This window comes from Bradyrhizobium sp. SZCCHNR3119, assembly GCF_032487775.1.
Classification (GTDB): Bacteria; Pseudomonadota; Alphaproteobacteria; order Rhizobiales; family Xanthobacteraceae; genus Bradyrhizobium.
Genome location: NZ_JAUEUV010000001.1, coordinates 1 through 227,501 on the forward strand (window position 1 = coordinate 1; position 227,501 = coordinate 227,501).

The following is a 227,501-nucleotide window of genomic DNA, read 5'->3' on the forward strand; positions in this document are numbered from 1 at the left end:
TGGCAGCTGTCGCAGCGCGCCGTCGACACCGACGCGTGGTTCATCGTGTAGGTGGCGAAGCTCGCCGCGGTGTTCGTGTGGCAGTTCGAGCACTGCACGCCCGTCACCGGGATGTGCGGCGGCGTGGTCATACCCATCGCGGTCTTGCCGTTGTGGCAGGTCGCGCAGTTGGTGTCGGTCGCCCTGTGCTGGAATGTGGCACCGGCAAAGCTGGACGTGTTCGTATGACAGGATTCGCAGGGAAGCGCTGTCGGCACGTGTCCGCTCGACTTGCCGCGGGCAACCGTACCGTTGTGACAATTGGCGCAACCGGCGACGATGCCGGTGTGATCCATCCTCATCGCAACGCGGAAGCTGGCGGCGGTCCGGTGGCACGTGTCGCAGGGGGCCGTGGTCGTGATGTGATTTTTTGGCTTACCACGGGCCATCAGACCGTTGTGACAGGCGGCGCACGGCGCCTTCGCCTGTGTGTGATCGATGACTCGTATGTCCTTCCAGGTCGAGGTCTGGTGGCAGCTTTCGCAGCGCGTGGTGGTCTTGGGATGATTCACCGACATGCCCGCGGTCTGCGCGCCGTTGTGACAGCTCGCGCACTGCGTCGGCGTGCCTTTGAACCGCCCACCGACATGGCACGATGAGCATTCCACCGCGCGGTGACTGCCGGTCAGCGGAAATCCAGTGGAGAAATGGTCGAACGATCCCTGCCCCACGGCCGGGTCGAGTGCTGCGAACGCGAACAGGATCGCAGCGATCGCGCACCACAGTGCGGTGCGCGATTGACGCGCGAGCGGCCTAACAATGCGGTACGTGCACTCCACCCCAGTCTCCAAACTTCCCGACCACAAGATTCGGAGCTGCGCGATGCGGTCGTCTGACCGTCAGGCAAAGCGGATCCATCAGGCAAAACCGCCCGGCGGTCGCCTCTCGGAATTCCATCAAAGCTGTCACGCATGTCCGATTTGGCGAGATGGTTTCAGATCCCCATCCACTCGCCCTTCAGATAGCCACGCACTCCTTCGCTTCATCTCTGCGGCAACGCACGCGACCCCATGCGCGGTCGTCAGCCGTAGTAGTCGTTACGGTGCGAATACACCGAACCGCAGCTTGAGAAAGAGGCTTCAAGCTGGCCCAAAAATTGACCAAGCTGAATTCAAACTGAACGGCCACGCGAACTTCCGCGCACTGCTCGCGAGACGCCTGCTCGCGCATGGCGAGGCGTCCGGAACGGGCCTGATTTTGCTCATGAAAAGCCAGGACAAGCGTGCGCCTGAGCGCACGCTTTCACGATCGCCTCACAAGGCGATCGCCTTACAGAGTGATCGCGTTACAGACGAACCGGACTGATCCGCAGCGGCGTTCGATCCGACTCAGTTTCTGATCTGAACGTTGCGCCACCCGGTCGCGACATGACAGCGCTCGCAGCTCTGTCCAAAGGTACCATTGTGCACGTCTGAGCCGCGGTGACAGCTGTAGCAGTCCATCGGCAGCTTCAGATTCGGTGGAGCTTTCGCCTTGTGGCAGGACTCGCATGTGATCTTCTGATGCTGCCCTACGAGCGGAAAGCGCGTCTGTTGCGCATGATCGAATCGCCACAAGGACCAGCCGTTCGGGTTGTGGCAGCTCGCGCATCGCCCTCCGAGCCGCCCCTGGTGGAAATCCTTGTGACAGCTTTCGCAAGCGGTGGGCGTGTTCTTGTAAGTCTGGGAGCGGTGGCACTCCTCGCACGGGACCGATTTGTGCAGGCCGATCAAGGGAAACCGGGTGAGCTCGTGGTCGAACGAAAGATTCTTCCGCCAGCCCGTGTCGTTGTGGCACCTCTCACAGCGCTCCCCCAGCTTCCCCTGGTGCGGGTCCTGCTTCCGATGACATGAGACGCAGGAGGTGGCGAGCTTGTCGCGGTAGAGATCGCCCGTATGGCAGCTCTCGCACTTCACCTTGGCATGTGCGTTGCGCAGCGGAAACTTGGTCTTGTCGTGATTGAAGTGGGTGGTTTTCCACTTGTCCTGGTCGTGACAGGTCTCGCATTTCTCGCCAAAGCGGCCGGCATGGACATCCTGGAGCCGATGACAGGATACGCAAGACGTCGGCAGATCCTTGTATTGCTGGCTCGAATGACAGGTGGCGCAAGCGACCGACTTGTGGGCACCGACAAGCGGGAACTTCGTTTTTGCGTGATCGAAGGTCTTGGTGTCACGCCATTTCACGACGACATGGCAATTCTCGCAGCGCTCGCCAAGCCGCCCGTGATGAGGGTCGATCGTCTTGTGGCAGTCAAAGCAGGTCGATGGCGTGTCGCGAAACTTGACTTTCGCGACATGACACCCGGCGCACGGAACGTTCTTGTGTGCATCGACCAGCCGGTAATTGGTAAAATCGTGGTTGAAGGTTTCCTTGTCGAGCTGAACGATGTCGGTGTCGCGCCCCTTGTGGTCGGTGTGACACTGCCGGCACTCCTGGCTGAGCGCCCCCTGCTCGCGTCCATGCAGCCGCACGTGGTCCTTGCGATCGGCGGCGATTTCCTTATGGCAATCAAGGCAGAGGCCGGTCTGCGCCTTGCGCGTGAACGCTTCGTGACACTTGCCGCACTCGGTTTCGAACTTGGCGTGCTTGCCGGCCAGCGGTCCCGGCATAACCAACTTTTCCAGAACCGTCTGGGCTCGGGCCCCGACGGCCGCAAGACCGATTGCGACGATCGCAAGTGCTGCAAGGCGCCATCTCATCACGCAACTCCGTCAATAATGATGGACCGCCCACACATGCACGATGCCGGCAAGCAACATCAGGAAAAACAACGGCAGATGAAAGATGTGCCAGAGCGAAAACAGCCGCTCGAAGAACGTCAGCTCCGCCGCTTTTCGAACCGCTGCAGCATAACGCCGCACCACATTTTCAATCCGCTTCTGGCGCCTTCGCCGCTCCGACCATGACCAGCGCGCTCCTTTGGCTTCGGCGCGAACGAGCCGTCGTGCTTCCGTCACCACGTCGTGCCGAAATCGCCTGGTGCGCGCGGTAATGATCGCGCCTGTGCGCAGGCTGCCGAGCGCAGTTCGCGGCACCTTGTTCTCGAGACCCTTGCTGAAGGCGCTCAGCTGCTGCGATACAAAGGCCGCAGCCTTCATATCCTGGCCAAGGTCCGCTCTCATCGCCTCGGCTTCCGCCAACAGTTCCTTCACATGCGCCTTCCTGCCGTGAAGCCCCAAATGGATCTTGCCGTAGATGTATCTGCCGATGACGCCGCTGATGGCGACGATCAGCATCGCGAAAAATGCCACGTTGCTGTTGAGCGCCCCGAGTTTGAAATTTGCATGAAATAGAATCAGGACGGGCCCGAAGATGCCGAGCAGCATGTGGGTTCGGAACCAAAATGGGATCGACCCGATCAGGCGCATCGACTTGAACCGCTTGCGCAGCGAGTAGACCAGCAGCGATAACATCGCCAAGCTGCCGTAGATGCCGAGCCAGTACCCGGTACCGGAATCGGGCGTCACATATTCCTCATCCCTCTGCAACCATCCAACGCCCACCGCACAACAGACGATCACGGTCAGCAGAATCGGCACTATTTGTCGAAGCGGGTTGCCGCCCGTACGCGCCCTCGTCGCCCCGCTCATCCTGCGAAGCCCCGCGCCAGGTCGAATGCACTGCTCACGACATGCGACAATTCGTCGCCTGCTAATCGAGGTTCTACCGGGCCGACGAAGCCAGCCGATTGTGCACTGATGATTGCTCTATTAGGTGACGCCGTTGTCATTGATCTGAGCCTTATTTCCGCCAGCCGCTACTGATTAACGATCGCGGCTGGTCATGCGCGCACGTGTAGTGATCATTCTGGAATTTCTGTGTCGGGAGCTGTTGAGAAGAATTTGCATCTAGCGCCTGTGCCGAGAAGCAACGTTCGGCATCCGTGCGCGGCAATGACTTCCTCTGCTCCTGTCAGTCCGGATATCTGCTGACGCGCGATGACCCGCAGAACAACAATGTGAGTGCGAGAGAGGACATGGCGCTGGATCTGCTCGTCGTCTACGCCGCTCCGATGGTCGGCGTCTGGGCCGCTTACGTCGCAGCGCGCAAACATCGCGAATTCAAGAGCGTGGCAAAGCTCTCAGCCGCCAAGGAGGCTGGACTGCTCGAACCGGCATCGCTTCATCCGATCATCGATCCGGCATTGTGCATCGGTTGCGGTTCGTGCGTCAGAGCCTGTCCCGAAGGCGATATTCTCGGCCTGATCGGCGGCAAGGCCTCGCTGGTGGAGCCTTCGCATTGTATCGGGCATGGTGCCTGCAAGGCGGTATGTCCGGTGAACGCCATCACCCTTGTCTTTGGCACGGAAACGCGCGGCATCGACATCCCCAATGTCAATGAGCAGTTCCAGACCAACGTGCCGGGCATCTTCATTGCCGGAGAGCTTGGCGGGATGGGGCTGGTCCGCAATGCCATTGAGCAAGGACGTCAAGCGATCGATTCCGTTCGCAAGATGAAGGATCTCGGCAAGTCCGACATGCTCGACGTGGTGATCGTCGGGTGCGGTCCGGCCGGACTATCGGCGAGTCTCGCGGCAATGCATCACAAGCTCCGCTTCGTCACGCTGGAACAGGACTCGCTCGGAGGTACGGTCGCTCATTTCCCGCGCGGCAAGCTCGTGATGACCGCCCCCTTCACACTGCCGCTGGCCGGCAAGTTCAACTTCCGAGAGCTGAGCAAGGAGCAACTGATCAGCTTCTTCATGAGCATTGTGAACAAAACGAAGCTCAAGGTGAATATCGGCGAACGGGTCGATGCCGTCATCCAGCTCAACAACGGCTTTGAGGTGAAGACCGACCGCAACAGCTACAAGACGCGCGCGATTCTCCTGGCGATCGGTCGGCGAGGAACGCCCCGCAAGCTCGACGTTCCGGGCGAAGAGCAGTCCAAGGTGGTCTATCGCCTGATCGATCCGGAACAATATAAGGGGCAGCACGTGCTGGTCGTCGGCGGTGGCGATGCGGCGCTCGAGGCGGCCTGTTCGGTGGCCGACGAACCCGGCACCACGGTCACTTTGTCGCACCGCAGTGAATCGTTCAATCGCGCCAAGCCGAAGAATCGCGAACGGGTCGAAGCTACAGAACGCGCCGGACGTCTCAATGTCGTCCTGAACTCATCGGTGAAGCGGATCGGCGAGCACGATGTCGAAATCGACGCCAAAGGCAAGCTGAGCACGATACCCAACGACGCGATCATCGTCTGTGTCGGCGGCATCCTGCCGACCGCATTTCTCAAAAGCATGGGAATCGAAGTCGAGACCAAGTATGGCACAGCCTAGGCCCGCTCATGTCGCTACCATCCTGATCTGTCTTTTCGGCTACGAAGCCATCCCGCCCCTCGCGCGAGCGGCCAGTCCATCGGAGCTGCGCGACGGCGCGACCGTCACGACGGACGCGTCCTCTGCCGCGAGCCGGGCTGCCGATACGGCGATCCGGGCCGGACGTCCCGCCGAAGCGCTGAAGCTGCTCGAGCCGGCCGCTCTAAGCGGGGATCGCGACGCGCAATATCGCCTTGCCTCGCTCTATCGGTCCGGGCTCGGGACCAGACCTGATGACGGCCTGGCGTTCAAATGGATGAAGCTCAGCGCCGAGAAGGGACACACCAAGGCGCAATATAACCTTGCGTCGATGTATCTCGCCGGACGAGGAACGTCGACCGATGTCGAGAAGGCCCGCGAGTGGCTGCGCCGGTCCGCGGCGGCCGGCTACGAACCTGCCGGGCGGCTGCTGACCGAGGTCGCAAGCCGCAACCCTGCGGCTGCCCAGAAGCGTCCCGATGCCACCGTTCGCACTGTCGAACGCGTGGCAGCCAATCCGAAACTCGACGCCCAAGCCGCGTCGAGAAATGGTCAGCCCGATATCATCGATGCAGCCCTGCGCGGCCAGATCGCGCCAATGCGTCAGCTGATCGCAGCGAAGGCCGACGTCAACGCAACGAACGACGAAGGCGACACGCCGTTGGCGATTGCCGCAGCCGCCGGCCAGGTCAAACTCGCCGAACTCCTGCTCTCGTCAGGCGCCAACCCCAACGTCCGTAACCGGCACGGCGATACGCCGCTGATGCTGGCGGCAGACAAGGGCTACGCCGATATGGTCAAATTGCTATTGACTAAATCAGCCGACGCATCCGCGACCAGGGCAGACGGCTCGACCGCGCTCGCAATAGCCGTCAGCCGCTGCAAGGCCGAGACGATCGCTCCGCTTCTTGAACATGCGGGTGGCCTGCCGGTCCTCGAAGACGGCCGGACGCCGCTGATGGTCGCCGTTGCGTCTTGCGCCAACGAGGCGATCGCGCCACAGCTCGTCCAGCGGTCTGCGGTTGATACGACCGACAAGCAGGGCCGGACCGCGCTCTGGTACGCGGCGGATCATGGCAACGTCCGAGCGCTCGACCAGCTGATCCGCGCCGGCGCTGAGGTTGGCCGAGCCGATGCCGACGGAATGACGCCACTGCTGAAAGCTCTGGAGAACGGCGGAGCTGCGGCCGCCCTTGTTCTACTCGAGGGCGGCGCCGATCCGAAGGCTCCGACCAAGAGCGGCAACACCCCCCTGATCCTGGCGGCGCGTGCCGGACTGACCGATGTCGTCCGGACACTCTTGCAGCGCAAGGTCGATATCAACACTCGCAACGCACAAGGGATGAGTGCGCTGATGATGGCGGCCCATGAAGGTCACGTCGAGATCGCGCAAAACCTGCTTGCCGCCGGCGCCGACAAGTCCTTGAAAAACAAACGGCGAGAACGAGCGAGCGACATCGCCACGATCGGCGGCCACGGCGAAATCGCCAAGCTGCTCGAATAGCGGCCACGCTCACTTCATCTCGGACACACGACGAGATCGCTTCCTGCAACTGCGACGCAACGACGCAGCTGCAGCTGCCACTTATTCTGTCGTCCGCACGCAAGCGAGCATTCGTCAGTGAAATACGGTGTGAGCGTCGCGCCGTTCTCCTCGCTGAGAATGAGTTGCAAATAGCGACCAACCGCAATCTGACGAACATCATGTTTCCGTACGATTGATGCCCCATTCGGCGCATTGAGTGCGCCGCATCACGGACACTTGATAGTCCGTCGCAGGAATAGACGCGTCCAACGGGGGACAAGATGACAGCTGAAGCCGGATCCTTTGCTCTCATTCTGGCGCTCCTCATCTCGCTCGTGCAGTCGGTCGTGCCATTCGTCGCACTGAGGCGCCAGGAGCCGACGATTGCCGCCTTCATCCGCCAAGCAGCCCTCGGCCAGTTTCTGTTCATCGCTATCGCGTTTGCGTGCCTCACCTCGCTGTTTGTGCATTCGGACTTCTCAGTCCAGGTCGTGGCCGCCAACTCGCATACGCTCAAGCCGCTTCTCTACAAGGTCTCCGGCGTCTGGGGGAATCACGAGGGCTCCATGCTGTTGTGGGTCCTCATTCTCTCGTTGTTTGGCGCTGCGGTCGCGTTGTTCGGCACGAATCTTCCCGATGGACTGCAAAGCAAGGTGCTGGGCGTTCACGGGATGATCGGCCTCGGATTCCTGAGCTTCGTTGTCTGGACTTCGAACCCGTTCACCCGGCTCGTCGATCCTCCGCTCGAAGGCAATGGATTAAATCCAATCCTTCAAGATCCCGGCCTCGCGATCCATCCGCCGTTTCTTTATCTCGGCTACGTCGGCTTCTCGATGGCGTTCTCGTTCTCGGTCGCAGCGCTGATCGAGGGCAAGGTCGATGCGAGCTGGGCGCGGTGGGTCCGCCCCTGGGTGCTCGCTGCATGGTGTTTCCTGACGATCGGGATCACGCTCGGCAGCGCCTGGGCCTACTACACGCTGGGCTGGGGCGGCTGGTGGTTCTGGGACCCGGTGGAGAACGCCTCCTTCATGCCGTGGCTCGCCGGCACTGCGCTGCTCCATTCCGCCTTGGTGGTCGAGCGTCGGAATGCGCTTCTGAGCTGGACGATCCTGCTCGGGATCCTGACATTTTCGCTCAGCCTGATCGGCACGTTCCTGGTCCGCTCCGGTGTGCTCACCAGTGTTCATGCCTTCGCGCAGGATCCCGCCCGCGGTGCATTCATCCTTGCCATGATCCTGGTTGCAACGGGCGGCGCATTGACCCTGTTTGCGATCCGGGCGCCCACGCTGAAGCATGGCGCGCTATTTGGCGCGGTAAGCCGCGAGAGCGGACTCGTGCTCAACAATGTGGTGCTCACCACCGCTGCAGCGACGGTCTTTCTCGGCACCTTCTATCCGCTCGTGGTCGACATGATCGGAAAAGACAAGATTTCCGTTGGACCGCCCTATTACAACATGACCTTCGTTCCCATCATGGTGCCGCTTCTGCTGGCCATGACGGTTGGTCCTGTCCTGCGATGGAAGCGTGACGCCCTCGTTGATGCGCTTCGGCGGCTCAAGACCGCTGCGGGCCTGGCTGCGCTGGTCTTCCTCGGGGTTCTCGTCGCGACGTTCGGGCGCCACTTCCTGGTTGCGTTCTTCCTGGGCGTGTCCGCGTGGCTCATCGTCGGCTCGTTGATGGTGCTGGCTCACCGCATACGCCTCGGCACGTCGACGCCGCTGGCAAGGACACTCAACCTTGCGGCGACGACGCCGCTCGCCGTCTATGGCCTGGTGCTTGCCCATGCCGGCATGGGTGTGACGGTTGCGGGCATCACCGGAATGACGGCATGGGCCGGTGAGAAGATCGAGATGCTAAGGCCCGGCCAAAGCCTGCAGCTTGCCGGCTATGATGTCCGGCTACGTTCGGTCGGAAAGGTACCGGGCCCCAACTACGAGGCCGAACGCGGGATCTTCGAGATCACGCGCAATGGCAAGCCGTTCACGCAGCTGTTCAGCGAGCGTCGCTTCTATCCGGTTCGCCAACAGCTCACGACCGCCGCCGGCATCCGCACCAATCTGCTTTGGAACGTCTATGTGACCCTCGGCGATCCCGACGACAAAGGCTCCTGGGCAGTCCGTTTCTACTATCACCCCTTGATGCCGCTGGTCTGGATCGGAGCGCTGATGATGGCGTGTGGCGGCTTTGTTTCACTCGCCGACCGCCGGTTTCGCGTCGGCGCGCCGCGACGTGCCGCACAGGCCATACCAGCTGCTATCCCCGCCGAGTAGGACAACCGATGCTGCGCCTTTCCTATCTCGCTCCCCTGCTCGCCTTCCTGGGGCTCGCCGCCGGACTTGCCTTCAGCCTGTCCAACGATCCCCGCAGGATGCCGTCGACGCTGATCGACAAGCCGACACCCGCCTTCAGCATGGCTTCGCTGGACGGCAAGGACGGCGGGTTTTCCAGCACGGATCTGAAGGGCGGCGTCATGTTGCTCAACGTGTTCGCGTCCTGGTGCCCTGGATGCCGCGTCGAGCACCCCATGCTGCTGAAGCTGGCCGAGACTTCGGGAATTCCGATCTATGGACTGAACTGGAAAGATATGCGCAGCGACGGCGCGCGCTGGCTCGCGCGACACGGGAGCCCCTATGCCCGCGTCGGCACGGACGAGTCTGGCCGGATCGGCATCGATTTCGGCGTCACCGGGGTTCCCGAGACTTTCGTGATCGACCGCACCGGCCGGATCCGCTTTCGCTATCCCGGTCCTTTGACCGAGGAGGTCTGGCACGACGAATTCGAGCCGTTGCTCAAAGCATTGCGGAGCGAGTCATGACCCAGCCAAGGCTCAGCCGACTGGCATTGTTCGTCGCCCTGCTCGTGTCGACCGTCGTGGTGCCGCCGTCCCGTGCGGTGTTGCCTGACGAGATGCTCAAAGACGAAAAGCTGGAAGGCCGCGCACGCGTCCTTAGCCAGGAGCTGCGTTGCGTCGTGTGCCAGAACCAGAGCATCGACGATTCGAATGCGCCCTTGGCGCACGACCTTCGCGTGCTACTGCGAGACCGCCTGCAGGCCGGGGACAACGATCGGCAGGCCGTGGACTTCATTGTCGCCCGCTATGGCAATTTCGTCCTGCTCAAGCCACCTCTGCAGTGGAACACGATCTTGCTTTGGCTCGGACCGTTCTTGGCCCTGCTCGTGGCTGTCATCGGCTTTGGCCGCTATGTCCGCCGTGCTGCGGCCAATGCGCGCGATGGAGTGCAGGTTCCTCCACTCAATGCTGACGAACTCAAAACGATCGACGCAATCCTCGACCGACGGAGCTCCGTATGATTCTGTGGCTGATGTTGACGGCAATGATTGCTGCCGCTGCCGTCCTGATATCGACCCCATTCATCCGCCGATTTGAGCGGGCGCAGTTGGCCTCCGCTCAGGAGCTCGCCGTGTACCGCGACCAGCTCAAGGAAATCGAGGGTGAAGCGGCACGCGGTCTGATCGACAAGACCGAGGCCGAGGGTGCGACGCTCGAGATCAAACGGCGTATCCTCACGACCGATCGTGCTGACGAGGCAGCGGCAACTCCACTCAGTAACTCCGAACGGAAGTTTGCGCTCACGGTCGTCACCGGCATCGTGGTCTTCGGCTCCATTCTGCTCTATGCGGTGATCGGAAGTCCGGACGTCCCCTCCGCATCGCCGGGACAAGCGAGCAACGTACCGGCTCCAGGAGCGACGGCTGACGCCCGCCCCATCGCGACCACCCAAGGCGTGGCGTCGTCGCAGCCTTCGGCCGCCCAGGATTCGCAAGGCCGCACGTCACAGCAAGCCGGATTGCCTCCGGTGGAGGAGATGATCCAGCGTGTGCAGACGCGGCTCGATCGCAATCCGAAGGATGTCGAGGGGTGGCGGCTGCTCGGCTGGTCTCTCTTCAATATCGAACGCTTTGCGGATGCGGCTCAGGCCTACTCTCGCGCAATCGAGCTGCGCCCCGACTCCGCCGAGTACCACAGTGCGCGTGGAGAAGCGCTCGTGCGAGCGGCCGACGGCACCGTCAAGGCCGAGGCCAAGAAGGAGCTGGACGAAGCGCTGAGGCTTGATCCCAAGGACGCACGCGCGCGCTTCTTCAACGGCCTCGCCAAAGAACAGGACGGCAACAAGGAAGGGGCGATCGCCGATTGGAAGGCGATCATATTGGATGCCGATCCGAACGAGCCGTGGCTGCCGGACCTCAAGCGGCGGCTGGCCGAACTCGGAGGGGAGCAAGCTCCAGCCTCAAGCGGCCCGAACCTCTCCTCCGAACGCATGCAGGAGTTGCTCCGTTCCGACAAGGCCAAGTCCTCGACCGAGACCGCGGCTCCAAGAGGGCCGAGCCAGGACGACGTCCGCGCCGCGCAAGGCATGTCGCCGCAGGATCGCAGTGCGATGATCCGGGGCATGGTCGACAATCTTGCCAGCCGGCTCGAACAATCACCGCGCGATGCGGAAGGCTGGATCAAGCTGATCCGCTCGCGGGTCGTGCTGGGTGAGACTGAACTTGCCCGCCAGTCGCTGCAGCGGGCGCTATCCGTCTTTGCCGACGATAGCGAGGAACGAACCCGTATTGCGGACGCTGCGAAGCAGCTCGGCGTCGACCCGTAGCGAGTACGAAGGGCGTAATCACGCAGCGTGACGAGGCAGATCCATAGTGGGCGATCGGGGTGGCTACCATTCGTATCTTGCTGATAGAGGACGAGGCTGTTTACGCCGACCGGATCAGGGAAAGCCTGAGTGAAGCCGGATTCGAAGCAGATCTCGCGACAGACGGTAACGAGGGGTGGATGCTCGGCAACACTCAGAGCTATGATGCCGCCGTCCTGGATATTGGCTTGCCCCGCATCTCCGGTCTCGATGTGCTGCAGCGCTGGCGGCACGCGGGGCGGACGCTGCCTGTCCTGATCCTCTCCGCCCGCAGCGGCTGGATGGAGCGCGTCAACGGCCTCAATGCCGGCGCGGATGACTATCTGGAAAAGCCGTTCAAGGCCCAGGAGCTTGTCGCCCGGATCAACTCGCTGCTCCGTCGCGCGTCCAGCAAGCCCGATGCGGTGCTCCGTCAGCGCCAGATCGAGGTGAATGCTGCTGCCGGCCTCGTCAGCAAGGGCGGCGAGACAGTCAGCCTGAGTCCGCTCGAACTACGTATTCTTGAATTCCTGATGCGCCGCCCCGACCGCATCGTGTCCCAGCCCGAGCTGTTGGAGCATATTTATTCGGGGAACAATTCTCGCGACTCGAATACACTCGAAGTCTATATCGCCCGGCTCAGGAAGAAACTCGGGCGCGACTGCATTCGCACGATCAGAGGCATGGGATATCGCATCGGATAGACCAATGTTCGGCCGCAACTTCCGTGCTCGCATGATCGCTGGTGCGGCGATCTGGATTTCGCTCGTCTTGTTCGTCAGTGGGCTCGGCCTCTCGGCAGTCTTCCGCCGCGTCGTCGAAGCACAGTTCGATCACGACCTTCTGGATCATGCCCGCGAACTCATCGGCCTCGTGGGCATCGATTCCGAGCTGAAGCCCTTTATCGCACGCGACCTCAGCGACCCCAGATTCTCGCCTCCCCAGTCCGGCCTCTATTGGCAGGTCCTCCTGCCGAATGGCGCCACGATCCGTTCGCCGTCATTGCAGGATACGCTGTCTCTTCCGTCCGGTCCTGAAGAGGACCGCCCGCGATCGGTGGCTCCTCCGATCAGCGTCGCGGGACCGACCGGGCCGATGCGCATGGTTCGGAACATCACCCGCCCGCCCCATCTGGACCAAGCGATCGACATTCGTGTCGGTGCTGACGAGCGGCTGATCAGCGACGAGATGAAGCAATTGAACCTCACTCTCGCCACCGCGCTGGGCCTCATGGCGTTCGCAATGGTTGGTACCGCTTACGCCCAGGTTGCTTATGGCCTGCGGCCGCTCGCGCGCATACGCAGCGACCTCGCCGCGGTCAGGACCGGTAAGATCAGCCGGCTGCCCGAGGACCTGCCGGACGAAATCATGCCGCTGGTCACCGAGCTGAACGGAATGATCACTGCAAATCTCAGCATGGTCGAACGCGCCCGTGTCCTGGCGGGGAATTTTGCTCATGCGTTGAAGACGCCACTGGCCATTCTCAACGAAGAGGCGAAGGATCTCAAGGCATCCGGCAACGAGCAGATGGCAAAGATCCTGTTGGAGCAATGCTCGCGGATGGCCCTGCTGATCGACTACCAGACGGCGCGCGCACGCGCGTCAGCATCGACCAATGCCGGCGCCAGCGCGGTTCTGTCCGATATCCTGCAGACGCTGATCTGCACCTATTCGCGATTTGGTTCAGGACGCGACAAGCGGTTTCAGGTCGAAGGGCGTGCCGACATCGTGGTGGGCTGCGATCCGAATGACCTGATCGAGCTGATCGGGAACTTGCTCGACAACGCCGCGAAATGGGCGCGGCAGCACGTCGTCGTTTCAGTCTCCGACCTCGGGAGCACTGTTCTGATCTCGGTGGAGGACGATGGCCCCGGCATTCCCAAGGAGCATCGAACGCGCATCTTCGACGTCGGCGTGAGGCTGGACGAACAGAAGCCCGGCACGGGGCTCGGGCTTGCAATCGCCCGAGATCTGGCCGCTCTCTATGACGGCCAATTGTGGATCGACGAGTCGCGTCATGGCGGTGCTGCCATGAAGCTGGTTCTCAAGAAGAAAGCGCTCTGAGCTAAGCTCGTTGGGCTGAAAATACGGGCGTCGCGCCGCCCGCCCGCGCGCAACTCGTGCCATTCTCACTCGAAATGCACCGGCTCTGCTGCGGGATAGGCCATGGCGACGAACTCGCAGAAGGCCTGCGCGGCAGGAGACAAGTCGGCATCACTCTTCCAGGCGAGGCCGACATCCATCGTATGAATATCATCATCAAGCGTTTTGAGATCGATCCGATGGCCTTCCAGCGACCATGGGCGATACACCATGTCCGAGAGGATGGTGATGCCCATGCCGGCCGCGACCATGCTGCGCACGGCCTCCATCGACATGGTCCGGAAGATGACGTTGGGAACGTGCGGCGTAGGCCGCCAGTAACGCATGGCCGAGCGTTCGGCCTCGTCGACCGTCAGCATCAAATATGGCTCCGCGGCAAGGTCAGCAAGACGAACCCGCTCCTTCTGGAGCAGCGGATGACCGGCAGGCGCCCACATCCGCCGCGGCGAGCGGAGCAGAAGACGTGAGCGGATCGCCCCCCGGTCATGCAGGTTCGAAACCAGCATGACCGCAACATCGACGCGACCGTTGACGAGGCCGAACTCGATCGCGTCGCGTTCATTTTCGTGAAGGCGGACGGTGATGCTTGGAAATGCGCGCCAGAAGCGCGACAGAAGCGAGGGCATGAAATATCCGGCGACGGTGTAACTAACGGCGACATCGACGGTACCATCGACCTGCCGCCCCCAGCGATGAGGGCTTCGCACCGCGTCCGCAACACAGGCTTCGATCGCCCGGGCGCGTTGCAGGAACAGCTGCCCGTCGAATGTCAGGGTCACGCCGTTCGAGTGCCGGTCGAACAGCTTCTTTCCGAGGTCGGCCTCCAGCAGCTTGATCGACGCAGTAATGGCCGACTGCGTGACATTGAGCGTAGCAGCAGCCGCCGACACCTTGCCGGTTTCGGCCGTCGCGATGAAGTGGCGGACCTGACGGAAGGTCAGAGCCATCAAAAAATCCGATATCAGCGAACAATTTTTCGAGTTTTACAATTGCTTGGTGCGACGCCGAAAATCAAGCCGTTCGCTCGCGGTTCCTGAGAGGCGTCAAGATGGCTTCAGTTCAATTGGACCTGATTGCTCAAAATATCAGCGTCCAATTCGAGGGACTGAAAGCTTTGTCGAACGTCTCGTTGGCGATACCGCGCGGCAGCATCACCGGACTGATCGGCCCGAACGGCGCTGGAAAGACGACGTTGATCAACGTTTTGACGGGCTTCCAGCAGGCAGGTCACGGCACGATCGCGCTCGAAGGCGAAACGATCAAAGGTATTTCAGCTCACAAGCTTCGCCATAAGGGTGTGGCGCGTACCTTTCAGTCAGGCCGACTATTTCGTGAGCTGCCGGTCGTCGATAATCTGGAGGTCACCGGCGTCGGTCTCGGCCTCAGCCGCCGCGAGGCGCTCGCGGAAGCCGAGCACGTCATGGATTGGCTGGGCATTGCGCATCTCGCCAACACCCTCGCGGGAGCACTGCCCTACACCGACGAGCGGCGCGTCGCGATTGGCCGTGCCATCATGTGCAAGCCTCGCTATCTGCTGCTGGATGAGCCGGCGGCAGGCATGTCGGAGCACGAGAGCCATGAGCTGGCGTCGATCATTCGGCGCATTGCCTCAGAATTCGGCATAGGAGTGCTACTGATCGAGCACAATATCGGCTTGGTGCTCGAACTGTGCGAACGCATCTTCGTTCTGGACTCCGGCGAGATCATTGAGGTCGGCCCCCCCGCCCAGATTCGTTCGAGCGACGCGGTCCGGCACGCCTATATGGGCACTCAGCACGATGAGGTGATCCCCGCCCTTGCCGTCGATGGGGCAACCGTCTGATGACGCTGCTCACGGTCGACAATCTCACGGTGCGCTATGGCCGCCTGACCGCGCTGCGCGGCGTCAGCCTTGCCATCGAGGAAGGCGAGATCCTGTTCGTGACCGGGCCCAACGGCGCCGGCAAGTCGACACTGCTGAACGCGATCGCCGGCGTCGTGCCGCCCGCCTCGGGCAGCATCACGTTCGACGGCGCGACCATCACAGCTGCGCCGCCGGAGCAGATCGCGCGGCGCGGCTTCTCCATGGTGCCGGAGGGACGCAATGTCTTCGGCGCGTTGACGATTGAGGAAAATCTGAAAGTCGGCGCCGGCATGCGGTCCGACAAGCACAAGATCGCCGCCGACCTGGAGGCCGTCTACAGCGAATTCCCAATTCTGGCGGACCGCCGCCATGCCGTTGCCGGCATGCTGTCCGGCGGCCAGCAGCAGATGCTCGTCATCGGCCGCGCGCTGATGACGTCGCCCCGCCTGATCGCCATCGACGAGCCGTCGCTTGGCCTCGCGCCCAAGATCATCGATCAGGTCTACGAAATCCTGGCGCGGCTACGCGCGCAACGGAGGCTCACGCTGCTGATCGTCGAGCAGAGCTCGACCCGCGCCATGATGACCGGCGGACGAATGATCCTGATGCGCGGCGGCCGCATCGTCCTCGAAGGGCCGGCCAGCGAGATGGTCAAGGATGAGCGCCTGAAGCAGGCCTATTTCGGGTTCGGAGACCACTGAGCATGACGGAGCTGCTGCAGATCGTGTTCGATGCGCTGAGCCTCGGCAGCCTCTACGCGCTCGGTGCGCTGGGGATCGCGCTCATCTTCGGCGTGATGCGGCTGGTCAACTTCGCTCATGGCGATTTCATCGCCTCTTGCGTGTTCGCAATGCTGTGGCCATCGACCAGTGCAGCCGCAATCGTGTTTGCCGGTAACCTGCCCTTTTATCTGCTGGTGCCGCTGCTCCTCATCATCGGCGCCGGCTTGTCGGTATTGTCGGAAGTGATCGTATTCCGTCGCTTCCGCAACGCCAATCCGGCCACCATGATGATCGCGTCCTTCGCGCTCGGCTTCGCCATCCGCAACTTCCTGCTGATGCTGTATTCCAGCCGCCCGAAGTCGATCACGCTGTGGCCGACGCTCGGCCTGCCGGTCGAGGTGCTGGGTGCCCGCATTCCGATGCTTCAGGTGGTCACGATCGTCGTCACGCTGACCGTTCTCGCCGCCTTGACGCTGTTCCTGAAGCGAACGCGCTATGGCCTCGAAATGCGCGCCGCAGCCGAGAACTTCACCATGGCCCGGATGCTCGGTGTCCGCGCCAACGCGGTCATCCTGTTCGCCTTCGCCATCAGCGGCATGCTTGCGGCTGCGATCGGGCTGATCCTGGCGACCAATTCCGGGACGGCCGATATCAATATGGGCGCCAATGTCATGCTGATCGCCTTCATCGCCACCGTCATCGGCGGTCTGGGCAGCGTGCCGGGCGCGGTCGCTGCCGGCTTCCTGATCGGCGCGGCCAGCGTCGTGTTCCAGGCTACGCTGCCGCACGACGCCCGCGTCTTCCGCGACGCCTTCGTCTATGGCGCGGTCATCGTGGTTCTGCTGGTGCGCCCGCAAGGGCTGTTCGCACCGAAATCCGCCAAGCAGAGGGTCTGAACCATGTCGCAGCGGCCTTCAGTCCTATGGCGGACCATCGCGACGCCGGTCATCCTCGCCGTGCTGCTGCTCGTGATTGCGGCTCTCAGCTATCAGTTCGGCAGCCGCGCCTTCAACCGCACCATCGTCGAGATGTTCATCAACATCATGGTGGTCGTCGGCCTCTATGTCTTCATCGGCAATTCCGGCCTCTTGTCGTTCGGCCATATCAGCTTCATGTGCCTCGGCGCCTATATGACGGCGTGGCTGACCATCCCGCCGGTGATGAAATCGATCACGCTCAAGGGCCTGCCGACATGGCTGCTGCACGCCAAGCTATCGATGTGGCTGGCGACCCCGATCTCCGGCCTGTTCGTGGCGCTGTTCGCCCTGGTCGTCGGGCGCGTCATCATGCGGCTATCGGGAATCGCCGCATCGATTGCCACCTTCGGCCTGCTCGGCGTCGTCAACAACGTCTATTCGAACTGGGACTCGGTCACCGGCGGGCAAGGCTCGATCGTCGGCATCCCGCCGACCATGAACGTCTGGAACGGCTGGCTCGGCGCCACCGTCGCCATCGCGATCGCGTATCTGTTTGCGATCTCCCGCTCGGGCCTGGCCCTGCGCGCCACCCGCGATGAAGCCGTCGCCGCCAATGCTTCCGGCATCGACATCGTCCGGGAACGGCTGATCGCCTTCGTCGTCAGCGCCTTCATCATCGGCCTTGCGGGGGCGCTCTACGCGCACTTCCTCAGCATCGTCAATCCCGGCGCGTTCTATCTGCGCACCACCTTCATCACCCTGTCGATGCTTGTCGTCGGCGGCATGTACAGCCTCAGCGGCGCCGTGATCGGCGTCGTCGCGATGTCCACATTGATCGAGTTGTTCCGCAACCTCGAAAAGGGCGTCAACCTGGGCGGGCTGACGGTTGCCCTCCCCAATGGCGTTCAGGAGGTCGCGATCGGCGTCATCACCATCGTCATCCTGATGTATCTGCCGACCGGCCTGACCCGCAATCGCGAATTGTCCTGGAGTGGATGGCGGCGGCGGCAAGTGGTGCCGCGCCCGGTCCAGCCCGCGCTTGAAGAGTCTAACTGATACTTTGGTCGAGACAACGGAGGAGAGTTACTGATGCGTTTGACGAAGTTGGCGGGGGGGCTCGCCGTGCTGGTGGCGTTGTGGTGTGCACCGTCCCAGGCAGCAGACGAGATTGTCGTCGGTTTTGCCACCGCGGCATCCGGCTTCATGCAGGCCTACGATAAGCCGGCCCAGGATGCAGCGATGATCCGCATCGAGGAGATCAACAAGGCCGGCGGGCTGCTCGGCAAGAAGATCAAGGCGGTCTTCGCCGACACCAAGACCGACCAGGCCGAAGGCGCCAAAGCGGGCCTGGCCGTGCTCGACCAGGGTGCGGACCTCGTCATCGTCTCCTGCGACTATGATTTCGGTGCGCCAGCCGCCTTGCAGGCGCAGGCCGCCAACAAGGTCTCGTTCTTCCTGTGCGCCGAATCGATCAAGGCCGGAATCCCCGGCGTCGGCCCCTACTCCTTCTCGGCGTCCGTGCTGGCGGCCGTGCAGGGCGCAACCATGGCCGAATGGGCGTACAAGAAGAAGAACGCCCGCAGCTTCTACCGGCTGCTCGACAGCTGGACCGTCTACAACAAGGGCATCTGCGACGGCTTCGACTGGATGATGCCGCATCTCAAGGACGCCACGCTCGCCGGCAGCGATACCTTCAAGAATGACGACGCCTCGATCGCCTCGCAGATCACCCGCATCAAGAGCCTGCCCAAGGAACCGGACGCCATCATGCTGTGCACGATGATGCCGGGCGCAGTTTCCGCGGTGAAACAGATCCGGGCCGCCGGCATCAAGTCGATGATCCTCAACGGATCGAGCATGGATGGCAGCTATTGGCTGAATGCCGTCCCGGACCTCTCGAACTTCTATGTGCCGGTGCAGGGCTCGATCTACGGCGACGATCCCAATCCGAAGGTCGGCGAGTTCAACAAGAAATACAAGGAAGTGACGGGCGGCGATCCGTCGAGCCAGTATGTCTATCCGGGCTACGTCCTGATCGACGTCTGGGCCAAGGCGGTCGAGCGGGCCAAGACGACCGACGCCGAAGCCGTGGTCGCCGAGCTCGAGAAGATGAACAACGAGCCGACCCTGTTCGGACCGCGCACCTTCAGCAAGGAGCTGCACCACCAGAACCAGGGCCGGTACCTGATCGTCGATACCGAGCAGGGCAAGCCGAAGGTGATCGACGAGTGGACGATCTCGGAAAAGATTCCGGTCGACTATCTCGTGTCGAAATAGACCCTTGAAAGGCGCCGCAGCTCATAAATAGTCTGCGGCGCCCCTCACTCTGATGATCTAAAGAGCGCAGACGCCGGGAGAACGACGGGAAATGGTCACCATCAATTGCGACATGGGCGAGGCTTTCAGTATTTACAAACTCGGCGATGACGACAGCCTCATGCCCCTGATCGACGTTGCCAACGTCGCCTGCGGGTTCCACGGCTCCGACTTCAACCACATGCGCAGGACCGTGCGTCTGGCCAAGAAATACGGCGTCAAGGTCGGGGCGCATCCCTCGCTGCCCGATCTGCAGGGGTTTGGACGGCGCGAGATGAAGCTCGGCCGCGAGGAGATGACCAATTGCATCCTCTATCAGGTCGGCGCGCTCAAGGCCTTCCTGGATGCGGAGGGCATGGCCCTCAATCACATCAAGCCGCACGGTTCGCTCTATGGCATGGCTTCGCGGATGGAAGAGATCGCAGATGCGGTCTGCGATGTGGCCGACGTCTACAAGGTGCCGCTGTTCGGGATGAAAGGCACGCTGCACGAGACGGTCTACCCGCGTCGCGGCCACAGCTTTGTCGCCGAATATTACGCCGATCTCGATTACAATCAGGACGGCTCGCTGATCGTGACCCGCGAGCACGACGCCAAGGACCCGACCGAGGCGGCCTCGCGCTGCCTGCGCGCCATCACCGACGGCCAGACGAAAACGGTGGCCGGAAACGACGTCGCCGTGGGATCCGACTCCATTTGCGTCCATTCTGACACGCCGAACGCGGTCGCGATCACCAAGGCCGTGCGCGAGGCCCTCCGCTCCTATTTGCCGGCGCGCTAATCCGATCGACCCGCGACAATCACGAGGACACCATGGCTATCCAGCAGATCTTTTCTCCCCTGCCCGGCATTTTCTACCGCAAGCCCGCGCCCGACCAGCCGGCCTACAAGAGCGACGGCGACGCCATCACCGACAACGACACGATCGGCCTGATCGAGGTCATGAAGTCGTTCAACGAGGTCAAGGCCGGCATCACGGGCAAGCTCGTGCGATTCCTCGCCGAGAATGAAGACGCCGTGATGGCCGGTCAGCCGATCGCCGAGGTCGAGGTTTGAGGGCGCCCGATCGATCCATGACCATCCAAAAACTTCTGATCGCCAATCGCGGCGAGATCGCCGTGCGCATCATCCGCGCTGCGCGCGAGCTCGGCATCGCCACCGTGCAGGTCTACAGCAAGGCGGACAAGGAGTCGCTTGCGGTCCGGCTCGCCGACGAGAGCGTCGAGATCGGGCCGGCGCAGGCGTCGAAATCCTATCTCAGGCGTGATGCGATCCTGGCCGCAGCCAACGAGACCTCCGCCGACGCGATCCATCCCGGCTACGGCTTCCTTGCCGAGAACGCCGAATTCGCGGCGGCAGTGGAGGAAGCCGGGCTGATCTTCGTCGGACCGACGGCGCAATCGATCCGCCTGATGGGCGACAAGGTCGCCGCACGCGCGGCAGCTGCCGCAGCTGATGTGCCCACAGTGCCCGGCAGCCGCGGCCGGCTGGAGTCGGCGGAAGAGGCGTTCGCCCTGGTGGAGACGACGGGCTTCCCGGTGGTGATCAAGGCGGCCGCCGGTGGTGGCGGTCGCGGCATTCGCATCGCGCGCTCGGCCGAGGAATTTCATCATCTGATGCCGCAGGCACAAGCGGAGGCGCTCGCCGCCTTCGGCGACGGCGGCCTTTACGTCGAGAAGCTGATCGAAGGCGCGCGGCACATCGAGGTGCAGGTGCTCGGCGACGGGCACGACGTCATCCATTGCTACGAGCGCGAATGTTCGCTGCAGCGGCGCCGGCAGAAGGTCTGGGAGGAAGCGCCCTCGCCATCGCTGCCGTCCGCGGTTCGGGAGCAGCTGTGCGCCTCGGCCGTGGCGCTCGCCAAGGCGGTGCATTACCGCGGCGCCGGCACGCTGGAATATCTCTATGACAGCAGCAGCGGCGCGTTCTATTTCCTGGAGATGAACACCCGTATTCAGGTCGAGCATCCCGTCACCGAGATGGTCACCGGCATCGACCTCGTGCGCGAGATGATCCGGATCGCGGGCGGCGAGCGCCTGCGCATCAGCCAGGATCAGGTGCGCCTGCACGGTCATTCGATCGAAGTCCGGATCAATGCCGAAGACCCCGCAAAGGGCTTCATGCCCAACCCGGGCACCGTGACTGCCCTCGACGTCCCCGGCGGCAACGGCGTCCGTTTCGATAGCATGCTCTATCCCGGCTATACGGTGCCGCCGTTCTACGACAGCCTGCTCGGCAAGCTGATCGTGCATGATGAGGACAGGGCCGCTGCGATCCGGCGACTCGCGCGTGCGCTGACCGAGTTGAACATCGAAGGCCTGGTGACGACCAAGTCTCTCCATCAGGCGCTCGCACAGGATTCCGAGGTGCAGGCGGCGCGGTTTCATACCGCCTGGCTAGAGCCATGGCTGGAAGCCAATGCCGCGCGGCTCGTCGCACCTGCCGCGCCAGCTCGTGCCGTCATCTCAGAACCCGCCCCGTCCGCAACAGGAGGCCAGTGATCCCGATGCAAACCAGATTTTCCTTCGGCGGCGATGAGCACATCTTCGCCGAGGTCGACGAAGCGATGTCGCTTGAGGCATTCTTCAAGAGCCTCTTCATCACCAACGCCGTGCGCGACGCCAAGATCAAGGGCGTGACCGAGATCTGCCCGGCCAACGCGTCCTATCAGGTGAAGTTCGATCCCGACGTGATCAAGCCGGACGATCTGCTCGCCGAGCTGAAACGGATGGATGCGGCGGCCGACAAGTCCGAGCCCGTGATCGCGACACGGATCATCGAGATTCCCGTGCTCTACAACGATCCCTGGACGCACGAGACCCTGATGCGCTTCCGCGAACGCCATCAGGACCCGGCCAGTACCGATCTCGAATATTCCGCACGCATCAACAATCTCGACGGCGTCGATGCCTTCATCGAGGCGCATTCCAGCGCGCCCTGGTTTGTCTCGATGGTCGGCTTCGTTGCCGGCCTGCCGTTCCTGTACCAGATGGTCGAACGCCAGCGGCAGATCCAGGCCCCGAAATATCTGCGCCCGCGCACCGACACCCCGAAGCTGACGATCGGGCACGGCGGCTGTTTCAGCTGCATCTATTCGGTGCGCGGCGCCGGCGGCTACCAGATGTACGGCGTCACGCCGATGCCGATCTACGATCCCAACCAGACCATCAGCTACCTGAAGGACTTCATGTGCCTGTTCAAGCCCGGTGACATCGTGAAGTGGAAGCCGATCGATCGCGCCGCCTATGATGCGGCGGTCGCCGATGTCGACGCCGGCCGCTTCGCTCCCGTGATCCGCGACGTCTCGTTCTCGCTCGCCGAATTCAACCGCGACATCGACGGCTACAATCGCAAGCTGGAGGGCGTTCTCCATGGCCATTAAGGTGTTGAAGCCGGGTCTGGCGACCACTGTCCAGGATCTCGGACGTCCGGGCTATTATCACATCGGCATCCCGCTTTCCGGCGGCATGGACCGGCACGCGCTGGTGGCGGCAAATTTGCTGGTCGGCAATCCCGAGGGCGCCGCGGTGCTCGAGGCCGTCTTCATGGGGCCGGAGCTGGAATTCACTGATGACGCCATGGTCGCAGTGACCGGCGCCGAGCTGCCGCCGAAGCTCGACGGCCAGCCGCAGCAGACCTGGTCATCCTTCAAGGTGAAGGCCGGCCAGAAGCTGTCGTTTGATTTCCTCAAGAAAGGTGCGCGCGCCTATATCGCGGTGGCCGGCGGCATCGATGTGCCGGTGGTGCTCGGCTCGCGCTCGACCTATGCGCTCGGCGCGCTCGGCGGCTTCAAGGGTCGCAAGCTGGAGGCCGGCGACGAGCTGCCGGTCGGTGTGGCGGCGACAGCCGTTGCGGAAGGACGCACCGTCCCCGACTCCCTGCGCGGCCTGCCCCCGGGCATGCCGACCGAGCTGCGCGTGATGCCCGGCCTCTACTGGCACCGCATCACCGAGGCCGCCGGCATCGGCTTCTTCGATGATACTTGGAAGGTCGCGCCGGAGGCCGATCGGATCGGCTACCGTTTCAGGGGCGGCAAGCCGCTCGAATTCGTGCCGCGCGAGCCGCCCTTCGGGGCCGGCTCGGATCCCTCCAACATCACCGATGCCTGTTATCCCTATGGTTCGATCCAGGTGCCCGGCGGCACCGAACCGATCGTGCTGCATCGAGACGCGGTGTCGGGTGGCGGCTACTTCATGGTCGGCACCGTGATCTCCGCCGACATGGATCTGATCGGCCAGTTGCAGCCGAACACGCCGGTGAAGTTCGTCAAGGTGGACATGGAGACGGCGCTGTCGGCCCGCAAAGACAAAGCCGAACTGCTGGCTGGGCTCCGCTCCTCGCTCGCGGCCTAATCGCCGGAACTGGAGTCCCCCTTCTGCCTCCGCACGGGACAGCCGGCTCAAGAGGCTGACGACAAGACCCCGGCTCGATCGTCGCATGTCGAGCGATCGGGCACGGCAATTGCTGCGTAGAATTGCGTCTCATCCTCGGAGTGCGTGATATGCAGGCCAGTTACGCGACCGCCGACATCCCCCGCCACAGCCGCCGGCAGTTCTGGCAGGACGTCGTATCCAGGATCTATTTTCCGCTGGATCTGTCCTTCCCGGGACGTCGCGACTTTCGGGGAAGCCTGGCGGCGTGGTCGCTGGGCCCGGTGTCGGTCTCCCGCAATGTCTCGGATGGCCTGCTCTACAAGCGCCATGCGCACCATCTCCTCGCCGAACGCGAAGAGAGCTACCTGATCACGGTACCCGACCATGGCGAGATCCGCTTCGCGCAGGACGGCAAGGACGTCCGCTGCGGACCCGGAGCGTTCCTGATCGAGCGGAGCCACTCGCCATATGAGTTCAGTCATCGCGATCCCGCCGCGCTCTGGGTGCTGAAGATTCCGGGCACGGCGCTGCGCGCGCGCATCGGCTGCCCGGAACGTCTTGCCACCCGGCAGATCGATGCCGCACGCGGCGCCGGCGCCCTCTTCGTCGATACGCTCCGCCTGACCGGCGCACGGATCGAGGAGATCGATGAACCGGCGCGCGCGCTGACCGGCAGACATCTGATCGACCTCCTGGTGATGGCGGTCGAATCCGATCGGAGCGAGCTCGTCGGCCAGTCCTCCTCGGTGCGCAACGCGCACCTGCATCGCTGCGAACATTTCATCCGGACCCATCTCGACGACATGCGGCTCGTCCCCCAGGTGGTGGCCGATCGATGCGGTATCTCGCTGCGATATTTGCACCAGATCTTCGAGGCCGAGGGCATCACCGTGTGCAGCTACATCCGCAACCAGAGGCTCGCGATGTGTGACGCGATGCTGCGCGATCCGGCGTGCCGAAAGAGCCTGGCTGAAATTGCCTATCATTGGGGGTATGGCGACCAGGCGCAGTTCAGCCGCCATTATCGCGGTCGTTTCGGTCGCACGCCGAGCGAAGCGCGCGCTGCATACCGCGCCTGCGATTCCTGAAAATCGCTATCGCCACCGTCTGGATCGCGATAAAGCTTACTCTTCCGTCCTCAGAAAGCCACCTTGTCCATGCGAACGAATTCCCTGCAGAGCAAAGATATCGCCCACCAGATCCATCCCGCGACCAATATGAGGCGGCATGAGCGCGTCGGTCCGATCGTGATCAGCCGCGGCTCCGGTATCTATGTCTATGACGACGAGGGGCGCGAATATATCGAAGGCCTTGCGGGCCTGTGGAGCGTGGGGCTCGGTTTCGGCGAGAAGCGGCTGGTCGAGGCGGCGACGCGGCAGATGGCCAAGCTGCCCTATTACCACATCTTCACCCACAAGTCCCACGAGCCCTCGACACTCCTGGCCGAGAAGCTCGTCTCCCTGGCCCCTCCCGGACTGAAGCATGTGTTCTTCACCAATTCCGGCGGGGAAGCCAACGACAGCGCGATCAAGTTCGTCTGGTACTACAACAACGCGCTCGGTCGCACCGAGAAGAAGAAGTTCATCGCCCGCCAGGGCGCCTATCACGGTATCACGATCGGCGCCGGCAGCCTGACCGGGCTGCAGGCCAACCAGCGCGGCTTCGACCTGCCCCTGCCCTTCGCCAAGCACGTGACGTGCCCGCATTACTACCGCTTCGGGCTGCCCGGCGAGAGCGAGGAAGCCTTCACCGAACGGCTCGCGACCGAGCTCGAAGAGCTGATCCTCAGCGAGGGACCGGACACGGTGGCCGCCTTCATCGGCGAGCCGCTGATGGGCGCCGGTGGCGTGATCGTGCCGCCCGTGAACTACTGGCAGCGCGTCCAGGAGGTCTGCCGCAAATACGACGTGCTTGTCATCGCCGACGAGGTGATCAACGGGTTCGGTCGTCTCGGCACCACGTTCGGCTGCGACACTTTCGGCATCAAGCCGGACATCCTGGTCTGCTCCAAGCAGCTGACATCGTCCTACCAGCCGCTTGCCGCCGTGCTCATCAGCGACACCATGTATCAGGCGATGGCCGACCAGTCCGACCGGCTCGGCACCTTCGGGCATGGCTATACCACGAGCGCGCATCCGGTCGCGACCGCGGTTGCGCTGGAGAACCTCGCGATCATCGAGGAGCGCGGGTTGGTCGCGCACGCTGCCGAGGTCGGCGCTTACTTGCGCGAAAAGCTGGCGCGCTTTGCCGATCATCCGCTGGTTGGCGAAGTCCGCGGCCGCGGCCTGATCGCGGCGGTCGAATTGGTCGCCGACAAGGCGACCAAGGCCAAGTTCGAGCCGGTCGGCAAGGTCGGCATGAAGTTCTTCGACCGCGCCCATGATCACGGCCTGATCATCCGCAACGTCGGCGACAGCATCGCGATGTGCCCGCCGATGATCATCACCACGGCGCAGGTCGACGAAATGTTGAAGCGTTTCGCCGCCACGCTCGACGATGTCACGGCGTGGGTCAATGCGGGGATGCCGGAGGGCTGAGCGGGCACGCCTCCACTGTTCAAGGCCACACAATCGCCGCGACCGATTTCTCAAAGTTGGCATGGCCGGGCATAGTCCCGGCCATCCACATCTTTTTCCTGCGCAACGACTTTACGTTCCGGAAAACCAAACACAATTTGATACTGCGCCATCGAAATCAAACGGCAACTTGCTCAGCGGCGAGACGCGCTTCGGGGCGCCGTTTACGGCTATTGTCTGAGTCGCAGCTATACCCTTATCCAATATCTGCTCAAAATAGCATCTCTGGTACGTCGGGCGTGTCGGGTCGGAGACCTCGAAGTTCCATCCAGTGACCACAGTGCCTGCTCCAAACGTGGCACCGTTGAAGATCGTATACCGCGTAAACGGGAGTTCGTTGCTTCCACTCGTCGTATCCAATTGAAGCTGCTCTCTAGATGGTTGCGGAACGTTTATCTTGAGATCACCGACCACTCGGACCGTCGACGACGGATCAAGCTTGACTATCGATCCTTCCATGAGCTTGACACGTTGATCCTTGGCAAGCGTGAGTTCTGCGTCAGGCGACAACGTCATTGTGCCGGAAACAATCGTGCGTATCTGTGCACGCCTGAACGCGTCAGAAATTGCATTTGCAGCGATGTCGGCAGCGGGTACCGGAGATATGGTGGTGCTATATCCCCAAAAGGCGATCACCAACCCGGTGCCCGTCATCACAAAGGCGATCAACCATCCGACGCATTGAAGCGCAAATGACTTGGCCCGTACGATCCGTGCGCTGATAGCAAGCCTTGAGTTCAGTATGGCCGCGAATGTACCGAGATCATCGTGGTGATTCTGATCGGTCATAGGGCATCCTTGCGGAACCAAACGCATTTGGCGAACGCGGCAGCCAAGGCAAACTTGGCCGGCACATTTTTTTCGTTTTCGCTTTGCTCGTCTTTGCCTAGCTCAATTCGCAAGGATACATCCGGGTTGTCACCGCTTTCCGTGTAATAGCAATACTGCGTCGACGGAAATTTCTGCGCACTGGTTAGAAATACCCAACCGGTCTGTACCGAGCCTTTGTCAAATGGAACGCTCTTGAAGACCGTGAAGTTCGTGATCGTCGGGGTAGTCGTTCTGGCTCGGGGCGTCACCGTCAGAGGAACCGATACTGTCGGCGCTTGAACCCTCATCTCCCCATCAGCGAATATTTTCGCCGCCGGATCAAGTCGGATGCGAGAGCTTTCATCTAAAATGACAGTTTGATCTCTAGCCAGCCTAATTTCGCTCGGTTGGACCTCGATGGTACCTATGGCGCTCCCTCTCACCTGAATATCCGCAAGCGCCTTGCTTATAGCCGCGGCCATGACCGACAAATTCTCTTCACTCCGCGTGACGCTTGAATAGCCATACAGCCCCAATCCGATCGTCGTCTCGAGACCGAGAGCAATGAATCCAACTCCGATGGCACGCCAAAATCCACTTCGTCCCAGGATATAAAACTCCTCTGCGCCGATGCGACTTTTTATCGCCGCGGACAACTCTTCGTTCAGGCTGGTTCGAGGGAGCTTCATGCCAGTTGGGAGTTCTTCATAGCCGATTTGACTGCTTCTCGGGCCTCAGAGCGAATTGCTGCGACGAGTGGTCCGAAAAGATAGGCCGCAGCCTCATCCGAGATCATCCCCTCTGACGTGGATGTTGGCTTGATCCGCCGAACGGCTGTCATGGCGATGAGGGTCGACGAAAAGGCCGCAGCAATTGAGGGGATTACGATAAGGTACAGCTCAAGTGTCTTGACGTCCGCTTCGGTTATATCAGCAGGCGCCTTGCGGAACAGCATTGCGGCGTAAGCATGCAGTTGCGATTGTTGGACTGATCCGCGACTGTCTTTCTCCGCCTCTTCGATCTCCTTATCTATCGGCCCAGTGTCCAAAGTGGGCGACGCGCGTTGAGTTTCGGCGGCTTTTAGAGCCGCTTCGAGGTCCACGAGTTTCACCTTTAAAGAAGCTATCTCGGCTTGTAGAGGTTTAAGCACAGGATTCTCCGGGCAAACCGAGCGCGTTTCAGGCGGCCCCCCGGGTGTAGAAGCTGGGCGAGTTACGACGACACAGGGCGGTCTAGGCTGAGCGTTCAGCTGCAAATTCAAATTTTGCCTGTCGCGCTCGGCTGCGTCCCTCTCATTTCGTCGCTCCCGAACCAGTTCGTCAGCCGCCTTAACTCGAAGAAGTATTTCTTGCTTCCTCTGCTGTAGCCCAACAAGAATAGTGCTCTTCTTGCTCGTATCTTCGAGACGAGGATTGAAGGTCGAATTACCGATAAGGATTAGAGAGACAGATGTGACTGCAACCGCACAGAGCACGCCAACCAATGCAGCGAGCTTGATGTTCCAGGAGGTCTGGGTTCGTACAGCGACGGCAAGCGGCACTCGCGCCAACTCCACCATGGCCATCGCAATGGGGAACAGCATCGCTTGAATCATTTTGAAGAGGGACGTGTCTGGAAGTTGCGCAACCGTGGCAGCATTGTTCGTGAGAATGAGTCCGATGATGACAAACTCGACAGCGAACGCCAGCACGATCTGCTTCGTATTGATGGAGTACCCGCGGGCTTGGTCGCGCTCTAGGCGCGCGCGCTGCCGCGGCGTAAGCGGATCAGATTCAATCTGATCGCGGGTGGCACGGGTCTCCGCTGCAATACTCATTCCGGAATAGTTCATCTCCCGGAGCCCCCGACCTATACGCCCCTTATGGTTGCATACTGCTTTGAAACGCAACCTTTTGCCAGCAAAATATCCGCGGCTCCCGGCCTTGCTCAACGAGCGGCAGCATCGTACCGAGACGATTGAATTGGCCTATCAGGAAGTCCCTCAGCGCAAGCTGTTGCCGGCTCGGCACCATGTTTGGCTTCGCCCACGCGGTCGACGTCGGCGCCTTAGTGCGGGAAAAGCTGGCGCGCTTCGCGACGCTGAAAAAAGCGATACGCAAGGTTTTGGGACGCAGTCGGATGAGCGATCTCCGCCTGCCATCCTTCGAGGTCGCCGCCCCCCCGGCACCACTCAATTTATTCGCGGCAACCTTGACCCCTCCTGTGAGGGAGCGCGACAAAGCCGCGTCCCGAAACAAGGATACCGCACGATCCTTCCTAAAATCGTCACTATGCTAACCGGCAAGGCCAGCTAGGATCACGCCTGCTTGTCGGGCAAATCACTTGAGCGATTTCGCATGGTTTCGCAGCGCGTTCCCCCGGGAAGACGCTGACAATCGCCCGCGCGTAAAAACTCGTTTCACCAGACTTTTCAAGCTCAAACGGCAAAGCTCTCCCAGCCGGCGAATTTTTATATTTCGTTTTTCCAGAAATCGTGTATGACTATGTCCATCCCGCCTCGATGAGAAGGGGCGTACGCGCGGTCGTCACGATGCGCGAGGCGGGTTGCGGTGGCCGTGTCGGGTTGCAGCGTGATTTGCTCGCGCCGACGAACAACATCGATGCGGACGTGAAGTCGTGCGGTCCTGGCCTCCCGGTGCTGAGGCCTGCGCAATGCGCTGACAGCGCATTGTCGCAACGCGATGAAGCTTTGCTTCACGTGGACGGGGGCAATCGAGCCGGTCCCCGGGGAGACCACGTATAAGCGTAAAACCATCGCGCAGGGAATGCCGGATTGTTTCGGCTGACCTGTGGTGACTGCCGCCTGCTTTCTTTGTTGCAGGCGGGCCATGGGTGCGGCCAGCATCCGGCATTCCCTGCGCCCTTTCGATCTTTCGAAGGGCCTCTCCAAACGCACAACTCGGGCATCAACGCCGCGGGAACGTGATCTCATGTCCGATGCTGTCCGCGATGTGAGCCTGAATCTGCGGAGAGCCGTGACTCGTCATTTCGGCAATCGATTGCGCTCTGACGCAAAACATCCTGCACTCAGCGTCAAGCGCGGCCGCCACCGCATGTCCATAATCTTCACGATCCCGCGTTCGAAGGAACCTCGCATCGTGCAGACTCTCCGCGTGGCCGTCGATGTCGGCGGCACCTTTACCGACATCTGTATCATGGACGAGGCGACCGGCCTCATCCGGGTCGAGAAGACGGCGTCGACGCAAGATCCCATCGACGGGATCATGGGCGGCGTCTCCAAGGCCGGCATCGACCTTGCCGAGGTCGCGCTGTTCTCGCACGGCACGACCGTTGCGACCAACGCCCTGATCACCCGCCGCCTGCCCCGCACCGCCGTGGTCAGCACCAAGGGCTTTCGCGACGTCATCGAGATCCGTCGCGCCAACAAGGAAGATCTCTGGGACACCTACAAGGACGTGGTCAGGCCCTACGTGCCGCGCCGCGACCGGTTGACCGTTCCCGAGCGTGTGGACGCCGCCGGCCGCGTGATCGAGCCGCTCGATATCGAAGCCGCGCGCGAGGTCGCCCGCATCCTCAAGCGCCGCGGCGTCGCCGCGGTCGCGGTCTGCTTCATGAACGCCTATCTCAACGGCGAGAACGAGCGCGCCATGCGCGACATCCTGCTGGAAGCAATGCCCGAGATCCCGGTCTCGATCTCCTCGCAGGTGCTGCCCGAGATCTTCGAGCACGAGCGTTTCTCAACCACAGTCGCCAACGCCGTGGTGAGCCCGGTGGTCGTCGATTACACCAGCCGGCTCGGCGAGCGCCTGGCGAACGAGGGCTATACCCGCGACCTGCTGCTGCTGCATACCGGCGGCGGCGTGATGACGCCGGCGAGCGTCAAGGATTTTGCCGCACGCCTCGCAGGCTCGGGAATTGCCGCCGGCGCCATCGCCAGCCGCACCATCGCCAGCCTGTGCGGCTATCCGAACTCGATCGGGCTCGACATGGGCGGCACCTCGACCGACGTGTCGCTGGCCTATGAAGGCCAGTCGCGCATCACCAAGGATTGGTACGTCGAATTCGGCTATCCGATCCGCTTCGCTTCCATCGAGGTGCTGACCATCGGCGCCGGCGGCGGCTCTCTCGCCTGGACCGATCCCGCGGGCTCGCTGCGCAATGGGCCGCAATCGGCCGGCGCCTATCCGGGTCCGGCCTGCTACGGCAACGGCAATGCGCAGCCGACCAATACGGACGCCAATGTCACGCTCGGTCGCCTCGGCACCAGCCTTGCCGGCGGCAAGGTGACTCTCGACCCTGCCCTCGCCCGCCAATCCGTCGAAGACGGCGTCGCCAGGCCGTTCGGACTCGGCCTGCACGAGGCCGCAGACGCCATCCTCAAGGTCGCCAACGCCAACATGTCGGATGCCGTCCGGCTGATCTCGATCAGCCGCGGCTATGATCCGCGCGATTTTGCCCTGGTCGCCTTCGGCGGCGCCGGCGCGCTGCATGGGGTCGATGTCGCCCGCGAGCTCGCGATTCCCGTCGTGATCGTGCCGCCCAATCCGGGCGTGACCTCCGCGCTCGGCTGTCTCCTGGTCGACATGCAGCACGACTTCTCGCAGAGTTGCATGGTCGACGCAGCGGAAGCCGATCCCGCCGATATCGAAGCGCAGTTTGCCGCGATCGAAAAAGAAGCCCTGGATCGGCTGGCCCATGAGGGCGTCGCTCCCGAGAACATCGTCCTGCAGCGTTCCATCGACATGATGTATCGCGGCCAGTGGCGCTCGCTCGCGGTGAACGCGCCACGTCCGATCGGCGCGATCGCCGATCTCGTCGCCAGCTTCCACGCCGAGCACCAGCGCGAATACAATTTCCGCCGCGACAGCGCGCCGGTGAGCTTCTTCCGCCTCAACCTGAAGGCGGTCGGCATCGTGCCCAAAGCGGAGTTCGCCGTCCATGAGCCGACCGGCGTAACGCCGGAGCCGGTGGCTCGGCGTCCTGTCTGGTTCGACGGCGAGGCCCATGACACTCCGGTGTTCCAGCGCGGAAGCCTGCCATGCGGCTTCACCTTCCGCGGCCCTGCCATCGTCGAGCAGATCGACGCGACCACCGTGATGCCGCCCGGCGCCAAGGCGGAGGTGGACAAATATCTGAACATCATCATCAGCGTGAAGGAGTGAGGCGATGACGCAAGATCTCGCGCTCGATCCCGTGACCTTCGAGGTTCTGAAGAACTCCTTCATCACCAGCGTCGACCAAATGGGCGAGCAGGTCTTGAGGACCTGCTATTCCTTCGTCATCTATAACCACGACTTCTCCAGCGCGCTGCACGATGCCAAGGGCGAATGCGCCGCACAGGGCAACCAGGATATCGCGGTTCACGTCGGCACCCTGCACTTCACCTGCCAGGAGGTGATCCGTCACTTCGAGGGCGACATGCACGAAGGCGACGTCTTCGCCATCAACGATCCCTATGCCGGAGGCACGCACTTCTCCGATGTGCGCCTGATCCGGCCGATCTTCGCCGACGGCAGGATCATCGCCTTCAGCCAGTCCAACGGGCACTGGTCGGATGTCGGCGGCAGCGTGCCCGGCTCGTTCGACGTCGCCGCACGCGAGATGTTCCGCGAAGGCCTGCGCATCACGCCGGTGCGCCTGTTCGACCGCGGTCGCTTCTGCAAGGATGTCGCCCACCTGATCGCGTCGAACACGCGCGATCCGGCCTCGATCATCGGCGACATCCAGTCGCAGGCGCAGGCGACCCAGGTCTGCGAGCGCGAGATCCTGCGCCTGGTCAACAAATACGGCCGCGACACTGTGGAGACTGGGCTCGCTGCGGTGCAGGACTATGTCGAGCGCTCGGCGCGGCAGCGCATCGCCGCCCTGCCCGACGGCGAATGGGAGACGGTCGACTTCATCGACCGCGATCCGGCCGGCGGCGAAGGCATGATCCCGATCCGGATCAAGATGACGATCAAGGGCGACAAGGCGATCTACGATTTCACCGGCAGCCATCCAACGATCGGCTCGATCTACAATTCGGCCTTCGGCGCCACCTTCTCCGCCGTCGCGGCCGGCATGAAAACGTTCTTCCCCGACCTGCCGCTCAATTCCGGCTTCTACCGCTGCTTCGAGATCATCGCGCCGGAAGGCTCGATCGTCGACGCCAAATGGCCGATCGCGGTCACCGGCTTCCTGATGCCGTTCGAGAAGATCATGAACTCGATCTACGAGATGTGGTCGAAGCTGATGCCGGAGCGCGCGCTCGCCTGCGCCTTCAATCTCGAATATCTGCTCACCGGCGGGCTCGACGCGCGCAGTCCGGACAAGCCGATCTTCATGTTCTACGACTGGCTGCCGGGCGGCTGGGGCGGCCGCAACGGCAAGGACGGCAGCAACGTCACCACCGCCTGCTTCGGCACCGGATTGATGTCGCAGCCGGTCGAAGGCCAGGAGCGCGCCAACCCGATCCTGACCACGGCATGCGAGATCCTCACCGACTCCCCTGGACCCGGCAAATGGCGTGGCGGCGCCGGCGTGGTGAAGACCTCGCGCATGCTCGAGGCCGAAAAGACCGTCATCTCCTACATCTGCGACCGCGAGCGCGCGGTGGTATGGGGCATCGAGGGCGGCCTGCCCTCCATGCCGCATGGCCTGACCCTGCAGCGTGCCGGCGCTGATGCCGAGGAACGGTTGGGCTCGATCTTCTCCGACGTGCCGCTCGGCGAAGGCGACGTGTTCTCTCGCCCCACGGCGGGCGGCGGCGGCTTCGGCGACCCGCTCGCACGCGACCCGAACCTCGTGCTCGAAGACATCAAGGACGATTATGTCTCGGTCGATCGCGCCGCCAAGGATTACGGCGTGGTGGTCCAGACCGTGGACGCGGAGCTTTGCGACTACGTGGTCGATCTATCCGCGACAGAAGCGCTGCGTGCCAAGATCAAGGCCGAGCGCATCGACAATGCGAGGCTCGATCCGGAGATCGTCGCCGAGCGTTATCGAAATGGCGAGATCGACGCATTCGACGCGGTCCGCCAGCACGCCGTCATCCTCGACTGGGGCAGCGGGGCCCTGCTTCCGGAATCGACCCGCCAGTTCCGCGAGATGTTCGAGCGACGATCGGTCGCGATGTGGAACGACAATTAGCGCAGCTCGCGGCTTCCGAGCCGATGAATAGCCGAGCGAACTGCTTCGAGCCTTGTGAGGAAAGCTTGGGAAACAAAGGCTTGCATCGCGTTGACAGCCGCTTTTAGACTGCTTCAGTCTGCCGATCCCAATGAGGTTGTCGCGGCTGAATACCCATGGCTGAAAACCGATCCGTCAACCTCGCGCTATTTGCAACGCAGCAAAAGCGGCTTTTTGCGGACTTCTTCAAACTTTACCAGACGGTTGCACAACCCTGCCGCCTGTTCGCAATCGCGGCCGACGCGAATGCGATTGCACGCGTCGAGAAGCTCGCAAGACACGTCAAGAAGATCGGTCTCGTCGAAGGCAAGAGCTTCAACGAGATGGCGCTGCTGCAGGTGCCGATCTCGTTTCGCGACGTCGGGGCGCGGATCGAGAAGTGGATGTCGCCAACCCGCAATCAAGGCCCTGCGCTGCTCGTCGTCGACATGAGCTGGGGCCTGGAGACCAACTCGGCGACGGCGAATTTCGAGGGCTGGCCGGCGCTGGCCGAGGCACTCGCGCGGCAGTCCGAACTCTCGATCGCCTCGCTCTACAATCGCCGTGTGCTGATCGACGAGCAATTGCTGGTGGCGCTGCGCGGCCACCCGCAAATCCTGACCAGCGGCGGGCTGGTGGACAATCCGCATTGGCTTCCCTCGCGGCTGCAGACGCGCGGCGCGTTGCGCGAGCAGGTCGACTTCTGGCTCGGCGCGATCGCGCCGGAATTGCGGATCGACACCTCGGCCGCGGCGCTGCATGCGGCCGAGGGCGCCGATCCCATGTGGTTGTTGCGCCGGTCGGCGGAAGAAACCGGGACCATTCATCTCGACAGCCGCGACCGCTGGAAGATTAGATGCTTCGGGCGCTTGCGGATCTATCGCAACGACGGCAGCCAGGTGAACTGGGATCCGCCCGGCGGCGCCACCCGCAAGACCAAGACGCTATTCGCGTATCTGCTGCAGAAGGGCGGCCACGGCGCCGGCACCGACGAACTGGCCGATCTGCTCTGGCCCGATGCCGAGGACATCGAGGCCGCGCGCAACCGTCTCTATCACACCGTCCGCTACCTGCGGCTGGCGCTCGGCCAGCCCAGCGGACGCGAGGACGGCCGCAACTACATCCGCCGCGAGGGCTCGCGCTATGTGCTGGTGCCGCCGGAGCGCAGCTGGCTCGACATCTCGACCTTCGAACAATTGTGCCGCCAGTCGCAGGGCCATATCAAGGCCGGCGCCAGCGACGAGGCGCTGATCTGCCTGCAGGCGGCAGATCGTCTCTACACCGGAGACCTGTTCGAGGATATTCCGGTCGAGTATGCCGACGACGGCGAACGCGACTGGTGCTGGAGCAAACGCTACTGGCTGCGCGACATGTTCTTCAAGGTCCAGCGCGACGCCGCGCGGATTTATCTCGAACGCAACGACTATTCTGCCGCGCTTGCGCATTGCCAAAAAGCGCTCGCGATCGATCCGCTGTGCGAAATGGCGCATGCCGAGGCCATGCAGGTGTTCAAGGCGCAGGGGCGACGCGAGGCGATCGACCGCCAGTTCAAGCTCTATCTCGACTCGCTCAAGCATTTCGACGACCGGCCGAAGAGCGCCTCGCTTCAGGAGCTGCACCGCAAGCTCACGGCTTGAGCGGCCCATTCGCTGCGTCGAAAGGCCGCTCGCTGTCCCGAGTTCGCAAGCTGGAAAAGACGCCGTGCGCCCGCACATTGACGATTTATCCAAATTTGCCATAGAGTTACCGACTAAAGAAAACCCAAAGGCCGCCGCTTAGAGTGTGCCCATAACAACGTCGCCATCGCGGGCGGCGAATGGGAGGATGATATGCCCGGTTCGGCTGCTCAGCTGGCGCGATGCCCCTTTGGCGACGCCGCAAAGGATTTCGATCCCTTCGAAATGCGCGATCCGTTCCCGTTCTACGAATGGGCGCGGGCCGAGGCGCCGGTATTCTTCTCCGACGAGCTGAACTATTTCGTGGTCGCGCGCCACGCCGACATCAAGGCCGTGTTCGACGACTGGCGGACTTTCTCCTCGGAGAACGCGCAGGCGCCGCTGCGTCCGATGTGCGAGGAAGGCAAGCGCATCATGCGTGAGGGCGGCTTCACGGCCTATTCCGGCCTGTCGGCCCGTGTGCCGCCCGATCACACCCGCATTCGCAAGCTGGTTCAGGGCTGCTTCGGGCCGCGCCGGTTCAGGGCGATCGAGCCGGAGATCAAGGCCATCGTCAACCAAGCCATCGATGCCTTCGCAGATCGCGGCCATGCCGACTTCTTCCGCGAATTCGCCTACGACGTGCCGGCACTGGTCCTATTCAAGCTGGTCGGCATTCCCAACATGGACGTGCCGCGCGTGAAGTCCTGGGCCGTCAGCCGCGCGCTGCTGACCTGGGGCGACCTGAGCGACGAGGAGCAGGTCGGCCACGCGCGCAACATGGTCGAGTATTGGAATTACTGCCGCGAGTTGGTGCGCCTGCGCCATGACGACCCGAGCGACGATTTGCCGGGCGATCTGGTTCGGCTTCAGAACGAAGGTGCCGAGATCAGCGACGAGGAGATCGCCGGCGTCCTCTACAGCGCGCTGTTCGCCGGACACGAGACCACGACGACGCTGATGGCCAATGGCATGCGGGAGTTGCTGCAGCGGCGCGAAAACTGGGAAGCCATCATCGCGGAACCGCAGCTCATTCCGAACGCGGTCGAGGAATCCCTGCGCTTCAGCCCATCGATCGTAGCCTGGCGCCGGCGCGCCCTGAAGGACACCCAGATCGGTGGCGTCCCGGTGCCGAAGGACTCCAACATCCTCTTGCTGATCGGCTCTGCCAATCGTGACGAGGCTGTGTTCAGCGATCCCACCCGCTTCAATGTCCGGCGCTCCGATGCGAGAAGCCATCTGGCGTTCGGCTACGGCATTCACACCTGTGTCGGCCAGCAGCTGGCACGCATCGAATTTGCGATCGCCCTGGGTGAACTGACCCGCAGGCTCCCCGGCCTCCGCCTCGCAGCGGACCAGAAGATCGATTTCGTTCACAACATCTCGTTTCGCGTGCCGACGGCCCTGCGTATCGAATGGGACGTCTGACCGCGCGCGGTCGAAAGCAACAACAAGTCCGGAGTCGATCCGGATCACAAGGTGGGGAACAAACGCATGTGCGCCAACGCAGCCGCATCCTTCATCGTGCCGTTCGAAGCCGCACGCGAGGACGACTTCCCGCGCATCGGCGGCAAATGCGCAAGCCTGGCACGTATGATCGCGCAAGGCGTCCGCGTACCGCCGGGATTTGCGGTTGCGACCGCAGCCTACGCCCTGCATCTTCGAGGCAACGGCCTCGAGGCAACGATCCGCGAGCGCCTGTCGCGGATCGTGCTCGACGATGTCGATGACGAAGAGACACTGTCGCACGAGATCCGCGACGCAATCCTGGCGCAGCCGATGCCGGGCGTGGTCGAGCAGTCGATCCGCGAGGCCTATCGTCGCCTGTCGCCCGATGGCCAGCTGCCGGTCGCGGTACGCTCGTCCGCAACGGCGGAAGACCTGCCCGACGCCAGCTTTGCCGGCCAGCAGGACACCTATCTCTGGGTGGTCGGCGAGGACGCCGTGGTCGAGAAGGTCAAGGCGTGCTGGGCCAGCCTCTTCAATGCCCGCGCCATTTCCTACCGCGCCGAGAACGGGCTCGGCCAGATCGACGTGTTGATGTCGGTCGGCGTCCAGAAGATGGTCAATGCCAGCGCCGCGGGCGTTGCGATGACGCTCGATCCGATCAATGGCGACCGCACCAAGATCGTGATCGATTCCGCCTTCGGACTCGGTGAGCCGGTGGTCTCAGGAGAAATCACACCCGACAATTTCGTGGTCGAGAAGGTGCTTCTGCAGGTGACCAAGCAGCGGATCGCTGAGAAGGATTTCGAGCTCGTGGCTGATCGCGCAGAGCGCCGAACCGTCGAGCGCGTGATTGCGCCGGAGCGCCGCACCCTGCCCTCCCTGAGCAATGCGCAGGTCCTCGCCGTGGCCAAGCTCGCCAAGTCACTGGAGCGCAGCATGGGCTGCCCACAGGATGTGGAATGGGCGATCGATGCAGATCTCCCCGATGACGAGAACCTCGTCGCGCTGCAGAGCCGGCCGGAAACCGTCTGGAGCCAGAAGAAGAAGCAGTCGACCGCCATCTACGAAACCGGAATCGCGGGCGTGCTGGGGACGCTGCTGGCCCCGGTTCAAGCCAAGCGGTGATCGTCACCAAGCAAGCAAACAACAAACAGAGAAAACACCAAGCAGGGGAAACATCCATGACAGCGCATGCGAAATTTCCAAGTCCCTATGATCTGAAGACGCCTGTGGGCGCCGAGGGCTGGGAGACGCTCTACCCCTATTACCTTCAGTTCCAGAACAGCCTGCGCGACAAGGAGGACGGCAAGTTCTGGTTCTGCGACTCGCAGCACTGGCCGAGCCCGTTCAAGCCGTTCGACGCCGTCACGGTCGAATTCGCAGTCAAGTGCCTCGGTCAATACAACACGCGGCATTACCTGATCCCGCCGGCGAATGGCGTCGAATACCGCATCCACAATGGCTACTGCTACATGAGCCCGGTTGCCGTTGCGCCCGAGCTGATCGGCGGCCGCGTGCCGCATTTCATGGAGCGCGCCGGCTACTACTTCCAGAACTGGGACCGTCTGCTCGCAAACTGGGACAAGAAGGTCCGCGCCAACATCGCCGAGCTCGAAGCGCTGAACTTCGAGCCGCTGCCCGAGGCCGTGCCGCTCGATTGGATTACGGGCGGCGTCGGCCTCGACAACACTTATGCGCTGACGGAGACCTATGATCGAGCCATCCAGCTGCTCTACAAGACCTGGCAGTATCATTTCGAGTTCCTGAACCTTGGCTACGCCGCCTATCTCGACTTCTTCAGCTTCATGAAGGGCCAGTTCCCCACGATTCCGGACCAGGCCATCGCCAAGATGGTGCAGGGTGTCGAGGTAGACCTGTTTCGTCCCGACGACGAGTTGAAGAAGCTCGCCAAGCTCGCGGTGAAGCTCGGTGTGGCCGACGCGATGAAGAGCGGATCCGTGGACGAAGCGCTCGCCGCCGTCAGCGATGCGCCGAACGGCGCCGAATGGCTGAAGGCCTGGAAGGAGGCGCAGGATCCCTGGTTCAACTTTACCTCCGGCAATGGCTTCTATTCGACCGACAAGTACTGGATCGAGCATCTCGACATCCCGCTCGGCTACATCAGGGACTACATCGTCCGCGTGCAGCGGGGTGAGGAAATCGAGCGGCCGACCGAAGCCATCGCCAAGGAGCGCGACCGGATCACGTCCGAATATGCCGACATGCTCGATACGGACGCCCGTGCCGCCTTCGAGGGTAAGCTCGGTCTCGCCCGCACCGTGTTTCCCTATGTCGAGAACCACAACTTCTATATCGAGCATTGGTCGATGAGCGTGTTCTGGCGCAAGATGCGCGAGCTCGGCGCCATCTTCCGCGATGCCGGCTTCTGGAAGGACGCCGACGACCTGTTCTATCTGAACCGTCAGGAAGTCCGCGACGCGCTGTTCGACTACGGCAATGGCTGGGCGGTCGGCGCACCGGCGATCGGTCCGACCTACTGGCCGCCCGAGATCGAGCGGCGCAAGACGATTCTTGCCGCGCTGGCGACGACGCCGCCGCAGCCCGCGCTCAACAATCCGCCCGATGTCATCACCGAGCCGTTCACGATCATGCTCTGGGGCATCACCACAGAGAGCATCGGCCGCTGGCTCGATGGCGCCGCGAACACCACCAAGCTCTCCGGCATGGCCGCCTCCCCCGGCATCGTCGAAGGTCGCGCCCGCGTGGTGCGGTCGGCTGATGAGCTCGGCCAGATCGAGCAGGGCGAGATCCTGGTCGCGCCGGTCACCGCGCCGAGCTGGGCGCCGATCTTCGGCAAGATCAACGCGATCGTGACCGATATCGGCGGCATGATGTCCCACGCCGCCATCGTGTGCCGCGAATACGGCCTGCCTGCCGTCACCGGCACGGGTCGCGCGAGTTCCTCGATCAAGAACGGACAGATGCTGCGCGTCAACGGCTCGACCGGCGAAGTGACCGTTCTGTCCTGACCCCCGAACCAGGGAAGGTCGGCAAAGCCGGCCTTCCCTGCAAGATTGGAAATTGCAATGCTCGACAGGCCCGAGATCGGCAGCCGGTACGATGAAGTTTGGCGCATCAGCGAGCCATACATGCGCGCCCGCAAGAACGACGTTCACATCCCGCTGTCCTATGCCTATGCCCGCAGGCTGCTTGAGCATTACCCCGACGCGGACGAGGACATCGTTTCACTCGCGATCATCCTGCACGACATCGGCTGGTACTCGATCGACATGAACGACATCATCGAGAAGGGCTTCGGCCCCAACATGATGCAGTCCGACGTGCGCTTCCTGCACGAGAGCGAAGGTGTCCGCATGTCGCGCGAGGTGCTGGAGCAGGCCGACTGGCCGGAGCCGGTCATCGTTGCGGTCGCCGAGATCATCGACGGCCACGACACCCGTCCCTACCCGCGCTCCCTCAACGATAGGATCGTACGCGACGCCGACAAGCTGTGGCGCTTCACGACCACCGGTGTCGCTGTCGCCTGCGACTGGTTCAAGATGACGCCGCACCAATATGCGACGCGTCTGACGACGCAGCTTGCCTTGCTGGAGACCGAGGCCGGACGGCTGATGGCCGAGGAGGCACTGGACAAGACCCGGGCAGCGCTGATGCTCGATCTGATTTGAACCAGAGGCCGCGGACATGGACATTTTCATCGACGGCCGTTGGGTTGCGGCGCGCAGCGGCGCGACCTTCGCCGTCTTCGATCCTGCGACGGGCGAGACGATCGATAGCGTTCCGGATGCCGGCCGCGCGGATGTCGATGCCGCGATCCGATCGGCCGAGACGGCTTTCCAGACCTGGAAGGCGACGCCGGTCGCCGAGCGTGCGCGGCTGCAGAAGAGCGCCGCCGGGCTGATGCGCGAGGCGGCCGACGAGCTCGGCCGTCTGCTGACCAGGGAGCTCGGCCGTCCCCTGGCCGGCGCGATCACCGAAATCCGGCGCTCGGCCGAGTTGCTCGACGTCTATGCCGAGGAAGGCCAGCGCCTGCATGCCGAGATACCGCTGACGGGCATGGCCGGCGAGAAGATCATCATCACCCGCGAGCCGGTCGGCGTCGTCGTCGCCATCACCCCGTTCAACTATCCGGTCACGCTGCTCTGTTTCAAGCTCGGAGCCGCGCTGATGGCCGGCTGCACGGTCGTCGCAAAGCCAGCCGAGGAGACGCCGCTGTCGACCTTGCGGCTCGCTGAACTCTTCCGAACGGCGGGCTTTCCGGCCGGCTGCTTCAACGTCGTCACCGGCCGCGGCCCCGACATCGGCATGCAGATGATCGAGCATCCGACGCCGCGCAAGATCGCCTTCACCGGCGGGACCAGGGCCGGCAAGGCCATCGCCGCAGCAGCAGCGGGAACGATGAAGCGCGTCACGCTCGAGCTCGGCGGCCAATGCCCGGCCGTCGTCTGCGCCGACGCCGATATCGGCGCCGCCGCTGCGGCGATCGCGCGTCACGCCTTCGCCAATTCCGGCCAGTTCTGCTATCGCGTCAACCGCGTCTATGTCGAGCGCGCGGCCTACGCTGCGTTTCTCGATGCGCTCGTCGACAAGGTCTCGCAGCTCGACGTTGGCAACGGCCTGACTTCGAATTGCGCGCTCGGCCCGCTGATCAACGAAAAGATCTATCTCAACAGCGAGCGACAGATCGCCGATGCCCGCGCCCACGGCGCGACTGTGCTGACCGGCGGAGCCCGCTTGACGGGCGGGATCTACGACAAGGGCTGGTTCCTGCCGCCGACCGTCATCGCCGATGCCGGCCCCTCTTCTCTCGTGATGACCGAGGAGACCTTCGGGCCGGTGCTCGGCGTTGCCCCATTCGACGATCGCAGCGAGGTGGTGAGGCTCGCCAATGCGACGGTCTATGGACTGGCCGCCTTCGTCTTCTCGCGCAACCTCGCGACGGGGCTGACCCTAGCCGAGCGCCTCGAAGCCGGCTCGGTCTGGGTCAACGACATCCAGCGATCGAACCAGCGCGCGCCGTTCGGCGGCATGAAGCAGAGCGGGATCGGCCGCGAGAAGGGCCGCTACGGCGTCGAGGACTATCTCGAATACAAGACGATCTACCTCACCTACGACGCGGAGCTGCGATGACGCACTTTCTGCGCGAACAGGATCTGCCGATCTGGCTTGCCGCGCGGCCATGGCTGGATGTGCGGTCCAACGACGAGCACACCCTGATCTCTTATCGTCTTGGCCAGGCGCTACTGCGGATTCATCCCGAAGCGGACGCCTCCGTGGTCCTGCCCGCGATCCTCATGCACGACGTCGGCTGGAAGAAATTCCCGCCAGAGCAGCTCGCCGCAGCGGTCGGCCCCAATCCCAAATATCCAGAGTTGCAGCGCGCCCATGAGATCGAGGGCGTCAAGATCGCGGCCAAGGCTTTCTCGCAACTGGCGTTTCCCTGGCTGCAGGCCGATGCGATCCTTGCGATCATCGATGGGCATGACACGCGAAAATCTGCGATCTCACGCGAGGATGCGCTGATGAAGGACGCCGACAAGCTGTGGCGCTTCACCGCTCACGGCATCGCGACGATCGGCGGCTGGTTCGATACCCCGCCGAAGGAGACGCTCGCGATGCTCGAGAGCTTCGTGCTGCCGTCGATGCTGACCGACGCTGGCGCCGGCATGGCTCAGGCGCTGATCGCGGAGGGCGTCGCGTCCGCGTTCATGGCGGATCTCCTGCACATCGAGGTTCCTGCATGAGTACGATCCAACTGGTTGGGAAACGCGTGATCGTCACCGGCGCCGCCGGCGGGCTGGGCCGCGGATTCGCACTCGCCTTCGCCGCGGCAGGTGCCGAGGTCGTCGCCGCTGACATCCGCCTCAGCGGCGTCGAGGAAACCGCGCGGCTGATCCGCGACCGCGGCGGCAAGGCACATGCCGCAGAGGTCGACGTCGCGAACGAGACGTCCACTGCAGCATTGGCGCAAACAGCGTTGGCGCGCATGGGAGGCGTCGACGTACTGGTCAACAATGCTGCCATCTATGCCGGACTCGAACGACGCGGCTTCGAGGCGATACCCGAGGCCGAATGGGACCGGGTGATGCGCGTCAATGTCAAGGGTGTGTGGATGATGAGCAAGGCCGTGGCGCCGCTGATGCGCCGCGCCGGCGGCGGCGCGATCGTCAACGTGTCGTCGGCGACGGTCATGAGCGGCTCGCCGATGTGGCTTCACTACGTGTCGTCGAAAGGCGCCGTCATCGCCATGACGCGCGCGCTGGCGCGTGAGCTGGGCGATGACAAGATCACGGTCAATGTCATCGCCCCCGGCTTCACCCTCACAGAAGCCAGCCTCGGCTTGATGGAGAATGCTGCGGAATATGGCGTCTCCAGGGGAGCGCTGAAGCGCGCAGCCGATGTCGACGACATGGTCGGCGGCGCCCTGTTCTTCGCTTCGCCTGCCGCGACCTTCGTTACCGGCCAGACTTTGATCATCGATGGCGGCCGGCAGTTCATCTAGGAATTCGAAGATCCATGCCCAAGATCACGTTCATCGAGCCCGACGGCACCGTGCGCCTCGTTGACGCCGAGCCCGGCGAGAGCGCCATGCAGGCGGCGAAGCGCAACGGCGTCGACGGCATCATCGGCGAATGCGGTGGATCGTGCATCTGCGCCACCTGCCATTGTCACGTCGACGAGACCTGGATCGCGCGCGTCGGCGCAGCGGGCGACATCGAGGCCGACTTGCTCGAATTCGAGGCCACGGACGTCCGCCCGGAGAGCCGCCTCGCCTGCCAGATCCCGATCACCGAGTCCCTCGACGGGCTGCTGCTGCGGGTCGTCGGCCGCAGCCGCTGATCGCGACAAGCCCACGCTGTTCTCGCGCACTTTCTTCTCACCTGACGGCTCTGAGCTGACGTCCTGCACCGCAGACAGCCGATCCGTCGCCTTGCGATGCCTGCTCATCCGAACTCACTCGTCTGACGAGGATAGCCGCCCTTCTCAGGTCAATCGATTCTCGTCTCGCTTCAGCGAAGCCGACGCGCTGAGGGCCTGCTCGCATCATTCCCCCGCACTGCATCATTCATCTCCGCGCGTCCGCGTTCGCGCTTTCCATCAGGCCTGCATACCAACTCAATCACGTGCGTAAACCAGGCTAAAGAAAAACCAAAGAACGAGACATACACTGTCCGACAAATTTCGATCGGCGATCTTCATATCTGCTGTTGAAGATTGGACGCATCGATCACGAACCGCGCAAAGCAACCTGTTCAAGACGGGCGGCGCGGTCCGGAACGACACAAGAGCGAAACGCGATCATAGCTCGGGAGGAGCGCGCATGCCGAAGCTGCAGCGGCGGGATTACTACGATATCGCCCGCGACATGAACTGGACCCTCTCCTATGTCAGCGAGGAAGAGGCCTTTCCCGAGGCGCTCTCGAAGAGCTTCGGCATCCACGGCGAGCAATGGTGGGGCTGGGACGAGCCCTACAAGCTGACCTATCGCGAATACGTCCACAACCAGGCCGGCAAGGACGACGGCATCTACTCCATCCGTTCGACCATCGCGCGCTCCAACCTGTACGACAATCTCGACGCCGGCTGGAAGTCGGCCATCAAGGCGCATTACGGCGCCATTCCGGTCCCGGAATATTTTGCCTCGATCGGTGAGGCGCGCATGGCCCGCTTCGGCCGGGCGGCCGCGTGGCGCAACATGGCCGCGTTCGGCACGCTCGACGAATGCCGCCACGGCCAGGCGCAAATCTACTTCCCCTACTGCCTGCTGGCGAAGGACCCGCAATTCGACTGGGCTCACAAGGCGATGCACACCAACGAATGGGGTGTGATCGCAGCGCGCAGCCTGTTCGACGACATGTTCACCGCGAACGATGCGGTGTCGACGGCCATCCAGCTCACCTTCACCTTCGAGACCGGCTTCACCAATCTGCAATTCCTCGGCATGGCCTCGGACGCGCTGCATGTCGGCGACATCGAGTTCGGCGCTCTGATCTCCTCGATCCAGACCGACGAGGCCCGGCATTCGCAGCAGGGCGAGCCGACGCTGAAGATCATGATCAACAACGGCAAGAAGGCGGAGGCGCAGAAGCTGGTCGACCAGATGTTCTGGCGCTCGTGGAAGCTGTTCGCGCTACTGACCGGCATTTCCATGGACTACTATACGCCGCTGGAAAGCCGGACAATGTCGTTCAAGGAGTTCATGCAGGACTGGATCTGTCGGCAGTTCATGGACCAGTTCAAGGACCTCGGCATGAACGTGCCGTGGTACTGGGAAAAGCATTTCCTACCCGAGCTCGACTGGGTCCATCACGCCTATCACATGGGCGTGTGGTTCTGGCGGCCGACGGTGTGGTGGAATCCGGACGCGGGCGTGTCCGCCGCCGAGCGAGACTGGCTCGAGCAGAAATATCCCGGCTGGAACGATCGGTTCGGCAAGCTGTGGGACGTGATCGGCCACAACGTGCGCACCGGTCAGATTGAGAAGACCTATCCCGCAACGCTGCCGATCGTCTGCAATTGCTGCCACATTCCGATCTGCAGCCCGAGCATTGGCCAGGCGCCGCGGATCACCACGCATAACGGACGCAAGCTGAACTTCTGCTGCGAGGTCTGCGAGTGGGTCTGGAAGAGCCTGCCCGAGCGCTACGATACCCATCTCTCGGTCGTCGATCGCTTCCTGGCGGGCCAGATCCAGCCTCCGACGCTCGAGGGCGCACTGCAGTACATGGGCATTACGCCCGACGTGGCCGGCAACGACGCGCAAAATTATGCCTGGAACGGCGTGTCACGCCTGGCCGCCGAGTAACGCGTCGACCGGCGCGAGAGACAGGCGACAGGACAGACACAACAGGGATTGAGAAGCGCCGCTCACGAGCGGCCCGCCCAATCGATACAACAACAGACATGGGAGGTAAGCGTGGCTTTGTTCCCGCTTCAAGCCAATTTTCGCGGCGATTTCGTCGTCATGCTGATCCCCGTCGACGACGGCGATAACATGAGCATCGTGGCCGACAAGGTCGCACAGCACGCGGTCGGACTGCGCGTGGCCGAGAAGAGCGCGTCAAAATGCGTCTACTACAACGGCAAGGAACTGCCGTCCGGGATGACGGTCGCCCAGTCCGGAATCCAGCCGATGGATTGGATCGAGGTGGCCTATGTCTGACGATGCCGACGTCTCGTGGATAAAGGTCGCAACCTTGGATGACCTGTGGGAAGGCGATTTCCTCGGCGTCGAGGTCGACGGGGAGGAAGTGATCGTCGTGCACCTGCCCGGCGGCGAGTTGCGCTGCTTCCAGGGCATGTGCCCGCACCAGGAAATCCTGCTGGCGGACGGCACGGTCGACTTCGAAGCCGGCACCATCACCTGTTCGGCTCATGAGTGGGAGTTCAGCATGGATGACGGTCGCGGCCTCAACCCGCGAGACTGCCGGCTCTTCCGCTACGCGGTGAAGAAGGACGGCGAAACCATTCTGGTCGGCGTGCCGAATGACGGCCGGCCGCGCCGCCTGCGCCACAAGGCCGAACAGGACGCATAGGACAAGACCATGACCACAACAGCAGCAGCACCGAAGCTCGTCGGTCCCGTCATCAGGGGCGTCGACGAAGACATCATCGACGCAGTGATCGCGGCAAGCGAGCAGGACAATCCGGACGTCGAGATCGTGGTCGAGGACCGCGGCGGTTACGTCCGCATCCAGGCCGACAGGAACTTCCGTCTGACGCAGAAAAGCATGCAGGCGGCACTGGGCCGGCCGTTCCGGCTCGCCGAGATCGAGCCGAGCCTAGTGTCGTTCGGCGGACGGCTGGATTCGATGGACGACGAGTGGGTCTGGACCATCCATACATAAAAATCCTGGGAGGAAACGCCATGACCGCGATGACCGCGAAGCCGGCTGCGCGCAAGCAGAAGAAGACCTGGAGCCTGTGGACCGAGCGGCGGCTGCCGTCGGAATACGAAGCCGTCACATACAAGTTCCACAGTCATTTCCGGCGCGCGCCCGCCCCGTTCGAACTGTCCGAGAACTGGCCGATCAACCAGTTCTATCTCAAAAATCGCGAGGGCTCGAAACTTTCGCTGGACGACTGGGAGGGTTATCGCGATCCCCTCACCTATACCTATCGCCGCTACGTCACCGATCAGAAGGACCGCGAGGTCTATTGCGACAATCTGATCGACGAGTTCGAGCGGCAGGACAGCTACCGCAAGCTTCCGACGCCCTGGCTCGACTTCCTCGGCCAGGCCTATCTGCCGGTCCGGTTTCCCGGGCACGCGATGCAGATGAGCGCAGCCTATGTCGCGCAGATGGCGCCGTCGGCCTTCGTCACCAACACTTTCTACTTCCAGATGGGCAACGAAATGCGCCGCGTGCAGCGCCAGGCCTATCTGGCCAAGGCGCTTGCGCTCGACACCGGACGCCCGGAGCTTGCCGACAGCAACAGGACCCGCGCGATCTGGACGCAGGCACCACAATGGCAGGGCCTGCGCGAGCTGATCGAGAAGCATCTGGTCGCCTACGACTGGGGCGAGGCCTTCGTCTCCCGCAATCTCGTGCTGCGGCCGATCTTCGATCACGTGTTCAATCGCGAGATCGCCGATCTGGCGCGAGCGAACGATGACGATCTGCTGGCGCTCATGCACGACGATTTCCGCAACTATGACGAATCCTATGCCATCGAGACCACGAAGGCTCTGGTGAGATACGCCGCCAGCAAGGTTCCTACCCATGCGGTGCTGTTGCGAGAATGGGCCGCGAAATGGATGCCGCTCGGCGAACGCGCCGCGCGTGGCCTGAGCGAGGCGCTCGCGGCCGCGCCAGGCGCCGACAGTGCGCAAGCGATCCTGGAGCGGACCATGACGGCGCAGGCAAGGCTGATCGCGGATTGCGGACTGTAGTTTGGCGAGCACGGTCGGCATCGAGCAGCCGACCGTCAAGGCCGAAAGGACGGCGTTGATGACGCGGCAACTCCGCATCGAGCCCGATGGTGTCGCGATCGACGCGGCCGAACACGAAACCATCCTTCAGGCCGCGCGGCGAAGCGGAGTCGCGCTGCCTTACGAATGCGGCTGGGGCAGTTGCGGCTCCTGCAAGGTGACCCTCGTCGACGGGCAAGTGGAATTGATTTTTCCCGGCGCCCCAGCCGTGAATCCGCGCGACGCGCGGCGCAACCGCATCCTGGCATGTCAATCTCGCGCAGCCTCGGATGTCACCATCGCGCGCGGTCCCGGCGACTGGTCCGCGCCGACGCCTCGATGCGTCGAGCAACAGGCGATCCTGCGAGAGGTCGAACATCTTGCGCCGGAGATTCGCCAGTTCACCTTCGAGACCGCCGCGCCGATCGACTTCCGGCCTGGCCAATATGCGATCCTGCATCTCGGCGAAGGCCTACGACGCTGCTACTCGATGTGCAACCTGCCGGGCAGCGCCATCCTGCAGTTCATTGCCAAGCGCTATGACGGCGGCCACGGCAGCAATACGCTTGCCGCCTTGCAGCCGGGCGCTCGCATCACCGTCGAGGTCCCGTTCGGCACCTGCACGCTACGGCGCGAGCCGGGCCGCAAGGTGTTCGTGGCCGGAGGCACAGGCCTTGCGCCGATCCTGTCGATGATACGCGAGGCGGCGCAAACGCAACTCGATTTCGGATCGCCCGTGGACGTCATCTACGGTGCGCGTGCGCCGGCCGATCTCGCTGCGGCCGACATGCTGGAAGCGGCGATCGCGCACGTGGCCCACAGTCGCTACCTGCCGGTCGTCGAACAGGCGCCGGCGAGCTGGCCACATGCAGCCGGCTTCGTCACCGATGCGATCAAGGCAACGGTCACCGATCCCGCCGCGGCGGAGTTCTATGTCGCCGGGCCACCGGTCATGGTCAACGCGGTCAAGGCGCTGCTGCGCAGCGCCGACGTACCGATCACGCAGGTCCACTATGACAGCTTCGCCTAGCATGTGGCTGCACGGCGCGCCGGTCTGGGTCATGGCACCGGGACTGCGCCGTCTCGCCGCGCGGCAGGGCGACGCCCCGCGGCTCGCGCTGACATGGCCTTGCCATCAGCTCGATGACGCCTCGCCCGCCGGATATGCTGGGCAGCTTGCCTCATGCGCATGCGCGCTGGCCGGCGTCGAAGAGGTGCCGCCGCCGCTCAACACTGCAGGCCGCGCCTTCGCGCTCGACGACACCAATGCCATGGGCCAGCCGGAGGCGTTCGTATTCGCGCCGGTCTGGCTGCTGGTTCGTCCGGACGGATCGCTGCACCTCACCCTGCGGCCGGTATGGGCGCAGAAGGTCGCGGCCAAGGGCTGGGGCACGGTGCATCCGTTCGCGCGCTACATGGCCGGCGCCGTCCCGCCGCAGAGCCTCATCGTCTACGCGCCGCGGGATCCCCGCGAACTCGCGATCGCGATACGCATCATCGCGGCGGCGCATTGCTACGCGCGCGGCCGCATCGGCGAGGTCGCCTTGCCCGACAGCCGCTGGTGAGCCGTGACCGAGAGGACGATCATGAACGACGAAGCCGACGCCAGCCGTTTTCACGTCAGGCTCGAGCGTAGCGATGGAACACTCACCTTCAAGGCTGCAGCCGACGAATATCTGCTCTACAGCATGATCGATGCCGGCATCGAGAGCCCCTTCATCTGCGAGCAGGGCTGGTGCCTCGCCTGCGCGGCGCGACTGCTCCAGGGCGAGGTCGACCGCTCCGCCGCGCTCACCGTCTATCCCGAGGACGCCGAAGCCGGCTTCGTGCTGCTGTGCTCGACCAAGCCATGCTCAGATCTCGTCCTGATGCTGGACGAGCATCAAACCCGCCGGGACATGATGCAGCATCGGATCGAGCACAATCAGCTCGCGCGGGCCTACCCACCCGGCACACGCTCCCGCTTCCGCCGCGGCCGCGCCGCCGCGCAAACGAACCGTCATGACTAGCGCCCGGCACTGATCATTCGCGCAGTATCTCTCGAGCGCAACGGTGACTCCGCCTGTGCATCGGCACTCGCTGACAGCCCGAGCGCCGGAATCATTCGCGGAGGTTCTTACCGCAAGCGCGCCCCGGAGCTCAACGCCCGAGCGATTTCAACGAACTGCCGCTCATGTAGATCGAGCCTGGCGACCGGCCAATCCAACGTGTTCGGCAAGGCTTTCGTCGACGAGCGCCAGCGCGGCGCGCGCCTCCTCGAAGCACTCGGCTTCACTCAATCTGGCAAAAGCACGCTTGCGATGCGGCAGATAGATGTTCTTGGCCACCGACAGATGCGGCAGCAGCGCGAGCTCCTGGAACACGACGGCGATCGCCTTGGCATCCGGATCGAGCCGGCCGTCGATGCTGATCGATCCGCCGTCGTGGCGATGCGAGTCGGAGATGATCCGGATCAGGGTCGACTTGCCGGCTCCGTTGCCGCCCAGCAGCGCGTGGATCTCGCGACGGCGAATCCACAGATTGGCGCCGCGAAGCACCTGGGTGGCGCCAAAGCTCTTTTCGATGTCCCGGGCTTCGAGGACGGATGCTGTCGCGTTCGTCTCTTGCGTCATCATCTCACGCGCGACTGGCATTTCGGTGCTCATGATGCGGGCTGTTTCATTGCATCGTCTCAGAGGAAGCCGATGGACAGCCGGGGCACGAAGGCGACCAGCAGCAGCCCGAGCACCAGCGCACCGAGATAGGGCCAAATGCGCGTCAGTCCGGCATTGGGATCGATCTGCCCGATCGAGCACGCCGCGTAGTAGCCGAGGCCGAAGGGCGGCGCGAACAGGCCGATGCCCATCGCCAAAATGATCACCATCGCGTAGTGCACCTCGTGTACGCCGAGCAGCTTCGCCGCCGGGAACAGCAGCGGGCCGAACAGCACCATGGCGGGGAGACCTTCGAGGATGCTGCCGAGCAGGATGAACACGACGATCGAGATCAGGAGGAAGCCATATTTGCCGCCGGGCACCGCGACCATCATCGCCGCGAGCGCATGCGAGAAGTTCGATTGCGTTAGCGCCCAAGCCATCGCAGTGGCGGCCCCGATGATGAACAGGATCGCCCCCGACAGCGCCGCGGTGTGGACCAGCGCCGGATAGAGATTGCGCCAATCGAAGCGGCGGTAGACGAACAGCCCGACCAGGACCGTGTAGGCGATGCCTATGGTCGAGACCTCGGTCGCAGTCGCGACACCCTCGGTCACCGCCGTGCGGATCAGCACGGGCAGTAGCAGGGCCGGCATCGCAGTGATCAGCGCAGAGCGGATGGTGGTCCACGATGGGCGCGGCCGGATGATGCCTTCTGGTTCGACCATGCGGCGCTTGGCGACGATGGCCAGCGCCGCCGCGAGCACGAGGCCCGGCACGATGCCGCCGGTGAACAGCGCCGAGATCGAAACGCCGGCGACCGAGCCGATGATGATCAGCACGATCGAGGGCGGAATGGTCTCCGCCATCGCGCCGGAGGCGGCGAGCAGCGAGACCAGCTCACCGTCATGAATGCCGCGCCGCTTCATGTCCGGAAACAGCACCGGCGCGACCGCGGCCATGTCGGCGGTCTTGGCACCGGAGATACCGGAGACAAGGAGAATCGCGCCAAGCAGCACATAGGACAGGCCACCTCGCACGTGCCCAACCAGCGAGACCAGGAAGCCGACCATCGCGGTTGCCATTCCCGTCATCACGATCAGATGGCCAAGCAGGATGAATAGCGGAATCGCGAGCAGCACGAGCGAGGAGACGCCTTCGTCGATCCGGCTGGTGACGACCTCGAGCGGCGCGGTGGTCACCGTCAGCAGATAGGCCACCGTGGCAAGACCGAAGCAGAACGCGATCGGAACACCCGAAAGGACCGCCGCGCCCAGCAGGATCGCGAAAAATACCACGAGGTTCCAATTGCCGAGCGCCTTCAGCGCCGGCGCTGCGATCCACAATGCGGCTCCGATCGTCGCCAGGAGTGCGAGCGTGATCGCGATGTCACGCGAGGCGTGGCGTGCCATCCGCAGCAGCGCGGTTGCCAGCATCAGCGCGATTCCAACCGGCACCGCGCCGGCCCGCACGCTGTCGGGCAGGCCGAGCGCAGGCGTTTCCGCAAACGCCTGCCCGCTCGCATAGTCGATCGCGGGATGCAGCAGGATGGCGAGGAACAATGCCGGCGCCATCAGCGCTGCGCTTTCCAGAACCGCGCGCGTGCGCGGCGCGACGCGATCGACCAGCGCAGTCATCCGCATGTGCTCGCCGCGGCCGAGGGCGAGCACCGCGCCCAGCATGGCGAGCCAGAGAAAGGTGATCGACGCGAGTTCGTCAGCCCAGGTCAGCGGCCGGTTGAAGGCGAAGCGCGCCGTCACGCTGGTGAAGAGAATTCCAACCTCCGCGACCAAGGCGACGATCGCGGGAATCTCGATCAGCTTCGTCAGCGCCCGCTCGAGGCCGTCGACGATGCTGTACTTCGTGGATGCTGCCAGAGACGCGTCGACGGTGTTCATCCTAGCTCTCCGACATTCGACTGCAGGATCGTCCAGGCCTCCTCGCCGAACCTGCCGCGCCAATCCTTGTAGAAGCTGCTCTTGGCGAGCACGGCGCGGAACGTGCTCTTGTCGACATCGATGAAGGTGAAGCCCTTCGCTGCGAGATCCGCGCGCAGACTCTGGCTCAGCGCGGCAATGTCGGCGCGCTCGTCATCGGCCGACTTGCTGAACTCGTGCAGGACGAGCGTCTGCAGGTCGGACGGCAGCTTGCCGAAGGCGGCCCGATTGCCGAGAATCCAGTAGGCATCCCAGACATGGCTGGTGAGCGAGCAGTACTTCTGGACTTCATAGAGCTTGGCCGTGGCGATGATCGGCAACGGGTTCTCCTGCCCCTCGACGACCTTGGTCTGCAACGCGGTATAGACTTCGTTGAAGTTGATTGGGGTCGGACCCGCGCCAAGCGCCTGGAACAGGCTGGTCAGGATGGGGGCGGCCGGAACGCGGATCTTGAAGCTCTTGAGATCGTCCGGCGTCTTGATCTCGCGGGTCGACGAGGTGACCTGACGGAATCCGTTGTCCCACGGCTTGGAGAGCGCGATGGCGCCGGTCTTCTCGATATCCTTGCGGATGTGGTCACCCAGGCTGCCGTCCATCGCCTTCCAGACCTGGTCGTAAGATGTGAAGGCAAATCCGGTATTGACGATGCCGGCGAGCGGCACGCGTGTCGCGAGTACGGAGCTCGAGATGTTGATCGCATCGACGGCGCCGACTCGGACCTGCGAGATGAGGTCGGTGTCCGAGCCCAGCTGGTTGGCCGGATAAAGATTGATCTCGAGCCGTCCGCCGCTGGCTTCCTTGATGCGGTCGGCGGCCTGCTGCGCGCGCTTGTTGACCGGATGCGACGGATCCTGGCCGGTCGCGAGCTTCATCGTGAACTCGGCCGCCTTTGCATAGCGCGAGACGGCGATGGCGAAAGGCAGGGCTGCCGTCCCCGCCAGGAATTGTCGACGCGTCTTCCCCTTGCGCATTACCATTCCTCCAATATGAGCTTGTTGTTATGCCCGGCGCTCAAGCGCACCGGAGTATCGACGATGATCGTGAGAGGCGGCTGGCTATTTGAGCCAGCCCTTCACCTGCCTGGCGACCTCCGACAGAGAGATGCCGTAGCGGTCGTGCAGCGTCGGCAGCGCGCCCGCGTCGAGGAATTCGTCGGGCAAGCCGATCTGCCGGAAGCGCGCATGCACGCTGGAGCGCATCAGCAGTCCCGCGACGGCCTCGCCGAGACCGCCGATCACCGTATGGTTCTCGGCGACGACGACCAGGCGGCCGGACCGGCCGGCCTCGCGCACGATGGTCTCGGCGTCGAGCGGCTTGATGGTCGGCACATGCAGAACGGCGACGTCGACACGATCGTCAGCGAGCGCCTTGGCCACCTCGAGAGCACGCATCGTCATCAGGCCGGACGAGATCATCAGCACGTCCCTGCCGTCGCGCAACAGCTTGGCCTTGCCGAGCTCGAACTTGTAATCATACTCGTCGAGCACCAGCGGCACCTGTCCGCGCAGCAGCCGCATGTAGACCGGCCCCTGATGCGCCGCCATCGCCGGCACCACCTGCTCGATCTCCAGCGCATCGCAAGGATCGATCACGGTCATGTTCGGCATCGCGCGCATCAGCGCGAGATCCTCCGCCGCCTGATGGCTTGGACCATAGCCGGAGGTCAGGCCGGGCAGCGCGCAGGCGATCTTCACGTTGCGGTCTTCCTCCGCGATGGTCTGATGGATGAAATCGTAGGCGCGGCGCGAGGCGAACACGGCGTAGGTCGTCGCGAACGGCATGAATCCCTCGGCGGCTAGACCCGAAGCGGCGCCGAACAAGAGCTGCTCGGCCATCCCCATCTGGTAATAGCGGTCGGGAAATTCCTTGGCGAAGATGTGCAGGTCGGTGTACTTGCCGAGATCGGCGGTCATACCGACGATCTCGGGACGGCTGCGTGCCAGCTCGACCAGCGCATGACCAAATGGCGCGGCTTTGGTGCGCTGGCCTTCGGAGGCGATCGAGGCGATCATCGCCGATGTCGTCAAGCGCGGCTTGCTCAGATCTGGCGCTGCTCGCGGCGTCTTCATCACGGCCTCCCGGCTTCGAGCGCGGCAAGCGCGAGTTGCCACTCGTGCTGCTCGACGCGAATGAAATGGTTCTTTTCTCGCTGTTCGAGGAACGGCACGCCCTTGCCCATTAAGGTGTCGGCCACGATCATCCGCGGCTTCGGCGCCTCATGGGTCTTGGCGGCATCGAAGGCCGCCACGACGGCGTCGAGATCGTTGCCGTCGACGCGTTGCACGAACCAGCCGAACGCCTCGAGCCTCGCCACCAGCGGCTCGAATCCCATTACCTGCGTCGAGGGACCATCCGCCTGCTGATTGTTGACGTCGACGACGCCGATGAGATTATCGAGCTTGTAGTGGCTGGCGGACGAGATCGCCTCCCACACCGAGCCTTCGTCGAGCTCGCCGTCGGAGAACAGCGTGTAGACGCGCGAGCTCGATTTCTTGCGCTTGAGCCCGAGGCCCATGCCAACGGCGATGCTGAGGCCGAGACCGAGCGAGCCGCCGGACATTTCCATGCCCGGCGTGTAGGATGCCATGCCCGACATCGGTAGCCGACTGTCGTCGCTCCCATAGGTTTCGAGCTCAGCCTCCGGGACGATCCCGGCCTCGATCAGCGCGGCGTACAGCGCGATGGCATAGTGACCATTTGACAGCAGAAAGCGATCCCGCTCATCCCAATCCGGATCATCGGGCCGGTAGCGCATCGCATGGAAATAGGCCACCGCCAGGACGTCCGAGATGTCGAGCGCCTGGGCGATATAACCCTGCCCCTGCACCTCGCCCATGCGGAGCGCATTGCGGCGGATGTTGTAGGCGCGCTGCGCCAATGTCGGTGCGTTGACGAGCCGAGTCGTTGCGGTGTCCATCGTCTAAGACCTTGTTAATGGATCAGCATGCCGCCGTTGACGTCGATCACGGCACCGGTGACGTAGGCGGACAGATCCGACGCAAGGAACGTGTAGATGCCAGCGACATCGTCGGCGGTGCCAAGACGGTTGAGAGGAATGCCTTCAAGGATCTTGACCTTCATTTCGTCGGTCAGCTTGCCGGCGGTGATGTCGGTGCCGATCAGGCCCGGCGTCACGCAGTTGACGCGGATGCCATCGATGCCGAACTCGCGCGCCATCGCCTTTGCAAGGCCGAGCACGCCGGCTTTGGCTGCCGAATAATGCGGGCCGCCGAAGATGCCACCCCCGCGCTGCGCCGAGACGGACGACATGCAGGCGATCGAGCCCGATTTACGGGCGCGCATGTGCGGGATCACGGCCTGCGACAGGAACAGCACGCCCTTGAGGTTGACGTCCTGGATGCGATCCCAGTCTTCCGGCGTGATGTCGAGCAGCTTGACCGGCTGGGTGATGCCGGCATTGTTGATCAGGACGTCGATGGCGCCGAACTTTGCGGCCACTTGCGCGACGGCGTCGTTGCATGAGGCCTTATCGGCGACGTTGCAGGCAAGCCCGATATGCTGATCGCCGAGCGTGGCAGCCGCATCGGCGGCCGCGGCAGCATCGATATCGAGGATGGCGACGCGGGCCCCTTCGGCCGCAAACCGCCGCGCGGTCGCAAGCCCGATGCCTCGCCGCGAGGCTGCACCCGAAATGATCGCCGTCTTGCCGCTCAGCAGCATCCTTGTCCTCCCGATGTCTCGTTTTCGTGGGCGCAACCATGACCGGCGGAAGTGACGGCGACAAACGCGCAGTTGTCATGGATCGATGAATCTGGTTCACTTATCGGATGCTATCGAACATCCCGATCTCGTCGATCAAGGCGTTTGAGGCCGCTGCGCGCACCGGCTCCTTTCGCGATGCAGCAAATGAGCTTCACCTGACGCCATCAGCCGTCAGCCATGCGATCCGCAAGCTGGAAGCCACCCTGCGCACCGTGCTGTTCGAACGGAAGGCGCGCGCGGTTCACCTCACCCCGGCCGGCGAAAACCTGATGCGCCACGCCGGCGCCGCCTTCGACCAACTGCGCAGAGGATTGGAAGAAGTCGCCGCACGCGGCCCCCAGCTCGTGCGCGTTCATTCTGCACCGAGCTTTGCCGCGCAATGGCTGACGCCGCGCCTGGCACAATTCCTCGCCGCGCATCCCAAGTTGGAGGTGCGACTCTCGGCCAACACAGACTACGCACGCTTCAAGAACGATGATTTCGACATCGATATCGTCTACGGCGAGCCACATGCCGAAGGCGTCGAGATCGTGCCCTTGGCGGAGGAGACGATCACGCCGCTGTGCTCACCTGCGCTCGCAGCAACGATCAAGCGACCGGCGGATCTGCTGGAACGAACGCTGATCCGCTCCGACGTCAAGCAGATCCAATGGCATCAATGGTTCGCTGCCAACGGTCTTGAATCTCCCGCCCTTCACGGCATGCGCTTCGACCGCAGCTTCCTGGCGCTTGCGACCGCGGCCGAAGGCCTCGGTGTCGCGCTTGAATCGACCCTGCTGGCCGAGCGTGAGCTCGCGTCAGGTCGGCTCGTCGCGCCGCTGGCCGGCCGCGCCACGGACATCCGTTATGTGGGCCATCGCCTGGTATTTCCTCGCAACGATCACCAGCGCATGGCCGTGCGCGCCTTTGCCCACTGGATCACATCCGAGCTGGGTTGGGAGCATTGAGCATGCTTGCGCCAAAATGGCGAAGGTCCCGTGGGCATCACGGCCCAGCCGGAGCCCAACCGCAGAGATCCAAGGCGCAAAGATTGTCGGTGACGCCATGCCGACAAGTCGCGTCGTCCCGCACCTTACTGCGAACCACCCTGGTCATTCTGGATCGCAAAACGGATCAAGTCCGCGAGTGTCCTGACCTGCAGCTTCGTTCGCATCGACGAGCAGGCGTTGGTCACCGTGCTATAGCTGATGCCCAATTTGACGCCGATCTGGTCATAGTTATTTCCTTTTGCGAGCAGCGAGAGGATCTGCAGCTCGCGATCTGAGAGATTCTTGGCCGCCAGTTCGTTGCTCTTGGAGTGCAAGAGAGCCACCTGCACCGCCATGTCGTGGCTGAGATGCGTGGAGCCAGCAGCCACGCGCTCGAACGCGCTGACGAATTCCGAAGACGGCGAGTCCTTGAGCACATAGCCGGCCGCCCCGCTGTCGAGCGTTCGCTTCACGATCGCAGGATCATTGTGCATGCTCAGGACGAGGATCCGCGTCTTTCGCTCGCAGTGAATGATGCGTTGGATCAGCGACAGCCCGCCCAAATCATCCCCGGCGAGCGTGAGATCAACGATGACGACATCGGGCCGATGTTTCAGGAACGCCCCATAGCCGGTCCTGACGTCGGTCGCCTCGTGAATCGGCGCAACGCCGATATCCTGCAAAAGATTCCGGCAGCCTTTCAGCATCATGGGGTGATCGTCAACGAGAAGCGCGCTTGTCATGACACAACGCTCCCTTCAAATGCTTCAACCGGCACGTCACCTCCATCCGCGGCAAGGATCACCGTCAAAATGGTTCCGGACGACGAACTCTCCAGATTGAACGCACCGCTCAGCGCCTCGACACGTTCGCGCATTCCGGCCAGCCCGACCCCAGGCTTGAACGGTCTCCGCAGGCCAATTCCATCATCCGATAGTTGCACGAACACAAACTGTCTTTTCAAGGCGTCCTTCTGATCTATCGTCAAAACGATCTTCTGCGCCTGAGCATGCCGGACCGCGTTGAACATGCCTTCCTGAACGCATCGATAAATGGTCAGATCGATGACAGCCCCATAGCTCTCCTGCAACTCGCCAATTGTCTGTTCGAATTCCGGAGCATTATCCGTACTATCGAATTCAACAATCAGCTTGATTAGACAATCCTTCAAGGGAATCTGCCCCAAGGCCATCGGACGAAGCCGGTCAAGCAGCCGCCGGTTGATGCTCTGAATTTGCGAAACGATATCGATGACGTCCAACGCCCTATCGTGCAATCGCGTGAGCTCGGGTCGATCCTTGGACATACGAGCGATCGCGGTCGCGCCAGCTTCGAGCGTGAACAGGCATGGGCCGACCTCGTCGTGGAGCTCCAGAGCGGTTCGCCGCCGCTCTTCGTCCTGCGCCGTCAGAAGCTTTACATTCAGACTGCGGTTGGATTGATACGCGACAGCCAGCGCTTCGGCCGTCTTGTTGAAATGATCCGCAATGATGGAAAGCTCCGACATCGACGGGCTCGGCAGGCGCACGGCGTAATTTCTGTCCTCGAGGTGTTTCAAGCCGGACACGAGGCGCGTGAGGGGCTCCAATATTCGGCCGAAGAGAATAAACAGGACGAACAGAACAGCTGCATTCAAGCAGAACGCGGTCAGAACAAGAGCTCGAACATAATTCCAGGCTTCATTGATCTCGTCGCTTGGCTCGGACGTAATCACCACAGTTCCAATCTTCTGGCCTGACGCAACGATCTGAAACCGATTTCGCTCGATCGGTGGCGCGATCAGGCGAGTAAACCATTCGGGAGCGTCGTGGATATCCGTGTCATCCGTGGCCTTATCGGACGACGATGCCAGTGCCGCGACAGACCTTCCTTCTGCATCGATCACCGATATCTTGATGTGACGAACGGGTTGAAAATGCAGATCGATGCTCCGTAGCAGAATGGCCGGCGGCATATCCCGTAGCAACCGGATGGTATCTCCAACCAGGGCATCGGCAAGCTGCATCGAGGATGCGATTTCACGTCTCGTGTTGGTTCGCGCATTCATGATCACGACTGTGGTCGTCAGTGCGGCGGCGATGCAGTCGATGAGCAGCACGATCGCGATCAGGCGTATCCGCAACGAACGGAAGGAGAGGGACCGCAAGAGAGTCCTGCTCGCGTGTCGCCAGGACGGGTGATAACTCGTCATTTCATTTCACTTCGCCGGTACCAGTGGTTCTCTCGTCACTTCGGATCCGTGCATGCGGCGTCCTTGCAAGAGGCCGCATGCCTATAGGAGGCGCCGACATGTTCGAGCGCCTGAGTCCGGCCCTCACCATTGCGCCTGAGGATCAGATAGTGCTGGCACATGTCGCCATAGAGCTTACGGTCGGGCGACACGTCGGCCGCATCGACCATGCCGGCCATGATATCGACGTATCGCTCGGGCTGCCCTGCTTCCGCCAACGCATCCGCCGTTTGCACCGTCCGGTTCGCGATCATGCGTTCGTCTTCATAGAAGCGGGACACGGCCTGCCGGATCGCCCTCCGCAGCCGATCGACCTCCGGATCGGTCGCCAGCACCTCATGGCCGACCTCCCGGCCCCGCAACCAGACCGCAGGTTCGATTTTGTCGGTGACCGCAAGCCATGTCGAAACGTCTTCCGGCTTCTTGACCACAACGGTCCGTTCGTCTCGCGACTCCGGCTCCTCATTGCAGGCGGCAAGGAAAGCCGTACACAGGAACAGAAGCACGGAAAAGGATCGGCTGCTGCGCGCCACCGAGAGCATTTGCGCCCCTATTTCCGCACGGCGCACGGCACGAGGCTTCCCGATCGGTCGGCAACCTTGATGCGAGGAATCCCGCGGCGGCCGGCGGGCCCCGACCACCCGAGACCTGCTCCGCCTCCCGTGGCGATCTTCGGGGTCGGCCGTTCGAAAACCATGTCACTCTGCCTCGGCCTTCGCCTTGATCCCTTCCAGTCCGGCCCGGAATAATCTGCGCAGGGCCGACTTCGCCGCTTCGTCATTCAAATCATCCGGCGGCTCGTTGTCAGTGTCACCGCGGTAGACGTGCGCGGTCCATTCGACATTGCTGCCACCATGTGCGTCCGATGTCACGACAAGCGTCGCGGAATAAGAACTCGCCGGCAAGGCTCGTACGTTCGGATTAAGCATCCGATAGGAATAGGTCATTTTTGCCGGATCGTACTCGTCGACTTCCTCCTCGAGTTGCTCGCCATTGCCAAAGGTCATGACCCGTTTCTTGGTCGAACCCTCGCTCGATTTCACCACAGCATCCCATTTCGAGATGCCTGCATAGTCGCCCGCAATCGCCCAGACCCTGTCCGGCGCCGCCTTGATCGCGATCGTCTCGTCGACCTTCTGCGGCGTCGGGCCGTGCGCAAGGGCTCCCGCCGTCCAGGCGAGAAGACAGGTGGCGGCGTAGACAGGATAAAGGCGCATCGGAAGACCCTCACAGGTTGGCGGACTTCAGACCGGCGAGGCGCCGGCCCAACGGCGAGAAAACGGCAAGCAAAGCGAGGAGCGCGAGAGCCCCGGGCACCCAGCGCAGATCGGTCAGGCCAGGGCTCGCATGAGATGTTGCGATCGGGAGATAGCCTTGTGCGAGGTGGGACGAACCGTCCATATGCGCGTAGCCAAGGCCCGCCTCCTGAGCGAGTTGCTTCAGATAGGGCTCGCGAACGGAGGACAGGTGTTCCGTCCCGATTGCGGCGGCGGCCCCGAACGGCGCATTCCGCGGATTATAGCCCGGCCGGCTCTCGGCATCGGGCGGAGGCGATCCGAAGCGATTCTCATGCGGCACATCATCAATACCCCAAAATCCGACCTCGTTACCGCGATCGTCGAATTTCGGGATCGGAGACAGAGAGTAACCGCCGGCCCCGACAATCAGCCCCCTCACCTCGCCGCGCTTGCCCTCGAAAGCGGGAGCGCCTGAGGCCGGCAATGGCGGCGCCTCCTGGCCGTCGGTGATGAAGATGAGATCCGCGCCGAGGCTCTTGGCCATCTCGATCGATCTATAAAGACCGGCAGCCACGTGACTGTCGCCTTCCCAGGCTTCGCGCCAGTCGATCGCTTCGATCGCGCCGGAGACCGCACCATAGTCCTGGCAGACATCGACCGGCTCGAACAGCAGGAACGGTACGCGCTCGCTGAACAAGCCCAACGCCAGCCGGCTCGGGCATGGCAATTTGCCGATCATGTCCTTCAGGGCCGCCTTGGCAACGAGCAACCGGCTGGTCGGCTTGCCAGCGACCTGATAGTCGCGTGTATTCATGCTGCCGGTGATATCGACGATCGCCAGGACGTCGACCCCGATCACGGTCATGGGCATAGGCGGCAACGCAATCGCGACACACGCCAGCGCCAACGCTGCGAGCAGCAGCAGGGCCATCGGATCGCGCAGATTCTGCCGCCAGTTCCACATCACCATGTCACCATGCAAGATCATCAGGGAAGCCCCTGTGGCTTGCCGGGGATGTCGGTCCAGATCTTCTTCCGGTCCGCCTTGACGTCGTCGCCGGACGTGCGTTCGAACGTCGGAAAATCTCGGATCAGCCGTGAGGCCACGTCGAAATTGAATTTCGCATCCCAATCATCGGGCGATAGCGTGAGCGCCCGCCGATATTCTTCGCGCGATAGCACGACAAAGGGGCCTGCACTGTCGAGCTTGCTTGCCGTGATCAGATCGAACGCCTGCCGCAGGCGGCTGTTGGCAAGATCGTAATGCGCGATCGCGGCAAGCCGCCCGGCGTCCTGCTTGTCGAGTGCTTGGACATAAGGTCGCACCTCGTCGATGCGGTCGTGATCGAGCAGGAAGGACACCCGTGCCAGCAGCAATTCTGCCGGTGCGTCCACGGCGACCGGAACATCATGGTTCGTCTTCAACCGACGGATCGCCTCATTGGCCTTGACGATGAGAGCTATCTCGACAAGCAGCGCAAGAAACGCCAAGACAAACAGCGCCAATAGCGCGACCAGCAGGCGCGACCGCCAGCGTGGCCACAGCAGCGTCCAGGATATCCTGCCCGGCCGAGACCTGGTCCGATGGAGACCGAGCGCATGGCTGGAAGCTCCGGTCATATCGGCACTCCGATCGCCGTTTCAGAGGCCGCGCGGCGTGTGACCAGACGCACCTCAACCAGCTTGCCTGCGACCAGCACAAGAATGGCGCCGCAGGCTGCAGCGTAAGCCAATCCCGTCAAATCCCTGCGTGGAACGCGCTCGGCATAGGTGATCGGATAGCGTTCGAGCTGGTCGATCCGATTGATGGCATCGGCGACCTGATCCGGATTCTCAGCCTGGAATGCCCGATAGGGGACGCCGAGCGTCTGGAAGAAAAGATTGAGAAAGCGCTCCGGCATGGCGCGTGGCGTGTCTTCGTCCGGACCGGGCTTGTCGAACATGCCACGACTTCCGGCCGTTCGCAGGAACAGGAAAAGCAGGTCCGCCTTGAATTTCCGGAACTCCGCGCGCAACTGGTCCTGCAGACGGGCTTCGATTACAGCGCTTCCATCGGAGACCAGCAGGATCGCGTGGTGCTCGTCCGGCCGATCGGCGGCAAACATCGAGAGCGCCATGCCGAGGCCGCGCGCCATGTTGGTGAAATCTAAGCCTGGACGATCGCTGGCATCGATCGCCGCCCTGACGGCGTCATGATGATCGGTCAGCGGCAGCACCAGCATCGGAGAGGTCGAGAAGGCAGCGACTCCGAACAGATCGTGCGGTCGCCTGCCGACGAATTCGCGCAGCAGGCGCTTGGTTGCCGAAGCCTTCGATTCCTCATTGCCTTCGGGCGTACGGCCGGCAAACGTATCGTTCATGCTTCCGCTGCGGTCGAGCAGGATGACGACCTGCGCCCCCTCGCCGGCCCGGCTGATCGTCTGGCCAAGGCGATATGGACCGGCGAGTGCGATGACCACCAGCGCAATCGCCGCCATTGCGGAACAGCGCAAGACCCAGCCGATCAGCATCGAAACCGCGTCGGCCGGAATCACGGCCACGGAGCCGACCTGCGCTGCGCGATGCCCGGAGAAGACCAGGGGCAACAGCGCGAACGCCAGCGCCAACAGCACCCATGGCCGATCCACCGCCAGGTTCATGCCCCGGTCCTTTCCGCAACAGCCAGCTTCCGCGCCAGCATCTCGATCCGATCGAACGAAAACTCCCGCCGCGCGCGCTCGGGATCGTTGGCGAAGAATGCCAGCCGCGATGCGCCGAAAAAGCCGCCTAAGCCCTCTCGCAAAGCCCGATAGGCCGCATGACGCTGCAGAAATATTTCGAGATCATCGGCCAGCACCGATCGATTGTCGGCCTGATCGATACCGCGATGAAGGGCTTCCAACGCCTCGAGATAGGCCGCGACTTCGTTCTTCCGGCTGCGCAAGCCCCGCAGTCGATTTGAGGCCAGCGAGAACGCACGCGCCGGACGCCGCACGAACGGCCACCAGGCGCGGTCATGAGCCACCAGGACCAGACAGAACAGCACAGCAACGGCTGCCGCGGTCAGGGACCAGACATGCGGACTGAGATCGATCACGGATGCGCCGCGGTCCGGCCGCAGATAGTCCTTTGGATCGCTCTTGGCCGGCGGCGCCACTTCCCGCAGCGGCGAAACACCAATGGTCCAGGCCGGAACATCGAACGATGCGGTCTCATCCGCCCGGTGAAACAGCAGCGAGAAGGCCGGAATCTCCTGCAGCCGCACATCGAGCGCATCATAGAAATTCTGGTAGATGATCGTCAGGACGTAGCGACGATCGGCGCCGTCACTTCGCTGCTTGATATCGACGGAACGAATGTCGAGCCAATAAGCGACGGCGCCAGGACGCGGCAACGACGCCATATCGATATCGGTACGGCCATCGACAACCAGCGTGATATCCGCTCGGATCAAATCGCCGACAAAATAGCCGATGTCGCGCGGCGTACGGATCGTCACCTGCTTCACTGCGGGCGCGTCGGCCGCCGCCAAGGTCGATGCCGGGGCGATCGCGCAGACCACCAGCATCGACGCAATGGCAAGGATACCCCGCATGAGGCTGCACATGACGGCTCTAAGCCTCCATGAGCTGCCGGGAGATCCGGTCGACATCCAACGCGTCTGAGATCACGATGGGCGCGCGCCCGAACCGCAGCAAGGTTCGCTTGATTCCGGCCTGTCGTTCGGCCGCCTGTTCGCGCCAGCGCCGTTTCAAGGCCGGGCGCATGAAAACGATCTTGCACTGCCCGGTCTCGAGATCGGTGAGCTCCATCAGCCCCCAATCCGGCAATGCTTCATTTTCCGAGGAATCGTTGATCACAACGGGGATAAGATCGTGCCGGCTGAGCGCCTCGCATGCCGAATTCAGCATATCGAGCGGTAATAGGAAATCGGAGATCACAAAGACGATTTTCCGCTTGCCGGCAACGCATCGTGCGGCTTCGATCAGGCCATCGGCATTCCGCCCGCTCCACTCTGCCTGCCGCAGGCGTGCCTCGACCTCCAGAGTGGCACCGAGACGGCGGTTTGGAAGGATGACACAGTCTTCCCTGATCCCGGAATCGAAGCCGATCAGCGCAAAGCGGTCGCCGCTGCGAACGACCGAGCGCGCCAGCGCACCGCAGAGCTCGGCAACCAGGTCCTGCTTGCGTGCCCGCCCTTCATAGGATAGCGACCGCGTGAGATCGACCAATGCATAAACGTCGATCGCACTGCGCTGTTGAAAGCGGCGGACCAGCGTGTTCTCGAACGGGTCGCGAAGCGTGCCACGGACATCGATCCGCCTCGCATCGGGATGCGCCATGAACGGCACCTGATCACGAAAAGTGCCGAAAGCACCGATACCCAAGCTCGAATGCGCGCCCGCCCGGAGGCCCGAGATGCGGCCACGCGGCCGGTAATGGATGTCGCGGGCTTCGGTCATGGCGCTGGCACGCTGGCAACCACGGCTGTGCAGAGATCGTGGACGATCTCTTCGCGCCGCAGCTCATAGATCGGATCGAGGAAGATCCGGTGCGCCATGGTCTCGACGAAGACGTCGCGGATGTCTTCCGGGACCAGCATGTCACGGCCCTCCAGCCACGCACGTACGCGCGCGGCGCGGACAGCGAATGCCAGCCCTCTTGGACTTCCGCCGCCCTGAACGAGACGCCCGGTATCGACACCGGGGATCGAGATCCCGGCCGCCCCAGGGTGCACGATGGCGTCCCACAGGCGCACCACATAGGCCTGCACCGCCTCGCTGGTATGAATGCTGCGCTGGATCAATGGCGCACAAACGGTCAGGGATTTGAAATCGAGGGCCGGTGCAGCGATCGCTTGCAACAGTTCTTCGGTGTCATGAAAGCGTGGATCAAATACCAATTGTCGGCGCACATCCGCTTCGATCGGCGTCTCGATGGCGATCTCCATCAGAAAGCGGTCTCGCGCAGCGGCAGGCAGCTCGAAGGTCTCCTCCTTTTCGACGCGGTTGCGATCGGCATAGACCTGCATATAGGGGAACTCGAACGTGCGGTTGAAGGCCGAAACGCTTCGTTCCGCCATCAGCCGCAGCAGCAGCGAGTGCATCTGCGGCCGCGCCCGGTTGATCTCGTTGAAGAAGAAGACCGATAATTCCTTCGATCGTTCGAGAACCGCTGAAGGCTCGACCCTCGGCCGGCCGTCATCCCCGAGATAAGTATGATAGAGCAGATCGCTCGGCATCATGTCCACGGTTCCCTCGATGCGCTCATAGCTGCCACCGAGAGACCGCGCCACCGCGCGCAGGATCGTGGTTTTTCCCACGCCGACATCGCCAGCGAGCAGCACGTGCCCGCGCGCGAATACCGCGATCGTGATCAGGCGGACCGCACGCGCTTGTCCAACAATGACCTGCTCGACCGACGCCTCAAATGCCGACGCGGCGGATCGCCAGCGCTCCAACAGGGAGGCGGTTGAAACGGCATCGTTCATCGAGACTCCGCGGGATGACCGTCACGGATTGCCGCCCGGACGGCAGGACATGAAGCCGAACGGATCCTTGACGATCGGCTTCAACGTCATACGGTCCGGCCGAGATGTCTCACTCTGCCGATTTGTCAGCGCGAGACTGTTGCGCTGGATCGGTACGCCCGATCCCGACTACTTCTCGGATATCTTATCGATCTCGTAGACGAACTTTCCGGTCTTGCGGAAATTCTCGACACGTTTGGCGTTACGCGCTTCCATCTCCCGCTCAGAGGCGTCCTGCTTGGCGACCTCCTTCGGATCGAGCTTGGGATCATATTTCGAGCCGGCGATCTTGTCCGGGAAACCAGGCTTCGGTTCCCAGCAATTTCCAGGCGCCTTGCACTTGGTGCCGTCATAGGCCGACGCCGGCGCGGCTAAGGCCACCGCCGCAACCACGACGATTCCCAAGGTGATAGAGTTCAGGGCATTTGTCACTTGGTCTTCTCCTCTCGCTGAAGCAGTTCTTTCCTTGACGGCTCTCGACAGTCGGCCGGAATGTCATGGTGCCTTGCATAGGCCCGGCGGATCATCCGGAAAGGTTTCTCCCCGCGTGAACGGCTTGAACTTCTTCTTCTGATCCGCCGTCAGCCACGTCGCCGCCTTGACATCATCCTTGTAGATATGCCGCACCCAAGCCATGACCTCGAGCATCTGATCGAGGGTCAAATCGTCGTAATGCGGCCCCATCTGAGCTCTTGCACCGCCAAAGATCGTCTCAAACAATCCCTGATCGGTCGTGTTCTTCGGGTAAGTCCAGTAGTCGTCATTAAGACCCGGACCGATTTTTCCTTCGCCGATTTCTCCGTGACAGCCCGAGCAGGAGGTGAGATAAAATGACTCGCCCACTTTCAAGCAACTGACGTCCTCGGCGTAAGGATTGACCCCGGTCTGAAGGAACTTGCGCACGCCCTCCGTATTGCGCCCCTCTTTCTGCGCTTCCGACAGATCGAGCGGCTCTCCGGTGTCGGTGTTGCGAAGGTCGAGCGAGGTGGGCGGTATGGGCTCGGCCGGTGTCGCGAACAGGCTCTGCGCAGTCATACCAAAGACAAGATAACCAATGATGAGCGATAATTTTCTCATTCCTGATCCCAACACGATTTCGGCAAGTTCTATCTAGTTTGATTTCGCAACTTGCATGGTCGGTATACCCTCGTCCCGGAGGATGTCCGCGATCTCTGGAGCCGCTTTTGCAAGGGCGGTATCGAGTGCGACGAGAAGCGCGTCATCTCCGAGCCGCACGCCCATCGACTGGTCATATTGCTGCGGCACCCGCTCGCCATCGCGGTCCGCATCGTCCTTGACAGGCGTCATCCTCAGCGCCGCGTTCGTCTTGACGTAACGCGCGACGTCAGGGGCGAACACAGCCGCCAGATCTGCGTTACCGCTTTCGACCTCGGATATGATCTTCTGCGGCGGGATTTGAGTGTACTGGTTGCGGGGCGAACGGAAGCCGACCAGCGAATAGAGATATGCCATGTTGTCGGTGTATCTTCCGACCTCCTTCAACATGACCTCGCTGGGCGATCCGAACTCGACGACGATATGTCCGAGCGACTTGATCTGCGGGTCTCCCCACGATTCCAGATTGATGTTCTTGTCCTTGCGAGTCACGAATACATAGCCCGCCCGGTAATATGGCTTGGTGGTCAGCACCCGCTGATCGCCGCTGTCAAGGCCGACCACGACATCGCATTTCTGCTTGTTCAGCCAGTCACGGACGAGATAGATCGCCGGCTTGTCGGAGAACACGAACACGGACTCACGGCCCATCGCCTTTGCGACTGTCGCGGCGATCTTGTTCTCGAAGCCGGTCCGATCCTTGGACGAGAACGGCAATTCGCTTCCGGCAGCGCAAATGCGCAGCTTCGACTCGTCGCTCGTGCCTGCCTGCGTCGCACGGCCCGACGCATCCGGATCGGACGCCGCAGCCGCAATCGGCAAAGGATCAAGCAGACAGGCGATCACGCCGGCAGAGGCGAACATAGAAACCATTAATGGTCGCGACATCACAATTCCAAACCTTGGATGAAGCCAATTGACGTTGAGGGATTACTCGGCCAGCGAGCGCGCGAACCACCACACCCCGCTCTTTCCAGCCATGCGGCCGGAAAGAGCACTGTTGTCGACGGCTCTGCGTAACATCCGACGAGGTTAGTTCGACGCCTTGTATTCGCCGAGGTTCACGTCGTCATAGGGGCCTTTCCCGTTCAGCGAGAAGACCATTACGCCACCGCCCATTTGGGTGTAATTGGCGAGCTGCTTGAAGGCGCCGACCGCACCAAGACCAGCCGTCGGATCCTGCAGGTCGAATACGAGACCGACGCCCGGCCAGCCGCCGACACCGTAGTAGATGGCGACATATTGGGTGCCGTCATGCATGTAGGTGATCGGATAGCCGATGGCCCCGGAAGGCATCTTGAACTTCCACAGCAATTCGCCGGTATCGCTGTTGCGGGCCTTGATGAAGCCATCCAACGTCCCGTAGAAGACCAGGTTTCCGGCAGTCGCCAGCGTGCCGCCCCAGACGGCGAAGCGTTCCATCTTCTCCCATTTGAATTTGCCGGTGATCGCGTTGTAGGCCTTGATCTGGCCGAGACCTTCATAATTCTGGCGATCGCCCTTGGGACCAGGATACATGTTGAGCGTCGCGCCGACGAAGAACTGTCCGGCACGGTAGGGCAGCATGAAGGGCTCCCAATCCATGCAGATGTGATTGATCCCCATGAAAAAGAGCTCTTTGGTGGGATCGTAGGAGTCGTGCCCCTGGTTGTGATAGCCCATCGCGGACGGACAGATGTCCTTCGCGAGATGGTCCATCCTTGTGCCGTATTCCGGATCTCGTACCGGCTGGCCGCTCGCCAGATCGACGGTCTTGAACACGTTCACCGTATCGTCGATCTTGTTGGCGGACACCAATTCGCCATTGGTGCGATCGAGTGTGTAGACGATGCCGTTGCGGTCCGGATGCGTCAGCAGGCTTCGAGTCTTGCCGTCCTTGTCCTTCTGCTCGGAGAGCATCATGACGTTGACGCCTGCATAATCCCACTCGTCGTGCGGCGTCTTCTGATAGCCGAACTTGGCTTCGCCGGTGTCGACATCGCGACCAAAAATGGTCATCGTCCACTTGTTGTCGCCAGGACGCATGGTCTCGTTCCAGGGTGCCGGATTGCCGGTGCCGAAATAGACGAGATTGGTCTTCGGATCGAAGGCGTACCAACCCCAGTTGGTGCCGCCGCCAACCTTCCAGGCATCCCCTTCCCACGTCGAGAGGCCGAGACCTTTCTGCCCGTATTGGGGATTCTTGATATTGAAGTCTGATGCAAGCAGCAAATCCTTGTCCGGACCGGTCGCGTAGGCGCGCCACTTCTGTGCACCATCGTGCACGTCATAGGCCGTCAGATAGCCGCGAACGCCGAGCTCGGCGCCGGAGGAGCCCACCAGCACGGTGTCCTTGACCACGTAGGGCGCGATCGTCAACGTCGAGCCGACCTTGATGTCCGAGTTCTCCATCTTCCAGAGCAACTCGCCCGTCTTGGCGTTCAGCGCTTCGATATGCCCATCGAGCAGTGTCTTCAGAATCAGCGGTGGTGTCTTCGCGTCTCCCGGCCAATAGGCAAGACCTCGGTTGACGATGTCACAGCACGCGACCGCTCGCGCCGCCGGGTTCTGCTTCGGCTTGTCCTGCCACAAGATCCGTGTTGGATCCTTGAGGTCTAATGCGAAGGTGTTGTTCGGGAACGATGTGTGGATGTACATCGTGCCATTGACGACAAGCGGCGCGCCTTCGTGGCCGTTGAGCAGTCCTGTCGAGAACGTCCAAGCCGGCCTCAGATTCTTGACGTTATCCGTATTGATCTGGTTAGCCTTGCTATAATTGTCCGATTTATAGTCCTTGCCGGGCATTGCCCAGTTCTCGTCGCTCTGCGAGAGCTGGTCGAGCTTGTCGTTCGCGCTTGCAAGGCCTGCCCCTCCCAGCGAACCCATCGCAAGAAGCGCTGCAAATGATGCGGTTTGTAAAAGCCTGTGCATTTAGGCCCATCTCCTGCTGTTTCCTGCCCTGCCTGTATTCGGCAGGTGCCGCGCCCATGATTTTAAGAAGTGCCATTTGGTCGCACTTCCTGCGATCCTCGCTATGTTGAGGATTGCATCAAACAATCCTAAGTCGTCTTCTTCTTCTGCGCAGCAAGAGGATGTCTCAAACTTCCTATGGCAATCTTGCTATTAATGCGGGAAAAATTCCCAGGGCATCATTTGCCGGGAATGGCTTCGCGCTCCCCCGGGGAGGCGTCGGCCTCTACTACGGCAAAGAACCCGGATATGGATGGAAGGAATCGCGTGGATGCCGCTCAAGATCGCTTCCGCCATTGGCGCCGGCTTTATGATCCTGCTTGGCCTGACACATCCGCACGGGATCAAGCCAATGCCGGCAGCTCTCTATCTGGAAGAGCATCGCCGCGCGATGTCGAGCAGCGATTACCAGCGTTACCCCGGCGCTGGCGTGCTGTTCTGCCGCGACGAAGCCCGACTATTCCAGAAAGCTGCCGCTGCCTGGCTGATTGGAAGCCGCTCGCTGGTGATGATGAACGCGCATAACTTTCGCGACCGTCATGGACGACAGACGCGTCCTATCAATGACTGCTATTTTCAGGTCGGCGGCAAGAATTACGATTTTGGCGGCGATCTGCAGCTCGGCATCCCTGCAGACGCAGATGCCTTGCACATCACCGACGACTGGGCGCTTGCGCGCCTCGAGCATGCGGTTGCCGCGGACGTCGCCCCTCAACCGGTCCCGAAGGCTTCGACATTGACGACCGGCTATGGCGTCCTCCAGGTGACGATGGTCTCGCCCGCGGGGCACGGAAACTACAATGGACCCACCAGCATAGAGCCATGCCGGATCCACCTGATCGATCCGCCGACTGAAGGCGGCATCCGCAGGGCCCGGCATGACTGCAACGACGGTTATGGCGGCTCGGGCTCCGGCCTATTCGATGACAGCGATCACCTCATCGCGATGCAGAGCGCTTCGCTTGACATGAACCGGCGTCTCGCCTTCGATATCGAGCGGCATTACGGCTCAGCCCTGGTGATCGAGGGCGAGCTTCGCAGCGCGATCGTGAAGATCCTTGAGAAGGCACCATAAGCTCAAACGTATAAGCTGCATTTCCCTTTGTGTTCGCCATTCTGATGCCTGATGCCAGCTGACCGTGATAGGCGCTTACATGCTGGCTCCATCGCGCTGATGGTCAAGCACGATATCAAATTCGGGACATGGCCGAGACATATGTGACGCCTCGGCCATGACGCGACGGCAGGCTCGCGCCCTTACTTGCTGTCCTGACTCACCGTCGTTTTCGGCCTGATCGCGTCGGCCGTGCCCTGGATGAAGGCCTGGATCTTGACGACGTCCTCGTCCTGCAGCTTGCCGGTGAAGTCCGGCATGCCGCGTTCGCGGAACGGCCCCTTGAACACGACGTCTTTCAGGCTGGCGATCTCCTCGGCCGGCACGTAGCCGAGATTGCGGACATTGCCGCCCTTGTCGACGCCAGGGACACCATGACAGGTGGCACAAGCGGCGACATAGATCGCGGCCCCCTCGGCCACATCTTTCGGATCGTATTTGACGCCCTGCAGCAAGCCTTCGACCTGATACTTCACGAACTCCGGCAGCTTGGCTTTGCCGTTGAGCGCGAACGTATAGACCGTGCCGGGGCTTCTGCGCTCGGTCGCACGCTGCACGATTCCATAAACGCCACCCCAGCCGACAGCGACTGAGACATATTGCTGACCGTCGAGCATGTAGGTCGACGCCGCTGCCACCACGCCGGTGCCCGTCGGGGTCTCCCATAGGCTCTTCCCGGTCCTTGCATCATAGGCGACGAAACGCCCGTCCGCGGTCCCCTGGAATACCAGGTTTCCGGCTGTTGTCAGCGTGCCACCGTTCCAGGGCGACGCGTAGTCGATGTGCCACGCTTCCTGCTGCTTCACCGGGTCCCAGGCAACGAGTCGACCGAAGGCAGGCGCCTTCGGCGGCGTGCCGTTCAGTACGAAGGCGACATTCCAGCCGGTCGCGCCGCCAAACTTGCCCGGTGTCGCTGCATTCTGTTCGAACTTCTGCTCCGGCGTCAGGTTCACGGGCACGTTCTGAGCCGGCAGATAGACCAAGCCGGTCTGCGGATTGAACGACATCGGGTGCCAATTATGCGCACCATAGGGGCCTGGCACGCTATCATAGGGCGCAGCGCCGCGCGCGGCCGGCACTTCGATCGGCCGCCCGTTGACGTCATAGCCGGTGGCCCAGTTCACATCGACGAAGTTCTTTGCCGAGATGAACTTGCCATTGGTCCGATCCACGACGAAGAAGAAACCGTTTTTCGGCGCATGCAGAATGACCTTGCGCGGCGCCCCGTCGATCGTGATGTCGGCGAGGATCATCGGCTGCGTCGAGGTATAGTCCCAATTGTCGCCGGGCGTCTCCTGATAGTGCCAGACGTATTTCCCGGTATCGGCGTTCAGCGCGACCAGCGAACTGAGATAAAGATTGTCGCCGCCGGACGGACTACGGATCGCTCGATTCCACGGCGCGCCGTTGCCGGTGCCGACATAGACCATGTTCAGATCAGGATCGAATGTGATGGTGTCCCACGGCGTGCCGCCGCCGCCATTGAGCCAGTATTTGCCGGCGGGATCCCAGGTCTTGGCGGCAGCCGCCATCGAGTCATCCTCGAACGGCTTCGACGGATCGCCGGGTACGGTGAACCAGCGCCATATCTGGTTGCCAGTCTCGGTGTCATACGCGGTGATATAGCCGCGCGCGCCGTATTCAGCTCCGCCCTGCCCGATCAGGACCTTGCCGTTGAATGCCCGGGGCGCACCGGTGATGGTGTAGGAATGCGCGTGGTCGATCAGCGTATCCTTTTCCCAGACCTTCTGACCGGTTGCGGCATCGAGCGCAATCAGCCTGCCGTCATAGGCACCGACGAACACCTTGCCCTTGTAGACGGCGACGCCGCGATTGACCGTATCGCAGCACCCCTTGTAACCGAGCTCCCGGTTGACACCGGGATCGAATGTCCAGAGCTTCTTGCCGGTGCGTGCATCGATCGCATGCACGATGCTCCACGAGGCGCTCTGGTACATGATGCCGTCGACCACGACAGGCGTCGCCTCGACGCCACGCTCGGAATCGAGGCTATAACTCCATACCAGTCCCAGCCCCTTGACGTTGTCGGCATTGATCTGGTCAAGCTTGGAAAAGCGCGTCTCGGCATAATCGAGGCCGATGGTAGGCCAGTCTTTCGACGTCGCGGTGTTGGCCTTGATCATCGTTTCATCGACAGCGGAAATCGCGGTCCTGATACGCGCCGGCGTCAGCTCGTCAGCGATAACAACGCCTGCGAGCAGCGCAAGAGTCACCAAAAGCGTAGCTGTTCGTGACGCAAGACGCGCGAAAGCCGGATGTAGCCATCCCATCATGTTTCCTCCCTTTGGTCTCTAACTAACGGACCTTCGCGCATCGTAGGCGTTTATCGAGGGAAGCGTCAATTCTGGAGCAGTACAAGACAGGCGTGAATGATACGGATAGAAAACAAGCCCGCCTCAGAGAGACGGGCTTGAGTTGGGATAGAATGAACGATCTACGCAAGGTGCCAAAATGCGCAGAGCTATAAACATGAAATCTCGATCATCGTGAAGCAACATGAAGAAAACGTAGATTTTGCGGGAATGTTTCCCGATTGTTATCAGACATATGCCTCAAGATGCCGCACTAAGTTCAGTGGACGGAAAAATCCGCCTTGTTACCGTGTGTCCCCGCGAGTGGTGTAGCTCGCCGCCTTCATGGATGAAGCCGAGGCCGACGTGCTCGCCTACATGAGCTTCCCGCCTCAGCATCGGGCCAAGCTGCACTCGACCAATCCGATCGAGCGCCTCAACGGCGAGATCAAGCCAGGACCGAGGTCGTCGGCATCTTCCCCAACGAAGACGCCATCGTCCGCCTATAGTCAGCACCATCCTGCTCGAGCAGAAGGACGAATGGACCGCTGCTGCCGAAATTCGCTTGCCGTGCTGGAGCATCGTTCATTACAAGCGCACCGGTCGGAAGATCCGCGTGATGGAACGGCGTGATCAGGAACGTGCAGCGCGCGCGGACATCGCTCGTCTCGAGGAAGGATGCCGTGAGCTCAAGCGCAGACTCCGGGCGGCCAGCGCGAGTGCCGAGTACTCCCCTGCCCCTCAGATTTCGGATGCTCCGCCGCAACTGATTTGCTTCCCGTTCAGGATCGCGAACCCGGCAGAGCGTGGCGGTCTGTCAAAAACGGCTCTCCCGGCGACAGCTCAGGTTGCGATGGACTCCGATCTGCCTGGTTCGAGGTACGGACCGTAGGGACCTTTGCTGGTCGGGACAACTGCGGCTGGATCAATAGTTCTGAAGACGTGCTGAACTCAGTCGCTCCATTGAGGAGATCGGATCTCCGATCCTCTACTCGTGTGGCACGTCGCCGACGCCCGCATCTCTGCCGAAGCGATCGTCGATGTAGCGCCTGAGCGCGGCGGCTGCATTCAACATGTGCGCACGCATTCTGCGCGATGCGGTCTCACCATCGCCCTCCGCGATCGCTTGCATGATGGCATCATGCTCGTCACGGGACTTTCGAATGCGATCACCCTGGCGCAATTGCGTACGACGGAAGGCGCTGAGCCGCGCGCGCACGTCTTGTGCCTGTTCCGCCATGAACGCGTTGTGCGTCGCGCTGTAGATGCATTCGTGGAACTGGCGGTTGAACGCGTCATAGGCATCGACGTCGCTCGCCTCGACCATCGCCCGCGAGTTTTCGTGCAACTCGATCAATTGGCTTCGCTCGAGCGGCGTCATGCGATAGGTGGCGAGCCTGACGCACATCGCCTCCACCTCGGCGCTGGTCTCGAACATGTCCATGATGCGCTCGGGGGTCAGGCGAGCAACCACGACTCCGCGGCGGCCGCGGACCTCGACGAGCCCGCTGATGACGAGTTGCCGAAGAGCTTCCCGCACCGGCGTGCGGGAAGCCCCGAAGCGATCGGCAAGCTGTTGCTCCTCCAGGGCCGAGCCGGCGACGAGCGCACCTGACGCAATCTCGTCGGTGAGCGCATTTCGGATGCGATCGGAGAGCAGCCCTCCATCGTCTTCCGCATCGGTTGCGACCTTGAGCAAACCTGCCATTCACGCTCCTATGATCGCGCGCACCGCGAAATAAAGGATCGACGGCGCGACCAGACATCCCAATCCGGTATGAAACGTCGCGGTCAATGCACCGTAAGGCACCAGACGCCGATCGGTTGCCGCAAGGCCTCCGGACACGCCGCTGACCGTCCCCATCAAGCCGCCGAACACCATCGCACTGCGCGGATTGTTGAGGCCGATCATCTTCGCGACAAACGGCGTGCCGATCATCACGATGACCGCCTTGAATACACCGGTCGCGATCGAAAGCGCAATAACCGGGGAGGACGCCCCGATCGCCGCTCCCGTCACCGGACCGACGATGTAGGTGACCGCGCCGGCGCCGATCGTCGTCAGCGAGATGGCATCGGTGTAGCCGAAGGCCGCGGCGACGAACACGCCGAGAATGAAGGGAACGACCGTGCCCAGCCCGAGCGCGATTGCACCGATTGCGCCGGCCTTCCGCGCGTGGACGACATCGACCTCGAAGGCGGTGGCGACGATGGCGAAATCCCGCAGCATCGCGCCGCCCATCAAAGCAATTCCGGTCAGCGCCGGCAGGTCGGCCACGCCCTTTTCGCCCCCGGTCGCAAGCCCACCGAAGAAGGCCAGCAGAAGGCCCAGCATGATTGCGATCGCCGAGCCGTGAACGCGCCCGAAGGTGAGGTATTTCGAGATCACCCCGGAGATCCACATCAGAATCCCGACGGCGGCAAAGGCGGTGAGCAGCGCATTGGCGACCAGCACGTGAGAGATCATGGTCATGCGACCCTCCCGGACTTAAAGTGAGGCGCGGCGAGATCCGCTGCCTCTCGCGCCTCGATCTCGTCCATTGTCTCGACACGACCGCTCAGCCGGCCGATCAGGGCGACCATCGCGAAGCACACCACGACCGCGCCGATCCCCGCGATGATGACGATCGGACCGCCTTTTGCCGCAGCTACCACGTTCTGCTGCGCGGCCATGGCGACCACGATCGGGATGTAGAAGCTGCCCCAGAACTCGACGCCGGTCTTGAGGCCGTGGCTGAGCAGCTTGTGCCGCACCAGCCAGAGCCGGGCCGCGATCAGGAACATCATGGCAATGCCGACGCCGCCGACATTGGCCTTCACGCCGAGTGCGACGCCGAGCAGATCTCCAAGGAAGCCCCCCAACAGCGTGCAGATCGCGAGCAGCGCTACGCCGGAAATGCTCACGGGCGCCTCCCTTCTGCGGGCGGAGTAGCGGTCGCAGGACTGTGACGCCTTGTATGCATTCGCATCGTATATTTCCTCCTGTGTATGCGAACACTTCTCGTTTATAGCTTTTCGTATACGTTAATTGACACATTAATGCAATACGCATACATTGAAGCAGATCACACCCACTCCGGCATGCCAGGGAGTCGAAATGAGCGATTGGGGTATGCAAAGGGTCGCCCTCGGACTGCGCCTGGCGGCTGGCCGCCAGCACGCCAAGGGAAAGGTCGTCCCGGTCCCCGGCCTTCCCGCGTTTCTGAAGGCGGTGATCCGGTCAGGGGACCGGGTGTGCCTTGAGGGCGACAACCAGAAGCAGGCCGACATCCTCGCTGCGGCGCTCGCGAGCCTCGACCCCGCGGACATCAATGACCTTCACATGGTGCAATCGGGCGTGGTGCTGCCTGCGCATCTCGACATCTTCGAGAAGGGCATCGCTCGGCGGCTCGACTTCTCCTATTCGGGCCCGCAATCGGCGCGGATCGCGCGCATGCTGTTCGGCCGCAAGATCGAGCTCGGCGCCGTTCATACCTATCTCGAGCTGTTCGCCCGCTACTTCATCGATCTCACGCCGAACGTGGCACTGATCGCGGCGGTGAGCGCCGACAAGGACGGCAATCTCTATACGGGGCCGAACACCGAAGACACGCCGACGGTCGTCGAGGCGACCAGCTATAAGAACGGCCTCGTCGTGGCGCAGGTCACCGAGATCGTCGACAAGGTGCCGCGGGTCGACATTCCCGGCGATCTCGTGCATTTCGTGGTCGAGGCCGGTCGCCCCTTCTATGTCGAGCCGCTCTTCACCCGCGATCCGGCCGCCATCACCGAGACCCAGATCCTGACAGCGATGCTCGCCATCAAGGGCATCTACGCGCCCTACGGCGTGCGCCGGCTCAACCATGGTATCGGCTTCAATACCGCCGCAATCGAGCTGCTGCTGCCGACCTATGGCGAGAAGCTCGGCCTGAAGGGCAAGGTCTGCACCCATTTCGCGCTCAATCCGCATCCGACGCTGATTCCGGCGATCGAATCCGGCTGGGTCGACCAGATCCATTGCTTCGGATCGGAAGTCGGCATGGAGGACTACGTCGCGGCGCGCTCCGATATCTTCTTCACCGGGCCCGACGGGTCGCTGCGCTCCAATCGCGCCTTCTGCCAGACCGCGGGCCTCTATGCCTGCGACATGTTCATCGGATCGACACTCCAGATCGACCTCGAAGGCCACAGCTCGACCGTGACGACCAGCCGCATCGCCGGTTTCGGCGGCGCGCCGAACATGGGCTCCGATCCGCGCGGCCGCCGCCACCCGAGCGAGCCCTGGCTCAAGGCCGGCGCCGAGGCGGCGCCCGAGGACAACGCCGCACTACGCCGCGGCCGCAAGCTGGTGGTGCAGATCGGCGAGACGTTCGGTGAGCGCAATGCACCGCTGTTCGTCGAGAGGCTCGATGCGCTCGACCTGGCGCGCGAGCTCAAGCTCGATCTCGCGCCGGTGATGGTCTACTCGGACGACGTGACACACATCGTCACCGAGGAAGGCATCGCCAACCTCCTGATGTGCCGGACCAAGGACGAGCGCGAGCAGGCGATCCGCGGCGTCGCCGGATACACCGACATCGGCCGGGCTCGCGATGCGAAGATGGTCGAGACGTTGCGTGCACGTGGCGTGATCCGCCGGCCCGAGGATCTCGGCATCGATCCGCTCGATGCCGATCGTCGCCTGCTGGCGGCACGCTCGATCAAGGATCTCATGCTGGCCTCCGGCGGCTTGTACCGTCCGCCCAGCCGCTTCCGCAACTGGTGAGGAGTTTCGCATGGAAAAGCTCAGCTTCAGGCTGACCGCAGCAAGATCCGCCGGCGGCACCCGTACCCAGGCGATCGTCGGCGTCGTCGCTTCCGGCAATCTCGAAGTGCTGCTCGAACGGAGCGCGCCGGCCGACGTCTGCACCATCGACATTGCCACAGCCGCCCATGGCTTCGGCATGGTCTGGGACGCCGTGGTTCGGGACTTCGTTGCTCGCCGCTCAGCTGGAGGCTTGCGCATCTCCATCAATGACGGCGGCGCCCGGCCGGACACGGTCGCGCTGCGCCTTGCACAAGGCATCCGCAAGATCGAGGAGCCGGAACGATGAGAGCGGCCGCAACCAACATGGAACCGCTCAGCTGGTATGAGGCAAGCGCCCGGCAGCGAATCGATGCGCTGATCGACACCGGCAGCTTCTCTGAATTCATCGGACCGGAGCTGCGCGAGGTGAGCCCGCATCTGGCCATCTTCGATCTGCCGGAACAGTTCGATGACGGCATCGTCATCGGCCGCGGGCGCCTCGAGGGCGAGCCGGTGCTCGTTGCCGCGCAGGAAGGTCGCTTCATGGGTGGCGCTTTCGGTGAAATTCACGGCGCGAAGTTGACCGGTCTGTTGGGCGCGGCCTGCGCACTGCATCAGGACGTGCTGATCCTGTTCGACACGGGCGGCGTGCGCCTTCAGGAGGCCAATGCCGGCGAGCTCGCGATCGCAGAAATCATGCGCGCGGTCGTGGAAGCGCGGCGCGCGGGCGTCAACGTCATCGGGCTGATCGGCGGTCGCGCAGGATGCTATGGCGGCGGCAGCCTGATTGCGGGCACCTGCTCGCGCCTGATCGTTTCCGAGCAGGGGCGGATCAGCGTCAGTGGCCCCGAAGTGATCGAGACCAACAAGGGCATCGAAGAATTCGACTCGCGCGACCGCGCGCTGGTCTGGCGCACGATGGGTGGGAAGCACCGCTACCTCATCGGCGGGGCCGACGTATTCGTGGACGATGACGCTCGCGCGTTTCGCGAAGCCGCGATCGACGTACTTCGTATCAAACGCGCTTGCAGCGTCGCATATCTGGAAGCCGAACAAACGCGCCTGGAGCGGCGGCTGCAGCGCTTCGGCGAGGCCAAGGATGCCGTCGAGATCTGGCAGGGACTCGGCATCGACGAGCCGTCCGAAATCCCCGCCCTGCCGACCGATCGGTTTCTTCGCGCGGCCCAGGTCAGGGAGAACGCCGATGACGCTCGATGAGATTGTGGGCGCTCTGTTCCCGAACGACAGCGGGATCGACCTCACGGGCACGATGATCGCCGGGACGGCAACCCTGCCCGGTGGGGAACCGATCCACGTGCTCGGGATCACCCAAGGCCAGCCGCTCGGCGTCGACGAGGCCATCGAGCTTGCAGGGCGCGTGATCGAGATCATCAAATCAGGCGATCGTGCGCCAATCCTGGTCCTGGTGGATTCTGCCAGCCAGCGCATGAGCAAGCGTGATGAGCTGCTCGGCCTTAGCGAATACCTCGCCCATCTCGCCAAGACCCTGCTGCTCGCGGAAGCGCAAGGACATCGCACGGTCGGCCTGCTCTACGGCGGCAGCGCAGCTGGCGCATTCATCGCCACGGCGCTCGCGACCGGCACGCTGGCGGCGCTGCCCGGCGCGCATCCCGCCGTGATGGATCTGCCGTCGATGGCGCGGGTGACGAAGCTGCCGATCGACGTGCTGAAAGCCAAGGCCGAAGCGACGCCTGTGTTCGCGCCCGGGCTCGACAACATGGTGCAGACCGGCGGCGTTCACGTCGTCTGGGACGAACACGCACCTCTGGCGCAGCAGCTTGCGGCAGCGCTGGCACGGCCGACAGGAGAGGATGATCGCGCCCGACTCGGCTTGGAGCGTGGCGGACGGCGCAAGGCCTCCGAGATCGCTGAGCGGGTCGCGGCAATCGCGGCGAGCACAGATCCCGAGCAGCAGCATGCGTGAACCTCTGAGCCGGCATACGATGGTGACACCCTCCGCGGCAGCCTGGGCCGCGCTCATGGCACGTCATCCCGAACTCGCCGAGCACGCGATCGTTGAGGGCTGGGTGCGCGATGGTCGCCCTCTGGTCGTGCGACGGCAAAGTTGCAGCGATTCGGCCGGAGCCATCCCGCTCGGCTTGCCGCTTCCGCCCTCTCACGGCAAGCGACGCATCGCGGTCACGCTCGAAGCCCGCGAGATAATCGAACGCGAGCCGCCTCCGCTCCTCGCTGATGCCGCAGCCACAGCACCACCCGCATGGCGGGAGACGATCGATCGACTTCTCCGGCTCTGCCCGCAGACCCGGACCTTCGGCAGCCTGGCCTGGCAGCATCTCACGGGCCTGCGCTATCTGACGGCGTCCTCGGACCTCGACCTGATTTGGCCGCTGTATTCGGCCCAGCAAGCAAGCACCCTGCCCGCCGACATCGCCAACATCGCACGAAACGCTCCAATTCGGCTGGATGGAGAGATCACCTGCCCTGTCGGCGACGTGCAATGGCGCGAACTGATGTGTGAGGACACGGACGAAGTTCTCGTCAAGCGGCTCAATGGCGTCCACGGCATGACGAAGGCTGCATTTCTCTCCGGTGCCGTGTCATGAATCTAGCGCTGAATTGGCAAGCGCTGCCGGAGCACCCGCTCCATGCGGAGCAAGTTGGCCAGTTGGCATCGATGTGCCTGAGGCTCGAAGTCGAGACCTACCCGAAGCCGGGTCTCGTCAGCCATGTCGACAATGGTGCCCACCACGACATGCACGCTGAGCTGCTGCGCCGAAGTGCCAATACCTTGCGGCCATTCTTCCGCAATCTGGCAGCTGCAGGCGCTGAAGGCGCCGGCATGAGCCGCTTGCGCGCGATCGGCGTTGCCGCGGAGCGCGCCATGCTCGACGTGACTTCGGGCGTGAACACGCATCGCGGCGCGATCTTCGGTTTGGGTCTGCTCTGTGCCGCGGCCGGATATCGCGGCGCGCTCGGAATCAGAAAACCGCTCGGCGAACTGGTGTCGCAGCGTTGGGGCGAGGACATCCTCGCCGGCCCCGTATCCTTGCGCAGCCATGGCGCTGTGGCCTCCCGTCGCTATGGTGCCGGCGGTGCCAGGGCGGAAGCGGCACACGGCTTCCCATCGGTCTATGACGTCGCCCTCCCCGCGCTTCGTGCTGCGCGCGCGCGCACACCTCACGATGAAGAGGCGGTCCGCATTCAGACGTGTATGGCGCTTATCGCCGATGTCAACGATACCAACCTCCTGCACAGAGGCGGTCCGACGGGATTGCACTTCGCGCAAGCCAGCGCATCCGCGTTCCTGGCCGCGGGAGGCATCGAATCTCCAGGATGGCGCGAGCGCGCCACCGGCATTCATCGCGCGTTCGTCGAGCGCAACCTGAGCCCCGGCGGCTCCGCGGACCTGCTCGCCATGGCACTGTTCGTCGATCGGCTGGACTGCTGATGCTCGCACTGCTCTGCGGTGGACAAGGCACTCTTTCAGGCAAGATCTTCGATCTGGTCGCCGACCAGCCTGCGGCGCAGCCGGTCTTCACCGCTGCAAGCCTCTATCTCGGGCAAGATCCGCGCATGCTGGTCCGCGAGCGGAGCGCTGACGAATTGTCCGCCAACCATGTCAGTCAGATTCTGACGGTCACATCAGCCCTCGCAATCCACGCCTGCGTTGCCGACCTGCTGGACGAGCAGACCGCCGTCACGGGCTACAGCGTCGGCGAGATGGCGGCCTGGAGCATTGCGGGAGTATGGACAGCGAACGAAGCCTTGCGGCTGACGGACGTTCGCGCGCGGCTGATGGAAGAGGCGGCTGGGGCCGATGGGCGCCTTGGCTACGTCCGCGGGCTGGATCGGGCCACGCTCGAACGCCAGGTCAAGCAACATCGCTGCGAGATCGCGATCGAGAATCCCAGCCTTCTCTTTGTAGTCGGCGGCGCGGAGCGGGACGTGATCGCAGTCTGCCGGGAGGCCGCCGAACTCGGCGCCGCGCGCACTGGCCTTCTCGCCGTGAAGATCGCCTCGCACACGTCACGGCTCAAGCTCGCCTGCGAGCCGCTGGAGAGAGCGCTCGATGCCAGCAAGCGTTCTCCTATCGCAGACCAGCGCATCCTGCTCTCCGGTAGCGAGGGCGAGCGCATCTTCAATGCAGGGCATGCGACAGCGAAGCTCGCGGGCCAGATCGCGCAACCCATCGACTGGTCGGCGACGCTGGAGGCCCTCTCCGAGCTTGGGGTCGACCGTGCGCTGGATCTAGGTCCAGGGCATGCGCTCGCCGAGATGATGCAGGACTTTGTTCCGTCCATCCGCTGCTACGCCGCCGACGGCTTTCACTCGGTGGAAGGTTTGCGCAATTGGATCGCTTCCAATTAGGCGCAACAGCCGTCGTCACGTGGCTCACCCGGCCCCGCTCAGTTCATCGACCGCCCACAGGCATATCAACGCGCAAAAAAGAAAGGTGGGGGATCCGTTGGTAGCGGGGGAACGCGACCGCCTTTACCCATATCAACCGAAGCTGCGATATCTCATCCAATCCCTCGCGCCCTACGGCTCCTTCACAGCCGAGATGCGCGCCTTCAGCGCCGCAGCGCCGACCGCACCGGGAATGACGCTATCGCCGATCACATAACCGGGCGTGCCGTTGATGCCGAGCGCGGAGGCTAGGCGCATGTTCTGCTGCAAGGCCTCGTTCACCTCGGCGCTCGCCGCCTCCTTTTCGATCTCGCCGGCATTGAAGCCGAGGTCAGCTGCAACCGCGAGCGCCGCTGCGCGATCGACCCGTCCCTGCTTCGTCAACAGGCGGCGATGAAATTCAAGCGATTCCGCCGCGCTTGGATGATGCATCTGCAGCGCGATCGCGACCTTTGCGGCCTCGACGGAGTCAGGGCCTAGGATCGGGAGTTCCTTGAGCACGATGCGCACATTCGGCGCGTCGGCGATCAGCGCAAGCGTATCGCCGAGGGCCTTGCGGCAATAGCCGCAGTTGAAGTCGTAGAACTCGACCACCGTGCGCGCGCCATCAGCGGCGCCGAGCGTCGTCTGCAGCGGCGCCATGTACAGCGCCTTGGCATTGTCGCCGATCACCTGCTTGGCGTTGTTCGCCGCAAGCGTCGGTGCGGTCTGCGCGGTAGCGTTGCGCTTGGCAATCAGCGCCATCAGCGCAGTGCGGACCGCCTCCGGGTGATCGGCCAGGTATTTCTCGATCGCCGGCCCCAGAGCTTCCGGATGCGCGGCGAGATATTGCTGGATCGCCTCGTCGACGTCCGCGCGCCGCATTTGAGCGTGCGATGTCCCGGGCACAGCGATCGTCGCGGCGACGAGCGCCACCGCGGCGACTGCGCGTATCCGGACCAAGGCGCGCTTTGGCATATCAGCCAGTCCAATCATCGCTCAGTTCCTCCACTCATGTCTTGTCGCCATCGAACGGCAGCCGCAATCACCGGCCCCCCGACAGTCCTCCTAACGGTCGCCTCTCAAGCAGCGGCGGCGCAAGCCGTCGCGGGGCGAGCGGCGCAATGCGACCACGCGCGATCGGCCAGCAGCGCTTCCCAAGCGGCCCGGGAACCATTCCGGGAGGACACGTGATCGGGCCAGTGATGGATGGCGCACGTCTTTCCGGCGCGCGCTTTTCCGGCACCTTCGGTGTTGAGGGCTGCCGCCGCACCGGCCCGGGCACAATCGGCACAGCCGCCGGCTTGCGCGCCACGCAGGCGCCCTTATCGTCGCGAACCTCGCCGACGCGACAGGGCTCTTGCGGAACGAACTTCTTCTGGGCGGGCGCAATGCACTGCGAGCGGTCCTTCGGATTGACGGGAGCCGGACAGCACTCGCCGCTCGTCGTCAAGTTCGCAGTCGCACAGCACTTGCCCGCCGCGGTCGGAACGTAGCCGGCGACACAGCAAAGCGAGATCTTCGGAATCTTGAACGTCGGCTGGCACTGCGTCCCGTCGGCGCTCGGCGACTGTCCGGCCGGACAGCAAACCCCTTTCGAGGTCGCCTGGCTCTTCAGGCAGCACTTGCCCGCGATCTTCACATAACCCGGAGAACAGCAATCGGTGCATGTTCCGTTCGGGATTTTCGGGATCGACGGCTCGCAAACCCCGTTCACCAGCGCACTCAGGCAGCAGAGCTGGCCCCCGCCCGGACCGGAATAGATGTGATCATTGTTGCAGCACTCCTGGTTGGGGCCGATCGCCGTCTGGGTCGTGCCACACATCGGCTTGGCGATGTCGGTCGACGGAATCGAGGAGCCTCCGCTCGAGCAGGCACCGCCTGGCCGGAGGTCGGCAGACGAGCAGCACTTGCCGCCAATGAGGATTTCGGACTGCGCGCAACCCGGCGCGCAGGCGCCCTTGCTCCAGACCTGGTTGACGGGACAGACCGGCCAACCCGGCGGACCGCACACATGGGTCTGACAGGCACGGAAGCTCGGCGGCGGCAGCGGCACGCCGAACGGGAGTATGCCCGGCTGGAGTTGCGCCGGCTGGTCAGCGCAGGTGCGGAGGATGGCGATGTCTCCCAGATGTCCCCGCGCCGACAGATCGGGCGGCGCATCGGCGTAGTCTATGAAATAGCTGAGCCGCGGCGGCTCGTGGTCGCGGCGGATACGCCAGGCCGGATTGCCCTGCAGTCCATCGATGGCGAGCATATCGGGCTGGCCAAGCTGTGCGGCGGCTTTCGGATCCGTGGCGTGGCGCAACTGCTCTCCGGTCGTCCAGACAAAACCGCCGCAGGAGCGCGGATTGATGTTGCCGCGATCATCATAGCTGTAACCGATGGCAACGCCGCCATTGTCGTTGCGGAAGGTCTCGGGGAAACCCACCGCGTATTCATCCGGCACAGCCTGCCAGATCGGCTGCTTTGCCTCGGTCACGCCGATCACCGTGTAGCGCAGCACGCGGCCGATCGACGGCACCGACAGCGCTTCGAAATCCTGCGCGCCGGTCGGCGCCGGCCGCTCGGCGAGATACATCCGCCCCGCATCGTCGAACGTGACGCGCGAGATTTCAGTGGGGCCGGCCGCTGGCGGCGCGGCCACCTCGATCCTGATGTCCGAGCCGAACGAGCCGTCCGCGTCGAGTCCGACCGACCAGACCCGCAGTCCGTCGGCAACAGCGTAGTAGAGACGGTGATCGCGGATCGCGAGGCCGAACACGCGCCGTTCCGGCGCGGTGTACTCCCAGGTCTCGGGCCCTGCGCTGTCGAATTGCGGGCTCGCGAGATCAATGCCGGGCCCGGCAGCTGCGGGGACCGGGGCAAGACCGATGGCGGCGGTGCCGGAAACACCGTGGTCATAGGCGCCGAGATCGGTGCCGTTCATGCCGAAGCGATGAATGAGGCCGGTCTCGCGATCGGCGACGAACAACGATTTCGTGGCAGGATCGTAGGCCAATCCGCCGAGCGCTGCGCCCGAATTCGTCCGCCCGCCAGTGACGACATTGGCGAACAGCTTCACCTCGCCGGTAAGGCCGTCGATCTTCCAGATCGACCCAGGCCCGCCTCCGGGTCCCCACTGCGCCGGCATGAAGGCCGCATTGTTCGTCCCATACCTGATGTGCTGCGGCTTGCCATCGGCTCCGGGTGCGACGATCGACAGCCCATAGGCCGACGTCGCCGCGACGTAGATGTTGGCGGGCGATTGGTCATCGAGCGCGACACCGAACACTTGCCCAATCCACTTCGCGCTCACCGTAAAGGGTTTTGGCGCGCCGACGAGCTGCGCCTCCGGCGGAGCGCCCATGCGACTGAGATCGACGACGCGCAGCGACGACCCGTCGGGATTGAGGAAGGAGTGCGCATCGGCGTCCTGGCCGGGCTCGATCTCGAACGGCCGGAGACCGCCGGAGAAGCCGGTGACCACGGCCTGGCCCGGCGCGTAGATGCCGCGGGGCGCCTGAGCCGAGGCCGTGTTGCCGTGCGCGAGAGCCACGCTTGCTGCGACGGCGATACAGCGTATCGCATGGGCTGCGATGACAAACGACCGATGTCGACGAGGTTCCATGACGCTCTGTCTCCTCATTTCGGAGGCTGAGGTCGGGGGACGCAGGTGCCGCTCTTCGGGTCAGGCACGGTGCTCGGCGGACAGCATTGCCCACAGGAAGACATCTGGGTGGGATTGCAGCAGCTCCCATCGAACGCCATGCCCTGGCTTGGATCGGCGCACGGTGTTACGCAGGCGCCGACCCCGCCGATGCGGACCTGTCCGGTGGGACATGCCGGCGGCGGACACATGCCGAATGGTGCGAAGCCCAGGTTCGCTGGCTGGCCCGTGTTGTCGCAGAGGCACTGCGATAGGCCGCTTGGTAGGATCGGGCCCGGATGTGTTTGATGATCCGGATTATCGGCCTCATACGGACAATCGCAGGCGAACAGCCAGCGATGCACGTCGGTGCCTGGATTGGCGACCTCATGCCAGGCGGGCACCATCGGCTTGGGACAGAAGCAGGATTGGACGGGGTCACAGCCCGTGTTCTCCTGCGTCGGCGGCAGTTGAATGGCCAGCGTTCCCTCTGGCGACTCGATCCTCTCCACCGTTGGGATGTTGTCGCCGTAGCCGCACTTCTGCCATTTGTCGTTACAGTTCGCGATCGAGCTGTAGGGGATGCAGGCGGGGTCCTTCATCTGATCGTAGTGGCCCTGCGGTTGGCAATGCTTGACGTCGACCGATCCGCAAAAGGCCATCTGAGGCGGCGGCCGCTTACAGTTGCAGCCGATTCCCAGCCCGCCGCACAGCGCGTCTTCAATGCATTCGCCGATATCGCCACCGATCGAGTTTGTGCTCTGCTCCGTCTCGCAGGCGCACTGCACAACCTTGGCAGCCGAGCCGACCGCCGCAAGCTGCGCGGATAGATCGCCGAGCACCTCCTTTGCGATGGCGTTGCCGAATATCGTGTTCAACGCACCGACGATATCTTTGCCTTTCACCTGCGCTTCCGCACAGAATTGATCGACCAGCTTTTGTCCTTTTCCGGTGTCCGATCCTTGGAGGGCTACTCCCCCAAGCGCGATGTCCAAGGCGACCGCCGCAGCGCAGGATGCCTCATCCTCGCAGACCGACTTGCAATCCAATGTTGCCTTCAGCGTGCCGTAGAAGGCGTTGCCGATGTCCTCGAAGCTGCACCCGGCGCGCGCGGGAGAGGCAAGCAGCGTCACCGCTGCCATGATGGCTATACCTTGGGCCCGCCAACCTGCTGGAACTCTCATGGTCATTGCCCCAGTCCGGGTACTTCAAGTCTAGGCAGACTCCCATCTGTTGACATTGAGATGCGTCAATCGACACGCGCCCCGTCGGGCACATACAGGTGGCACCTCTGAAGCCTTCCGCGTCCCTGCCCGACTCGGTCCCTTGGGAACACCGACGAAGATCGGCGCCACCGCAGCTCCGGTCTCTGCCGCAGTTCGTGCTCTTGCGCGAGGGCATCGCTCGATGCTGCGATGAAGCGGAAGATCAACATGGCACGAGAGAGCGATGAGCGGTTCGACGATACCCGGCGACAGCGAAATGATGCCGTACATCGTAAGTCCGAGCGTCACCGAATGCGTGGGCGAACCGTGGCCGGACTTTCGGGAGTGTTCTTGTGAAGAGCGAAGAGTCTCGCTCAAGGTCGAACAGGGAACGGTTCCCCCTAGACGCACCAAGAGTTCTACGACTTAGCCTCGTTTTGAAGAAACCGTCGAATATCCGTTGAATGAGCAACGGTATGCAAACTCGCAACTTACAGCTATCGCATATATCCGGCCTGGGGCCGCTTTATCTCAGAGGATCGGATTGGCATTGCTGATGGCATAAACCTGTATGCCTACGTAGCTAATAATCCCCTGAGTTTCGGTGATGCGACTGGCAATTGTCCAGTCTGTGTTGCCGTAGGCGCGGAAGTACGATCGGCCGCAAAGCGCGCCGCACCGGGCCGCAAAAGCCGGATTCGTTTCGATTGGGCGACCGCATCGCTATCTGACGATGCGTTGCAATGTCCAGAACAGTGCGGTGACCGCAATGGCGGACGAAGCAGGTAGAACGATGCGGACCCGATACCACCGCTTTTCGCGATGCCACATAGCGACTGTCAGAAATACGGTAGCAATGATCGCGAGTTGCGCCAGCTCGATTCCGACGTTGAATCCAGCCAAGGCTGGTAGAACCTCAGCTTTCGACAGACGGAGCTCGCGTAGCGCCCCCGCAAAGCACTAGCTAATTTCATTTGCGTCAGCGAAGCTACGCGTGATCCGTCATTCGTCCAGCAGATCCAAGAACTGTTCGACCCTTCGCAACGCGTCCTCGCTGCTCCGTCCGACATAGATGACCCGATTGCCGTCGCGCTGCAGCAACCGTGAATATGACTTCCGGAGCCTTCCCCCGAGCATCGTTGCGGCAATCGCCTCCGGTCCGACATCAAGGCGCATGATGCCCCGCTCCCTGCAGCTTACCCTGAGCCTGGCAACAGCGAAGAAATTGGTGGCCGCAGGCGGCAACTTGCCGAACCGGCGCAGCGTTTCATCCTCAAGCTCCTCCAGCTCGTCATAACTTCGGCACCGAGCGGCTCGAGCATAGATCTCGAGCCTGACCGCCTCCGACTGCACATAGACTGAGGGAAGCAGCTCAGCGATAGGCAAATTCAGCTCCGGAACCCAGAGCGCGCCCATTCCGTCGCGATCTCCGTCCAGGGCTAGGGTCAGAAGATGGCCGTAGAGGGTCGGGCCGAACACCTGCATGTGGCCGGACTGCCGATCCGAGAGCATGTCGCCGCCGCCGCGGAGGTCGAGATCGCGCGCGCTGATCGCAAAACCTGCGCCCGGACGATTCAGCTCCTCGAGAACGGCCAGCCGCTTCTCCGAGCGATCGGAGCCACCCTCCGTCAGAAAATACGCAAACGCCCGGATACCGCCGCGCCCCACCCGCCCCCTGAGCTGATGCAGTTGTGCCAAGCCAAATCGTTCCGGCCAGCACACCACGATGGTATTTGCACGCGGGATGTCGAGCCCGCTTTCCACGATGTTGGTCGCAAGCAAGACATCGGCCTTGCCTTCGACGAAGTCCATCAACCTCTCGTCGATCTCATCTGCGGGCAGCTTGCCGTGAATCGTGATGATACGTAGTTCAGGCGCCAGCGAGTGGATGCTGGCGAGCATGGGATCCAGATCCTGAATCCGGGGACAAATGACGAAACTCTGACCATTGCGTCTATGCTCGCGGACCAGAGCGGCGGCGATCGCTATGTCCGAGAGCGGCGCCACCTTGGTGACGACCGGAACACGATGGGCCGGCGGGGTTGCGATCACGCTGAGATCCCGAAGGCCGGTCAAACCGGCCGCAAGTGTGCGGGGGATCGGCGTCGCGCTCATCCAAAGCCGGTGACCGTTCTTATTGAGGCCCGACAGCGTGGCTTTTTCGGCCGCTCCGAAATGCTGCTCCTCATCGAGGATGATCAGACCAAGATCGGCAAACCTCACGTCCTTCGATGCGAGCGAGAGCGTTCCGACGACGACCTTGAGCTCTCCGCTCTTCAGTCCCTCTCTCACCTGCCGCGCCTCGGCAGCCGACGCGACCCGCGACAGGTTTCCGACTTCGATGCCGAGCGGCGCAAAGCGCTTGCGGAATGTTTCGACGTGCTGTCGTGCCAGCACCGTCGTCGGCACGACGACGGCAACCTGCTTTCCGGCGAGCACAGCTGCCGCCGCCGCGCGCAACGCCACTTCGGTCTTGCCAAAGCCGACGTCGCCGCAGACGATACGGTCCATGGGATGCCCCGACCCAAGGTCATCCAGAACGTCGCGGATGGCCTTGGCCTGATCGGGGGTGGTGAAATACGGAAACCGCGCGACGAACTGCTCATAACTGGCTGGGCGCAGCACGAGCTTCGGTGCTGGGCGCCGCCTGCGCTGCCTCATCTGCTTGGCGAGCTCGTTGGCGACCACGTGAATCTCGGTCTCGGCAGCAGTTCGCCGCGGCCGCCATGAGCTGCCGTCGGCCCTGTCCAACGAGATGTCTCCAAGCTCACCGGCGTACGGCCAGATCAAGGCCAATTCCGCAAGAGGCACCAAAACAGCGTCGTTTCCGGCAAACACCAACCTGACCATCTCGCGTGCGGTGAGATCTCCTGTGCCCATTGACCGCAAACCGCCAAGGCGTGCCAGCCCACGTTGCAGATGGACGACCACAGATCCAAGCTCAGGCAGGTCCACCGCATCGAAGCCCGGCGTCCATGCCCAGTTCGCCGGTTGCGGTTGATGCGCCCTGCTGCCGAGCACATCGGCAGCAGTGATGACCACGAGCGGCTTTCGTCCGGGAACGACAAAACCGGCATCGAAGCCAGCCAGCATCGCGGCCTCTCGCCTGCCCTTCGCGGTCGCCTGCGCCCAATCAGGGACGCGTTCGGCCTTGATGGCGCTCATCCGGGCCATGAGACGCAAATCCGCTTCCACCGCGGCGACGAACACCAGACGTGCATCACCACGCTGAACTTCCTCGATAAACGCTCGAAGGGCCTTCCGCGGAGAGGATTCCTTATAGAACTCTGGCGTCGCCCGATACGGAGCGGTCGGGGGCAACAGGGCGATCCTCTTCGCCGCCTGATCCCATTCGCGTCGGCTCAGATACGCACGATCACGCTCGCCACGGGCGGCCGCATCCTCGATCGTGCTCAGCCAGGTGGCGGCGTTCCTGGGTACGCCGGTGTCAGCGATCCATTTGGCGCGCGCGCAGTACTCGACAAGGTTAGACTTTTTCCGAGCTCGGTCCTTGAACGCCAGGCGCTCGGACATTGGATCGATCAGGAGCTCCCTGGGTTCGGAAATCACCTCCTGATCCATCGGGTTGAAGGCCGCGATCCGCCGTATCCTGCCTCCGGAATGCTCAATTCTGAAGGGGCCGAGCGCGCCGGCTGGAAAGATCTCGAACGTATTGCCGTGAAACAGAACGCCACCGGGATAATCCGGACTGTCGTCCAGATCGTATCCGAGAGCACGCAAGCGGGCTTCGAGATCGTCTTCGGAATAGACGCCCCCGATGCGAAGTGGCAAGCCGAGCCGAGACCAGTTCGCCGGCAACGGCAAGCGTTCCATTATTGCTTCCGCCGTGGTGATCAGCAGAATCGGCTGCTTCGCACCCGCAAGGCGTCTCAACACGGAGCTCCGCCTGCCCGCGATATCACGTGACGGCTCCAGCTGATCGAATGGCAGGGTGTTCAAGCGCGGATAGACGAGCACATCACAAGTGGGCTCGACGACCTGGATGATGGAACCCAACCGCTCGGCGCGGCGCTCGTTCTCGGCGAGAAACACGAGACCGCGGCGCCCCGACATACGCCACTGCGTCACGACATGCAGCGCCAACATGCCGAGCGGAGATGAGGAGGAAACGCCAATCCGGGGTGGCACCGCCTTCTTGGGCGCACGTGTCGCCTTCTTCCGCGGAGCGGTTTTTTTTGGTGCCGTGGAGTGCTTTGGTGAAGCGGTCTTTCGCTGCGCTGAGCTGCGAGGGGTACGAAGAACAGAGGACAACGAGATCTCGTGCGTGATGGGCAAACGCCAGGGAGCCCCAGCGAATCTGCCTGAGCTTTAGCGGATTCGGTCGTTAAAGGGGACCGAACTTCGGCAGCCTGATCACCGGGCAGACCTCGAGCTCGAAGGTGTCACCGATCAGCATCAGCCGCACCACCGGCATTCCCCGGAAAGCGGTGCGCAAAGCAGATCGAACGAAAGCAACGATGAAGATCGCAGCGATTGGGCAGCAACTCCATATCCTGGCCGTCGATGTTGGCCCCGAAAATGTGAATATCGGCCCGGTTCTCCACCAGCGCGCGCACGATCGCGGGGCTGAGATCCTCCTCGAGGTCGATGCGGACCAACGGGGGCCGCTCAAGGAAGAGGCTGAGCTCGTCCGCGGGCTTCGAGGATCACAGACTTGTTGGCAGATCCGGATCAACCCACGCTTGCCCTGCCGATATCCCGTCAATTCGGTCTCGAGCCTTACTCAGGTTTCCCAGGATGACGCGGGCGTGCTCAAGCAAGGCAAAGCCGGCAGGTGTCGGCGCGATCTCTTTCGAATGGCGACGCAACAATTCAACCTTAAATAGGTGCTCGATATCCGAGATGCGGCGGCTCACTGCGGACGCGGCGATATTCTTCTTTTCCGCCGCTTTCGCGATACTCTGCTCCTCGACGATCGCCACGAACAATTGCAGCGTCAAAAGATCGATTTTGGCCGTCTTCGATCGTATCCTTACGACTGTTCACTATAGCGCTTTTTCAATCGCAGCGAGCTTCCCGTGCCCCTGCCGGATTCCATTATCCTATTCCGATCCGGAATAATCGTGCCGCCGATCTTAAGAGCCGAAGCTCGCCAGAGATCTGCAGCTCCGATGAGAACCGCCTCTTTATGAGATGGATCCAGATCTTGACCGGTTCAATATTGGCGCGCAGCGCTGTCGAGTGCCGCTTTCAGCTGTACCATACTGTCACAGACCCCTGCGACATGCGCTGATGGACTTTGGCGTGCTCGCTCGCGTCGGGCGCGACCCTAATGAGTTGTCTTTGCACAGGCCGCGTTAACAGGGCAAGGCACATCAAAACGAACAATATCGTGAAGACCAGCGACAGAGCATCGTTGAGTGTGAGCGGGGACCGCACATCCTCACGAAATAGGCCTTGATGATCAAGCCTCGATCGAAGCGCCACTGTTGCCTTATCTCCCAAAAGCCGTCTCCGAATTGTTCGATCAAGATTACCGGCAGATTACAACCGCAGCCGAACGGTGCTTATTCGCGCAACCTGGGGGCTCCTCGTCTCGAGCGGCCAGGCTGCCGCCCCGCACACGGGCGGCTGACGCAACACGTCGCCCTGGCCCCTTATATTGCGGCAAGGATGACCGGTTCGGTTGCGCTGAGACATGAAACTCCGGTCCGAGATAAAATTGCGTGCTGCGCCAGACCGATCCGCAGGACGCACAGGTCAAAGCGGCATGACCGTTCGGCTTAGGTTTGGGAACTAGTCCGTTTCCAGCGCGTGCGGCCCCGTGTTGGTGTCGGCCACCTCTGGTTTTGCGACATCGATCTGGCCATCCCAGCCACCACCGAGCGCCTTATTGAGCGCAATATAGTTGGCGGCGATGAGGACCTGGCTTTGAAGGAGCGTGTCTTCGGCGCTGTAGAGCGAGCGCTCGGCAGTCAGCACATCGAGGAAACTCGAGGATCCCGCCCTGTAGAGGGATTGAGACAGGCTTGCCGCCTGCCGATAGGCCATTGCGGAAGCGGCGAGCATACGGCTCCGCGACCGCTCCTTACCAAGTGAGAGGAGCGCGTCTTCGACGTCCCTGAGGGCGACAAGGACCGACGACTGATAGGCGATGAAGGACTGGTCTCGCTGGGCTTGCGCGATCTCAACCGCTGCCCGCAGCTTGCCACCGTTGAAGACCGGCACGCTCAAGCTCGGACCGAACGACCAACTGATCGATGAATTCCTGCCGAGATCACCCAGTTGCGTCCCCGAGGTCCCAATGCTTCCGGTGAGATTGACACTGGGATAGCGCGCAGCCTCGGCCTGCCCGATCCTGGCGGTGGATTGCGCATACTGACGTTCGGCGAGACGCACATCCGGACGCGTGAGCAAGATATCGGCCGGAATGCCGGCCGTGATCGGCAATTTCGGCATTGGGATCGACGCCGGTTTGGCCAGACGGCCATCCAAGGCTGCCGGTGGCCGCCCGATCAATACCGACAACCGATGCACCGCTTCGGCGTAAGACATCTCCAGCGTCGGAATCGCTGCGCGCGTGGTTGCGGCCTGTCCTGTTGCATTTGCGACGTCGGCGGCAGAGCCGGAGCCGGCGGCCAGGCGATTGCGCGTAATTTGGGTCGTCACGTCCTGAGAAACTGCAGTACGACGGGCCAGCGTGATGCGCGCCTGATATCCGCGCAGTTGAACATAGTTGGAAGCAATGTCGCCGACGAGCGTCAGGAGGACGCTGCGAAGATTGTTTTCGGACGCTTCCGCGCCATAGGCCGCCGCCTCGACCGCCCGCCGGTTCGCGCCGAACAAATCGAGCTCCCAACTCGCATCGAAACCAGCCTGAAACTGCGTGTAGGGTCCGTCGAACCCAGGTCGGGATGGTGAAGGTGTGTTGCCCATTGGCTGCAAGCCCGACACCCCCTGTGACGAAAAGCCAGGGCCTTTGGAACGCATTGCCGACTCTGTGTTCCTGAGCGTCGGAAATAGCGCGCCGACGGCTTGCCGATAGCTGGCCCGCGCCTCGCGGATTCTCGCCCTAGCGGCGGCGACATCGAGATTGCCGCCAACCGCCTCCTCGACGAGTTGATCCAGCAGCGGATCGCGAAACCGGGTCCACCAATGCGCCAGGTCAGGCGGCCGGGATGGACTTGCGGCTTCTGCCCTGCTCCAATGCGATGGCAATGCGAGCAGCGGCGCCTGATAATCCGGACCGACCGCGCATCCGCCCAGCATCATTGCGCCCACGGCCAACAAGGACATCCCGCTAGACAGCGAGCAGATGCGCTTCGAAGAGGCGCCAGGCGCCTGTGCTGTCGCTCCTTGCGTTCTCATTGCTATCCCCAGCGCTGCGCATCTGTCGCGCTCGCCCTGGGGCCGTCCATCGATGCATCCGTCCGGGAACCGCCCTTGAAGACGCGCCGCACGGAGACGAACAGCAACGGTACAAAGAATATACCGAGCACGGTTGCGGCGATCATGCCGCCCATCACGCCGACACCGATCGAGTTCTGGGCGCCCGAGCCGGCGCCGCTCGCGACGGCCAAAGGCGCAACCCCGAGGATGAAGGCGAAGGAGGTCATCAGAATTGGACGCAAGCGTTGTTTGGCGGCGAGCAATGTAGCGTCGATCAATTCCAGTCCTGCGTCTTGGCGAGCGATCGCGAACTCGACGATCAGGATGGCATTCTTTGCGGCAAGGCCGATCGTCGTCAGCAGGCCGACCTTGAAGTAGACGTCGTTGCTCTGGCCGAGCAGAAGTGCCGCGACCAGCGCACCCAGGACGCCGACCGGAACGGAGAGCATGACGGCGAAGGGGATCGACCAGCTCTCGTAGAGCGCTGCAAGACACAAGAAGACGACCAGGATAGAGACCGAATAGAGCGATATCGCCTGGTTGCCGGACAGCTGCTCTTGCCGCGAGAGCGCGGTCCATTCATGGGCGACGCCTGCGGGCAACGCGGCGACGAGACGGTTGATCTCGGCCATCGCATCGCCGGAGCTGACGCCGGACGCCGCGTCGCCCTGGATCTCGACGGCCGGCGATCCGTTGTAGCGTTCCAGGCGTGGCGAACCGAAGGTCCAGCGGCCTGACGCAAAGGCAGAGAACGGCACCATCGTGCCGGAGGCATTGCGAACATGCCAGCGATCGAGGTCCTCGGGCTGCATCCTGAAACCCGGTGCCGACTGCAGGTAAACTCTCTTGACGCGACCGCGATCGATGAAATCGTTCACATAGCTGCTGCCCCAAGCCATCGAGAGCGTCGTGTTGATATCGGCAAGATTGACGCCGAGCGCGCTCGCTTTGTCCTGATCGATACCGACCGAAAACTGCGGCGTGTCGTCCTGGCCATTTGGACGGGTGCCGCGCAGGAGCCTGCTCCGCGCGGCAGCGCCGAGCAATCGATCGCGCATGGCCATGAGCTTGTCGTGGCCGGCGCCGGCGATGTCCTTGAGGTAGAAGTCGAACCCGTTGCTCGTGCCCAGCCCCTCGATCGCGGGCGGCGCCAAGGCAACAACCCGAGCGTCCCTGATACCGCCGAAAACCGCCATTGCCCTGCCCATCACAGCACCGGCAAAAAGATCAGGAGTCTTGCGTTCAGCGAAATCCCTCAACCGCACGAAAGCCATGCCGACATTCTGGCCCTGGCCCGAGAAGGCGAAACCCGTCACGGTCATGATGCCATCGACGGCCTTCGTCTCGCGATCGAGAAAATACCGGGTGACCTCATCGAGCACGCGCTCGGTCCGGTCAGCCGTGGCACCGACCGGCAATTGCGTCACCACCATGAGAAGGCCCTGGTCCTCCTCCGGGAGGAACGAACTGGGTAAGCGGACGAACATAAGGACCGCGCCGACGACGATCAAAGCGAACGCAATAAGCCCAGGCCATGGCCGCCGCAGGATCGCGCCCGTGCGGCCGTAGTAAGCATCCGCGCTTCGTTCGAGCGCTTGGTTGAACCAGCCGAATACCCTCCTCTTCCCATCGTGCGGTTTCGGCGGACGCAGAATGGTCGCGCACAGCGCCGGCGTCAGGATCAGCGCAACAAGCACCGACAGCACCATGGCCGACACAATGGTCACGGAGAACTGGCGGTAGATGACACCGACCGAGCCGCCGAAGAACGCCATCGGCACGAACACGGCCGACAGCACGGTGGTGATGCCGACCAGCGCGCCGGCGATTTCCGTCATGGACCTTGCGGTCGCATCGCGCGCCGACAAGCCCTCCTCGTGCATGACGCGTTCGACATTCTCGACCACCACGATGGCGTCATCGACCAGGAGGCCGATGGCGAGCACCATGGCAAACATGCTCAATGTGTTGATCGAATAACCGGCAAGCGCCAGGACGCCGAATGTCCCGAGGAGCACGACCGGCACCGCCAGCATCGGGATGAGCGTGGCGCGGACGTTCTGCAGGAATGCCAACATCACGAGGAAGACCAGCGCAATCGCCTCGACCAGGGTGCGGGTCACCTCCTCGATCGAGATCCGGACGAAAGGGGTGGTGTCATACGGGTAGACGACCTTCAAACCTTGCGGGAAGGTCGGCGCGAGCCGATCGATGAGGTCCTTGACCGCAACGGCTGTGCGGATGGCATTGGCGCCGGTTGCGAGATTGATGGCAAGCCCGGTCGCCGGCAGGCGGTTATAGGTCGATGAGCTCGTATAGTCTTCGGCGCCGAGTTCGACGGTTGCGACATCATTGAGACGAACGAGCGAACCATCGGCCGTGCTCTTGAGAATGATGTTGCGGAACTGCGCCGGCGTCTGCAGGCGGCTTTGGGCGGTCACGGTCGCATTGAGCTGCTGCCCCTTGCGGGCCGGCAAACCGCCAAGCTGGCCGGCCGACACTTGGGTGTTCTGGGCCTGGATCGCGGCCGCGACATCGGCCGGAATCAACGCATATTTGACGAGCTTGTCCGGATCGAGCCAGATCCGCATCGCATAGCCGCCGCCGAAAAGCTGCGTATTGCCGACGCCTTCGACGCGTTTGAGCGCGTCATTGAGCGAGCTTTTGACGTAGTCGGACAGATCGGTCTCGCTCATCCGGCCATCTGTCGAGACGAAGCCTATGACCATCAGAAAGCCGCTGGAGGACTTGGTGACGGTGAGACCTGTGGTCTGGACCATGGCCGGCAGCAAGGCGGTGACGAGTTGCAGCTTGTTCTGCACCTGCATCTGCGCGACGTCGGGATTGGCCCTGTTGGTGAAGGTGAGCGTGATCTCGGCCTGCCCGGTCGAGGTCGACGACGCCGTCATGTAGTCGAGGTTGTCGAGGCCGGTCATGCCCTGCTCGATGATCTTCGTCACCGAATTCTCGACCGTCTGCGCATCGGCGCCGGGATAGCTCGCGCTGATCTGGATCGATGGAGGTGCGATCTCCGGATATTGCGAAACCGATAGCGTGTTCAGCGCCAGGAGGCCGCCGAGCATGATCCCGATGGCGATCACCCAGGCGAAGATCGGCCTGTTGATGAAGAAGGCGGAGATCATCTGTCAGCCCTTGATGTCCTGATCGCGCGGTGAGCTCATCCCGCGCTCGCGTACCTCGCCCGTCGTCTCGTCGATCACGACTTCGGTGCCGGCGGCCTGTTGCCCAATGCGCACGAACTGGGTGCCCTCGACGATCACCCGGTCGCCGTCGCGGGCGCCGGCGCCAACCAGCCAGTTGTTGCCGACGCTGCGCGCGACCGACAGTACGCGCTCCTCGACCTTGCCGCTCTTGTCGATGAACATGGCCGTCGCCTCGCCCCTGGCATTTCGGGCAACGGCGCGCTGCGGCACGAGGAAGCTGTTCTGCGCCACGCCCTCCTCAACGCTCGCGCGGACATACATGCCCGGCAGTAGCAACCGCTGGGGGTTGGGAAAGACGGCCCTGGCGGTGAACGTGCCCGTCGTTGTGCTGACGTTGGCCTCCGAGAATTCGAGTCTGCCCGTCAACGGATAGAACGCTCCATTCTCGAGCTTCAATTTCACGGCGATATTGGTGCCGGTAACCTTGACCCGCCCGGTGTCGATCGCTTGACGTAGGTTGAGCAGGTTCGTGCTCGACTGGGTGGCGTCGACATAGATCGGGTCAAGCTTGCGAATTGTCGTGAGCACCGTCGCCTGACCGGCGGTGACCAACGCACCTGGCGTCAACGAAGACTTGTCGGTTCGCCCACTGATCGGCGCCTTGATGGTCGTGTAATCGAGATTGATCCTCGCGGTCTCGACGTTGGCCTTGGCAGTCGCCACCTCTGCCCTGGCCTGAGCCAGCGCGGCACCGGCATCATCGAGATCCTGCTTGCTGACGGCGTCGTGCTTGACCAGGCCCTGGTATCGTTCGACCTTGGCCTGCGCGCTCGGCAAGGCCGCTTCCGCCTTCTGCAACGCGGCCACAGCGCTGTCATGCGCCGCCTGATAGGGGGCCGGATCAATCTGGTAGAGCGGCGCGCCCGCGGCGACTTCGTCCCCTTCCGTGAACAGCCGCTTCTGGATGATGCCGGCGACCTGGGGACGAACCTCGGCCGTCAATGAAGCAACGATGCGACCGGGAAGTTCTGCGGTGATCGCGACAGCCTGCGGGTGCAGGGTGACGACGCCGACCTCTGGAGTCGTCATTCCAGCAGCAGGGACCGCATCGTTTGATACCGGCTTGCAGCCGGCCAGCGCAACGCTCGCCGCGACGGCAGCGATGTTTACGATCTTTGAACGATAACCCATGAGCTTCCACGTTCCGAGCGCACAGCGATCGGTCCCAGCCGTTGCCGAGACGCGATGCGGAGTGCACGCGCCACCTATCCGGCGTGCATTGGGCGATCGTGGAGATTTGATGGAGGTCTGATGGAGGCGACAGATCGTCGCGTCGCAAGCGCGCTCGTAGCAGGATATATGCCAAATCGAAAAATCGGGTTTGGATCAGCACTCACCTGATCGAGGGCGAAGTCGGTCGCAACGTTAGACGGTCAGGCAGGCGGTTCCTGAACCGGTGCGACGATAGGAGTTCTGTTGATCGGATGAAGAGTACGCTTGCAGATCAGCCGGGCTACCAGACATGAACGAACTTATTCTGGTTGCGGAAGATGAGCCGGAAATCGCCAAGATTCTGGACGCATATCTGGTGCGGGAAGGATTCCGGACCGTAGGTGCTACGGATGGCAAGGCTGCGCTCGATCAGCACGTCATCCTCAAGCCCGATCTGGTTCTTCTGGACCTCAAGATGCCGAAGGTCGACGGCTGGGAGGTGTTGACCGAGCTGCGGCGGCGCGGCGACACGCCTGTCATCGTGATCACCGCCCTCGATCAGGACATCGACCGTCTGCAGGGGCTGCGTCTAGGGGCCGATGACTATGTGGTTAAGCCCTTCAACCCTGCTGAGGTTGTGGCCCGCGCCAAGGCTGTCCTCCGAAGATCGAGGCCCTCAGGAAACAGTGCCGTCTTTCGGATTGGCAAGCTCGAAGTCGACCTGGAAAGCCATCTCGCGCGCGTGCGCGCCGACGATGCCACAGTGCCGTTGCAGCTGACCCTGACCGAATTCCGGCTTCTCGTTCATATGGCAAAATCGCCGACGCGGGCCTTTAGCCGCGGCGAACTCGTGGATGCCTGCCTTCCGGGCGGTGATGCGCTCGAAAGAACCGTGGACAGCCATGTCAGCAACCTTCGCCGCAAGCTTGATGAGGCCGGAGCAGCAGGAATGCTGGCGGTTGTCCGCGGGATCGGCTACCGGTTGGCAGCGATATGAGACGACATCGTCTCGGTCGGCAGATCACACTCTCGATGAGCGCCGTCGCGGTCATCGCGATCCTGATGGTCTTCGTCGGCTCGTTCCTCTTCTATGGAATTTATCTGACCTGGTTTCCGCAGCCGCCCGGCCCGCCTCCCCTTCTTCCGGAGGCACCGGATGTCATGTTGATCGCCGTCTTTCTGCTTCTCGGCCTTGCGATCGCCATTCACGTCGCGCTTCGGCTGGCCCACCGAATCCTCACCCCCCTCAATTCATTGGCCGAAAGCGCCCGTAAGATCGCCGATGGCGATCTTACGGCGCGCGCTTCCGCCGGCGACCGTTCCCTGGGCGAGACCACCCAGCTGGTGGACGATTTCAATGCCATGGCCCAAAGGCTACAAGACGTGGCAGACGCAATGCTGTCATGGAATGCCGCGGCAGCGCACGAGCTGCGGACACCACTGACCATCCTACGCGGCACGTTGCAGGGACTGACCGAAGGCGTGTTCGAACCCAGCGACGAATTGCTCCGCAACCTGTTGTCCCAGGTCGAAGGCCTGTCACGGCTGGTCGATGATCTGCGGATCGTAACGCTTTCGGATAGCCACAGGCTGGAAATGCACTTCGAACGGACGGATTTGACCGCGGAAGTTGCGCAGGCGGTCGATGCAATGCGCCCTGCTCTCGCCGAAACAGGCTTCTCGATCGAAATGATTGCTCCCCCCCTGACGCTGTGTTGTGACGGCACCAGACTTCGCCAAGCGCTGCTCGCCCTTCTGGAAAACGCGCGCCGCTACGCTGACCCGGGGCTGCTCAAAATCTCGCTGTGCACCGAAGAAGCTGTTGTCACCCTGGCCGTCGAGGATCAGGGACCAGGCTTGAGCCTGGCATTCGCAGGGCGCGCCTTCGATCCATTTGCACGGGCGGAGCATTCTCGGTCACGACGATTCGGTGGTTCCGGGCTTGGTCTCTCAGTCGTCCGCGCGATCGCCGAAGCTCACCACGGGCGAGCCCAGTACAGACCATCCGTTGTCGGCGGTTCGATTTTCGAGATCATTCTTCCTTTCGATACCGCGTCGCAGATTTAGCACCGATATCGCAGTCGTTGGCGCTGGTGACGGGGCCACGAGGCGCGACACGATGCTACGCGGTTGGCGCCGCGATCCGGGCCGACGACGTGGCAACCGCTGCGACTACACGACGCCACTCAAGATTCGGATCATCGAGGTCAGCGAATCGCATGGACACATCCCCGGCCGCAGGCCGTCCGGGTGTCACGGGGGCTGGAGACGCGTCCCGGACGGCCTGCTCATCGGGCGTTGCACCACGTGGGATTGCAGTGCCGCCTGACATCGAACCTCGTGTTCCAGCACCTAGGAACGCCAGCTATTGCTGAAAGTGAATGCTCTTGATTTTTCGTTCGATTTGCCGTCGGCGGTGCGCACCACAAACTCAGCGGGACCAAACGGGCTCGCAGGCACGGTCCCCTATAATGCCCGCTCAATGAGCGCAAACTTTCTCATTCGCACCTCCAGTCCGTTTCCTAAACCGAACTCGCCTACCTGCATTACCGAAACATTACGGCCGCCGCGTTATCGGCCTGCTCCTCTTAGTGTGATGGATTTCGATTCATGCACTCCACGAAGCACCTCTGATACACAATTGCGCTCCTCTCACCCTACATTGAGTTGCAACGCCAAACGTCGGCGTAGGGCATCAAAATCGCTCACGGCCATCATAATCGCACAACGAAGAGCGCGGCGTAATTCTTTGGTAAGCGACTGAGCAAAGCTCTTGTCACCGAATGCCTGACGGAACGCCTGTGAAAGGCGCATAGCGAAGCCGACGCACGATCGCGGTCCGCGAGGATCAAATGCGACCGCTTCACCATCGCGCCCAGCGAGCCTCAGGACCAGCCAGCCCATTCGGAATGTCTCGGCGCCGATCCAATTCCGGCGCTCCAGCATCTCCGTCCTGCCCCTCTTGCGTCCTCAGCGGATCATATGCCGGTAGACTTTGCGTTTTCCGTAATGGCCAGACAATCGGATCGTTGCCCCGCGCCATGGCGACGTCCCTTCATACGATGGATCGAGGGAGTCGAAGCAGGTTGGGCGGTGCCCCTCCTGCTCCTTTGCTTTGTCGTTGTCTGGACGCTCGCCTTGTCGATTGCCTATGTCGGCTCCGGCCTACATCCCGACGTACTTGAGACATGGACGCTAGGCCGGCACTTCTCATGGGGCTCTGTCAAACATCCGCCATTGATGGGCTGGGTCACAGGCGCGTGGAGCTCGATATTTCCTTCGACCAACTGGTCGCTGCAATTGATGGCAATGTCGAACGCCGCTCTTGCGCTCTGGCTCGTCGATCTCATTTCGAGACAATTCGTGACCGGTCACAAGCGACTGATCGTGTTGCTCTTGCTGATGTTGACTCCCGCCTATCAGTTCCACGCCCAACGCTTCAATGCCAATGCTGTCCTGCTGGTGCCGTGGCCACTAGCAACCTACTGCTTTCTGCGCGCTTTTGAAACGAGGACTGCGCTCTGGGCCATCGCTGCAGGAGTGACCGCCGCCCTGGCGATGTTGGGGAAATACTACTCCATCTTTTTGGTAGCCAGTTTTGTTCTGGCCGCCATTGCCCACCCCTCGCGGCGCGCATATTTTACGACGGCCGCGCCGTGGATCTCCGTGGCGACGGGACTGATCGCGCTCTCACCGCATATCTTCTGGCTCATAAAGAAGGGAGCTCCACCATTCTCCTATGCGCTGGCGCACGCTCACACCGATCTAGCGACATCGCTTCGAGAGGTCGCCTCTTTCCTGGCCGGCCTTGCGGCGGCGATAAGCGTCCCTGCGATAACCTGGGCAATGATTGCTGGTTATCGCCTCAGGCGCCTTGGTCACGATTTTGCGGCACTGAACGCCGGTCTTCGACTGCTTCTCTACATCGCCCTTGGTTCGATTGCTCTGCCAATCGTCACGGCGGTCGTGGTCGGCACCGACCTGCCCTCCCTGTGGGCCCTGCAAGGGCTATTTCTGTTCGTCGTTGTCGCAGTGTGCAGCACGCGCTATCGCATCGAGCGGTTCTATACTGTAAACACAACGGTCCTTGTGGCCTGCATCGCTGCCGTAGCCGTGGTGATCGCAGCTCCGATCCATGCGCTTTACCGCAACAGCTACGGCTATCAGGAGGGGCGTACCTTCTACCCCGAGGCGGCGAACGAACTTACCCGGCTCTGGCGCGAGCTGACCGGAGTCCCGCTTGCAGTCGTCGACGGAAATGAAAGCCTTGGTTTTGCTGTCGCCTTTTATAGTCCTGATCATCCGCAGTATGCACGGGCTTTCGCCTATCCGTACGGATGGAAATTGCCAAACAAGGTGGCTATGGAACGCGGCTGGGCTGCCCTCTGCTTCCAGGACCAGATCGATTGTCTCGCTTGGATGCACCGGACGGCGCTCCAGGCGGAGAACGTCGCGTTCGTCAGGCGCGTGTTCACCGTCCAATCTGATCTGCTCGGCTTGCCTGGGCTGAAGCGAAATATCGTTGCCTTGATGGCGGTGCGACGTCCTTGCGCGCCCGAGGCTCTCCGAGCCCAAAATGGGATGCCAACCGACGAGACCCCCGCGTCTTCCGATGAGACGCAGCCGATTCTGCCCTAGCCGCAGCAACGCGGGCACGCTTTGCCGGACACGCTCCGGTCGCCCGACAACATCTCGCGTCCAAAGCTTGATGATCTCGGGAGATCGCAGGCGTAATTCTCCGGCAATGTTCGGTAGGCAAATGGCAGGGCATCGCATCGACGAATCCGGAAGGAGCATCCCATGAATAAGCCAGTTGTGATCGCGGCGGCGGCGCTGATCGCTGTTGCATCGTTTTCGCCGTCGGGGGCGCAAGCCGGTGACGGCGGCGCCATTGCGGCCGGCGTGATCGGCGGACTGGCCGTTGGCGCCTTGGCCGGATCTGCCATTGCGAACTCCCATCGCGCGCCAGTCTATGTCTATGAGGATCAACACGCCTATGTTCCGTCGTATCGGCGACGTGTTCACGTTCACCGATACTATGAGGTGCCGGCCTATTCTGGGTACGACTACCCGGATTACGACTATTCCTCAGGCTATCGTGACGGCTACTATGACGCCTCATCTGATTGGTGAACCCTGAGGCGGACTCTGGCAGGTGAACGCTGAGGGCGTGGTCTTCAACGGAAGACGACGCCCTCTTCGCTTGCGCGCCTGATTCCCGGCGTCCGCTCGGCGCGCGGCGCGCGTGCTGCGGTTCCAATCCTGGACGAAGTATCCGCCCCCACCCCAGTCGGCAGTACGTCACTACGCGGCGCGAACCGGTTCTCGTTCTTTCGCCTTGCGTGACCGTGGGTGATCTTAGAGGGAACCAAAACTAACAGCCCCATCCACCACCTCAACGAGACATGACATCGTTCTACAACACCAGGCAGGTGTCGCCGCCGCCCGAGTTGGCGAGATAGCAGGGACGCCCTTGGGTCCCGGCCCAAAGTGCTCGCGACCTGACGCAAAGACACAAAAAAACACGCATAATCAATTGTTTATCAAACAGCCCAATTCGAGCTGGGCTCGTAATCCTATTGCAATCTAACGGTAATGATTGGAGAGAGTTATGACCTAGAGAACCCTAGGAGAGAATGGTGCGAGTTCTGGTCGTGGAGGATGATCCCCAATTGGGGCCTTGGCTGCGGGATGCGCTCGCGACCGCCTTTGGCTCCTCCGATATGGTGACGACGCTCGACGAGGGCAGAGCCGCGGTCGCAGTCCGCAATTTCGAGCTCGTCGTGATCGATAGAGGACTTCCGGATGGCGACGGACTGGCGTTGCTACCTGACCTAAGGTTGCAGAAGCCGAGCCCCGCAACGATCGTTCTGACCTCGCTCGACGATCCCCTCGATATTGCTCGTGCGCTGAACGACGGGGCCGATGACTATGTACCCAAGCCGTTCGAACCGGTTGAACTGTTGGCAAGGGCAAAGGCCGTGCTGCGACGTCTCTTCCTTGACAAGGGTGCCGTGGTGAGCATCGGAAATCTGAGCTACGACATCGTCAACCGCGTGGTCTGCATCGACCAGACTCCCATCGTTGTTCCGCGACGTGAATTGGCGATCCTGGAGGCCATGGTTCGACGGACCGGTCGCGTCGTGTTGCGCGAAACGCTCGAGCTCGCGGCCTATGGTTTTGAGGACGAAATCCAGTCGAACGCGATCGAGTCGCATGTCTCTCGACTGCGCCGTCGCCTTCGCGAGGCAAATTGCAAGGTTGTAATTCGACCGGTCCGCGGCCTCGGATATCTGTTGGCTGAACAACAATTCTGAAGTGTGAAATGCTTAGACGCCTTCGTCGCTCGATCACGGTCTTGTCCGCGACTCTTATCGGAGTCGTGACCACCATCATGCTGTTGTGCGCAGCCGCTCTGCTTCTTCGACTTGGCGGCGATGACGACGGCACGTGGGGGGCCGCCGACGTGGCCGACGCTCTGAAAGAGGCTGTCGCGCGCAACGAGCAGGGACAGCTCGAGGTCAAACAGACCAAGCGACTCGACAAGATCGTTCGCGACTTCCCAACGTTCTGGTACGTTGTGTCTGACAAGAGTGGGGAGGTCAGTTTTGGCGCAATTCCAAAGTGGCGCCCACAGAAACCACTTATGCCACAGCCGGGAACAAGTTTCCTTGCTTACGCGGTTGACGGCCAGACCCGAAACATCAGGAAAATGGTGGCCGTTCGAGATACGCCCGCCGGCGAAGTCTGGATCGAGACAGGAGGCGTCGCCTACACTGCAACACAGCTCATGATCGGAACGCTCACCGATGCGACGTTTGTCGCGCTCCCGATCCTCATCGTCCTCGTCGCGACGGCGTTTACGGCCCTGGTCTTTGTACCAACGCTGATTGCACGTCCGGTCCGCGCAGTCGCAACTGCGGCCGAGATGATCGACGGTGTTCCTGACGGTCGCAGATTGCCGGAACAGGACGCTCCCGCGGAACTGCTACCGCTGATCGCGGCATTCAATCGGGCATTGTCGCGAATTGATCGCGCATCGAACGCGCAACGGGCGTTCTTGTCCAATGCGGCCCATGAGCTGCGAACTCCGCTCACCAACGCGCGCACGACGCTTGAGCAGGTCGACGATCCCGAGCTCCGTACCAGGCTCATTGCCGAAAACCAGAAACTCTCATCGATCGTCACGATGCTCCTTCAGCTGGCCCGCATTTCGATAGAGCCTGCCGAACGTACAGAGATCGACCTTGTGGCACTCGCGCGCAGAGTTGCGGCCGATCATGTGCCCATGGCCTTGAGAAGCGGGCGTGAGATCGCGTTCACCGACCCCGGTTGCGCCGTCTGGGTCCTCGGCTCGGAAGCGGCGATCTCTGTTGCGCTTTCGAACCTGATCCGAAACGCGGTGCTTCACGCAGCGACCAGCAGTCCCATTCATGTCAACGTCAGGGCCTCGGGACAACTGAGTGTGGTCGACACAGGACCTGGTATGAAGGCCAGCCAACCTGACCTTCTGCTTGAGCCGTTCCGGCGTGGAGACACCCGAGCTGAGGGGATGGGCCTAGGTCTCTCCATCGTTTCCCAGGTCATGGCCACGCATAATGGCACTGTCGCAATCTGCGAGACACCCGGTGGCGGCACCACGATTGAATTGAATTTTCCGATTACAGACCGCCGACCACCAACTTCGGCTCCAGCCAAACCGAGAATGATCGATCAGACGTCGACCGATGCGCAGACAAGCGACTCCGTATCGGCGGCATGAGGGCTTCGACTGATTGAAGTGTACGAGGGCGACAGGCAGGCGTATTGCATATCATGATATGCATATCGAGCGTCTCGCCCCGCTCGGAGTAGCACGTTCGCTATCCGATTTTCTCTTCTTCTATCTTGGCCCGCACCTGCACAGCCGGCTCGTCCTGAACTATCAAATCCACAGGGGCAGGTTTGGCTTGAGCCATGACGTCGGGCTGCTGCGCCTGCGCGAGGAGCTGAAGCGGCATGGGCTTACGCTGAACGATGTCGGATCGGAAGCCCTGCCGAGAGCTGCCGCGGAATACTACACCGAATGGCGTCGTCTGTGTTGCCGCCAACTCGTCGATTCGGTTCGTTCCCTCCTGAGCTTGGTCAGCTTCAACTCCGTTGTCGTTTCGAGCTATGCGCCACCGAAACTCGGAGAGACCCTGTGCTCCCAGCTTCATGAGGAGGTACCCGAGGTGGATTTCCTCTACGGCGCGAACTTTGTTGCGCCCAAGGCCGTAGGCGCAGCCAACCTGCCGTATCACTCCCGTTTCGTGGTGCAATAGGCAACGCGGCGTCGATTACGAAGATCTCAGTACTGATCTGCGAAAGCGACGCGCCTCTGCTCACTCTTGCTCGGCCGGCGACGAGCAATCGGGCAGCCGATCTTCACGAGGCACGCAAACCGCCTCCAGTGGCCCGCCCTCACGGCGTGTGCTTCGGCCGCAGCCTTCTGGCAGACCGCGTATCTCACACCGCAATCACCCTCCCGGTGGCCTTGTCGAACAGGTGCGCCTTTTCCAGATCGAGCGGCACGTCGAAGCGGTTGTCGGGTTCGGCCGCCACGCCGACCGGCATCTGCGCCGTGAAGGGGGAGTGGCCGACCGAACCGATGACCAGCGTGTGCGGGCCGAGTGGCTCGACATCTTTCACAATCATGCTGGCCACCGCGCCTGCCGCAGTGCCATGTCGGGCGATATGGTCGGGCCGCACGCCGAGTACCACCGGCTTTCCGACATGTCTGCCGTAGACCGCTTCTCTGCATTTCGGCAGAGCGAGCGCCACGCCTGACGCTTCGGCGAACACAAGTGCACCGTCGCGCGCGATCACCTCGCCTTCGATGAAGTTCATGCTGGGCGCGCCGATGAAACCGGCGACAAACAGGTTGCATGGCCGCTCATAAAGGGAGATCGGGTCGGCCGCCTGTTCGATGCGCCCCTTGTTCATCACCACGACGCGGTCGGCCATCGTCATGGCCTCGACCTGGTCGTGCGTGACGTAGACGACGGTCTTTGCGAGCCGGCGATGCAGCGCCTTGATCTCGGTGCGCATCTCGATCCTGAGCTTGGCGTCGAGGTTGGACAGCGGCTCGTCAAACAGGAACACGTCCGGGCTGCGCACGATCGCGCGGCCAATCGCCACGCGCTGGCGCTGGCCGCCGGAGAGCTGCTTGGGACGGCGATCGAGATAAGGATCGAGATCGAGCACACGTGCGACCTCCTTGACCGCCTTGTCGATCTGCGGCCGCGGCTCCCCGCGCACCTTCATGCCGTAACCAATGTTCTCGGCGACGCTCATGTGTGGATAGAGCGCATAATTCTGGAACACCATCGCGCAGTTGCGTAGTCCCGGCCGCAGATCCGTGACATCGCGCTGCCCGATCCGGATCGTGCCTGACGTCACCGTCTCCAGCCCTGCGATCATCCGCAAGGTCGTTGTCTTGCCGCAGCCGGAGGGCCCCACCAGCACCACAAACTCGTTGTCAGCGACGTGGAGGTCGAGCCCTTCGATGATCCGGTAGGACCCATAGGCTTTGGAGACGCTGTCGATCAGAACGTCGGCCATGATTCGCTTTCTGTCTCTCATGCGATCCCGGACGGTTCGCACCGTCCGGGACCTGTCATCCTCACATCACTTCTTCGGCGGCAGGCCCATCGCAGCGCGATAGGCAGCGAGTTGCTTCTCGCGGCCGAACTCGTCAGTCAGCCTGTTCCATTCCTTGGCCATCGCATCAAGCGCGGCCTGCGGCGTGGTCTGGCCGGCCAGCGCCTTGCCGAGCTCGATCTCCACTACCTCGGTGTAGGAGAAATAGCCGGGCAGACGCATGTCGAGCGCGACGTTCTTGCCGTTGATCGAATCCGCCTGGGCACCGAGATATTCCTTGGCCTCCTCGGGCGTGAAGATCTTGCTCCATAGCGCGATGTTCGCCGTATGCGACTTGCGGTACGGATTGACACCGGTGCCGCCGGTGATCGCGGCTTGCCCCGAAACCTCAGGGCTGGTCAGCGTCTTGACGAAGTCCCAGGCCGCCTGCTGGTTCTTGCCCGACTTCGGCACCGCGATCTGCCAGCCGCCGAACGCCATGAACGGAGCGGGCAGCACCTCGGGGAATTTATCCCACTTCTTGGTCTTGGCGTTCCAGATCTCATCGGAGCCAGGCAGCACCGCCGAGCCGACCTTGCCTGAGATCTTCGACTGCTTCGGATCGGCGGCGATGACGCCGGTGTCGCCCCAGCCGATCGATTCCGCGACCTGGCCGCCGGCCACCGCCGCGTTGACCTCGCCGAACGAGAAGTTCAGCGCGTTCGGCGGCCCGAGCTTGGAGGCGCGAATATATTCCTCCAGCCCCTTTACCCAACCGGGATTGTTGATCTGCGCATCCATCGTCTCCGGATCGAAGAACATCGCGCCGGGATAGTTCGGATTGTTGGTGTAGGCCGCAGCGTGGCTGAAGAAGAACCAGAACTGCTGGCCACCGCGGCGGAATGCTTCTGCCGTGCCCCACAGCCCTTTATCAGGCCGTTGGAAGTACTCGGCGATGTCGAGATATTGCTTCCAGGTCTTCGGCGGCGCAAGATCGTAGCCGTACTTGGTCTTGAAGCCTTCCTTCTCCTTGGGATCGTCGAACAGATCCTTGCGATAAGTATAGGTGTGGACGTCGCCGTCCATCGACTGCGAATAGATCTTGCCGTCCCACACCATCAGGCGCTCACGATAGGCCGGCTCGATGTCATCCCAATCCTTGCCGGACCGCATCTCCTTCGGCATCTCGGAAAGATACGGCACGAAGTCCGGCAGCCAGGCGGGAGCGAAGCTCACCATGTCGAAGGTGGCATCGCCCGACGTGAGCGACGTCGCGATCTTGGGATAGAGCTCCGACCAGGGAAATTCGACGACGTTGACTTTGCCGCAGGTCTTCTTGGCCCATTCATCGGCACCGAGCTTGAGCGCCGACGCAATGTAGGGACCGGTCTGCGTCGCGACGGTCAGCGTCACGCCCGTGTAATCGGGGCTGCAGGCCAGCGCCGGACCGAAGGTGCAGGCCGTGGCGAGCGATGTCGCCAGCATCAGGACAGTTCTTCTCAGCATGGTGTCTTCTCCCTCCTATAGGCTTCCTTTTTGGTCGTTACTTGATTGCGCCGAGCAGCATGCCCGACCGCATCATCCGGCTCAGCAGAGCTGCCATCACCATCATCGGAACGATGGCGACCAGCGCAGCCGCGGAAATCGCCCACCATTCGTCGCCGCGCTGGCTATTCTGCCCCGCGACCAGGATCGGCAGTGTCTGCCAGCGCGAATTCGTCAGAAACAGCGCGAACAGAAATTCATTCCAGACGAAGGCGAGCGTGATCATGAACGTCGCGATCAGCCCGTTCATCGACATTGGCACCACAATGCCGAGGAAGATGCGCCAGCTCGGCACGTTATCGACCATCGCCGCCTCTTCGACCTCGATCGGCAGTGCCTCGAAGAAGTCGCGCATCAGCCAGACGACGATCGGCAGCGAGAAAGCCACGTAGCACAGGGTCAGGCCGATGAAGCTGTCGATGAGCTGAAAGCCGAACCGGCCGATCTCGCTGTAGAGCAGATAGAGCGCGAACGCGACCACGATCGGCGGAAACATGCGCTGGCTGACGAACCAGAACAGGATGTCCTCATTGCCCAGGATCGGCCCCGGCAAAGGCAGCCGGTTGGCGATGATCGCCGATATGAGCGCCAGCGGAAACGCCAACAACAGTGCCTGCGGCCGCGTCAGCCCGAGATAGGTATTGAAGGCGAGATATCCGCCGAGCGCGAGACCGAAGAACACGAGTCCAGCGCCGAGCCGCACCTTGAATTCGAAGCGTACGAGCGCATAGGCCGCCATCGCGCCGATCGCCGTCGCAATCAGCGCCGCCGAGAAGCCGACCATGGTCGAATTCAGGAAGGTGCGAAAGAACTCGCCGCGGATGCCCTGATACAGATCGATGAAGGGCTGCAATGTCGGGGTGAAATCGACAAAGGGAATATAGGTTGGCCCGCCCACGACGCCGGGCGGCGTCTTGAACGCGGTGACAACAACCCAGTAGAGCGGAAACACCGTGATCAGGCACCAGGCGAAACAACCGAGCGCGATCAGGCGCCGCGACCATGGCGACAGTCCTCGGAGGCTGCTCGCGCTCATCGGCGTTTCTCCAGATGCGGCCGCAGCAGCGCCAGATAGGTTACGCCGATGATGGTGATCGCGATCAGGAACAAGAAGCTCAATGCCGAGGTGTAGCCGAGATTGAACTTCTTGAATCCCTCTTGATAGGCGAACAAGGTGAGCGTCTCGGTATCGACGCCCGGACCGCCACCCGTCATCACGAACACCGTGTCCATGATCTTGTAGCTCTCGATCAGGCGGATGAAGACGACCGCGGCCGATATCGGCAGCATCATTGGAAAGGTGATGCCCCAGAACTGCTGCCAGTTGCTGGCATTCTCGAGCTCGGCCGCCTCGTAGACGTCCTCCGGCAAGGTCTGCAAGCCGGCGAGCAACATCAAGATCACAAATGGCGTCCACTGCCAGACCTCCACCGCGATGATGCAGCCAAGTGCCCAGCGACCATTGGTCAGGAACGGCAGGTTGACGAGGCCGAAATGGCTGAGCAGCTGGTTCAGCGGCCCCATCGTCGGATTGAACATCATCCTCGCAACCAGCGCGACTGCGACCGGCGCCAGCAGCATCGGCAGCAAGAAGGCGACCCGGAACAGCCGTTCGCCGGGGATGCGCGCTTTCAGCGCCAATGCCACCGCAAATCCGATCACATATTGCAGGCCAACCGCCACGACGGCGATCAGCGTCGTGGTCAGGATCGCGTTCCAAAACCGCGGCTCCTGCAGAAGCTGCCCGTAGTTACCGAGCCAGACCACACGCGGCGGCATCGGTGGGATCAGTCGGTAGCTCAGGAAGCTCGTGGTCAGGGAAAAGATCAAAGGAAAGATCGAAATCGCGAGCACGACGAGCACCGCCGGCCAGATGAAGACGTGCTTGATCGGATCGTTGCGCATCATGGCGCGGGCTGCTCCTTCAGCAGCGCCTCGATCTCCGCACGGCGCGGCATGGACGGCGCAGTGCCTGGCCGCGTCACCGAGATGCCGGCGGTCGCCGCGCCGAAGCGCGCAGCGTCGAGCGGATCGGCACCGCCGGCGAGCGCTGCAGCAAAGCCGCCGACGAAAGCATCACCCGCGCCGGTGGTCTCGACGACCTTTCCAGCGGCGAATGACGGCACGTGAACCGATCGACCTTTGCCATGAAACAGCGCACCGCGCTCACCAAGCGTGATCAGTGCAGTACCGGCGCCCTTGGCGAGCAAGGCGTCGCCTGCACGGCGCGCGCCGGCGAGATCGGAAACCGCGATGCCCGTCAGCGCTTCGGCCTCGGTTTCGTTCGGCACGACGTAATCGCAGAGTTCATAGAGCGCGTCGTCAAACGGGACGGCCGGTGCCGGATTGAACACGGTGATGCTGCCGGCGCCGCGCGCAGTCTCCAGCGCATGCCGCGCCGCCTCCACCGGCTGCTCGAGCTGCGTGACGAACACCCTGCTCGCCCGGATCGCATCCGCCGCCGCATCGACATCGGCGACGCAGATGCCGCCGGCCGCGCCCGGTGCGATGATGATGGCGTTTTCCCCACGAGTCTCGTGCACATAGATGAAAGCCGCGCCCGTCGGGGTCTCCACCTGCGTCACCTGCGGCACGATGCCCTCCGCCGCCCAGGTCTTGAGCGCGAGTTCAGCAAAAGTGTCTCGGCCGATCCTTGAAATGAAGCTGACGCTCGCACCCGCGCGCGCCGCCGCCACCGCCTGGTTCGAGCCCTTGCCGCCCGGTCCGACCGCGAAGCCCGAGCCGATGATCGTCTCGCCAATCGCCGGCAGCCGCGCTGCGCGGAATGCCAGATCGGCCACGAACACGCCGAGAATGGCCACGCCCTGCCTGCTCATGGTCATTGCGCGGCCTCCGGCGGAATGACACCCTTGGTGAACAGGAAGCAGCCGTAGAACCGGCGCTCACCAGTGGCGATCACGCAATAGGCGCGCTTCGCCTGCTCATAGAAGGCATGACGCTCGACGCCGACCAGGGGCCAGGATCTGGCCTCCGCGCGATCGACCACGGCCTGCACCTCCTGCTGCACAGGGGGCACTTCCGTTGGCGCACCGACGATCTCCATGCGGATCGCGGCATCGTCGACGAAGGTGTCGAGCGGCATCACCGAAAGCACAGCCTGGATAGCGCGCGCAGCACTGACATTGTCGATACGCAACAGCTCGCCAAACACAGTCTGCCGCGCGATCGAATCGGCCGGGAAGTTGGTGTCGCAGATGACCAGACGGTCGCCGTGGCCCATCGCGCGCAGCGCGTAGAGGACATCGGCGTTGAGCAGCGGATCGATGGTCTTCAGCATAGTCCCTCCCTTCTGTTGTTTTGTCATTGCGGGGACCTCAGCGGTCCCGATCATGATCCGAGGACAAGAAATCGAATCATGATCTCATCGATTTTTGGAGCATGATCTTTCGGAACACCGGCTCCCGCTGGTTCGGATCATGCTCAGGTCCGTTCTGTCACGTCACTAATCGCCATAAGGAATCCAGATATTCTTCACCTGCACCGCGTGGCGCAGCAAAATGAGACCTTCGGATGCCGCGGCGTCGTACCAGTCCGTGAGCAGCCCGTGATCGACCAGCGTTCGCTTGAGATTGCCGACGGACAACCGCTCTGCGTCGGTTGCGGCCTGCTTGGAGCCGAACACCCAGAGCGCGTCGACATCGTCATGCTCAGCCAGCACCTTGACCAGGGCGTCGCGTCGGCCAGTGACGATATTGATCACGCCGGCCGGAACGTCGGAGGTCTCCAGCACCTGATAGAAATCGGTCGCGACCAGCGGATGCCGTTCGCTCGGGACCACGACCACCCGATTGCCCATCGCGATCAACGGCGCGACCAGGCTGATGAGGGCAAGCAGCGGCGCCTCGTCTGGACAGGCGACGCCGACTACCCCGATCGCCTCGTGCATGGCGAGCGCGACGCCGCGCAACGGCGGCGTGTGCACCGCACCTTCATACTTGTCGGCCCAGGCGCCGTAGCTGAACAAGCGCGCGATTCCAGCATCAACTTCCGCTTTCGCCTTGACAGCCGTAACTCCCGTCATCGCGGCGATACGCGCGGCAAGTTCGTCGCCGCGGGCGGACATGTTTTCGGCCAGGTAATACAGGATCTGCGCACGGTTGTGCGCCGTCGCCCGGCTCCACGCTTCGGCAGCGCGCGCTGCCGCCACCGCGTTGCGGATGTCCTTGCGATTGCCGTCGCCAACCTCGCCGAGAAGTCTTCCCTTAGGCGACAGCACCGCGCGCGAGTAATTGCCGTCAGGCCTGACCTGCTTGCCGCCGATGAACAGCTTTGGCGTCCGATCGATCGGCGGTAGCGCAAAACCTGCGCGCTCTTCAGCTACGCTGGGCGCGGGCTGCGCTATGCGTGCCTTTCGTCCGCTCCAAGCCACTGGCTTGAGATACTCGTAGATGCCCTCGCGGCCGCCTTCACGGCCAAAGCCGGATTCGCGATAACCGCCGAAGCCGACACCAGCGTCGAACAGATTGGTGGCGTTGATCCAGACCACGCCCGCCAACAGCTTTGGCGCGATATCGAGCGCCCGCCCGATGGTCTCGCTCCAGATACTGGCGGCGAGACCATAGCGCGTGTTGTTGGCGAGCAGCACGGCCTCGTCCGGCGTGCGGAACGTCATCGCCACCGCCACCGGACCGAATATCTCCTCGATAGCCACGGTCGACGACGGCTGCACGTTCCACAGCAAGGTTGGCGGATAAAAGCAGCCATGCTGCGGCAACGCACCCGGCGACTGATATTTCTGCGCACCTTCGGTCACACCGGTCTCGACCAGGGACCTGATGCGCTCGAGCTGCACGGGATCGACGATCGCCCCCATATCGATCGCCTTGTCGAGCGGCGGGCCGACACGGAGCGTCTCCATCCGCCGCACGAGCCGCTCCCGGAAGGTCTCCGCGATACCTTCCTGCAGCAGCAGCCGCGAGCCGGCGCAGCACACCTGCCCCTGATTGAAGAAAATGGCGTCGACCACTCCTTCCACGGCGGCATCGAGGTCGGCGTCGTCGAACACAATGAAGGGCGACTTGCCGCCGAGCTCCAACGTCAGCGACTTGGCCGTGCCGGCGGTGGCCTGGCGAATCAGCCGGCCGACTTCGGTCGAACCGGTGAAGGCGATCTTGTCGACGCCTTGCTGAGCGACCAGCGCAGCCCCGGTGGTGCCGTCTCCGGTAACGACGTTGAGCACACCCATGGGCAGGCCCGCCTGCGCGGCGAGTTCGGCAAACAGCAGCGCAGTGAGCGAGGTGAACTCGGCGGGCTTCAGCACCACGGTGTTGCCCATCGCCAGCGCCGGCGCGATCTTCCAGGCCAGCATCAGCAGCGGGAAATTCCACGGGATGATCTGCCCGATCACGCCGAGCGGCGCGTAGGCGCCGAATTCGCGCTCCTGGAGCTGAGCCCAGCCGGCATGATGCAGGAAGTGCCGTGCCGCGAGCGGAACGTCGATATCGCGCGTCTCGCGGAGTGGCTTGCCGTTATCGATCGCCTCCAGGACTGCAAACAACCTGCCATGACGCTGCAACATTCTCGCGAGCGCGTAGAGATGCCTGGCACGGCCGTGGCCGCCGAGCTTCTGCCATGCCTGCTGCGCCTTGCGCGCCGCGGCGACGGCCGCGTCGACGTCGGCAGCAGACCCTTGCGCGAGCTTCGCCAACGCCTTGCCGGCGGCAGGCTCCGACGTCGTGAAGTACTTGCCGTCGGAAGGAACTGCAAAAGCGCCATCGATGAAATGCCCGAAGCGGGCCTCGTGCCTGGCGAGCCACGCTCGCGCCTCGGCATCTGCCTCGGGCGCCGGACCGTAGTCCATCGTGTCGTAGTAGTGTGCGACGGTCACGGCCGGGTCCTCATGCCAAGGGATGACGGTTGAAGGCCGAGTAACGACCGGTGACGTGATGTTCGAGCTGACGCTCGATATCGGCGAGCAAGCTGGACGCACCGATGCGGAACAACGAAGGCTCGAGCCAGTCACGCCCGAGCTCTTCCTTCATCAGGATCTGGTAGTTGAGCACATCCTTGGCGGTCGAGATGCCGCCGGCGGGCTTGAAACCGATCTTGAACCCGGTGCGATCGTGATAGCTCCGGATCATCCGCAGCATCACCAGCGACACTGGCAGCGTCGCATTGACGCTCTCCTTGCCGGTCGACGTCTTGATGAAGTCGGCGCCTGCCATCATGCAGACCATGGAAGCCTTGGCGACGTTGCGCAAAGTCTTCAAGTCGCCGGTAGCGAGAATCGTCTTGAGATGCGCCCGCCCGCAAGCGGCACGGAAGTCTCTGACCTCCTGATATAGCGCGCGCCAGTCGCCCGTCAGCACGTGCTCCCTGGTGATGACGATGTCGATCTCTTCGGCCCCGTCGTTCACCGAGGCCTCGATTTCCCTGAGCTTGACGTCGTGCGGCACGAGGCCCGCGGGGAAGCCGGTGGAGACAGCAGCGACCGGAATGCCGGAGCCGTCGAGAGACTCGACCGCAGTCGCCACGAAACGATGGTAGACGCAGACTGCCCCCGTCTGCAGCTTGCGGCCGGCGAAACCGAGCGCATCGAGAAGATCGGCCCGCACCGGCGCCCTGGCCTTTGCGCAAAGCCGCTTGACCCGCCCGGCCGTGTCGTCACCATTAAGCGTGGTCAGATCGATGCAGGCGATCGCCTTCAGCAGCCACGCCGCCTGCGCCTCGTTCTTCACCGTGCGCCGGCCCGGCAGGCTCGCGATGCGCCGCTCTGCCGCCGACAGATTCACCCTGATTTCGTCGATCCAGTCTAGCTCGAGGGCTCGGCCTGCATTGCGAGCGAGGGCGGCGGCCTGGACCGAGACCGGCCGCTCGTGTCCGCACAACGGCATGCGGGATGCCTCCGGTATCGAAGCGCTCTGCGACATCAAACGCAGCCTCCTGCTACCCGGCCGCGCGGCGCACTGAATGTTTGGATCGAAACATCGGCTTCCTCCCTGAAGAAGCCCGACTGCGAGCCCTGCATTCGCAGGCTCTGCCGCCGCCTCCCCATGCTGCCGGTCTCTGCGTCCGGCGGATTTGTTAGATTCGTAACGTCTTCTTGTTGGATTTTTCACATCATGTGAGACTATTGTCAACCAGCAAAGGCAGGGTTATCGAAAAGCATGGTCGACCTCCCCATCGGCGCGGCAGCTCAGCGCGACGCGCGCGCCCAGCGCCTGGAACGGCTCCGGCGCGCCATCGCCGAAAACGGCGCATTGCATCTGAAGGATGCGGCTCAACTCCTGAACGTCTCCGAGATGACGGTGCGCCGCGATCTCGCAGCATCCGATGCCGCGCTGGTCTGCCTTGGCGGCCATGTCGTGAATGCAGCCGCGCCGAGCGCGGCAAAGTACACGCTCGAGCAGGAGATCGATCAGCACACCCATGACAAGCGCCTCGCCTGTCGCGCGGCGGTGGCGTCATTGCAGGACGGCGACACCATCTTCATCGACTGCGGCACCACGATGCAGTCGCTCGCAGAGGTGCTGCCGGAGGGCATGTCGCTGTCGGTGATCTGCTATTCGATGAACGTGGCGGCGCTGGTGACGCGACGTCCCGCCACGCAGCTGATTTTGGTGGGCGGGCTCTATCATCCCTCATCGCAGTCCTTCTCATCGGAAGAAGGTCTGTCCTATTTGCGCAGGCTCGGCATCAACAAGGCCTTCATCTCGGCGGGCGGCGTACATGCGGCCCGGGGCGCGAGCTGCTCGAATTTTCATGAGACGGCGGTCAAACAGGCGGCGATGGCAACGGCGATCGAAAGCATTCTGGTTGCCGATGCGAGCAAGCTCGACAGCCTAAAGCCGGCCTTCTTCGCCGACCTCCATGCGTTCTCCAAAATCATCATTGGTGGCGCCGTATCGCGCGAACACCGCAAGCCATTCAAGCATCTCCCTGTCGAGTATGTAACCAGGACGGGCTGAAGCCGTCGTTTCGCCTGGCAAATTGCCGCGCCGCTGAGGTCATCGCATCTTCGGCAAAAATCACAGTCGTAGCTTGGCGTAGAAATCGCCACGATTGGTAGCGGGGGCGCTACATCGCGCCCCCAGGCTCTGTTTTCCTGCCGGCGAACCTTACTCGGAACGTCAGTCTCGATAGTTCGCCGAAGGCCGCCGCTCCTTCGCAATTCGTCGCCGGAAAATGGGTGGACGAGCAGGTTCAAACCTGGCTGGCTCCCGCTAGGGAAGCGGGGAAGCCAACAAAATCAGCGGGCTGACAAACCGTTTTGGGAAGGATGGCATCATTGTTTTGCGAGACGTTTCAAGAACGCTACCCAAAACCGCACGCCGTCCTCGTCGCGATTGGTTGTTACGGATGGTCACATCGTCACGGCAACAGATTTGAATTTCGAACACGTTGAATTCTGGTGCGACGATCGTGAAGGCGCGCATCGCGCCTCTCGCGCAGCGATCGATATCCGGTGAGGTCAGCCGGCTGACGTCATTTCCGGCAGACGCTCGCATAGTCGCATCCGATCGTCAGAAGTCTGCGACCTTCTTGGACTCATGCCGCGCGAAACGCGCGGGCTCGTGGGGCTCGGGATCGACGATCGGCGTGGCGCCGGTGACAAGATCGGCGATGAGATGGCTGGTGCCGGGGGCGATGCCGAAGCCATGGCCGCTACAATCAGGCCGGGCAGCGCGGCGAGCTCGCCGATGGCAGGCACTCCATCCGGCGTAGAATCGATATAGCTCGCCCAAGTCGCCGTGATCTGGCTCTGCTTCAACGCCGGGAGCAGCTCCACCGCGCGCCCATGGGTGAGGCGGATGGTCGCCTATTCCCGCCACGTTTTGTTCAGAGTCGTTTCACCGCCCTTGGCCTTGATCGGCATCGAAATCGCATTCCGTCCGCGGAAGCTCACTCGACGATTTCGTCAGCACGCAAAAGCAGCGAAGTTGGAATGGTAAGGCCGAGCGCTTTGGCCGTTTTAAGAACGACTACGAGTTGAAACCGCGACGGCCGCTCGACCGGCAAGTCTTCAGCCTTTGTCTCATCAAGAACCTTCCCGACCAGAACGCCTGCTTGATAAAGTAGATCGATAAGGTTCGTACCGGAGGCCATGAAGCCGCCGACCTTTGCAAACTCGGGAAACAGAGTTATCGCGCCCAGCTCAACCAGGACGGCAAGCATGAGGTTGGCAAGGTGGGGCCGACGGGTGATTGCTCTCCGTCCAGCCAATCCTGTTCCTCGGAGGGTGCGCGCGGCGGACTTTCGCACATGCGCCTTGAGCTTGGCGAAGGCATTTTCAATCGGATTGAAGTCGGGACGGTGGGGGACAGATAGAGGAGTTTGGCGCCATCATCAGTTCGACCCAGGCGAGACCGTCGAGGCGCTCAGCATCCGCGCCACGGGCAATCGTGGACGACTTCTGACGGGGCGCGAACCGCATCGCGATGTCGTCACCGGAATTCGGGCGTACGGTTCTCCGTTGCGGCCCGCACGGCTTCGATCTGGTTGGAGCTGCCGAGAAGCCGCTGCTGCTCTAACGACTCCACCATCAGCACCCGCCCGGCGTCTACAGGAGCGGCGGCGTTGAGCAGGCGTTTGCCTGCACGAACGGCCTCCGGGTTGTGGGCAGCGATCCGCCGCGCAAGCTCGCGAGCTTCCTTCAAGGGGTCATCGCTTACTCGTGTCGCAAGACCGAGAGCGAGTGCCTCAACACCTGAAACCACCCGGCCGCCAAAGACCAACTCGCGAACCACATCCGCACGCGCGAGCTCCGTCAAAATCACGCACCCCGCCATGTCGGGCACCAATCCCCACTTGGTCTCAGCCACGGAGAGCTTCGCCTCGGGATGCAAGTAGCGAATGTCAGCGCCCAGCGCGATCTGCAGGCCGCCGCCGAATGCGACACCGTGCACCGCGGCAATCACCGGCACAGGCAGCTCCCGCCAGCCCCACGACACTTGCTGCCAGAGATTGGCGAGGCCATGCGTGCGTTCGGCGAGATCGCCCATCGCGGCCGCGCCCTGGGCGACAATCCGATCGAACAGGCTCTTGTCCAGCCCCGCGCAGAAGGCGCGCCCCTCGCCGTGCAGGACGACGGCGCGCACCGACCGGTCTGCATGCAGGCGGTCGACTGCGGAGGCAAGCGCCTCAAACATCGCGTCGTCCAGCGCATTCATCTTGTCGGCCCGAACCATGGCGACATCCGCAACGCCGTCGTCATCCACACTGATGCTGACTCGCTGATCGCTCAATTTGGTTTCCTTCATGAAGATGGGCCTTTTCGCAATGCAGGAGAAATGGAGGATCGCAGGCTAAAATCTGACGCGCGGTCGCCACCCCCACACTGAGCCAACAAGCCAAACGAATGGGATGTCCGGCGCACAAGGACTTTTTACCATTGCCCTAATCACCAGACGATGCCGCCCCCAATTTGGAAGCCGGCGATCCGATCTTGCTCCGACCAGTGGACAGTTCCGCCGCCTCCGCCCGCAGGCGGGCCTTGAACGCCGAGACGAAGATCCTGACAAGGATCGCGGCAACCATTTCGTTCAACCGCGAACCCACTCTGGCCAAATGACCGCTGATCTCGGCCTGGAGCACATAGCGCACGCGGGTCTGTCTGCCCTCTTCGGTCAGCGAAATCTTGCCCGAGCCCTTGGTGCCGCGCCTGCCCTTGAACGACAGCACATAACTGGTCGGCACATGAACGTCACTCACTTGAATCGTGCCCTCCAGGCCGAGGCTGAGCGGCCCGACGCCCATCGCCAGCTCGATCTCCAGCACGTGCGCCCGCACCTGGTCCAGTCTCTTGCATCCTGGAATGCAGCGCCTGAGCACTTCAACATTGTTGAGCGCATTGAAAGTCACGAACAACGGCGCGTCGATCAATCTTTCTCCGACGAGCTCGATCGGCGTCGCCCTCCTGACAAGGCGTCGCCTTGCCGGCGCCTCGGCCATGCGCTGAACGTTGGCATCGTGCACCAAGGTCTGAGTCAGGGGTGGCCGCAAAAAGGCATGGACTGGCGGCGAGACCAGCGCGGCGTTCTTCGACGCGGCATTGCTCTGGCTCTGGTGAGAAGGCACGAACGCCCAGGACTGGCGGAGGACGGAATTTTCGTTCGCCGCTTCATTGCCCGATGCCGCCTTCAATCGCGCTTCAAACGCCGAAAAGAAATCCTCGGTGATTTTCCCTACCGCGGCATCGATCAGGCGCGATCCGACTTGCGCCAGGCGACCACCCACCTGGGCTCGGGCCGAGTAACGCAGAAGCGTCTGATAGCCCTGTTCCGTGAGCGAGACCTCCGCCGATCCCTTGCCGAAACCCGCGATCCCGCCCTGCCCTTCGAAAGTCACCTCATAACTGTTCGGCGGTTGTATATTGCTCAATCTCGCCATGCCCTTGAAGCGCGCGCTGATAGGTCCCACCCGGGCAGCCAGCACGGCCACAAACGTATCCGCCTCCACGGCTTCCAGCGACTCGCACCCCGCAATGCACGCCTTGAGCGCCTCGGGGTCGTTGAGCGCCTCCCAGGTGGCGCCAATCGGCGCGGGGATCAGTCTTTCTCCAATGATCTGACCGACACAGATCTTTGCTGGAAACATTCGCTGAGCGGAGCGGATCCCGCTGTCGTCCCTCTTTCCCGGCGGAGTCCGCGGGGCCTTGCTGAACCGCAAGGGGGAGCGCTGCGGTTTTATGATACCGTTCTCAGGCCGATCGCGCGGGAGAATGCCAACCTTATTCTCCGCAAGATTTGCGGAGAATACTCTTGCGGATGCGGGGATAGACCTCCATATTCTCCGCAAGGAATGCGGAGAATGACAGTCTATATCCATCAGCTGCCTGAATGGCCTCGGTTTTCCTGGGATGCCACTGCCTTGGCCAAGCAGCTTGCAGCTGTCCGGCTGAGGCAGGGGCAACTCATCGGCCGCATGCAGGCCCTTGGTTTCCCCCAGCAGGAGGAAGCCGCCCTCACCACCCTCACCGAGGAGGTTCTCAAGTCCAGCGAGATCGAGGGAGAGAAGCTCGACAAGGACATGGTGCGCTCGTCACTCGCCCGTCGGCTCGGCATGGACGCGGGCGCCTTGCCGTCCGCTGATCGCAACGTCGAAGGCGTCGTCGAGATGACGCTCGACGCCACCCAGAAATTCAAAACCGAACTCACGGCAGAGAGGCTGTTCGGCTGGCATGCGTCTCTGTTTCCAACTGGCCGCAGCAATATGAAGAAGATCGCCGTGGGAGCCTGGCGCGACGCCTCGGCGGGAGCGATGCAGGTGGTCTCCGGCGACTACGGACGCGAGCATGTCCATTACGAGGCACCACCCGCCGCAAAGCTCAACGCCGAAATGGCTGGGCTTCTTGACTGGTATAACGCCGAAGAGAAGATCGATCCGATCATCAAGGCAGCGATCGCCCATCTCTGGTTCGTGACGATCCATCCTTTCGAGGACGGCAACGGCCGTATCGCCCGCGCCATCGCGGACATGTCGCTTGCCCGCTCGGAAGGGATTCCGCAGCGCTTCTACAGCATGTCGGCGCAGATCCGGGCGGAACGCAAGACCTACTATGACATGCTGGAGAGCACGCAAAAGGGCAGCCTCGACATCACGCCTTGGCTCGAGTGGTTCCTGGGCTGTCTCGACCGCGCATTCACTGGAGCCGAAACCATTCTCGCAGCCGTGCTCGAAAAGGCGGATTTCTGGAAACGGCACGCCACAATCCAGATCAACGATCGGCAGCGGGATATGCTCAACCGCTTGCTGGACGGTCTCGATGGTAAGCTCACATCGAGCAAATGGGCGAAAATCGAGAAATGCTCGCCTGACACGGCGTTGCGCGACATTCAGGGCCTTGTTGATCAGGACGTCCTCGTCAAGGATCCAGGTGGTGGTCGGAGCACGAGCTACTCCCTCGTCTCCTCCTGAGGCCAATCGCAAAGGGACGCGGGATCGGACGCAAGCTCGGGCGTGGCATCAGAGCGGAGGCTCCACCTCAAGCCGGCGGAGATAGGATCCAAAACGCGCGCGCGGGTTATACGATCTTCGCAAGAGAATGGCATAACCAGCAATAATCGCAGCACCTTGTGCGACATTCGGAAGGATTTGCGCGAACGGCTTCAGGGGAAACTGAACCCGCTCCCGCAACACCCAGCGTCCTTTAGCGTTTGATCCCGACGGACCAGAATATCCCCTCCCCGCCCACGCGGCCGGTGACCAATTGGCCGCGCGCACGCTCCAGCACCGGCCGCCACGGCACCAGCGCGAAGTCGTGGGAGCGCTCGATCAAAGCAAACCGGCCACTGTTGAGTGTCAGCATTCGCCTGCAGACGCCGCTGATGCTGTCGCCGGTTCCAACCTCCAGACGTTCAAGCCCGGTTTGGACAGTTATGTCAGCGGCTGCCCGACGAAGCTCGATCGTCTCCAGCGTCCGTAGCAGATCGCGCGCGTAACGCATTTGGCCCTCGTGCTCACGGGCCAGACCCTGCTCGATCAACCATTGCCGTTTGGCCCGCAGCGCGGTCTCGACGTCTGCGCCCATTCCGGCAGGGCCGAGCGCCTCCGGCGTCCTGGCGCTAGGCCGATCCCGACCAGCTTCTGGGTCGCCCGTCCGAGCACTTTCCACGGGTCGCCGCGCATCCCGTCCGTGGCCATGTAGTGCTCGCCGTAGCGCGATATCCACGGCTTGTATCCATCATCGCGGCGGCGACACTCCACGACCCACGGTTCGCCATCGCGAAGACCTGCCGTGGCGTTGAATCCGTTGCCACCGGCATAGATGTATCGGCCGCCGCCGGCGATATAGTCCTCGGTCGCGTCCAGCATACGCTCGGTGTAGTATTCGGGCCGAGCACCGCTGATAACGCAGGCGTACGGCGACAATGCCGCCGGTCCATCGCGATGCAGGTCTTCGTCGGTCAGAACCTCGTATTCGAAGTCGCTCCGATCGAGCCACGCGATGACGGAGAGATCCGCAGCCAATCCCATTGGCACGTCGAGGCTCGGCATCCTGTATTTCGGCCGCATGTTCATGATTGGACGGTGATAGGAGCTGTAGCAAACTCCACTGCCGTCGGCGTGCGTATCGTAGGTCGACCGACCGAAATCGACTCGCCTGTACATCTCTATATCGATCTCTGACAGCACGGCGGGCTGACCGGTCAATGCCTCGCGTTCGGGATGGTCGAAGCTCAAGCGCTCGTTCGCAAACGCAAGATAGGTCAACGTCGGAAATAGGAATGCAATACGCGCCCGCGGCTTTTCCGGTCGCACGAAAAAAACAACGTGCTCCTCGCTGAGGCTCTCACCGCTACCGGAACGCAGCCGTATGGCATAGCAGCCACTTTTGAGCTCGCGCGGCAGCGTAACGACCTTGGTCGCCTTCCAATTGCAGTCCGTCAGCGCGTCGGCGTGACGCCGATCAGCAACTTCCGGAAAAAAGTATAAGGATTCCAACCCTAAACGTGGGGGTGGTGCGCTCGGAGGGACTCGAACCCCCACGGTGTTACCCACTGCCACCTCAAGGCAGCGCGTCTACCAATTCCGCCACGAGCGCGAAGGGAAGGCCGAAACCGGCCCCAGGAACCAGCCTCAGGGCCGGTCCGGATCAGTGGCGCCGATGTAACAAATCGGTGCAGGGGCCACAAGGCCTGCTTCTCCCCAATTGGGAGGTTTGTGGAGGTTTTCCTCGCCTACGCGCCGCCGGGGGATTTCGGCAGCATCTGCTTGACCTCGACCGCGATGCGGTTGCGGTCGACCAGGACCACGCCGCTGGCGATCGGCAGATTGTTGGCCAGCACCTTGACCTCGTCGGCTTCGGTCGCGTCCAATTCGATGATGGCGCCGCGGGACAGGCGCAGAACCTGGTGGATGGGCATGCTGGAGGTCCCGAGAACGACCATGAGGTCGACGGTCACTTTATCGAGGGTTGACACTGCAAGACCACCGAAGTCACGACTGGATTTCCTGCCCGAGAGAACACCATGTTACGGTTAGCCAATGATTAACAGCCGCGAAAACCTCGACCTGACGACCTTTGCCGCCCGCTCTGCGGACGCGGTCGAATGGCGCATCTCGGACGCGCCTGTGGACTATGCCGAGGCCGCCGCCTTCATGGAGGCGCGCGTGGCTGCGATCGCGGCCCACCAGGCGCCGGAGATGGTCTGGCTGCTGGAGCACCCGCCGGTTTACACCTCCGGCACCTCGGGCAAGGCCGAGCACCTGCTCGATTCGCGCTTCCCGCTGATTTCGACCGGCCGCGGCGGCCAGGTCACCTATCACGGTCCCGGCCAGCGTGTGGCCTATGTAATGCTCGACCTGAAGCGGCGACGGCCCGATGTCCGCGCCTATGTGGCGGCGCTCGAAGAACTGATCATCCGCACGCTCGCCGCGTTCAACGTGCGCGGCGAGCGGCGCGAGGACCGTGTCGGCGTCTGGGTGAAGCGCCCGGACAAGGGCGACGGTTACGAGGACAAGATCGCCGCGATCGGCGTGCGGCTGAAGCGCTGGGTCTCGTTCCACGGCATCGCCATCAATGTCGATCCCGATCTGTCGCATTTCAAAGCGATCGTGCCGTGCGGCGTGGTCGATCCGCGCTATGGCGTCACCAGCCTCGTCGATCTCGGTCATCCCGTTGCGATGGCCGACGTCGATATCGCGCTTCGGCAGGCGTTCGACGAGGTGTTCGGTGCGGCCGCCGCCACACTGCCGGAAACGGCGTGAGCCTCACTGCGCTGCGGTCGTTCCAAGGCCGGGAGACGCGCGTTGCCTGGAACCTGCGCCCGCCAAGACCGGCGGAATTGACGCGATCCCCTCGTCATGTAGCATGATCGGATCGCGCGTCCGCTGCGCGAGCGATGCGAATTCCTCGCGAATCATGTGCGTGAAGATACTGCGTGACGATGAGCGAAGCCCATCCTGATCCCCTGCACCATTTCTCGCTGGTCAGGACCTCTGACCCCGAGGAACTGCGGCAACTCGGGACACGCTGGTTGGGCGCCGATCGCCTGGATTTGCGCAACATCGGCGGCCTTCAGGCCCGGCTCAACGCCGTCGAGCTGGAGACGATCGCACTCGGCTTCGGGGCCACGAGCTGCGATCTGGTCGCCGACACCTTCGCCGCCGATTTCGTGCGCCTGCAGATCGCGCTCAAGGGGCGCGGGCTCGCCTGCGTCGGTCGCCAGGTCACCGATATCAATGAGCGGCAGCACGCAGTCACCTCGGCCGGTGTATCCTGGCAGATGGTTTGCCAGGGCGGCCACGAGCGCCTCACCCTGCGCATCAAGCAGGAGCCACTGCTGCGGCGCCTCGCTGCGCTGGTCGACGTCAAGCCGAGAGCCGACTACGAATTCGAGGGCGCTATCGCTGCCGACGATCCGCAGGCGCGCGGCCTGGTCCGACTGCTCAAGTTCCTGGCGTGGCAGCTCGACGAGAATCCGTCCGGCTTCGCGCCTGCAGTCTATCGCGAACTCGAAGACGCCGTGCAGATCGCCTTCCTGTCCACGAGCCGTCATAAGTTCAGGGACTTGATTGCCGCGCCCGGCCAGATGCCGGACTTCGGCCTGGTCAAGCGGCTGGAGGACTTCATCGAGGCGAATTGGCGCGAGGCCATGACGATCGAGCGGCTGGTCGCGGAATCCGGCGTCAGCGCACGCTCGCTGTTTCGGGCGTTCGAGCGCGTGCGCGGCTATTCGCCGATCGCCTACGCCAAATCGGTCCGCCTGCGCCGCGCCCGCGAGATGCTGCTCACTGGCGATCCCGCCATCACGGTGGCATCGGCCGCCGCGGCCTGCAACTTCGTCAATCCCGGGCACTTCGCTCGCTACTATCGCGAGACCTATGGCGAACTGCCGTCGGCGACGCTAGCCAGATCCCCGCGCTGAAGCATCGCGGCATTGCTTGGCGGCGCGCCGGCGCCTGGGGGGACAACACATACGGCTATGGCGGCGCTCAGATCACATTTCGGCGGCCGGCTGAGCAATCAAACCGTCGGCAACACCGAGAATTCTTCCCCTGCCCGGCGCAGCTGGAGCTGATCCGCATGTGCCGGCATGTCGTGCACCGAATCGACCCGGCAGGCCGGTGGACCCTTGCGGCACAATTCGACCAGTTCGGCCACATCGGCCGCCGGCCCGGCGAACACCGCCTCGACGCTGCCGTCCTGGCGATTGCGCACCCAGCCGTCGAGGCCTGACAGCGTCGCCTGGTCCTCGACCCAGGCCCGATAGCCGACGCCCTGGACGCGGCCGCGGATCATGACATGCACGATGGTATGGTGGCTCGTCATGGCTTCAACTTGAGGAAATCACGGCTGCGCGCCTTCACGTCGGCCTCGCGCGTCACGCGCGCGGTCAGTTCTCCTGAAGCCAATCCCTTCAGCTGCTTCGGCGATGTGCCGTCGCGCAGCGCCCTCAACGTCTCATGCACGGCCTGGGTTGCTGCAGCAATCGGGGCATGGCCCTGCAGCGCGATTCGCACGCGGCGAGACGTGAGGTAATCGAGATCTGACATCTCCTCCGGCGCGCCACCGAGCACGATCGGCAAGCTCGTCGCCTCGGAGATCGCATCGAGCTCGGCGCGCGACTTGATGCCGGTGAAGAACAGGCCGTCCACGCCGCAGGCCTCATAGGCCCGCGCCCGTGCGATCGCATCCTCGAGCGAGATGATCGACACGGCTCCCGTGCGCCCGAGGATCACCAGCGAGGGATCGCCGCGGCCGTCGAGGGCCGCCTTCATCTTGCCAATACCCTCGTCGAGCGAAATCAGCTGCGTCTTGGTCTCCCCGAAGGCCTGCGGCAACAGCGTGTCCTCGATCGTCAGCCCGGCCGCGCCCGCCGCCTCCAGTTCCTGCACGGTGCGGCGGACATTCAGCGCATTGCCATAGCCATGATCGGCATCGACCAGCACAGGCAAGGACGCCGCGCGCGACATCCGCCGCATCTGCTCGGCAAGCTCGGTGAGCGTGATCAGCGTGATGTCGGGGTCGCCGAGCACCGCGAGCGAGGCCACCGAGCCGCCGAACATGCCGAGCTCGAAGCCGATATCCTCGGCGATGCGGATCGAGATCGCGTCATAGACGGAGCCGGGACGGATGCAGCGAGCACCCGTCAGGATCGATCGAAGTTTGTCGCGACGTGCACGGAAGGTCATTGCACCTCTCGTCCCGTCATTGCGAGGAGCGAAGCGACGAAGCGATCCAAGAATAACGCGTCAGGTTCTGGATTGCTTCGCTCCGCTCGCAATGACGGATGTTGTTTCTCAATATCATTCCGGGGCGATGCAGCAGCATCGAACTATGGTGCGCGATTGGGCACCTGAGAATCTCGAGATTCCGGGCCCGGTCCTTTGGACCGTCCCGGAATGACGAAGCCCAGACTTACGCAAACTCCAGGATCAGCGCATCCACGGCCAGGGTCGCGCCGGCCGACGCGTGGATCTTCTTCACGGTGCCGTCGCGCTCGGCGCGCAGCACGTTCTGCATCTTCATCGCCTCGATCACGGCGAGCGTTTCGCCGGCCTTGATCTCCTGCCCCTCGGTCACCGCAATCGAAACCACAAGGCCCGGCATCGGGCACAGCACCTTCTTGCCGCTGTCGCCGGCGGTGACGACCGGCATCAGCCGGGCCGAACCCGCTTCCGCTTCGGTGTAGACATAGACCGCAGCCTCGACGCCCTGATGAGCGAGGCGCACGCCATTGGGTATCGGGCGCGCCTGGATGGCGACCGTCTGCCCGTCGATGGTCCCGTGCCAGACCGGGTCGCCGGGCTTCCAGCTCGAGTTGAGACGATGCGCCGGCCCCGCGCTGTCATCGGCGCCGACGAAGCGTACGACAATGCTGCCGCCGTCGCGGACGATGTCGAGCAGGATCTCCTCGCGGTCGAGCCAGACCGCACGACGCCCTTCCCGCTTCACCGGACGGCCGATCATCTGCCCTGAGATCTGCCGCTTGCGTTCGCCGAGCACGTGATCGATCGCCGCGCCCACGGCGGCCAGCCGACGCGCAATCTCGCCGGATGGCGCATGCGCGGCAAAGCCCTTCGGAAACTCCTCGGCGATGAAACCGGTCGACAGCCGCCCCTCTCGCCAGCGCGGATGGTTCATCAGCGCGGACAGGAACGGGATGTTGTGCCGGATGCCGTCGACATAGAACGCATCGAGCGCAGTCGACTGCGCCTCGATTGCGGCTGCACGCGATTCCGCATGCGTGACCAGCTTGGCGATCATCGGATCGTAGTAGATCGATATCTCGCCACCTTCCTGCACGCCGGTGTCGTTGCGCACGGTGATGCCGTGGCTCTTGCTCTCCGCCGGCGGACGGTACTTTACCAGGCGCCCGATCGAGGGCAGGAAATTGCGGAACGGGTCCTCGGCATAGACGCGCGATTCCACCGCCCAGCCGGTCAGGCTCACATCCTTCTGCGCGATGGCCAGTTTCTCGCCGGCGGCAACCCGGATCATCTGTTCGACCAGATCGATGCCGGTGACGAGCTCGGTCACGGGATGCTCGACCTGCAGGCGCGTGTTCATCTCCAGGAAGTAGAAGCTCTTGTCTTGCCCCGCGACGAACTCGACGGTGCCGGCGGAGTCGTAGTTCACGGCCTTCGCAAGCGCGACCGCCTGCTCGCCCATGCTGCGGCGCGTCTCCTCGTCGAGCAGCGGCGACGGCGCCTCCTCGATGACCTTCTGGTTGCGGCGCTGGATCGAGCATTCGCGCTCGCCGAGATAGATCACATTGCCATGCTTGTCGCCGAGCACCTGGATCTCGATGTGCCGGGGATCGATGATGAATTTTTCGATGAAGACACGGTCATCGCCGAACGAGGATTTCGCTTCCGCCTTGGCGAGGGTGAACCCTTCGGCGACCTCGGCTTTCGAATGCGCGATGCGCATGCCCTTGCCGCCGCCGCCGGCGGAGGCCTTGATCATCACGGGATAGCCGATCTCGTCGGCAATCCGCACCGCGTGCCGTTCGTCCTCGATCACGCCAAGGAAGCCCGGCACGGTCGAGACCTTGGCCTTGGCCGCCGCCTTCTTGGATTCGATCTTGTCGCCCATCGCGGCGATCGCCTTCGGGTTCGGCCCGATGAAGACGATGCCGGCCTCGGCAAGCGCGCGCGGAAAAGCCTCGCGCTCGGAGAGGAACCCGTAGCCCGGGTGCACGGCTTCCGCGCCGGTCCTGCGGCAGGCCTCGACGATGCGGTCGATCAACAGATAGCTCTCGGCCGCAGCCGGCGGGCCGATCAGCACGGCATCATCGGCCATCTCGACATGGAGAGCATCGCGATCGGCTTCCGAATAGACTGCAACGGTCTTGATGCCCATGTGGCGGGCGGTCTTGATGACCCGGCAAGCAATCTCGCCGCGGTTTGCGATCAGAATGGTCTTGAACATGTTTTTGCTTGGTACCTTTGGGCGGGCTCCCCGTCCGCGGCGATGGCGTGGGCCACGGATCTTCTCGGTTCGTCTATAGCAAAATCGGCTGCGCGCAACACATGCCGCACGGCAGGGCTGCGCCGCAGCCGCCGGCCCCGATCCCGTCATCCGGAATAGCTGTGGAAACGTCCGCGCGCATAGGCGTTGGACACGGCCTTCATCAGTTCGGCCACTTCGGTCTCGAGATAATCGTTCGCAATAATCAGCGCGCGAATGGTGCCGCGCAGGTCGCCGCCGCAGGCGGCGATGGCCTGATCGACCGCAACCTCCAGTTCGCTATCCTCGGATGTTGGCTTGTGATCAGGCGACATGGCGAACCCTCGTCTCCGCTCGTGCCCGATTGTTCACTTTATGTTCTTTCGAGTCAAGGTGGGATCACCCCATCCGGACTGCTTCCTTGGTCTTTTCCCTCGTTCTGTCGCCGAGCTTTTCCTCGATCCTTCCCTTCCCCGCGTCTTGCACCAATTCGTGGACGAAGCCGAGCTTGCCGATCACTGGGGGTGTCAGGATGAAGGGATAGAGGTCGCGCGCGCCCATCGCCCGGGCAACGCTGTTCATCGCAAAGGTGAACGGCAGCCAGGCCGTCACGATCACCTCAAAGTCCCTGATCGCATACGGATCGAAGGTGACGCGCGCCGTCAGCCCGCCGATCCGGTCGGCCGGCGGGTTCACCTCCATGCCGAATTCGGACGCCATTTCGAGCGTATCGACGATGTGCAGATAGTGCGCCCAGGTCTCGGCAAAGTCCTCCCATGGGTGCATGGTTGCATAGGCCGAGACGAAATTCTGCTGCCAGTCGGCGGGCGGGCCCTGGTCATAGTGGCGCTGTAGCGCCGCGCCGTAATCCTGGCTGTCATCGCCGAACACGGCCCGGCAGGCATCCAGTTGGCCGGCATCGCGCACCAGCACGTCCCAGAAATAATGCCCGACCTCGTGGCGGAAATGGCCGAGCAAGGTGCGATAGGGCTCGCCCATTTCGAGCCTGCGCCGCTCACGCTCGGTGTCGTCGGCCTCCGCGAGCGCGATGGTGATGAGACCGTTGTCGTGCCCGGTCAGGACGCGCTGATGACTGTCCGGACCGTCCGCCAGGAAATTGAAAATTAGGCCGTGCTGCGGATCTTCCAGGCGCGTTTTCAGTGGCAGCTTCCAACGGATCAGCGAATAGAACAGCCGGTGCTTGGCCACCTCCAGCTCGCGCCAGCCGGCGAGCTGGGCGGGGTCGGAGAGGTTCGGGATGGTACCATTGTGGCGGCAGGCGCGACAAAAGCCTCCAGCCTCGCCCGGCTCGAGCAGCCAGTTGCAGGCGTCATGCTCCGCGTTCGCGCAGAAGAAGCGGCCTTCCTTGTTGTCGGCCAAGGTGCGAAAGCCAAAGCCATCGGTTGCAGGCTCGATCGCCGACAGGACCTGCCGCTCCGGCATGAAGGCGAGCTGATGGCCGCACCGCGCGCAAACGCGATTCTCGAAATAGAGGACGTTCTGACAGGCCTGGCAAACGAACAGCTTCACGACGAGCTCCCAGCGCGTTGCAGTTGTTCAGCGCCTGACGACGCCCGACCCTATCAGTCGTTCCGGGGGTGCCGGAACTTTTTCTGCGTCCTCACGTTCCCATCACGCGCGGGTGTTCGCTGAGCCTTCTCGTCTGCAGATCGATTGACGTTCCTCCATCGTGGCGTATGTCTCGCAATTGCCGATCGGTGCTTGTCGCAAGCCGGACCGGCAATTGCGAGACGCCACATTAGCGCTGCACGGGAGGTGCATTGCCCAAGGTGTCATTGCTCAAGGTGATTGCCGGCTCCAATAACAATAACGAAGGTACCTATGACTTCCCCGGACGCTCCGCACGACGTCCTGCCCGATTCCGACGGCGTTGCCGCGGCCGAACTGCGCCAGCACCTTGAAGAAGTCGCGCGCGACCGAGATCAAGCCTATCGCGCCGTGCAGGAGCGCGAGGCGGAGCTTGCGCGCATTCAGCGCATCGGCCGGGTCGGCGGGTTCGAGGTGGACCTGCGCGATGGCTTGCGCAACCGTCGCTCGCCGGAATATCTGATCCTGCACGGCCTGCCGCCCGAGGCCGCCAACGAAACGCATCAAGCCTGGGTCCAGCGGGTTCATCCCGAAGACCGCACGCGGGCAGAGCAGCACTTCATCGATGCGATCAAGGGCACGGCTGAGGATTACACTGCAGAATATCGCATCATCCGCCCCACTGACGGCGAGGTCAGGTGGATCCGTGTGATCGCGGAGATCGAACGCGACCGGAACGGCCGCGCACTGCGGCTGGTGGGCGCGCATATCGACATCACCGATCAGATGCTGGCCCAGGCCAAGCTGCGCGAGAGCGAGCAGCGTTTCCGCCTTATCGCCGACTCCGCGCCGGTGCCGATCTGGGTGACGAAGCTCGATCGCACCCGCTCGTTCGTGAACCAGGCCTATGTCGACTTCCTCGGCCAACCTTACGAGGATGCACTGGTCTTTGACTGGCGCAAGGTGCTGCATCCCGACGATCTGCCGCGCATTCTCAATGAGCAGTTCACGGGCGAGTCATCGTTGAAACCGTTCGTGCTGGAGGCGCGTTATCGCCGCACCGACGGCGAATGGCGCTGGTTGCGCTCGGAATCGCAGCCGCGCTGGGACCCCACCGGCAAGCACATCGGCTTCATCGGCGTAGCCCATGACATCACCGCGGCCAAGCAGGGCGAGATCGAGCTCCGCCGCATCAATGAGACCCTGGAGCAGAGGATCAAGGAGCGCACCGCCCAGCTCGAAGCGAACGAGGCGCAGATGCGCGCCATTTTCGAGACCAGCAACCAGTATCAGGCCATTCTCGACATCGACGGCGATGTTCTGCACGTCAACAAGACGGCACTGGCCGCGATTGGCGCGGAGGCTGACGACATCCTCGGCCATCCGTTCTGGGACACACCTTGGTTCTCGGCCAGCGAAGGCATGGCCGAGATCGTACGCAAGGCTTTTGCGGCCGCGCTGAATGGCGAGACGGTCCGCACCGACATGCGGCTGCTGCTGCCGATCGGCGAGCGCCACTTCGAATTCTCGATGCGTCCATTGTCCGACCAGCACGGCGTGATCACGGGCGCGGTGGCCGAAGTGGTCGACATCACCGAGCGCATTCAAGGCGAGGAAGTGCTGCGTCAGTCGCAGAAAATGGAGGCGATCGGACAACTGACCGGGGGGGTCGCGCACGATTTCAACAATCTGCTCACCATCATCCGCTCGGCCACCGACTTCCTGCGCCGGCGAGATCTGGCCGAGGAACGCCGCCGCCGCTATGTCGATGCGATTTCAGAGACGGTCGAACGCGCCTCCAAGCTGACCGCGCAGCTGCTGGCCTTTGCGCGACGCCAACCGCTGACGCCGCAGGTGTTCAATGTCGGCGATCAGGTCGAGAACATCGCTCAACTGATCCGTCCGCTGGTCGGCACCCGCATTCAGATCGACGTCGGGGTGCCCGATCGCAACCTGTTCACCCTGGCGGATGTCGCGCAGTTCCAAACTGCGCTGATCAACCTTGCGGTCAATGCGCGCGACGCGATGGATGGCGAAGGCGAGCTCAAGATCGCGGTGCGGCGCGCGGATGCGATCCCGGCCCTGCGCGGCCAGCCGGCGCGGGCCGGCGCCTTCATCGCGATCTCGGTGATGGACACCGGCTCCGGAATCCCGCCGGAGCACATCACTGCGATCTTCGAGCCGTTCTTCACGACCAAGGAGGTCGGCAAAGGCACCGGCCTCGGCCTGAGCCAGGCGTTCGGCTTCGCCAAGCAGTCCGAAGGCGATATTGCGGTGACGAGCCGGTTCGGCCACGGCGCCACCTTCACGATCTACCTGCCGCAGGCCGACGCGCCGCATGCCGACGCTGAGGTGAACGCGATCCGTCACGAACCCGCCACGATCGGCCGCGGCTACCGCGTGCTCGTGGTCGAGGATAATGACGAGGTCGGCCGCTTCTCGACGGAACTGCTCGAAGATCTCGGCTATGTCGTGCGTCGCGTGGCCAATGCCAAGGATGCGCTCGCGATCCTCGCGAAAAACGAGTTCGAGGTCGACCTCGTCTTCTCCGATGTGATCATGCCCGGCATGAACGGCCTCGAGCTCGCCGGCATCATCCGCGAGCGCTATCCCGGCCTTCCGGTGGTCCTGACGTCCGGCTATAGTCATGTGCTCGCGGAGAATGCGCATCACGGCTTCGAGCTGATCAAGAAGCCGTATTCGGTGGAATCGCTGTCACGCATCCTGCGCAAGGCGATGGCGGAGAAGACCACGGCGTCGCGCTAACGCGCCCGGCCGGGAACCGACGCAGACGTTCTCTGTTACATCTGCTCGGCTTGCAGGGAGGCTGCATGGCAGGATGGGACGACGGCGCACAGCTGACCCGCGCGGGCCAGGCGCTTGACGCCGCCAACTTCTTCCTCGCCGACGTACGCGACGGCCTCGGCCCCTATCTCGCCGTCTACCTGCTCACCGAGCAGAAATGGGACGAAGCAAGCATCGGCGTGGTGATGTCGATCGCAACCATCGCCGGCATCCTCGCGCAAACGCCGGCGGGCGCCCTGGTCGATACGACCAGGGCCAAGCGCATGGTGATGGTGGTTGCGGCTCTCATCGTCACCGCGGCCTCTGTGCTGCTCCCGCTGATGTCGGGCTTCTGGCCGATCACCATCTCACAGAGCATCGCGCACGCGGCCGGCGTGATCTTCCCGCCGGCGATTGCCGCCGTCTCGCTCGGTGTGGTCGGTCCGGCGGCCTTCGCGGCGCGGATCGGCCGCAACGAGAGCTTCAATCACGCCGGCAACGCGGCCGCGGCGCTGATTGCGGGCGCGGCCGCCTATGCGCTCGGCCCCACGGCGGTGTTCTATCTGATGGCGGTCATGGCGGTGGGAAGCCTTGCCAGCGTGCTTGCGATTCCCGAACGTGCGATCGATCACGATCTGGCGCGCGGGCTGCACGAGCAACGCGCGGCGCCGGCCGGCGGCGAGCAGCCGTCGGGCTTGAGCATCCTCCTGACCTGCCGGCCGCTTCTCATCTTCGCGATCTGCGTCGCTCTGTTCCACCTCGCCAACGCCGCGATGCTGCCGCTGGTAGGCCAGAAGCTCGCATTGCAGGACGAGAACCTCGGCACCAGCCTGATGTCAGCCTGCATCGTGGCCGCGCAGGTGGTGATGGTGCCGATGGCGATGCTGGTCGGCGCGCGCGCCGACCGCTGGGGCCACAAGCGCTTCTTCCTGGCGGCCCTGCTGATCCTGCCGCTGCGCGCGGTGCTCTACACCTTCTCCGACGCCAAAGCCTGGCTGGTCGGCGTGCAACTGCTCGACGGCGTCGGCGCCGGCATCTTCGGCGCGATCATGCCGGTGATCGTCGCCGATCTGATGCGCAACACCGGACGCTTCAACGTCGCGCAGGGCGCCGTCATCACGGCGCAAAGCATCGGCGCTGCGCTGTCGACGGCGCTGGCCGGCCTAGTCGTGGTGGAGGCCGGCTACAGCGCGGCGTTCCTCGCGCTGGGCGCGATCGCGGCTGTCGGTTTCGCGGTGTGCTGGTGGATGCTGCCTGAGAGGCGGGAAACCGCCGCAGCCTCCGTGCCAAACCGGCAGACATCGCCCTCGCCTTCGGCTATCGCAGCCGAATGACATCGCCTATCGAGCACATCCTTTGACCATGCCCCCGCAAGACACTCTGCTCGCCTGGAGCATCATCGTTCCCGCCACTGCCGGCGTGATCATCCGCCCGTTTCGCTGGCCGGAGGCGATCTGGGCCGTCGCCGGCGCGATCGCACTGGTCGGATTCGGCCTCTTGCCGGCGACCGATGCGCTTGCCGGCATCCGCAAGGGCGTCGACGTCTACCTGTTCCTGATCGGGATGATGCTGATCGCCGAGCTCGCCCGCCGCGAGGGCCTGTTCGACTATCTCGCGGCCTATGCGGTCGAGCACGCGCGCGGCTCGCCGCAGCGGCTGTTCCTCCTGGTCTACGCGGTTGGCACGCTGGTCACCGTGCTGCTGTCCAACGATGCCACCGCGATCGTTCTGACGCCCGCCGTCTATGCCGCGACGCGCGCCGCGGGGGCCTCGCCGCTGCCTTATCTCTTCGTCTGCGCCTTCATCGCCAATGCCGCGAGCTTCGTGCTGCCGATCTCCAACCCTGCCAATCTCGTGGTGTTCGGCACGCGCATGCCGCACCTGGTGGACTGGTTGCGCCAGTTCACCCTGCCCTCGATCGCTGCAATCGCCCTGACCTATGCCGCGCTGCGGCTGACGCAGCGCCGCCCGCTGAAGCAAGAGACGATCCGGGCCGACGTGGAGAAGCCGCATCTCAGCCACGAGGGCCGGCTGGCGGCGCTCGGGATTCTCGCCATCGCTGTGGTGCTGCTCACGGCATCGGCGCTCGACGTCCAGCTGGGATTGCCGACCTTCATCTGCGGTATCGTCACCGCCACCGCGATCCTGCTGATCAGCCGGCAATCGCCCTGGCCGATCATCAAAGGCGTGTCCTGGGGCGTGCTGCCGCTGGTCGCAGGCCTGTTCGTAATGGTGGAGGCGCTGGGACGGATCGGCACGATCGGGCAGCTCAGTGCCTGGCTGCATCAGGGCGTGGCGCGATCGCCGGCCGGCACGGCCTGGGCGGCAGGCTTCATCACGTCGATCGCGGACAATATCGCCAACAATCTTCCGGTTGGCCTGGTCGCGGGCTCGGTGGCGGCCAGCGATCATCTGCCGCGCGAGGTCGTCAGCGCCATCCTGATCGGGGTCGATCTCGGGCCCAATCTCTCCGTCACCGGCTCGCTCGCCACCATCCTGTGGCTGACGGCGCTGCGGCGCGAGAAGATCGACGTCAGCGCCTGGCAGTTCCTTAAGGTGGGGCTCATAGCAACGCCGCCGGCGCTGCTGGCAGCGCTGGCGGCGGCGATGTGGTGATGCGAGCCGGCAGGCCTTAGGCCGCCGCCTCGTAGTTGACTTCGCTCTCGGCGACCTTGGTCAAGAGCTCGTCGGTCTTCTTCTCCTCGGCCAGCGTCTGGTCGAGCAGCTTGATCGCCTGCTTCAGATCCATCTTGGTGGCCCACGACTTTAGGGTGCCATAGCGGGAGATCTCGTAGTGCTCGACGGCCTGAGCCGCAGCGAGCAGGCCGGCATCGAGCGCACTGGTGCCCTTGTACTCGTCCATGATCTCCTTGCCCTCGTCGATGATGCCCTCGATCGCGTCGCACTTCTTGCCGCGCGCGGGCTTGCCGAGAAGCTCGAAGATCTGCTCCAGGCGTTCGATCTGGCCTTCGGTCTCGTCATGGTGATTCTGGAAGGCCTGCTGCAGCTTCTCCGACTGCGCCGCCTTGGCCATCTTCGGCAGCGTCTTCAAGATCTGCTTCTCGGCGTAGTAAATGTCCTTGAGGGTATCGAGGAAGAGTTCGTTGAGGTCCTTGTCTGCAGGCATGGTGTGCTCCTTGTTGTTGTGAGCGACAACCGCGCAGCAAGACCCTGGTTCCTGGCAGAACCCGCAAGCCTCGCAAATTCGCCCTTTCCGAATTTCGGACGCGGCTCCGGCAAACGCGGCCGCTTGCAACAATTCTGTCATGCAGCAAAACTAAACCCCTTCTGTGCGACCGAAGGTCGCGATTCCGCTTTTCGCTTTTAGGAGTTTTTGATGCGCCGCTCGCTCGTGCTGCTATGCGCCGGACTGACCCTGCTGTCGGCCGGCGCGGCGTCCGCGGAGAATGCCGCCCCCCATAACCTGATCCTGTTCATTCCCGATGGCCTGCGCGCCCTGAAGGTGACGCCGGAGACCGCACCGGCCATGGCCGCGATCCGCGACAAGGGCGTCAATTTCAAGAACCCGCATTCGATGTTCCCGACCTTCACCATGGCCAACAGCTCGGCGATGGCAACCGGCCATTATCTCGGCGATACCGGCACCTTCTCCAACACGATCTGGACCGGCTATGTCTCCAAGCCGGCCGGCGACACGGTGGTGCCGTTCCTCGAAAACGATGCCGTGCTGGGCGACGTCGACGAGCATTTCCAGGACGATTATCTCGACGAGGAGACGATCCTGAAGCTCGCCCGCAAGGCCGGCTACTCGACCGCGGCGATCGGCAAGGTCGGCCCGACCTACCTGTTCGACCACACCGATTGTCCGTGCAAGGGCGCCACCCACTCGATCGTGGTCGACGATTCCACCGGCGGCAAGGCCGGCGTTCCCCTGTCCGACGCGGTGAAGGATGCGCTGACCAAGGCCAACCTCGCTTTGGCTGCGCCCTCGCGCGGCGACAACGGCAAGGCGGGCGATGCCAAGACGCCCGGCACGACCTCGGCCAATACCACCCAGCAGGCCTATTTCGCCGATGTCGCCACCAAGGTGGTGCTGCCGATGTTCAAGGTCCGCAACAAGCCGTTCGTGCTGGTGTTCTGGTCGCGCGACCCGGACGGCAGCCAGCATAATCAGGGCGACAGCCTCAACACCGTCACCCCCGGCATCAATGGCCCGACCACGATGGCCAGCATCAAGAATGCCGACGACAACCTGGCTCAGCTGCGCAAGGCGCTCGACGATTTGGGGCTCGCCTCCTCGACCAACATCATCGTCTCGGCCGACCACGGTTTCTCGACCATCTCCAAGGAAAGCAAGACCAGCCCCTCGGCCAAGGTCGCCTACGACGATACGCCGAAGGATTTCCTGCCGATGGGCTTTTTGGCGCTCGACCTCGCCAAGGCGCTCGACCTGCCGCTGTTCGATCCCAACGACAAGAACGCAGCCGTGAAGGACGGCAGCCACCCGAAGGCCGGCAACGGCCTGCTCGGCAAGGATCCGGAAAAGCCTGAGCTGGTGGTCGCCACCAATGGCGGCTCGGACCTGATCTATCTGCCGACCAAGGACAAGAAGCTCGCCCGCCGCACGGTCAAGGCGCTGCTCGCGCAGGATTACGTGTCCGGCCTGTTCGTCGACGACAGCCTCGGCGAGATTCCGGGCACGCTGCCGCTGTCGCAGATCAACCTGAAGGGCAAGGCGGTGACGCCGGTCCCCGCCATCGTGGTCAACTTCCGCTCCTACGTGGCGGGCTGCAACGAGCCGACCAACTGCTCGGTCGAGGTCGCCGACACCGTGCTGCGCCAGGGCCAGGGCATGCACGGCTCATTCGGCCGCGGCGACACCATGAACTTCATGGCCGCCATCGGACCGGACTTCAAGGCAAGCTTTGCCGATCCCCTGCCCGTCAGCAACGCCGATGTCGGCGCCACCGCGGCGAGGCTGATGGACCTGAAGGCCAAGCCGAACGGCAAGCTGGTGGGCCGGGTGATGACGGAAGCGATGCCGAACGGCCAGACGCCGAAGGCGGTCTCCGACACTATCCGCTCGGACCGTGCCGAGGGTGGCCTGCGCACCGTGCTGAAGCTGCAGCGGGTCGGCAGCCAGCGCTATTTCGATGCCGCCGGCTTCCCCGGCCGCACCGTCGGCCTCGATGCCGAGAGCGCCAAACAGAAAACGGCGGGGAAATAACCCCGCCGCTCTCAAGACAAACTCAGCGATATCGGGATGTCCTCACATCCCGATATCGATCATCGACGGCAGCTTGGCGAGCGGCAGCACGGTGACGCCGACGAAGGTCGCCACCATCGCCATCAGCGCCTTGTTGCCTGGGCGCTTGCCGCGCATCTGGCGCGCCACCCATTCCAGCACGTCGGTCTTGACGCCGCGCGCGTTGGCCGGCGCCCAACTCTCGATCGCGGTGTCGGGCGACAGCGCGACATGGCGCGGCGGCACCGGCAGGCCGGAGCTCGAGGCCGCATGATGTGCGATCGCCTTGGCAAGCAGGTCCTCGAAGCGCCCCTGGTCATTGCGCTCGGTCGCGGCCTCGTCGATGGCGAACAGCACCTCGGCTTCCGCCCGGCTCACCGGCATCTCGTCGACCGGCGCAGAGGTCAGGATGCGCGCGCACCAGGCCACGTCATCGGCGTCGAGCACGCGGGAGAAATGCACCCGGCCGCTGGTGGTCGGGCCTTCGCCCGTGATGACGCCGTCGCGCACGATTTCGAGCGCCGAGGCTGCGCTTTGACAACAGGATGGCTCAAGGACGTCGGCTGTCTCGACGTCCTTCATTGCAGAGGCAGACATTTTCGCTTCTCAGTTGCTGGTTAGACCCACCATGTCGGTCTTGGTCTGAACGGGTGGTTAACGGCTGTAAACTCCGCGGTGGGTTTTCGGCCCGGTTGCCGATATGTCGCAGTGACCCCGGTCAGGGTTCGCCCGGCTCCCGGGGGCCGGCGTGGTGGTCTCCAGACATGGCAAAATCGGGGCGGCCGGTCCTCTCACGGATGTTTCGTCGCAGCCCGGGAACTCAAAAGAAGTTGTTGTGCTTTTGCGGATGCAGAGAATTAGCTTCTCTTTTTTAACCGGAGGTTCCCTTCGCGCCGGCCGTTTCTTATAGTGCGGAGAAAGAATTTACCCGCAATGACGTGAGGTCGACTATGGCACTGCAGATTGGCTCCGTGGCCCCGGATTTCGAGGCCAACACCACCGAAGGACGCATCAAGTTTCACGACTGGATCGGCGACAGCTGGGCGCTGCTGTTCTCGCACCCCAAGGACTTCACCCCGGTCTGCACGACCGAGCTCGGCGCGCTCGCCAGGCTGAAGCCGGAGTTCGACAAGCGCGGCGTCAAGCTGATCGGTCTGTCGGTCGATCCGGTCGAAAACCACACCAAATGGTCGGAGGACATCCGCGAGACGCAGGGTGCCGCGCCGAACTATCCGATGATCGGCGACACCGATTACAACGTCTCCAAGCTCTACAACATGCTCCCTGCGGCGGTGTCCGGCGATGCGAGCAAGCGCACCGCGGCCGATAACCAGACCGTCCGCAACGTCTTCATCATCGGCCCGGACAAGAAGATCAAGCTGATCCTGGTCTACCCGATGACCACGGGCCGCAACTTCCAGGAAATTCTCCGCGTCGTCGACTCGCTGCAGCTCACCGCCAAGCACCGCGTCGCCACGCCGTCCGACTGGAAGCAGGGCGAGGACGTGATCATCGCAGGCTCGGTGTCGGACGACGAGGCCAAGACCATCTATCCGAACGGCTGGAAGGCGCCGAAGCCTTACCTGCGCATCGTGCCGCAGCCCAAGTAAGCCCAACTAAGCCCAAGTGCCCCTACGTGACGGCGGCGAACGAAGTTCGCCAACGTCGTCCCGGGGGCGCCGGACGCGACAAAATGGCAAAGCCATTTTGTGCGGGCAGAGGCGAACCCCGGATCTCGAGAGTCCGGGGTCGCGACTTCGTCGCGTCCCCGAACGAGTTTGAACTATCCGCGCGGCGTGGCCCAATCCGCGATCAAGAGGCCCGCGGTCGCCGCGACCGCGGTGAGCGCGACACCCCAGCTCATGTCGAGCAGCGCCACCGGCCAGGTCCAGTGCCTGAGCATCGCGAGCGATGTCAGCTCGAAGGTCGCGTAACAGAACAGCCCGAACAGCCCACCGTAGAGCAAGGTGGACCGCCAGCTCGCGTCCCCCTGCCCGCTGACGAAGATGACGACGCCCGCGACATAGAGCACATAGAACAGCACCGCAGGCGCGAGCCTGATCTCGCCCAGCATGTCGCCGACCTGCGACTGGAAGAAGCCCTTGGCGACCAGCCCGAGGAACGGCAGATCGAGCCCGAGCAACACGGCGAGCGTCGACAGATAAAGAACGGCATACCGGCTCATGCCCTGCTCCACATGCGGCAATATGATGCGAACTTGGGAAGCGGAGCACTCGGCGCAAGTCAGCGGCGACGTTTGTTCGTCGCCTTCTTTCCGCCTGGCGTCCTTCCCCGTGAGCTGCTCACCGGAAACGTTTGCCCAGTGTGATTGGACTTGTTGCCGTGTTTCTTTTTCTTCGCGAAAGTCGGCTCATTGCCGGATTTCGATCGGCTGTCCCGCTGCGGCTTGCTGCGTTCCTTGGACGCCGTCCCCCCGCGAGCATCCTCGCGTCGCGGTGCACGCTGGTCGGCGGCCTCCGCTTCGCGCCCGTGCGGCCGCTTGTCCGACCGCGCCTGCCCTGACGGCGGGCCGGCCAGCGGCTCTATCCGAATGTTGTCCTCCTTGTCCGGACGGCGGATGTTGGCGGCAAAGGCGTCCGCGACGCGCTCGGAAATCTCGAACTCGGTCGTGGTGTCCATGATGCGGATGGTGCCGATGTCCTGCTTGTCGATACCGCCGCGACGGCAGATCATCGGCAGCAGCCAGCGCGCTTCCGCATTCTTCTTGCGTCCGATGGCAGCCCGGAACCAGACGCTCGGCTCGCCCATGCCATGACGCGGCGACGGCTTTCCCGTTTTCGATCGGGGAGCCGGTACGCGATCGTCATCCCGCGCCGGCCTGACGGCGTCGCGACCGCGATCGCTGCGAGGACGGCCGCCATCCTGGCCCGGATCGAGAATATCCTCGGGCGCGGGAAGCCGGGCGCGATAGAGCCGCGCCAGCGCCGCGGCAATGTCCTCGGGCGAGCGCTCCGCGAGCAAGGCCTGTGCGAGCGTCAGATCGTCCGGCGTCGTCTCCTCGGTGAAGATCGAATCCTGCAGCATGCGGTCCTGATCGAGCCTGCGGATCTCGTCCGCCTGCGGCGCCGCGCCCCAGACGGCATCGATGCCGGCCAGATTCAACAGCAATTCCGCCCGCCGCCGCCGTGCGGGCGGCACCAGCAGGACGCTGACACCCTTGCGCCCCGCGCGGCCGGTGCGACCCGAGCGATGCTGCATGACCTCCGGATCGTTCGGGAGCTCCGCATGGATGACGAGATCGAGGTTCGCAAGGTCGATACCGCGCGCCGCCACGTCGGTCGCCACGCACACGCGCGACCGCCCGTCGCGCAGCGATTGCAGGGCGTTGGTCCGCTCGTTCTGTGTCAGTTCGCCCGACAGGGCGACGACGGAAAAGCCGCGCTCCAGCAGCGCAGCCTGCAAATGCCTGACCGCCTCGCGCGTATTGCAGAACACGATCGCGCTCGGCGATTCGTAGAAACGCAGCACGTTGACCACCGCGTGCTCGACATCGCCAGGCGCAATACGGATGGCACGGTACTCGATATCGGCGTGCCCGCCTTCGTCGCCCGCGACCTCGATCCGGAATGCGTGCTGCTGATATTGCTTGGCCAGCGCCACGATGCCGCGCGGAAAGGTTGCCGAGAACAGCAAGGTCCGGCGCGTCTCCGGCGTGGTCTCGAGGATGAATTCCATATCCTCGCGAAAACCGAGATTGAGCATCTCGTCGGCCTCGTCGAGCACGACCGCCTTCAATTCCGACACGTCGAGACGGCCGCGCCGCAGATGGTCGCATAATCGGCCGGGGGTGCCGACGACGATGTGGGCGCCCGCCTCGAGCTCGCGCTGTTCGCGGCGCGGATCCATGCCGCCGACGCAGGAGACGACACGCGCATCGGCATGTTGATAGAGCCACGCGAGCTCGCGCTGGACCTGCAAGGCGAGCTCGCGCGTCGGCGCCACGATCAGCGCCAGCGGCGCGGCCGCGCGCTCGAACCGCTCGGCCTCGCCCAGCAGGTTGTTCGCGATCGCCAGGCCATAGGCCACGGTCTTGCCGGAGCCGGTCTGCGCCGAGACGAGAAGGTCGCGGTCGACCGCCTCGTCCGCAAGCACCGCAAGCTGGACGGGGGTCGGATGCTCGTAACTGCGCTCGGCCAGAGCTCGGGCGAGCGGCGGACTTGTGGCGGGGAATGACAATTGACCGAAAACCTCGTTTGATTCGGCTGCTTTACGCCAAGCGGAGCGAAATCACCATGCCTCTCCGCGGGACCGGAATGACGGAGATCAAAGTCCTGCGCCCCGCATCCGGTTAGATGCGCGCATGAGTTTCCTGACCTTCTTCATCGCCGCCTACTCCCTGCTGGCCGTGCCCGGGCCGACCAATACGCTGCTCGCCACGTCGGGCGCGGGCGCCGGCATCTCTCGCTCGCTGCATTTGCTGGCGGCGGAAGTCTGCGGCTATCTCGCGGCCATCGCGCTGCTCCGCGTCGTCGTCAGCCCGGTCGTGGCCGAGATTCCGCTGATCGGCCTGGTTCTTCGCGCGGCGCTCACGATCTATATCCTCGGCTTGGCCGGGATGCTCTGGCGCCACCGCGCGGGTGAGTTGAGCGCAGCTCGTGCCGTGACGTTCCGCCATGTCCTGCTCACCACGCTGTTGAACCCGAAGGCGATCGTCTTCGCCTTCGTCCTGCTGCCGCTCCAGCTGGAGTTGCCCGCTCTGTTGCCGTGGCTGGTGGTGCTGGCAGTCCAGATCGTCACCGCAGGAGCGGCATGGCTCGCGCTCGGTGCAACGCTTGGACGCGGCGTTCGCCGTCTTGGCCATCCCGACCTCGTCACGCGCAGCGGCGCGATCGCGCTGGTCGGGGTCGCGAGCCTGATCTGGCTGCCATCGCTCAGCGTTTAGCGCCGGAACGCGGCGTTGGTGCAGAGGACGCCGACGATCGCGGCCGCGGCGAAACTGGCCGCGGCGCTGAGCAGAATGGCCAGCGTGTAGCTGTGGCTCGCGTCGTAAGCGAAGCCGACGGCTGTCGGCCCGATCAGTGTCCCGAAGGCAACGCTGGTGTAGAGCACACCGATGATACCGCTGACATTGCGGCCGCCGAACGAGTCCATTACCACCGGCGGCAGCACAGCCACCCACCCGCCATAGAACACGCCATAGATGACGGCGAAGACGGCCAGTGAGGCGGCGTCGGTGGAGACGGCCCAGATCGCCGTCGCCAGCGCCATCCCAATCAACATCATCAGCAATGCGCGCTCCCGGCCTAGCCGATCGGCGATCCCGCCGAGGCAGAACCGGCCTGCGGTGCTCCCCACGCCGATCATGCCGAGAAGCAGCACCGCCGTTTCGGCCTTCACGCCATGGTCCCTGGCGTAGGGCACGAGATGAACGAACGGCACGAACACGCCGAACGAGCAGATCAGGCATGAAGCGTACAACGCAAGAAACCGCGGCGACCGGATCGCATCGACGACCGCGACGCCTTCGCTCCTGGAGGCCGCACGCCATTGCGCAGGTGCATCGCCGTCCGGCGCGGCTCCACGGTCGCGCGGATCGTTCTCGATCAACAGCGAGAGCCCGCCACCCATGATCAGCGCGATCGCCGCGAGCACGACATAGGCGCTGCGCCAACCGAACGCGCCGATCAATTGCGATGCCAAGGGCGGCATGAGGAGATTGCCAAGGCCGATCCCGCTCACGGCAAGACCCGAGGCGAAGCCGCGTCGGCGGACAAACCAGCGCTGCACGGCGCCGACGGCGGGAACATAGGCGGCACCGACACCAAGGCCCACGCCGAGCCCATAGGCCAGATGGACTTCGATAAGGCCATGCGCGCGGCTCGCCGCCGCAAGTCCGGCCGCGATCAGCAGCATGCCGGCGACCGCCAGCGGGCGCGCACCGAACCGGTCCGCCAGGGGCCCGCTGATCACGCCAAGCGCGAAATAAAGGAATCCGGCAAGCGAGAACACGAGCGACGTCGAGCCACGCGATGCGCCGAACTCGCGTTGCAGCGGCTCCAGGAAGGCGCTGAACGTATAGGCGCAGCCGAAGCCGACGAAGGTCACGGCAAAGGCCCCGGCGACGACGAACCAGCCGTAGAAGATGCGGGGACGCAGCGCGGTTTCGATTTGCATGGGAACCTCGAGCGTTACAACACCACTAAAACTATTATACCGGATTCTGTTGCCGTCAACAGCTAAAGCTGCTTTACTGGTGTCGATGTCCCGGCAATCACGCAAATTCAAGGTTCCGGACGAGCTGGCGAATGTCTACGACTTCGCCAACTCCCTCGACCTGCGCCACTTCACGCGTTTCGGTGTGCAGCATCCGCAGGCCGATGAACTTGCCACGCCGGCCGATCTGGCGCGTTGGCTGGCCGAGCGCGCGCTCATGCCTGCCCCCGCCAGGATCACGTCCGCGCTGTTCGATGAGGCGCTGCAATTGCGACAGGCGTTACGGGACTATCTGCAATGCGAGCCCGCCGGACGGCGCAGCGACAGGGCAGTCAGCGAAGCGCTGACCGCGGCGCTCGCGGGGTTTCCGTTACATGTTGAGATGCGTGAAGAAGGCGGGACAGTGCTGAGCGGCATGCGCAAGGATGCGCTGGCCGGCCTGTCCACCATTGCGATCGAACTCCACGACGGAAACGTTCGCGGCACGCTCGATCGGCTGAAAATGTGCGCCTCGGACGAATGCCGAAGGGTGTTCTACGACCGGTCGAAACCTTCGACGCGCCGCTGGTGCATGTCCGACCTGTGCGGCAATCGCATGAAGACGCGGGCCTATCGCGAACGCCTGCGGCAGACGAACGCGTCGTCGTGAGGCGTACAGGAGTGGCGAGGAAAGCCGATCATCGTTGACGCCGACGCCTGGACGGCGCCGGTTAACGCGCGTTGAAATCCGGCGCACGACTCGCACGCGAATCCCTCACACTGCCCGACGAGCAATTCCCGCGTGCGCGGCATGCACGAACTGCCTGTCGTGCCACTCTGTCGCACGTGGCTACGCTTGCGGCGTCGGGCAAATCAGGACGATCTTTCCGCGCATCCTGCCTCATGCAGAGGGACGTACGCGCGTCGTCACGAACGTCGAGGCGGGATGCGGTGGGCGCAGCGGGTTGCAGCATGATCTCATCATGCCGACGAACACCCCGGTGCGCACGGTGAAGTCGTGTGGTCCTGGCGCCCCGGTGCTGGCGCCTGCGCAACGCTTCTGAGCGTTGTCGCGACGCGATGATGCTTTCGCATCACGCGGACGGGGGCAAGAAAGCCGGTCCCCGAGGAGAGCGCGTATAAGCCGTAAGCCATCGCGCAGGGAATGCCGGTTGATCGGCTGCACCTGTGGTAACTGCCGCCTGCTTTTCTTTCGCAGGCGGGCCATGGGTGAGGCCTTCACCCGGCATTCCCCATAGGCGTTAAGGTAGCGCGAGCATCGATTGATACTTGCGTTTTCGAGGAGGCTCGCGAAGGTGGCGCCCCAACGCGCGTTTTCTGCGGCGCAAGCAACGGATGGTTGGTTGTGGAATGATTGCTTGCAGCAAGGATGCAACGAGCTGCTGCAGGACCCGCCAAGCGCCAGGCGTCGTTAAGCGGCCTGCGTCCAGTGGGGAGAGTCCTCGAAGTCGCTGGCAAGCGGCTCGAGCAACAGGATGATCAGGAGGTGGGCCAGCAGGTAGGGCTTGGCAGAGCGCGGATCGGTTCCTGGCGGCGTCTTGAGGCCAATCAGACTCTTCAGTCGCTTGAACCCAAGCTCGATCCGCCATCGCAATCGATAGAGCGCAAGCACATCTTTGGTGGAGAACTCGTCCCGCGCGAGCGACGTGATCAGAATGACCCAATCCGCAGCCTCCAAAGTTTCTTTGGAGATGATGCGGTTTTCATCTTTTGCGTCTTGCCGGGCTTTACGCCGAGAAGCAGCAGCCGCACCGGTGGGCTTCTTGATTGCGACCAGACGCATAGCCAGAGGCGCGCCGCCCTTGCGCTTGATCCAAATCTCCCGATCGACCAGTCCGCGCGCCTTCGCGGCACGCAATTGGGCCATCAGATCGAACGGAAGGCCTTTGGCGTCAAGCCAACGTGCGTTCTTCCAGCCCGCTCGGATCAAAACGTCGGCCCCGGCTTCGCGGACGGCCGCAATGCGGTCAGGTTGCAGATAAGCGCGGTCAGCAATGCGGATCTCGTTCTTGACCACTGGTATCCGGTCAAACGTTTCGCCCTCTTGCTGATCTGTCAGCTCGAAGTGACCAAAGCGCTCATAGGGCAGATCAAATGCGCTATGAACGCGCCAAAGCTCACTGTTCTTGCGCGCAGCCGGTCCCGCCTGAGGCACTGTCGTCGCATCGATGATGCGGATCAGGCGGCCTTGGCTCGCCTTCGGAGCTGCCGCAGCGAGCAAGCCCTCCACCAGCACCGCAAACCAATCACCACATTGACGCAGCCGATAGAACAACGCCACGCTGGTGAGGTCGGCAAGGCCAACAGAAGCCGCCCATGCGGCTGTCGATCTCAGCCCTCTTTCACCCAAACAATAGGCCAGCATCAGCCGAAGTAACGTCACCGCATCTGGAATCTGCCGCCGACGCGCGAAGGCCTTCGTCTGGCGCGCAGTTTTCTCGAGCTGCGCAGCCCCGCCCAGCTGCGCAACCACTCTCGTCCAGTCCTCGTTCAGGAGCGATTCGTCTGCCATCCCCTGTTCGAATCACGGCGGATTCCAACACTCAAGCATAAACTTAACGCCTATGCGGCATTCCCTGCACCCTCTCGATTTCGAGGGTGTCGCCTCGCAAAACTCGGGTGCCGAATGCATCGCGAGAAAGCGAAGGCGCGGCCTCTTGTCCGCAATGGTCCCCTGCATTTGCCGCCCTGGCATCAAGGCATAGAACTTGCTCAAACTGCAGCCGAACTGGGTCGATTGCGATGCGGAGGTTTTGGAATGCTTGAGGGCGCCGAAGTGCGGCTGGCCGTCGATATCGGAGGCACGTTCACCGATATCGTCTTGGACGTGGGCAAGCAGCGCAGGACGCGCAAGGTGCTGACCACGCCCACGCGGCCCGAACAAGCGGTGCTGGACGGCACGCGTCTCATTCTTGCCGACGCGCATGCCCATATCTGCGACATCGATGTCTTCGTTCACGGCACCACGCTTGCGACCAACGCCATCATCGAGCGCCGCGGCGCCAAGACCGCGCTGATCGCCACCCAAGGCTTTCGCGATGTTCTGGATATCGGAACCGAGAGCCGCTACGATCAATACGACCTCACCATCGACAAGCCCAAGCCGCTGGTGCCGCGCAGTCTGCGCTTCACCGTGCCGGAACGCATCGATGCACATGGCGAAATCAGGCTGCCGCTCGACGAGACCGCCGTGCGCGCGCTCGTGCCGCAATTGCGCGAACTGAACGTCGAGAGCGTCGCCTTCGCGTTCCTGCATGCCTATGCCAATCCCGAGCATGAACGGCGCGCCGGCGCCATCCTTCGGGAAGAGCTGCCCGGCATCGCCGTGACGCTGTCCTCCGAGGTCTGTCCCGAAATCCGGGAATATGAGCGCACCTCCACGGCGGTGGCGAACGCCTATGTGCAGCCGTTGATGGACAGCTATCTCGCACGCATGGAAGAGGCACTCCAAGTCGAGCAGTTCCGCGGCGCGATCTATCTCGTGACATCAGGCGGCGGCGTCACCTCGATCGACACCGCGCGGCGCTTTCCGGTACGCTTGGTCGAGTCCGGCCCGGCCGGCGGCGCCATCTTCGCAGCGCAGATCGCGGCAAGGCTCGGCGAGGAAAAGGTGCTGTCCTTCGACATGGGCGGCACCACTGCCAAGATCTGCCTGATCGAGAACTTCGCGCCGGAGAGTTCGCGGGTCTTCGAGGTCGATCGCGCCGCGCGCTTCCTCAAGGGCTCCGGCCTGCCCGTGCGCATCCCGGTGATCGAGATGGTCGAGATCGGCGCTGGCGGCGGTTCGATCGCGCATATCGATGCGCTCAAGCGTGTCACCGTCGGCCCCGAGAGCGCGTCGTCGGAGCCCGGCCCCGCCTGCTACGCCCGTGGCGGCCAGCGCCCCGCGGTGACCGACGCCGACGTGGCGCTCGGCATGATCGATCCCGACGCCTTCGCCGGCGGCACCATCAGACTCGCTCCCGAGCTGTCGAAACAGGCCCTGCTCCGCGACATCGGTGAACCGCTGGGACTGTCGGCGGAAACCGCGGCCTACGCCGTGCACGAGGTCGTGTGCGAGAACATGGCCAGTGCCGCGCGCGTGCACGCGGTCGAGCGCGGCGCCATCGTCGGCCAGCATACGCTGATCGCGTTCGGCGGCGCGGCGCCGCTGCACGCGGCGCGCGTCGCCGAGAAGATCGGCGTCGCCAAGGTCATAGTGCCGTCCAATGCCGGCGTCGGCTCGGCCGTCGGCTTTCTTGCAGCCCCCATCGCCTATGAGCTGGTGCGCAGCCGTCACGTCCGGCTCGAGGATTTCGATACCAAGACGGTCTCCGAGCTGCTCGCCGAAATGGCGCGCGAAGCTCGCGCCCTGGTCGAGCCTGGCGCAGCCGGCGCGCCCGTGCGGGAGCGGCGCGCCGCCTTCATGCGCTATGTCGGCCAGGGTCATGAGATCACGGTCGAGTTGCCGAACCGGCCGCTCACCGCGATCGACCTCCCTGTCCTTCGGCAGTCGTTCGAGACGGATTACGCGGCGTTGTTCGAGCGCGCGATCCCGAATGCGGCGATCGAGGTGCTGAGCTGGTCGGTGCTGGTGACGACCGAACCGCGCAATCCCGCCAAGGTGTCGGAGATGGCGCGCAAGCCGGCCGGCAAAGCCTCCGGCTACCGCAAGTTCTTCGACGGCCGCGCCGGCCGCGTGGTCGAGATTCCGCTGTATCGTCGCGAAGACATGGCGCCGGGTGCGACCATCTCGGGCCCCGCCGTCATCGCGGAAGACGAAACCTCGACCTTCGTGTCGATGAGCTTCGACGCCCATATCGACGGTGCCGGCAGCATCGTCATGGAACGGAAGGCAGCCTGACCATGAGCGATACTGTTGGAACGAGCCTGATCGACCTCCAGATCATGTGGCACCGGCTGATCGCCGTGGTCGAGGAGCAGGCCCAGGTGCTCTTGCGCACGGCCTTCAGCCCGATCGTGCGCGAATGCGGCGATCTGTCGGCCGGCGTGTTCGACCTTCAGGGCCGCATGCTGGCACAGGCCGTCACCGGCACGCCGGGCCACGTCAATTCGATGGCGGAGTCGGTGAAGCACTTCATCGCGCATTTTCCGCTGCACACGATGAAGCCGGGCGACGCCTACATCACCAACGATCCCTGGATGGGCACCGGCCATCTCAACGACTTCGTCGTCACCACGCCCTGCTTCAAGGACGGCAAGGTCGTCGCACTGTTCTCCTGCACCAGCCATCTGATGGATATCGGCGGCATCGGCTTCGGCCCCGATGCTACCGACGTCTTCATGGAGGGTCTTTATATCCCAATGCTGAAGCTGATCGATCAGGGCACCGTCAACGAGACCCTGATGGCGATGATCCGCAGCAATACGCGGCTGCCGATCGATACCGAGGGCGACACCTATTCGCTGGCCGGCTGCAACGACGTCGGCTGTCAGCGTCTGGTCGAGATGATGGAGGAGTTCGGGATCGAAAGCCTCGATCAGCTCGGCGACTACATCTGCGATCGCTCGCGCGAGGCCGTGCTCGCCGAGATCGCCAAGCTGCCGAAGGGCACCTGGCGCAATGAAATGATCGTGGACGGCTACGATGCTCCGGTCACGCTCAAGGCCGCACTGACCATCTCCGAAGATGGCGTCCATGTCGATTTCGACGGCACCTCGACAGCCTCGAAGTTCGGCATCAACGTGCCGCTCGCCTACACCACCGCCTACACGGTCTTCGGGCTCGGCTGCGTGGTCGCCTCGCAGATCCCGAACAACGCCGGCTCGCTGGCGCCGCTCACGGTCTCGGCGCCGTCGGGCGCGATCCTCAACGCGCCGAAGCCGGCGCCGGTCGCCTCGCGCCATGTGATCGGCCAGATGCTGCCGGACGTCGTGTTCGGCTGCCTGCGCCAGATCATCCCCGAACGGGTGCCGGCCGAAGGCACCTCCTGCCTGTGGAATCTCAACGTGCGCGGCCAGACCCGCTCGGGCGCCGGCGGCAATTACGGGTTCTCGATGGTGGTGACCTCGAACGGCGGCACGGGTGCCCGCTTTGGCAAGGACGGGCTGTCGGCAACGGCCTATCCCAGCGGCGTGCGCGGCACGCCGGTCGAGATCGCGGAGACGCAGACGCCCCTGATCTTCTGGCGCAAGGAGCTGCGGCCGGATTCCGGCGGCGCCGGCCGCACCCGCGGAGGGCTCGGCCAGATCATCGAGGTGGCGAGCGGCGTCGATGCGCCGTTCGACATTCTCGCCGCCTTCGACCGCATCGATCATCCACCGCGCGGCCGCGACGGCGGCCGTGACGGCGAGGCCGGCTATGTCGGCCTCAAGAGCGGAAAGAAGCTGCGCGGCAAAGGTTTTCAGACCATTCCGCCGGACGACCGGCTGGTGGTGCTGACGCCCGGAGGCGCCGGCATCGGCGATCCCAAGGCCCGCACGGCGGAGGCCGTGCGCGAAGATGTCGAAAGCGGACTCGTCTCGGCCGGCGAGGCCGGGACGATCTATGGATGGAGGGACTGAGTGAACGGCCTCGCGCCGGCGTTATGCCGCGCGCATGCCGTTCAGGAAGTTTTCGACCTCCTGCTTCAGGCGCAGGCTCTCGCCCGACAGCGCCTGAGCGGACGCGAACATCCGGCGCGAGCTTTCGCCGGTCTCATCCGCCCCGCGCGCCGCGTTGCGGACGTTGCTGACGACCTCGCTCGTGCCGCTCGCGGCCGAGCGGACGCTCTGGGTGATGTTTTGCGTCGCCGCACGCTGCTGCTCGACGGCGGACGAGATCGAGGTGGCGATCTCGCTGATCCGTTCGATGGTCTGGCCGATCGCCTTGATGGCTTCGACCGATTCCTGCGTCACCAGCTGCATGTTGGCGATCTGGCTGGAGATCTCTTCCGTGGCCTTGGCAGTCTGTCCCGCCAGGGTCTTCACTTCCTGGGCCACCACGGCGAAGCCGCGGCCCGCGTCGCCCGCTCGCGCCGCCTCGATGGTGGCGTTCAGCGCCAAAAGGTTGGTCTGCTCGGCAATGGTCGTGATCAGCTTGACGACGTCGCCGATGCGGTTGCCGGCTTCCGACAGCTCCTTGATACGCTGGTCGGTGGCCACGGCCTGCTTGACCGCCTCGGCGGCGATCGAGGTCGATTCCACCACGCGCCGGGTGATCTCGCCGATCGCGCCGGACAGCTCCTCAGAGGCCGCAGCCGCGGAGCGGACGTGTTCGGAAGCCGCTTCCGATGCGCCCGCCGACCGGCCGGACAATTCCGCCGTGCTGCGCGCGGTCTGCGTCAGCTGCTGTGCGACCTGCTCGAATTCGCCGGACGCGCGCATCACATGCTCGATGATGCCGCCGACACTGGCCTGGAAGCCATCCACGAACCGCCGCAGTTCGGCCCGGCGCTGCTCCGCGGCGGCAGTGGCCGCAGCCGCCTGCTCTTCGCGCAGCCGCTGCCGCTCGCTCGAGGCGCTGCGGAACACCGCCAAGGTCCGCGCGATCTCGCCGATCTCGTCGCCGCGGTCATCGCAATCGATCGCGATGTCGTCACGGCCTTCGGCAATGCCGGTCAGCGCGGCGGTCACCGAGGACAGCGGCTTAGTGAGGCGGCGTACGACCACCACGGTGAGCCCGAGCACGAGCAGCGCCGCGATGGCGGCTGCGATCATCATGGTCCGCATCGCCTGCGTCAGCATGGCGTCGAGCTCGGCCATGGGCACGCCGACATAGAGGATGCCGATCACCTTCCCGGCCGGATTGGTGAGCGGAAAATAGGCCGTCATGAAGGTTTTCCCGAACAGCGTCGCCGGGCCCTTGTAGGCTTCACCGCGCCGCAGGGCGGCCTGCCCTGGATGATCGGATGCCAGCTGGGTACCGACCGCGCGCTCGCCGTTCTCCTTCTTCACATTGGTCGAACGCCGCACGAACTGCCCGCTCGCATCGTCGTAGACGAACAAGGTTGCGTTGCCGCCGGCGTAGGAGATGGCGCGGTCGACGATGGCGTGATCCTTGAGTTCGGGAAACGCCGGAATCTCGATGCGGACGACCGAGCCGTCCTGCAAGCTCACCTTGGCGTCCTTGAACGACTCGGCAAAGGTCAGCGCCAGGGTGCGCAGATTGCCTTCGATGTCTTTCTTGGCGCGCTCGTCGAAGTCGGAGGTCAGCGACCAATAAGCCGCGCCGATGACGAGCGCGGTGTTGAGCGCGATGACGAGGGCGGCGCCGACAAGCGCCTTCGTGCCCAGCTTGAGCTTGACGGACAACGGATTCGACCTTTTTTGGGAATTGCAACCGGTTCGCATCTTGCCCGTATTTCGTTTCGATCCCGTTATTTCCGGCACGGAGAATTACGGACTCGGACCCCTCACGCGGTAGAAGGACACCTAAGATGCCGGTGCGTCCTATTATTTTGTGGTTCCGCGGGAGCCTCCGCCTATCGGACCACCCTGCCCTCCACGCAGCCGTCGGCACCGGAGCGCCGGTCATCTGCGTCTATGTCTTCGACGAGGAGAGTCCAGGCTTACGCCCGCTGGGCGGCGCGACGCGCTGGTGGCTGGCGCAATCGCTGCAATCGCTGCAGGCAAGTCTGCGTGCCGCTGGGGCCGACCTCGTCCTGCGGCGTGGTGCGGCGGCCGAGGTGTTGCGCACGCTCGCATCTGAGACCAATGCGGCAGCCGTGTTCTGGAACGATGTCGCGCAGGCGCAGCAGCAAGCCGTGGCAACCGAGGTCGCAGAGGCGGTGGCCGCCCTTGGCATCGAGAGCAAGAGCTTTCCCGACGATCTCCTGGTCGATCCCGCCGTGCTGCGGGCCAAAGACGGCCGCGGCCCCCGCGTGTTCACCCCATTCTGGAAACGCGTGCTGGCGATGGGCGACCCGCCGCAGCCATTGCCAGCGCCCCGATCTTTCCGTTCGGTCTCAGGATTGACGAGCCTTGCCATCGACGACTTCCGGCTCGAGCCAACCAGGCCCGACTGGGCCGGTGGGCTGCGCGCAACCTGGCACGTCGGCGAGCAAGCCGCGCGGACAAAGCTCGCCGCGTTCCTCGCGCAGTCCGTGCAGACCTATGCCGCCGATCGCGACCGTCCGGATCTCGATGCGACCTCACATTTGTCGCCGCATCTGCGGTTCGGCGAAATCAGTCCGCGGCAGGTCTGGCACGCCGCGCGCTTTGCCGCGGCCGAACAGCCGGCTCGCTCGGCTGGGATCGACAAGTTTCTCAGCGAACTCGGCTGGCGCGAGTTCAGCCGCCAGCTGCTCTATGACAACCCCGACCTCGCGAGGCGCAACCTGCAGCGATCGTTCGACGATTTCCCCTGGCGTGACGACGGCCGAGCGCTGGCCGCCTGGCAGCGTGGTCAGACCGGCTATCCGATCGTGGATGCCGGCATGCGCCAGCTCTGGCACACCGGAACCATGCATAACCGCGTGCGGATGGTGGTCGCGTCGTTCCTGGTCAAGCATCTGCTCACCGACTGGCGGGCCGGCGAACAATGGTTCTGGGACACGCTGGTGGATGCGGACGCCGCCAACAATCCGGCCGGCTGGCAATGGGTTGCGGGTTGCGGCGCCGATGCCGCCCCCTATTTCCGGGTGTTCAACCCGGTGTTGCAGGGCGAGAAATTCGATCCCGATGGCGCCTACGTCCGGCGCTGGGTGCCCGAGTTGGCGCGCCTCCCCGCACCACTCATCCATCAGCCCTGGACCGCGCCGCCGCTCGAGCTTGCCGGCGCCGGCATCGAACTCGGCCGAACCTATCCGGCCCCGATCGTCGACCACAAGCGAGCGCGGGAACGCGCCCTCGCAGCCCACGCAACGCTTCGCCGGAGCTGATTAGTTGCGCTTCGCTTTGACAGGTCCGAGAATCCAGCTATCGTTCATGCGTTTCAACACATCGGGGGACCGATATGGACGATACGCCTCTCATCGAACAAGCGACGAATGCGATCAGCACTGCGGCCGACACCGCGAAAGAAGCGGTGACGACCGTGGTCGCCAAGGTCGGACGCGCGACCAAGAAGGCTGCCAAACCAGCCGCACCGAAGCAGGCCGCGCCGAAGCGGGCCGCCAAGGCCAAGAAGGTCGCGACCAAGAAGTCTGCCAAGAAGACCGGCAAGAAGGCGGCGAAAAAGACGGTCAAGAAAGCCGCCAAGAAGAGCGCGAAGAGTTCCGCCAAGACGGCCAAGAAGGCCAGCAAGAAGAAGACCAAGAAGGCCAAGCGCTGAGATCAAGACCGATCCGAGAGCGCATTTGGCGCTCAGAGATTGGCTGTCGCGAAACAATCCAGTGCCCGATGAGGGACAGTCTGGTGCTGGATTGTTTCGTTTTGAGCTCCGCGCCGTCGCGAGCTCGATCGATACCGCCCTGCTCGCGCCGGCCACCGGCGCGAGGGCTGGAACTTCTCCGTACGACCACGCTTAGCCCGCTGCGACCGACAATACCGGTCGTGAACGCGGAGGATGCGATGGGCCGCAGGCTCCGAACGATTGTGTGGGGTGGGCTCGCCGTCGTTCTGATCGCGCCGGCCGCGCATGCCGAGGTCGGCGGTGCCGAGCGTGGCTCGGAGTTCCTGTTGCTCGTCCAGGTCGCCCTGCTGATCGGGATCGGCCGCGGGCTCGGCGAGGTGATGCAGCGCATCGGCCAGCCCTCGGTGATCGGAGAACTGCTCGCCGGCCTTCTGCTCGGCCCCTCCGTGTTCGGCTGGATCTGGCCCTCGGCGCAAGCCGCAATCTTCCCGCATGCGCCGGCGCAGAAGGCGATGATCGAGGGCCTCGCCCAGTTCGGCATCCTGTTGCTTTTGCTGCTTACAGGCATGGAGATCGACCTCAAGCTGGTGCGCAAGGTCGGCCGCCCCGCGATGACCATCTCCCTGTTCGGGATTGCGGTTCCGTTCGCCTGCGGCTTTGCGCTTGGCGAGGTGATGCCTGCGAGCCTGTTGCCCCAGCCCGAGGCCCGGCTCGTTGCCTCGCTGTTCCTCGGCACGGCGCTCTCGATCTCTTCGGTCAAGATCGTCGCTGTGGTCGTGCGCGAGATGAACTTCATGCGCCGTAACGTCGGCCAGATCATCGTGGCGTCTGCGATCATCGACGACACGATCGGCTGGATCATCATTGCGATGATCTTCAGCATCGCCGCGCACGACACATTGGATCTGCGCTCGATCGGCCAGGCTGTGCTCGGCACACTGCTGTTTCTGGCTCTAAGCTTTACCGTCGGACGGCGGCTGGTCTTCCTGCTGATCAGGCTTGCCAATGACCACCTGGTGAGTTCATCACCGGTCGTCACCGTGATCCTGCTCCTGATGAGCGCGATGGCACTGATCACGCATCTGATCGGGGTTCACACGGTGCTCGGGGCGTTCGTCACCGGCGTGCTGGTCGGCGAATCCCCGATCCTGACCCGACAGATCGACGAACGTCTGCGCGGCCTGATCACGAGCCTGTTCACGCCGGTATTCTTCGGCTTGGCAGGTCTCGAAACCGATCTCACGCAGTTGCGCACGCCCGAATTGCTGCTCTTCACGGCCGGCCTGATCGTGATCGCAAGCTTCGGCAAATTTGCCGGCGCGCTGGTTGGCGGTGCCGTTGGCGGGCTCGACCGCAAGGAGTCGCTGGCGCTCGCCAGCGGCATGAATGCACGCGGTTCGACCGAGGTGATCATCGCCTCGATCGGCCTCTCGATCGGGGTTCTCAGCCAGACCATGTTCTCGATGATCGTGATCATGGCGATCCTGACCACGTTGGCAATGCCGCCAATGCTGCGCGCCGCGCTGGCGCGCTTGCCGCCACGACAGGACGAGAAAGACCGGCTGGAGCGCGAGGAGTTCGAAGACAAGAGCTTCGTCAGCAATCTCGAACGGCTGTTGCTAGCGGTGGATGATAGCGCGAGTGCCCGCCTCGCTGCGCAGATCGCGGGGCTTCTGGCCGGACCGGAGGCACGGCCGATCACCGTGCTCAAGGTCAACGAGCGCGCGCATGCCTCGAGTTCGGCCCCCACCGGCAATTCGGAAGCAGCTGTCAAGGATGCTGCGAAGCAAGGCGCGAGCGAGAGCGGAACGCAGGGCGCGCTGGATGTGATGACGCGCGCGCGTGAGACCACGCTACGCGAAGCTGTGGAGGACGAGGCCCGCAAGGGTTTTGACCTTATGATCGTCGGGATCGAGGGCGTCTTGTCCCCCGAGGGCGGGTTCAGCCCGGCCGTACAAGAGCTCGCCGCTGGCTTCGAGGGGCCGCTGGCCCTCGTGCTGGCCAAGGGGGGCGCTGAGCTTCCGCCGCACAACGGGCGCATTCTGGTGCCGGTCTCCGGGCGCAGCGTAGCGCGCCGTGGCGCCGAAGTCGCGATTGCGATTGCCCGCACGAGTCGCGCGCGCCTGCATCTGCTCTACATCTCCACGACAAGCGGCAACGGCGCGAGCTGCGCCGGATCCGACGGCGAACAGGAACGCGCGCGGCAGGTGCTGGCGGACGCCGCAATCGCCGCGGAACACTATCGGTTGAGCGCGACGACATCCGCCCGTGGCAACACTGCGCCGGACGAAGCGATCCTGGAGGAAGCGGCCACGATGAACGCAGACTTGGTTGTGCTGGGCGCCGACCGCCTGCAAGGCGAGACGCTGGATTTCGGTGCGATCGTTGCAACCGTGCTCGCCCGCTCGAGCGCGCCGGTGCTACTGGTCTCGGCCGAAACCAATCAGCCCGCCAAGCGCGCGGCCGCGTGACGGGGGTGACGGGATGCCGTTACCAGGCGTCGGGACAGGGATCGACGATTTTCCAGAGTTCGACCCCGTTCTTGATCTTCTTCATCTCGGTCGTGAGCCCGCCATTGCGACGGATCCAATCTTTCACCGTGTCGGGGTAATAGGACATCAATTCAGACGTCCCCTCAACGCTGGTGACCTTGATGCCGAAGGTGAAGGCCTTGTCGTAATAGGCCAGGTGGAAGCCGAGGCTTGCGCGCGGGGTGACGCAGATCTTGTTCATCGGCACGATGCCGAACACCAGGGTGCAGGCCGAATTGCAGATACCGTCGATGATGACGCGCTGCTTGGTATCGCGGATGTGCTGGTATTTGGCCTTGTATTCCTCGATATAGCCGCCATGGTCGCGCGTGATGTGCAGGTCGGCGCGCGCCGGCGTCGCGGCGACGAGCAAAAGCATCAGCAGAGGCGAGAGGCGGCGCTTCAAAAGAGAGAACCCCGGTGGATGTCAGCGGGGCGCTACCCCCCACCTTACGTTGCAGGACTTTTGCCGGACTGTCTTAGGAATCGGTTAAGCATCCGGAAAAGGCCAAAATTTTGGCAATCCTCATTCGCTTTTGCGCAGCTTTTCCGGCCCGTTCGCGCTAGATTATTGGTTCGACAACGGGCCTTAGCGTTGTTTCCGGAGAAATGAGATGAGCATGTCGAAGCTGTTCGCCGCCGCCTTGATTGTGTCAACGGCAGGCCTGGTCCCCACGCTAGCGGAAGCGCGCAGCCACCATCACAGTCATCGCAGCTATCTCGGACTGCCCTATCCGATCAGCTACCTGCACAATTACGGCCCCGGCGAGGTACCCGGAACCTTCGCTTATTATGACGGGCCGTCGACGAACCATTGTTATCAGAGCTCGGCCGCCTATGTCGGCCAGGACCGAGCCCGCCATCCCTGCTTCTGATCTCGTGCAACGTCCGGTAGCCCGGCATAACCGCGCAATGATCCGCGTGTAAGGGCCAGCGGACACTGGCCCTCTCTCGCCAAGTCTGCTATCCGGAGGCCCCGTGGCCGATAGGCCCAGCACGCGCTCGTAGCTCAGCTGGATAGAGCATCGGATTTCGATTCCGAGGGTCGGGAGTTCGAATCTCTCCGAGCGCGCCAAGGCTACTTCGCCAGGCATTTCCGTCGGCGCTGGACGCGCTTCTTGCGGCAACAGTCTCGATTGATCGCGCCATCCACCCTCGGCTGGACGCATTCATAATGCTGTGGCAGACCACCTCAAGTGGGCCTGCCACTTGCACGGATCCTGCCATGTCGCCGAACGAGGACTGGACGCACGCCTTCCCGCCGATCCGGCAGTTGCCGCGCGACGTCTTCGTCCAACTGCGTGACACGAGCCTGATCGTCGAGCTGCCCGAAGACAGCCGGATCTTCGGGCCCGGCCAGGCGCCGGAGTCTTTCCTGCTCCTGCTCGAAGGAACGATTCGCGTTCAGCAGACATCGGAGTCGGGCCGCGAGATCGTGCTTTACCGCGTCCAGGCCGGCGAGAGCTGCGCGCTGACCACGGCCTGCCTGATGGGCTACGAGGAATACCAAGCCGAAGGAATAGCCGAAACCAAGGTCCGGGCAGTCGCGATCCCGCGCGCGTTGTTCGACCAATTGATCGCCAGTTCGCGGGAATTCCGCCAGTTCGTCTTTACCGCCTTCAGTCGCCGCGTCACCAACCTGTTTCGCGTCATCGAGGAAGTCGCCTTCGCGCGCATCGACGTCAGACTGGCGCAGAAGCTGGTCGAGCTTTCCGGCCCGAAGGGACACATCAACGCAACGCACCAGGACCTTGCCAACGAGCTCGGCAGCGCGCGGGAGGTTATCAGCCGGCAGCTCAACGAATTCGCCCGCCGAGGCTGGCTCAAAGTGTCGCGCGGGACAGTCGATATTGTCGACCGGGCAGCGCTCACGCGGCTCGCGCAACACAGCTGATATGGTCCGTCCCAATCCGACGCTCGCCGCTCGGTGACTTAGTTACATACGTCCGGCGCGCCCTGCCCTACTCTTTCGGTCATCATCGCAAAGCCAAGGGGAGCACCTCGATGACACAGAATGTCGGCAAGACGGATCGGCTGATCCGGCTCGTGGTCGGACTGGCGGTCCTGAGCCTTGTATTCGTCGGCCCCAAGACATTGTGGGGACTGCTGGGATTGATCCCGCTCGGAACGGCGCTGATCGGTTGGTGCCCGCCCTACGCGATGCTCGGCATCAACACTTGCGGAGCCAAATCCGCTAGATGATTGGGCCGCCCGGAGGAAGGCGACGCGGACGAGCCGCGACGCCTTCCTTGCCCTAGCCCTGGAGCAGCCATGCCCTATCCCATCGACATCAGGGTCCAGCCGAAAGTGGCAGGATTTTTCGATCCGGAGACCAACACGATCAGCTACGTCGTGAAGGACCCATCCTCGTCGTCGTGCGCGATCATCGATCCTGTCATGGATATCGACTATGCGGCCGCTCGCATCGGCACGAGATCCGCGGACGTTCTGATCGATTACGTGAAGTTGAACGGGCTTCAGCTCGAATGGCTGATTGAGACCCACGCCCATGCCGATCATCTTTCGGCGGCGCCCTATATTCAAAGCAAGCTCGGCGGGCGGATCGGGATCGGCGAACATATCCTGACGGTGCAGAAGACGTTCGGCAAGGTGTTCAACGAGGGCACGGAGTTTCGCCGCGATGGCAGCCAGTTCGACCGGCTGTTCAAGGACGGCGATACCTACGCCATCGGCAAGACGACGGCATTCGTGATGCACACGCCTGGACACACGCCGGCCTGCGCTACACACGTCATCGGGGATGCCGCCTTCGTCGGCGACACCCTGTTCATGCCGGACGGCGGGACGGCACGCGCGGATTTTCCCGGCGGCGATGCGCGCACGCTATACCGATCGATCCGTAAGATCCTAGAAACCCTGCCTCACGGCACCCGGCTGTTCATGTGCCACGACTATGCGCCCGACGGCCGGGCGGTTCGCTGGGAAACGACCGTCGGCGAAGAACGGCTGCACAACATCCACGCCCGCGACGGCGTCAGCGAAGACGCGTTCGTCGCCATGCGCGAGGCGCGCGACAAGACGCTCGGCATGCCGCGCCTGATCATTCCCTCGCTTCAGATCAACATCCGCGCCGGGCACCTGCCCCCACCGGATGCCAGCGGCAAGACCTTTTTGAAGGTCCCGATCAATGTGCTCTAGCAGCGCGCAATAGCTCTGCGTCGCCCCTCAACGTCACAGGCACGTCAGTTGCCTGATGCGAAGCTCCGTACGACTTGGCGGGAGAGCCCGGTCCTACGACAAGAGGTCCGCTGACAGCCTAGCTTGGGGCCTTCAGCTGCGCCGCCTCGACTGGCCTGGGCGGCAGCGCGACCGCCCGCGGAAGTGTCGAACGCCGCCAGGAGTTCGCCGGCGAGTTCGCCGGCCCATGGCCAAGCCGCCCCGGGTGACGCCGCGCTAAGCGACCGGACCGCCCCGCGCGCGCCAGCCGCTCATGCCGCCGGCGTAGTGTCGCACCCCCTCGACGCCTGCAGCGAGTGCGCGGCGCAATGCCGTGGCCGAGCGGCCGCCCGCCTGGCAGATCAGGACGACCGGCTTGTCCTCGGCAAGGTCTTTGGCAAGGCTTGCCGGGTCGAACTGCGACAGCGGATGATTGACGGCGCCCGGAATGTGCCCGCTTTTGAACTCGTGCGGCTCGCGCACATCGACAATGACGCAGCTACGCTCCTGATGCGCGCGAACCAATTCATCGTGCTCGATCGCCGGGACGCTGGCTGATCCCGTCAGCTTGCTCAATAATCCGGACAACATCGTTGGTCTCTCCATGATCTGACTGCATTGCGCCCCTCCCGGGGTCGCTCTAGCGACGCGCCCGCTTGGCTTCCGACGACTCGACCCAGAAGAAGAACGCGCCGGCGCCGATCGCGAGAAGGACGAACCAGGCCGCGTCGGGCACGCCGGTGATGTCGGGCAACCGCACCTTGCCAAGCGTCCAGACGTTGAGGACATGCGCCTTCACCCAGTCGAAGCTGAGCGCATAGAGAACGGCGCCGACGATCATGCCGAACGCGCCGACGGCGGCGTGCACGCTGCCGCTGGCAATCGCGCCGAGAGCCGTTCCGGGGCAATAGCCATAGACGACCATGCCGATGCCGAACAACGCGGCACCCAGCGCAACCGCCAGCATATTGGCGTCCTTGACATAGTATTTGGTATTGCCGGTATCGACCAGCAGCAGCACACCGACGCCGCCGACCACGATTGCCGTGCCCATCACTTTCAGCACGGTGAAGTCACGCAGCCGGAACTGGTTCTCGATCACGTTGCAGCTTGTGACCTTGCCCAGTTGCAGCAGATATCCGAACACGGCGCCCATCAGAAGCGGGCCGGCAATGCTCATCATCGAGGTCATGACCTGATCCCTTTCACGATTTGCGAAACATGAGGCGCGACACCAACAGGCCGGTCGCGAACATCACAGCCAAGAACAGCCAGCTCGACACGGCAAGCTGAAGCCCGCCGGAGATGCCGTGGCCACTGGTGCAGCCGCCGGCCAGCCGCGCGCCATACATGATGACAATGCCGCCGAAAAACGCTGCGACGAAGCGCTTGAAGACTGACGGGCCGAACCGCTCCTTCCAGACCTCCGGAACCAGTTCCAGCCGCCAGGTACCCGAGACGATTGCGGCCAGGAAAGCGCCGAGCGGAATGCCGACCAGGAACCAGACGCCATAATCCCATTTGAGCGGCATTGCTTTCCAATAGCTGTTGGCCGCCACGGCATCAGGCCCCAACACCGGAAGCGCAAACAGCGATGCCACGCGAGAATAAGCGGTCGTGACGCCCAGCGGATCACCGAACACGGCAAAAGCGACCCAGCTCAACACGCCGATCCCTGCACCGACGAGATAAGGCGACCATCTGCTCGGTTCGGATCTTGGCACGTCACGGACCATGACATCGGTCATCATCGTCACGGCGAACACCTCCCTGCCTTCGACAGCGTCAACGCTGATGAAATTTACTATATTCGTATATTCGAATTTGTGAAGATAATTATGACGCCGTCGATCCGGTGAGATCGCCGGTACGCAGGTCCGATTTGGGGGCCGCCATCCAGCGGTCGACCACGAGATCGGTGACCGCTGCGCCGAACCACATCCCGCCCAGCACCAGCCAGGCCGTGAGCGCAAACACCGAGGCGCCGGTCACGCCCGCCCCGACCGCGCAACCACCGGCAAGCATCGCGCCAAATCCCATCAGCACGGCGCCGATGAGATAGCGGCGCATTCCGCGGCCGTCGGAAAAGCCTTCGAGGTTCAACTCATGCGCCAGCGCCGCCGCAACGAAGGAGCCGAGGAAAACACCGGGAATCACGCCGAGGTCGAAATCGGGCTTGAGGTGCTGGTTGGCAGCCACTTGCATCAGGAGCTCGGCGGAGGGCCCGCTGAATGTCAGGCTCTTCAAGGTCACGGGCGCAAACGAGGCCTGCCCCAGATGGTAGGTGAAGATCCAGCCGGCAACGACCGCTGCCCCAGTAGCAACAGAGGCCAGCATCATGCGCCGGCTGACCCCGAAACGCAGCGCGCCGGCGAGGCCGGCGAGCAGCCACAACATTCCGAAGCCGAGCTTCTCAGGCGTGCCACCGCCGAACAAGCTCATGATGTCACGGGAAGGCCCGCCGTCGACCAACCAGAGATTGGTCAGCCACTCCCGTGCCGGCGACAGCAGTCCGCGATAGGCGGATTGGGCCGCAACCGCGAAGATGAGGCCGGACAACAGGGCACGCAGATTGCCGTTGGCGGACAGCACCAGCAGGCGGCTGGCACATCCGCGCGCCAGGATCATGCCGCAGCCGAACATCAGGCCACCGATGATGGCACCGGAGATGCTGCCCTGCTGCGCGAGCTGGCGGGCTTCCGAGACGTCGAGCAGACCGGCCGCGACGAAGGCCTGCGTCCCCAGCACGGCGGAGGCAAAGGTGAGCAGCCAGACCGACAGGCGTGCCCCGCCTTCCCCGCGCGAGAACTCGATGGTCGCGGCACGCAGGCAGAAGCGGCTGCGCTGGGCGAAAAAACCGAACAGGCCTCCGACCAAGAGCCCGCCCAACAGGGAGACCAGATCTTCGCCCAAGAGATCGATCGCTTCGGTGAACACGGCCACGGTCTCGCGTTAGACCTCGCCGCTAAGGGCGCAGATAGGCGTAGCCGTCCTGCTGCAGCTCGGTCAGCCTAACCACCCCGCCCTTCTCGGCCACGATGAAGCCATCCGTGAGATCATCCAGCTTCACGCCCTGCGCCTTCATCGTGTTGGCGCAGGCTTCGAACACCGTGCCGGCCTTGATCAGGCGGTCCGAGAGTCCCGCGATATTGGTATCGACAGAGATCGCGTGGAAGGCGCGCAGGGCGGGACCATGCACGACCAGCCTGATATCCGCCTTGCCCGGCCCGCCGGTACCGTCGATATGATTCTGGATATTGCCGAGAACGAACAGGACGCGATCCTGATCCGCCAGATGGTAGACGACGCGCTGCCGCGGTCGTTCAGGCGCCGCCATCGCCCGGCTGATGCCGAAAGCTCCGATGAGGCCGGCAAGTCCGGCGCGCATGATCGACCGTCGTTCCATGAAGTCCTCCTAACGCACGTCCGTGATGAAGCCTGCGATACGATCGACGGCATCCTCGGCGGCGAGATCGAGAAAGAAATGATCGGCGTCCTCAACGGTCTCGAGCCGCACGCGACGCCCTGTCCGCGAGACCAGCGGTGCGAATGACTGTTGCACATCCGGCACTGTCTTGTCTTGAGCCGCGGCAAGCACGAGGACCGGAACTGCAATTTCGGCGATCAGGCCGGCCGTGTCCTGGCGCGGGTCGGCCCGATAGAAAGCCGAAAAAGCGCGAGCCGTCACCTTGGCGTCGCGACAATAAATGAAGCCGGGCATCGTCATCCACTCGCCGCCGCGCCCGGCGTTCACGGCAGCGTCGGAGCGTGCAAGCAACGGCTCGAGCGGCTGCCCGAAAGTTTCGGCATAGGCTGCGCGCAAACCGGTCTCGACGGCGGTCGTGGCCGGCGCCAGCAGGATGGCTCCCTTGATGGATCCGGGCGGATGCGACGCCAGATAGCGCGCGACCTGGTTGCCGCCGCGCGAATGGCCCAGCAGATACACGCGCGACGACGTTTGCTGCGCTTCGGCAATCCACGCCGCGATCTCGGCCACGGCATCCTCCGACGTATAGTCGTGGGCGATCGCGCAATCGTACATGCCCTTGCGCCTGTCGACACCGAGCGACAGCGTGTGAGCGAGGGTGGCGATGCCTCGCTCGGCCAGCGCTTTCGACAGGCCCTGCACCGTCCCCATGTCCTTGTGCGCGAGGGTGCCGTGGGTCATCACGACGATGGGCATGTCCGCCGAAGGCTGGGGCGGCAGCCGCAACGTTCCCAGGGTAACATGCCCGGCGATGGTCAATTCGCGCGCTTCTTCGGCGGCAAGCACCGATGCAGAGGTCAGAAAGAGAAACGCAAGCGCGAACCGGCAGCGCATCGGATGATCCCATTCAAGGACGCACGATCGTCCAGTTCTTCTCCGCAAGATCCATCAGCGCGGCAACTCCGGTGTCGACGACGCTGACACCTTCAATCAAGCGCGGCTGCCGGCCTTCCTTTCTGGCGAGAGTCTCGAGCGTGTTGCCGCAAGCGATGAAGCTGACATTGGGCATCGATTTGGCAAAACCGACGATGCGCTCCTTGACCGGCGAGCGGTCGGCCAGCAGCATGTCGAGCCCGCCGTTGAAGGCGACGACGACGATGTCGACCTCTTCGCCTTGTCCCGTGTAGTGCCGCGAGACATTGGCCGCAACATCGAGCACCGCGTTCATCTTCACCGGATCGTCATCGCTGATCTGCAGCGCCAGCTTGTGCGGTTCGGCCGCTCGAAGCGGCGCGGCAGTCATGAGTAGAAGGCCGGCAGAGATGATCGCCAGCATCAGACCGCGGCCACTGGGCGCAGCCAGCGTCATTCGACTCCTCTAGACTTTCCTTCCTTGGCGTCTTCAGGGGTGACGTCAACGATCGTCGCACGCCCGGTGATCTTCACCGGCGCGACGCAATCCTTCATGCACGGGTCTTTCTGCCAGAAGGACTTTTCGCTGGTCGCACGGTCATCCATGATGAATCCGGCTTCGTTCGGCATCTTGATCGAGGCGAGATTCTTCTCGTTCAGCTCGAAATTCTGATCCGTAACGATGTCGTTCAGGTACAGAACATAGGCGACCAGCGCGTAGTAGTCGTTGACGCCGAGCGACTCGGCATTGCCGAACGGCATCGCGTGCCGAACATAGTCGAACACCGTCGACGCATACGGCCAGTAGGAGCCGACGGTCTTGACCGGATTGTCCGCGGTCAACGATCCCTTGCCGCCCGCCAGCACGGGCCAGCGGCCATTGCCCTCGCCGAACTCGCCATGGCAAGTCGCGCAATTGTCCATGAACAGCTTCTCGCCCTGGGCGACCGTGCCCTTGCCGACCGGCAGCCCCTGGCCGTCGGGGCGTACGTCGATATCCCAGCCGCGGATCTCCTCGGGCGTCGGTGCACGGCCGATATCGTAGTGTGCAACAGTTGGCTTCGACTCGGCTTTGGACCCGCTCAGCCCACCGGCCAATGCGGCGGACCCGGTCAGGCACGCCAGCGCGGCTACTGCGACAAGCTTAGGCGACTTCAACATTCTCGACCTCACCGTTGGCCTGCACGTGCCAAGTCTGGATGCCATTGTTGTGATAGATGGAGTTGTAGCCGCGCACCTTGCGCAGTTCCGCCTTGGAAGGCTGCACATAACCAGTCTCGTCCTGGACGCGCGACTGCAGCAGGAGCGGCTCACCGTTCCAGTCGAACTCATAATAGAAGCGGGTCAGCGTCTTATCGAGCACCGGACCGTCGAGTCGCGCCGGCCACCAATTGCGGCCGCCATCGAGCGAGACGTCCACGCGCTTGACCTTGCCATGGCCCGACCAGGCGAGGCCGGACAAGATAGTGAAGCCCTTGCCGTGCTTGATCGGCGCCTGTGGGCTCGGGCTCGTGATCACGGATTTTGCATCCATCACCCAGGTGAAGCGCCGCGCCTTGCCGTTTGGCAACAGGTCGGTGTATTTCGACGTCTCCTCGCGGGTCTGCCAGGGTTGATCGCCGACCTTGATCCGGCGCAGCCACTTGACCCAGAGATTGCCCTGCCAGCCAGGCACGACGAGCCGCATCGGATAGCCCTGCTCCGGATACAGCGCCTCACCATTCATCTTGTAGGCGATCATGCAGTCGTCGAGCGCCTTCTCGATCGGCAGGCTGCGGTCCATCGCGGCCGCATCCGCGCCCTCGACCAGCAGCCATTTGCCGTTGCTCTTGACGCCGACCTCCTCCAGCAGAGTACGCAGCGACACGCCCGTATATTGCACGCAATGGACCATGCCATGAGTGAACTGGCAGCCATTCAACTGAGAGCCGCGCCACTCCATGCCGGAATTGGCAGCGCATTCCATGAAGTGGATGCGGTTGACACGCGGATAGCGCTTCAACTCTTCGAGAGAGAGTATTAAGGGCCGCTCGACCAAACCGTGGATCATCAGGCGGTGATCGGCCGGATCGACATCGGCCATGCCGCCGTGATGCCGCTCGAAGCACAGCCCGTTCGGCGTGATGATGCCTTCGAGCTCATGCAGCGGCGTGAAGCTGACCGAGGATTCGCGCGATGCCGTCAGCCATTCGACGTCGCGGCGGATCACGTCCTTTTCGAATTTCGACGGCTTGCCATAGGGGCGCGCTGCGACGCCCTCACCGAGCGAACGCGTCCATTCGGGCACGTTCGGCGGTTGATTGGCCGGGTTGCCGTCCGCCCGCGCCGAAGGTGCAACCGCAGATGCCGCAAGCCCGCCGGCCGCAGCGAGAAAACCGCGCCGGGACTGCCGGGCCAGCGAGGCTGGTTGATTCTTGTTGTCCTTGGACATCATCCTCACACTCCGGTGACTTTGACGGCGCGGTTGGGCTCGAGACGCACGGTCTTCTGGCGCTGCAAATAGGAGGACACGACCTCCCAGATCGGCGGCCCCTGCGTGCCTTCGTTGACGCTGGCCCAACCGGCCACCTGATATTCGCGCGATGGATCGATCGCGGTGCCGGTCTTGATCAGCCGCATGTCGGAGATGCGCTGCCCCTGCGGCTTGTTGACGTCGATCGCGTAGGACATGCCGCCGATACGGACCATGTCGCCACCCTGCTGATAGTAAGGATCGACGTTGAACAGGTTATCGGCGACGTCCTCAATGATCTCCTTGAGCCGCGCGCCGGTCATGCCCATCCGATAGACTGCAGGATAGGTGATCGCGGTCGCGTTGGTGACGTCCTCGAAGGTGATGTCCTGGCCCGGCATGACGCTGGTGCCCCAACGGAAGCCGGGCGAGAGCGCGATCTCCGCATCCCGCTCCTGCAGCAGCGCCTGGCAGATCAGATCGTCGAAGGTGCCGTTGAAATTGCCGCGCCGATACAGCAGCGTCTCGGTGCGGCCGAGCGCGCGGCCGAGATCGGCAGCGAACGGCTTGCGCACCTCGGCGATCTTCGCGGCCATCTGCGCATCCGGCGTGATGACGTCGGAGAACAGCGGGATCAGCTTGTAGCGATATCCCCTCACCTCGCCGTCCTTGACGTCGAGATCGAGCCGCGAGACGAACTTGCCGGACGAGCCCGATGCGATCAGCAGCGTCTTGCCGACCTTGATCGCTTCGGGCAGCGCATCATGCGTATGTCCGGTCAGGATCACGTCGAGCCCTTTGACCCGGCTCGCCAGCTTGCGGTCGACGTCAAAACCGTTGTGCGACAGCAGCACGACGAGACCGGCACCAGCCTTGCGCGCCTTGTCGACCTGAGCCTGGACGTCCTCCTCGCGGACGCCGAACGACCAGTTCGGGATCATCCAGCGCGGATTGGCGACCGGCGTATAGGGAAAGGCCTGGCCAAGCACCGCGATCTTGACGCCACCGCGTTCGATCATCGTCGAGGCCTCGAAGGCCGGCTCGTTCCATTCGGTATCGCGGATGTTCAGCCCGAGGAACGGGAAGCCAAGCCCGTCGACGGCCTGCTTGACGCGCTCGGTGCCGTAAGTGAACTCCCAATGGCCGGTCATGGCATCGGGTTTCAGCAGCGCCATACAGTCGATCATGTCCTGGCCGCGAGTCTGCAATGACGACCACGAGCCCTGCCAAGTGTCGCCGCCATCGAGCAGCACCACCCTGTCGCCGCGCTCGGCACGGATCGCCTTGATCACCGTCGCGGCGCGATCGAGCCCGCCGATCCGACCATAGGTCTTGGTCAGCGCCTCGAAATCCTCCGAGGTCAGCGCGTAGGCCGCCGACGAGCCCGGCGCGATTCCAAAGCGAGCCAGGAATTCCTTGCCCGTGACATGCGGCGGCTGGCCCTTGGCGTCGCCGACGCCGAGATTGGTCGACGGCTCCCTGAAATAGAGCGGCATCAGCTGGCCGTGGATGTCGGTGACGTGCACCAGGGTCACATTGCCGAGCGGCTCGAAAGCCAGCAGCTCCTTCTCGGTCAACTTCTGCTGGGCAAAGGCGCGCGTCGCTGCGCCGCCCGCGCCGGCACTTAGGGCGGCGGTCGCAAGCGCAACCTGAACGAATTCCCGGCGCGATATCATCGCTCTTCTCCTTGCGGCATTGATTAGTTACGGACCGATGGCGTCTCGACCGGCAGGCCGATCCCGCGCCAGGCCACGTACAGCTCGAGCGCGAGGAACTCGTCCGATAACGGCGCATAGGGCACGGCCCGAACGTCGAACATGCAGCCCTCGAACCGCTCGTGGAGCGGGACCAGCCGCTGATCGCGCAGCCGGTAGGTCGGAAAGCCGTTGGTCTGGCCCTGGCTGAGGAAATCGGCGCGCATGAACTTGCCGTTGTTCTTCTCGTGACAGGAGGCGCAGGCGAGGTCGAGCTGGCCGGTCCGCGTGTAGTAGATCTGCTTGCCTTTCTCGAACCACGGCGACATCGGGCCGTCGGTCTTCACCGTCACCGGCATGCCGCGCGACTGGTAGCGGACAAAGGTCGTCATGTCGGTCAGCTCCTGCGACTTGAAGGCCCAAGGCTGCGCCTTCATGTGCTCGGTGCGGCAGATGTTGATCTGCTGTTCCAGATTGACCGGCTTGTTGAGCTTGTCGCTCCATTTCGGCATCGCGGCGCCGACACCCTTCATGCTCTTCTCGGCCTCGCCGTGACAGCTCATGCAGGACTTGCCTTCAGCGCCGTCGACCGCCTTCCATGCGTCGGCCGCCCGCTCGATCGCGAGAAAGCCTGGGTTCTCCAAATCGTCATCCTGCAGGGCACGCGTTTCCTTGCTGCGAAACTCGTAACCCGAGATGATGGTCTTGAAGACGTGGCCGAGAGGCGCCGGAATGCCCTTTCGCTCCGCCTCCTGGCCCGATGAGGCGATCGCCGACAACGTGAGCGCAGCCGTGGCCAGGACGGCCAGTGCACCGTAGCGCGTATACATCCGTCCCTCCCCGTGACCGTGGCGCAGCAGCAATCAGGCCTTCAGCGTGATCTTTTCTTCCGCCGAAATCACCGAGCCGTCATCGTCCGTCCAGGCGAACTTGAACGTCCCCTCCTGCTCGATCCTGGCATTGAACTGGATGTAGGGGTTGGCCGAGATGGCCGGCTCCAGCGAGCAGGCGAACACGGGCTTGCCGTTGAACTCGCAAGAGAACTTGTTGATGATCTTGCGTGGAATCGTCTTGCCCTGCGCATCCTTGCGCTGGCCTGATTCCATCAGGTGCGAGACCAGGGTCTTGATCTGGATGATCTCGCCCTGCTTGGCTTCCTTCGGAAGCTTGATCCGCGGCTTGTCTGCCATTTTTTCTCTCCTGTTTCAGCCGCCGCAGCCGCCGATGGTGACCTTGACGGTCTTGCGCTCGGTGAAGAGCGACCCGTCGCTCATCTTCGCCACGGCAATGACGTTCTGCGTCTGCGCGAGGCGGATACGGATCGACGCCTCGGCCTTGCCCGACAACGGCGTGAACATGAGCGTCGCGACGCCGCCATTCGGGTTGCCGTCGGCGACGAACAGCACTTCCTTGACGTAATTATCGGCGGTCATCGGACTGTCGACGGTCAACGACAACGGCACCGTATTGCCGTTCTCGGCTATCTCAGGCAGGTCAAGCGAGATCTTGCCGCTTGCCGCTTCCTTGCCGCCCGTGAACTTCTTGATCAGTTCGGCCGCATCGTTGCTTACCTCGGCATTCGCAGCCATCGGCAGCATCGTCAGGGCGACGAGACCGCCGCCGAGAACGAATGCCTGTCGTCTGTTGATTGGCCTCATGCATCATCCTCCAAAGGCAGTCATTTCAGGGTTTCGAGAAAGGCGACCACATCCTCGACCTGCGCAGCGGTCAGGATAGGCTTGCCGACGAACTCGGGACGGACCCGACTGAGGCCCTCATTGCGATAGAACGCAGGCATCACCGTATCGTCGAAGACGCGTTTGGGATCGGCAACGATGAGGCGCAGCTGCGCCTCGGTGTAGCGCCCGGCGACGCCATCGAGCGAAGGGCCGAGTTCGCCGTGAAATTCTTCGGATTTGAGACTGGAAACCTGATGACAGGCGAGACAGTTGCCCAGCGTCCGCGTCAGGAAAACCTTCCGTCCCGCATCCGCATTTCCGGCCGTGCCCGTCAGGGATTTCGGCAGCGCGCCATCGACGACAGTGAGCACGATGGGCTCATCGGCCTGCACGGTCGACGCAAGCAACAGATAGAGGCAAGCGGCCGGAAGCCAGCTACGCATGTTTCCACCCTTGAGACGAGGCCACCCTCGCCGGTTTTATCAACGGGGCTTACGGCCCCATCACATTCACAAATTATGATATTAGAATAATTATGGTGTCAAGCAGGTTTCGGTGCGGCAGTGCACTCAGCCTTTCAATGCGGTCAGGTAGTCGCGAAACGAGCCGTGCTCGTAGGCCATCTCGCGCACGAAGCGGAACATCGCAAGAAAGTGCTGCGGCTTGAGATAGCCCGGTGCGCGTGCGACTTCGCGCGCGGCCGGCTCTTTCGCAGCGAGGCCATCGCCGGAAGCGGGAAAGAACTGGAAGGTCGGCGTGAAGCGAATGGCATAGCGCTCGGCCAGCTCCTTCTCGCTGAACTCCTTGCCGTCAAAATCGGTCACCTTGCGCGCGCCGACCAGGTTGAGCTGCAACACCTCGAAATTGGCGCGGATGTAGCCCGTAATCTCCGGATCGGCGAAATTCACCAGATGCGTCTCGCGGCAATAAGGGCAGCCGCGCAGCTCCCACATGATGGCGAGCCGCTTGCCTGTGGACGCAGCAGTTTCGAGATCGTCACGCAGGTCGAGGAAACTGTTGAGGAACCAGGGCTCGTGATAGAGCCCGTCGTCGCCCAGCGCGGGTTCGGCCCGCGCAGGAGAATGGGCCGTTGCCGCGATGAGAGACGGCATCGCGACAACGAAACTGCGCCGCGTCATCGGGCGATGCGAGAGCTTGAGGAACTTCATGGATTTTGCCAAAGCTTACGACGGACGATACATGATATTCGAATAAACGAATGTGAAAAGGACATTCGATGTTGCATCGCGCCATCACCCTCTCACTTCTCCTCACATCCGTCCTCACCTGGATCGGCTGTGCTGCAACTACGCATGCTGCAGAGGCTTTGGATGTCTCCACGTTATTTCAAGGCGCCATGGCGAGCCTGCGCACCGCGGCAAGCTATGCGCGCACCGGCAACGTTGCCCTGGCCCAGATCGAGATCGATGATGCAAGAAGCGACTGGCACCGGCTCGACCAGCACGCCGATCAGGTTTCGATCTACCCAAACCAGGCTCTTCACGAACTGCTGGTGCGTGGAGACACCGGGCTCGCCAGCGCAGCTGACGCGCTGGCTGCAGGTGATACGGCGCGGGCCGGGACGGAGATTCTCTCGCTGCGACGGGCCATTCACGCTCTGAGTCGCGAAGCCGGAGTCAATGATCTCAGCGGCTGCGTCTTCGAACTGGCGCCAATCATGGAAGAGTTGCGAACTGCGGCGACGCGCTTCAGCACGACGAAGAGCGATCCCGATCGGGTGAAGAAATCCGGCGAGGCGCTGCGCGAGCGTCTGCAACGCTGCAACGCTCTCGCCCCCTCAGAGGTCGCCGGAGAGGCCGAATTCCGCCGGCTGCTCGACGGCGCGATTGCGAGCGCCAGCGAGATCGGATCCGCCGCCCTCAAAGGCGACGCCGATCTGGTTCATCGCTACCAGATCGAGCTGCAGTCCTTCATCAGTCTGCTGGACTTCCGATTCGGCTGATCAGCCGATGGCAGAGAGGCCCGGGAACAGCTCGAAGATCCACTGCGACATACGCGGGATCACGCCCGTCAGAAAGGCAGCCCCCGTCAGGACAAGAAAGCCCCCCATCGTCTTTTCGACCAGCCCGAGATGAGGACGGATGCCCTTCAACATCGTCATGAACCGGCCGGTGAACGCCGCTGCGATCAGGAAGGGCACGCCGGTGCCGATCGAATAGGCCGACAGCAGCAGCATGCCCTTGCCGACCGTCGCCTCGGCACCTGCCATCATCAAGACGGCCGCCAGCACCGGACCCGCACAGGGCGTCCAGCCGAACGCGAAGGCCAGCCCCATCGCGAACGCGCCGAGAAAGCCGGCCGGCCGCTGTCCCATCTGGATCGTGGCGCTGCGATACAGCAGCGGAATCTTCAGGATGCCCAGAAAGTGCAGGCCCATCACGATGATCACGAGCCCAGCCATGATTCCGAGCTGGGCGAGATGGCCGGAAATGAACCGACCGAACACCGAGGCGGTGGCACCGAGCCCGACGAAGACGGCCGAAAATCCGGCAACGAAACACAGCGCCGACACCACCGTCCGGCCGCGCCTGGAAGCGTCGGGCTCGCTCCCCGCCTCGGCTGCCGAGACCCCAGCGATGTAGAACAGAAAGGGCGGCACGAGCGGTAAAATACAGGGGGAGAGGAAGGACAACAGGCCAGCCAGCAGTGCGGCCCCCAAGGTCACGTCCAGATCCATCGTCTCCCCACCCATCCCTGGTACATATTCGAATTTAATGATAGATATGGGTGGAAGTCCATAGGATGGCTACATGCCCCATACGATTGCAAAATTTGCCGTGGCCTGGCTGCTCGGCGCGGTCCTGCCGAGCTGCGCTTTCGCATCCGAGCTCGTGATGTTCGAACGCCCCGGTTGCGCCTGGTGCGCCCGCTTCAACGCCGAGATCGCGCCGATCTATCCCAAGACCGACGAAGGACGCGCCCTTCCGCTCCGGCGGATCGATCTGGACAAGCCGCTTCCAGCGGACCTCGCCGGGATCGATCCCGGCGCATTCACGCCGACCTTCGTGGTCGTGGACCAGGGCCGCGAAATCGGACGAATCCGGGGGTACCCAGGGGATTCATTCTTCTTTGGGCTGCTCGGCCGTATCTTGACGAGCGCACCTCCATCGCAGATTCATTCTTGAACGGAATGCAAGGGATCACGAACTCATGCCGCTACCGAAGCTCAAGGATCTCGGAACCTCTGCCGAACTGGAGCAGATGATCGAGAAGGCGCGGGAAGCGAGCGAAATGCTCAAGGCGCTATCCCACGAATCCCGGCTGCTGCTGCTCTGCATCCTCGCGGAAGGCGAGAAATCGGTCACCGAGCTCGAACAATTCCTTGGCGAGCGGCAGTCGACGGTGTCCCAGCAGCTCGCCCGCCTCCGGCTCGACCGGCTGGTCACGACGCGTCGCGACGGCAAGACGATCTACTACAGCCTGGCCAGCGATGACGTCCGCAAGATCCTGACGGCGATTTACGACGTTTATTGCGAACCGGTGCGCAAACGAAAGCGCTAGCGACCCGACGCGAACCGTCGTTCCGCTAGAGGACGATGCTGGATTCCCCGGTCGACTTGGCGCACAATGCAGCCAACGCGCGCAGAAAAGTCCGGAGGAATGCTCAATCAATCTGCCATCATGTTTGCTTGCGGCCTGTTCGCCGGGGCCGTGCTCGGCGTGGCAGGGCGAGCCGGACGCTTCTGTACGCTCGCGATGCTGGAGGATGCCTTCTTCGGCTCGGACATGCGGCGTCTCAAATCATTCACGCTGGCTGCGGCCGTTGCGCTGGTGGGCACTCAGTGTCTGGCCGCGCTCGGTCTGATCGACCTCACCCAATCGATCTATCTCGCGCCCTCCATTCCGCTCGGCGGCGCTATTATTGGCGGGTTTGCGTTCGGCGTCGGCATGGCGCTGGTGGGCACGTGCGGTTTCGGAACGCTGGTCCGCATCGGCGGCGGAGACCTGCGCGCGATCGTCGTCTTCCTGGTGCTTGGAATCTCGGCATTGGCGGCGATGCGCGGGCTGACCGGATTCCTGCGACTGGCGCTGATCGAGCCGCTCTCCGTGCGGATGCCCGAAGGAACCACCCAGGCGCTGGATTCCCTGCTGTCACCCCGGCTCGGTGCGCTCGCGCGGCCGATCGCCGTATCGGCGACAGCTGTGGCCCTGACGATCTGGTCGCTCGCGGACGGCCGTCTGATCAAGTCACCGCGGCTCCTGCTGTCGGGAATCGGCGTCGGCCTCGCTGTTGTTTTCGGCTGGTTCGCGACCGGATGGTTGGGAAGCGATGATTTCGATCCCGCCCGCCTCGCTTCCCTCACCTTCGTCGCTCCGCTCGGCAACGCCGTCTTGTATATCGCGACCATGTCGGGCACCCATGCCGACTTCTCCATCGGCTCGGTCGCCGGCGTGATCCTCGGGTCCTTTGTCGCGGCGATGTTTTCACGCGTTTTCCGCTGGGAAGCCTGCGACGATGCGCGCGAGCTGAAGCGTCACATGATCGGCGCCCTGCTGATGGGAACGGGCGGCATCATGTCGATGGGCTGCACCATCGGCCAGGGTTTGTCCGCCTTTTCGACGCTGGCCGTCTCGGCCCCCCTCACGATGCTCGCGATCGCTTGTGGCGCGCGCGTCGGCCTGGAATACACGATGACCGGTGAGTGGCGGCCGGCGCTGCGCAATCTCTTGAGCGTGCATTCCTGGTCGACCAAATAGATCGGACGCGGAAAATTGGCATACTCTTCCTCAGCAGGGGGCGATGGGCATTCGCCGAACTCTGGAGAGAAACCAACGGCCGCGCGAAGCGAAATCGTCAAGGCGATCGTTGCTGGAGTCTGCGGCAGCCTGGCCCACCTGCTGTTGATGTCCTTCAAGTCTTGGTCGGGACTGCTTCCCTCGTTCCAGCCCTATGAAAGCCTGCAAGCCACTCTCAACCAGATCACGGGCAGCTCGGTCGATCCAATCGTGCCCTGGGCACTGTCCTTCCTGAATGGCTCGACAATCATCGGCCTGGTCTTCGGTCAGCTTTATCGATCGCTGCCAGGCTCCTCCGGCGCAGTCAAAGGCGCGGTGTACGGCCTGCTCGGCTGGCTCGTCATGGGAGTTCTATTCTTCCCGATGATCGGTCTCGGCGCCTTCGCGACAGGCGCCGGGCTTGGCGTCGCTCCCGCCCTGTTCTCACTTGCCATGCTGCTCACCTACAGCGTGGTTCTCGGCAGCGTCTATGGCGCGCTCGATCGCGCAGGCAGCTGATGGTCCAATCTCATCGCGGCCCGGTCGCGCGGGACGCGGAGCGGATCAAGCGGCCCTCACACCGTCGATGAACTTCTTGACCTCCAGCTTGAGCCTTGCGCTGTCGCCGGCCAGCGACTTCGCCGCCGACAGAACTTGCGACGCCGCCGAGCCGGTGTCGACGGCACCGCGCTGCACGTCGGTCACGTTGGCCGAGACCTGCTGGGTGCCCGCCGCGGCATGCTGAACGTTTCGCGAGATCTCCTGGGTTGCTGCGCCCTGCTGCTCCACCGCCGCAGCAATGGTGGAGGAGATTTCCGACAGCTTCTCGATCGTGCCGCTGATCTCCCTGATCGCTCCGACCGACTCCTGCGTCGCGGCCTGGATGCCGGAGATCTGCTGACCGATCTCCCCGGTGGCCTTGGCCGTCTGCTCGGCCAGCGCCTTGACCTCCGAAGCGACCACCGCAAACCCGCGGCCGGCGTCGCCGGCCCGCGCAGCCTCGATCGTGGCGTTGAGCGCGAGCAGATTGGTCTGCCCGGCGATCGTATTGATCAGTTCGACCACATCGCCGATGCGCGCGGCTGCCTTGGAGAGCTCGCTGACCTGCTCATTGGTCCGGCGCGCCTGCGCCACGGCCTCGTTGGCCATGCGAGCCGAGTCCTGGACCTGTCGGCTGATCTCGTTGACGGACGCCGACAATTCCTCGGTCGCCGATGCCACGGATTGCACGTTGGTGCAGGCTTCCTCGGACGCCGTGGTGACGGCGGTCGCCAGATTCTCCGCGCGATTGGCGGTGTTGCTGAGGCCACCGGCGTGACCTTCCAACGCGCTTGATGCGGAGGAGACGGTCTCGACGATCTCGCCCACCGCCGCCTCGAATCGGCCGGTCAGTTCATCGAGCCGCCTGCTGCGCTCCAGCTTCACCTGCGCCTCTTGCTGCGCGATGTCGTCGGCTTCCCTCTTGGCGATCAGCGCCGTTTTGAAGACCTGCAGCGCATCGGCCATCATGCCGATCTCAGTCCTCTCCCCACGATGCGGTATTTCCGTCGCGAGATCCCCCTCGCCCAGCGCCTGCATGGGCCGGATGATCGAGGCGATGCACCGGGCGATGTCGCGAATGAACCAGAAGCCCACACCGATGCCGATGAGGACGGCAAGGACGACGATTGTCGACACCGTCGTGAATGCCTGCGCATAGCCCTCGGCGGCGATCCTGGTCTCGGCGTCGGCGCCTCGATTGTTGAGGTCGATGGCCTTCTTCAGATATTCGTCCGACTGATTGGCGATGCTCCGGACCGTCTTGTTGAACAGCTCGCTCGCCTGCTTGGTCGCATTACCGTTCCCGTTGCGCAGAACGTCGAGCACCCCATCCGCCGCCTTCACATATTGCTCCCAGCCGCGCGACCAATTGTCGAACAGGCTGCGCTCCTCGGCCGACGAAATCATCGCCTCGTAGGACCGGCGTGCTCCTCCAATGACCGCGAGCGTCGCCTTCATGTTCCGGTCGAGAGTGTCCCTCTCCTCGGCGGAGTCGGCCGTCATGTAGGCACGAAGCTGGGCCCGGTTGAGATTGATTGCGGATCGCAATTCGCCGAGTACGCGTACGCTCGGCAGCCAATTGTTGGCGATCTGCTCCGTGTGCGTGTTGATCGCCTGCATGCCCCGGACGGCGAGCAAACCGAGCGCCGTCATGGCAGCCAGCAGCAGCGCGATGACGACGACCATCTTTCCCCGGATCGACAGTTGCGACATCTCGCGTCCTTTTCGTTGCTCGACGGTTGTGTCGCCCGACCAGTGATGGCGCCGTCCCAACGATAAAAGGTAACATCCAACGTTCGTGAAATGGTTAACGCGGCTGGCTACAGAGCGCATCTGTGTGCTGCGGACTAACAAGCTCAGATCATGAGCGGCCAGCCACGGCTTGCGGATGGGCCACGACCGATTCGGAGCAGATCGGCCGGACCGGCGGCCAAGCGCTGCGTCAATGACTGAAGCGTGTCACCTTCATGGACGGGATTAGTTCCCTTGCTTCGGGCCAACGTCCGCGCGAAGCCTTTGGTGGCACCCAATACCGGCGGGCAAGACCTTCCTTCGAGTCCATCGCAGCGATCTGGACAACGCTGCACCGTCACGAAGATGTCAGTTGCCACACGGGCTCGCCCGCGCCACCCATCCACAATGGAGACGACCGTCCTTCGATGAGAGCCCAGACGATCACGTTGCCCCCGACGATCCGCCGCATGACGGCGGCGCTGTTGGTGCTCGTGTTGAGCCTGGCTTCCTTGCTCGGAACGTTCAATTCCGCATCGGCCAGCAATTCCGGCCCCCGCGAAATCTCGGAATGGTCGGGCTCCACGACCGCCGCCCCGAAGCCTTGCAAGAGGGCCGTCCTGCCCGGCGCCGTCAACACGTGCCCGTTCGCCGGTCTCAGCCTCACGGCCGTGCCAGCGAACGAAAGCGACACTGTTCAGCCATTCCCGGCCGTCCAGGTCGTAACGTGGCGCCCGCACAATGATGTCTTGCCGGCGCAGTGCAACGCATCGTCCCCCTATCGCCCGCCCAGCCACATCTCCTAGGCACGCGGTCTTGATCTTGTCGCGCGCAACGTAACGCTGCGACCTGAACAGACGAACATCCATCATCGATCGCACGCTAAAGATCGGCGCCGAGCGTCCCATGAGTTGTGACGGCCCTGTGGCCGTACCGGCTGCGCAGCCGCTCACGCGGCACGATCAATGCCCGCACATCAATGCCAAGGGAGATCATCATGTCCATCCGTCTTACCGGCTTGGCCGCGCTGCTGCTCGGAGCACTGCAATCCTCCCCGGAAGTCGCAGTTGCCGGCCGACTGCCGCAGCAGGCCGAGGTCGATGCACGCTTGCTGATCGGCGACGCCACGGCAGAGGGCAGCACGGCCGCGGCATGGGCCGGATTGGATGTCCGCCTCGCGCCGGGCTGGCACACCTATTGGCGCTCCGCCGGGGATGCCGGTGCGCCACCCGAATTCGACTGGTCGGGCTCGCGCAACGTCGCCGATGTCAGCGTCGAATGGCCGGCTCCCCGTCGCTTCAGCGAACAGGACATCGACACGTTCGGCTATGTCGATCACGTCCTGTTTCCGCTGCGAGTACGCCTGCAGGACGGCTCGGCGCCGGCGCACCTGGCGCTGAAAGCTGTGCTGTACGTCTGTTCCGAAATCTGTACGCAGCAAGAGGCGAACCTACAGGCCGATATTTCGCCGACATCCAGCCAGCCCGAGAACCAGGCGCAAATCGATGCGTGGCGGCAGCGGGTGCCACGCGAGACGTCTCCCACTCTCTCAATCACTTCGCTGCGCCTGGAGCGGCAGCCCTCGCCGCAGCTGAGGCTCGAGGTGCATGCCTCGCCATCGCTGAGCGCCATGGACGTGTTCATCGATGGCGACGTCGCCGTGTCGGGCGGACGCGTCCAGGCGAGCCGGCGCGCGGAGAGCGATGTAAGCCTGACCCTACCTGTGCTGGGTCTCGATCAGGCCAAACCATACGCAAAGTTGCGCGTCACCCTCGTGGACGGTGACAGGTCGCTGGAAGCGGTCGTCCCCGACGAGGCCGCCAAGTCGCCCTCAGATTCCACAGCGATCGGGGCCAAGCCCACGCCCGCCGGCAGATCGGCGTCGATCTGGGCAATCCTCGGCATCGCCCTGCTCGGCGGCTTCATCCTGAACTTCATGCCCTGCGTATTCCCGGTGCTGTCGCTCAAGCTGGTCTCGCTGGTCGATCACGGGCATCCCGATTCAGGCTCACCGCGGTCGGCGTTCCTGGCGACGGCAGTCGGCATCGTGGCGTCATTCGGGGTGCTGGCCGCGACGCTCTCCATCCTCAAGGCGAGCGGCAGCGAAGTCGGCTGGGGCCTGCAATTCCAGCAGCCCGCCTTCCTCATCACGATGATCGTCGTGCTGGCCGCATTCGGCGCCAATCTGCTCGGCCTGTTCGAAATCACCCTGCCCTTTTGGATCACCGGCCGCATCGGCAATGCAGGCATGGGCCGAACAGCCACGGCGCATGTCTTCAACGGCTTCGTCATGACGCTGCTGGCGACGCCATGTTCGGCTCCCTTCGTTGGAACGGCCGTGACCTTCGCGCTGTCGCAACAAGCACCTCAGATCATGCTCGTCTTTACTGGTCTCGGCCTCGGCATGGCTTTGCCGTATCTCAGTCTCGCGGCAGCGCCGGGCCTCGCCGCGCTGTTCCCGCGACCCGGCCGCTGGATGTTGACGCTCCGCGCCCTCGCGGCTGCCGCCATGCTCGCGACCGCGCTGTGGCTGCTCACGATCCTCGCCGAGATCAGTGGGCCGACGTCGGCCGCCCTGCTCGCGATCACATTGCTCTCGCTGGTCACGGTGCTGGCGGCACGCCGCTTCCAAATGCGACGTGCGATGGGCGCAGCCGGCGTTGCCGTGATGCTCGGCCTGGCGGTAATGGCCGCCACCCGCATCACCGAGCCCGCCGCAACGGCCGCCGCCAGAGAGATCGCGTGGCAGCCATTGGTGCCTGCCGATATCGCCACGCAGGTGCGTGCCGGCCGCACCGTCTTCGTCGATATCGGAGCCGCCTGGTGCGTCACGTGCAAGGTCAATGAGAAGCTGGTCATCGACAGCTCTGCGGTGAGACACCGCCTGACCACGGATGTCGTTCCCGTCAAGGCGGATTGGACGACGCCCAACGAGGCGATCTCCGCCTATCTCAGATCCTACGACCGCTACGGCCTGCCCTTCAATGCCGTGTTCGGACCGAAAGCGCCGACCGGCATCCTGCTGCCAGAGCTCCTGACGCAGAAGCTCGTGCTCGACGCCATCGATACCGCATCCGCCACCTCTCACTGACCACCGAAAGAAAGATAGAATATGACAATCAAGACACTGGCCGCATCGCTCGCCGCGGCTCTCCTCCTCGCCGTCGCCGCTCTGCCGGGCACCGTTCGTGCTGCCGACGACGATGATGGCGACATCCTGAGCGAAGCTCGCATCCTCCATGATCCCGACATTCCAGCCTTCGGCAATGCGGACGGAGACATCACCATCGTCGAATATTTCGACTATCAGTGCCCCTATTGTCGCAAGGTCAGCCCCGATCTCGCCAAGGTCGTGCGCGAGGACGGCCATGTCAGATGGATCATCAAGGATTGGCCCATTTTCGGCGGCCCCTCGATCTACGCCGCTCGCCTGGCGCTGGCGGCGAAATATCAGGACAAGTTCAAGGAAGCATATGAAGCGCTGATCGCGCAGCATGAGAAGCTTTCGGAGGACAAGGTCGACGCGGCGCTCGCTGCGGCCGGCATCGACATCGCCCGCGCCAAGAACGATCTTGCCGCTAACAGCAGCACCATCGATGCCGTTCTGGCACGCAATCACGAACAAGCGGTCGCGCTTGGTTTCCGCGGGACCCCCGCTTTCATCATCGGGCACTTCCGCGTCCCCGGCGCTCCCAACGCACAGGCGTTCAAGCAGGCGATCGCTGACGCGCGTGCGGCCGCGCGCCGCAAATGACGCGGCGGCGCATCGTTCAGCTTAGAAGCCACCGTCGCGGTCACACAGCGTCTCGGCCCAAGGAACCGTAACGACGGGCCGCGGTTGAGTCTCAGCGGTCAGCTCCGAGACGGAACTGCGGTCCCGGGACCCAGCCTGGTCCAGGCTTCAATTGGTCCGTGGGGCCATCGTTTTTGACGCCGAAGCGCCCAACGGCACCCTTGAAATCGTTTCAAGAGCCGTACCGCGAGCAGCAAGCTTGATCATGAAGTGAAACGCAGGCGATGCCTCGGCGTCGCCTGTGTTCGGGCTCCAAATTCGCATCGCCTCGACGTAGGTTAAGATTCTGGATTTGGGCGAGCTGATCGCGCAACATAGGTTTTGCTCAATAGGTTTTGCTCAATGGATCTTACCGAGATCGAGCGCCATTTCCTGGCTCGGCTGGTTTCCGAGCCCTGGATCAGCCCGCCCATGTTCGACCATGAGCGCATCGCAAGACTTATCGAACTCGGATTGGTGGAAACTGAGCCGCTCGCCTCTGGCGAGGTCGCATACAGGATCACGGAGGCCGGCCGAGCTGCCCTATAGGTTCTTGGGAGCAGGCCCATGGAGGCGTCGATGAGCACGGTCGCGAAGCTGCTAGCCCAAAAGCAACAGTTGATCGAGCGCCTGGACGAAAATCCCGGTCCGCAGGAATCCGAAGAGATTCAGCACCTCCTGCGCAAGATCGAAGCTGCCTTGGAGCTGCTCGCGGAGGCCGGACCGGGGACGAGCTCCGGAAATGACGATTAGGTCGCTCGCCCGGCAACAGATGCGAATGCTGGCTCACGATCGCGCCCAAATCGCGACCGATGAAAGAGCCGAGCGAATGGTATTCTCAACTTTACGCCTTCACTTGATCCTGCAGGCGCGATCGCGCTTGCTCCACGCAAAGCCTGGTCCGCACGGGGGCCGCGGCTGAATCCCGGCCGGGCATTCGTTCCACACCGGTGCACCTCTGTCCCAGCCGTCCACCATGCAGCCGCCGTTGCTCCCGGCATGGCAGCCAGGCCCACATCCGTCAGCGGCCCGCACCGGGCCGATGCCCACCATCAGTGCGGACGCGAACAGGACCGCCAGGAAAAGTCTTGCCATGGTTTCCTCCCTGATTCCTGCGTTCAAAAATGAGACGAATCGAGGCTCAGTTTGCAATTCCGGGCCAAGTGGTCCGGTTCCTGGCAGACTTAGCAGCGCAACGAAACGCCACCAAACTGCGCACACTTTTCACACGCGCTCAGCCGCCCCATGGTCATTGATAAGGCCGCTCCGGCAGCGCTTGCGCGCGCAGCGTCCGTCGGTTAGCCCTGAATCGTCGCTCGGGAGGATCGGAGCATGCGTTGGTTATCAATCGGCTTGGCCCTGCTGCTGATCGCCAGCAAGGCGAACGCGGCCTGCACCTGCCGCTGCGTTGATGGCCAGGTCCAGCCGATCTGCGACCGCGCCGGCGATCTTCCACGCCCGTGTCCGCCGACACTCTGCCCGCTTCCGGCGCCGTCGGTTGCGCCGCTCAATCGGCCCACCCTGCCGCCGCTCGGGACCTCGCAATGCCGGCAGGCTCATGTATGCGGCCCGTCCGGCTGCGGATGGCAAGAGGTCTGCCGGTAATTAACCCGATCGGGCGAATGATCGATCCGGTGAGCAGCTGCACGCGCGAGACATTTAGGGCGTGGACTCATAAACTCTAGTCCAGAGGCGCGCTGAGGCGAGTGCGACCGCAGCGAGGAAGTTGCATGCGAGCTTGTCGAAGCGGGTGGCGATACGTCTGAAATGCTTGAGCTTGCAGAAGAAGCGCTCGACCAGGTTGCGCTGGCGATAGATGCGGCGGCTGACAGAGCGTTGGATCACTCGCTGGCTGGTTGAAGGAATATGAGCCTTGGCACCGCTGGCCCGGATCATGTGGAGGAGAGCATCGGCGTCATAGCCACGATCGGCGACGACATCGCGGCATTTGAGGCCTTCCAGCAGAAACGACGCAGCGCGCAAGTCGTGAGCCTGACCGGGGGTAAGCATCAACCGAACCGGCAACCCATTCTCATCGACGACGGCGTTGATCTTGGTGCTCAGTCCTCCACGAGAACGGCCGATGGCGTGATCTTCGCCCCCTTTTTACCCCCGGCAGCGTGCTGGTGAGCCCGGATGATTGAACTGTCGATCAGCGCCATCGAGTGCGGCGAGCGGGCCGCCAGGGTCTCGAAAACCCGCAGCCAAACGCCTGCCTTGGCCCAGCGATTAAAGCGGTTATAGACCGTCGTGTAAGGACCGTAGCGCTCCGGGAGGTCGCGCCAGGGCGAACCCGTTCGAAGCACATAGAAAATGCCGTTAAGGACCCGCCGGTCATCCACTCGCGCGACGCCGCGAGACTTGTTCGGCAATAGAGGCTTGATCAAAGCCCATTCTCCGTCGCTCAGATCGAACCGCGCCATCCCACCCCCCAAATCTCTGCGGGAGTGAATCACTGTTCGCCAGCTAACGGAATCCCTTTATGAGTACAGAACCTAGTCACAGCTTCACGCCAAAATGATTCCCGCAAATTAGCCAATCTTCTTCCCAACAATACGGGCGTTTCTAAGTAGTTCGGGACAGCATCAGGAAGGGTCATCGCATGTCTCCTAAGCTCACGCCGCGTCAGGTCATCGCCAGATCGTACCCGACCTGGGACTATGCCATGGCCGATCGACTGATCGCCTGGCTTGATGATTGTGGCTACACAATCGTCGAGAAATCCGAGATCAACGGGAGCGATCAACTTCTTCTATCGGACGCCGACGCAAGGCTTGCTCCCGCCTGTTGACCACGGGCAACTTGGACAGCCGGCTCAGACCAACATGCGGGCCTAGGAACGCCCTGCACACCGGGTTGTGAGTATGGTCCGGACCCGACATGGAACCCGCCCGGTACTTCACGGTTTGTGTCGAGACGATTGAGGACAGCGCAAGCCAAGAGGATTCGCAACGATGTCTCGCAAGCTTACGCCGCGGCAGGTCATTGCCCGCTCCTATCCGACCTGGGACTACGCCATGGCCGACCGACTGATCGCCTGGCTCGGCGATTGTGGTTACGAAATTGTCGAGAAGGATTCCCACCGGGACGCAAGCCTGGTTCCTGCCGATGCCAAGCCTCAGGATCGGACGAAACTGGAGCCGGCCCACTAACTCGTTGCAGCGAGCTCCGACGGTCGCACGCATCACGTGCGCTTCACTTTTGAGCGAACGCATGGCAAGGCGGGCTCACAAATGATCCCGCCTTGTATCTTTTGAGGATCTTACATGAGGCCGAGGCGCCTTCCGCGAGGGCGTTGGCGCGGAGAGGTCACGCCAGGAGCTGCTTCTCGATCTCGTAGACCGGCATCTTCACGAGGTCCTTATGGATCTCGCCATGCAGCGCCTTGCGGACCGCATCAGAATAGTCGGCACGTATCATGCCAAGCGCCCGCGGTGATGCGACAACCGTCAGCGCCCTTGTCTCTCCGGCGAGAACAGCCTGATGCAGCCGCCCAGCCAGTGACTTCAGAAACATTCGTTCCGCTTCGTCATGCCAATCGGATTGGTCGACCGAGCTGCGGGCCGTGCCAAATGACGGTTGCACCGAACCAGGCTCATCGGCACCGAGCGCAGCCGTACGCTCATCGGGATGCTCACGCACTTCCTTGGTGTGCAGGTTCGGAAACATGCTGTCCCCGATGTTTTCCAGGATCAATGCCTTGCGCCCGTCGCAAACGACGACCCAGTCTCCGGTTCCAATTTTCATCTTATCCATGAGCATGCTCCAACCTTGCAGCCAGCCAACCTTCCGGCCAGCTAGATGCTCTCTTCAAAATCTTCCAGCGACAGCCCGAACTCCGAGAGCGCCTCTTCCAAATAGTCGCCGAGCATCGGAGTCTCGATCAAATACGCCGCTGTGCGGTTATTGTGGGCCTGAGCGGCCTGCGCCCGCAGTTCATCCCAATTCTCGAGCCCACCGTCACCCCGACCAAGCCACATCAGAGCGACCAGATCGATCTGCTCGTCGACATTGAGGCCTTGAATGAAGCTCGCCACTTCAGCGCGGTCGGTGCTCCTGCCACGCCCGCCCGAACCGTGAACCGTGTCGTCATCGGTCAGGTCGGAGAGCAGCTCGGGCTCGGTCGACTCCATCTCGTACTGATGGACCTTGTTCACGACGAACGCGACTTTGTCCGGCGAAATCGTCAAATTTGGAGTTGTTTGCATGCGGCGCCTCCCTGAGCGACCGGGCAACGCCCTTGGTGTCAACACAAACACGCTAAGCGGTCCGGAGGGGGCGTACCTTGCGCAGGATCAAGGCCGCGGCGGGGCACAAGGGCGGACCGGCGCACCGCAGCGCCGGCAGGAACTCACCAAAACTCACATGATCGGGAGCGGCCAAGCTTCTGAACACGAGCACTCTTGCCCGGCGAGACAAGCTGCGCAACATCTCCTGCCGGCCAGCCCATTAGGTCGACGATCGATACCAGCAACATCGACGGAATCACAGATGGTGAAGAGCATAGCAGCGGCAACCGGAATCGCCGCCCTTCTGATCGGCGCGACCGTTCTTCCGGCTGCCGCTCGCGGCGGCCACGGTCTTGGTCATCACTTTGGCGGACGCGGATTTGGCCGAGGCTTCCATAGTGCGGGAACGTCGTCCTTCGCAATCAGCGGCAAGCGCACCGACGATCCCTATGTCAAAGCCGCTTCCGATGAACTCGACAAACTGCTCGACACCAAGATGAAGAGCATCTGCCGCGGCTGCTAGGCCGTAGGTGGTCACCAGGTCGAAGCGAACCAGCCAAAGCCAAAATGCGGCTGCTGCGCGACAACGATCGGACGAGCTGGACGAGCCCTGGCAATCTTCCGCCTCAGCTGCGCCTTCGGCCCGGCTGCCCTTGACCTTGAGCTCGCATCCGCAACATGGACCGAAGTCGGCTTCGCCGAGCGTTGAGCCTCGGTCGGCCGTTGCTTTGATTCGGTCGGCATCATCTGGGCGAACGCCTCACGCGCTGGCGCCGGCGCGGCAGCCGCCTTCGCATTCGGCTCGGCGGCGGCGAGCTGCGAATGCACCGGCGTTGGAATGGACGTATCGATCACCACCCGCTCCGGCCATTTGCGCTCGGACCAGATGCGAATGGCGGGACGATCGGTACCGGAGGTCAGTGTCGACGGAAGCGGAATGTTCGGGAAAATCGCATCGCAGATCAACAGCAGCGCGAGCAGAACACCGCCGACGAACACAAAATAGCGCAATAGGGGCATAACAATACCACTCCGGCCGCGATGCCGCGTGCCTTCGCTACAACGGAGTCCACAAAGATATGTTCCACGCGTGGCCGCCATGGTTCAAACGCAATCACAACTTTAGAAAGAAATTTTTAACTTTTGCTCGCCGCCACCAAGGTGCAGCTGGCCTTGCTGGCGTTAACGTTGACGAACCCGACGTGGACGGCGGTAAAGGTCTTCCGCCCCCTCTTGTCCACCTCGCCGGGAATGACCCGCCGTCGGTCGGTCAGGTGGGTACCGTCCCGCTGGCGAAAGGCGCAGGCGATTTCGACATCCTTCACTGCATAAGGGTTGTTGTTGCGCAGTGTGAACGTCACCAGCGCCTTGGATCCGAGGCCACCGCGCCGCCAGGATTGCGAGCTGATCTTCAGCCCCTCGAGGGGTGATGGCTCGACCGCCGCGGTTGATTTGTCGTCAACGGCAGCGGGTTTCGCAACATCGGCCCGCCCCTCGCCGAGCGATGCATGCCGCGCCTCGGACTCCGATGTCTCCGGCGGCGGCTCCGAAGCCGTCGCGCTCGCGCCTGAATCGTCGCCAGTCGACCTGCCGGTCGACTGCGCCACCGTGCCGTCTGCGCTCTCGCTGTCGTCGACCGACATCACGAGCCACCCGACGGTACCGAACAACAGGATCGCAAGTGCGGCCAGACCGATCAGCGCGGACTTCAAAGCCACGCCGGACTTCGACGCGCGAGGGGCAGCGGACGTGCCCATCCCGCCAAATCGGCGCCACAGCAAACGGTAAAGCCCTGTGCTCATATCGGCACCATCGACTGCCCAGTCAGCGCACCGAAACTATCAATCGACCACAGCAACATTGGTTCCAGGCAAAGCCGACAATTGGAGGGCAGCCAAGCAACCCGACGCAATCCTGCTGGCAGGGATGGCCTTGCCGATCGCCGCTCGCTACCATGATCCCATCACCCTCCATTCCCACCGCCGGCCACCGCGGCGTGGTCAACCATCACGAGAGACTCCAACCATGCCTGAGGTCACCTGGGACCATATTCACCTGCGCAGCCCCGACCCCGAGGCGACCGCGATATGGCTCCGCGATGTTCTCGGCGCTGAGATCATCCGCAGCCCGGGCCGTGTCGACGTCAGACTTGGCGGAGCGAGCGTATTCATCGCCAAGGTCGAGCCGGGCGACGGCGTCAACGCAGCGCCGGCGACGCCGCATCAAGGCCTCGATCATTTCGGCCTGACGGTGAAAGACATCGACATCGTTGCGGCCGAACTGAAAGCCAAGGGCGTGACCTTCACGACCGAGCCGACCACGATCCGGCCCGGCGTGCGCGTCTGCTTCATCCGCGGTCCGCAAGACATCTCGATCGAGTTGCTTGAGCGCGACAGGAAATAAGCGTGAACGCAAGCCCTCGGTCCTAGTGTCGCCGGCCTACGTCATGCTGCCCGGCATGAAGCAGCGGATCGATATGCCCTGATAGCCGCGGATCGGCCACACCATGGTGCGGCCGACCCGGTTCGGTTCGGTGATCACGGCATCGTCCGGGACGTCGAGCCATTCGCCATCGAGCCGCACGCGATAGTGTCCGTCGCGGGTCTCCCAATCGACATCGCTCACCGCCGTGCCGTCGGCATCGGAGCAGCACGGCCCCTTGCCGCTGCGCAGGCCGTCGAACCAGGCCTTCATCTCCGGCGACGAGTTGGCAAACTGGCCGCGATCACGTGCCAAAGCGAGCGGCACGCTGAGCGCGATCAGCAATGCGGCACCTGTGACTTGAAAGCGCGGCTTCAAGCCGGCTGCCTGCTGCCGCCGGTGCGGGTTGCGGGAAAATACCGTTCCGACCAGGTGCGGCGCATGGCCGCCGGAAAAGATCCTGTTGCTCATTTCCACCTTGCTCCAGCACCACCCCACGGTGCGGTAATGGATATGCATCAACCAGGCCATGTTTCGATTCGTTCGCGACTTCGTGACAGTCAAGACGCGGTGCAAAGGAAACCCGGCTGCTCTTCCCGCAAAGCAGCGCGAACGAAGCACCATCGAAGCCGCGCGCCTTGCCTACTCGGCGGCCTGCTCCAACGGCGCGACACGCGGCAGAATGATCTGGATCCGCGTGCCAGCCCCAGGCTCGGAATCGAGTTCGAGCCGGCCGCCGAGCCGATTGGTGACGATGTTGTGGACGATGTGCAGTCCAAGCCCGGTACCGCCCTGGTCGCGGCGGGTGGTGAAGAACGGATCGAACGCGCGGCGGCGCACATCGAGGCTCATGCCGCAACCATCGTCGGAGAAAATGATCTCGACATTATCCCGGCCCGACTCGCGTGCACGGATTTCGATCAGACCAGGCCGTCCGTTGGGAAACGCGTGCGCGACAGCGTTGAGGAACAGATTGGTCAACACCTGGCCATACGGGCCAGGATGGCTGTTCATGATCAGGTTCGGCTGACAGTCGACGTTGAGCGTCAGATTGTGCTTGCGCAGGCTTGGCCGCAGACTCATCACGACCTGTTCAGTCAGATCGGCAAGGTCGAAGGTGCGCTGATCGGAATAGTTGCGGTCGGCTGCGACCTGCTTGAACGACTGGATCAATTCGGCAGCGCGGTTTAAATTCGCGACAAGCTGTCCTGCCGCGTCGCGGTTGGTCTCGAGGAAATCGTTCAAGGAGGAACGGCGGAGTTCACCGCGCGCGACCTCCTCGCCGAAACGCTCCGTCTTGCGTTCGAGCGCCGAGGCAACTGTCAGGCTGATGCCGACGGGATTGTTGATCTCGTGGGCGACACCGGCAACCATGCGCCCGAGGGCGGCGAGCTTCTCGGCCTCGATCAGCGAGGCCTGCGTCTCCCGCAAGTTGCGCAGCGCGGTCTCAGCCGCCTCCTTCGCCTTGCGCATCTCCTGCTCGCTCTTCTTGCGCTCGCAGATGTCGAGCGCGACGGTGACGATCCTGTCGACCTCGCCATCGGCATCCAGGATCGGCAGCTTGTTGACCAGCCATTGCCGCATACTGCCGGTCGCGTCGAGATACTCCTCCTCGTAAAAGCCGAGTCCGGATCGGGTCGCAAGCACCCGCTTGTCGTTCCCGTCGGTCTTGCTTGCACCATAACGCACCATCAATTCGCCGGTGGTATGGCCCAGCGCTTCCTCGGGCTCGACCTTGAAGATGCCGGCCATGTAGCGGTTCATGAGCACATAGCGCAGGTTGCGATCCTTGACGTTGATGACGGCGGGCACGGTGTCGATGACCTGTTGCAGCAGCTTGCGCGCTTCCGCGATCGCGTCCTCCGCGCGCTTCTGATCGGTAATGTCGCGGATAATGCCCTCGTAGCGGATCCCCTCGCCGCTTTCGTCACGCACCACCGTTCCGCTATCCGACAGCCAGCGGATATCGCCATCGCGCCTACGCACCTGGTATTCGAACTCGCGCACCATGCCGTTGCGCCGCATCAGCCGCTGATATTCTTCGCGCGCGGAGGCATGCACATAGATCGTATCGGCGATATCGTTGACGCTGGTGATCAGCTCACTGGCCGTGTCGTACCCCATGATCCTGGCGAGCGCAGGATTGGCGTCGACCACGAGGCCGCCGGGCGTGGTGACGTAGATGCCGTCGATCGAGGCCTCGAACAGCTTGCGATAGCTTTCTTCGGCCAGCCGCTGCTCGGCGAGCGCACGCACGGCGGCCTCGCGCGCCGCGTCGGCTTCCTGCAACGTCCGGCGAAACACTTCTGCTGCACGGGCAATATCGCCGATCTCGTTGTCGACATCGGTCTGCGGAATCGAAGTGTCCTTCTCGCCTGCGGCCAGTGAGCGGATCGACCCCGCAATAGAGGCGAGCGGCCGCACCGTGCGACGGACCACGAAAAGTGCTGCAAAGATGCCAATCAGGACGCCGGCCGCGCCGAGGATGATGCTTTGCCACTTGGTCTCGGCGAGCGTGCGGGCGAAATCGCGTGACAAGACGCGGCCCTGCTGGGCACTGAGCGACCGCAACAGCTCGGTGACGCGCCCGATCAGCCGCCCCTCGGTCCCCAGCACTTCCTTGTCGAGCCGCGCGATCTCGTCCTCGGTCCCGGCGATCGCAATGATGGCGTCGGCGTAGCGGTCGCTCGCCGAGCGCAGCGCCGCGTCATCGATTTGCAGCGCCCGCATGCTGCGCGCCGCCTGCTCGGCGTCGGCAGGATCGCGCGCCAGCAGCGCCGAACTCACTTGGTTCTGCAACCGGAACAGCGCCCGCGCCGTCATCCGATCCGGATTATCGGCGATCGCCGCCTCGAACTGCACCCGGGCGGCCGGGAGCGTGGCGAGAAGCTCAGCGCGATGGGCGATCAAGGCGCTGATGCGATCGATGCCCTCGCGATAATTGGCGAGCCGCTGCGCGACACCGTCGATCGTGACCTGCTGCTCGGGCGCGAGCCCAAGCCGGGTCTTCTTCAGAAGCGTCCCGAGCTCGGTGGCGGCCTGCTCGACCCGATCGGAGCGCGCTCCCGGATCGGTGACGAAGTCACGCGCCGCCAGCCGAAGCTCGTTCATGCGGCGGTCGATCTCCTCGGAGAGGTCGCCGACATCCTGCAACCGCTGCAACTCGGCAAAGGTCGCATCGATATGGCGGATCGCGATCACGCTCGCCATGCTGGTGGCGGTGATGACGGCGAGCAGCAGAAGAAAGCTGCCAAAGGTCAACTGACCGATGGACAGCGACTTCGGTCGGATACGCTTCAAAACTGCCGCCAAGGCTGCTGGCATACGCATGGTATACGCGCTGGGATCCGCACTACGGAACCCTATTATATACGGGCGACGCGATCATCGCGAGAACAAATAAAGAACAATTATACCTTTCGGCCCGGCGAATTCAATGCCCGATCAGCCGGCCGGCCCGAACGCAAAGACCTCGCCATCATAGCCGGCGTCCCGGGGGATGCGCAGTTGGCGACCGCCATCGGCGGTCTTGGTCATGACCGGCATCACGGTGACGATGTTCATCTCCCGCGCCGCCGCCAGCGCGGCTGCGACACCGGCTTGCTGGCCGAGCCTGATCAGGTTGCGCGTGGTCGGGAATGGCAGCTTGAAGCGGCCATCCTCGCCGCCGGCCAATGCCTCACGCGGAGAGAGCCAGATCGAGTCGGTAGATTCCTTGCCGTCATGGGCACCGAGTTGATCCGGTGGCGCCGCGGCCAGGAAGAACCAGGTATCGAACCGCTTGGGCATGCCTTCCGGCGTGATCCAATGCGCATAGGGCACGAGGGCATCGAGCGCGAGCACGATGCCGTTGCTGCTGATCACATCGAGAAAGCTCGTCTTGCCTTCGCAGAGCGCCGCGCGATGGCCCGCCTCGATCTCGCGCGCCCGTTCCGCATCGATCAGCGTGGCCGCGCCTTGCGGTCGCGCGAGCAGGATGCCGCTCTCCTCGAAGGTCTCGCGGATGCCGGCGATGCGGAAGCCGAGCGTGTCCGCATCCAGGCCCTCGCCGCCCGAATAGAACTCGGGTCGCGCCGCGACCGCCTGGTCCGCCTTGTCGACGCTGCCGCCGGGAAACACCAACGCACCCGAGTTGAACTCGATCTGATGGTGACGCACCATCATGAACACCTCGATCTCGCCCGCTTCGGCGCTGTCGCGCAGCAGGAGCACCGTCGAGGCGGAACGGATCGCGGCGGGTTCAGTCATCGCTTTACTCCGCAGCGCTGGCTTGCGGTTGCAGATTGGCCCGGCGGTCGTGGCGCGCCACGCGCGAGAGCAGATAGTCCACCTCGGCCTTTGCAGCAGCGCTGATGCCGGATGCCGGCTTGCGCTGCGCGGCAGAAGCGATCGCGCCGCGCTTTTGCAGCACATATTTGCGCACCGCGAGGCCCGCGCCCGGCTGCTGCTCGTAGCGGACCAACGGCAGATGCGCGTCGAACAGATCATGTGCGGCGTCGCGCTTGCCCGCCTTGGACAACTTCACCACGTCGACCAGCATCTCCGGGAAGGCATAGCCGGTCATCGCGCCGTCGGCGCCCCGCTCCATCTCGAAATCCAGGAACAGCCCGCCATTGCCGCAGAGGATCGAGAGCGGCTTGAGCGAGCCATCCTTCTGGAAGCCGCGCAGCGCCGAGATCTTCTCCAGGCCCGGCCAGTCCTCATGCTTGAGCATCACGCAGGACGGACTATCCATCACGATCTTCCGGATCACCGCCGGCGTGAACACGACACTGAGCGTCAGTGGATAGTCCTGCAGCACCCAGGGAACGTCCTCGCCAATCGTCTCCTGCGCCTGCTTGAAATAGCCGGTGATCTGGTCGTCGGTGCGGAGGCTGGGCGGCGGCGCAATCATCACGCCTGCCGCCCCGGCATCCATCGTGGCCCTCGCCAGCGCGCGCATGGTAGCAAATCCGGGTGAGGACACGCCGACGATGATCTGCATATTTTTGGCCCGCTTGACGAAGCGGATCGCGACCTCCGCCGCCTCGGCCGCATCCAGCTTCGGCGCCTCGCCCATGATCCCGAGCACCGTGATGCCGTCGCAGCCGGCCTCCGCGTAGAAATCCACCAGGCGGTCGATCGAGGCGTGGTCGATCCGGCCGTCATCATGGAACGGCGTCGGCGCGATCGCGAAGGTGCCTTTGGCATCGGCGGTGAGTTTCATCGGGAGCCTCTTTGTCAGCGTGTCATTCCGGGGCGCCTCGATAGAGGCGAACCCGGACTCTCGAGGTTCCGGGTCCGGTCCTTCGAACCTTCCCGGAACGACGTATAACCTAGAACCGCCGCGCGGACTTCCTGATGTCCGCTTCGGAAAAGAATATCTCGTCTGCGTGGGCGGCAATATCCTCGGCCTTCCAGCCGGCGAACGGCGGCTTCCAGCCCTCCATCTCCATCATCCGCATCTCTCGGACGCCGCGCGGGCCGGAGACGCCGAGCACCTTGCCGGTCTGATCGCCCGAGAGGTCGCTGACCATGTAAAGCACGGCCGGCGCGATGCCCTCGGGACCAAGCGCCGCGGAGGGATTCTCCCTGTAGCGCGGCAGGTCCTCGGTCATCCGGGTCAGCGCGCCCGGCGCCAAGGTCCACACCCGGATGTTGTATTTGCGGCCCTCGATCGCGAGCACATTGGAAAGGCCCCAGATGCCGCCCTTGGCCGCGCCGTAGTTGGATTGGCCGAAATTACCGATCAGGCCCGAGGTGGATGACGTGTTGACGATCACCCCGCCGCCGTTCTCGCGCATCCAGCGGAACACCGGAAGCGTGCAGCAGAACGTGCCCTTGAGGTGCACCTGGATCACCTTGTCCCAATCGGCTTCGTTCGCCTTGGCGAAGGTCTGGTCGCGGAGGATGCCGGCGTTGTTAACCAGGATGTCGGCACGGCCGAAATGCCGGATCGCATCGTCGAACACGGATTGCCCGCCCGCCATGGTCGAGATGTCGGCGCCGTTCGCGACCGCCCGTCCGCCTTCGGCCTCGATCGCGGCCACCACCTTCTCCGCCATCGACAGGTCCGAGCCGGAGCCGTCGCGCGGACCACCGAGATCGTTGACGACCACAGCGGCGCCCTCGCGCGCGAACAGTTTCGCATAGGCTTCGCCCAGGCCACCGCCTGCGCCCGTGATCAGCGCCACCTTGCCGTCGAGCAATCCCATGGTGCGTCTCCTTACCCTTGTTGTCATTCCGGGGCATCGCGAAGCGATGAGCCCGGAATCCATACTCAGGATCGTAGTTATGGATTCCGAGCTCGCGCGTTTCACGCGCGCCCCGGAATGACGGCCCCAATCACTTCAACATCGTCTTGCCGTTCTTGATTACCGTGACACCCCGGGCCTTCACCCTCGCCTCGAATGAAATGACATTACCGTCCTTCCAGAGATCGACCGTGACGGTCTCGCCGGGAAAGACAGGCGAAGAGAACCGCGCCGCGTGCTGCTTGAACGCGACCGGATCGTAGTCGGCATAGGTCTGCAGCACGGCACGGCACGTGATGCCGTAAGTGCACATGCCGTGCAGGATCGGCCGCGGGAAACCGGCGCGCCGCGCAAACTCGGGATCGGAATGCAGCGGATTGCGGTCGCCGCAGAGGCGGTAGACCAGCGCCTGATCGGGCCGCGTGGAGATGTCGACGCTGAGATCCGGCGCGCGGGCCGGCACTGGATGCGGATCGGGGATGCCGCCGGACGGGCCGCCGAAGCCGCCGTCACCGCGCGCAAAGCGCGAAGCCACCAGTGTCGCCAAAGCCACGCCGCTCTCGTCGCGCAGGACGGTCTGGTGACGGATGACGGCGCCCTTGTCCTTGCCTTTGTCAGAGACCGCCAGCACCGAAGAGTCCGCGGTGATCTTCGCTGCGACCGCCAACGGCTTGTGGAAGGTGATGTCGCGCTCCCCGTCGACCACCAGCACGCGATTCAGATTCATCTCGCCGGGGCCGGCGCCCCAGGCGGCGACGGAGGCGAAAGTCGGCACCACCTTCAGCGGCCGAGGCTCCGCGCAGGCCTCATTGACGAACGCCAGCTCCCTCTCGTCCATCGGGTCGGCGCCCATGCCGATGCCGTAGGCATAGAGCATCACCTCGCGATCGCTGTAGGCATATGTCTGGCCGATGTTCTTCAGGGCCATCAGCTCATCATAGTTGATCGGCATCTTGTCAGTTACCTCCCGAAGTCATTCTTTGGCTTCGTAGGGTGGGCAAAGCGAAGCGTGCCCACCGACTTCATCATGTTGGAACGGTGGGCACGGCGCGCCACGCCTTTGCCCACCCTACGACCACGACGCTACTCGCGGCTCCGTCATTGCGAAGAGCGAAGCAACGAAGCAATCCAGATGTCCTGCTTGGCCGCAGGATTGCTTCGCTTCGCTCGCAATGGCGGTACGGGCCCGCATGTTTCCCTCACGCACTACACCGGCGTGAAGAACGGCAGCGGGGCGCCGTCGGTCGGCCTGAACACCACCTTCACCTTCTGGCCGATCTTCAAACCATCGAAATCGCAATCGACGAAATTGGTCTGCAGCGACGGGCCTTCCTTCAGCGTCACGTAGCCGATCGCATAAGGACCGGTCGGGGACTTCCGCATGATCGAGAAGGTGTAGATCACCCCCTCGCCCGAGCTCTGCTCCCACACGGTCTGGTCCGAGAAGCAGAACGGGCAGATCGAGCGCGGAAAATAATGCGCCTCGCCGCATGCCGTGCAGCGCTTGATCATGAACCTGCCCTCGGCCGCAGCGTCCCAGAACGCCTTTGTTTCGGGATTGGTGACGGGGGCCGGATATTTCTTCGCTTCAGACATCACACGCGCTCCAGAATGCAGGTCGAGGCGGCGTGGCGGACGCCGAGCAGGCCGCCGGTGCCGTGGGCAATGGCGAGATCGCAGTTCGGCACCTGCACCTTCGGATGGGCTTCGCCGCGCAGCTGACGCACAGCCTCGATCACCTTGGTCATGCCGCCGCGGTTGACCGGATGGTTGCTGCAGAGGCCGCCGCCATCGGTGTTGAACGGCAGCTTGCCGACGCCCGAGATGAGATTGCCGTCGGCGACGAACTTGCCGCCCTCGCCCTTCTTGCAGAACCCGAGGTCCTCGAGCTGCATCAACACGGTGATGGTGAAGCTGTCATAGATCGAGGCGTATTTGATGTCCTTGGGCGTCACGCCCGCCTCCTCGAAGGCGCGCGGGCCGGACCAGACGCCGGCGGAATAAGTGAGATCGAGATCCTTGCCGCCGCGCGGGCCCTTCATCGCCTCGCCGTGGCCGATCAGTCGCACCAACGGCTTCTTCAGGCTTCTTGCGATCTCGGGAGACGTCACGATCAGCGCGCCGCCGCCATCGGTCACCACGCAGCAATCCATCCGGTGCAGCGGATCGGAGATCATGGGGGAGTTCAGGACGTCCTCGACCGTGACGACCTCCTTCAGCATCGCATGCGGATTGTACTGCGCGTGATGCGAGGCCGCGACCTTGATCCAGGCGAGCTGCTCGCTTGTGGTGCCGTAGTCGTGCATGTGCCGCATGGCGCACATGCCGTAAGCGTTGTGCGTCGTGGCACCATAGGCCATCTCGAAATCGGCCTCGGCGCCGGCGGCGCGCGGCGGCATCGGACCGGTGCGCGGCTTGCCCGCCAGCGTAATGAGCGCGACCGAGCACTTGCCGGCGGCGATCGCCTCGGCCGCATGGCCGACATGGATCAGATAGGAGCAGCCGCCGGTCTCGGTGGAGTCGACGTGGCGCAGCCTCTTGGTGTCGAGGCCGAGATAGTCGACCATCGGCCACAGCCCGCCCGGCGCGTCGCCGGCGCAGAAATAGCCGTCCACGTCCTGGACACTGAGCCCGGCATCCTCGATCGCGCCTTTGGCGACTTCCGCATGCAGCTGTGCGGTGGATTTGTCAGGTGCATGCCGGGTCGGATGCTCATAGATCCCGGCGATGTAGGCCTTGCCCTTGATGGTCAATACTCTCTCCGCTTGGCGTTTCGTCCCTTGTGGTTGGAGATTTTTTGGACCGTTAGATAGAGCTTGGCAAGCGGTGAAAATATTCCGCGCGGTGGAGATGGCGATACGCGACGTCTGACACACCGGTGCACTTCTTTGGCTGTCATTCGGGGGCGCGCGGAACGCGCGAGCCCGGAATGACAGCGTGTGAATCGGACGATCTCGCAACACACGGCGCCGCGCTCCCGCGGCAGATACTGCCCGGGTCATGCTGATCTCGCTCACCCTTGAAAAATCGAAGGGCGCAGGGAAGGCCAGGCGTCGGCTGACGCCTGCGGCCCGCCTGCTAAAAAAGATGCAGGCGGCAGGTACCACAGGTGCAGCCGAGAACGCCCGGCCTTCCCTGCGCGATGGTTTTCACGCTTATACGCAGTCTCCCTGGTGCGCCGGGCTTTCTGGCCACCATAGCCCGTGCAATGCGGAGCATTGTCACGCGCGTGATACCAGCGTCGGGGTATCAGGACCCTGCGACTTCACGTCCGCATGTTGCCGTTCGTCCGCGCATCCAAAGATGCGCTGCGGCTTCATCGCGGCCATCGCCTCCCCGCCTCGCGTGTCGTGACGATCGCGCGCAACGCCCCTCCGTGGTGAGGCGGGATGCGCACATCAAAACACAATTTCTGATTTTCGTAAAGCGAAATCTTGCAGCCCGTTGTGCCCGACGGGCAGTGCGCGCACGGCAAATATGCACCTGCCCTTCCGAACTATTGAGCGTACAAGCCGAACCTCGCGTTGAGCACTCCGGCCACCGTCATTCCGGGGCGACACGAAGTGTCGAGCCCGAAATGACGGAGTGTTGCCCTACTCCGCCGCCATCTGCCGCGGCGCGGGCGGCGGGCTGGCGAGGTCGGCGGCGAGCTGGGCGTAGCGAAGCTTCGCCTCCTGCACCGCCTTCTCCTTCACCGGGCCGTAGCCGCGGATGCGATCGGGCAGCGACAACAGCTCCACCGCGATCTCGACATTGGCCGGCGACAATAGGTTCAGCACCGTCGCTACGTCCTTCTCGTAGCCGGCGATCAGGTTGCGCTCCATCTTGCGCTCGGCCGCATAGCCGAAGATGTCGAGCGGCGTGCCGCGCAGTCCCTTCAGCTTGGCAAGCAGCCGGAACATTTTCATCATGCCCGGGCCGAAGCTGCGCTTCTTCGGCCGGCCCAGCGCATCGACGCCGGAGTTCAGGATCGGCGGCGCCAAATTGAAGCTGATCTTGTAGTCGCCTTCGAACGCGTCATGGAGCTGCTTCTCGAAAGTGCCGTCCGAGAACAGCCGCGCCACCTCGTACTCGTCCTTGTAGGCGAGCAGCTTGGCATAGTTGACGGCCACCGCCCGCGGCAGCGCCTCGCCGTAGCCGCCCTTGTCGGCGGCCTCGCGGACCTGATCGACCAGTTTGCGGTAGCGCTTGGCGAGCCGCGCGTTCTGGTAGTCGGTCAGGAATGCGGTGCGATGCGCGATGATCTCGTCGAGCGTCATCGCCTCCAGCGGCTTCGGCGCGGCGACCTCGTCATGTCCCGTCATCATCGCGTCGAGACGCGCGGGATCGACCACGGCAAGACGGCCGAGCCGGAACGCCTCGGTGTTCATCTTGATCGCGACGCCGTTGATCTCGATCGCCTTCTCGATCGCTTCGGCCGAGAGCGGCAACAGCCCCTTCTGATAGGCGTACCCCATCATCATCATGTTGGTGGCGATGGCGTCGCCAAGCAGTGCTTCGGCGGGATGGGTGAAATCGAGGAAGCTGGAGTCCTTGCGCAGCGCGGTCTCCAGGATGCTGGTCACCTTGCGGTTCTGGAAGTTGTAGTCGCGGTTGAGCACGAAATCCGCAGTCGGGATCACGTGGCTGTTGATCACACCGCAAGTGCGTGACGAATCGCACAGCGTGATCGTCTCCTTGGAGCCGGCCACGACCTCATCGGCGGCAATCACGAGATCCGCGGTGCCGGTGACGATGCGCGAGCAGGTCACATCAGCGGTGTGCTCGGAGAGACGGACATGGCTCAGCACCGCGCCGCCCTTCTGCGCCAGGCCCGACATGTCCAGGATCATCGAGGCCTTGCCCTCGATATGGGCGGCCATGCCAAGCAGCGCGCCGATCGTCAAGACACCCGTACCGCCGACGCCGCCGACCGCGACATTGTACGGGCGATCGAGCGACGGCTTGGTCGCGGGCTCCGGCAGCGCGCCGATCTCGCCGAGCTCGGCCGGCGCGCGGCTGCGCGGCTTGCCGCCGTCGATGGTGACGAAGGACGGGCAGAAGCCCTTCACGCAGGAATAGTCCTTGTTGCAGGAGGACTGGTTGATGACGCGCTTGCGGCCGAGCTCGGTTTCCAGCGGCTCGACCGAGATGCAGTTCGACTGCACCGAGCAGTCGCCGCAGCCTTCGCAGACCGCGGGATTGATGAAGATGCGGCGCTGCGGGTCCTCCATCGTGCCGCGCTTGCGGCGGCGGCGCTTCTCGGCGGCGCAGGTCTGCACGAAGACGATGGCGGACGCGCCCTTGGTCTCGCGCAGGGTCTTCATCACGTGATCGAGTTCGTCGCGGTGGGCGGTCTTCACGCCGGGGGCGATCGTCTCAGGCGGATAGGCATCGGGATTTTCCGAGACCAGGTAGATCTCGCGGATGCCCTCGGCATGCAGCTGGAAGGTGATCTGCTGCGGCGACAGGTCGCCGTCATGGCGCTGGCCGCCGGTCATCGCGACCGCGTCGTTGTAGAGGATCTTGTAGGTGATGTTGGCCTTGGAGGCGATCGCCTGGCGGATCGCGAGGCTGCCCGAGTGGAAGTAGGTGCCGTCGCCGAGATTGGCGAAGATGTGCTTCTCCTCGGTGAACGGCGCGATGCCGACCCACGGCACGCCCTCGCCGCCCATATGGGTGAAGGTCTCGGTGTTGCGGTTCATCCACAGCGACATGAAGTGGCAGCCGATGCCGGCCATGGCGCGGCTGCCTTCGGGCACCTTGGTCGAGGTGTTGTGCGGACAGCCGGAGCAGAAATACGGCGTGCGCGCCACCGGCGAGGTCAGCTGCATCTGCGAGGCCTCGCGGCCGTTGAACCAGTCGGCTTTCGCGCGCAGCATCTGCGCGATCTCGGGATTGAGGTCTAGCCGCAGCAGGCGCTCCGTGAGCGAGCTCGCCAGCGAGGCCACGCTCAGCTCGGCGGCGAAGGGCAGGAAGCGCTTGTCGTGGTCGTCCATCTTGCCGATGATGCGCGGGCGGACGTCGTCGCGCCAGTTGAACAGCTCCTGCTTGACCTGGTTCTCGACGATCTCGCGCCGCTCCTCGACGATGAAGATCTCCTCGAGCCCCACCGCGAACTGCCTGACACCTTCCGGCTCCAGCGGCCAGGGCATGCCGATCTTGTAGAGCCTTAGGCCGATCTTGGCGGCGACCTCCTCGGTGATGCCGAGCTCGCGCAGCGCCTGGCGGACATCCTCATAGCTCTTGCCGGACGCCATGATGCCGTAGCGTGCGTTCGGCGAATCCATCGTGACGCGATTGACCTTGTTGGCGCGGGCGAAGGCGATCGCGGCGAAGCCCTTGTAGTCCTGCAGCCGGCGATCCTGCTCGAAGCGGTCGTCGGGCCAGCGCAGGTTCAATCCGCCCGGCGGCATTTCGAAATCGGTCGGGATGACGAACGGCGTCATCTCGTCATTGAGATTGATCTCGGCCGTGGTCTCCACCGTCTCGGTGATCACCTTCATGCCGACCCAGCAGCCGGAATAGCGCGACATCGCAATCCCAAGCAGGCCCATCTCGATCATCTCGTGGATCGAGGACGGATAGAGATAGGGCATCAAAGCGGAGATGAAGGCGTGGTCCGATTGATGCGGCACGGTGGAGGATTTGGCGCCGTGGTCGTCGCCGGCCAGACACAGCACGCCGCCGTTCTTGGCCGAGCCCGCCGCGTTGCCGTGGCGGAAGACATCGCCGCAGCGGTCGACGCCGGGGCCCTTGCCGTACCAGATGCCGACCACGCCGTCGTATTTTCCGCCCGGCGACAGATGCAGCTGCTGCGAGCCCCAGATCGCGGTCGCCGCCAGATCCTCGTTCACGCCGGGCTGGAACTTGATGTTGTACTGCTCGAGATGCTTGCGTGCCGAGAACAGCTGCTGGTCGTAGCCGCCGAGCGGCGAGCCGCGATAGCCGGAGATGAAGCCCGCAGTCTTGAGGCCCGCGGCGCGGTCACGCCGGATCTGGGCCATCGGCAGCCGCACCAGGGCCTGGATGCCGGTCAGGAAGATGTGGCCGGTGTCAGCGGTGTATTTCTGATCGAGATTGATTGCGCTCTCGTTGAGTCCCATTCCGCCCTCTTGCCGTCCTTCAGCCTGTCGCGCCGGCAGCTCCTCGCTTCAATCGAGGTGGTGCGCCCGCGCGCATCTGTATACTTATGTAGTCTATGTCGGCTTTCCCGCCGCGCGCACCAGAAATATCGATGCATTTGTAATGGTGTAGCAAATCGCAATTTCATGGCGAAAGCTGCGCACGCCGTTGCGGTTTCTGTCGGGAAGCCCGGGTCCCACGAAACGGCGTGACGCTCGCTTTCATGGCGCGCTGCGCTATAACGTAGGATGAAGGTTGTCAGGGCATGAAGAGCTGAGCGGGGCATGCGGGCGATTCTGCTGGGTCTATTATTGTGCACCGCATCAGCGGCCCATGCCGATCCCGCCGAGGAGATCGCCCGCGGCGAGATGCTCGCCACCATCGGTGACTGCGGCGGTTGCCACACCACCGATTCCGTCAGGCCCTTTGCCGGCGGCAAGCGGATCGAGACACCGTTCGGCACGATCACCGCGCCCAACCTCACCTCCGATCGGGACACCGGCATCGGAGCCTGGAGCGACGACGATTTCCGGCGCGCGCTGCGCGAGGGCGTGGCGCCGAACGGAGCACGCTATTATCCCGTCTTCCCCTACCCGCATTTCACCAAGCTGGTCCGCAACGACATCCTGGCGATCAGGAGCTATCTGGCCTCGCTACCCGCGGTGAGCAACAAGGTAGCCAGCCCCGAGCTGCGCTTTCCCTATGGCTACCGGCCGCTGCTGCGGCTGTGGAATTACGTCTTCCTCAAGCCTGGCCTGTTCGAGCCCGATCAGGGCAAGAGCGCCGAGTGGAATCGCGGCGGCTACCTGGTCGAAGGGCTCGGCCATTGCGGCGCCTGCCACACACCCAAGAACCTGTTCGGCGCCGAGAAGCGCCGTGCAGCCTATCGCGGCAGCCGCGTCGCCGGCTGGTTCGCGCCGCGCCTGGACAACGCGCCGCGCAGCGGATTGAAGCGCTGGAGCGTCGACGATATCGTCGACTACCTCAAGACCGGCCGCAATGCGAGGAGCCATGCGGCCGGACCGATGGCGGAGGTGATCGCGCGTTCGACGTCCAAGATGGAGGCCGCCGACCTGCGCGCGATCGCGGTCTACCTCAAGGAGCTGCCGGCCGGCTCGTCTGAAGCGACGATCTCCCCGCCCTCGGATGCCACGATGATCGCGGGACAGACCGTCTACGCGCGTGCCTGTATCAGCTGCCACCAGGCGGACGGCACCGGCGCTCCAGGCGTCACGCCGCCACTCCCCGGCAATGCGCTGCTGCAATCCGGCGACCCGCTCAGCACGCTCCGCGTCGTCCTCGACGGCACCCAAAATGCGGTCATGACGCGCGCGCCGAACGCGCCGCCGATGCCGGCTTATGCGCGGGAGCTCACCGACCAGCAGATCGCGGACGTCGCGACCTACATCCGCAATGCCTGGGGCAACGCCGCGCCGACCGTGAGCGCCGACGACGTCCGGCCCCTACGGCCCTGATCGCTCGGTTCAGCTCCGCTCCTCGCCGGTGAAGACGAATTTCGGCATATTCCATTTGTAGCGGATCGCAAGCAGCCGGAAGCTCAGACCGAAGATGAAGGTCATGATGGTCCACAGCTCACCGCCGGCATTCAGCGCAAAGCCGGTGGCGTAGACGAGCCCCGTCAACAGCGAGACGCTGGCGTAGAGCTCGGCGCGGAACAGCAGCGGCACGTCGTTGCACAGGATGTCGCGCAACACGCCACCCGCGCAGCCGGTGATCATGCCGGCGACGATCACGATGCCGAATGAGACATCCATCTGCCAGGCCACGTCGCAGCCGGCCATCGTGAACACCACGAGCCCGATCGCGTCCAGCACCAGGAAGGCGGTGGTCAACCGATGCACCAAGCGCGCCATCGCGATGGTCACAAACGGCGCGAGCACCGTGAGTGCGAGATAGGACGGCCGCTCGACCCAGACCAGCGGGTAATGGCCGAGCAGCACGTCGCGCAGGGTGCCGCCACCAAGCGCGGTGATCGCGCCGAGCAGGCACACGCCCATCCAGTCCATGCTGCGGCGTCCCGCCGCCAGCGCGGCCGTCATGGCCTGCGCCGCCAGTGCCACCCACGACAGCAGGTGCAGCACGCTGTCCGATGGCGGCAGGTTCCACATCGCAAGCTCCGAAGTCGATTCTTGCCTGGGAACTTAAAGCTGTGGCGGCACCCTGGCCAGGGCGCGGAACCGCCGCAGTTCCGGGAACGGCCAGCGGAGGCGCTGGTTGTCCCGGCACAGAAGAAGAGGAGATGAACATGGCCAACGAACGCTTTCCGAACGATCCGTATCGGCCGGCAATGAGCGATCCTGCAATGACCGACACCGAGTATAGCCGCGCGGCCCAGACCGACAGCCAGATGCAGCCGGATCCAGAACTCAGCGAAGGCCGGACTTCGGGAGGAAAGATCGCAGCCTATGCGCTCGGCATCGCGATCCTGCTCGGTGCCGTCTTCTATGGCCTGAGCAACTCGTCGAACCACGACCAGGCCAGCAATCCGCCGCCGACCAAGTCGGCCGCCACCCAGCCGGCTCCGAACAGCCCCGCGCCGAACACTGCGCCCGGCGTGACCACCGGTGCGGCCAGCAACCGGCCCGCGCAGCCGACCCCTTCGCAGCAGCAGGGCGGCTCGGACGTCAATCAGTCGGCGCCGCAGCCGACCGGACAGAACAACAACACGCACTGACGCGCGCTCGCGACAGTGGATGTGAAGACGAAGTTGTGATGACAAGCGCGGCGGTGAGCCTCTCACCGCCGCGCTCTCATATGCAGGCGATTCCTACCCGAACAGCTTGTTCAGCTCGCCGCCGGGATAGCCCGCTGAAAGCTCGGTGAAAGTGCCCTGCTCCGCCATCTCTTTTGCCGCACGCATGAAGCCGGCCCAGGCCACGCGCGCCAGCGAGCCGCCGACGCTGATGCGGCGAACGCCGAGCGCCTCGGCCTCGCGCAGCGACAGGCCGGAGGCGCCGATCAGGAGATTGACCGGCTTCGGCGCCACTGCCTTCACCACCGCTTCGATCTCCTCCCGCGTCTTGATCCCCGGCGCATAAAGGCAATCGGCGCCCGCCTCCGCATAGGCGATCAGCCGATCCGTCACGAGCTTGATGTCGGCCTGGCCCCACAGAAAGGCCTCGCAGCGGCCGGTGAGCAGCACCTCGCCGCCCGCCGCATCGATCGCGCGCCGCGCAGCCTTGATGCGCGCGATCGCAAGTTCGCGCGCATAGAGGGGATTGGACTTGTCACCGGTGGAATCCTCGATCGACAGCCCCGCGATGCCGGTTGCAACGGCGCGCATCACATTGGCCACGACGCCCTCCGCGTCATGCGCAAAGCCGCCCTCGAAATCGGCGTTGACGGGAATGTCGACGCTCGCAGCGAGCGCGGTCAGATGCGCGAGCACCTCGTCCACGGTGACGTGGTTGTCCGCCTTGCCGATCGACCAGGCAAAGCCGGCGCTGGTCGAGGCGATCGCCTTGAAGCCGAGGCGCTGCAGGGCTTTCGCGCTGCCGACGTCAAACGGATTCGGCAGCACGAAGCAGCCCGCCTCGTGCATCCTGCGAAATGTCGCGCGCTTGTCCGCAGTCGAAACCATCATGTCGTCCTCCTTGTTTAGGGCAGCAGCCTAGCGGCCCGCTCAAGCCGGGACCACCACCTGGCGCAGGAAGCTGCGTTGCTCGGCGAGAATGAGCTTGTGCTGTTCCGCGAAAGCGAAATTGGCGCGCGCCTCTTCGTCGTCCCGCAGGGCGGCCCGGTAGCGTTCATAGGCGGCGAGACCGTCGAACGAAATCAGCCCGAAGGCGATGTTGTTGGTGCCCTCATGCGGCATGAAATAGCCGATCAGTTCGCCGCCGCAGCGCGGAATGATCGCCAGCCAGCGCTGCGCGTAACGTTCGAACTTGTCGCGCTGGAACGGATCGATCTGATAGCGGATGAACACGGTGATGGTCATGACAAGCTCCGATGGATTGCGACGCACGCAATCTACCCGCTTGCCGCGCATCGATGCTTCGGCTAAGATCGAAGCATGAAATCAGGACCCGACATTGCCATGGTCGCCGCCCTGGTCGGCGATCCCGCCCGCGCCAACATGCTGATCGCGCTGCTCTCGGGGCGTGCGCTGACCGCGACCGAGCTCGCGCAGGAAGCCGGCGTGACGCCGCAGACCGCAAGCTCGCATCTGGCCAAGCTCGAGACCGGCGGCCTGATCGAGCCGGAAAAGCAGGGCCGCCACCGCTACTACCGGCTGGCCGACAACGATGTCGCCGATGTGCTCGAGCGGCTCGCCGGCCTTGCCGCGCGCGCCGGTCATATGCGGGTGCGCACCGGGCCGAAGGAGCCGGCGCTGCGGCGCGCCCGCATCTGCTACGACCATCTCGCGGGCGATCTCGGCGTGCAGATGCTCGACAGCATGACCGACCGGAAGCTGGTGCGCCACCGCAAGCAGGAGATCAGCCTCACCCCGGAAGGCGAACAGTTCCTGGCGACGCATCTGCAGATTTCGCCTGATATGCTGGCCCATCCGCGGCGCCCCATATGCAAGGCCTGCCTCGACTGGAGCGAGCGGCGCCATCATCTGGCGGGCACCTTGGGCGCCGCGCTGATGAAGCGCTTCACCGAGCTGAAATGGGCGGCGCGCGATCCCACGCCCGGCAGCCGCGTCGTCAATTTCAGCCGCACCGGCGAGAAGCGGTTCGCCGAGCTGTTCGGGCCGGTGGACAACTGACCATCACGCGCAGTTTAGCTGCGCACCGGTGAACTTGCTCCTATCTGGGAAGCGCCTGTCGTGCTCGCGCGGCGAGTGATCTGTCCCATTTCTCGATTTGCCGGAAGCACAATGATCCGTCTTGCCCTGTCCCGTCTTACCCTCGGCTTGCTCTGCGCCGCCGTGCTCGTCGCCTCGCCGTCTTTTGCCGCGGACCCTCAACCCAAGGAACCCTACGGCATCAACCTCGAAGGCTTCCCCTATCCCTATCCCGTGCAGCTCTTCCCGGTCGTCAATGACGGCGAGCAGTTGCAGATGGCCTATATGGATGTCGCGCCGGCGCAGCCGAACGGCCGCACCGCGCTGCTCCTGCATGGCCGGAATTTTCCGTCGAGCTATTGGGCACCGGTGATCAAGACGCTGACGGAGGCAGGCTACCGCGTCGTGGTGCCGGACCAGATCGGGTTCGGCAAATCCTCAAAACAATCGGGCGATCTGCATTTCGACACGCTCGCGCGCAACACCATGGCCCTGCTCGACCATCTCGGGATCGCGAAGACCGAAGTGGTGGCGCATTCGACCGGCGGCATGCTCGCGGTGCGCATCGCACGCGCCTACCCCGACCGCGTCGCGCACCTGGTGTTGACGGCGCCGATCGGGCTCGAAGACTACCGCTTCTTCGTGCCGCCGGTTCCGACCGAGAAGATCATCGAAGCCGAGACCAAGTTGACCGCGGAAGGCTACCGCAAGCAGCTCGAGACCAACTACGCGCTGAAACTGCCGCCGGACCAGATCGCGCCCTATATCGAGGCCCGCTTCAACATCAAGGGCAGCGCCGATTATCCCCGTTGGCTGCGCGCCTTCGTCGCCTCCTACCAGATGATCTACCGCGAACCGGTGGTCCATGAGATCCCGCTGGTATCGCAGCCGACCCTGTTCATCATGGGCGCCGACGACCACAACGCGCCGGGGCGGCCTTACGCCCCGGAAGCGCTGCGCGCCAAGATGGGCAAGAACGCCGAGCTCGCGGTCGCCCTCGCCAAGCTGATGCCCAACGCCCGCGCCGAGGTGATCCCCAACACAGGACATCTGGTGTTCCTGGAAGCGCGAGAGAAGTACGACGCGCTGCTGCTCGACTTCCTCGGCAAGTAACGACGGCGCCGGTTATCCTATTGCGGGACGTCGATTTGGTAGATCGACCCGTCTCCCCAAGTCGCCGTCAGCAGGGCCGTCTGGTCCGGGGTCAGCACCAGGCCGACCGGACTGGAGAAGCCATCGGCGACGGCCTGCGAGGATCCGCTCATCAGGATTTCGCGTACCGTCGTGCCGCCGTAATCGGCAACAAATACGCGCCCGCCGCTGGTTTGCACGATGCCGGCGCCGGGCGCGCGAAATCCCTGACCGGCTTCGACCCTGCTTCCGTCGACACGAACGATGGTGATGCCACCGGCGATGTTGGCGACGACATAGCCACCGTCCGCCTTTTGCACCACGCCGACCGGGGTTTGCAGATCGCTGATGACCGGCACGAGACGGCGGTCGGCAGTGACGGCCAGAACCTGGTTGGTCCGCCGATTGGCAATCAGCAGACGTCCCGACCGGTCGAAGCCGATCCCGGCCGGGGTGGCCAGCCCTTCAACGAACACACTGCGCTGGCCCTCCGGCGTGAAATGATAGATTTCATCGCGGGCATAGGAGCCGACATAGATTGCGCCGTCCGGCCCGATCGCAAGCCCGGCCGGCCCTTCCAAGCCCGTCGCGAACGCCTTCCGCGTGCCGTCCGCTGCGATGCGCGAAACCCGGCCGGCGCTCCATTCGGCAACATAAAGGTTGCCCGCCGCATCGAAGGCCATGCCGACCGGCGCGCTGAACCCCTCATAACGCTTCACCGCGCGGACCGGTTCGGCCCGCGATGCTTGCGTCGTCGACAGCGGGACTGCGGCGACCGCCGACAGCGAGGTCGCGCCGACCAACAGAGTTCTGCGGGTGGTGCTCACGACGTGGCCCCAGCCGTGGCGGTCGCACGGTCCCGGAACACGTCCTTTGCAGCGAACAGGCCGTTGAGCGCCGCGGGGAATCCGGCATAGACCGCCATCTGGATCAGAACCTCGATGATCTCCTTCTGCGTCAGCCCCACATTAAGACCGGCTTCGATGTGGACCTTCAGCTGGGGCGTCGCATTGCCCATGGCCGCGAGCGCAGCGATCGTGGCAATCTCGCGGGAACGCAGATCGAGGCCCGGCCGGCAGTAGATATCCCCGAACGGGAATTCGATCACATAGGTGGCGAAGTCCGGGGCAATGTCGGCAAGCGCGGCGATGACCCGCTCGCCCGCTTCCGCGTCGATTTCGACAAGCGCGCGCTTACCGCGCTCGAAGCGGCTTTCGCCGCCGTTCTGGTAGAGTTGCGTCATAGTACTTCATCCTCTGTTCCGTATCGGCATAACCGCCGATCTTGGTATCGAGGATGAGAAGACAGGCATTCAACTCATCGAGGCGAGCACGGACGCGATCGCGATGCTTCTCGAGCAATTCGCGTCGTTGCGCCTCCGTACCAGCGCCCTGTTCCCTGAAAGCTGCATAACGCAGCATCTCGCGGATCGGCATGCCCGTTTGCTTCAAACGGGTGAGGAACGCGATCCAGGTCAGGATCGAAGCATCATAGTCTCTTCGGCCCGACCGGTCCCGCGCGACCTCAGGAAGCAGCCCGATCCGCTCGTAGTAGCGGATCGTATGAGCCGTCAATTCGGTCCGCTTGGCCAACTCGCCGATCTTCATGAGCACCTGTCTCTCATCACGACGCTCAGGAACATACGACTTCGAGCGCGCTCTAAGTCAAGCGCGATTCAAGCCGGAGTCAAAAGGCAGGAGTCTCCTCACCCGCAGTTCGCTGGCGCCAGGTGTCGCGGCCGCCCGCTCGCGAGGGTCGGATCGATGGAACAACGTGCGGATAGACGGATCGGAACGTCGAACTTGCCGCACGAGTGAGCAATGGATTGGATCGAAAAATCGGCAAAAGATAAATCGAGAAAAGAGAGCCGGCAGAGGCCGCCTTGATGCGACCTCCGCCCAGTCCTGTCAGCTTAGAAGTTGCGGAAGCAACGCTTGCCGTACGGGCCGATGTGCCAGCCCGGAGGGCAGTTGTAGAGCGGCCGACACGCGCCGCGCGGCCCGCGATGGAAGCCCGGCCCGCAGCCCTGTGCAACCAGAATGATCTCCCCTGCGGAAGTCCCCTGTTCGACCGCCGGTGCGATCGGCGACACCGGCGCAGCCTGCGCACCGCTCAGACCGAACAGGCCGAGGCCAATCGCCAAGGCAGAAGCAGCAAGAATCTTCGTTAATTGCGTCCTTCTCAATGTGCTGCAAATCCGCGGATCAAACTTAAGTCAAGTCACCATCGTCTGGGTTCATTCGCGGCTGCCGCTCACCAATGGCGGTGATGCCAATGGTGATGATGCCAGCCCCAGTGACGATGGTGCCAGTGCCGGTGATGCCAGCCCCAGTGGCGGTGATGCCAATGATGATGGCCCCAGTGAACCTGCTGCGGCGCGAGCCGTTCAGCCTCCCCGGCTGATGTGACGGCGCGCTGCGCATTGCCGTCAACCGGCGCCTTGTCGACGAGCGGTGCCGGCGACAGCGGAGCGGCGATCGACGGGGGGGCGAGGAGTGCGGCACTTGCGGCGACCACGCATCCCAGGGCCATGGTCAGGTTCAGAAAGCTCCGACGTTCCATGTTATCCTCCATGAGGTGATCAGCAGATCGGGAGGAGCTTGTGCGCGGTCACCTGAATGGGCGCTGAACTACGCTGCCGGATGACAAAGATTTCATGATCTGCTCCGGCGGCGGCTGCCGGACAGGTGCCGCCGCGGCATGCCGACACCGGCGCTCCCAACGATTACTCCGAGACCGTCTCCGTGACGACGAAGCTCTCGCGGGTGCGCGCGACGTCGGGCCAATCGCGACTGAAATCGGCAATGAGTCGCTGCATCGCGTCACCGCCGACGGCGCGCTCCATCATCGCGACATCGTCGAATTGATACATGGCTTGGTGCACTGCAGGATCGGTCAGGCTCCAGAAGCGCCACGCCTTCCGCACACCGAAGCTCTTGATCGCATCCGGCAGGTGGACGTCGCGATACCATCGATCGAAGGCCTCGCGCTTTGCGGCATCGGTCACGGTGGCGCGCACGACGAACATGGCAGCGGGCATTGGCTCCTCCGGTATTTGGTTAGCCGATCACTATCGCGGTCCATGCGTTGCAACAAGCCGGACCATAGAGGCCGCGGGTCATTGGTACTTGATGGGCGTTCAGGGCCGCGTCGCCGACTCCTCCGCCGGCCGCAACGTGAGCTGAGCCGCGGCGGAAAAGACGCGCCGCCGCATCAGGACGGTGGCGACGAGGCCGGTGATGCCGGACGCGGCCAGGATCATGGCGACGATGATGAACTGATAGATTCCGGCATAGACCGGGCTCACCCCCGAGACCACCATGCCGGCCATCACGCCGGGAATCCACACCAAGCCGAGCGACTTCATCATGTCGAGCCGCGGCAGCAGGCTGGCATAGACCGCGCTTCTGAGATAGGGCGCGACCGTCACCGCAGGCTCGGCGCCGAGCGACAGCGCCGCCTCGATCTGTCCGACATGGGCCGTGATCTCGGCGCGGAAGCGCTCGATCGCCTGCGCACAGGAGTTCATCGCATTGGCGATGATCATGCTGCCCACCGGCACCAGCACGGCGACATCGGAGCGCAGGCTGCCGGTCGCGAGCATCACGGCGAGCACGATTCCGGCGCCCACCGCAATCGACCAGAAGCAGAGCATCAGCGCCCCGCCCATGCCCTTGATGCGGCCGGCCGCGGTGACCGCCGCCGCACCGGTCATCAACAGCAGGATCAGCGTGCCGACCAGCAGGCTGCCATGCAGCAGCACGGTCAGCACGACGCCGACCAGCACCATCTGCACCAGCCCGCGCAGCAGCGACACCGCCGCTTCGCGTTCGACACGGATGGCCTGCCAGCGGCAGAGCAGCACGACGGCTGCACACAGCGCGATGGCGCCGGCGGCCTGCGCAAGCCCGATCATGACGTCATGGCCGATCATATCGCGCAGCTCAGCCAGCATGCAGCACCTCTGCGGTCGGGCCGATCGTCACCAGCCGTGCCTTTTCCATCACCATCGTCCGGTCGGCGAGCCGCTCGGCCTGGGCGCGATTGTGGGTCACGATGATGCAGGTCATGCGCCGCTCGTGCACGATCCCGAGGATCAGTTCCTCGACGCCGCGCACCAAGGCCTCGTCCAGCGCCGAGGTCGGCTCGTCCAGCAGCAGCACTTCGGGCGCGTTCGCAAGCGTGCGCGCCAGCGCCACCCGCTGGGCCTCGCCACCGGAGAGATGGCCGATATCGCGATCGGCAAAGCCGGCAAGGCCAACGCGCTCCAGCAGCGCGGCGATCCTCTCCCGTGGCAGAGCCTCGCCGCGCTGCTGCGGACCGAACGCAATATTGGCGGCGACCGTACCGGGAAACAGATAGGCGGTCTGCATCACCATGCCGACGCGCCGCCGCAACTCCTGCGGGGCCATGCTGCGGCAGTCGGTGCCGTTAAGGAGAACGGCGCCGGAGGTCGGCTCGTCGAGCCGGTTGAGCAGCCGCAGGAATGACGACTTGCCGGCCCCGGAAGGCCCGACCACCGCGACGATCTCGCCGCGTGCGATCTGCACGCTGACGTCATCGACCAGCGTGCGAGTGCCAACCCGACGCGACAGATGGCGGGTTTCGAGCACGATAGCGGCCTCGCGCGGCTGCCCAGCATTCTGATCCGGAGACGACATCGGCGCAGCCGCGCCGCCGAGGTCGCTGGATGAAGCGGCTGTCGTCACGCGACGTCCTTCATTCTGAGGCTTCGGTCAGCGACATCCGCCTGAGCCTCCGATCCGCAAGATCTACAGGACAATATCTGCAAGAAGGGGCTCGCCTCGCCGACGATTACGACGTCGATTATGCACGTGTCGGCACGCAAGGGAACGGCGAGATGCGAGCAGACCTGACTTGCGCTCGCAAGATGCGCGCGGGTTGCGGCGAGAGGACGAGGCCCGGAGTGCCTAGGAGTCCGGGCCTCGTCACCAGAACGCCTCGGCATTGCAAGGCGTTCCGATGCCGCTGAGCGGGTCTGGATCAAGGTGTCTTGAGGTGACCTCAGATGCGCCTGCCGGAACATGCCCGGGCGCATGTCACCGCAGGAAGCAGCCGGTCAGTAGCAGCGCATGATGTTGACGGTCTGCTCGCCGCCACGTCCCGGGACTTTCACCGTCTCCGTCGGACAGCTGGAGACATAGGGGTGATCGGAGGGCGTGACATTGGGCGGAAAGCGATGCGCCCAATCCCACGGAACGTCCTCGGTATAGGTGTAATGCACATCCGCCGGCCCCTGCGGTGGCGGCGGCGGCGCGGACTCCGTGACCGGCGCGCCGTCATAGGGACCGTAGGCGTAGGCACCGGGCCAATAAGCGAAGCCGCGCTGATGATGGCGGAAGCCGCGTGCGCCGTGCACACGAGGTGCAACATGGATCGGAGCGCCTCTTGCGCCGGGCCCCACCCCAACCACGCCGCCGGACCGCGCCGAAGCCGTCTCGACCGGCAGGATCAACGCGGCTGCGCCGAGGCAGGCGAGCAAAGCCCAAGATGTTCGATGAGCCGATGGTCTACGCAACATGGCACGCACCTTACCGCTTGTGACTGACCACCCCCCAGGATCGAAGCTAGGCCGGCAAGCGAGGCACCGCAAACCCGTCGTTAAGGAGTGGTTAACGCGCGAGCTTAGCGCCGACGGAACAGACGCGCCAGGGCACGCGCCCACTTTAGCCAGGCTGAGCCGAGCGCTTGCGGCTGTGCAATCCCGGCCCAAGTCCACGGATGGGGGGCGCGCCCCGCCCTCAATCCGGCAGCGTCTCGCCGGAGCCGCCGAGATCGGCCGGCAGGTCAGCGAATTTCGGCAAGCCGTCCTTCACCGAGATCATCTTGCTCGCGTAGTTCACATGCAGTGTCGGCTGATGGACGAAACCCTGCAGCAGGTTCGCATAGACGTCGGTCAGCCGCATCCGCGGATGCTCGGTCATGAGATGTCCGCCGCAGCGCCGGCAGAACTTGCGGTAGGAATGTTCGGTCTTGTTGAAGGTCCCGATCTCGGCTTCGCCCTTGACGACGCGGACATCGTCCGACCTCCACAGGCTGAACGCATTGATCGGCGCCGCCGACCAGGCCTGACAGTCCCGGCAATGACAATAGCCGGCAAATACAGGCTGGCCGATCGCCTCCACTTCGACTGCACCACAGAAGCAGCTGGCTTTGTAGGCGGCCGTGGTCCTGGGCGCTGCATCTTCCGGCGCAAGGAGATCCTTGTACTCAGGCGTCTTCCGGATCAGGCCACGGATGAAATCGCATTCCACCGACAGCTTGCGCCCCTGCACCCTCACCGCATCGAGCGTGGCACGGCCGAGCTTCGAGCCAACCCCGCGGCCGCCGAGCTCCGGCGGCACCTCGGTGTGCACGAGCGTGATCGCCCCGGGCGATTTCCGGTAGGTAACGAAAGCGGTGATGCCGTCAACATCCTGCTCGAAACGGCTGGCGGCCGCATTGTCGCGAAATTCGCCCATCGTCTGCACTCCTCCCGGATGTGGTGCAGACGTTCGACCGTCTGCGCCTTATAGCGGCAGATTGTCGTGCTTCTTCGCCGGCATTTCCATCTTCTTGTCGCGGAGCATCGCGAGCGCGCGGGCGATGCGGCGGCGGGTCGAGTGCGGCATGATGACGTCGTCGATATAACCGCGCTCGGCGGCGATGAAGGGCGACAGGAAGCGATCCTCATATTCCTTGGTGCGCGTGGCGATCTTGTCGGGATCGGCCATGTCGGCGCGGAAGATGATCTCGACCGCACCCTTGGCGCCCATCACCGCGATCTGCGCGGTCGGCCATGCATAGTTCATGTCGGCGCCGATCTCCTTGGACGCCATGACGTCGAAGGCGCCGCCATAGGCCTTGCGGGTGATGACGGTCACCAGCGGCACCGTGCATTGCGAATACGCGAACAGGAGCTTGGCGCCGTGCTTGATCAACCCACCATATTCCTGCGCCGTGCCCGGCAGGAAACCGGGAACGTCGACGAAGGTCACGATCGGAATGTTGAAGGCGTCGCAGAAGCGGACGAAGCGCGCGGCTTTCCTTGACGCGTCGCTGTCGAGCACGCCCGCCAGCACCATCGGCTGGTTGGCGACGAAGCCGACGGTGCGGCCGGCGATGCGACCGAAGCCGGTGATGATGTTCTTGGCGAACGCCTCCGCGATCTCGAAGAAGTCACCCTCGTCGACGACCTTCAGGATCAGTTCCTTCATGTCGTAGGGCTTGTTCGGATTGTCCGGGATCAGCGTGTCGAGCGACATGTCGACCCGCTCGATATCGTCGAAGCTCGGCCATTCCGGCACGCCGTCGCTGTTGTTGCTGGGCAGGAAGTCGATCAGCCGGCGCATCTGCAACAGCGTCTCGACGTCGTTCTCGAAGGCGCCGTCGGCGATCGAGGAGCGCGTCGCATGCACCGAGGCGCCGCCGAGCTCTTCGGCCGTGACCACTTCGTTGGTGACGGTCTTCACCACATCGGGCCCGGTGACAAACATGTAGCTGGTGTTCTTCACCATGAAGATGAAGTCGGTCATGGCCGGCGAATAGACGTCGCCGCCGGCGCACGGCCCCATGATGACGGAGATCTGCGGGATCACACCCGACGCGATGACGTTGCGGCGGAAGACATAGGAATAGCCGGCGAGCGCCGCGACGCCCTCCTGGATGCGGGCGCCGCCCGCATCATAAAGCCCGATGATCGGCGCCCGCGCCTTCATCGCCATGTCCTGCAGCTTGGTGATCTTCAGCGCATGGGTTTCCGACAGCGAGCCGCCGAACACGGTGAAGTCCTTGGCGAAGACGAAGGTCTTGCGGCCGTTGACGGTACCCCAGCCGGTGACGACGCCGTCGCCCGGCACCTTGGTCTTCTCCATGCCGAACTCGGTCGAGCGATGCTCGACGAACATGTCGAATTCCTCGAAGCTGCCCTTGTCCAAAAGAAGCTCGATACGCTCGCGCGCGGTCAATTTGCCGCGAGCATGCTGCGCCTCGATGCGCTTCTCGCCGCCGCCGAGACGTGCGCCCGCGCGCCGCTTCTCAAGGGTGTCCAGGATGTCCTTCATGCGTCTCCGCCCATTCCGATCTCATGACTGTTGGCGCCGTTCTAACACGGCTATTTCGGAGGCGAAAAGCGGATATCGGGCGTCCTGCCGCAGGTCACCCAGGCAGGAATCGATTGCATAATCATGGTGATGTCCGCCGAAATTCCAGCTGTCTGCGAAGGGGCGGATCGGCCGTAGGCCACCACCGGCCCACGATGGTCCAAATATCAGGACGGATTCGGCTCGCCCGTCAGGGGGCCGATCGGCTCAAGGCAGCAGCCGGATCACGATGGGCGCGCACTTTGCCACCCTCGTGAACCGTTGTGGGATTGCGGCGTTGACGCCTGCTTGCAATGCCGATCAAGGAACCAGCCATGCGCGTCTCTTCCCTCGCGACCACCACGACCGTCTTGACCGCGCTCATCGTCGCGGGCGCAGCGCACGCCGCAATGTCGCCGTTCCGCGCCATAGCGGGCTCCTGGGCCGGCGGCGGCACGCTGAGCATGCAGAACGGCGAGCAGCAGCGGCTGCGCTGCCGGGCCGCCTATGATGTCGGCGGTGACGGTGACCAGCTGCGGCTCAACATCCGCTGCGCCAGCGACAGCTACAATATCGACCTGTCCAGCGAGGTCGCCTATCGCAGCGGAGCAATCTCCGGCCAATGGAGCGAGGCGAGCCACAATGCCACCGGCACCATCGAGGGCCATGCGGCCGGCGAGCGCATCGAGGCACAGGCACGCGGGCAGACCTTCTCGGCCGGGCTCGCACTCACCACGCGCGGCAACCGGCAAGTGATCTCGATCCGGCCCGCCGGCACCGAGGTCACGGATGTGAGCCTGGAGATGCGGCGGCGCTGACACTCAGATCGCGCCGATCTCCGTCAGGCAGGCCTGGGTCAGCGTCATGCGGTCAGCGACGTGACGCTGCTCCGGGCAATCCATGTTGAGCGCGAACACGGTCGGCTGGTCGCCCTTGTCCACCCAGCCGACCATCCAGCCCAGCGAACGCTCGCCGCGCTCGGCGCCGAGCAGGCCGGATTTGAAATGGATCACGGCTTCACCGACCTTGGTGGTCGGGATGATGTCGCGCACCAGATCCTGGCTGCGCTTTGAGACCGGCAGCGTGCCACGCCGCAAGCGGTCGACGAAATCGACCTGTTGCACCGGGTCGATGCGCAAGGCGCCCGTCAGCCAGAACTGATCGATGCCGCCTCCGATGTCGCGATTGCCGTAATCGAGCAGATTGAGATATGTCTGCATCCGCTCGGGGCCGATGCGGCGCGCGATCTCCTGATAGACGGGCACCGCGGACGCTGCGATCGCGCTGCGCATGGTGTGGTCCTTATTCCAGGCCTCGATCGGCCTGACCACGCCGTCCCATTTGAAGACATCCTTGTCGGGGTCTTCGACGACGCCGGTCTCGAGCGCAATCAGCGAATTCGCGATCTTGAAGGTCGAGGCCGGCAGCTTCGCCTCGCCCGAGCGCTCGGCGTCGCTGGCGATGACGAGATAATCCTCGACCTTGTAGCCGACGAAGGTGCCGTTGGTGCCGTCGTCGGTGAAGCGCTTGGCGAGCGACGCGCGGATCTCGCTGCGCTGTGGCGCGACATGCGCAAAGGCGCGGGCGGGCAACAGGCCGGCTGCGGCAATCAGTTGGAGCACATGGCGGCGATGGATCACGCGTAACACCTCGGCAGCTGAACAGGCGGCCCCTTTGGCGACCACATCATGGTGAAACCATGGCGGCCCAAGATGCTCATTAAAGGTGTGCTATCTGTCATCCTCATCGCGTGCCACGCGATCCAGCGAGACGCGGCTAGACCACCCGTCCCGACAGCTTGAGCACGAACACCAGCACCTCCGCGACAGCCTTGTAGAGCTCTTCCGGAATTTCGTCACCGAGTTCGACATTGGAGAGCGCACCGGCGAGCACTTCGTTCTCCTCGATCGGGATGTCGTGCGCCTTGGCGACCTCGATGATCTTGGCCCCGATCGCCCCCTTGCCCTTGGCGACCACGCGCGGGGCGCCGTGGCCCTTGTCATAGTGCAGGGCGACCGCGAGCTGCGTCTTGCTGTCCGTGCTCATGATGCGCGATTCAGGAAATGGCCGGCTTTGGGCGGCGCCACCGGAGGCGGCGCGCCGTCCTGGATGACGATGTCGCCCGGCGACAACTCGGCGCGGGCGAGCGCCTGGCTCAATTCGCCCAGCCCGGCGCGCAAGCGCGCCGATGTCACCGGACGCTCCGCCCACATCCGCACCGAGGTCCGCTCGCCGACCAGGCTGATCAGCGCGTGCACGGGACCGGCCGGCTCGACATCGATCGAGAAGCGCGCGCGCCAGACCCGTTTCGGCGCATCGGACGAGGCACCGCTGCCGTCTCGCGAGATCTCGAACTGCGCCATCGCGGTGCCCTGGCCGGTGGCAAACGGGATCTCGAAATTCCACCGCGGCTGCAACGGATCGGCGTGCGCGCCGGAAGCGTCGGTGCGATCCGGCAACGATGCGATCTGCAACAGCGTCTGCCGCGACAGCGCGGCGTCCGTCTCATCGAGCAGCCGATGCGCGATGGCCGACAGCGGCGCTTCCGAGGCCAGCGATGGCGTCGACACCGGCTGCGGCGTCGGCAGATTGCCGCGGAACGGCGGCGGCGGGGTGCTGGTCCGGACGATCACATCTCCGCCACGGCCGCTCGGGGCCGCGCTGCGCGCCGGCAACGATCCCGCCGCACGCGGGACCTGTTGCTGCGCCTCCTGCAGAAGGGCCAGCACCGTGCCGGGATTGAGCGATTGAGGCTTGGCCTGCGCCAGCGCGCTCGCCAAGGTGGCGCCAAGCGCATTGCCGGGCGCTGGCCCATCCGCCGGTGGACGCCCCGACATGGAGGCTGCCTGCGCGGCCTGCTCAGGTGGGTCCGGCACCAGCGACGGGGCCGGCATCTGCACGAGCTGCGCCGGTGCTTTTGCTGGCTGCGGCGTGGCCGGCCCATAAGGTGTCGTGACCACGCTGGCGCTTGCGCCCGGTGCGACGTCCCCTTCCGTCAGCAGGACGGAGGCGAGGGTCTGCCGCAACACGATCAGTGCCGCCTTGAGGTCCGGCGCGACGCCGCTTGCGACCGGCACGCCCGCCGCAAGCGAGGTTTCCAGAAACAGGCCGGAATTCTGGAACGCCTTCTGGACGTCCTCGCCGCTCAAGCTTTGAGCGAGCGGCATCTGCTGGCCGAGCACCTGGGCGATCGCCGCGCGCAAAGCCGGCGGCAGATTGGGTGAACTGGCGACCGTCGCAAGATCGGCGAACAATTGCCCCTGGCCGCCCTGATGGGTCGCGGCCTCTTCCGTCGCGATCGCGACCGCGATCCGCTCCAATCCGGTCAGCGGGTCTGCCGGGGGCGCCACCACGGGCGCAAGCGGCACGGCGACATCGATCACGGTTGCTGCGGTCGATGCGGCCCCATTCGTTGCGGCCGCTGCTCCGCCCTGCCCGACGATCGCGAGCTGAAGGCCTTGTCCGGATTGGGTGACCGCAACCTGCACGGTCTGCCCCGCCTGCAGCGCCAGGTCGCTGGCAAGCTCCATCGACAGATTGCCGATCGCGACCTGGACCAGGTTCTCCGCCAGCACCTGCTGCACCCTGGCGCTGAGCACGGTGCCGGACTGCAGCGCCGTCCCGGCCGTCGAGGTGCCGACGTTGCGGACGCCGTTCACCGGAGGTGACGGGGTGATACTCAGAACCATGGTACGCGCACTCGAGGTTACGGGTCCGGAGCTTAAGCGGACCCTCTAAACCTCGCGTTAACCGGCATTGTCCCAGGCGCGGTCCAAGGCGCGCAGGATCTCCGCGGCAGCGCCGAAATCGACCTTCCGGGCCGCCCGGCGCGCCAGCGCCTCCTCGTCAGCGCCCCATTGCTCGGCATTCCAATCCTCGTCCACATGGGCCGCAGCCCAGACCTGGTTGGCATCCCGCACGCCATGGAGCAGCGTCAGCGCCAGCAGCGCGGAGCCGGTGATGGTGGTGACCACGTGCGCGGCGGCAATCCGCCAGGGATCGAGCGGCAGCGACGCACGGGCCGCCTCCACGGCGGCATCAGGCTGCAGGACATGCATCACGCCCTCGGCCAGGATGAAATGCGCCCCCAGGCTGTCGCGCGCCCAGGCCAGCACAGGATCCCAATGCTGCGCCTCGCGCTGCACCAGCGCCTCCGGATGACCGGCGCGATAGAACAACAAGTCGGATTGCAGGTACTTGGCGACGTCATCGCGGACGAGTTCGGTGCGGTCGACCACACCCTCGATGACGCTGTTGGCAAATCGGGTCAGCGGCATCGTCATGGGATCGATGGTCTCGGCCTGCGCCTGCCATTCGGCCGCCACTGCATCGGCCAGTTCCTTGACCGGAACGGTGATGATCCGCGCAGACGGGCTGCGGATCGGCCGGTCGTCGAGCGTGATCACGAAGCCGCCGCCCTCGGCCTCCTTTACGCCAGCCTGTTTGTAGAACCGCTTGCGCTGAGGGCTGCGCATGGCTTCGCGCGCCTTCTCCTGCGGATCCGGCGGCGATTGACCAACCTCGTCGAACAATTCCCGCATGCGCACGTGCCTTCAGATCGAAATGAATGAGAGCATCGGATGTTCCCGGCCTTGTGTCTCCTGGCCCCGGCGGCAAGCGCCACATGGCTGCAACGCTGCCGATGGATATCCTGTCAATGTCGTCATCTCGCGCCGAACAGCAAGCGGAGCTTACTCCTCCGGCGCGTTCTCGATCGGATCGAAGCGATCGGCCTCGAGCCCGAGCAGATTCCAGGACTGCAGCATGTGCGGGGGCAACGGTGCGGTCGCGTCGATGACGCCGCCGCGCGGATGCGGGATGACGATGCGCCGCGCCAGCAGATGCAGCCGGTTCTGCAGGCCGCCCGGCAGCGCCCAATTCTCCTTGTTGAAGTATTTGGGATCGCCAACGATCGGATGGCCGATATGGGCCATGTGGGCGCGGAGCTGATGGGTGCGTCCCGTGACCGGCTTCAGCGACACCCAGGCGAGCTTGGTCGCGGAGGCCTCGACCACGGCGTAATAGGTCACCGCATGGCTCGCGCCTTCATCGCCATGCGCGGCGATACGCATGATGGTGTCGTCCTCGCCCTCATCCTTGGCGAGATAGGTCGAGATGCGCCCCTGCTTCGGCTTCGGCACACCGGCCACCAGCGCCCAATAGATCTTGCGCGCCGATCGGCTGCGGAATGCGCCGGTCAGATGCGTCGCGGCAAAGCGGGTCTTGGCGATCAACAGGCAGCCGGAAGTCTCGCGGTCGATGCGATGCACCAGCCGCGGCTTCTGGCCCTTGGCATCGCGCATCACCTCCAGCATCTGGTCGATGTGACGCGTCATGCCGGAGCCGCCCTGCACTGCGAGCCCTGCCGGCTTGTTGAGGACGAGCACGTCGTCGTCCTCGTAGAGCGTCATCGCCTTCAGGCTTTCCAGCGTCTTCCGCTCGGCCTCGGACAATGCGCCGCGATCTTTCGGCGCATCGAGCTTGAGCGGCGGGATGCGCACGCTCTGCCCCTCCTCCAGCCGATCCTTGCTGTCGGCGCGCTTGCCGTCGACCCTGAGCTCGCCTTTGCGGACGATGCGCTGGATGTGGGAGAACGACAGGCCGGGAAAACGCGCCTCGAGGAAGCGGTCGACCCGCATGTTGTTCTCGTCGGCGGTCACCACGACGGTCTGCACCTTCGTCGGCAAGGGCTGCGCTTCCGGTTCAGGCTTGCGCGTAACCGGCTCCGCAGCAGCCCGCCGCTCCGTTCGCTCGAAGGCCGGCCGCGCCGGCTTGCCGGCGGGACGTTTGAGCGAGGGACGCTCACGCGAGCGCCGCTCCTCGCTAAAATCCTTCCGGCTATCCTTGCGACTGATTTTGCGCTCATCCTTGCGCTCGCCGCGCGGCGCGCGGTCCCGATCGCTCCTGGTCTCATTGCGAAGACCTGCGACGCGTTCGCTCTTGAAGCGATCGCTGCTCGGATTGTCCCGGCTTGGACGATCGCCCTTGTCGCGATCGCCGGTGGGGCGATGTATCCTCGCGCGCGCATCCTTGTGACGCGCAGCCGGACGATCTGATCGGGTCTCTGTTCGCTTGATGCGGCGGCTCATGGATGCTGGGTACCCCAAAAGCCCCTGTCAGTCACGGCGGAATCACGATAAATCCGCCTGAAATCGGGCTTTGTAGGCTGCAGAGGCGAGGAACGAATCGGATGAGACGGATCAAGCCGGCGCTGATGCTTGCTGCGGCGTGGCTGGCGATGACGCCTGCCCAGGCCCAGCAGACCCCTATGCCGGACGACATCGCCTGGAAGCTGATCGAGATCGGCCGCGTGATCGATCCGTCGAAGACGGCTGCGATCTACGCTCCGCTGCAGCAGAAGGAGCCGTATACCGGCGTCAAGGTGCAGCGGGATATCCGGTACGGTCCGGCCGAACGCAATCTGCTCGACGTCTTCACGCCGGAGTACGGCGCGTCGTCGCACCCGATCCTGATCTTCGTGCATGGCGGCGCTTTCATCGCCGGTAACAAGCGCACGACGCCGGACAGCCCATTCTACGACAACGTCATGCTGTGGGCCGCCAAGAACGGTTTCGTCGGCGTCAACATGACCTACCGCCTGGCGCCGAAATGGCCGTGGCCGGCCGGCGTCGAGGACGTCGCCAGCGCCGTGCAATGGGTTGGCGCGAACGCGGCACAGAATGGCGGGGATCCCTCGCGCGTGTTCCTGATGGGGCATTCGGCGGGCGCGGTGCATGTCGCGACCTATGTCGCGCATCCCGAGTTTCACAAGATTCAGGGCGGCGGCCTTGCCGGCGCCATCATGGTCTCCGGCATCTACGATCTCACGGCCTCGCCACTGGGCGACAAGGAGATGGCCTATTTCGGCACCGATCCCTCGCGCTTTCAGGAGCGCTCGTCGCTGCAGGGCTTGCAGGCGTCCAGCCTGCCGCTGATGATCGCCTCCGCCGAACTCGACCCGCCGCGCTTCGTCGAGCAGTTCGATCTCCTGAAACAGGCGGCATGCAAGCGCCCGGCCGGCTGTGCGCACGCGGTGATGCTGCCGCAGCACAGCCATATGTCGGAGGCCTATTCGATCAACACCGAGGATGACCGGCTGACGCGCGAGATATTGGAGTTCGTGCGGACGGGAAAATAGCTAGATGCCGCCGCGCTCCTTGCGCAGCTTGGCCCAATAGTCGAGCCGCTTCCTGATCTCGCGCTCGAAGCCGCGCTCCGGCGGATCGTAGAACTGCTGCCGACCCAGGCTTTCCGGAAAATAGTCCTGGCCGGAGAAGGCATCTGGCGCGTCGTGATCATACTGATAGCCGGTGCCGTAGCCTTCGTTCTGCATCAGCTTGGTCGGCGCGTTCAGGATGTGCTTGGGCGGCAGCAGCGAACCGCCCTCCTTTGCCACCCGCTTGGCCGCACCGAACGCCTTGTAGGCCGCATTCGACTTCGGCGCGGTCGCGACATAGATCACGGCCTGCGCGATCGCGAGCTCGCCCTCGGGCGAGCCCAGGAAATCGTAGGCATCCTTGGCCGCATTGGCGATCACCAGCGCCTGCGGATCGGCGAGGCCAATGTCTTCCACCGCCATGCGCACGATGCGCCGCGCCAGGAACAGCGGGTCCTCGCCGGCATCGAGCATCCGCGCGAAATAATACAGCGCGGCATCGGGATCGGAGCCGCGCACCGACTTATGCAGCGCGGAGATCAGGTTGTAATGGCCGTCGGCGGATTTGTCGTAGATCGGCGCGCGGCGCTGCAAGATGTCCTGCAGCTGCACGGCATTGAAGATCTCGTCCTTGCGCGCGGAGCGCCAGACCTCTTCGGCGAGCGTCAGCGCGGCGCGGCCGTCGCCATCGGCCATGCGGATCAGCACGGCACGAGCTTCCGGATCGAGCGGCAGCTTGCGGCCTTCGACCGCTTCCGCATTGGCGTAGAGCTTTTCGATCGCGGCCGCATCGAGCGAATGAAATACCAGCACACGCGCGCGCGACAGCAACGCGGCGTTGAGCTCGAAGGATGGATTCTCGGTGGTGGCGCCGACCAGCACCACGGTGCCGTCTTCCATCACGGGCAGAAAGGAATCCTGCTGCGCGCGGTTGAAGCGGTGCACCTCGTCCACGAAGAGCAGCGTGCCCTTGCCGGTCTCGCGGCGCGCACGCGCGGCGTCGAACACCTTCTTCAGGTCGGCGACGCCGGAGAACACTGCCGAGATCTGCTCGAAATGCAGCTCGGTCGCGTCGGCCAACAGCCGCGCGACCGTGGTCTTGCCGGTGCCCGGCGGCCCCCAGAAGATCAGGGAGCCGAGCGTGCGCGTCTCCAGCATGCGCGTCAGTGCGCCGTCGGGGCCGAGGATGTGATCCTGGCCCACCACGTCGGAGAGCTTGTGCGGCCGCAACTTCTCCGGAAGCGGACGGGGCGCATCCTGCTCCAGCCCCGCGGCGGCGAAGAGACTTGGTCCCTGTTGTGGGCGCTTCGCGCTCATCCGCCGAGCGTGACGTTGATCTGTTGGCCGCCGCGCAGGAGCGTGATGCGCCAGACCCGAGCAGCGTCACGGGAGGCCTTTTCGAGCTCCGTCGTCTTGGCGATGCGCTGGTTGTTCACGGCCATGATGATGTCGCCCTTCTGGAAGCCGACATTGGCTGCCGCCGTGCCGTCGCCCGGCTCGACAATGACGACGCCTTCGGTATCGGCATCCAGATGCAGCTCGTCAGCGAGCGCAGGCGAGACGTTGGCGACGCGCGCGCCCTGGAACGGCGAGCGGCCACTGATGACGATCTCGTTGCGGCCGCCATCGGGCGCAGTCTCCAGCGGCATCGCCAGCTTCACCGGCTTGCCCGCGCGCTGCACCTCGACATCGGCGGTGCCGCCCAGCGGACGGGTGGCAAAACGATAGTCGAAGGCGTTGGGGTCCTCGACGGCCTGGCCGTCGATCGCCGTGATCAGATCCGAGGCTTTCAATCCCGCGCGGGCCGCCGGGCTGTTCGGCACCACGCTGGCGACCAGCGCACCGGTCGGCGAGCGCAAGCCCAAGCTGTCGGCGATCTCAGGCGTCACCGCCTGCAGCTTTGCCCCGAGCCACGGACGCTTCACCGCCTTGCCGCCGCTCTTGGCCGAGGCGACGACGACGCGCACCATGTTGGCCGGAATGGCGAAGCCGATGCCCTGCGAGCCGCCGGAGCGCGAATAGATCGCGGTGTTGATGCCGGCGAGCCGCCCGGTCATGTCGACCAGCGCGCCGCCGGAATTGCCGGGATTGATCGGCGCATCGGTCTGAATGAAGAACTGATAATCGGTGATGCCGACCTGCGTCCGCGCCAGCGCCGAGATGATGCCGTGCGTCACGGTCTGGCCGACGCCGAACGGGTTGCCGATCGCGAGCACGACGTCGCCGACCATCAGCTCGTCCGAATTGGCGAAATCGAGCGTCGGGAACTTCTCTTTCACGTTCTTGAGCTTCAGCACCGCGAGATCGCTGCGGGTGTCCTTGAGCACGATCTCGGCCTCGAACTCGCGCTTGTCCGACAGCGAGACCTTCACCTCGTCGGCGCCCTCGATCACGTGCACGTTGGTGACGACGAGGCCGGACGGATCGACCATCACGCCGGAGCCGAGCGAGCGCTGCATCTGCTCCTGCTGGCCTCCCTGCAGCCCGAAAAATTTGCGGAAGATCGGGTCATCCAGGAACGGGTTGTGGTTCTGCACCATCTTGGCGGCGTAGACGTTGACCACCGCGGGCTGCACCCGTTGTACGATCGGCGCGTAGGACAGCCTCAGTTCGGCCGGCGAGGACGGCACGCGGCGGTCCTGCGCCAGCGCGGGAG

The 227,501-nt window shown here is 63.5% G+C and carries 216 protein-coding genes, 2 tRNA genes and 6 pseudogenes (1 of these 224 running past the window's edge); 96 read left to right on the forward strand and 128 right to left on the reverse strand.

What is annotated here, in order from left to right; all coding sequences use genetic code 11:
* Positions 1-818: pseudogene (locus QX034_RS00005) on the reverse strand (hypothetical protein); the annotation flags it as partial.
* 286 nt (positions 819-1,104) lie between these two features.
* On the opposite strand from QX034_RS00005, the gene QX034_RS00010 reads away from it, so the two are divergent.
* Positions 1,105-1,344, forward strand: coding sequence for a hypothetical protein (locus QX034_RS00010; protein WP_315705935.1), 240 nt, complete (start codon positions 1,105-1,107; stop codon positions 1,342-1,344).
* A 23-nt stretch (positions 1,345-1,367) separates the two neighbouring features.
* Here QX034_RS00010 and QX034_RS00015 read toward each other — a convergent pair whose 3' ends face one another.
* Together QX034_RS00015 and QX034_RS00020 are read right to left on the reverse strand one after the other, a co-directional pair.
* Entirely contained in the window at positions 1,368-2,720 is a 1,353-nt protein-coding gene (locus QX034_RS00015) for a cytochrome C (RefSeq protein WP_315705934.1), read from the reverse strand.
* Positions 2,721-2,732: 12 nt separating this feature from the next.
* The gene (locus QX034_RS00020; protein WP_315705933.1) at positions 2,733-3,560 is read right to left on the reverse strand and encodes a pyridine nucleotide-disulfide oxidoreductase; all 828 of its coding nucleotides are present in this window, start codon (positions 3,558-3,560) and stop codon (positions 2,733-2,735) included.
* Positions 3,561-3,997: 437 nt separating this feature from the next.
* Here QX034_RS00020 and QX034_RS00025 point away from each other — a divergent pair, with 437 nt between their 5' ends.
* The 8 genes from QX034_RS00025 (at position 3,998) to QX034_RS00060 (ending at position 13,540) form a co-directional block, all read left to right on the forward strand.
* The gene (locus QX034_RS00025) at positions 3,998-5,299 is read left to right on the forward strand and encodes an NAD(P)-binding domain-containing protein (RefSeq protein WP_315705932.1); all 1,302 of its coding nucleotides are present in this window, start codon (positions 3,998-4,000) and stop codon (positions 5,297-5,299) included.
* Positions 5,286-6,821 carry an ankyrin repeat domain-containing protein gene (locus tag QX034_RS00030; protein WP_315705931.1) on the forward strand — a complete coding sequence of 512 codons (1,536 nt, stop codon included), beginning with the start codon at positions 5,286-5,288 and terminating at the stop codon, positions 6,819-6,821. The genes QX034_RS00025 and QX034_RS00030 overlap by 14 nt, the downstream gene beginning before the upstream one ends.
* A gap of 302 nt (positions 6,822-7,123) precedes the next feature.
* Positions 7,124-9,112 carry a heme lyase CcmF/NrfE family subunit gene (locus tag QX034_RS00035; RefSeq protein WP_316194900.1) on the forward strand — a complete coding sequence of 663 codons (1,989 nt, stop codon included), beginning with the start codon at positions 7,124-7,126 and terminating at the stop codon, positions 9,110-9,112.
* 8 nt (positions 9,113-9,120) lie between these two features.
* On the forward strand, positions 9,121-9,657 hold the full coding sequence (locus tag QX034_RS00040; RefSeq protein WP_315705929.1) for a DsbE family thiol:disulfide interchange protein: 537 nt from the start codon (positions 9,121-9,123) through the stop codon (positions 9,655-9,657).
* Positions 9,654-10,154 (forward strand): cytochrome c-type biogenesis protein, encoded by a 501-nt coding sequence (locus tag QX034_RS00045; protein WP_315705928.1) that lies wholly within the window; start codon positions 9,654-9,656, stop codon positions 10,152-10,154. Before QX034_RS00040 ends, QX034_RS00045 begins: the two co-directional genes overlap by 4 nt.
* Positions 10,151-11,458 (forward strand): c-type cytochrome biogenesis protein CcmI, encoded by a 1,308-nt coding sequence (gene ccmI, locus QX034_RS00050; protein ID WP_316194902.1) that lies wholly within the window; start codon positions 10,151-10,153, stop codon positions 11,456-11,458. The genes QX034_RS00045 and ccmI overlap by 4 nt, the downstream gene beginning before the upstream one ends.
* A 59-nt stretch (positions 11,459-11,517) precedes the next feature.
* Complete coding sequence (locus QX034_RS00055; RefSeq protein ID WP_315705926.1) at positions 11,518-12,180, forward strand: response regulator transcription factor; 663 nt, start codon at positions 11,518-11,520, stop codon at positions 12,178-12,180.
* Positions 12,181-12,184: 4 nt separating this feature from the next.
* The gene (locus QX034_RS00060) at positions 12,185-13,540 is read left to right on the forward strand and encodes a HAMP domain-containing sensor histidine kinase (protein WP_315705925.1); all 1,356 of its coding nucleotides are present in this window, start codon (positions 12,185-12,187) and stop codon (positions 13,538-13,540) included.
* Positions 13,541-13,605: 65 nt separating this feature from the next.
* On the opposite strand, the gene QX034_RS00065 is transcribed toward QX034_RS00060, so the two are convergent.
* On the reverse strand, positions 13,606-14,526 hold the full coding sequence (locus QX034_RS00065; RefSeq protein ID WP_315705924.1) for a LysR substrate-binding domain-containing protein: 921 nt from the start codon (positions 14,524-14,526) through the stop codon (positions 13,606-13,608).
* A 116-nt stretch (positions 14,527-14,642) separates the two neighbouring features.
* Here QX034_RS00065 and QX034_RS00070 point away from each other — a divergent pair, with 116 nt between their 5' ends.
* The 12 genes from QX034_RS00070 (at position 14,643) to QX034_RS00125 (ending at position 26,287) form a co-directional block, all read left to right on the forward strand.
* On the forward strand, positions 14,643-15,401 hold the full coding sequence (locus QX034_RS00070) for an ABC transporter ATP-binding protein (protein WP_315727954.1): 759 nt from the start codon (positions 14,643-14,645) through the stop codon (positions 15,399-15,401).
* Positions 15,401-16,123, forward strand: coding sequence for an ABC transporter ATP-binding protein (locus QX034_RS00075; RefSeq protein WP_315705922.1), 723 nt, complete (start codon positions 15,401-15,403; stop codon positions 16,121-16,123). The genes QX034_RS00070 and QX034_RS00075 overlap by 1 nt, the downstream gene beginning before the upstream one ends.
* A gap of 2 nt (positions 16,124-16,125) precedes the next feature.
* The gene (locus QX034_RS00080) at positions 16,126-17,040 is read left to right on the forward strand and encodes a branched-chain amino acid ABC transporter permease (RefSeq protein WP_315705921.1); all 915 of its coding nucleotides are present in this window, start codon (positions 16,126-16,128) and stop codon (positions 17,038-17,040) included.
* Between the two features lie 3 nt (positions 17,041-17,043).
* Complete coding sequence (locus tag QX034_RS00085) at positions 17,044-18,117, forward strand: branched-chain amino acid ABC transporter permease (protein ID WP_316168584.1); 1,074 nt, start codon at positions 17,044-17,046, stop codon at positions 18,115-18,117.
* A gap of 33 nt (positions 18,118-18,150) precedes the next feature.
* On the forward strand, positions 18,151-19,338 hold the full coding sequence (locus QX034_RS00090; RefSeq protein ID WP_315705919.1) for an ABC transporter substrate-binding protein: 1,188 nt from the start codon (positions 18,151-18,153) through the stop codon (positions 19,336-19,338).
* Positions 19,339-19,429: 91 nt separating this feature from the next.
* Complete coding sequence (locus QX034_RS00095) at positions 19,430-20,158, forward strand: LamB/YcsF family protein (RefSeq protein ID WP_315705918.1); 729 nt, start codon at positions 19,430-19,432, stop codon at positions 20,156-20,158.
* A 32-nt stretch (positions 20,159-20,190) separates the two neighbouring features.
* Positions 20,191-20,433 (forward strand): acetyl-CoA carboxylase, encoded by a 243-nt coding sequence (locus tag QX034_RS00100; protein WP_315705917.1) that lies wholly within the window; start codon positions 20,191-20,193, stop codon positions 20,431-20,433.
* A gap of 17 nt (positions 20,434-20,450) precedes the next feature.
* Positions 20,451-21,878: an acetyl-CoA carboxylase biotin carboxylase subunit gene (locus QX034_RS00105; protein WP_316194904.1), complete on the forward strand. Its 1,428-nt coding sequence runs from the start codon at positions 20,451-20,453 to the stop codon at positions 21,876-21,878.
* 5 nt (positions 21,879-21,883) lie between these two features.
* The gene (locus tag QX034_RS00110; protein WP_315745500.1) at positions 21,884-22,759 is read left to right on the forward strand and encodes an allophanate hydrolase subunit 1; all 876 of its coding nucleotides are present in this window, start codon (positions 21,884-21,886) and stop codon (positions 22,757-22,759) included.
* On the forward strand, positions 22,749-23,729 hold the full coding sequence (locus QX034_RS00115; RefSeq protein WP_315745501.1) for a biotin-dependent carboxyltransferase family protein: 981 nt from the start codon (positions 22,749-22,751) through the stop codon (positions 23,727-23,729). The genes QX034_RS00110 and QX034_RS00115 overlap by 11 nt, the downstream gene beginning before the upstream one ends.
* Before the next feature lie 149 nt (positions 23,730-23,878).
* Positions 23,879-24,838: a helix-turn-helix domain-containing protein gene (locus tag QX034_RS00120; protein WP_316194906.1), complete on the forward strand. Its 960-nt coding sequence runs from the start codon at positions 23,879-23,881 to the stop codon at positions 24,836-24,838.
* 69 nt (positions 24,839-24,907) lie between these two features.
* Entirely contained in the window at positions 24,908-26,287 is a 1,380-nt protein-coding gene (locus tag QX034_RS00125; RefSeq protein ID WP_316194908.1) for an aspartate aminotransferase family protein, read from the forward strand.
* Positions 26,288-26,398: 111 nt separating this feature from the next.
* On the opposite strand, the gene QX034_RS00130 is transcribed toward QX034_RS00125, so the two are convergent.
* The 4 genes from QX034_RS00130 to QX034_RS00145 all read right to left on the reverse strand — a co-directional run bounded on the left by QX034_RS00130 (position 26,399) and on the right by QX034_RS00145 (position 29,981).
* Positions 26,399-27,115: a hypothetical protein gene (locus tag QX034_RS00130; RefSeq protein WP_315745506.1), complete on the reverse strand. Its 717-nt coding sequence runs from the start codon at positions 27,113-27,115 to the stop codon at positions 26,399-26,401.
* Positions 27,112-27,825: a hypothetical protein gene (locus tag QX034_RS00135; RefSeq protein ID WP_315766714.1), complete on the reverse strand. Its 714-nt coding sequence runs from the start codon at positions 27,823-27,825 to the stop codon at positions 27,112-27,114. Before QX034_RS00135 ends, QX034_RS00130 begins: the two co-directional genes overlap by 4 nt.
* Positions 27,822-28,967, reverse strand: a complete 1,146-nt coding sequence (locus tag QX034_RS00140) for a hypothetical protein (RefSeq protein ID WP_315745152.1) — start codon at positions 28,965-28,967, stop codon at positions 27,822-27,824. Before QX034_RS00140 ends, QX034_RS00135 begins: the two co-directional genes overlap by 4 nt.
* A gap of 618 nt (positions 28,968-29,585) precedes the next feature.
* Complete coding sequence (locus QX034_RS00145) at positions 29,586-29,981, reverse strand: hypothetical protein (RefSeq protein ID WP_316194910.1); 396 nt, start codon at positions 29,979-29,981, stop codon at positions 29,586-29,588.
* A 253-nt stretch (positions 29,982-30,234) separates the two neighbouring features.
* Here QX034_RS00145 and QX034_RS00150 point away from each other — a divergent pair, with 253 nt between their 5' ends.
* From QX034_RS00150 to QX034_RS00240, 19 genes are all read left to right on the forward strand, one after another.
* Positions 30,235-32,259 carry a hydantoinase/oxoprolinase family protein gene (locus QX034_RS00150; RefSeq protein ID WP_316194912.1) on the forward strand — a complete coding sequence of 675 codons (2,025 nt, stop codon included), beginning with the start codon at positions 30,235-30,237 and terminating at the stop codon, positions 32,257-32,259.
* 4 nt (positions 32,260-32,263) lie between these two features.
* A complete protein-coding gene (locus QX034_RS00155; protein ID WP_315807139.1) occupies positions 32,264-34,225 on the forward strand; it encodes a hydantoinase B/oxoprolinase family protein in 1,962 nt (653 codons plus the stop codon).
* A gap of 155 nt (positions 34,226-34,380) precedes the next feature.
* On the forward strand, positions 34,381-35,880 hold the full coding sequence (locus QX034_RS00160; RefSeq protein WP_315705905.1) for a bacterial transcriptional activator domain-containing protein: 1,500 nt from the start codon (positions 34,381-34,383) through the stop codon (positions 35,878-35,880).
* A gap of 192 nt (positions 35,881-36,072) precedes the next feature.
* Positions 36,073-37,326, forward strand: a complete 1,254-nt coding sequence (locus QX034_RS00165; protein ID WP_315705904.1) for a cytochrome P450 — start codon at positions 36,073-36,075, stop codon at positions 37,324-37,326.
* Positions 37,327-37,392: 66 nt separating this feature from the next.
* Positions 37,393-38,472, forward strand: a complete 1,080-nt coding sequence (locus QX034_RS00170) for a PEP/pyruvate-binding domain-containing protein (RefSeq protein ID WP_315767924.1) — start codon at positions 37,393-37,395, stop codon at positions 38,470-38,472.
* A 56-nt stretch (positions 38,473-38,528) separates the two neighbouring features.
* On the forward strand, positions 38,529-40,337 hold the full coding sequence (locus tag QX034_RS00175; protein ID WP_315705902.1) for a PEP-utilizing enzyme: 1,809 nt from the start codon (positions 38,529-38,531) through the stop codon (positions 40,335-40,337).
* A 57-nt stretch (positions 40,338-40,394) separates the two neighbouring features.
* Positions 40,395-40,997, forward strand: a complete 603-nt coding sequence (locus tag QX034_RS00180) for an HD domain-containing protein (protein ID WP_315705901.1) — start codon at positions 40,395-40,397, stop codon at positions 40,995-40,997.
* A 16-nt stretch (positions 40,998-41,013) separates the two neighbouring features.
* On the forward strand, positions 41,014-42,459 hold the full coding sequence (locus tag QX034_RS00185; RefSeq protein WP_315745144.1) for an aldehyde dehydrogenase family protein: 1,446 nt from the start codon (positions 41,014-41,016) through the stop codon (positions 42,457-42,459).
* The gene (locus tag QX034_RS00190; RefSeq protein WP_315745143.1) at positions 42,456-43,073 is read left to right on the forward strand and encodes an HD domain-containing protein; all 618 of its coding nucleotides are present in this window, start codon (positions 42,456-42,458) and stop codon (positions 43,071-43,073) included. The genes QX034_RS00185 and QX034_RS00190 overlap by 4 nt, the downstream gene beginning before the upstream one ends.
* Positions 43,070-43,831: an SDR family NAD(P)-dependent oxidoreductase gene (locus QX034_RS00195; RefSeq protein ID WP_315767926.1), complete on the forward strand. Its 762-nt coding sequence runs from the start codon at positions 43,070-43,072 to the stop codon at positions 43,829-43,831. Before QX034_RS00190 ends, QX034_RS00195 begins: the two co-directional genes overlap by 4 nt.
* A gap of 14 nt (positions 43,832-43,845) precedes the next feature.
* A complete protein-coding gene (locus tag QX034_RS00200) occupies positions 43,846-44,169 on the forward strand; it encodes a 2Fe-2S iron-sulfur cluster-binding protein (RefSeq protein WP_315705897.1) in 324 nt (107 codons plus the stop codon).
* A gap of 481 nt (positions 44,170-44,650) precedes the next feature.
* Positions 44,651-46,135, forward strand: coding sequence for an aromatic/alkene/methane monooxygenase hydroxylase/oxygenase subunit alpha (locus QX034_RS00205; protein ID WP_316194914.1), 1,485 nt, complete (start codon positions 44,651-44,653; stop codon positions 46,133-46,135).
* Between the two features lie 111 nt (positions 46,136-46,246).
* Complete coding sequence (locus tag QX034_RS00210; protein ID WP_315705895.1) at positions 46,247-46,492, forward strand: toluene-4-monooxygenase system B family protein; 246 nt, start codon at positions 46,247-46,249, stop codon at positions 46,490-46,492.
* Positions 46,485-46,865 carry a Rieske 2Fe-2S domain-containing protein gene (locus QX034_RS00215; protein ID WP_315705894.1) on the forward strand — a complete coding sequence of 127 codons (381 nt, stop codon included), beginning with the start codon at positions 46,485-46,487 and terminating at the stop codon, positions 46,863-46,865. The genes QX034_RS00210 and QX034_RS00215 overlap by 8 nt, the downstream gene beginning before the upstream one ends.
* Before the next feature lie 9 nt (positions 46,866-46,874).
* Positions 46,875-47,177, forward strand: coding sequence for an MmoB/DmpM family protein (locus QX034_RS00220; RefSeq protein ID WP_315705893.1), 303 nt, complete (start codon positions 46,875-46,877; stop codon positions 47,175-47,177).
* Between the two features lie 20 nt (positions 47,178-47,197).
* On the forward strand, positions 47,198-48,223 hold the full coding sequence (locus QX034_RS00225) for an aromatic/alkene monooxygenase hydroxylase subunit beta (protein ID WP_315705892.1): 1,026 nt from the start codon (positions 47,198-47,200) through the stop codon (positions 48,221-48,223).
* A 1-nt stretch (position 48,224) separates the two neighbouring features.
* Positions 48,225-49,271: a 2Fe-2S iron-sulfur cluster binding domain-containing protein gene (locus QX034_RS00230; protein ID WP_315705891.1), complete on the forward strand. Its 1,047-nt coding sequence runs from the start codon at positions 48,225-48,227 to the stop codon at positions 49,269-49,271.
* Positions 49,255-49,806 carry a hypothetical protein gene (locus tag QX034_RS00235; RefSeq protein WP_315705890.1) on the forward strand — a complete coding sequence of 184 codons (552 nt, stop codon included), beginning with the start codon at positions 49,255-49,257 and terminating at the stop codon, positions 49,804-49,806. The genes QX034_RS00230 and QX034_RS00235 overlap by 17 nt, the downstream gene beginning before the upstream one ends.
* Before the next feature lie 21 nt (positions 49,807-49,827).
* On the forward strand, positions 49,828-50,250 hold the full coding sequence (locus QX034_RS00240) for a 2Fe-2S iron-sulfur cluster binding domain-containing protein (RefSeq protein ID WP_315705889.1): 423 nt from the start codon (positions 49,828-49,830) through the stop codon (positions 50,248-50,250).
* A gap of 162 nt (positions 50,251-50,412) precedes the next feature.
* On the opposite strand, the gene QX034_RS00245 is transcribed toward QX034_RS00240, so the two are convergent.
* The 6 genes from QX034_RS00245 to QX034_RS00270 all read right to left on the reverse strand — a co-directional run bounded on the left by QX034_RS00245 (position 50,413) and on the right by QX034_RS00270 (position 56,492).
* Positions 50,413-50,874 carry an ATP-binding cassette domain-containing protein gene (locus tag QX034_RS00245; protein WP_315705888.1) on the reverse strand — a complete coding sequence of 154 codons (462 nt, stop codon included), beginning with the start codon at positions 50,872-50,874 and terminating at the stop codon, positions 50,413-50,415.
* Between the two features lie 38 nt (positions 50,875-50,912).
* Entirely contained in the window at positions 50,913-52,772 is a 1,860-nt protein-coding gene (locus QX034_RS00250; protein WP_315705887.1) for a TRAP transporter large permease subunit, read from the reverse strand.
* Positions 52,769-53,782 carry a TRAP transporter substrate-binding protein gene (locus QX034_RS00255; protein ID WP_315705886.1) on the reverse strand — a complete coding sequence of 338 codons (1,014 nt, stop codon included), beginning with the start codon at positions 53,780-53,782 and terminating at the stop codon, positions 52,769-52,771. The genes QX034_RS00250 and QX034_RS00255 overlap by 4 nt, the downstream gene beginning before the upstream one ends.
* Before the next feature lie 84 nt (positions 53,783-53,866).
* Complete coding sequence (locus QX034_RS00260) at positions 53,867-54,880, reverse strand: transketolase family protein (protein ID WP_315705885.1); 1,014 nt, start codon at positions 54,878-54,880, stop codon at positions 53,867-53,869.
* Complete coding sequence (locus QX034_RS00265) at positions 54,880-55,728, reverse strand: transketolase (RefSeq protein ID WP_315767930.1); 849 nt, start codon at positions 55,726-55,728, stop codon at positions 54,880-54,882. Before QX034_RS00265 ends, QX034_RS00260 begins: the two co-directional genes overlap by 1 nt.
* A 14-nt stretch (positions 55,729-55,742) precedes the next feature.
* Positions 55,743-56,492 carry an SDR family NAD(P)-dependent oxidoreductase gene (locus QX034_RS00270; protein WP_315705883.1) on the reverse strand — a complete coding sequence of 250 codons (750 nt, stop codon included), beginning with the start codon at positions 56,490-56,492 and terminating at the stop codon, positions 55,743-55,745.
* Between the two features lie 107 nt (positions 56,493-56,599).
* Here QX034_RS00270 and QX034_RS00275 point away from each other — a divergent pair, with 107 nt between their 5' ends.
* Complete coding sequence (locus QX034_RS00275) at positions 56,600-57,481, forward strand: LysR substrate-binding domain-containing protein (RefSeq protein ID WP_315705882.1); 882 nt, start codon at positions 56,600-56,602, stop codon at positions 57,479-57,481.
* A gap of 125 nt (positions 57,482-57,606) precedes the next feature.
* On the opposite strand, the gene QX034_RS00280 is transcribed toward QX034_RS00275, so the two are convergent.
* From QX034_RS00280 to QX034_RS00345, 14 genes are all read right to left on the reverse strand, one after another.
* Positions 57,607-58,245 (reverse strand): response regulator transcription factor, encoded by a 639-nt coding sequence (locus tag QX034_RS00280; protein WP_315705881.1) that lies wholly within the window; start codon positions 58,243-58,245, stop codon positions 57,607-57,609.
* Complete coding sequence (locus QX034_RS00285; protein WP_315705880.1) at positions 58,242-59,600, reverse strand: LapD/MoxY N-terminal periplasmic domain-containing protein; 1,359 nt, start codon at positions 59,598-59,600, stop codon at positions 58,242-58,244. Before QX034_RS00285 ends, QX034_RS00280 begins: the two co-directional genes overlap by 4 nt.
* 128 nt (positions 59,601-59,728) lie before the next feature.
* A complete protein-coding gene (locus QX034_RS00290) occupies positions 59,729-60,238 on the reverse strand; it encodes a hypothetical protein (protein WP_315731360.1) in 510 nt (169 codons plus the stop codon).
* A gap of 192 nt (positions 60,239-60,430) precedes the next feature.
* Entirely contained in the window at positions 60,431-60,949 is a 519-nt protein-coding gene (locus QX034_RS00295) for an SRPBCC family protein (RefSeq protein ID WP_315745120.1), read from the reverse strand.
* Between the two features lie 10 nt (positions 60,950-60,959).
* A complete protein-coding gene (locus QX034_RS00300) occupies positions 60,960-61,958 on the reverse strand; it encodes a vWA domain-containing protein (RefSeq protein ID WP_409998210.1) in 999 nt (332 codons plus the stop codon).
* A complete protein-coding gene (locus tag QX034_RS00305; protein WP_315705877.1) occupies positions 61,958-62,590 on the reverse strand; it encodes an MxaK protein in 633 nt (210 codons plus the stop codon). The genes QX034_RS00300 and QX034_RS00305 overlap by 1 nt, the downstream gene beginning before the upstream one ends.
* Positions 62,587-63,609 carry a vWA domain-containing protein gene (locus tag QX034_RS00310; protein ID WP_315705876.1) on the reverse strand — a complete coding sequence of 341 codons (1,023 nt, stop codon included), beginning with the start codon at positions 63,607-63,609 and terminating at the stop codon, positions 62,587-62,589. Before QX034_RS00310 ends, QX034_RS00305 begins: the two co-directional genes overlap by 4 nt.
* Entirely contained in the window at positions 63,606-64,544 is a 939-nt protein-coding gene (locus tag QX034_RS00315; protein ID WP_315705875.1) for a nonribosomal peptide synthetase MxaA, read from the reverse strand. The genes QX034_RS00310 and QX034_RS00315 overlap by 4 nt, the downstream gene beginning before the upstream one ends.
* A 19-nt stretch (positions 64,545-64,563) precedes the next feature.
* Complete coding sequence (locus QX034_RS00320; RefSeq protein ID WP_315705874.1) at positions 64,564-65,412, reverse strand: MxaS protein; 849 nt, start codon at positions 65,410-65,412, stop codon at positions 64,564-64,566.
* On the reverse strand, positions 65,409-66,440 hold the full coding sequence (locus QX034_RS00325) for a MoxR family ATPase (RefSeq protein ID WP_315807131.1): 1,032 nt from the start codon (positions 66,438-66,440) through the stop codon (positions 65,409-65,411). The genes QX034_RS00320 and QX034_RS00325 overlap by 4 nt, the downstream gene beginning before the upstream one ends.
* Before the next feature lie 168 nt (positions 66,441-66,608).
* Positions 66,609-66,899, reverse strand: coding sequence for a methanol dehydrogenase (locus QX034_RS00330; protein WP_315705958.1), 291 nt, complete (start codon positions 66,897-66,899; stop codon positions 66,609-66,611).
* 75 nt (positions 66,900-66,974) lie between these two features.
* Positions 66,975-67,514, reverse strand: coding sequence for a cytochrome c(L), periplasmic (moxG, locus tag QX034_RS00335; protein ID WP_409977610.1), 540 nt, complete (start codon positions 67,512-67,514; stop codon positions 66,975-66,977).
* 75 nt (positions 67,515-67,589) lie between these two features.
* On the reverse strand, positions 67,590-68,459 hold the full coding sequence (gene moxJ, locus QX034_RS00340; protein ID WP_315705871.1) for a methanol oxidation system protein MoxJ: 870 nt from the start codon (positions 68,457-68,459) through the stop codon (positions 67,590-67,592).
* A 168-nt stretch (positions 68,460-68,627) separates the two neighbouring features.
* The gene (locus tag QX034_RS00345) at positions 68,628-70,460 is read right to left on the reverse strand and encodes a methanol/ethanol family PQQ-dependent dehydrogenase (RefSeq protein WP_409977851.1); all 1,833 of its coding nucleotides are present in this window, start codon (positions 70,458-70,460) and stop codon (positions 68,628-68,630) included.
* Between the two features lie 394 nt (positions 70,461-70,854).
* Between QX034_RS00345 and QX034_RS00350 the strand changes: the two genes are divergently transcribed.
* Positions 70,855-71,619, forward strand: coding sequence for a serine protease (locus tag QX034_RS00350; RefSeq protein WP_315765865.1), 765 nt, complete (start codon positions 70,855-70,857; stop codon positions 71,617-71,619).
* Positions 71,620-71,801: 182 nt separating this feature from the next.
* Here QX034_RS00350 and QX034_RS00355 read toward each other — a convergent pair whose 3' ends face one another.
* A complete protein-coding gene (locus QX034_RS00355) occupies positions 71,802-73,949 on the reverse strand; it encodes a PQQ-dependent dehydrogenase, methanol/ethanol family (RefSeq protein ID WP_410050927.1) in 2,148 nt (715 codons plus the stop codon).
* Positions 73,950-74,303: 354 nt separating this feature from the next.
* Here QX034_RS00355 and QX034_RS00360 point away from each other — a divergent pair.
* Positions 74,304-74,514 (forward strand): annotated as a pseudogene (locus QX034_RS00360) (transposase); the annotation flags it as partial.
* Positions 74,515-74,958: 444 nt separating this feature from the next.
* Here QX034_RS00360 and QX034_RS00365 read toward each other — a convergent pair.
* Genes QX034_RS00365 through madL form a run of 3 tightly spaced genes read right to left on the reverse strand, consistent with a single transcriptional unit; the run spans position 74,959 to position 76,874 of the window.
* Positions 74,959-75,678 (reverse strand): GntR family transcriptional regulator, encoded by a 720-nt coding sequence (locus tag QX034_RS00365; RefSeq protein WP_315745112.1) that lies wholly within the window; start codon positions 75,676-75,678, stop codon positions 74,959-74,961.
* On the reverse strand, positions 75,679-76,443 hold the full coding sequence (gene madM, locus QX034_RS00370) for a malonate transporter subunit MadM (RefSeq protein WP_315705868.1): 765 nt from the start codon (positions 76,441-76,443) through the stop codon (positions 75,679-75,681).
* The gene (madL, locus tag QX034_RS00375; protein WP_315745109.1) at positions 76,440-76,874 is read right to left on the reverse strand and encodes a malonate transporter subunit MadL; all 435 of its coding nucleotides are present in this window, start codon (positions 76,872-76,874) and stop codon (positions 76,440-76,442) included. Before madL ends, madM begins: the two co-directional genes overlap by 4 nt.
* A 193-nt stretch (positions 76,875-77,067) precedes the next feature.
* Here madL and mdcA point away from each other — a divergent pair, with 193 nt between their 5' ends.
* From mdcA to QX034_RS00410, 7 genes are read left to right on the forward strand one after another with little or no spacing between them, the layout of a single operon-like run.
* Entirely contained in the window at positions 77,068-78,714 is a 1,647-nt protein-coding gene (gene mdcA, locus QX034_RS00380; RefSeq protein WP_316168330.1) for a malonate decarboxylase subunit alpha, read from the forward strand.
* Between the two features lie 10 nt (positions 78,715-78,724).
* Entirely contained in the window at positions 78,725-79,042 is a 318-nt protein-coding gene (mdcC, locus tag QX034_RS00385; RefSeq protein WP_315705866.1) for a malonate decarboxylase acyl carrier protein, read from the forward strand.
* Positions 79,039-79,953 (forward strand): biotin-independent malonate decarboxylase subunit beta, encoded by a 915-nt coding sequence (locus tag QX034_RS00390; RefSeq protein ID WP_315705865.1) that lies wholly within the window; start codon positions 79,039-79,041, stop codon positions 79,951-79,953. The genes mdcC and QX034_RS00390 overlap by 4 nt, the downstream gene beginning before the upstream one ends.
* A complete protein-coding gene (gene mdcE, locus QX034_RS00395; RefSeq protein ID WP_315705864.1) occupies positions 79,940-80,680 on the forward strand; it encodes a biotin-independent malonate decarboxylase subunit gamma in 741 nt (246 codons plus the stop codon). The genes QX034_RS00390 and mdcE overlap by 14 nt, the downstream gene beginning before the upstream one ends.
* A 19-nt stretch (positions 80,681-80,699) precedes the next feature.
* Positions 80,700-81,320, forward strand: coding sequence for a malonate decarboxylase holo-[acyl-carrier-protein] synthase (gene mdcG, locus QX034_RS00400; protein ID WP_315729494.1), 621 nt, complete (start codon positions 80,700-80,702; stop codon positions 81,318-81,320).
* On the forward strand, positions 81,317-82,165 hold the full coding sequence (gene mdcB, locus QX034_RS00405; protein ID WP_315705862.1) for a triphosphoribosyl-dephospho-CoA synthase MdcB: 849 nt from the start codon (positions 81,317-81,319) through the stop codon (positions 82,163-82,165). The genes mdcG and mdcB overlap by 4 nt, the downstream gene beginning before the upstream one ends.
* On the forward strand, positions 82,165-83,085 hold the full coding sequence (locus QX034_RS00410) for an ACP S-malonyltransferase (protein ID WP_315705861.1): 921 nt from the start codon (positions 82,165-82,167) through the stop codon (positions 83,083-83,085). Before mdcB ends, QX034_RS00410 begins: the two co-directional genes overlap by 1 nt.
* Before the next feature lie 171 nt (positions 83,086-83,256).
* On the opposite strand, the gene QX034_RS00415 is transcribed toward QX034_RS00410, so the two are convergent.
* The 3 genes from QX034_RS00415 to QX034_RS00425 are packed head-to-tail and all read right to left on the reverse strand — an operon-like array spanning position 83,257 to position 87,726.
* The gene (locus tag QX034_RS00415; protein WP_315705860.1) at positions 83,257-84,099 is read right to left on the reverse strand and encodes a DsbA family protein; all 843 of its coding nucleotides are present in this window, start codon (positions 84,097-84,099) and stop codon (positions 83,257-83,259) included.
* A 49-nt stretch (positions 84,100-84,148) separates the two neighbouring features.
* A complete protein-coding gene (locus QX034_RS00420; RefSeq protein WP_315705859.1) occupies positions 84,149-86,713 on the reverse strand; it encodes a hypothetical protein in 2,565 nt (854 codons plus the stop codon).
* 14 nt (positions 86,714-86,727) lie between these two features.
* Entirely contained in the window at positions 86,728-87,726 is a 999-nt protein-coding gene (locus QX034_RS00425) for a hypothetical protein (protein ID WP_315705858.1), read from the reverse strand.
* Between the two features lie 705 nt (positions 87,727-88,431).
* Between QX034_RS00425 and QX034_RS33950 the strand changes: the two are divergent.
* Positions 88,432-88,725: pseudogene (locus QX034_RS33950) on the forward strand (RHS repeat-associated core domain-containing protein); the annotation flags it as partial.
* On the opposite strand, the pseudogene QX034_RS33955 reads toward QX034_RS33950, so the two are convergent.
* The 7 genes and pseudogenes from QX034_RS33955 to QX034_RS00455 all read right to left on the reverse strand — a co-directional run.
* A pseudogene (locus tag QX034_RS33955) lies at positions 88,660-88,881 on the reverse strand (HupE/UreJ family protein); the annotation flags it as partial. The pseudogenes QX034_RS33950 and QX034_RS33955 overlap by 66 nt on opposite strands.
* A 57-nt stretch (positions 88,882-88,938) precedes the next feature.
* Positions 88,939-92,043 (reverse strand): DEAD/DEAH box helicase, encoded by a 3,105-nt coding sequence (locus QX034_RS00430; RefSeq protein ID WP_315705955.1) that lies wholly within the window; start codon positions 92,041-92,043, stop codon positions 88,939-88,941.
* 296 nt (positions 92,044-92,339) lie between these two features.
* Positions 92,340-92,555 (reverse strand): hypothetical protein, encoded by a 216-nt coding sequence (locus tag QX034_RS00435; protein ID WP_315705857.1) that lies wholly within the window; start codon positions 92,553-92,555, stop codon positions 92,340-92,342.
* Between the two features lie 48 nt (positions 92,556-92,603).
* On the reverse strand, positions 92,604-92,897 hold the full coding sequence (locus QX034_RS00440; RefSeq protein WP_315727938.1) for a LysR family transcriptional regulator: 294 nt from the start codon (positions 92,895-92,897) through the stop codon (positions 92,604-92,606).
* 796 nt (positions 92,898-93,693) lie between these two features.
* Positions 93,694-95,193: an efflux transporter outer membrane subunit gene (locus QX034_RS00445; RefSeq protein WP_315705855.1), complete on the reverse strand. Its 1,500-nt coding sequence runs from the start codon at positions 95,191-95,193 to the stop codon at positions 93,694-93,696.
* Positions 95,194-95,267: 74 nt separating this feature from the next.
* Positions 95,268-98,429 carry an efflux RND transporter permease subunit gene (locus QX034_RS00450; protein WP_315705854.1) on the reverse strand — a complete coding sequence of 1,054 codons (3,162 nt, stop codon included), beginning with the start codon at positions 98,427-98,429 and terminating at the stop codon, positions 95,268-95,270.
* A 3-nt stretch (positions 98,430-98,432) separates the two neighbouring features.
* The gene (locus QX034_RS00455; protein ID WP_315705853.1) at positions 98,433-99,641 is read right to left on the reverse strand and encodes an efflux RND transporter periplasmic adaptor subunit; all 1,209 of its coding nucleotides are present in this window, start codon (positions 99,639-99,641) and stop codon (positions 98,433-98,435) included.
* A 331-nt stretch (positions 99,642-99,972) separates the two neighbouring features.
* On the opposite strand from QX034_RS00455, the gene QX034_RS00460 reads away from it, so the two are divergent.
* The 7 genes from QX034_RS00460 to QX034_RS00490 all read left to right on the forward strand — a co-directional run bounded on the left by QX034_RS00460 (position 99,973) and on the right by QX034_RS00490 (position 107,965).
* Positions 99,973-100,659, forward strand: coding sequence for a response regulator (locus QX034_RS00460; protein WP_315705852.1), 687 nt, complete (start codon positions 99,973-99,975; stop codon positions 100,657-100,659).
* Complete coding sequence (locus QX034_RS00465; RefSeq protein WP_315705851.1) at positions 100,656-101,729, forward strand: ATP-binding protein; 1,074 nt, start codon at positions 100,656-100,658, stop codon at positions 101,727-101,729. Before QX034_RS00460 ends, QX034_RS00465 begins: the two co-directional genes overlap by 4 nt.
* A gap of 915 nt (positions 101,730-102,644) precedes the next feature.
* Complete coding sequence (locus QX034_RS00470) at positions 102,645-104,300, forward strand: glycosyltransferase family 39 protein (protein ID WP_315705850.1); 1,656 nt, start codon at positions 102,645-102,647, stop codon at positions 104,298-104,300.
* 162 nt (positions 104,301-104,462) lie between these two features.
* Positions 104,463-104,795, forward strand: a complete 333-nt coding sequence (locus QX034_RS00475) for a hypothetical protein (protein ID WP_315705849.1) — start codon at positions 104,463-104,465, stop codon at positions 104,793-104,795.
* A 506-nt stretch (positions 104,796-105,301) separates the two neighbouring features.
* Complete coding sequence (locus QX034_RS00480) at positions 105,302-105,979, forward strand: response regulator transcription factor (protein ID WP_315705848.1); 678 nt, start codon at positions 105,302-105,304, stop codon at positions 105,977-105,979.
* Between the two features lie 8 nt (positions 105,980-105,987).
* Entirely contained in the window at positions 105,988-107,424 is a 1,437-nt protein-coding gene (locus QX034_RS00485) for a HAMP domain-containing sensor histidine kinase (RefSeq protein WP_315705847.1), read from the forward strand.
* A 58-nt stretch (positions 107,425-107,482) separates the two neighbouring features.
* On the forward strand, positions 107,483-107,965 hold the full coding sequence (locus QX034_RS00490) for a hypothetical protein (RefSeq protein ID WP_315705846.1): 483 nt from the start codon (positions 107,483-107,485) through the stop codon (positions 107,963-107,965).
* Between the two features lie 184 nt (positions 107,966-108,149).
* On the opposite strand, the gene QX034_RS00495 is transcribed toward QX034_RS00490, so the two are convergent.
* From QX034_RS00495 to deoC, 8 genes are all read right to left on the reverse strand, one after another.
* Positions 108,150-109,244: a sn-glycerol-3-phosphate ABC transporter ATP-binding protein UgpC gene (locus tag QX034_RS00495; protein ID WP_315705845.1), complete on the reverse strand. Its 1,095-nt coding sequence runs from the start codon at positions 109,242-109,244 to the stop codon at positions 108,150-108,152.
* Between the two features lie 66 nt (positions 109,245-109,310).
* The gene (locus tag QX034_RS00500; RefSeq protein WP_409977760.1) at positions 109,311-110,768 is read right to left on the reverse strand and encodes an extracellular solute-binding protein; all 1,458 of its coding nucleotides are present in this window, start codon (positions 110,766-110,768) and stop codon (positions 109,311-109,313) included.
* Positions 110,769-110,805: 37 nt separating this feature from the next.
* Complete coding sequence (locus QX034_RS00505; protein WP_315705844.1) at positions 110,806-111,843, reverse strand: carbohydrate ABC transporter permease; 1,038 nt, start codon at positions 111,841-111,843, stop codon at positions 110,806-110,808.
* The gene (locus QX034_RS00510; protein WP_315745087.1) at positions 111,840-112,715 is read right to left on the reverse strand and encodes a sugar ABC transporter permease; all 876 of its coding nucleotides are present in this window, start codon (positions 112,713-112,715) and stop codon (positions 111,840-111,842) included. The genes QX034_RS00505 and QX034_RS00510 overlap by 4 nt, the downstream gene beginning before the upstream one ends.
* Positions 112,712-113,644 carry a ribokinase gene (locus QX034_RS00515; RefSeq protein ID WP_315705953.1) on the reverse strand — a complete coding sequence of 311 codons (933 nt, stop codon included), beginning with the start codon at positions 113,642-113,644 and terminating at the stop codon, positions 112,712-112,714. The genes QX034_RS00510 and QX034_RS00515 overlap by 4 nt, the downstream gene beginning before the upstream one ends.
* A gap of 2 nt (positions 113,645-113,646) precedes the next feature.
* On the reverse strand, positions 113,647-114,105 hold the full coding sequence (locus QX034_RS00520) for an RbsD/FucU family protein (protein ID WP_315705842.1): 459 nt from the start codon (positions 114,103-114,105) through the stop codon (positions 113,647-113,649).
* A 165-nt stretch (positions 114,106-114,270) separates the two neighbouring features.
* On the reverse strand, positions 114,271-116,655 hold the full coding sequence (locus tag QX034_RS00525; protein WP_315745086.1) for an aldehyde dehydrogenase family protein: 2,385 nt from the start codon (positions 116,653-116,655) through the stop codon (positions 114,271-114,273).
* Between the two features lie 10 nt (positions 116,656-116,665).
* Positions 116,666-117,661, reverse strand: coding sequence for a deoxyribose-phosphate aldolase (deoC, locus tag QX034_RS00530; RefSeq protein ID WP_316174948.1), 996 nt, complete (start codon positions 117,659-117,661; stop codon positions 116,666-116,668).
* A gap of 273 nt (positions 117,662-117,934) precedes the next feature.
* Between deoC and QX034_RS00535 the strand changes: the two genes are divergently transcribed.
* A complete protein-coding gene (locus QX034_RS00535; RefSeq protein ID WP_315705839.1) occupies positions 117,935-118,735 on the forward strand; it encodes a DeoR/GlpR family DNA-binding transcription regulator in 801 nt (266 codons plus the stop codon).
* A gap of 255 nt (positions 118,736-118,990) precedes the next feature.
* Here QX034_RS00535 and QX034_RS00540 read toward each other — a convergent pair whose 3' ends face one another.
* From QX034_RS00540 to QX034_RS00565, 6 genes and pseudogenes are all read right to left on the reverse strand, one after another.
* On the reverse strand, positions 118,991-119,203 hold the full coding sequence (locus tag QX034_RS00540) for a hypothetical protein (protein ID WP_315705838.1): 213 nt from the start codon (positions 119,201-119,203) through the stop codon (positions 118,991-118,993).
* Positions 119,204-119,290: 87 nt separating this feature from the next.
* Positions 119,291-119,586: pseudogene (locus QX034_RS00545) on the reverse strand (NAD(P)/FAD-dependent oxidoreductase); the annotation flags it as partial.
* 83 nt (positions 119,587-119,669) lie between these two features.
* Positions 119,670-119,942 carry an ABC transporter substrate binding protein gene (locus QX034_RS00550; RefSeq protein ID WP_315705837.1) on the reverse strand — a complete coding sequence of 91 codons (273 nt, stop codon included), beginning with the start codon at positions 119,940-119,942 and terminating at the stop codon, positions 119,670-119,672.
* Between the two features lie 60 nt (positions 119,943-120,002).
* Positions 120,003-120,109, reverse strand: a pseudogene (locus QX034_RS00555) (IS630 family transposase); the annotation flags it as partial.
* A gap of 102 nt (positions 120,110-120,211) precedes the next feature.
* Positions 120,212-121,027 (reverse strand): crotonase/enoyl-CoA hydratase family protein, encoded by an 816-nt coding sequence (locus QX034_RS00560; RefSeq protein ID WP_315705836.1) that lies wholly within the window; start codon positions 121,025-121,027, stop codon positions 120,212-120,214.
* Positions 121,028-121,163: 136 nt separating this feature from the next.
* The gene (locus QX034_RS00565; protein WP_315745082.1) at positions 121,164-122,363 is read right to left on the reverse strand and encodes a CoxG family protein; all 1,200 of its coding nucleotides are present in this window, start codon (positions 122,361-122,363) and stop codon (positions 121,164-121,166) included.
* Between the two features lie 213 nt (positions 122,364-122,576).
* On the opposite strand from QX034_RS00565, the gene QX034_RS00570 reads away from it, so the two are divergent.
* A complete protein-coding gene (locus QX034_RS00570) occupies positions 122,577-123,683 on the forward strand; it encodes a Fic family protein (protein ID WP_315765831.1) in 1,107 nt (368 codons plus the stop codon).
* A gap of 232 nt (positions 123,684-123,915) precedes the next feature.
* Here the strand turns inward: QX034_RS00570 and QX034_RS00575 are convergent, their stop codons facing one another.
* The 4 genes from QX034_RS00575 to QX034_RS00590 form a co-directional block, all read right to left on the reverse strand.
* A complete protein-coding gene (locus QX034_RS00575; RefSeq protein WP_315705795.1) occupies positions 123,916-124,296 on the reverse strand; it encodes a DUF3363 domain-containing protein in 381 nt (126 codons plus the stop codon).
* Positions 124,248-125,267 carry a N,N-dimethylformamidase beta subunit family domain-containing protein gene (locus QX034_RS00580; RefSeq protein ID WP_315727928.1) on the reverse strand — a complete coding sequence of 340 codons (1,020 nt, stop codon included), beginning with the start codon at positions 125,265-125,267 and terminating at the stop codon, positions 124,248-124,250. Before QX034_RS00580 ends, QX034_RS00575 begins: the two co-directional genes overlap by 49 nt.
* Positions 125,226-125,310 (reverse strand) — tRNA-Leu (locus tag QX034_RS00585). The genes QX034_RS00580 and QX034_RS00585 overlap by 42 nt, the downstream gene beginning before the upstream one ends.
* Before the next feature lie 136 nt (positions 125,311-125,446).
* Positions 125,447-125,689, reverse strand: coding sequence for a FliM/FliN family flagellar motor switch protein (locus QX034_RS00590; protein ID WP_315705759.1), 243 nt, complete (start codon positions 125,687-125,689; stop codon positions 125,447-125,449).
* Positions 125,690-125,753: 64 nt separating this feature from the next.
* Between QX034_RS00590 and lipB the strand changes: the two genes are divergently transcribed.
* Positions 125,754-126,476, forward strand: a complete 723-nt coding sequence (lipB, locus tag QX034_RS00595; RefSeq protein ID WP_316194916.1) for a lipoyl(octanoyl) transferase LipB — start codon at positions 125,754-125,756, stop codon at positions 126,474-126,476.
* A 179-nt stretch (positions 126,477-126,655) separates the two neighbouring features.
* Positions 126,656-127,636 (forward strand): AraC family transcriptional regulator, encoded by a 981-nt coding sequence (locus tag QX034_RS00600; protein ID WP_315705950.1) that lies wholly within the window; start codon positions 126,656-126,658, stop codon positions 127,634-127,636.
* Positions 127,637-127,734: 98 nt separating this feature from the next.
* Here QX034_RS00600 and QX034_RS00605 read toward each other — a convergent pair whose 3' ends face one another.
* The 5 genes from QX034_RS00605 to QX034_RS00625 all read right to left on the reverse strand — a co-directional run bounded on the left by QX034_RS00605 (position 127,735) and on the right by QX034_RS00625 (position 132,693).
* On the reverse strand, positions 127,735-128,040 hold the full coding sequence (locus QX034_RS00605; RefSeq protein WP_315705757.1) for an acylphosphatase: 306 nt from the start codon (positions 128,038-128,040) through the stop codon (positions 127,735-127,737).
* Positions 128,037-128,903 carry an isocitrate lyase/PEP mutase family protein gene (locus tag QX034_RS00610; RefSeq protein WP_315705756.1) on the reverse strand — a complete coding sequence of 289 codons (867 nt, stop codon included), beginning with the start codon at positions 128,901-128,903 and terminating at the stop codon, positions 128,037-128,039. The genes QX034_RS00605 and QX034_RS00610 overlap by 4 nt, the downstream gene beginning before the upstream one ends.
* Positions 128,904-129,129: 226 nt before the next feature.
* Positions 129,130-131,145, reverse strand: a complete 2,016-nt coding sequence (locus tag QX034_RS00615) for an acetyl/propionyl/methylcrotonyl-CoA carboxylase subunit alpha (protein WP_315705755.1) — start codon at positions 131,143-131,145, stop codon at positions 129,130-129,132.
* Positions 131,146-131,291: 146 nt separating this feature from the next.
* The gene (locus tag QX034_RS00620; protein WP_315705754.1) at positions 131,292-131,498 is read right to left on the reverse strand and encodes a hypothetical protein; all 207 of its coding nucleotides are present in this window, start codon (positions 131,496-131,498) and stop codon (positions 131,292-131,294) included.
* A 64-nt stretch (positions 131,499-131,562) separates the two neighbouring features.
* Positions 131,563-132,693, reverse strand: coding sequence for a putative zinc-binding peptidase (locus QX034_RS00625; protein ID WP_315705753.1), 1,131 nt, complete (start codon positions 132,691-132,693; stop codon positions 131,563-131,565).
* A gap of 312 nt (positions 132,694-133,005) precedes the next feature.
* Here QX034_RS00625 and QX034_RS00630 point away from each other — a divergent pair, with 312 nt between their 5' ends.
* From QX034_RS00630 to QX034_RS00640, 3 genes are all read left to right on the forward strand, one after another.
* Positions 133,006-135,477 (forward strand): PAS domain S-box protein, encoded by a 2,472-nt coding sequence (locus QX034_RS00630; protein WP_315705752.1) that lies wholly within the window; start codon positions 133,006-133,008, stop codon positions 135,475-135,477.
* Positions 135,478-135,542: 65 nt separating this feature from the next.
* The gene (locus tag QX034_RS00635) at positions 135,543-136,829 is read left to right on the forward strand and encodes an MFS transporter (protein ID WP_316174922.1); all 1,287 of its coding nucleotides are present in this window, start codon (positions 135,543-135,545) and stop codon (positions 136,827-136,829) included.
* Between the two features lie 28 nt (positions 136,830-136,857).
* On the forward strand, positions 136,858-138,111 hold the full coding sequence (locus QX034_RS00640) for an arsenic transporter (RefSeq protein WP_316194919.1): 1,254 nt from the start codon (positions 136,858-136,860) through the stop codon (positions 138,109-138,111).
* 16 nt (positions 138,112-138,127) lie between these two features.
* On the opposite strand, the gene QX034_RS00645 is transcribed toward QX034_RS00640, so the two are convergent.
* Positions 138,128-138,622, reverse strand: a complete 495-nt coding sequence (locus QX034_RS00645) for a ferritin-like domain-containing protein (RefSeq protein ID WP_315705749.1) — start codon at positions 138,620-138,622, stop codon at positions 138,128-138,130.
* Between the two features lie 210 nt (positions 138,623-138,832).
* On the opposite strand from QX034_RS00645, the gene QX034_RS00650 reads away from it, so the two are divergent.
* The gene (locus QX034_RS00650; RefSeq protein WP_315767958.1) at positions 138,833-140,683 is read left to right on the forward strand and encodes an alkaline phosphatase family protein; all 1,851 of its coding nucleotides are present in this window, start codon (positions 138,833-138,835) and stop codon (positions 140,681-140,683) included.
* Between the two features lie 42 nt (positions 140,684-140,725).
* Here QX034_RS00650 and QX034_RS00655 read toward each other — a convergent pair whose 3' ends face one another.
* Entirely contained in the window at positions 140,726-141,298 is a 573-nt protein-coding gene (locus QX034_RS00655; protein ID WP_316194920.1) for a hypothetical protein, read from the reverse strand.
* A gap of 353 nt (positions 141,299-141,651) precedes the next feature.
* On the opposite strand from QX034_RS00655, the gene QX034_RS00660 reads away from it, so the two are divergent.
* Positions 141,652-142,311, forward strand: a complete 660-nt coding sequence (locus QX034_RS00660) for a peroxiredoxin (protein ID WP_315705746.1) — start codon at positions 141,652-141,654, stop codon at positions 142,309-142,311.
* A 173-nt stretch (positions 142,312-142,484) separates the two neighbouring features.
* Here the strand turns inward: QX034_RS00660 and QX034_RS00665 are convergent, their stop codons facing one another.
* Together QX034_RS00665 and QX034_RS00670 are read right to left on the reverse strand one after the other, a co-directional pair.
* A complete protein-coding gene (locus QX034_RS00665) occupies positions 142,485-142,886 on the reverse strand; it encodes a DUF2177 family protein (RefSeq protein WP_315705745.1) in 402 nt (133 codons plus the stop codon).
* Between the two features lie 59 nt (positions 142,887-142,945).
* On the reverse strand, positions 142,946-144,898 hold the full coding sequence (locus QX034_RS00670) for a DEAD/DEAH box helicase (RefSeq protein ID WP_315743186.1): 1,953 nt from the start codon (positions 144,896-144,898) through the stop codon (positions 142,946-142,948).
* 124 nt (positions 144,899-145,022) lie between these two features.
* Between QX034_RS00670 and QX034_RS00675 the strand changes: the two genes are divergently transcribed.
* The gene (locus QX034_RS00675; RefSeq protein ID WP_315705743.1) at positions 145,023-145,604 is read left to right on the forward strand and encodes a LysE family transporter; all 582 of its coding nucleotides are present in this window, start codon (positions 145,023-145,025) and stop codon (positions 145,602-145,604) included.
* Here QX034_RS00675 and QX034_RS00680 read toward each other — a convergent pair.
* Positions 145,601-146,836, reverse strand: a complete 1,236-nt coding sequence (locus QX034_RS00680) for an MFS transporter (protein WP_316194922.1) — start codon at positions 146,834-146,836, stop codon at positions 145,601-145,603. The genes QX034_RS00675 and QX034_RS00680 overlap by 4 nt on opposite strands.
* Positions 146,837-146,921: 85 nt before the next feature.
* On the opposite strand from QX034_RS00680, the gene QX034_RS00685 reads away from it, so the two are divergent.
* Positions 146,922-147,524, forward strand: coding sequence for a CGNR zinc finger domain-containing protein (locus tag QX034_RS00685; protein WP_315705741.1), 603 nt, complete (start codon positions 146,922-146,924; stop codon positions 147,522-147,524).
* Positions 147,525-148,286: 762 nt separating this feature from the next.
* Here the strand turns inward: QX034_RS00685 and QX034_RS00690 are convergent.
* A complete protein-coding gene (locus QX034_RS00690) occupies positions 148,287-149,387 on the reverse strand; it encodes an IS4 family transposase (protein WP_315701243.1) in 1,101 nt (366 codons plus the stop codon).
* A 246-nt stretch (positions 149,388-149,633) separates the two neighbouring features.
* Between QX034_RS00690 and QX034_RS00695 the strand changes: the two genes are divergently transcribed.
* A complete protein-coding gene (locus tag QX034_RS00695; RefSeq protein WP_315729531.1) occupies positions 149,634-151,718 on the forward strand; it encodes a hydantoinase/oxoprolinase family protein in 2,085 nt (694 codons plus the stop codon).
* A 2-nt stretch (positions 151,719-151,720) separates the two neighbouring features.
* Positions 151,721-153,379 (forward strand): hydantoinase B/oxoprolinase family protein, encoded by a 1,659-nt coding sequence (locus tag QX034_RS00700; RefSeq protein WP_315767969.1) that lies wholly within the window; start codon positions 151,721-151,723, stop codon positions 153,377-153,379.
* A gap of 21 nt (positions 153,380-153,400) precedes the next feature.
* On the opposite strand, the gene QX034_RS00705 is transcribed toward QX034_RS00700, so the two are convergent.
* A complete protein-coding gene (locus QX034_RS00705) occupies positions 153,401-155,146 on the reverse strand; it encodes a Cache 3/Cache 2 fusion domain-containing protein (protein WP_410050925.1) in 1,746 nt (581 codons plus the stop codon).
* An 86-nt stretch (positions 155,147-155,232) separates the two neighbouring features.
* On the opposite strand from QX034_RS00705, the gene QX034_RS00710 reads away from it, so the two are divergent.
* The 3 genes from QX034_RS00710 to QX034_RS00720 all read left to right on the forward strand — a co-directional run bounded on the left by QX034_RS00710 (position 155,233) and on the right by QX034_RS00720 (position 159,559).
* A complete protein-coding gene (locus QX034_RS00710; RefSeq protein ID WP_315729533.1) occupies positions 155,233-156,675 on the forward strand; it encodes a deoxyribodipyrimidine photo-lyase in 1,443 nt (480 codons plus the stop codon).
* Between the two features lie 74 nt (positions 156,676-156,749).
* Positions 156,750-157,067 (forward strand): histone, encoded by a 318-nt coding sequence (locus QX034_RS00715; RefSeq protein ID WP_315705736.1) that lies wholly within the window; start codon positions 156,750-156,752, stop codon positions 157,065-157,067.
* Between the two features lie 239 nt (positions 157,068-157,306).
* Positions 157,307-159,559: a cation:proton antiporter gene (locus QX034_RS00720; protein ID WP_315729534.1), complete on the forward strand. Its 2,253-nt coding sequence runs from the start codon at positions 157,307-157,309 to the stop codon at positions 159,557-159,559.
* Positions 159,560-159,578: 19 nt separating this feature from the next.
* Here QX034_RS00720 and QX034_RS00725 read toward each other — a convergent pair whose 3' ends face one another.
* Positions 159,579-159,998 (reverse strand): hypothetical protein, encoded by a 420-nt coding sequence (locus tag QX034_RS00725; RefSeq protein WP_315705734.1) that lies wholly within the window; start codon positions 159,996-159,998, stop codon positions 159,579-159,581.
* Between the two features lie 235 nt (positions 159,999-160,233).
* Here QX034_RS00725 and QX034_RS00730 point away from each other — a divergent pair, with 235 nt between their 5' ends.
* The 5 genes from QX034_RS00730 (at position 160,234) to QX034_RS00750 (ending at position 162,778) form a co-directional block, all read left to right on the forward strand.
* Positions 160,234-160,494, forward strand: coding sequence for a hypothetical protein (locus QX034_RS00730; protein ID WP_316194926.1), 261 nt, complete (start codon positions 160,234-160,236; stop codon positions 160,492-160,494).
* Positions 160,495-160,617: 123 nt separating this feature from the next.
* Positions 160,618-160,694 (forward strand) — tRNA-Arg (locus tag QX034_RS00735).
* A gap of 150 nt (positions 160,695-160,844) precedes the next feature.
* Positions 160,845-161,513 (forward strand): Crp/Fnr family transcriptional regulator, encoded by a 669-nt coding sequence (locus QX034_RS00740; protein WP_315705732.1) that lies wholly within the window; start codon positions 160,845-160,847, stop codon positions 161,511-161,513.
* A 110-nt stretch (positions 161,514-161,623) separates the two neighbouring features.
* Positions 161,624-161,821, forward strand: coding sequence for a DUF2892 domain-containing protein (locus tag QX034_RS00745; protein WP_315705731.1), 198 nt, complete (start codon positions 161,624-161,626; stop codon positions 161,819-161,821).
* Positions 161,822-161,890: 69 nt separating this feature from the next.
* The gene (locus tag QX034_RS00750) at positions 161,891-162,778 is read left to right on the forward strand and encodes an MBL fold metallo-hydrolase (RefSeq protein ID WP_316194928.1); all 888 of its coding nucleotides are present in this window, start codon (positions 161,891-161,893) and stop codon (positions 162,776-162,778) included.
* 255 nt (positions 162,779-163,033) lie between these two features.
* Here the strand turns inward: QX034_RS00750 and QX034_RS00755 are convergent, their stop codons facing one another.
* The 15 genes from QX034_RS00755 to QX034_RS00825 form a co-directional block, all read right to left on the reverse strand.
* Positions 163,034-163,387 carry a rhodanese-like domain-containing protein gene (locus QX034_RS00755; protein ID WP_315705729.1) on the reverse strand — a complete coding sequence of 118 codons (354 nt, stop codon included), beginning with the start codon at positions 163,385-163,387 and terminating at the stop codon, positions 163,034-163,036.
* Positions 163,388-163,436: 49 nt separating this feature from the next.
* The gene (locus tag QX034_RS00760; protein WP_315705728.1) at positions 163,437-163,988 is read right to left on the reverse strand and encodes a YeeE/YedE thiosulfate transporter family protein; all 552 of its coding nucleotides are present in this window, start codon (positions 163,986-163,988) and stop codon (positions 163,437-163,439) included.
* A 13-nt stretch (positions 163,989-164,001) separates the two neighbouring features.
* Positions 164,002-164,544: a YeeE/YedE thiosulfate transporter family protein gene (locus QX034_RS00765; RefSeq protein ID WP_315705949.1), complete on the reverse strand. Its 543-nt coding sequence runs from the start codon at positions 164,542-164,544 to the stop codon at positions 164,002-164,004.
* A gap of 88 nt (positions 164,545-164,632) precedes the next feature.
* Complete coding sequence (locus QX034_RS00770; protein WP_315705948.1) at positions 164,633-165,733, reverse strand: YeeE/YedE family protein; 1,101 nt, start codon at positions 165,731-165,733, stop codon at positions 164,633-164,635.
* A 28-nt stretch (positions 165,734-165,761) separates the two neighbouring features.
* Positions 165,762-166,202 (reverse strand): DsrE family protein, encoded by a 441-nt coding sequence (locus tag QX034_RS00775; protein WP_316188981.1) that lies wholly within the window; start codon positions 166,200-166,202, stop codon positions 165,762-165,764.
* A 9-nt stretch (positions 166,203-166,211) separates the two neighbouring features.
* Entirely contained in the window at positions 166,212-167,117 is a 906-nt protein-coding gene (locus QX034_RS00780) for an alpha/beta hydrolase (protein WP_316194929.1), read from the reverse strand.
* 13 nt (positions 167,118-167,130) lie between these two features.
* Complete coding sequence (locus tag QX034_RS00785) at positions 167,131-167,559, reverse strand: hypothetical protein (RefSeq protein WP_409977726.1); 429 nt, start codon at positions 167,557-167,559, stop codon at positions 167,131-167,133.
* Positions 167,560-167,588: 29 nt separating this feature from the next.
* Positions 167,589-168,296 carry a c-type cytochrome gene (locus QX034_RS00790; protein ID WP_409977596.1) on the reverse strand — a complete coding sequence of 236 codons (708 nt, stop codon included), beginning with the start codon at positions 168,294-168,296 and terminating at the stop codon, positions 167,589-167,591.
* Positions 168,280-169,566 carry a sulfite dehydrogenase gene (gene soxC, locus QX034_RS00795; protein WP_316196039.1) on the reverse strand — a complete coding sequence of 429 codons (1,287 nt, stop codon included), beginning with the start codon at positions 169,564-169,566 and terminating at the stop codon, positions 168,280-168,282. Before soxC ends, QX034_RS00790 begins: the two co-directional genes overlap by 17 nt.
* Positions 169,567-169,571: 5 nt before the next feature.
* Complete coding sequence (gene soxB / locus QX034_RS00800; protein WP_316194931.1) at positions 169,572-171,263, reverse strand: thiosulfohydrolase SoxB; 1,692 nt, start codon at positions 171,261-171,263, stop codon at positions 169,572-169,574.
* 23 nt (positions 171,264-171,286) lie between these two features.
* Positions 171,287-172,111 carry a sulfur oxidation c-type cytochrome SoxA gene (soxA, locus tag QX034_RS00805; RefSeq protein ID WP_315705722.1) on the reverse strand — a complete coding sequence of 275 codons (825 nt, stop codon included), beginning with the start codon at positions 172,109-172,111 and terminating at the stop codon, positions 171,287-171,289.
* Positions 172,112-172,144: 33 nt separating this feature from the next.
* Positions 172,145-172,471 carry a thiosulfate oxidation carrier complex protein SoxZ gene (soxZ, locus tag QX034_RS00810; protein WP_315705721.1) on the reverse strand — a complete coding sequence of 109 codons (327 nt, stop codon included), beginning with the start codon at positions 172,469-172,471 and terminating at the stop codon, positions 172,145-172,147.
* Between the two features lie 15 nt (positions 172,472-172,486).
* Positions 172,487-172,939 (reverse strand): thiosulfate oxidation carrier protein SoxY, encoded by a 453-nt coding sequence (soxY, locus tag QX034_RS00815; RefSeq protein WP_315705720.1) that lies wholly within the window; start codon positions 172,937-172,939, stop codon positions 172,487-172,489.
* 20 nt (positions 172,940-172,959) lie between these two features.
* Positions 172,960-173,403, reverse strand: a complete 444-nt coding sequence (gene soxX, locus QX034_RS00820) for a sulfur oxidation c-type cytochrome SoxX (RefSeq protein ID WP_315705719.1) — start codon at positions 173,401-173,403, stop codon at positions 172,960-172,962.
* 126 nt (positions 173,404-173,529) lie between these two features.
* On the reverse strand, positions 173,530-174,072 hold the full coding sequence (locus QX034_RS00825) for a thioredoxin family protein (RefSeq protein ID WP_315705946.1): 543 nt from the start codon (positions 174,070-174,072) through the stop codon (positions 173,530-173,532).
* Positions 174,073-174,197: 125 nt separating this feature from the next.
* Between QX034_RS00825 and QX034_RS00830 the strand changes: the two genes are divergently transcribed.
* Positions 174,198-174,923: a hypothetical protein gene (locus tag QX034_RS00830; protein ID WP_315705718.1), complete on the forward strand. Its 726-nt coding sequence runs from the start codon at positions 174,198-174,200 to the stop codon at positions 174,921-174,923.
* Here the strand turns inward: QX034_RS00830 and QX034_RS00835 are convergent, their stop codons facing one another.
* Positions 174,924-175,658 carry a cytochrome c biogenesis CcdA family protein gene (locus QX034_RS00835; protein WP_315743203.1) on the reverse strand — a complete coding sequence of 245 codons (735 nt, stop codon included), beginning with the start codon at positions 175,656-175,658 and terminating at the stop codon, positions 174,924-174,926.
* Positions 175,659-175,731: 73 nt separating this feature from the next.
* Here QX034_RS00835 and QX034_RS00840 point away from each other — a divergent pair, with 73 nt between their 5' ends.
* The 4 genes from QX034_RS00840 (at position 175,732) to QX034_RS00855 (ending at position 178,216) form a co-directional block, all read left to right on the forward strand.
* Complete coding sequence (locus tag QX034_RS00840; protein ID WP_316190850.1) at positions 175,732-176,106, forward strand: thioredoxin; 375 nt, start codon at positions 175,732-175,734, stop codon at positions 176,104-176,106.
* Positions 176,107-176,131: 25 nt separating this feature from the next.
* On the forward strand, positions 176,132-176,482 hold the full coding sequence (locus QX034_RS00845; RefSeq protein ID WP_315705715.1) for a metalloregulator ArsR/SmtB family transcription factor: 351 nt from the start codon (positions 176,132-176,134) through the stop codon (positions 176,480-176,482).
* A gap of 99 nt (positions 176,483-176,581) precedes the next feature.
* Positions 176,582-177,679 (forward strand): YeeE/YedE family protein, encoded by a 1,098-nt coding sequence (locus QX034_RS00850; protein WP_315705714.1) that lies wholly within the window; start codon positions 176,582-176,584, stop codon positions 177,677-177,679.
* Positions 177,680-177,694: 15 nt separating this feature from the next.
* On the forward strand, positions 177,695-178,216 hold the full coding sequence (locus tag QX034_RS00855) for a DUF6789 family protein (protein ID WP_409977595.1): 522 nt from the start codon (positions 177,695-177,697) through the stop codon (positions 178,214-178,216).
* 45 nt (positions 178,217-178,261) lie between these two features.
* Here the strand turns inward: QX034_RS00855 and QX034_RS00860 are convergent, their stop codons facing one another.
* A complete protein-coding gene (locus tag QX034_RS00860; RefSeq protein WP_316167817.1) occupies positions 178,262-179,950 on the reverse strand; it encodes a methyl-accepting chemotaxis protein in 1,689 nt (562 codons plus the stop codon).
* A gap of 376 nt (positions 179,951-180,326) precedes the next feature.
* Positions 180,327-180,608: a hypothetical protein gene (locus tag QX034_RS00865; RefSeq protein ID WP_315727924.1), complete on the reverse strand. Its 282-nt coding sequence runs from the start codon at positions 180,606-180,608 to the stop codon at positions 180,327-180,329.
* 357 nt (positions 180,609-180,965) lie between these two features.
* Here QX034_RS00865 and QX034_RS00870 point away from each other — a divergent pair, with 357 nt between their 5' ends.
* The 3 genes from QX034_RS00870 (at position 180,966) to QX034_RS00880 (ending at position 184,493) form a co-directional block, all read left to right on the forward strand.
* The gene (locus QX034_RS00870; protein WP_315705711.1) at positions 180,966-183,059 is read left to right on the forward strand and encodes a protein-disulfide reductase DsbD family protein; all 2,094 of its coding nucleotides are present in this window, start codon (positions 180,966-180,968) and stop codon (positions 183,057-183,059) included.
* Between the two features lie 21 nt (positions 183,060-183,080).
* Positions 183,081-183,722, forward strand: coding sequence for a DsbA family protein (locus QX034_RS00875; protein WP_315705710.1), 642 nt, complete (start codon positions 183,081-183,083; stop codon positions 183,720-183,722).
* Between the two features lie 597 nt (positions 183,723-184,319).
* Positions 184,320-184,493: a hypothetical protein gene (locus QX034_RS00880; protein WP_315705709.1), complete on the forward strand. Its 174-nt coding sequence runs from the start codon at positions 184,320-184,322 to the stop codon at positions 184,491-184,493.
* Between the two features lie 99 nt (positions 184,494-184,592).
* Here QX034_RS00880 and QX034_RS00885 read toward each other — a convergent pair whose 3' ends face one another.
* Positions 184,593-184,835, reverse strand: coding sequence for a GCG_CRPN prefix-to-repeats domain-containing protein (locus QX034_RS00885; protein WP_315705708.1), 243 nt, complete (start codon positions 184,833-184,835; stop codon positions 184,593-184,595).
* 564 nt (positions 184,836-185,399) lie between these two features.
* A protein-coding gene (locus QX034_RS00890) for an IS5 family transposase (protein WP_315704591.1) occupies positions 185,400-186,163 on the reverse strand; the annotation gives its coding sequence in 2 pieces (ribosomal slippage) (positions 185,400-185,839 and positions 185,839-186,163; 765 coding nt in all).
* A 179-nt stretch (positions 186,164-186,342) separates the two neighbouring features.
* Between QX034_RS00890 and QX034_RS00895 the strand changes: the two genes are divergently transcribed.
* Together QX034_RS00895 and QX034_RS00900 are read left to right on the forward strand one after the other, a co-directional pair.
* Positions 186,343-186,531: a hypothetical protein gene (locus tag QX034_RS00895; protein ID WP_315705707.1), complete on the forward strand. Its 189-nt coding sequence runs from the start codon at positions 186,343-186,345 to the stop codon at positions 186,529-186,531.
* A gap of 163 nt (positions 186,532-186,694) precedes the next feature.
* On the forward strand, positions 186,695-186,892 hold the full coding sequence (locus QX034_RS00900) for a hypothetical protein (RefSeq protein WP_315727922.1): 198 nt from the start codon (positions 186,695-186,697) through the stop codon (positions 186,890-186,892).
* A gap of 157 nt (positions 186,893-187,049) precedes the next feature.
* Here QX034_RS00900 and QX034_RS00905 read toward each other — a convergent pair whose 3' ends face one another.
* From QX034_RS00905 to QX034_RS00925, 5 genes are all read right to left on the reverse strand, one after another.
* Positions 187,050-187,496 carry a host attachment protein gene (locus QX034_RS00905; protein ID WP_315705705.1) on the reverse strand — a complete coding sequence of 149 codons (447 nt, stop codon included), beginning with the start codon at positions 187,494-187,496 and terminating at the stop codon, positions 187,050-187,052.
* 41 nt (positions 187,497-187,537) lie between these two features.
* Positions 187,538-187,948, reverse strand: coding sequence for a DUF3775 domain-containing protein (locus QX034_RS00910; RefSeq protein WP_315705704.1), 411 nt, complete (start codon positions 187,946-187,948; stop codon positions 187,538-187,540).
* Between the two features lie 277 nt (positions 187,949-188,225).
* The gene (locus tag QX034_RS00915) at positions 188,226-188,507 is read right to left on the reverse strand and encodes a hypothetical protein (protein ID WP_315705702.1); all 282 of its coding nucleotides are present in this window, start codon (positions 188,505-188,507) and stop codon (positions 188,226-188,228) included.
* Entirely contained in the window at positions 188,504-188,989 is a 486-nt protein-coding gene (locus QX034_RS00920) for a hypothetical protein (RefSeq protein ID WP_315705701.1), read from the reverse strand. Before QX034_RS00920 ends, QX034_RS00915 begins: the two co-directional genes overlap by 4 nt.
* A gap of 116 nt (positions 188,990-189,105) precedes the next feature.
* Complete coding sequence (locus tag QX034_RS00925) at positions 189,106-189,687, reverse strand: hypothetical protein (protein WP_315705700.1); 582 nt, start codon at positions 189,685-189,687, stop codon at positions 189,106-189,108.
* Between the two features lie 307 nt (positions 189,688-189,994).
* Here QX034_RS00925 and QX034_RS00930 point away from each other — a divergent pair, with 307 nt between their 5' ends.
* On the forward strand, positions 189,995-190,372 hold the full coding sequence (locus QX034_RS00930; RefSeq protein WP_315705699.1) for a VOC family protein: 378 nt from the start codon (positions 189,995-189,997) through the stop codon (positions 190,370-190,372).
* Positions 190,373-190,408: 36 nt separating this feature from the next.
* Here the strand turns inward: QX034_RS00930 and QX034_RS00935 are convergent, their stop codons facing one another.
* From QX034_RS00935 to QX034_RS00975, 9 genes are all read right to left on the reverse strand, one after another.
* Positions 190,409-190,861 (reverse strand): hypothetical protein, encoded by a 453-nt coding sequence (locus QX034_RS00935; protein WP_315705944.1) that lies wholly within the window; start codon positions 190,859-190,861, stop codon positions 190,409-190,411.
* Positions 190,862-191,032: 171 nt separating this feature from the next.
* On the reverse strand, positions 191,033-193,714 hold the full coding sequence (locus tag QX034_RS00940; RefSeq protein WP_315705943.1) for a PAS domain S-box protein: 2,682 nt from the start codon (positions 193,712-193,714) through the stop codon (positions 191,033-191,035).
* 120 nt (positions 193,715-193,834) lie between these two features.
* On the reverse strand, positions 193,835-194,638 hold the full coding sequence (locus tag QX034_RS00945; RefSeq protein ID WP_315705698.1) for an NUDIX hydrolase: 804 nt from the start codon (positions 194,636-194,638) through the stop codon (positions 193,835-193,837).
* A 4-nt stretch (positions 194,639-194,642) separates the two neighbouring features.
* Complete coding sequence (locus QX034_RS00950) at positions 194,643-195,596, reverse strand: dihydrodipicolinate synthase family protein (RefSeq protein WP_315705697.1); 954 nt, start codon at positions 195,594-195,596, stop codon at positions 194,643-194,645.
* A gap of 109 nt (positions 195,597-195,705) precedes the next feature.
* Positions 195,706-196,584: an SDR family oxidoreductase gene (locus QX034_RS00955; RefSeq protein WP_315705696.1), complete on the reverse strand. Its 879-nt coding sequence runs from the start codon at positions 196,582-196,584 to the stop codon at positions 195,706-195,708.
* 130 nt (positions 196,585-196,714) lie between these two features.
* Entirely contained in the window at positions 196,715-197,575 is an 861-nt protein-coding gene (locus QX034_RS00960; protein ID WP_315705695.1) for a MaoC family dehydratase, read from the reverse strand.
* A 254-nt stretch (positions 197,576-197,829) separates the two neighbouring features.
* Positions 197,830-198,219, reverse strand: coding sequence for a Zn-ribbon domain-containing OB-fold protein (locus QX034_RS00965; RefSeq protein ID WP_315705694.1), 390 nt, complete (start codon positions 198,217-198,219; stop codon positions 197,830-197,832).
* On the reverse strand, positions 198,219-199,376 hold the full coding sequence (locus QX034_RS00970; RefSeq protein WP_316174908.1) for a thiolase domain-containing protein: 1,158 nt from the start codon (positions 199,374-199,376) through the stop codon (positions 198,219-198,221). Before QX034_RS00970 ends, QX034_RS00965 begins: the two co-directional genes overlap by 1 nt.
* Before the next feature lie 840 nt (positions 199,377-200,216).
* On the reverse strand, positions 200,217-203,708 hold the full coding sequence (locus QX034_RS00975; RefSeq protein WP_316167742.1) for an indolepyruvate ferredoxin oxidoreductase family protein: 3,492 nt from the start codon (positions 203,706-203,708) through the stop codon (positions 200,217-200,219).
* Between the two features lie 303 nt (positions 203,709-204,011).
* Here QX034_RS00975 and QX034_RS00980 point away from each other — a divergent pair, with 303 nt between their 5' ends.
* Positions 204,012-205,202 carry a c-type cytochrome gene (locus QX034_RS00980; RefSeq protein ID WP_315705691.1) on the forward strand — a complete coding sequence of 397 codons (1,191 nt, stop codon included), beginning with the start codon at positions 204,012-204,014 and terminating at the stop codon, positions 205,200-205,202.
* 9 nt (positions 205,203-205,211) lie between these two features.
* Here the strand turns inward: QX034_RS00980 and QX034_RS00985 are convergent, their stop codons facing one another.
* A complete protein-coding gene (locus QX034_RS00985) occupies positions 205,212-205,856 on the reverse strand; it encodes a trimeric intracellular cation channel family protein (protein WP_315705690.1) in 645 nt (214 codons plus the stop codon).
* 137 nt (positions 205,857-205,993) lie between these two features.
* Between QX034_RS00985 and QX034_RS00990 the strand changes: the two genes are divergently transcribed.
* Positions 205,994-206,422, forward strand: a complete 429-nt coding sequence (locus tag QX034_RS00990; protein WP_315705689.1) for a hypothetical protein — start codon at positions 205,994-205,996, stop codon at positions 206,420-206,422.
* Positions 206,423-206,515: 93 nt separating this feature from the next.
* On the opposite strand, the gene QX034_RS00995 is transcribed toward QX034_RS00990, so the two are convergent.
* Positions 206,516-207,331, reverse strand: a complete 816-nt coding sequence (locus QX034_RS00995) for an isocitrate lyase/phosphoenolpyruvate mutase family protein (protein ID WP_315727920.1) — start codon at positions 207,329-207,331, stop codon at positions 206,516-206,518.
* Positions 207,332-207,370: 39 nt separating this feature from the next.
* Entirely contained in the window at positions 207,371-207,685 is a 315-nt protein-coding gene (locus QX034_RS01000; protein ID WP_315705687.1) for an NIPSNAP family protein, read from the reverse strand.
* Between the two features lie 75 nt (positions 207,686-207,760).
* Here QX034_RS01000 and QX034_RS01005 point away from each other — a divergent pair, with 75 nt between their 5' ends.
* Positions 207,761-208,459, forward strand: coding sequence for a winged helix-turn-helix domain-containing protein (locus QX034_RS01005; RefSeq protein WP_315727918.1), 699 nt, complete (start codon positions 207,761-207,763; stop codon positions 208,457-208,459).
* 111 nt (positions 208,460-208,570) lie between these two features.
* The gene (locus QX034_RS01010) at positions 208,571-209,590 is read left to right on the forward strand and encodes an alpha/beta fold hydrolase (protein ID WP_409977594.1); all 1,020 of its coding nucleotides are present in this window, start codon (positions 208,571-208,573) and stop codon (positions 209,588-209,590) included.
* Between the two features lie 17 nt (positions 209,591-209,607).
* On the opposite strand, the gene QX034_RS01015 is transcribed toward QX034_RS01010, so the two are convergent.
* From QX034_RS01015 to QX034_RS01065, 11 genes are all read right to left on the reverse strand, one after another.
* The gene (locus QX034_RS01015; RefSeq protein WP_315705685.1) at positions 209,608-210,435 is read right to left on the reverse strand and encodes an NHL repeat-containing protein; all 828 of its coding nucleotides are present in this window, start codon (positions 210,433-210,435) and stop codon (positions 209,608-209,610) included.
* On the reverse strand, positions 210,432-210,851 hold the full coding sequence (locus QX034_RS01020) for a carboxymuconolactone decarboxylase family protein (protein ID WP_315705684.1): 420 nt from the start codon (positions 210,849-210,851) through the stop codon (positions 210,432-210,434). The genes QX034_RS01015 and QX034_RS01020 overlap by 4 nt, the downstream gene beginning before the upstream one ends.
* Entirely contained in the window at positions 210,802-211,215 is a 414-nt protein-coding gene (locus QX034_RS01025; protein ID WP_315705941.1) for a MerR family transcriptional regulator, read from the reverse strand. The genes QX034_RS01020 and QX034_RS01025 overlap by 50 nt, the downstream gene beginning before the upstream one ends.
* A gap of 305 nt (positions 211,216-211,520) precedes the next feature.
* On the reverse strand, positions 211,521-211,793 hold the full coding sequence (locus tag QX034_RS01030) for a GCG_CRPN prefix-to-repeats domain-containing protein (protein ID WP_315705683.1): 273 nt from the start codon (positions 211,791-211,793) through the stop codon (positions 211,521-211,523).
* A gap of 68 nt (positions 211,794-211,861) precedes the next feature.
* On the reverse strand, positions 211,862-212,170 hold the full coding sequence (locus QX034_RS01035) for a hypothetical protein (RefSeq protein WP_315705682.1): 309 nt from the start codon (positions 212,168-212,170) through the stop codon (positions 211,862-211,864).
* Between the two features lie 163 nt (positions 212,171-212,333).
* Positions 212,334-212,648 carry a hypothetical protein gene (locus QX034_RS01040; protein WP_315705681.1) on the reverse strand — a complete coding sequence of 105 codons (315 nt, stop codon included), beginning with the start codon at positions 212,646-212,648 and terminating at the stop codon, positions 212,334-212,336.
* 99 nt (positions 212,649-212,747) lie between these two features.
* Complete coding sequence (locus tag QX034_RS01045; RefSeq protein WP_315727915.1) at positions 212,748-213,563, reverse strand: ABC transporter permease; 816 nt, start codon at positions 213,561-213,563, stop codon at positions 212,748-212,750.
* A complete protein-coding gene (locus QX034_RS01050; protein WP_315705679.1) occupies positions 213,553-214,317 on the reverse strand; it encodes a phosphate ABC transporter ATP-binding protein in 765 nt (254 codons plus the stop codon). Before QX034_RS01050 ends, QX034_RS01045 begins: the two co-directional genes overlap by 11 nt.
* 371 nt (positions 214,318-214,688) lie before the next feature.
* Positions 214,689-215,150, reverse strand: coding sequence for a hypothetical protein (locus QX034_RS01055; RefSeq protein ID WP_315705678.1), 462 nt, complete (start codon positions 215,148-215,150; stop codon positions 214,689-214,691).
* A 220-nt stretch (positions 215,151-215,370) separates the two neighbouring features.
* Entirely contained in the window at positions 215,371-216,090 is a 720-nt protein-coding gene (locus tag QX034_RS01060; protein WP_316174903.1) for an N-acetyltransferase, read from the reverse strand.
* 48 nt (positions 216,091-216,138) lie between these two features.
* Positions 216,139-217,671, reverse strand: a complete 1,533-nt coding sequence (locus tag QX034_RS01065; protein ID WP_315767987.1) for an acyl-CoA carboxylase subunit beta — start codon at positions 217,669-217,671, stop codon at positions 216,139-216,141.
* Positions 217,672-218,024: 353 nt separating this feature from the next.
* On the opposite strand from QX034_RS01065, the gene QX034_RS01070 reads away from it, so the two are divergent.
* On the forward strand, positions 218,025-218,507 hold the full coding sequence (locus tag QX034_RS01070) for a hypothetical protein (protein WP_315743241.1): 483 nt from the start codon (positions 218,025-218,027) through the stop codon (positions 218,505-218,507).
* A 3-nt stretch (positions 218,508-218,510) separates the two neighbouring features.
* Here the strand turns inward: QX034_RS01070 and QX034_RS01075 are convergent, their stop codons facing one another.
* The 5 genes from QX034_RS01075 to QX034_RS01095 all read right to left on the reverse strand — a co-directional run bounded on the left by QX034_RS01075 (position 218,511) and on the right by QX034_RS01095 (position 223,778).
* Positions 218,511-219,329 (reverse strand): penicillin-binding transpeptidase domain-containing protein, encoded by an 819-nt coding sequence (locus QX034_RS01075; RefSeq protein WP_315705674.1) that lies wholly within the window; start codon positions 219,327-219,329, stop codon positions 218,511-218,513.
* 136 nt (positions 219,330-219,465) lie between these two features.
* Positions 219,466-219,735 (reverse strand): EscU/YscU/HrcU family type III secretion system export apparatus switch protein, encoded by a 270-nt coding sequence (locus tag QX034_RS01080; RefSeq protein ID WP_315705673.1) that lies wholly within the window; start codon positions 219,733-219,735, stop codon positions 219,466-219,468.
* Complete coding sequence (locus QX034_RS01085; protein ID WP_315705672.1) at positions 219,732-221,378, reverse strand: flagellar hook-length control protein FliK; 1,647 nt, start codon at positions 221,376-221,378, stop codon at positions 219,732-219,734. Before QX034_RS01085 ends, QX034_RS01080 begins: the two co-directional genes overlap by 4 nt.
* Positions 221,379-221,435: 57 nt before the next feature.
* Positions 221,436-222,230, reverse strand: a complete 795-nt coding sequence (locus QX034_RS01090) for an ATP12 family chaperone protein (RefSeq protein WP_315705671.1) — start codon at positions 222,228-222,230, stop codon at positions 221,436-221,438.
* A gap of 150 nt (positions 222,231-222,380) precedes the next feature.
* Positions 222,381-223,778: an RluA family pseudouridine synthase gene (locus QX034_RS01095; RefSeq protein WP_315767990.1), complete on the reverse strand. Its 1,398-nt coding sequence runs from the start codon at positions 223,776-223,778 to the stop codon at positions 222,381-222,383.
* 101 nt (positions 223,779-223,879) lie between these two features.
* On the opposite strand from QX034_RS01095, the gene QX034_RS01100 reads away from it, so the two are divergent.
* A complete protein-coding gene (locus QX034_RS01100) occupies positions 223,880-224,827 on the forward strand; it encodes an alpha/beta hydrolase (protein ID WP_315766507.1) in 948 nt (315 codons plus the stop codon).
* Here the strand turns inward: QX034_RS01100 and QX034_RS01105 are convergent, their stop codons facing one another.
* Together QX034_RS01105 and QX034_RS01110 are read right to left on the reverse strand one after the other, a co-directional pair.
* Complete coding sequence (locus QX034_RS01105) at positions 224,828-226,162, reverse strand: replication-associated recombination protein A (protein WP_315705668.1); 1,335 nt, start codon at positions 226,160-226,162, stop codon at positions 224,828-224,830.
* Positions 226,159-227,501 carry the 3' portion of a DegQ family serine endoprotease gene (locus QX034_RS01110; protein WP_315705667.1) on the reverse strand. It continues 52 nt past the right edge of the window, so 1,343 of the gene's 1,395 nt are visible here — the last part of the coding sequence; its start codon lies beyond the right edge, outside the window; the stop codon is at positions 226,159-226,161. Before QX034_RS01110 ends, QX034_RS01105 begins: the two co-directional genes overlap by 4 nt.

Coding starts and splice junctions, on each gene's coding strand:
- QX034_RS00015 (WP_315705934.1), bottom strand. CDS start 2,720: ATGAGATGGCGCCTTGCAGCACTTGCGATCGTCGCAATCGGTCTTGCG.
- QX034_RS00025 (WP_315705932.1), top strand. CDS start 3,998: ATGGCGCTGGATCTGCTCGTCGTCTACGCCGCTCCGATGGTCGGCGTC.
- QX034_RS00030 (WP_315705931.1), top strand. CDS start 5,286: ATGGCACAGCCTAGGCCCGCTCATGTCGCTACCATCCTGATCTGTCTT.
- QX034_RS00035 (WP_316194900.1), top strand. CDS start 7,124: ATGACAGCTGAAGCCGGATCCTTTGCTCTCATTCTGGCGCTCCTCATC.
- QX034_RS00040 (WP_315705929.1), top strand. CDS start 9,121: ATGCTGCGCCTTTCCTATCTCGCTCCCCTGCTCGCCTTCCTGGGGCTC.
- QX034_RS00045 (WP_315705928.1), top strand. CDS start 9,654: ATGACCCAGCCAAGGCTCAGCCGACTGGCATTGTTCGTCGCCCTGCTC.
- ccmI (WP_316194902.1), top strand. CDS start 10,151: ATGATTCTGTGGCTGATGTTGACGGCAATGATTGCTGCCGCTGCCGTC.
- QX034_RS00060 (WP_315705925.1), top strand. CDS start 12,185: ATGTTCGGCCGCAACTTCCGTGCTCGCATGATCGCTGGTGCGGCGATC.
- QX034_RS00065 (WP_315705924.1), bottom strand. CDS start 14,526: ATGGCTCTGACCTTCCGTCAGGTCCGCCACTTCATCGCGACGGCCGAA.
- QX034_RS00075 (WP_315705922.1), top strand. CDS start 15,401: ATGACGCTGCTCACGGTCGACAATCTCACGGTGCGCTATGGCCGCCTG.
- QX034_RS00080 (WP_315705921.1), top strand. CDS start 16,126: ATGACGGAGCTGCTGCAGATCGTGTTCGATGCGCTGAGCCTCGGCAGC.
- QX034_RS00085 (WP_316168584.1), top strand. CDS start 17,044: ATGTCGCAGCGGCCTTCAGTCCTATGGCGGACCATCGCGACGCCGGTC.
- QX034_RS00090 (WP_315705919.1), top strand. CDS start 18,151: ATGCGTTTGACGAAGTTGGCGGGGGGGCTCGCCGTGCTGGTGGCGTTG.
- QX034_RS00095 (WP_315705918.1), top strand. CDS start 19,430: ATGGTCACCATCAATTGCGACATGGGCGAGGCTTTCAGTATTTACAAA.
- QX034_RS00100 (WP_315705917.1), top strand. CDS start 20,191: ATGGCTATCCAGCAGATCTTTTCTCCCCTGCCCGGCATTTTCTACCGC.
- QX034_RS00105 (WP_316194904.1), top strand. CDS start 20,451: ATGACCATCCAAAAACTTCTGATCGCCAATCGCGGCGAGATCGCCGTG.
- QX034_RS00110 (WP_315745500.1), top strand. CDS start 21,884: ATGCAAACCAGATTTTCCTTCGGCGGCGATGAGCACATCTTCGCCGAG.
- QX034_RS00115 (WP_315745501.1), top strand. CDS start 22,749: ATGGCCATTAAGGTGTTGAAGCCGGGTCTGGCGACCACTGTCCAGGAT.
- QX034_RS00120 (WP_316194906.1), top strand. CDS start 23,879: ATGCAGGCCAGTTACGCGACCGCCGACATCCCCCGCCACAGCCGCCGG.
- QX034_RS00125 (WP_316194908.1), top strand. CDS start 24,908: ATGCGAACGAATTCCCTGCAGAGCAAAGATATCGCCCACCAGATCCAT.
- QX034_RS00130 (WP_315745506.1), bottom strand. CDS start 27,115: ATGACCGATCAGAATCACCACGATGATCTCGGTACATTCGCGGCCATA.
- QX034_RS00135 (WP_315766714.1), bottom strand. CDS start 27,825: ATGAAGCTCCCTCGAACCAGCCTGAACGAAGAGTTGTCCGCGGCGATA.
- QX034_RS00140 (WP_315745152.1), bottom strand. CDS start 28,967: ATGAACTATTCCGGAATGAGTATTGCAGCGGAGACCCGTGCCACCCGC.
- QX034_RS00145 (WP_316194910.1), bottom strand. CDS start 29,981: ATGCTGGCCGCACCCATGGCCCGCCTGCAACAAAGAAAGCAGGCGGCA.
- QX034_RS00155 (WP_315807139.1), top strand. CDS start 32,264: ATGACGCAAGATCTCGCGCTCGATCCCGTGACCTTCGAGGTTCTGAAG.
- QX034_RS00160 (WP_315705905.1), top strand. CDS start 34,381: ATGGCTGAAAACCGATCCGTCAACCTCGCGCTATTTGCAACGCAGCAA.
- QX034_RS00165 (WP_315705904.1), top strand. CDS start 36,073: ATGCCCGGTTCGGCTGCTCAGCTGGCGCGATGCCCCTTTGGCGACGCC.
- QX034_RS00170 (WP_315767924.1), top strand. CDS start 37,393: ATGTGCGCCAACGCAGCCGCATCCTTCATCGTGCCGTTCGAAGCCGCA.
- QX034_RS00175 (WP_315705902.1), top strand. CDS start 38,529: ATGACAGCGCATGCGAAATTTCCAAGTCCCTATGATCTGAAGACGCCT.
- QX034_RS00180 (WP_315705901.1), top strand. CDS start 40,395: ATGCTCGACAGGCCCGAGATCGGCAGCCGGTACGATGAAGTTTGGCGC.
- QX034_RS00185 (WP_315745144.1), top strand. CDS start 41,014: ATGGACATTTTCATCGACGGCCGTTGGGTTGCGGCGCGCAGCGGCGCG.
- QX034_RS00190 (WP_315745143.1), top strand. CDS start 42,456: ATGACGCACTTTCTGCGCGAACAGGATCTGCCGATCTGGCTTGCCGCG.
- QX034_RS00195 (WP_315767926.1), top strand. CDS start 43,070: ATGAGTACGATCCAACTGGTTGGGAAACGCGTGATCGTCACCGGCGCC.
- QX034_RS00200 (WP_315705897.1), top strand. CDS start 43,846: ATGCCCAAGATCACGTTCATCGAGCCCGACGGCACCGTGCGCCTCGTT.
- QX034_RS00205 (WP_316194914.1), top strand. CDS start 44,651: ATGCCGAAGCTGCAGCGGCGGGATTACTACGATATCGCCCGCGACATG.
- QX034_RS00215 (WP_315705894.1), top strand. CDS start 46,485: ATGTCTGACGATGCCGACGTCTCGTGGATAAAGGTCGCAACCTTGGAT.
- QX034_RS00220 (WP_315705893.1), top strand. CDS start 46,875: ATGACCACAACAGCAGCAGCACCGAAGCTCGTCGGTCCCGTCATCAGG.
- QX034_RS00225 (WP_315705892.1), top strand. CDS start 47,198: ATGACCGCGATGACCGCGAAGCCGGCTGCGCGCAAGCAGAAGAAGACC.
- QX034_RS00235 (WP_315705890.1), top strand. CDS start 49,255: ATGACAGCTTCGCCTAGCATGTGGCTGCACGGCGCGCCGGTCTGGGTC.
- QX034_RS00240 (WP_315705889.1), top strand. CDS start 49,828: ATGAACGACGAAGCCGACGCCAGCCGTTTTCACGTCAGGCTCGAGCGT.
- QX034_RS00245 (WP_315705888.1), bottom strand. CDS start 50,874: ATGCCAGTCGCGCGTGAGATGATGACGCAAGAGACGAACGCGACAGCA.
- QX034_RS00250 (WP_315705887.1), bottom strand. CDS start 52,772: ATGAACACCGTCGACGCGTCTCTGGCAGCATCCACGAAGTACAGCATC.
- QX034_RS00255 (WP_315705886.1), bottom strand. CDS start 53,782: ATGCGCAAGGGGAAGACGCGTCGACAATTCCTGGCGGGGACGGCAGCC.
- QX034_RS00260 (WP_315705885.1), bottom strand. CDS start 54,880: ATGAAGACGCCGCGAGCAGCGCCAGATCTGAGCAAGCCGCGCTTGACG.
- QX034_RS00265 (WP_315767930.1), bottom strand. CDS start 55,728: ATGGACACCGCAACGACTCGGCTCGTCAACGCACCGACATTGGCGCAG.
- QX034_RS00270 (WP_315705883.1), bottom strand. CDS start 56,492: ATGCTGCTGAGCGGCAAGACGGCGATCATTTCGGGTGCAGCCTCGCGG.
- QX034_RS00275 (WP_315705882.1), top strand. CDS start 56,600: ATGCTATCGAACATCCCGATCTCGTCGATCAAGGCGTTTGAGGCCGCT.
- QX034_RS00280 (WP_315705881.1), bottom strand. CDS start 58,245: ATGACAAGCGCGCTTCTCGTTGACGATCACCCCATGATGCTGAAAGGC.
- QX034_RS00295 (WP_315745120.1), bottom strand. CDS start 60,949: ATGCGCCTTTATCCTGTCTACGCCGCCACCTGTCTTCTCGCCTGGACG.
- QX034_RS00300 (WP_409998210.1), bottom strand. CDS start 61,958: ATGATCTTGCATGGTGACATGGTGATGTGGAACTGGCGGCAGAATCTG.
- QX034_RS00305 (WP_315705877.1), bottom strand. CDS start 62,590: ATGACCGGAGCTTCCAGCCATGCGCTCGGTCTCCATCGGACCAGGTCT.
- QX034_RS00310 (WP_315705876.1), bottom strand. CDS start 63,609: ATGAACCTGGCGGTGGATCGGCCATGGGTGCTGTTGGCGCTGGCGTTC.
- QX034_RS00315 (WP_315705875.1), bottom strand. CDS start 64,544: ATGCGGGGTATCCTTGCCATTGCGTCGATGCTGGTGGTCTGCGCGATC.
- QX034_RS00320 (WP_315705874.1), bottom strand. CDS start 65,412: ATGACCGAAGCCCGCGACATCCATTACCGGCCGCGTGGCCGCATCTCG.
- QX034_RS00325 (WP_315807131.1), bottom strand. CDS start 66,440: ATGAACGATGCCGTTTCAACCGCCTCCCTGTTGGAGCGCTGGCGATCC.
- moxG (WP_409977610.1), bottom strand. CDS start 67,514: ATGACTGCGCAGAGCCTGTTCGCGACACCGGCCGAGCCCATACCGCCC.
- moxJ (WP_315705871.1), bottom strand. CDS start 68,459: ATGTTCGCCTCTGCCGGCGTGATCGCCTGTCTGCTTGATCCTTTGCCG.
- QX034_RS00345 (WP_409977851.1), bottom strand. CDS start 70,460: ATGGGTTCGCTGGGAGGGGCAGGCCTTGCAAGCGCGAACGACAAGCTC.
- QX034_RS00350 (WP_315765865.1), top strand. CDS start 70,855: ATGATCCTGCTTGGCCTGACACATCCGCACGGGATCAAGCCAATGCCG.
- QX034_RS00355 (WP_410050927.1), bottom strand. CDS start 73,949: ATGGGATGGCTACATCCGGCTTTCGCGCGTCTTGCGTCACGAACAGCT.
- QX034_RS00365 (WP_315745112.1), bottom strand. CDS start 75,678: ATGGCAGGTTTGCTCAAGGTCGCAACCGATGCGGAAGACGATGGAGGG.
- madM (WP_315705868.1), bottom strand. CDS start 76,443: ATGACCATGATCTCTCACGTGCTGGTCGCCAATGCGCTGCTCACCGCC.
- mdcA (WP_316168330.1), top strand. CDS start 77,068: ATGAGCGATTGGGGTATGCAAAGGGTCGCCCTCGGACTGCGCCTGGCG.
- mdcC (WP_315705866.1), top strand. CDS start 78,725: ATGGAAAAGCTCAGCTTCAGGCTGACCGCAGCAAGATCCGCCGGCGGC.
- QX034_RS00390 (WP_315705865.1), top strand. CDS start 79,039: ATGAGAGCGGCCGCAACCAACATGGAACCGCTCAGCTGGTATGAGGCA.
- mdcE (WP_315705864.1), top strand. CDS start 79,940: ATGACGCTCGATGAGATTGTGGGCGCTCTGTTCCCGAACGACAGCGGG.
- mdcG (WP_315729494.1), top strand. CDS start 80,700: ATGGTGACACCCTCCGCGGCAGCCTGGGCCGCGCTCATGGCACGTCAT.
- mdcB (WP_315705862.1), top strand. CDS start 81,317: ATGAATCTAGCGCTGAATTGGCAAGCGCTGCCGGAGCACCCGCTCCAT.
- QX034_RS00410 (WP_315705861.1), top strand. CDS start 82,165: ATGCTCGCACTGCTCTGCGGTGGACAAGGCACTCTTTCAGGCAAGATC.
- QX034_RS00415 (WP_315705860.1), bottom strand. CDS start 84,099: ATGATTGGACTGGCTGATATGCCAAAGCGCGCCTTGGTCCGGATACGC.
- QX034_RS00420 (WP_315705859.1), bottom strand. CDS start 86,713: ATGGAACCTCGTCGACATCGGTCGTTTGTCATCGCAGCCCATGCGATA.
- QX034_RS00430 (WP_315705955.1), bottom strand. CDS start 92,043: ATGTTGGCGCTGCATGTCGTGACGCAGTGGCGTATGTCGGGGCGCCGC.
- QX034_RS00445 (WP_315705855.1), bottom strand. CDS start 95,193: ATGTCCTTGTTGGCCGTGGGCGCAATGATGCTGGGCGGATGCGCGGTC.
- QX034_RS00450 (WP_315705854.1), bottom strand. CDS start 98,429: ATGATCTCCGCCTTCTTCATCAACAGGCCGATCTTCGCCTGGGTGATC.
- QX034_RS00455 (WP_315705853.1), bottom strand. CDS start 99,641: ATGGGTTATCGTTCAAAGATCGTAAACATCGCTGCCGTCGCGGCGAGC.
- QX034_RS00460 (WP_315705852.1), top strand. CDS start 99,973: ATGAACGAACTTATTCTGGTTGCGGAAGATGAGCCGGAAATCGCCAAG.
- QX034_RS00465 (WP_315705851.1), top strand. CDS start 100,656: ATGAGACGACATCGTCTCGGTCGGCAGATCACACTCTCGATGAGCGCC.
- QX034_RS00470 (WP_315705850.1), top strand. CDS start 102,645: ATGCCGGTAGACTTTGCGTTTTCCGTAATGGCCAGACAATCGGATCGT.
- QX034_RS00475 (WP_315705849.1), top strand. CDS start 104,463: ATGAATAAGCCAGTTGTGATCGCGGCGGCGGCGCTGATCGCTGTTGCA.
- QX034_RS00485 (WP_315705847.1), top strand. CDS start 105,988: ATGCTTAGACGCCTTCGTCGCTCGATCACGGTCTTGTCCGCGACTCTT.
- QX034_RS00490 (WP_315705846.1), top strand. CDS start 107,483: ATGCATATCGAGCGTCTCGCCCCGCTCGGAGTAGCACGTTCGCTATCC.
- QX034_RS00495 (WP_315705845.1), bottom strand. CDS start 109,244: ATGGCCGACGTTCTGATCGACAGCGTCTCCAAAGCCTATGGGTCCTAC.
- QX034_RS00500 (WP_409977760.1), bottom strand. CDS start 110,768: ATGCTGAGAAGAACTGTCCTGATGCTGGCGACATCGCTCGCCACGGCC.
- QX034_RS00505 (WP_315705844.1), bottom strand. CDS start 111,843: ATGAGCGCGAGCAGCCTCCGAGGACTGTCGCCATGGTCGCGGCGCCTG.
- QX034_RS00510 (WP_315745087.1), bottom strand. CDS start 112,715: ATGATGCGCAACGATCCGATCAAGCACGTCTTCATCTGGCCGGCGGTG.
- QX034_RS00515 (WP_315705953.1), bottom strand. CDS start 113,644: ATGAGCAGGCAGGGCGTGGCCATTCTCGGCGTGTTCGTGGCCGATCTG.
- QX034_RS00520 (WP_315705842.1), bottom strand. CDS start 114,105: ATGCTGAAGACCATCGATCCGCTGCTCAACGCCGATGTCCTCTACGCG.
- deoC (WP_316174948.1), bottom strand. CDS start 117,661: ATGCCGTTGTGCGGACACGAGCGGCCGGTCTCGGTCCAGGCCGCCGCC.
- QX034_RS00535 (WP_315705839.1), top strand. CDS start 117,935: ATGGTCGACCTCCCCATCGGCGCGGCAGCTCAGCGCGACGCGCGCGCC.
- QX034_RS00540 (WP_315705838.1), bottom strand. CDS start 119,203: ATGCGCGCCTTCACGATCGTCGCACCAGAATTCAACGTGTTCGAAATT.
- QX034_RS00550 (WP_315705837.1), bottom strand. CDS start 119,942: ATGCTTGCCGTCCTGGTTGAGCTGGGCGCGATAACTCTGTTTCCCGAG.
- QX034_RS00560 (WP_315705836.1), bottom strand. CDS start 121,027: ATGAAGGAAACCAAATTGAGCGATCAGCGAGTCAGCATCAGTGTGGAT.
- QX034_RS00565 (WP_315745082.1), bottom strand. CDS start 122,363: ATGTTTCCAGCAAAGATCTGTGTCGGTCAGATCATTGGAGAAAGACTG.
- QX034_RS00570 (WP_315765831.1), top strand. CDS start 122,577: ATGACAGTCTATATCCATCAGCTGCCTGAATGGCCTCGGTTTTCCTGG.
- QX034_RS00575 (WP_315705795.1), bottom strand. CDS start 124,296: ATGGGCGCAGACGTCGAGACCGCGCTGCGGGCCAAACGGCAATGGTTG.
- lipB (WP_316194916.1), top strand. CDS start 125,754: ATGATTAACAGCCGCGAAAACCTCGACCTGACGACCTTTGCCGCCCGC.
- QX034_RS00600 (WP_315705950.1), top strand. CDS start 126,656: ATGAGCGAAGCCCATCCTGATCCCCTGCACCATTTCTCGCTGGTCAGG.
- QX034_RS00605 (WP_315705757.1), bottom strand. CDS start 128,040: ATGACGAGCCACCATACCATCGTGCATGTCATGATCCGCGGCCGCGTC.
- QX034_RS00610 (WP_315705756.1), bottom strand. CDS start 128,903: ATGACCTTCCGTGCACGTCGCGACAAACTTCGATCGATCCTGACGGGT.
- QX034_RS00615 (WP_315705755.1), bottom strand. CDS start 131,145: ATGTTCAAGACCATTCTGATCGCAAACCGCGGCGAGATTGCTTGCCGG.
- QX034_RS00620 (WP_315705754.1), bottom strand. CDS start 131,498: ATGTCGCCTGATCACAAGCCAACATCCGAGGATAGCGAACTGGAGGTT.
- QX034_RS00630 (WP_315705752.1), top strand. CDS start 133,006: ATGACTTCCCCGGACGCTCCGCACGACGTCCTGCCCGATTCCGACGGC.
- QX034_RS00635 (WP_316174922.1), top strand. CDS start 135,543: ATGGCAGGATGGGACGACGGCGCACAGCTGACCCGCGCGGGCCAGGCG.
- QX034_RS00640 (WP_316194919.1), top strand. CDS start 136,858: ATGCCCCCGCAAGACACTCTGCTCGCCTGGAGCATCATCGTTCCCGCC.
- QX034_RS00645 (WP_315705749.1), bottom strand. CDS start 138,622: ATGCCTGCAGACAAGGACCTCAACGAACTCTTCCTCGATACCCTCAAG.
- QX034_RS00650 (WP_315767958.1), top strand. CDS start 138,833: ATGCGCCGCTCGCTCGTGCTGCTATGCGCCGGACTGACCCTGCTGTCG.
- QX034_RS00655 (WP_316194920.1), bottom strand. CDS start 141,298: ATGTCTGCCTCTGCAATGAAGGACGTCGAGACAGCCGACGTCCTTGAG.
- QX034_RS00660 (WP_315705746.1), top strand. CDS start 141,652: ATGGCACTGCAGATTGGCTCCGTGGCCCCGGATTTCGAGGCCAACACC.
- QX034_RS00665 (WP_315705745.1), bottom strand. CDS start 142,886: ATGAGCCGGTATGCCGTTCTTTATCTGTCGACGCTCGCCGTGTTGCTC.
- QX034_RS00675 (WP_315705743.1), top strand. CDS start 145,023: ATGAGTTTCCTGACCTTCTTCATCGCCGCCTACTCCCTGCTGGCCGTG.
- QX034_RS00680 (WP_316194922.1), bottom strand. CDS start 146,836: ATGCAAATCGAAACCGCGCTGCGTCCCCGCATCTTCTACGGCTGGTTC.
- QX034_RS00685 (WP_315705741.1), top strand. CDS start 146,922: ATGTCCCGGCAATCACGCAAATTCAAGGTTCCGGACGAGCTGGCGAAT.
- QX034_RS00690 (WP_315701243.1), bottom strand. CDS start 149,387: ATGGCAGACGAATCGCTCCTGAACGAGGACTGGACGAGAGTGGTTGCG.
- QX034_RS00695 (WP_315729531.1), top strand. CDS start 149,634: ATGCTTGAGGGCGCCGAAGTGCGGCTGGCCGTCGATATCGGAGGCACG.
- QX034_RS00700 (WP_315767969.1), top strand. CDS start 151,721: ATGAGCGATACTGTTGGAACGAGCCTGATCGACCTCCAGATCATGTGG.
- QX034_RS00705 (WP_410050925.1), bottom strand. CDS start 155,146: ATGCGAACCGGTTGCAATTCCCAAAAAAGGTCGAATCCGTTGTCCGTC.
- QX034_RS00710 (WP_315729533.1), top strand. CDS start 155,233: ATGCCGGTGCGTCCTATTATTTTGTGGTTCCGCGGGAGCCTCCGCCTA.
- QX034_RS00715 (WP_315705736.1), top strand. CDS start 156,750: ATGGACGATACGCCTCTCATCGAACAAGCGACGAATGCGATCAGCACT.
- QX034_RS00720 (WP_315729534.1), top strand. CDS start 157,307: ATGGGCCGCAGGCTCCGAACGATTGTGTGGGGTGGGCTCGCCGTCGTT.
- QX034_RS00725 (WP_315705734.1), bottom strand. CDS start 159,998: ATGCTTTTGCTCGTCGCCGCGACGCCGGCGCGCGCCGACCTGCACATC.
- QX034_RS00730 (WP_316194926.1), top strand. CDS start 160,234: ATGAGCATGTCGAAGCTGTTCGCCGCCGCCTTGATTGTGTCAACGGCA.
- QX034_RS00740 (WP_315705732.1), top strand. CDS start 160,845: ATGTCGCCGAACGAGGACTGGACGCACGCCTTCCCGCCGATCCGGCAG.
- QX034_RS00745 (WP_315705731.1), top strand. CDS start 161,624: ATGACACAGAATGTCGGCAAGACGGATCGGCTGATCCGGCTCGTGGTC.
- QX034_RS00750 (WP_316194928.1), top strand. CDS start 161,891: ATGCCCTATCCCATCGACATCAGGGTCCAGCCGAAAGTGGCAGGATTT.
- QX034_RS00755 (WP_315705729.1), bottom strand. CDS start 163,387: ATGTTGTCCGGATTATTGAGCAAGCTGACGGGATCAGCCAGCGTCCCG.
- QX034_RS00760 (WP_315705728.1), bottom strand. CDS start 163,988: ATGACCTCGATGATGAGCATTGCCGGCCCGCTTCTGATGGGCGCCGTG.
- QX034_RS00765 (WP_315705949.1), bottom strand. CDS start 164,544: ATGACCGATGTCATGGTCCGTGACGTGCCAAGATCCGAACCGAGCAGA.
- QX034_RS00775 (WP_316188981.1), bottom strand. CDS start 166,202: ATGGAACGACGGTCGATCATGCGCGCCGGACTTGCCGGCCTCATCGGA.
- QX034_RS00780 (WP_316194929.1), bottom strand. CDS start 167,117: ATGCGCTGCCGGTTCGCGCTTGCGTTTCTCTTTCTGACCTCTGCATCG.
- QX034_RS00785 (WP_409977726.1), bottom strand. CDS start 167,559: ATGCTGGCGATCATCTCTGCCGGCCTTCTACTCATGACTGCCGCGCCG.
- QX034_RS00790 (WP_409977596.1), bottom strand. CDS start 168,296: ATGTTGAAGTCGCCTAAGCTTGTCGCAGTAGCCGCGCTGGCGTGCCTG.
- soxC (WP_316196039.1), bottom strand. CDS start 169,566: ATGTCCAAGGACAACAAGAATCAACCAGCCTCGCTGGCCCGGCAGTCC.
- soxB (WP_316194931.1), bottom strand. CDS start 171,263: ATGATATCGCGCCGGGAATTCGTTCAGGTTGCGCTTGCGACCGCCGCC.
- soxA (WP_315705722.1), bottom strand. CDS start 172,111: ATGTATACGCGCTACGGTGCACTGGCCGTCCTGGCCACGGCTGCGCTC.
- soxZ (WP_315705721.1), bottom strand. CDS start 172,471: ATGGCAGACAAGCCGCGGATCAAGCTTCCGAAGGAAGCCAAGCAGGGC.
- soxY (WP_315705720.1), bottom strand. CDS start 172,939: ATGAGGCCAATCAACAGACGACAGGCATTCGTTCTCGGCGGCGGTCTC.
- soxX (WP_315705719.1), bottom strand. CDS start 173,403: ATGCGTAGCTGGCTTCCGGCCGCTTGCCTCTATCTGTTGCTTGCGTCG.
- QX034_RS00825 (WP_315705946.1), bottom strand. CDS start 174,072: ATGCCGTCTCTCATCGCGGCAACGGCCCATTCTCCTGCGCGGGCCGAA.
- QX034_RS00830 (WP_315705718.1), top strand. CDS start 174,198: ATGTTGCATCGCGCCATCACCCTCTCACTTCTCCTCACATCCGTCCTC.
- QX034_RS00835 (WP_315743203.1), bottom strand. CDS start 175,658: ATGGATCTGGACGTGACCTTGGGGGCCGCACTGCTGGCTGGCCTGTTG.
- QX034_RS00840 (WP_316190850.1), top strand. CDS start 175,732: ATGCCCCATACGATTGCAAAATTTGCCGTGGCCTGGCTGCTCGGCGCG.
- QX034_RS00845 (WP_315705715.1), top strand. CDS start 176,132: ATGCCGCTACCGAAGCTCAAGGATCTCGGAACCTCTGCCGAACTGGAG.
- QX034_RS00850 (WP_315705714.1), top strand. CDS start 176,582: ATGCTCAATCAATCTGCCATCATGTTTGCTTGCGGCCTGTTCGCCGGG.
- QX034_RS00860 (WP_316167817.1), bottom strand. CDS start 179,950: ATGTCGCAACTGTCGATCCGGGGAAAGATGGTCGTCGTCATCGCGCTG.
- QX034_RS00870 (WP_315705711.1), top strand. CDS start 180,966: ATGTCCATCCGTCTTACCGGCTTGGCCGCGCTGCTGCTCGGAGCACTG.
- QX034_RS00875 (WP_315705710.1), top strand. CDS start 183,081: ATGACAATCAAGACACTGGCCGCATCGCTCGCCGCGGCTCTCCTCCTC.
- QX034_RS00880 (WP_315705709.1), top strand. CDS start 184,320: ATGAGCACGGTCGCGAAGCTGCTAGCCCAAAAGCAACAGTTGATCGAG.
- QX034_RS00885 (WP_315705708.1), bottom strand. CDS start 184,835: ATGGCAAGACTTTTCCTGGCGGTCCTGTTCGCGTCCGCACTGATGGTG.
- QX034_RS00895 (WP_315705707.1), top strand. CDS start 186,343: ATGTCTCCTAAGCTCACGCCGCGTCAGGTCATCGCCAGATCGTACCCG.
- QX034_RS00900 (WP_315727922.1), top strand. CDS start 186,695: ATGTCTCGCAAGCTTACGCCGCGGCAGGTCATTGCCCGCTCCTATCCG.
- QX034_RS00905 (WP_315705705.1), bottom strand. CDS start 187,496: ATGGATAAGATGAAAATTGGAACCGGAGACTGGGTCGTCGTTTGCGAC.
- QX034_RS00910 (WP_315705704.1), bottom strand. CDS start 187,948: ATGCAAACAACTCCAAATTTGACGATTTCGCCGGACAAAGTCGCGTTC.
- QX034_RS00920 (WP_315705701.1), bottom strand. CDS start 188,989: ATGCCCCTATTGCGCTATTTTGTGTTCGTCGGCGGTGTTCTGCTCGCG.
- QX034_RS00930 (WP_315705699.1), top strand. CDS start 189,995: ATGCCTGAGGTCACCTGGGACCATATTCACCTGCGCAGCCCCGACCCC.
- QX034_RS00935 (WP_315705944.1), bottom strand. CDS start 190,861: ATGAGCAACAGGATCTTTTCCGGCGGCCATGCGCCGCACCTGGTCGGA.
- QX034_RS00940 (WP_315705943.1), bottom strand. CDS start 193,714: ATGCCAGCAGCCTTGGCGGCAGTTTTGAAGCGTATCCGACCGAAGTCG.
- QX034_RS00945 (WP_315705698.1), bottom strand. CDS start 194,638: ATGACTGAACCCGCCGCGATCCGTTCCGCCTCGACGGTGCTCCTGCTG.
- QX034_RS00950 (WP_315705697.1), bottom strand. CDS start 195,596: ATGAAACTCACCGCCGATGCCAAAGGCACCTTCGCGATCGCGCCGACG.
- QX034_RS00955 (WP_315705696.1), bottom strand. CDS start 196,584: ATGGGATTGCTCGACGGCAAGGTGGCGCTGATCACGGGCGCAGGCGGT.
- QX034_RS00960 (WP_315705695.1), bottom strand. CDS start 197,575: ATGCCGATCAACTATGATGAGCTGATGGCCCTGAAGAACATCGGCCAG.
- QX034_RS00965 (WP_315705694.1), bottom strand. CDS start 198,219: ATGTCTGAAGCGAAGAAATATCCGGCCCCCGTCACCAATCCCGAAACA.
- QX034_RS00975 (WP_316167742.1), bottom strand. CDS start 203,708: ATGGGACTCAACGAGAGCGCAATCAATCTCGATCAGAAATACACCGCT.
- QX034_RS00980 (WP_315705691.1), top strand. CDS start 204,012: ATGCGGGCGATTCTGCTGGGTCTATTATTGTGCACCGCATCAGCGGCC.
- QX034_RS00985 (WP_315705690.1), bottom strand. CDS start 205,856: ATGTGGAACCTGCCGCCATCGGACAGCGTGCTGCACCTGCTGTCGTGG.
- QX034_RS00990 (WP_315705689.1), top strand. CDS start 205,994: ATGGCCAACGAACGCTTTCCGAACGATCCGTATCGGCCGGCAATGAGC.
- QX034_RS00995 (WP_315727920.1), bottom strand. CDS start 207,331: ATGATGGTTTCGACTGCGGACAAGCGCGCGACATTTCGCAGGATGCAC.
- QX034_RS01000 (WP_315705687.1), bottom strand. CDS start 207,685: ATGACCATCACCGTGTTCATCCGCTATCAGATCGATCCGTTCCAGCGC.
- QX034_RS01005 (WP_315727918.1), top strand. CDS start 207,761: ATGAAATCAGGACCCGACATTGCCATGGTCGCCGCCCTGGTCGGCGAT.
- QX034_RS01010 (WP_409977594.1), top strand. CDS start 208,571: ATGATCCGTCTTGCCCTGTCCCGTCTTACCCTCGGCTTGCTCTGCGCC.
- QX034_RS01020 (WP_315705684.1), bottom strand. CDS start 210,851: ATGACGCAACTCTACCAGAACGGCGGCGAAAGCCGCTTCGAGCGCGGT.
- QX034_RS01025 (WP_315705941.1), bottom strand. CDS start 211,215: ATGAAGATCGGCGAGTTGGCCAAGCGGACCGAATTGACGGCTCATACG.
- QX034_RS01035 (WP_315705682.1), bottom strand. CDS start 212,170: ATGGAACGTCGGAGCTTTCTGAACCTGACCATGGCCCTGGGATGCGTG.
- QX034_RS01040 (WP_315705681.1), bottom strand. CDS start 212,648: ATGCCCGCTGCCATGTTCGTCGTGCGCGCCACCGTGACCGATGCCGCA.
- QX034_RS01045 (WP_315727915.1), bottom strand. CDS start 213,563: ATGCTGGCTGAGCTGCGCGATATGATCGGCCATGACGTCATGATCGGG.
- QX034_RS01055 (WP_315705678.1), bottom strand. CDS start 215,150: ATGTTGCGTAGACCATCGGCTCATCGAACATCTTGGGCTTTGCTCGCC.
- QX034_RS01060 (WP_316174903.1), bottom strand. CDS start 216,090: ATGGGCGAATTTCGCGACAATGCGGCCGCCAGCCGTTTCGAGCAGGAT.
- QX034_RS01065 (WP_315767987.1), bottom strand. CDS start 217,671: ATGAAGGACATCCTGGACACCCTTGAGAAGCGGCGCGCGGGCGCACGT.
- QX034_RS01070 (WP_315743241.1), top strand. CDS start 218,025: ATGCGCGTCTCTTCCCTCGCGACCACCACGACCGTCTTGACCGCGCTC.
- QX034_RS01080 (WP_315705673.1), bottom strand. CDS start 219,735: ATGAGCACGGACAGCAAGACGCAGCTCGCGGTCGCCCTGCACTATGAC.
- QX034_RS01085 (WP_315705672.1), bottom strand. CDS start 221,378: ATGGTTCTGAGTATCACCCCGTCACCTCCGGTGAACGGCGTCCGCAAC.
- QX034_RS01090 (WP_315705671.1), bottom strand. CDS start 222,230: ATGCGGGAATTGTTCGACGAGGTTGGTCAATCGCCGCCGGATCCGCAG.
- QX034_RS01095 (WP_315767990.1), bottom strand. CDS start 223,778: ATGAGCCGCCGCATCAAGCGAACAGAGACCCGATCAGATCGTCCGGCT.
- QX034_RS01100 (WP_315766507.1), top strand. CDS start 223,880: ATGAGACGGATCAAGCCGGCGCTGATGCTTGCTGCGGCGTGGCTGGCG.
- QX034_RS01105 (WP_315705668.1), bottom strand. CDS start 226,162: ATGAGCGCGAAGCGCCCACAACAGGGACCAAGTCTCTTCGCCGCCGCG.